General features: G+C 62.3%; 212 protein-coding genes, 1 tRNA gene, 1 other RNA gene, 3 pseudogenes and 1 riboswitch (2 of these 218 only partly in view). Of the genes and pseudogenes, 130 read left to right on the top strand and 87 right to left on the bottom strand.

The features are described 5' to 3' along the window. Positions 1–60 carry the end of a hypothetical protein gene (locus PFLCHA0_RS25420; protein WP_011063383.1) on the top strand. The gene continues 426 nt to the left of window position 1, outside the view, so the window shows 60 of its 486 coding nt (coding positions 427–486); its start codon lies off the left edge, out of view; its stop codon occupies positions 58–60. A 63-nt stretch (positions 61–123) separates the two neighbouring features. Further along, the gene (locus PFLCHA0_RS25415) at positions 124–411 is read left to right on the top strand and encodes a PA4642 family protein (RefSeq protein WP_011063382.1); all 288 of its coding nucleotides are present in this window, start codon (positions 124–126) and stop codon (positions 409–411) included. 67 nt (positions 412–478) lie between these two features. On the opposite strand, the gene mqo is transcribed toward PFLCHA0_RS25415, so the two are convergent. Beyond that, a complete protein-coding gene (mqo, locus tag PFLCHA0_RS25410) occupies positions 479–1990 on the bottom strand; it encodes a malate dehydrogenase (quinone) (RefSeq protein WP_011063381.1) in 1512 nt (503 codons plus the stop codon). 735 nt (positions 1991–2725) lie between these two features. Then, positions 2726–2959, bottom strand: coding sequence for a hypothetical protein (locus tag PFLCHA0_RS25405; RefSeq protein ID WP_015636956.1), 234 nt, complete (start codon positions 2957–2959; stop codon positions 2726–2728). A gap of 206 nt (positions 2960–3165) precedes the next feature. On the opposite strand from PFLCHA0_RS25405, the gene PFLCHA0_RS25400 reads away from it, so the two are divergent. Beyond that, positions 3166–3750, top strand: a complete 585-nt coding sequence (locus PFLCHA0_RS25400) for a YajG family lipoprotein (protein ID WP_011063379.1) — start codon at positions 3166–3168, stop codon at positions 3748–3750. Between the two features lie 88 nt (positions 3751–3838). Here the strand turns inward: PFLCHA0_RS25400 and PFLCHA0_RS25395 are convergent, their stop codons facing one another. Then, entirely contained in the window at positions 3839–4045 is a 207-nt protein-coding gene (locus PFLCHA0_RS25395; RefSeq protein WP_011063378.1) for a hypothetical protein, read from the bottom strand. 189 nt (positions 4046–4234) lie between these two features. Between PFLCHA0_RS25395 and PFLCHA0_RS25390 the strand changes: the two genes are divergently transcribed. Next, positions 4235–4522 (top strand): hypothetical protein, encoded by a 288-nt coding sequence (locus PFLCHA0_RS25390; protein WP_015636955.1) that lies wholly within the window; start codon positions 4235–4237, stop codon positions 4520–4522. Positions 4523–4588: 66 nt separating this feature from the next. On the opposite strand, the gene PFLCHA0_RS25385 is transcribed toward PFLCHA0_RS25390, so the two are convergent. Continuing rightward, the gene (locus tag PFLCHA0_RS25385; RefSeq protein ID WP_015636954.1) at positions 4589–5755 is read right to left on the bottom strand and encodes a 1-acyl-sn-glycerol-3-phosphate acyltransferase; all 1167 of its coding nucleotides are present in this window, start codon (positions 5753–5755) and stop codon (positions 4589–4591) included. Positions 5756–5895: 140 nt separating this feature from the next. On the opposite strand from PFLCHA0_RS25385, the gene PFLCHA0_RS25380 reads away from it, so the two are divergent. The 3 genes from PFLCHA0_RS25380 to PFLCHA0_RS25370 are packed head-to-tail and all read left to right on the top strand — an operon-like array spanning position 5896 to position 7011. Next, positions 5896–6078 (top strand): CPXCG motif-containing cysteine-rich protein, encoded by a 183-nt coding sequence (locus PFLCHA0_RS25380; RefSeq protein ID WP_011063375.1) that lies wholly within the window; start codon positions 5896–5898, stop codon positions 6076–6078. Positions 6079–6094: 16 nt separating this feature from the next. Further along, entirely contained in the window at positions 6095–6355 is a 261-nt protein-coding gene (locus tag PFLCHA0_RS25375; protein WP_011063374.1) for a putative signal transducing protein, read from the top strand. A gap of 35 nt (positions 6356–6390) precedes the next feature. Next, entirely contained in the window at positions 6391–7011 is a 621-nt protein-coding gene (locus PFLCHA0_RS25370; RefSeq protein WP_011063373.1) for an SOS response-associated peptidase, read from the top strand. A gap of 115 nt (positions 7012–7126) precedes the next feature. Here the strand turns inward: PFLCHA0_RS25370 and PFLCHA0_RS32450 are convergent, their stop codons facing one another. Both PFLCHA0_RS32450 and PFLCHA0_RS32445 read right to left on the bottom strand, forming a co-directional pair. Then, positions 7127–7870, bottom strand: a complete 744-nt coding sequence (locus PFLCHA0_RS32450; RefSeq protein WP_370059449.1) for a methyl-accepting chemotaxis protein — start codon at positions 7868–7870, stop codon at positions 7127–7129. 111 nt (positions 7871–7981) lie between these two features. Next, positions 7982–8179 (bottom strand): annotated as a pseudogene (locus tag PFLCHA0_RS32445) (HAMP domain-containing protein); the annotation flags it as partial. 1362 nt (positions 8180–9541) lie between these two features. On the opposite strand from PFLCHA0_RS32445, the gene PFLCHA0_RS25360 reads away from it, so the two are divergent. Continuing rightward, entirely contained in the window at positions 9542–10360 is an 819-nt protein-coding gene (locus PFLCHA0_RS25360) for a M48 family metallopeptidase (protein WP_011063371.1), read from the top strand. An 85-nt stretch (positions 10361–10445) separates the two neighbouring features. Here the strand turns inward: PFLCHA0_RS25360 and PFLCHA0_RS25355 are convergent, their stop codons facing one another. The 3 genes from PFLCHA0_RS25355 to PFLCHA0_RS25345 all read right to left on the bottom strand — a co-directional run bounded on the left by PFLCHA0_RS25355 (position 10446) and on the right by PFLCHA0_RS25345 (position 13292). Next, positions 10446–11030, bottom strand: a complete 585-nt coding sequence (locus tag PFLCHA0_RS25355; RefSeq protein ID WP_011063370.1) for a TMEM165/GDT1 family protein — start codon at positions 11028–11030, stop codon at positions 10446–10448. A gap of 91 nt (positions 11031–11121) precedes the next feature. Continuing rightward, positions 11122–11245: riboswitch (yybP-ykoY riboswitch) on the bottom strand. A gap of 51 nt (positions 11246–11296) precedes the next feature. Further along, complete coding sequence (locus PFLCHA0_RS25350) at positions 11297–12295, bottom strand: class I SAM-dependent methyltransferase (RefSeq protein WP_015636950.1); 999 nt, start codon at positions 12293–12295, stop codon at positions 11297–11299. A gap of 31 nt (positions 12296–12326) precedes the next feature. Next, positions 12327–13292, bottom strand: coding sequence for a 2-hydroxyacid dehydrogenase (locus PFLCHA0_RS25345; protein ID WP_015636949.1), 966 nt, complete (start codon positions 13290–13292; stop codon positions 12327–12329). 84 nt (positions 13293–13376) lie between these two features. On the opposite strand from PFLCHA0_RS25345, the gene PFLCHA0_RS25340 reads away from it, so the two are divergent. After that, complete coding sequence (locus PFLCHA0_RS25340) at positions 13377–14006, top strand: LysE family translocator (protein WP_011063367.1); 630 nt, start codon at positions 13377–13379, stop codon at positions 14004–14006. On the opposite strand, the gene PFLCHA0_RS25335 is transcribed toward PFLCHA0_RS25340, so the two are convergent. Then, a complete protein-coding gene (locus PFLCHA0_RS25335; protein WP_015636948.1) occupies positions 13990–14763 on the bottom strand; it encodes an AraC family transcriptional regulator in 774 nt (257 codons plus the stop codon). The two genes, PFLCHA0_RS25340 and PFLCHA0_RS25335, sit on opposite strands and share 17 nt — an antisense overlap. 87 nt (positions 14764–14850) lie before the next feature. Here PFLCHA0_RS25335 and PFLCHA0_RS25330 point away from each other — a divergent pair, with 87 nt between their 5' ends. The 5 genes from PFLCHA0_RS25330 (at position 14851) to PFLCHA0_RS25310 (ending at position 24517) form a co-directional block, all read left to right on the top strand. Further along, on the top strand, positions 14851–16035 hold the full coding sequence (locus PFLCHA0_RS25330) for an MFS transporter (RefSeq protein ID WP_015636947.1): 1185 nt from the start codon (positions 14851–14853) through the stop codon (positions 16033–16035). Between the two features lie 146 nt (positions 16036–16181). Continuing rightward, on the top strand, positions 16182–17864 hold the full coding sequence (locus tag PFLCHA0_RS25325) for a fatty acid--CoA ligase (RefSeq protein WP_015636946.1): 1683 nt from the start codon (positions 16182–16184) through the stop codon (positions 17862–17864). A 338-nt stretch (positions 17865–18202) separates the two neighbouring features. After that, entirely contained in the window at positions 18203–20092 is a 1890-nt protein-coding gene (locus PFLCHA0_RS25320) for a DUF1302 domain-containing protein (protein WP_015636945.1), read from the top strand. A 30-nt stretch (positions 20093–20122) separates the two neighbouring features. After that, entirely contained in the window at positions 20123–21487 is a 1365-nt protein-coding gene (locus PFLCHA0_RS25315) for a DUF1329 domain-containing protein (RefSeq protein ID WP_011063362.1), read from the top strand. A 294-nt stretch (positions 21488–21781) separates the two neighbouring features. After that, positions 21782–24517 (top strand): LuxR C-terminal-related transcriptional regulator, encoded by a 2736-nt coding sequence (locus PFLCHA0_RS25310; protein ID WP_015636944.1) that lies wholly within the window; start codon positions 21782–21784, stop codon positions 24515–24517. Positions 24518–24541: 24 nt separating this feature from the next. Here PFLCHA0_RS25310 and PFLCHA0_RS25305 read toward each other — a convergent pair whose 3' ends face one another. The 3 genes from PFLCHA0_RS25305 to PFLCHA0_RS25295 all read right to left on the bottom strand — a co-directional run bounded on the left by PFLCHA0_RS25305 (position 24542) and on the right by PFLCHA0_RS25295 (position 27675). Further along, entirely contained in the window at positions 24542–25444 is a 903-nt protein-coding gene (locus PFLCHA0_RS25305; protein WP_011063360.1) for a LysR family transcriptional regulator, read from the bottom strand. A gap of 232 nt (positions 25445–25676) precedes the next feature. Further along, positions 25677–27008: a sensor histidine kinase gene (locus tag PFLCHA0_RS25300; protein WP_015636943.1), complete on the bottom strand. Its 1332-nt coding sequence runs from the start codon at positions 27006–27008 to the stop codon at positions 25677–25679. Beyond that, a complete protein-coding gene (locus tag PFLCHA0_RS25295) occupies positions 27001–27675 on the bottom strand; it encodes a response regulator transcription factor (protein ID WP_011063358.1) in 675 nt (224 codons plus the stop codon). Before PFLCHA0_RS25295 ends, PFLCHA0_RS25300 begins: the two co-directional genes overlap by 8 nt. Positions 27676–27814: 139 nt before the next feature. Between PFLCHA0_RS25295 and PFLCHA0_RS31750 the strand changes: the two genes are divergently transcribed. From PFLCHA0_RS31750 to PFLCHA0_RS25275, 5 genes are all read left to right on the top strand, one after another. Continuing rightward, on the top strand, positions 27815–27997 hold the full coding sequence (locus tag PFLCHA0_RS31750) for a hypothetical protein (protein ID WP_011063357.1): 183 nt from the start codon (positions 27815–27817) through the stop codon (positions 27995–27997). Continuing rightward, on the top strand, positions 27978–28232 hold the full coding sequence (locus PFLCHA0_RS25290) for a hypothetical protein (protein ID WP_015636941.1): 255 nt from the start codon (positions 27978–27980) through the stop codon (positions 28230–28232). Before PFLCHA0_RS31750 ends, PFLCHA0_RS25290 begins: the two co-directional genes overlap by 20 nt. Before the next feature lie 165 nt (positions 28233–28397). Next, on the top strand, positions 28398–28898 hold the full coding sequence (locus PFLCHA0_RS25285) for a methylated-DNA--[protein]-cysteine S-methyltransferase (protein ID WP_015636940.1): 501 nt from the start codon (positions 28398–28400) through the stop codon (positions 28896–28898). A gap of 58 nt (positions 28899–28956) precedes the next feature. Further along, on the top strand, positions 28957–29601 hold the full coding sequence (locus PFLCHA0_RS25280) for an MBL fold metallo-hydrolase (protein ID WP_015636939.1): 645 nt from the start codon (positions 28957–28959) through the stop codon (positions 29599–29601). 111 nt (positions 29602–29712) lie between these two features. Continuing rightward, positions 29713–30471 (top strand): OmpA family lipoprotein, encoded by a 759-nt coding sequence (locus tag PFLCHA0_RS25275; RefSeq protein WP_011063337.1) that lies wholly within the window; start codon positions 29713–29715, stop codon positions 30469–30471. 76 nt (positions 30472–30547) lie between these two features. On the opposite strand, the gene PFLCHA0_RS25270 is transcribed toward PFLCHA0_RS25275, so the two are convergent. Continuing rightward, positions 30548–30982, bottom strand: coding sequence for a Z-ring associated ZapG family protein (locus tag PFLCHA0_RS25270; protein ID WP_011063336.1), 435 nt, complete (start codon positions 30980–30982; stop codon positions 30548–30550). Between the two features lie 144 nt (positions 30983–31126). On the opposite strand from PFLCHA0_RS25270, the gene PFLCHA0_RS25265 reads away from it, so the two are divergent. From PFLCHA0_RS25265 to zapE, 3 genes are all read left to right on the top strand, one after another. Continuing rightward, positions 31127–31756: an alpha/beta hydrolase gene (locus PFLCHA0_RS25265; RefSeq protein WP_015636938.1), complete on the top strand. Its 630-nt coding sequence runs from the start codon at positions 31127–31129 to the stop codon at positions 31754–31756. A gap of 24 nt (positions 31757–31780) precedes the next feature. Beyond that, positions 31781–33136 (top strand): tryptophan--tRNA ligase, encoded by a 1356-nt coding sequence (locus PFLCHA0_RS25260; protein WP_015636937.1) that lies wholly within the window; start codon positions 31781–31783, stop codon positions 33134–33136. A gap of 88 nt (positions 33137–33224) precedes the next feature. Further along, positions 33225–34319 carry a cell division protein ZapE gene (gene zapE, locus PFLCHA0_RS25255; RefSeq protein WP_011063333.1) on the top strand — a complete coding sequence of 365 codons (1095 nt, stop codon included), beginning with the start codon at positions 33225–33227 and terminating at the stop codon, positions 34317–34319. Between the two features lie 42 nt (positions 34320–34361). Here the strand turns inward: zapE and PFLCHA0_RS25250 are convergent, their stop codons facing one another. Beyond that, positions 34362–35261: a GlxA family transcriptional regulator gene (locus tag PFLCHA0_RS25250; RefSeq protein WP_169892244.1), complete on the bottom strand. Its 900-nt coding sequence runs from the start codon at positions 35259–35261 to the stop codon at positions 34362–34364. Positions 35262–35505: 244 nt separating this feature from the next. On the opposite strand from PFLCHA0_RS25250, the gene PFLCHA0_RS25245 reads away from it, so the two are divergent. Continuing rightward, positions 35506–36642, top strand: coding sequence for an acyl-CoA dehydrogenase family protein (locus PFLCHA0_RS25245; RefSeq protein WP_011063331.1), 1137 nt, complete (start codon positions 35506–35508; stop codon positions 36640–36642). A 79-nt stretch (positions 36643–36721) separates the two neighbouring features. Here the strand turns inward: PFLCHA0_RS25245 and PFLCHA0_RS25240 are convergent, their stop codons facing one another. Beyond that, positions 36722–37762 carry an NADP(H)-dependent aldo-keto reductase gene (locus PFLCHA0_RS25240; protein WP_015636936.1) on the bottom strand — a complete coding sequence of 347 codons (1041 nt, stop codon included), beginning with the start codon at positions 37760–37762 and terminating at the stop codon, positions 36722–36724. A 247-nt stretch (positions 37763–38009) separates the two neighbouring features. Here PFLCHA0_RS25240 and rplM point away from each other — a divergent pair, with 247 nt between their 5' ends. The 7 genes from rplM (at position 38010) to PFLCHA0_RS25205 (ending at position 42885) form a co-directional block, all read left to right on the top strand. Then, on the top strand, positions 38010–38438 hold the full coding sequence (rplM, locus tag PFLCHA0_RS25235; protein ID WP_007928449.1) for a 50S ribosomal protein L13: 429 nt from the start codon (positions 38010–38012) through the stop codon (positions 38436–38438). 14 nt (positions 38439–38452) lie between these two features. Further along, a complete protein-coding gene (gene rpsI / locus PFLCHA0_RS25230) occupies positions 38453–38845 on the top strand; it encodes a 30S ribosomal protein S9 (protein ID WP_003228056.1) in 393 nt (130 codons plus the stop codon). 253 nt (positions 38846–39098) lie between these two features. After that, positions 39099–39692 carry a ubiquinol-cytochrome c reductase iron-sulfur subunit gene (gene petA / locus PFLCHA0_RS25225; RefSeq protein WP_011063329.1) on the top strand — a complete coding sequence of 198 codons (594 nt, stop codon included), beginning with the start codon at positions 39099–39101 and terminating at the stop codon, positions 39690–39692. Beyond that, entirely contained in the window at positions 39692–40903 is a 1212-nt protein-coding gene (locus PFLCHA0_RS25220) for a cytochrome b (protein ID WP_011063328.1), read from the top strand. The genes petA and PFLCHA0_RS25220 overlap by 1 nt, the downstream gene beginning before the upstream one ends. Next, positions 40903–41685 (top strand): cytochrome c1, encoded by a 783-nt coding sequence (locus PFLCHA0_RS25215; protein ID WP_015636935.1) that lies wholly within the window; start codon positions 40903–40905, stop codon positions 41683–41685. The genes PFLCHA0_RS25220 and PFLCHA0_RS25215 overlap by 1 nt, the downstream gene beginning before the upstream one ends. A gap of 152 nt (positions 41686–41837) precedes the next feature. After that, positions 41838–42455, top strand: a complete 618-nt coding sequence (locus PFLCHA0_RS25210) for a glutathione S-transferase N-terminal domain-containing protein (RefSeq protein WP_011063326.1) — start codon at positions 41838–41840, stop codon at positions 42453–42455. Positions 42456–42471: 16 nt separating this feature from the next. Then, on the top strand, positions 42472–42885 hold the full coding sequence (locus PFLCHA0_RS25205) for a ClpXP protease specificity-enhancing factor (RefSeq protein WP_011063325.1): 414 nt from the start codon (positions 42472–42474) through the stop codon (positions 42883–42885). 51 nt (positions 42886–42936) lie between these two features. On the opposite strand, the gene PFLCHA0_RS25200 is transcribed toward PFLCHA0_RS25205, so the two are convergent. From PFLCHA0_RS25200 to PFLCHA0_RS25185, 4 genes are all read right to left on the bottom strand, one after another. Further along, complete coding sequence (locus PFLCHA0_RS25200) at positions 42937–43515, bottom strand: BON domain-containing protein (protein ID WP_011063324.1); 579 nt, start codon at positions 43513–43515, stop codon at positions 42937–42939. Further along, positions 43512–44105, bottom strand: a complete 594-nt coding sequence (locus PFLCHA0_RS25195) for a phosphoheptose isomerase (RefSeq protein ID WP_015636934.1) — start codon at positions 44103–44105, stop codon at positions 43512–43514. Before PFLCHA0_RS25195 ends, PFLCHA0_RS25200 begins: the two co-directional genes overlap by 4 nt. Positions 44106–44209: 104 nt before the next feature. Beyond that, on the bottom strand, positions 44210–44581 hold the full coding sequence (locus PFLCHA0_RS31415) for a YraN family protein (RefSeq protein ID WP_015636933.1): 372 nt from the start codon (positions 44579–44581) through the stop codon (positions 44210–44212). Beyond that, complete coding sequence (locus tag PFLCHA0_RS25185) at positions 44581–46392, bottom strand: penicillin-binding protein activator (protein WP_011063321.1); 1812 nt, start codon at positions 46390–46392, stop codon at positions 44581–44583. The genes PFLCHA0_RS31415 and PFLCHA0_RS25185 overlap by 1 nt, the downstream gene beginning before the upstream one ends. A 219-nt stretch (positions 46393–46611) precedes the next feature. Here PFLCHA0_RS25185 and rsmI point away from each other — a divergent pair, with 219 nt between their 5' ends. The 18 genes from rsmI (at position 46612) to lpxC (ending at position 66009) form a co-directional block, all read left to right on the top strand. Then, a complete protein-coding gene (gene rsmI, locus PFLCHA0_RS25180) occupies positions 46612–47484 on the top strand; it encodes a 16S rRNA (cytidine(1402)-2'-O)-methyltransferase (RefSeq protein WP_041752552.1) in 873 nt (290 codons plus the stop codon). Positions 47485–47556: 72 nt separating this feature from the next. Beyond that, positions 47557–47910: RNase P RNA component class A (rnpB, locus tag PFLCHA0_RS30965), an RNA gene on the top strand. A 307-nt stretch (positions 47911–48217) separates the two neighbouring features. Further along, on the top strand, positions 48218–48673 hold the full coding sequence (gene mraZ, locus PFLCHA0_RS25175; RefSeq protein WP_011063319.1) for a division/cell wall cluster transcriptional repressor MraZ: 456 nt from the start codon (positions 48218–48220) through the stop codon (positions 48671–48673). Continuing rightward, a complete protein-coding gene (gene rsmH / locus PFLCHA0_RS25170; protein WP_011063318.1) occupies positions 48670–49617 on the top strand; it encodes a 16S rRNA (cytosine(1402)-N(4))-methyltransferase RsmH in 948 nt (315 codons plus the stop codon). Before mraZ ends, rsmH begins: the two co-directional genes overlap by 4 nt. Further along, positions 49614–49907, top strand: coding sequence for a cell division protein FtsL (gene ftsL / locus PFLCHA0_RS25165; protein ID WP_011063317.1), 294 nt, complete (start codon positions 49614–49616; stop codon positions 49905–49907). Before rsmH ends, ftsL begins: the two co-directional genes overlap by 4 nt. Next, positions 49904–51643 (top strand): peptidoglycan D,D-transpeptidase FtsI family protein, encoded by a 1740-nt coding sequence (locus tag PFLCHA0_RS25160; RefSeq protein ID WP_011063316.1) that lies wholly within the window; start codon positions 49904–49906, stop codon positions 51641–51643. Before ftsL ends, PFLCHA0_RS25160 begins: the two co-directional genes overlap by 4 nt. Next, positions 51643–53106 (top strand): UDP-N-acetylmuramoyl-L-alanyl-D-glutamate--2,6-diaminopimelate ligase, encoded by a 1464-nt coding sequence (locus tag PFLCHA0_RS25155; RefSeq protein ID WP_015636931.1) that lies wholly within the window; start codon positions 51643–51645, stop codon positions 53104–53106. Before PFLCHA0_RS25160 ends, PFLCHA0_RS25155 begins: the two co-directional genes overlap by 1 nt. Next, positions 53099–54466, top strand: a complete 1368-nt coding sequence (locus PFLCHA0_RS25150; protein ID WP_015636930.1) for a UDP-N-acetylmuramoyl-tripeptide--D-alanyl-D-alanine ligase — start codon at positions 53099–53101, stop codon at positions 54464–54466. Before PFLCHA0_RS25155 ends, PFLCHA0_RS25150 begins: the two co-directional genes overlap by 8 nt. Continuing rightward, positions 54466–55548 (top strand): phospho-N-acetylmuramoyl-pentapeptide-transferase, encoded by a 1083-nt coding sequence (gene mraY, locus PFLCHA0_RS25145; RefSeq protein WP_011063313.1) that lies wholly within the window; start codon positions 54466–54468, stop codon positions 55546–55548. Before PFLCHA0_RS25150 ends, mraY begins: the two co-directional genes overlap by 1 nt. Positions 55549–55553: 5 nt before the next feature. Continuing rightward, positions 55554–56900, top strand: a complete 1347-nt coding sequence (murD, locus tag PFLCHA0_RS25140; RefSeq protein WP_015636929.1) for a UDP-N-acetylmuramoyl-L-alanine--D-glutamate ligase — start codon at positions 55554–55556, stop codon at positions 56898–56900. Continuing rightward, complete coding sequence (gene ftsW, locus PFLCHA0_RS25135) at positions 56897–58114, top strand: putative lipid II flippase FtsW (protein WP_011063311.1); 1218 nt, start codon at positions 56897–56899, stop codon at positions 58112–58114. Before murD ends, ftsW begins: the two co-directional genes overlap by 4 nt. After that, positions 58104–59174 carry an undecaprenyldiphospho-muramoylpentapeptide beta-N-acetylglucosaminyltransferase gene (gene murG, locus PFLCHA0_RS25130; protein ID WP_015636928.1) on the top strand — a complete coding sequence of 357 codons (1071 nt, stop codon included), beginning with the start codon at positions 58104–58106 and terminating at the stop codon, positions 59172–59174. The genes ftsW and murG overlap by 11 nt, the downstream gene beginning before the upstream one ends. Next, positions 59167–60621, top strand: a complete 1455-nt coding sequence (murC, locus tag PFLCHA0_RS25125; protein ID WP_011063309.1) for a UDP-N-acetylmuramate--L-alanine ligase — start codon at positions 59167–59169, stop codon at positions 60619–60621. Before murG ends, murC begins: the two co-directional genes overlap by 8 nt. Next, the gene (locus PFLCHA0_RS25120) at positions 60618–61574 is read left to right on the top strand and encodes a D-alanine--D-alanine ligase (protein ID WP_015636927.1); all 957 of its coding nucleotides are present in this window, start codon (positions 60618–60620) and stop codon (positions 61572–61574) included. Before murC ends, PFLCHA0_RS25120 begins: the two co-directional genes overlap by 4 nt. Positions 61575–61578: 4 nt before the next feature. Continuing rightward, positions 61579–62445 (top strand): cell division protein FtsQ/DivIB, encoded by an 867-nt coding sequence (locus PFLCHA0_RS25115; RefSeq protein WP_015636926.1) that lies wholly within the window; start codon positions 61579–61581, stop codon positions 62443–62445. Positions 62446–62459: 14 nt separating this feature from the next. Beyond that, entirely contained in the window at positions 62460–63719 is a 1260-nt protein-coding gene (ftsA, locus tag PFLCHA0_RS25110; protein ID WP_011063306.1) for a cell division protein FtsA, read from the top strand. 72 nt (positions 63720–63791) lie between these two features. After that, complete coding sequence (gene ftsZ / locus PFLCHA0_RS25105; RefSeq protein ID WP_011063305.1) at positions 63792–64985, top strand: cell division protein FtsZ; 1194 nt, start codon at positions 63792–63794, stop codon at positions 64983–64985. A gap of 112 nt (positions 64986–65097) precedes the next feature. Beyond that, positions 65098–66009 (top strand): UDP-3-O-acyl-N-acetylglucosamine deacetylase, encoded by a 912-nt coding sequence (lpxC, locus tag PFLCHA0_RS25100; RefSeq protein ID WP_011063304.1) that lies wholly within the window; start codon positions 65098–65100, stop codon positions 66007–66009. Positions 66010–66077: 68 nt separating this feature from the next. On the opposite strand, the gene PFLCHA0_RS25095 is transcribed toward lpxC, so the two are convergent. The 7 genes from PFLCHA0_RS25095 to PFLCHA0_RS25065 form a co-directional block, all read right to left on the bottom strand. Further along, positions 66078–67601, bottom strand: a complete 1524-nt coding sequence (locus tag PFLCHA0_RS25095) for a sensor domain-containing diguanylate cyclase (protein WP_015636925.1) — start codon at positions 67599–67601, stop codon at positions 66078–66080. Between the two features lie 139 nt (positions 67602–67740). Continuing rightward, the gene (locus PFLCHA0_RS25090) at positions 67741–69066 is read right to left on the bottom strand and encodes an OprD family porin (RefSeq protein WP_015636924.1); all 1326 of its coding nucleotides are present in this window, start codon (positions 69064–69066) and stop codon (positions 67741–67743) included. Positions 69067–69256: 190 nt separating this feature from the next. Next, on the bottom strand, positions 69257–69481 hold the full coding sequence (locus PFLCHA0_RS25085) for a hypothetical protein (protein WP_011063301.1): 225 nt from the start codon (positions 69479–69481) through the stop codon (positions 69257–69259). A gap of 212 nt (positions 69482–69693) precedes the next feature. Further along, entirely contained in the window at positions 69694–71058 is a 1365-nt protein-coding gene (locus tag PFLCHA0_RS25080) for a heavy metal sensor histidine kinase (RefSeq protein WP_041752549.1), read from the bottom strand. Next, positions 71048–71725: a heavy metal response regulator transcription factor gene (locus PFLCHA0_RS25075; RefSeq protein ID WP_011063299.1), complete on the bottom strand. Its 678-nt coding sequence runs from the start codon at positions 71723–71725 to the stop codon at positions 71048–71050. Before PFLCHA0_RS25075 ends, PFLCHA0_RS25080 begins: the two co-directional genes overlap by 11 nt. Positions 71726–71733: 8 nt before the next feature. Then, the gene (locus PFLCHA0_RS25070) at positions 71734–74829 is read right to left on the bottom strand and encodes a multidrug efflux RND transporter permease subunit (protein ID WP_015636922.1); all 3096 of its coding nucleotides are present in this window, start codon (positions 74827–74829) and stop codon (positions 71734–71736) included. Next, positions 74826–75986: an efflux RND transporter periplasmic adaptor subunit gene (locus PFLCHA0_RS25065; RefSeq protein ID WP_015636921.1), complete on the bottom strand. Its 1161-nt coding sequence runs from the start codon at positions 75984–75986 to the stop codon at positions 74826–74828. Before PFLCHA0_RS25065 ends, PFLCHA0_RS25070 begins: the two co-directional genes overlap by 4 nt. 213 nt (positions 75987–76199) lie before the next feature. Here PFLCHA0_RS25065 and PFLCHA0_RS25060 point away from each other — a divergent pair, with 213 nt between their 5' ends. The 3 genes and pseudogenes from PFLCHA0_RS25060 to PFLCHA0_RS32435 form a co-directional block, all read left to right on the top strand. After that, the gene (locus PFLCHA0_RS25060) at positions 76200–76445 is read left to right on the top strand and encodes a hypothetical protein (RefSeq protein WP_011063296.1); all 246 of its coding nucleotides are present in this window, start codon (positions 76200–76202) and stop codon (positions 76443–76445) included. A 158-nt stretch (positions 76446–76603) separates the two neighbouring features. After that, positions 76604–76885, top strand: a pseudogene (locus PFLCHA0_RS32440) (PAS domain-containing protein); the annotation flags it as partial. Between the two features lie 312 nt (positions 76886–77197). Next, positions 77198–78187, top strand: a pseudogene (locus PFLCHA0_RS32435) (methyl-accepting chemotaxis protein); the annotation flags it as partial. 31 nt (positions 78188–78218) lie between these two features. On the opposite strand, the gene PFLCHA0_RS25050 reads toward PFLCHA0_RS32435, so the two are convergent. From PFLCHA0_RS25050 to norR, 5 genes are all read right to left on the bottom strand, one after another. Continuing rightward, a complete protein-coding gene (locus PFLCHA0_RS25050; protein ID WP_011063294.1) occupies positions 78219–78968 on the bottom strand; it encodes a YkgJ family cysteine cluster protein in 750 nt (249 codons plus the stop codon). A 91-nt stretch (positions 78969–79059) separates the two neighbouring features. Then, positions 79060–79386: a hypothetical protein gene (locus PFLCHA0_RS25045; RefSeq protein WP_015636919.1), complete on the bottom strand. Its 327-nt coding sequence runs from the start codon at positions 79384–79386 to the stop codon at positions 79060–79062. Between the two features lie 96 nt (positions 79387–79482). Beyond that, positions 79483–79962 (bottom strand): GNAT family N-acetyltransferase, encoded by a 480-nt coding sequence (locus PFLCHA0_RS25040; RefSeq protein WP_015636918.1) that lies wholly within the window; start codon positions 79960–79962, stop codon positions 79483–79485. Between the two features lie 3 nt (positions 79963–79965). After that, the gene (locus PFLCHA0_RS25035; RefSeq protein WP_011063291.1) at positions 79966–80868 is read right to left on the bottom strand and encodes a chemotaxis protein; all 903 of its coding nucleotides are present in this window, start codon (positions 80866–80868) and stop codon (positions 79966–79968) included. Positions 80869–81045: 177 nt separating this feature from the next. Next, a complete protein-coding gene (gene norR / locus PFLCHA0_RS25030) occupies positions 81046–82602 on the bottom strand; it encodes a nitric oxide reductase transcriptional regulator NorR (RefSeq protein ID WP_015636917.1) in 1557 nt (518 codons plus the stop codon). A 156-nt stretch (positions 82603–82758) separates the two neighbouring features. Here norR and hmpA point away from each other — a divergent pair, with 156 nt between their 5' ends. The 9 genes from hmpA to queC all read left to right on the top strand — a co-directional run bounded on the left by hmpA (position 82759) and on the right by queC (position 91966). Beyond that, on the top strand, positions 82759–83940 hold the full coding sequence (hmpA, locus tag PFLCHA0_RS25025; RefSeq protein ID WP_011063289.1) for an NO-inducible flavohemoprotein: 1182 nt from the start codon (positions 82759–82761) through the stop codon (positions 83938–83940). A gap of 363 nt (positions 83941–84303) precedes the next feature. Continuing rightward, positions 84304–84813, top strand: a complete 510-nt coding sequence (locus tag PFLCHA0_RS25020) for a disulfide bond formation protein B (RefSeq protein ID WP_011063288.1) — start codon at positions 84304–84306, stop codon at positions 84811–84813. A 796-nt stretch (positions 84814–85609) separates the two neighbouring features. Next, complete coding sequence (gene cyoA, locus PFLCHA0_RS25015) at positions 85610–86554, top strand: ubiquinol oxidase subunit II (RefSeq protein WP_011063287.1); 945 nt, start codon at positions 85610–85612, stop codon at positions 86552–86554. Positions 86555–86557: 3 nt separating this feature from the next. After that, positions 86558–88576: a cytochrome o ubiquinol oxidase subunit I gene (gene cyoB, locus PFLCHA0_RS25010; RefSeq protein WP_011063286.1), complete on the top strand. Its 2019-nt coding sequence runs from the start codon at positions 86558–86560 to the stop codon at positions 88574–88576. Positions 88577–88579: 3 nt separating this feature from the next. After that, positions 88580–89206 (top strand): cytochrome o ubiquinol oxidase subunit III, encoded by a 627-nt coding sequence (locus PFLCHA0_RS25005; RefSeq protein WP_011063285.1) that lies wholly within the window; start codon positions 88580–88582, stop codon positions 89204–89206. After that, entirely contained in the window at positions 89207–89536 is a 330-nt protein-coding gene (gene cyoD / locus PFLCHA0_RS25000) for a cytochrome o ubiquinol oxidase subunit IV (RefSeq protein WP_011063284.1), read from the top strand. It begins immediately after the preceding gene. A 10-nt stretch (positions 89537–89546) separates the two neighbouring features. Then, on the top strand, positions 89547–90434 hold the full coding sequence (gene cyoE, locus PFLCHA0_RS24995; RefSeq protein WP_011063283.1) for a heme o synthase: 888 nt from the start codon (positions 89547–89549) through the stop codon (positions 90432–90434). A gap of 158 nt (positions 90435–90592) precedes the next feature. Further along, positions 90593–91147 carry a cytochrome b gene (locus tag PFLCHA0_RS24990; protein ID WP_015636915.1) on the top strand — a complete coding sequence of 185 codons (555 nt, stop codon included), beginning with the start codon at positions 90593–90595 and terminating at the stop codon, positions 91145–91147. Positions 91148–91267: 120 nt separating this feature from the next. Next, positions 91268–91966, top strand: a complete 699-nt coding sequence (queC, locus tag PFLCHA0_RS24985) for a 7-cyano-7-deazaguanine synthase QueC (RefSeq protein ID WP_011063281.1) — start codon at positions 91268–91270, stop codon at positions 91964–91966. Between the two features lie 94 nt (positions 91967–92060). On the opposite strand, the gene PFLCHA0_RS24980 is transcribed toward queC, so the two are convergent. Both PFLCHA0_RS24980 and PFLCHA0_RS24975 read right to left on the bottom strand, forming a co-directional pair. Continuing rightward, positions 92061–92942, bottom strand: coding sequence for a queuosine precursor transporter (locus PFLCHA0_RS24980; RefSeq protein WP_015636913.1), 882 nt, complete (start codon positions 92940–92942; stop codon positions 92061–92063). Beyond that, positions 92929–93531, bottom strand: coding sequence for a helix-turn-helix transcriptional regulator (locus PFLCHA0_RS24975; RefSeq protein WP_015636912.1), 603 nt, complete (start codon positions 93529–93531; stop codon positions 92929–92931). Before PFLCHA0_RS24975 ends, PFLCHA0_RS24980 begins: the two co-directional genes overlap by 14 nt. 527 nt (positions 93532–94058) lie before the next feature. Here PFLCHA0_RS24975 and PFLCHA0_RS24970 point away from each other — a divergent pair. Next, the gene (locus tag PFLCHA0_RS24970; RefSeq protein WP_015636911.1) at positions 94059–95414 is read left to right on the top strand and encodes a serine hydroxymethyltransferase; all 1356 of its coding nucleotides are present in this window, start codon (positions 94059–94061) and stop codon (positions 95412–95414) included. 101 nt (positions 95415–95515) lie between these two features. On the opposite strand, the gene PFLCHA0_RS24965 is transcribed toward PFLCHA0_RS24970, so the two are convergent. From PFLCHA0_RS24965 to PFLCHA0_RS24930, 8 genes are all read right to left on the bottom strand, one after another. Continuing rightward, positions 95516–96217 (bottom strand): hypothetical protein, encoded by a 702-nt coding sequence (locus tag PFLCHA0_RS24965; protein ID WP_011063277.1) that lies wholly within the window; start codon positions 96215–96217, stop codon positions 95516–95518. A 165-nt stretch (positions 96218–96382) separates the two neighbouring features. After that, a complete protein-coding gene (locus PFLCHA0_RS24960) occupies positions 96383–97309 on the bottom strand; it encodes a CobW family GTP-binding protein (protein WP_011063276.1) in 927 nt (308 codons plus the stop codon). Continuing rightward, positions 97309–99054, bottom strand: a complete 1746-nt coding sequence (locus tag PFLCHA0_RS24955; protein ID WP_015636910.1) for an amidohydrolase — start codon at positions 99052–99054, stop codon at positions 97309–97311. Before PFLCHA0_RS24955 ends, PFLCHA0_RS24960 begins: the two co-directional genes overlap by 1 nt. Before the next feature lie 108 nt (positions 99055–99162). Continuing rightward, positions 99163–100344, bottom strand: coding sequence for a pyridoxal phosphate-dependent aminotransferase (locus PFLCHA0_RS24950; protein WP_011063274.1), 1182 nt, complete (start codon positions 100342–100344; stop codon positions 99163–99165). A gap of 43 nt (positions 100345–100387) precedes the next feature. Further along, positions 100388–101077: an ABC transporter permease gene (locus PFLCHA0_RS24945; RefSeq protein WP_011063273.1), complete on the bottom strand. Its 690-nt coding sequence runs from the start codon at positions 101075–101077 to the stop codon at positions 100388–100390. Between the two features lie 9 nt (positions 101078–101086). Further along, the gene (locus tag PFLCHA0_RS24940; protein WP_015636909.1) at positions 101087–101800 is read right to left on the bottom strand and encodes an ABC transporter permease; all 714 of its coding nucleotides are present in this window, start codon (positions 101798–101800) and stop codon (positions 101087–101089) included. A 51-nt stretch (positions 101801–101851) separates the two neighbouring features. Continuing rightward, a complete protein-coding gene (locus tag PFLCHA0_RS24935) occupies positions 101852–102625 on the bottom strand; it encodes a transporter substrate-binding domain-containing protein (protein ID WP_011063271.1) in 774 nt (257 codons plus the stop codon). Positions 102626–102674: 49 nt separating this feature from the next. Next, the gene (locus tag PFLCHA0_RS24930) at positions 102675–103469 is read right to left on the bottom strand and encodes an ABC transporter ATP-binding protein (protein WP_011063270.1); all 795 of its coding nucleotides are present in this window, start codon (positions 103467–103469) and stop codon (positions 102675–102677) included. Between the two features lie 225 nt (positions 103470–103694). Here PFLCHA0_RS24930 and PFLCHA0_RS24925 point away from each other — a divergent pair, with 225 nt between their 5' ends. The 4 genes from PFLCHA0_RS24925 (at position 103695) to PFLCHA0_RS24910 (ending at position 107718) form a co-directional block, all read left to right on the top strand. After that, positions 103695–104615 carry a LysR substrate-binding domain-containing protein gene (locus PFLCHA0_RS24925; protein ID WP_015636908.1) on the top strand — a complete coding sequence of 307 codons (921 nt, stop codon included), beginning with the start codon at positions 103695–103697 and terminating at the stop codon, positions 104613–104615. A 123-nt stretch (positions 104616–104738) separates the two neighbouring features. Beyond that, entirely contained in the window at positions 104739–106346 is a 1608-nt protein-coding gene (locus PFLCHA0_RS24920; RefSeq protein WP_015636907.1) for a 5-guanidino-2-oxopentanoate decarboxylase, read from the top strand. Positions 106347–106442: 96 nt separating this feature from the next. Beyond that, entirely contained in the window at positions 106443–106919 is a 477-nt protein-coding gene (locus PFLCHA0_RS24915; RefSeq protein ID WP_011063267.1) for an HIT family protein, read from the top strand. 1 nt (position 106920) lies between these two features. Then, positions 106921–107718, top strand: a complete 798-nt coding sequence (locus PFLCHA0_RS24910; protein WP_015636906.1) for a GNAT family N-acetyltransferase — start codon at positions 106921–106923, stop codon at positions 107716–107718. An 8-nt stretch (positions 107719–107726) separates the two neighbouring features. Here PFLCHA0_RS24910 and PFLCHA0_RS24905 read toward each other — a convergent pair whose 3' ends face one another. From PFLCHA0_RS24905 to PFLCHA0_RS24895, 3 genes are all read right to left on the bottom strand, one after another. Next, on the bottom strand, positions 107727–108584 hold the full coding sequence (locus tag PFLCHA0_RS24905; RefSeq protein ID WP_015636905.1) for a DUF4087 domain-containing protein: 858 nt from the start codon (positions 108582–108584) through the stop codon (positions 107727–107729). A gap of 78 nt (positions 108585–108662) precedes the next feature. Beyond that, positions 108663–109286, bottom strand: a complete 624-nt coding sequence (locus tag PFLCHA0_RS24900; RefSeq protein ID WP_015636904.1) for an SMI1/KNR4 family protein — start codon at positions 109284–109286, stop codon at positions 108663–108665. A 36-nt stretch (positions 109287–109322) separates the two neighbouring features. Then, entirely contained in the window at positions 109323–109718 is a 396-nt protein-coding gene (locus PFLCHA0_RS24895) for a GNAT family N-acetyltransferase (RefSeq protein WP_041119765.1), read from the bottom strand. A 543-nt stretch (positions 109719–110261) separates the two neighbouring features. Here PFLCHA0_RS24895 and PFLCHA0_RS24890 point away from each other — a divergent pair. Together PFLCHA0_RS24890 and PFLCHA0_RS24885 are read left to right on the top strand one after the other, a co-directional pair. Then, the gene (locus tag PFLCHA0_RS24890; RefSeq protein ID WP_230493579.1) at positions 110262–110702 is read left to right on the top strand and encodes a DUF3592 domain-containing protein; all 441 of its coding nucleotides are present in this window, start codon (positions 110262–110264) and stop codon (positions 110700–110702) included. A 4-nt stretch (positions 110703–110706) separates the two neighbouring features. Then, on the top strand, positions 110707–111291 hold the full coding sequence (locus tag PFLCHA0_RS24885; protein ID WP_015636901.1) for a hypothetical protein: 585 nt from the start codon (positions 110707–110709) through the stop codon (positions 111289–111291). Between the two features lie 24 nt (positions 111292–111315). Here PFLCHA0_RS24885 and PFLCHA0_RS24880 read toward each other — a convergent pair whose 3' ends face one another. From PFLCHA0_RS24880 to PFLCHA0_RS24865, 4 genes are all read right to left on the bottom strand, one after another. After that, positions 111316–112563 (bottom strand): 2-aminoadipate transaminase, encoded by a 1248-nt coding sequence (locus PFLCHA0_RS24880; protein WP_015636900.1) that lies wholly within the window; start codon positions 112561–112563, stop codon positions 111316–111318. A gap of 120 nt (positions 112564–112683) precedes the next feature. Continuing rightward, positions 112684–113265: a DedA family protein gene (locus PFLCHA0_RS24875; protein ID WP_011063258.1), complete on the bottom strand. Its 582-nt coding sequence runs from the start codon at positions 113263–113265 to the stop codon at positions 112684–112686. Between the two features lie 265 nt (positions 113266–113530). Beyond that, positions 113531–114049, bottom strand: a complete 519-nt coding sequence (locus tag PFLCHA0_RS24870; protein WP_011063257.1) for a hypothetical protein — start codon at positions 114047–114049, stop codon at positions 113531–113533. A 40-nt stretch (positions 114050–114089) separates the two neighbouring features. Next, positions 114090–114599: a DUF2938 domain-containing protein gene (locus tag PFLCHA0_RS24865; protein ID WP_015636899.1), complete on the bottom strand. Its 510-nt coding sequence runs from the start codon at positions 114597–114599 to the stop codon at positions 114090–114092. Between the two features lie 106 nt (positions 114600–114705). On the opposite strand from PFLCHA0_RS24865, the gene PFLCHA0_RS24860 reads away from it, so the two are divergent. From PFLCHA0_RS24860 to PFLCHA0_RS24850, 3 genes are all read left to right on the top strand, one after another. After that, positions 114706–115371 (top strand): ArsR/SmtB family transcription factor, encoded by a 666-nt coding sequence (locus tag PFLCHA0_RS24860; RefSeq protein ID WP_015636898.1) that lies wholly within the window; start codon positions 114706–114708, stop codon positions 115369–115371. A gap of 214 nt (positions 115372–115585) precedes the next feature. Beyond that, on the top strand, positions 115586–117634 hold the full coding sequence (locus PFLCHA0_RS24855) for a c-type cytochrome (RefSeq protein WP_015636897.1): 2049 nt from the start codon (positions 115586–115588) through the stop codon (positions 117632–117634). 135 nt (positions 117635–117769) lie between these two features. Beyond that, positions 117770–118339 (top strand): hypothetical protein, encoded by a 570-nt coding sequence (locus PFLCHA0_RS24850; protein WP_015636896.1) that lies wholly within the window; start codon positions 117770–117772, stop codon positions 118337–118339. 9 nt (positions 118340–118348) lie between these two features. On the opposite strand, the gene PFLCHA0_RS24845 is transcribed toward PFLCHA0_RS24850, so the two are convergent. The 4 genes from PFLCHA0_RS24845 to gcvA all read right to left on the bottom strand — a co-directional run bounded on the left by PFLCHA0_RS24845 (position 118349) and on the right by gcvA (position 122263). After that, positions 118349–118711, bottom strand: a complete 363-nt coding sequence (locus PFLCHA0_RS24845) for a DUF7079 family protein (protein ID WP_015636895.1) — start codon at positions 118709–118711, stop codon at positions 118349–118351. Between the two features lie 75 nt (positions 118712–118786). After that, complete coding sequence (locus PFLCHA0_RS24840) at positions 118787–119254, bottom strand: hypothetical protein (RefSeq protein WP_015636894.1); 468 nt, start codon at positions 119252–119254, stop codon at positions 118787–118789. 37 nt (positions 119255–119291) lie between these two features. Next, positions 119292–121220: an alkaline phosphatase D family protein gene (locus PFLCHA0_RS24835; RefSeq protein WP_015636893.1), complete on the bottom strand. Its 1929-nt coding sequence runs from the start codon at positions 121218–121220 to the stop codon at positions 119292–119294. A gap of 107 nt (positions 121221–121327) precedes the next feature. Next, positions 121328–122263 (bottom strand): transcriptional regulator GcvA, encoded by a 936-nt coding sequence (gene gcvA / locus PFLCHA0_RS24830; RefSeq protein ID WP_015636892.1) that lies wholly within the window; start codon positions 122261–122263, stop codon positions 121328–121330. A gap of 101 nt (positions 122264–122364) precedes the next feature. Here gcvA and PFLCHA0_RS24825 point away from each other — a divergent pair, with 101 nt between their 5' ends. Beyond that, positions 122365–123525 (top strand): MFS transporter, encoded by a 1161-nt coding sequence (locus PFLCHA0_RS24825; protein WP_015636891.1) that lies wholly within the window; start codon positions 122365–122367, stop codon positions 123523–123525. Between the two features lie 98 nt (positions 123526–123623). Here PFLCHA0_RS24825 and PFLCHA0_RS24820 read toward each other — a convergent pair whose 3' ends face one another. Beyond that, a complete protein-coding gene (locus PFLCHA0_RS24820) occupies positions 123624–123953 on the bottom strand; it encodes a hypothetical protein (RefSeq protein WP_015636890.1) in 330 nt (109 codons plus the stop codon). 167 nt (positions 123954–124120) lie between these two features. Between PFLCHA0_RS24820 and PFLCHA0_RS24815 the strand changes: the two genes are divergently transcribed. The 4 genes from PFLCHA0_RS24815 (at position 124121) to PFLCHA0_RS24800 (ending at position 128752) form a co-directional block, all read left to right on the top strand. Continuing rightward, positions 124121–124831, top strand: coding sequence for a response regulator (locus PFLCHA0_RS24815; RefSeq protein ID WP_015636889.1), 711 nt, complete (start codon positions 124121–124123; stop codon positions 124829–124831). Beyond that, positions 124828–126168 (top strand): ATP-binding protein, encoded by a 1341-nt coding sequence (locus PFLCHA0_RS24810; protein WP_011063246.1) that lies wholly within the window; start codon positions 124828–124830, stop codon positions 126166–126168. Before PFLCHA0_RS24815 ends, PFLCHA0_RS24810 begins: the two co-directional genes overlap by 4 nt. A gap of 455 nt (positions 126169–126623) precedes the next feature. Continuing rightward, positions 126624–127337 carry an acid phosphatase gene (locus PFLCHA0_RS24805; RefSeq protein ID WP_015636888.1) on the top strand — a complete coding sequence of 238 codons (714 nt, stop codon included), beginning with the start codon at positions 126624–126626 and terminating at the stop codon, positions 127335–127337. 59 nt (positions 127338–127396) lie between these two features. After that, positions 127397–128752, top strand: coding sequence for an OprD family outer membrane porin (locus PFLCHA0_RS24800; RefSeq protein WP_015636887.1), 1356 nt, complete (start codon positions 127397–127399; stop codon positions 128750–128752). Between the two features lie 16 nt (positions 128753–128768). Here the strand turns inward: PFLCHA0_RS24800 and PFLCHA0_RS24795 are convergent, their stop codons facing one another. Both PFLCHA0_RS24795 and PFLCHA0_RS24790 read right to left on the bottom strand, forming a co-directional pair. Then, positions 128769–129506: a hypothetical protein gene (locus PFLCHA0_RS24795; protein ID WP_011063242.1), complete on the bottom strand. Its 738-nt coding sequence runs from the start codon at positions 129504–129506 to the stop codon at positions 128769–128771. Between the two features lie 49 nt (positions 129507–129555). Further along, complete coding sequence (locus PFLCHA0_RS24790) at positions 129556–130401, bottom strand: helix-turn-helix domain-containing protein (RefSeq protein WP_011063241.1); 846 nt, start codon at positions 130399–130401, stop codon at positions 129556–129558. Positions 130402–130485: 84 nt separating this feature from the next. Between PFLCHA0_RS24790 and PFLCHA0_RS24785 the strand changes: the two genes are divergently transcribed. The 4 genes from PFLCHA0_RS24785 to PFLCHA0_RS24770 all read left to right on the top strand — a co-directional run bounded on the left by PFLCHA0_RS24785 (position 130486) and on the right by PFLCHA0_RS24770 (position 134863). Further along, the gene (locus PFLCHA0_RS24785; RefSeq protein ID WP_011063240.1) at positions 130486–131109 is read left to right on the top strand and encodes a glutathione S-transferase family protein; all 624 of its coding nucleotides are present in this window, start codon (positions 130486–130488) and stop codon (positions 131107–131109) included. Between the two features lie 127 nt (positions 131110–131236). Beyond that, positions 131237–132580 (top strand): SidA/IucD/PvdA family monooxygenase, encoded by a 1344-nt coding sequence (locus PFLCHA0_RS24780; protein WP_011063239.1) that lies wholly within the window; start codon positions 131237–131239, stop codon positions 132578–132580. Between the two features lie 65 nt (positions 132581–132645). Further along, positions 132646–133968, top strand: a complete 1323-nt coding sequence (ectB, locus tag PFLCHA0_RS24775) for a diaminobutyrate--2-oxoglutarate transaminase (RefSeq protein ID WP_019094259.1) — start codon at positions 132646–132648, stop codon at positions 133966–133968. After that, a complete protein-coding gene (locus PFLCHA0_RS24770) occupies positions 133958–134863 on the top strand; it encodes a DMT family transporter (protein WP_011063237.1) in 906 nt (301 codons plus the stop codon). The genes ectB and PFLCHA0_RS24770 overlap by 11 nt, the downstream gene beginning before the upstream one ends. Positions 134864–134958: 95 nt before the next feature. Here PFLCHA0_RS24770 and ppk2 read toward each other — a convergent pair whose 3' ends face one another. Continuing rightward, positions 134959–135855 (bottom strand): polyphosphate kinase 2, encoded by an 897-nt coding sequence (gene ppk2, locus PFLCHA0_RS24765; protein ID WP_161466650.1) that lies wholly within the window; start codon positions 135853–135855, stop codon positions 134959–134961. A 426-nt stretch (positions 135856–136281) separates the two neighbouring features. On the opposite strand from ppk2, the gene PFLCHA0_RS24760 reads away from it, so the two are divergent. Then, positions 136282–136950 carry a M35 family metalloendopeptidase gene (locus PFLCHA0_RS24760; protein ID WP_015636885.1) on the top strand — a complete coding sequence of 223 codons (669 nt, stop codon included), beginning with the start codon at positions 136282–136284 and terminating at the stop codon, positions 136948–136950. A 100-nt stretch (positions 136951–137050) separates the two neighbouring features. Here PFLCHA0_RS24760 and PFLCHA0_RS24755 read toward each other — a convergent pair. After that, a tRNA-Leu gene (locus tag PFLCHA0_RS24755) sits at positions 137051–137135 on the bottom strand. A gap of 108 nt (positions 137136–137243) precedes the next feature. Here PFLCHA0_RS24755 and queA point away from each other — a divergent pair. The 6 genes from queA (at position 137244) to PFLCHA0_RS24725 (ending at position 143356) form a co-directional block, all read left to right on the top strand. Then, on the top strand, positions 137244–138308 hold the full coding sequence (queA, locus tag PFLCHA0_RS24750; protein WP_011063226.1) for a tRNA preQ1(34) S-adenosylmethionine ribosyltransferase-isomerase QueA: 1065 nt from the start codon (positions 137244–137246) through the stop codon (positions 138306–138308). 14 nt (positions 138309–138322) lie between these two features. After that, entirely contained in the window at positions 138323–139438 is a 1116-nt protein-coding gene (gene tgt / locus PFLCHA0_RS24745; RefSeq protein WP_162470478.1) for a tRNA guanosine(34) transglycosylase Tgt, read from the top strand. Positions 139439–139485: 47 nt separating this feature from the next. Then, entirely contained in the window at positions 139486–139824 is a 339-nt protein-coding gene (gene yajC, locus PFLCHA0_RS24740) for a preprotein translocase subunit YajC (RefSeq protein ID WP_015636884.1), read from the top strand. A 62-nt stretch (positions 139825–139886) separates the two neighbouring features. After that, entirely contained in the window at positions 139887–141755 is a 1869-nt protein-coding gene (gene secD / locus PFLCHA0_RS24735; RefSeq protein WP_011063223.1) for a protein translocase subunit SecD, read from the top strand. A 9-nt stretch (positions 141756–141764) separates the two neighbouring features. Continuing rightward, a complete protein-coding gene (gene secF, locus PFLCHA0_RS24730; RefSeq protein WP_011063222.1) occupies positions 141765–142679 on the top strand; it encodes a protein translocase subunit SecF in 915 nt (304 codons plus the stop codon). A gap of 122 nt (positions 142680–142801) precedes the next feature. After that, positions 142802–143356, top strand: a complete 555-nt coding sequence (locus PFLCHA0_RS24725) for a glycine zipper 2TM domain-containing protein (protein WP_041752543.1) — start codon at positions 142802–142804, stop codon at positions 143354–143356. A 129-nt stretch (positions 143357–143485) separates the two neighbouring features. On the opposite strand, the gene suhB is transcribed toward PFLCHA0_RS24725, so the two are convergent. Then, positions 143486–144301 (bottom strand): type III secretion system regulator SuhB, encoded by an 816-nt coding sequence (suhB, locus tag PFLCHA0_RS24720; protein WP_011063220.1) that lies wholly within the window; start codon positions 144299–144301, stop codon positions 143486–143488. Between the two features lie 245 nt (positions 144302–144546). Between suhB and trmJ the strand changes: the two genes are divergently transcribed. The 22 genes from trmJ to PFLCHA0_RS24610 all read left to right on the top strand — a co-directional run bounded on the left by trmJ (position 144547) and on the right by PFLCHA0_RS24610 (position 163977). Beyond that, the gene (gene trmJ, locus PFLCHA0_RS24715) at positions 144547–145320 is read left to right on the top strand and encodes a tRNA (cytosine(32)/uridine(32)-2'-O)-methyltransferase TrmJ (protein WP_015636882.1); all 774 of its coding nucleotides are present in this window, start codon (positions 144547–144549) and stop codon (positions 145318–145320) included. Further along, positions 145320–146096: a serine O-acetyltransferase gene (cysE, locus tag PFLCHA0_RS24710; RefSeq protein WP_011063218.1), complete on the top strand. Its 777-nt coding sequence runs from the start codon at positions 145320–145322 to the stop codon at positions 146094–146096. The genes trmJ and cysE overlap by 1 nt, the downstream gene beginning before the upstream one ends. A gap of 240 nt (positions 146097–146336) precedes the next feature. Next, positions 146337–146828, top strand: a complete 492-nt coding sequence (gene iscR / locus PFLCHA0_RS24705; protein WP_011063217.1) for a Fe-S cluster assembly transcriptional regulator IscR — start codon at positions 146337–146339, stop codon at positions 146826–146828. Between the two features lie 50 nt (positions 146829–146878). Next, the gene (locus PFLCHA0_RS24700; protein WP_015636881.1) at positions 146879–148093 is read left to right on the top strand and encodes an IscS subfamily cysteine desulfurase; all 1215 of its coding nucleotides are present in this window, start codon (positions 146879–146881) and stop codon (positions 148091–148093) included. A 94-nt stretch (positions 148094–148187) separates the two neighbouring features. Continuing rightward, positions 148188–148574, top strand: a complete 387-nt coding sequence (gene iscU, locus PFLCHA0_RS24695; protein ID WP_007929523.1) for a Fe-S cluster assembly scaffold IscU — start codon at positions 148188–148190, stop codon at positions 148572–148574. Between the two features lie 42 nt (positions 148575–148616). Continuing rightward, positions 148617–148940, top strand: a complete 324-nt coding sequence (iscA, locus tag PFLCHA0_RS24690) for an iron-sulfur cluster assembly protein IscA (RefSeq protein WP_007929524.1) — start codon at positions 148617–148619, stop codon at positions 148938–148940. An 8-nt stretch (positions 148941–148948) separates the two neighbouring features. Continuing rightward, positions 148949–149470, top strand: a complete 522-nt coding sequence (hscB, locus tag PFLCHA0_RS24685) for a co-chaperone HscB (protein WP_011063215.1) — start codon at positions 148949–148951, stop codon at positions 149468–149470. A 51-nt stretch (positions 149471–149521) separates the two neighbouring features. After that, positions 149522–151384, top strand: coding sequence for a Fe-S protein assembly chaperone HscA (gene hscA, locus PFLCHA0_RS24680; RefSeq protein WP_011063214.1), 1863 nt, complete (start codon positions 149522–149524; stop codon positions 151382–151384). A gap of 3 nt (positions 151385–151387) precedes the next feature. Beyond that, a complete protein-coding gene (gene fdx, locus PFLCHA0_RS24675; protein WP_011063213.1) occupies positions 151388–151729 on the top strand; it encodes an ISC system 2Fe-2S type ferredoxin in 342 nt (113 codons plus the stop codon). 15 nt (positions 151730–151744) lie between these two features. After that, positions 151745–151945 carry a Fe-S cluster assembly protein IscX gene (iscX, locus tag PFLCHA0_RS24670; RefSeq protein ID WP_011063212.1) on the top strand — a complete coding sequence of 67 codons (201 nt, stop codon included), beginning with the start codon at positions 151745–151747 and terminating at the stop codon, positions 151943–151945. 94 nt (positions 151946–152039) lie between these two features. Further along, positions 152040–152465, top strand: coding sequence for a nucleoside-diphosphate kinase (ndk, locus tag PFLCHA0_RS24665; RefSeq protein ID WP_011063211.1), 426 nt, complete (start codon positions 152040–152042; stop codon positions 152463–152465). Positions 152466–152493: 28 nt separating this feature from the next. Beyond that, positions 152494–153642: a dual-specificity RNA methyltransferase RlmN gene (rlmN, locus tag PFLCHA0_RS24660; RefSeq protein WP_011063210.1), complete on the top strand. Its 1149-nt coding sequence runs from the start codon at positions 152494–152496 to the stop codon at positions 153640–153642. Positions 153643–153654: 12 nt separating this feature from the next. Then, complete coding sequence (gene pilW, locus PFLCHA0_RS24655) at positions 153655–154413, top strand: type IV pilus biogenesis/stability protein PilW (protein WP_015636880.1); 759 nt, start codon at positions 153655–153657, stop codon at positions 154411–154413. Continuing rightward, entirely contained in the window at positions 154413–155429 is a 1017-nt protein-coding gene (locus PFLCHA0_RS24650) for a RodZ domain-containing protein (protein WP_015636879.1), read from the top strand. Before pilW ends, PFLCHA0_RS24650 begins: the two co-directional genes overlap by 1 nt. 3 nt (positions 155430–155432) lie before the next feature. Next, positions 155433–156542: a flavodoxin-dependent (E)-4-hydroxy-3-methylbut-2-enyl-diphosphate synthase gene (gene ispG / locus PFLCHA0_RS24645; protein ID WP_011063207.1), complete on the top strand. Its 1110-nt coding sequence runs from the start codon at positions 155433–155435 to the stop codon at positions 156540–156542. Between the two features lie 23 nt (positions 156543–156565). Then, positions 156566–157855 (top strand): histidine--tRNA ligase, encoded by a 1290-nt coding sequence (hisS, locus tag PFLCHA0_RS24640; protein WP_015636878.1) that lies wholly within the window; start codon positions 156566–156568, stop codon positions 157853–157855. A 40-nt stretch (positions 157856–157895) separates the two neighbouring features. Continuing rightward, positions 157896–158537 (top strand): tetratricopeptide repeat protein, encoded by a 642-nt coding sequence (locus PFLCHA0_RS24635; protein ID WP_011063205.1) that lies wholly within the window; start codon positions 157896–157898, stop codon positions 158535–158537. Beyond that, complete coding sequence (bamB, locus tag PFLCHA0_RS24630; RefSeq protein ID WP_011063204.1) at positions 158530–159681, top strand: outer membrane protein assembly factor BamB; 1152 nt, start codon at positions 158530–158532, stop codon at positions 159679–159681. The genes PFLCHA0_RS24635 and bamB overlap by 8 nt, the downstream gene beginning before the upstream one ends. A gap of 207 nt (positions 159682–159888) precedes the next feature. Next, positions 159889–161361 carry a ribosome biogenesis GTPase Der gene (gene der / locus PFLCHA0_RS24625; RefSeq protein ID WP_011063203.1) on the top strand — a complete coding sequence of 491 codons (1473 nt, stop codon included), beginning with the start codon at positions 159889–159891 and terminating at the stop codon, positions 161359–161361. Between the two features lie 186 nt (positions 161362–161547). Beyond that, entirely contained in the window at positions 161548–162696 is a 1149-nt protein-coding gene (locus PFLCHA0_RS24620) for a pyridoxal phosphate-dependent aminotransferase (RefSeq protein ID WP_015636876.1), read from the top strand. Next, positions 162684–163475 (top strand): amidohydrolase, encoded by a 792-nt coding sequence (locus tag PFLCHA0_RS24615; protein ID WP_011063201.1) that lies wholly within the window; start codon positions 162684–162686, stop codon positions 163473–163475. The genes PFLCHA0_RS24620 and PFLCHA0_RS24615 overlap by 13 nt, the downstream gene beginning before the upstream one ends. A 94-nt stretch (positions 163476–163569) precedes the next feature. Beyond that, complete coding sequence (locus PFLCHA0_RS24610) at positions 163570–163977, top strand: hypothetical protein (RefSeq protein WP_011063200.1); 408 nt, start codon at positions 163570–163572, stop codon at positions 163975–163977. A 97-nt stretch (positions 163978–164074) separates the two neighbouring features. Here the strand turns inward: PFLCHA0_RS24610 and leuA are convergent, their stop codons facing one another. From leuA to PFLCHA0_RS24590, 4 genes are all read right to left on the bottom strand, one after another. Next, the gene (gene leuA / locus PFLCHA0_RS24605; protein ID WP_011063199.1) at positions 164075–165754 is read right to left on the bottom strand and encodes a 2-isopropylmalate synthase; all 1680 of its coding nucleotides are present in this window, start codon (positions 165752–165754) and stop codon (positions 164075–164077) included. A gap of 376 nt (positions 165755–166130) precedes the next feature. After that, positions 166131–166952, bottom strand: a complete 822-nt coding sequence (locus tag PFLCHA0_RS24600; RefSeq protein WP_011063198.1) for a M23 family metallopeptidase — start codon at positions 166950–166952, stop codon at positions 166131–166133. Between the two features lie 3 nt (positions 166953–166955). After that, entirely contained in the window at positions 166956–168335 is a 1380-nt protein-coding gene (gene xseA / locus PFLCHA0_RS24595; RefSeq protein ID WP_011063197.1) for an exodeoxyribonuclease VII large subunit, read from the bottom strand. A 47-nt stretch (positions 168336–168382) separates the two neighbouring features. Beyond that, positions 168383–169279 carry a LysR family transcriptional regulator gene (locus PFLCHA0_RS24590; RefSeq protein ID WP_015636875.1) on the bottom strand — a complete coding sequence of 299 codons (897 nt, stop codon included), beginning with the start codon at positions 169277–169279 and terminating at the stop codon, positions 168383–168385. A gap of 101 nt (positions 169280–169380) precedes the next feature. On the opposite strand from PFLCHA0_RS24590, the gene PFLCHA0_RS24585 reads away from it, so the two are divergent. From PFLCHA0_RS24585 to PFLCHA0_RS24545, 9 genes are all read left to right on the top strand, one after another. Then, positions 169381–170151, top strand: a complete 771-nt coding sequence (locus PFLCHA0_RS24585; protein ID WP_011063195.1) for a sulfite exporter TauE/SafE family protein — start codon at positions 169381–169383, stop codon at positions 170149–170151. 132 nt (positions 170152–170283) lie between these two features. Then, complete coding sequence (locus PFLCHA0_RS24580) at positions 170284–170832, top strand: hypothetical protein (RefSeq protein ID WP_011063194.1); 549 nt, start codon at positions 170284–170286, stop codon at positions 170830–170832. Positions 170833–170948: 116 nt separating this feature from the next. Next, entirely contained in the window at positions 170949–172418 is a 1470-nt protein-coding gene (gene guaB, locus PFLCHA0_RS24575; protein ID WP_015636874.1) for an IMP dehydrogenase, read from the top strand. A 104-nt stretch (positions 172419–172522) separates the two neighbouring features. After that, positions 172523–174100 (top strand): glutamine-hydrolyzing GMP synthase, encoded by a 1578-nt coding sequence (gene guaA / locus PFLCHA0_RS24570; protein ID WP_011063192.1) that lies wholly within the window; start codon positions 172523–172525, stop codon positions 174098–174100. Between the two features lie 510 nt (positions 174101–174610). After that, positions 174611–174772, top strand: a complete 162-nt coding sequence (locus tag PFLCHA0_RS32040; protein ID WP_015636873.1) for a hypothetical protein — start codon at positions 174611–174613, stop codon at positions 174770–174772. 383 nt (positions 174773–175155) lie between these two features. After that, complete coding sequence (locus PFLCHA0_RS24560) at positions 175156–175653, top strand: DUF4334 domain-containing protein (protein ID WP_015636872.1); 498 nt, start codon at positions 175156–175158, stop codon at positions 175651–175653. 252 nt (positions 175654–175905) lie between these two features. Then, the gene (locus PFLCHA0_RS30955) at positions 175906–176817 is read left to right on the top strand and encodes a LysR family transcriptional regulator (RefSeq protein ID WP_051167115.1); all 912 of its coding nucleotides are present in this window, start codon (positions 175906–175908) and stop codon (positions 176815–176817) included. 691 nt (positions 176818–177508) lie between these two features. Next, positions 177509–177787, top strand: a complete 279-nt coding sequence (locus PFLCHA0_RS24550; RefSeq protein WP_015636870.1) for a hypothetical protein — start codon at positions 177509–177511, stop codon at positions 177785–177787. A 5-nt stretch (positions 177788–177792) separates the two neighbouring features. After that, entirely contained in the window at positions 177793–178314 is a 522-nt protein-coding gene (locus tag PFLCHA0_RS24545; protein ID WP_015636869.1) for a helix-turn-helix transcriptional regulator, read from the top strand. Between the two features lie 16 nt (positions 178315–178330). Here the strand turns inward: PFLCHA0_RS24545 and treR are convergent, their stop codons facing one another. Further along, the gene (gene treR, locus PFLCHA0_RS24540) at positions 178331–179035 is read right to left on the bottom strand and encodes a trehalose operon repressor (protein WP_015636868.1); all 705 of its coding nucleotides are present in this window, start codon (positions 179033–179035) and stop codon (positions 178331–178333) included. A gap of 229 nt (positions 179036–179264) precedes the next feature. On the opposite strand from treR, the gene treP reads away from it, so the two are divergent. The 7 genes from treP (at position 179265) to tadA (ending at position 188729) form a co-directional block, all read left to right on the top strand. Continuing rightward, positions 179265–180707: a PTS system trehalose-specific EIIBC component gene (treP, locus tag PFLCHA0_RS24535; protein ID WP_015636867.1), complete on the top strand. Its 1443-nt coding sequence runs from the start codon at positions 179265–179267 to the stop codon at positions 180705–180707. A gap of 60 nt (positions 180708–180767) precedes the next feature. Continuing rightward, positions 180768–182417, top strand: a complete 1650-nt coding sequence (gene treC / locus PFLCHA0_RS24530; protein WP_015636866.1) for an alpha,alpha-phosphotrehalase — start codon at positions 180768–180770, stop codon at positions 182415–182417. 134 nt (positions 182418–182551) lie between these two features. After that, complete coding sequence (locus tag PFLCHA0_RS24525) at positions 182552–183775, top strand: maltoporin (protein ID WP_011063185.1); 1224 nt, start codon at positions 182552–182554, stop codon at positions 183773–183775. Between the two features lie 60 nt (positions 183776–183835). After that, on the top strand, positions 183836–186373 hold the full coding sequence (ptsP, locus tag PFLCHA0_RS24520; protein WP_015636865.1) for a phosphoenolpyruvate--protein phosphotransferase: 2538 nt from the start codon (positions 183836–183838) through the stop codon (positions 186371–186373). A gap of 2 nt (positions 186374–186375) precedes the next feature. Next, the gene (locus PFLCHA0_RS24515) at positions 186376–186666 is read left to right on the top strand and encodes a PTS transporter subunit EIIB (protein ID WP_011063183.1); all 291 of its coding nucleotides are present in this window, start codon (positions 186376–186378) and stop codon (positions 186664–186666) included. Between the two features lie 198 nt (positions 186667–186864). Beyond that, positions 186865–188241 carry a multicopper oxidase family protein gene (locus PFLCHA0_RS24510; protein ID WP_015636864.1) on the top strand — a complete coding sequence of 459 codons (1377 nt, stop codon included), beginning with the start codon at positions 186865–186867 and terminating at the stop codon, positions 188239–188241. Next, positions 188241–188729, top strand: coding sequence for a tRNA adenosine(34) deaminase TadA (gene tadA / locus PFLCHA0_RS24505; protein WP_011063181.1), 489 nt, complete (start codon positions 188241–188243; stop codon positions 188727–188729). Before PFLCHA0_RS24510 ends, tadA begins: the two co-directional genes overlap by 1 nt. Positions 188730–188870: 141 nt before the next feature. Here tadA and cmoB read toward each other — a convergent pair whose 3' ends face one another. The 5 genes from cmoB to lon form a co-directional block, all read right to left on the bottom strand. Beyond that, complete coding sequence (cmoB, locus tag PFLCHA0_RS24500) at positions 188871–189827, bottom strand: tRNA 5-methoxyuridine(34)/uridine 5-oxyacetic acid(34) synthase CmoB (protein ID WP_015636863.1); 957 nt, start codon at positions 189825–189827, stop codon at positions 188871–188873. Then, a complete protein-coding gene (gene cmoA / locus PFLCHA0_RS24495; protein WP_011063179.1) occupies positions 189824–190567 on the bottom strand; it encodes a carboxy-S-adenosyl-L-methionine synthase CmoA in 744 nt (247 codons plus the stop codon). Before cmoA ends, cmoB begins: the two co-directional genes overlap by 4 nt. A gap of 168 nt (positions 190568–190735) precedes the next feature. Further along, positions 190736–191371: a lysoplasmalogenase gene (locus tag PFLCHA0_RS24490; protein WP_011063178.1), complete on the bottom strand. Its 636-nt coding sequence runs from the start codon at positions 191369–191371 to the stop codon at positions 190736–190738. Position 191372: 1 nt separating this feature from the next. Beyond that, positions 191373–191765, bottom strand: coding sequence for a protease inhibitor I42 family protein (locus tag PFLCHA0_RS24485; protein WP_011063177.1), 393 nt, complete (start codon positions 191763–191765; stop codon positions 191373–191375). A gap of 159 nt (positions 191766–191924) precedes the next feature. Beyond that, entirely contained in the window at positions 191925–194345 is a 2421-nt protein-coding gene (lon, locus tag PFLCHA0_RS24480) for an endopeptidase La (RefSeq protein ID WP_015636862.1), read from the bottom strand. 458 nt (positions 194346–194803) lie between these two features. On the opposite strand from lon, the gene PFLCHA0_RS24475 reads away from it, so the two are divergent. Continuing rightward, positions 194804–197146, top strand: a complete 2343-nt coding sequence (locus tag PFLCHA0_RS24475; RefSeq protein WP_015636861.1) for a putative bifunctional diguanylate cyclase/phosphodiesterase — start codon at positions 194804–194806, stop codon at positions 197144–197146. Positions 197147–197182: 36 nt separating this feature from the next. On the opposite strand, the gene PFLCHA0_RS24470 is transcribed toward PFLCHA0_RS24475, so the two are convergent. After that, positions 197183–197614, bottom strand: a complete 432-nt coding sequence (locus PFLCHA0_RS24470) for a hypothetical protein (RefSeq protein WP_011063174.1) — start codon at positions 197612–197614, stop codon at positions 197183–197185. 202 nt (positions 197615–197816) lie between these two features. Beyond that, positions 197817–198434, bottom strand: a complete 618-nt coding sequence (locus PFLCHA0_RS24465) for a LuxR C-terminal-related transcriptional regulator (protein WP_015636859.1) — start codon at positions 198432–198434, stop codon at positions 197817–197819. A gap of 145 nt (positions 198435–198579) precedes the next feature. On the opposite strand from PFLCHA0_RS24465, the gene PFLCHA0_RS24460 reads away from it, so the two are divergent. Next, positions 198580–200238: an ATP-binding response regulator gene (locus PFLCHA0_RS24460; protein WP_015636858.1), complete on the top strand. Its 1659-nt coding sequence runs from the start codon at positions 198580–198582 to the stop codon at positions 200236–200238. On the opposite strand, the gene PFLCHA0_RS24455 is transcribed toward PFLCHA0_RS24460, so the two are convergent. The 6 genes from PFLCHA0_RS24455 to PFLCHA0_RS24430 all read right to left on the bottom strand — a co-directional run bounded on the left by PFLCHA0_RS24455 (position 200216) and on the right by PFLCHA0_RS24430 (position 207492). Further along, entirely contained in the window at positions 200216–200863 is a 648-nt protein-coding gene (locus PFLCHA0_RS24455) for a carboxypeptidase-like regulatory domain-containing protein (protein ID WP_015636857.1), read from the bottom strand. The genes PFLCHA0_RS24460 and PFLCHA0_RS24455 overlap by 23 nt on opposite strands. A 105-nt stretch (positions 200864–200968) precedes the next feature. After that, positions 200969–201262, bottom strand: a complete 294-nt coding sequence (locus PFLCHA0_RS24450) for a hypothetical protein (protein WP_015636856.1) — start codon at positions 201260–201262, stop codon at positions 200969–200971. 229 nt (positions 201263–201491) lie between these two features. After that, complete coding sequence (locus PFLCHA0_RS24445) at positions 201492–201752, bottom strand: hypothetical protein (RefSeq protein WP_015636855.1); 261 nt, start codon at positions 201750–201752, stop codon at positions 201492–201494. Between the two features lie 398 nt (positions 201753–202150). Next, positions 202151–204571 carry a glucose/quinate/shikimate family membrane-bound PQQ-dependent dehydrogenase gene (locus PFLCHA0_RS24440; protein ID WP_015636854.1) on the bottom strand — a complete coding sequence of 807 codons (2421 nt, stop codon included), beginning with the start codon at positions 204569–204571 and terminating at the stop codon, positions 202151–202153. 117 nt (positions 204572–204688) lie between these two features. Then, positions 204689–206062, bottom strand: coding sequence for a carbohydrate porin (locus PFLCHA0_RS24435; RefSeq protein ID WP_011063168.1), 1374 nt, complete (start codon positions 206060–206062; stop codon positions 204689–204691). 227 nt (positions 206063–206289) lie between these two features. Beyond that, entirely contained in the window at positions 206290–207492 is a 1203-nt protein-coding gene (locus PFLCHA0_RS24430) for a benzoate/H(+) symporter BenE family transporter (RefSeq protein WP_041752537.1), read from the bottom strand. A gap of 306 nt (positions 207493–207798) precedes the next feature. On the opposite strand from PFLCHA0_RS24430, the gene PFLCHA0_RS24425 reads away from it, so the two are divergent. Then, complete coding sequence (locus PFLCHA0_RS24425; protein ID WP_041752535.1) at positions 207799–209187, top strand: aminotransferase-like domain-containing protein; 1389 nt, start codon at positions 207799–207801, stop codon at positions 209185–209187. 65 nt (positions 209188–209252) lie between these two features. On the opposite strand, the gene PFLCHA0_RS24420 is transcribed toward PFLCHA0_RS24425, so the two are convergent. After that, complete coding sequence (locus tag PFLCHA0_RS24420) at positions 209253–211292, bottom strand: TonB-dependent receptor (RefSeq protein WP_015636850.1); 2040 nt, start codon at positions 211290–211292, stop codon at positions 209253–209255. Positions 211293–211557: 265 nt separating this feature from the next. Here PFLCHA0_RS24420 and PFLCHA0_RS24415 point away from each other — a divergent pair, with 265 nt between their 5' ends. Both PFLCHA0_RS24415 and PFLCHA0_RS24410 read left to right on the top strand, forming a co-directional pair. Further along, entirely contained in the window at positions 211558–211788 is a 231-nt protein-coding gene (locus tag PFLCHA0_RS24415; RefSeq protein WP_019093117.1) for a VF530 family protein, read from the top strand. A gap of 8 nt (positions 211789–211796) precedes the next feature. After that, positions 211797–212465, top strand: a complete 669-nt coding sequence (locus PFLCHA0_RS24410) for a Pr6Pr family membrane protein (protein ID WP_011063163.1) — start codon at positions 211797–211799, stop codon at positions 212463–212465. A gap of 72 nt (positions 212466–212537) precedes the next feature. On the opposite strand, the gene PFLCHA0_RS24405 is transcribed toward PFLCHA0_RS24410, so the two are convergent. The 3 genes from PFLCHA0_RS24405 to PFLCHA0_RS24395 all read right to left on the bottom strand — a co-directional run bounded on the left by PFLCHA0_RS24405 (position 212538) and on the right by PFLCHA0_RS24395 (position 217126). Next, positions 212538–213323, bottom strand: coding sequence for a siderophore-interacting protein (locus tag PFLCHA0_RS24405; protein WP_015636848.1), 786 nt, complete (start codon positions 213321–213323; stop codon positions 212538–212540). Beyond that, complete coding sequence (locus PFLCHA0_RS24400; protein WP_011063161.1) at positions 213320–213898, bottom strand: PadR family transcriptional regulator; 579 nt, start codon at positions 213896–213898, stop codon at positions 213320–213322. The genes PFLCHA0_RS24405 and PFLCHA0_RS24400 overlap by 4 nt, the downstream gene beginning before the upstream one ends. 120 nt (positions 213899–214018) lie before the next feature. Then, positions 214019–217126 (bottom strand): transglycosylase domain-containing protein, encoded by a 3108-nt coding sequence (locus tag PFLCHA0_RS24395; protein WP_041752533.1) that lies wholly within the window; start codon positions 217124–217126, stop codon positions 214019–214021. A 477-nt stretch (positions 217127–217603) separates the two neighbouring features. Here PFLCHA0_RS24395 and PFLCHA0_RS24390 point away from each other — a divergent pair, with 477 nt between their 5' ends. Next, on the top strand, positions 217604–219025 hold the full coding sequence (locus PFLCHA0_RS24390) for an amino acid permease (RefSeq protein ID WP_015636846.1): 1422 nt from the start codon (positions 217604–217606) through the stop codon (positions 219023–219025). Between the two features lie 101 nt (positions 219026–219126). Here PFLCHA0_RS24390 and PFLCHA0_RS24385 read toward each other — a convergent pair whose 3' ends face one another. From PFLCHA0_RS24385 to PFLCHA0_RS24360, 6 genes are all read right to left on the bottom strand, one after another. Further along, positions 219127–219726, bottom strand: a complete 600-nt coding sequence (locus PFLCHA0_RS24385) for a hypothetical protein (protein ID WP_015636845.1) — start codon at positions 219724–219726, stop codon at positions 219127–219129. A gap of 8 nt (positions 219727–219734) precedes the next feature. Next, complete coding sequence (locus tag PFLCHA0_RS24380; RefSeq protein ID WP_015636844.1) at positions 219735–220325, bottom strand: papain-like cysteine protease family protein; 591 nt, start codon at positions 220323–220325, stop codon at positions 219735–219737. 240 nt (positions 220326–220565) lie between these two features. Beyond that, positions 220566–221408: an alpha/beta fold hydrolase gene (locus PFLCHA0_RS24375; protein ID WP_015636843.1), complete on the bottom strand. Its 843-nt coding sequence runs from the start codon at positions 221406–221408 to the stop codon at positions 220566–220568. 79 nt (positions 221409–221487) lie between these two features. Next, positions 221488–221784: a cupin domain-containing protein gene (locus PFLCHA0_RS24370; RefSeq protein ID WP_011063156.1), complete on the bottom strand. Its 297-nt coding sequence runs from the start codon at positions 221782–221784 to the stop codon at positions 221488–221490. A 76-nt stretch (positions 221785–221860) separates the two neighbouring features. Continuing rightward, the gene (locus PFLCHA0_RS24365) at positions 221861–222145 is read right to left on the bottom strand and encodes a putative quinol monooxygenase (RefSeq protein WP_011063155.1); all 285 of its coding nucleotides are present in this window, start codon (positions 222143–222145) and stop codon (positions 221861–221863) included. 63 nt (positions 222146–222208) lie between these two features. Next, positions 222209–223566, bottom strand: partial view of an FMN-binding glutamate synthase family protein gene (locus PFLCHA0_RS24360; protein WP_011063154.1) — the 3' portion only. It continues 262 nt past the right edge of the window; the window shows 1358 of its 1620 coding nt (coding positions 263–1620); its start codon lies beyond the right edge, outside the window — the gene reads right to left on this strand; the stop codon is at positions 222209–222211.

Below are 223566 nucleotides of genomic sequence, written 5' to 3'. Positions count from 1 at the left end.
AGCTATGCCAACGGGCACATCTGGGCTGACCTGCATACCGGCAGCGTGCGTTCGCGTTGAGGCCATATGCGGGCTGGGGGTAAACTGCCCGCCCCGTGAAATGTCTGCGAGCTGGAGTCGGCAATGCGTAAAGATAAGAAACAAGTGATTGGTGACGAGATCAGCGACGAGCAGATCAAGTTGTTCCTCGATTTCGAGCCGGTCGATGCAACTTCGCCGTCCCTGCACAAGCTGATCAAGGCCTATCGTGGCCTGCGCATCGATGATTTCGAACGCTTCCTGACCTTCTTCGTCGAGGCCGGTTTCGACCTGGATGGCAAGGATGAGCACGGCCAGACCTTCGTCGACCTGATCCGTGATCAGCGCAACGCCGCCGACTACATCGAGCTGATGGACAACGCCCGCGGCTGATCTTCTCGCCAGGCATAAAAAAACGCCCCGTCCTGCGAAGGACGGGGCGTTTTTCATTCAGCGCGGATCAGATGCAGCTTTCGGTTTCCTTGCTTGGCTCGACCAGCTCCAGGCTCAGGTTGTTTTCGCTGTTGATCTGGTGGTACAGCGTTGCGTCGGTTTCCAGGACCTTTTCCCGTGCCGGGAAGATTTCCTTGAGCTTGGCAGCCCATTCGCCGCTGGCCTTGGCCGGGAAGCAGCGCTCGATCAGCTCCAGCATGATCGAAACGGTCACCGAGGCACCTGGCGAGGCGCCGAGCAGGGCGGCCAGAGAGCCGTCCTTGGCGGCCACCAGTTCGGTACCGAACTGCAGGATGCCGCCTTTCTTCGGATCCTTCTTGATGATCTGCACCCGCTGGCCGGCCACCTCCAGGCGCCAGTCCTCGGCCTTGGCCTCGGGGTAGAAGCGGCGCAGGGATTCCAGGCGCTGCTCCATGGACTGCATGACTTCGCTGACCAGGTACTTGGTCAGGTCCATGTTGTCCCGGGCCACGGCCAGCATCGGGCCGATGTTGCCGGCGCGTACCGACATCGGCAGGTCGAGGAACGAGCCGTGCTTGAGGAACTTGGTGGTAAAGCCGGCATAAGGCCCGAACAGCAGGGACTTCTTGCCTTCGACCACGCGGGTGTCCAGGTGCGGCACGGACATTGGTGGCGAGCCCACGGCCGCCTGGCTGTAGACCTTGGCCTGGTGCTGCTTGACCACTTCCGGGTTGTCGCAACGCAGCCACTGGCCGCTCACCGGGAAACCGCCGAAGCCCTTGCTTTCCTCGATGCCCGAGGCCTGCAGCAGGGGCAGGGCCGCGCCACCGGCGCCGAGGAACACGAACTTGGCGTCGACTTCGCGGGTACTGCCGCTGTTGACGTCCTTGATGCTCACGGTCCAGCCGTTGGCCTTGTTGCGCTTGAGGCCAGTGACACGCTTGCAGTACTTGACCTGGGCATCGGGAGCGCTGGTCAGGTGCTTGAGCAACTGGTTGGTCAGGGCGCCGAAGTTGACGTCGGTACCGTTGAGCACGCGAGTGGCGGCGATGGTTTCGTCCGCTGGGCGGCCCGGCATCATCAGCGGCATCCACTCGGCCATCTTGGCCTTGTCTTCGGTGTATTCCATGTCCGCGAAGGCATGGTGCTGGCTCAGTACTTCAAAGCGCTTCTTGAGGAAGGAAACGCCTTTTTCGCCCTGTACGAAGCTCAGGTGCGGCACGGGGCTGATGAAGGACTTGGACGAGCCGAAGGTGCCTTTCTTGGTCAGGTAGGACCAGAACTGCTTCGACACCTCGAACTGGGTGTTGATGTGCACGGCTTTCTTGATGTCGATGCTGCCATCGGCGGCCTGTGGCGTGTAGTTCAGCTCACAGAGGCCGGCGTGGCCGGTACCGGCGTTGTTCCACGGGTTGGAACTTTCCGCGGCACCCGAATCCATCAGCTCGACGACTTCCAGCTTGATCGCGGGGTCGAGCTCTTTGAGCAGTACAGCAAGGGTGGCACTCATGATGCCGGCCCCGACCAATACGACGTCTACTGCTTCGTTATGCGCCATTAACGCGTCTCCAAAATCTGCAGCACCAAATTGACGGCATGGCTGCCAGGAGTGACGGGGCGGTTCACGTAATGCCCCAGGTTACCCATGGCCAGGATCGCCATGTCCGAATCTTCGCAATTTTTTGCAACTACCACGGACGCTGCCAACCGGGCCTCAAGGTGCGTATGAACGCATCTCGGGGAGCCTCGGGCAATTCGACTTATGGTCGATACATCCGCTCGTGCAACCAAATCCGTCAGCGGACAGGCTTCAAGCACCAGTTCTTGAGGAGTGCTCGGTCCTGTGTAATCGGGCTGTTGTAGAGGCCAATGGTGCCAGTTCAGACGCAAAACTATTCATTTGCTCGCCACACTCTTGTGAAGTTGTGAAAACCCGTTTTTTCACGCTCTTTTGAAGACGTGAACCTCAAAAAAGGGCTGCCTCAGCCTGGCACCTGGCCCGCGCGGTGATGCCGGCAAAGGATGCGGGCACGACGGGCAAACAGCTTTAAGTGGCCGAGCAACGGCAGCTCTGCAGTTTCGCGAAAAGTGGAGGTTTGCAAGGTGAACAGCAAGCACGCCAGCTTCACTCGAACTGTGTGGGCGGCTCTCTGTGGGCGGTGCGGGGTGCCAAAGCAGTGGCGTTGGCGGTACTGCGAGGCCCGATCAGGAGACGTCCTTATAATCGGGGGGAGATTGTAACGAAGAAATGCGCAGAAATGATCCTGTTTCGCGACTTTTATTAGGCTTTTGGTCAGGTGGCCAGTATCGGTTGCACCCGGGAGCGAGCGCAGCGCGGGCTGACCCGGGCGCTGGCGGGCAGCGCCTGGTGCAACCAGTTCAGGCGAATTTCCTGGATTTCCACCCAGCCATCGCCTACCGGGGCCAGCAGGCAGTGCTTGAAGGCCTGGCAACGTCCCTGGTTGTCCAGCAGGGCGAAGCTGCGAAACTGTTGACGGGGGGCGAACAGGGAACGGAGGAAGTTCATGACCAGGTACCTGAATGTGTCATTGACGATAAGAATGCCCTTGAGCCGTTACATCATGATGTATTGCCAGTGAACGGCAGGTTACAGGAACCCGGTTGTACGGGACCTGTCTGAGTCTTGACTAAGTCATGCCTGGCGCTGGTTTGCCGTCCTTGTGCACCGCTATACTGCGGGCCTGTTTGTGCCTGATTCCTGGAGAGATGAGCATGTTGCAACGCCTGTTGTTCGGTTTGATCACTGTGACCAGCCTGTCGCTGGTGGGTTGCGCCCACAGCCCGCAACAACTGAGCCCGGAGCCCAAGCTCACTGCCCAGCTGGCGCCTGTCGGCCATGGCCAGCCGGTGGTGGTGAAAGTGGTTGATGGACGTCCTTCGCCGACCCTGGGCACCCGTGGCGGCCTGTACCCGGAAACCAGTGCCATCACCGTGCAGAGCGCGCAGATCCTGCCCAAGCTGCAGGCCCAGGCCGAAGCCGCAGTGCGCCTGCTGGGCTTTACCCCGACCGCCGGTGGCGCCAACGCCCCTCAGTTGACCGTGACCCTGGCCGAGCTCAAGTACCAGTCGCCTAAAGAAGGCCTGTACGTGACCGAGGCCACCATCGGTGCCACCTTCCGCTCGGATGTGCAGAACGCCAACCGTCGTTACAGCGGCCGTTACGGTGCTTCCCTGGACCAGCGTTTCGGCATGGCGCCGAACCAGGACACCAATACCAAGCTGGTGGGTGATGTGCTCAGCGATGCCCTGACCCGTCTGTTCAAGGATCCGACCGTGGGCCAGATCCTCGGCGAGTAACCCGCGCCTGGCCGGGGTTTGAGCCCTGGCCAAGCAACGAAAAAGCCCGGCTGCCTGATGGCGCGCCGGGCTTTTTTATGGGCGCGGATCAGGCCGCCTCGACGTAGAAGTCCAGCATACTGACGCCCGTCAGCAGGTCTGTTTCCGGCAGGTCCGCGTGCTGGTGCCCGCCCAGGGCGCAATACACCAGCCAGTGCCGGTCCTGCACGTTGAACGCCAGGGCGCCCACCAGCGCCTGCTGTTCCTCACTGGGGGCGATCAGGTAAAGGCGGTCCTGGTTTTCGGCGTGCAGCATGACAAGCTCCGTGGGTTTCGAGGGGCGACAGACTGGCTTGTTTAGATGACGAAAAGATGACGCTTTAAATTAATGGACCGGCGTCTCGTTACTGGTCGGAAAGCCCCCCGCGTTTTGTCGGGGATTGAGTAGAATCCGCGCCGCGGGTGCACTCGACGGCCCGTATACGGCTTTCCTCCGAGGTTCATGATGTCGCTGCAACTGATCTGGTCGATGTTCAACGCCCATCCCGCCAAACTGATTAATCTGCTTGCCCTGCTGTTCGCCTGCCCAGGCAGCTGGCTGCTGCACGCCACCCGTCGTCGTGAACTGCGGGCCCTGGCCAATCTGGCCGTGCAGAGCGAGGGACGGGCGGTGGATCAGCCGCTGCTGATGCTGGATCCCGCAACCTTGCGCATCAATAGGTTTTTCTACCGCTTCGGCTTCGCCTGCCTTGGCCTGGCGTTGCTGGTGTCCTGGATCAGCACCCGGTTCTGATCAACCCCCAGGTTGCAGAAACGACAACGGCGCCCGCAGGCGCCGTTGTGCTTTCCAGTCCGGCCGTTACAGCGCCAGACCGGCCTTGACCCGATACTGGTTGCGCACCGGATTGGCGTATTGCAGTACCAGGTACGGCCGGTGTTCTGCCGGGCAGGCATCCAGCCGGCGCTGCCACTCCTGTTCGGCCTTGGCCAGCTCCTGGGCCGGGAAGACCTCGGCGGCCGTTGGCACCTGCAGTTGTGGATCGGCATCGCTCCACTGGGCATAGGCCAGGTAGTGCACCGGGAACAGGCGGTAGCCGCCGAGGATCTGCCGGTCCATTTCCATGGCCAGTTGCTTGGTGTCCTCGAAGGATTCGCTGATGGGCGCGGCGAAGTTCACGTGGACCCGGCCTTTATAGCCGGTGATGCCCTTGGCGATGCTCACGTCATCCTCGCCTGGTGCCTTGGTATAGGTGCCGGTGGTGGCGCGGATGTACAGCTCGCGGGCCTTGGCCTGGTCGCAGGGGTCGTATTCGTAGCTGATGGACACCGGTGTCAGGTTCAACGACTGGATGACCTCGCCGAACGGCTCGTCCTTGCGGCTCATGTGGAACATCTTGAGGATCGCCGACTCGGTGCGATCGTCGCCATCCTTGGCCCGGCCCTCGGCCTGGGCGATCCAGATCGACTGGCCGTCGTTGCGGATCGAGTGGTTGATATAGGCCGACAGCAGCTGGTAGGCCGCGAGCTTTTCCCGGCGACCGCTGATGGAACGGTGCACGATGAAACTCTTGTTCAGGCGCATCAAGTCGCTGACAAACGGCTTCTGCAGCAGGTTGTCGCCAATGGCGATGCGTGGCGTCGGCAGGCCGGCGTGGTACACCGCGTAGTTGACGAAGGCCGGGTCCATGACGATGTCGCGGTGGTTGGCCAGGAACACATAGGCGGTGCCCGACTTGAACTGCTCGACGCCGGTGTAGGTCACGCCGTCGGTGGCCCGCTCGATGGTGTGGTCGACGTAGAATTCGACCTTGTCCTGCAGGGTGGCCACCGAAGTGACCCCGGCAAACTCACGGCGCAGGCGGTGAGCGATCAGGGGTTTGAGCAGCCAGCCGAAAGTCTTGGCAAAACGCGGGAAGCGAAAGTGGGTGAGGATATCTAGAAACGCCTTGTCACCGAGCAGCCGGGCCAGCACCGCTGGTACTTCGCTGTCGTGGTAAGGTCGGATGGCATCGAATTCGCCCATCATGCTCTCTTGTTAGAAACGGCTAGGGTAAGAAAAGGTTCGGATCGAAAAAAAGCCGGGCACGGTCTGAAAATTCAGCTCAAACAAAAAAAGCCCTGCAAATAGACCGGCGATTATACGCATAAGTCACTCTGGAGACGGCGATGCTGGAAACCGACCATTATCAGTGCCCTTACTGTGGCGAACAGGCAGAGGCGGTGCTGGACCTGTCTGGCGGCGACCAGACCTATATCGAAGACTGCCCGGTGTGCTGCCGGCCCATTGTATTCACCCTGCAAACCGACGGTCGGGAATGGATGCTCGACGTTCACAGTGAAAACGACTGAATGGGGAGTGGCCCTTATGCAGCGCATCTACGAGCCGGAAAACCTGCTGGAAGGCGAGTTGCTCCAGTGCATGCTGGCCAGCGAGGGGATCGAGGCCCATCTGCAGGGGCGCGATCTGTTGGGCGGGGCAGGGGAGCTGCCGCTGTTCGGGCTGCTGGGGCTGTCGGTGGAAAACCACCAGGCGCAACAGGCGCGAGAGCTGATCGCTGCGTACAATGCGGCCCTGCCGTTGCCCTTTGATGAACCGGACAATTTTGCCGGGGTGCTGGTCTGTTAGGCTGAGCGCCGATTTGCCGAGAGTTGTATTGCCCCATGTGTGGACGTTATGCCCTGTTTCGCTGGAACCCCGCGTTTGCCGCCTTGCCGGGATTTCCCGCCGACCAGAAGGCGCAGTGGAACATCTCGCCCAATGATTCGGTGCTGATCCAGCGCGCGGAAAACGGCCAGCGCACCCTGGCCCGGGCCCGCTGGGGGCTGACACCGCCGTGGCTCACGGACCTTTCCCGGACGCCCGCCCATGCCCGGGCGGAAACCCTGGCGGAGCAGCCGATGTTTCGCCAGGCCTTTCGCGAGCGGCGCTGCCTGCTGCCGGCCAATGGTTTCTACGAATGGCGCGGCGGCACCCGCAAGCGCCCCTACTGGCTGACGCCGGGGGAAGGTTCGTCGATCTTTTTTGCCGCGATATGGGAGGCCTACCCGGTGCAGGAGCAGGTCTGGCTGAGCACTGCAGTGGTAACCCAGGCGGCTTCCAATCTGCGTCGCCCGCTGATCCTCGATGCCGCCGGCCAGCAAGCCTGGCTCGATCCCGAGACCCCCTTGCATGCCCTGCAAGCCTTGCTGGCCAGCCCGCCGGCAGCCCTGCGCGAGCGGGTCCTGGCCAACCTGGTCAATGACCCCAAGCTCAACGGCCCCGAGTGCCTGACCCCCGCCTGAAGCATCAACTGCAGGAGCTGGCTGCAGGAGCTGGCTTGCCAGCGAAGAGGCCCCCTGGTTTGCTGTCCAAGCCAGGATCGCTTTCGCCGGCAAGCCGGCTCCTACAGGTCCGTGATTAGACTTTGAACTGGTTGATCAGGCGTCGTTGCTGTTCGGCGAGCTTGGTCAGCCCGGCGCTGGCCGCACTGGACTCATCGGCGCCGCCCGCCACTTCATTGGCCACCTGGCCGATATTGATCACATTGCGGTTGATGTCCTCGGCCACCGCGCTCTGCTCCTCGGCGGCGCTGGCGATCTGGGTGTTCATGTCGTTGATCACCGACACCGCTTGGGTGATGGTTTCCAGGGCCTGGGCCGCCTTGGCCGCGTGCTCCACACTCTGGTCGGTCTTGTGCTGGCTGTCCTCCATCACCCGCACCACTTCCCGGGTGCCCTGTTGCAGTTGCTGGATCATCGACTGGATTTCTTCGGTGGCCTGCTGGGTTTTCTGCGCCAGGTTGCGCACCTCGTCGGCAACCACCGCAAAGCCCCTGCCTTGCTCGCCGGCCCGGGCCGCCTCGATTGCCGCGTTAAGCGCCAGCAGGTTGGTCTGCTCGGCAATCCCGCGAATGGCGATGAGGATGGCGTTGATGTTCTCGCTGTCCTTGGCGAGGGTCTGCACCACGCCCACCGCACGGCCGATTTCCTCGGCCAGGGCGCCGATGGCGCTGGAGGTGTCGCGCACGATCTGCATGCCCTGGCTTGCGGCCTGGTCGGCGTGGCTGGCGGCTTGCGCGGCCTGGGTGGCATTGCGCGCGACGTCCTGGGCAGTGGCGGTCATTTCGTGCACCGCGGTGGCTACCTGATCGATTTCAACCATTTGCTTGTGCACGCCCTGGTTGGTGCGAATGGCGATGTCTGCGGTGTGTTCCGAAGAATCGCTGACGCTCTGAACCGAGGTCACCACTTGGCTGATCATCGCCTGCAGCTTGGCCAAAAAGGTGTTGAAGCCTTTGGCGATGGAGCCCAGCTCGTCAGCGCGATCGCTGGTCAGGCGTCGGGTCAGGTCGCCTTCGCCCTGAGCGATGTCGTCGAGCATTGCCACCATCTGCCGCAGCGGCCGGGCAATGCCGTGGCCCACCAGCCAGATCACCAGCAAGCCGAGGCCGGCAATCACCAGCCCGACCATGGCCATGCCGAAGGTGTCGGCCTTGCGTTGTTCGGCCAGGTCACCTTGCAGTTTGTCGAGGTCGGCCATCACCGCGCTCAGCGGCAGTTGCAGCATCAGGGTCCAGTGCGCATCGGTCTGGCCGATGCCGAAGGGCAGGTACAGGCTGATGGTGCCGTTGGCCTGGTCGACGTCGTAGGTCACTTCGCCGCGCTTGAGGCTGGACAGCTTGGTCAGTGCATCACTGCTGAGCACGTCGCTGACTTTTTCACCGAACTTGCTCGAGTCCTTGGTATAGGCGACCAGGCGACCGTTACCGCCGATCAGGGCCATGTGCCCGGCGCCGCCGTAGAGCTTCTGGTTGGCGCCCACCAGCATGTCCTGGATGAAGTTCACTGACAGGTCGGCACCCACGATGCCCTGGAACTTGCCGTTGAGCAGGATCGGCTGAATAAAGGAGGCCAGCATCACCACCTTGTCGCCGACCTTGTAGGGAGCGGGGTCGATGGCGCAAGGCTTTAGGCTGTCCTGGGAGCAGAGGTAGTACTCGCTGGCGCGCACGCCGGTGGAAAGCAGGGTCCGATCATTGACGTCGGCCAGTTTGTCCAGGCCCAGGCTGCCGTCTTCATTGCGGAACCACCAGGGCAGGAAGCGGCCGTTTGCTGCATCGATACCCACCACCGAGGTGCCTACGTAGGCAGCGTCGTCATGGTCGATGGCGCCGGGTTCCCAGCCAATGTACGCACCGAGGATCTTCGGGTTCTGGGTGACGTTTTCCTTGATCAGGGCAATCAGTTGTTCACGGCTCAGGCTCAGCCCGGCATGGCCTTGCGAGTCCTGGGTGCCCATCAGCGCATTGACCCGCACCAGGCCGCCGGCGATCAGCAGGGGCGCTTCCAGTTCGCGCTGGATCTGGCTGACCTGGGTCTGCGCCAGGCCGCTCAGGCGTTGTTCGATGACCTGTTCGAACTGGGCCTGGGTACGGTCTTGCACCATCTGCTGGGTCCTGGCCCCGGAGAACAGGGCGTACAGCACCAGGGCTGCAACCACGCTGAGAACGATGGCGCCGGCCAGGGCGGCGACGGAAAACTGGATCGACTTGAACTTCATAGAGGCTCCGGGCGCAGGAATTTAGGTCTGCCGAGCTGTATCGGCCGCTGCAGCGCTGGCCATTAGCCTTACACGGAAAAATGACTGTTTCAGGGAGCTTGATGTCGTTCTTGGCAAGCTGTGGGGGTAACCCGGGCGGGATTTGCGGGAGGAATGAATTTTCTCCTGCAAGGCAGATATGTATCTGAAATGCGACCGATTGCTGTTTTTACATCTGGCGCGGATACATTTCCGCCCTTAGGATACGCGCCACGTTTTCAGGGAGGTTTCATGATGAAGAAGTCATTGGTCGTATGTGCATTGAGTGCCGCAGTACTGCTCAGCGGTTGTGAAACGGTCAATACCACCAGCGGTGGCGTGGTCGGTGTGGATCGCAAGCAATCCATGTTCAGCATGGTTTCCAGCGCTGAAGTGAACCAGTCCTATGCCCAGTCCTATCAGCAGACTCTGGGTGAAGCCAGCAGCCAGGGCGTACTGGACAAGACCAGCGCCAACGCCAAGCGCCTGCAGGTCATTGCCAACCGCCTGATTGCCCAGGCGCCGACTTTCCGCCCCGACTGCGCGCAGTGGAAATGGGAAGTCAACCTGATCAAGAGCGACGAGCTCAACGCCAACTGCGGTCCTGGCGGCAAGATCATTTTCTACTCCGGGCTGATCGAGAAGCTCAAACTCACCGACGATGAAATCGCCGCGGTCATGGGCCATGAAATTGCCCACGCCCTGCGCGAGCACGGTCGCGAAGCCATGTCCAAGCAGTACGCGGTCGGTGCCGGCAAGCAGATCGCCACCTTGTTCGGCGTTCCGCAGGAAACCGTAGCCCTGGGCGACAACGGGGTGAACCTGCTGATGACTCTGCCCAACAGCCGCGAGAATGAAAACGAAGCGGACCTGATCGGCCTGGAACTGGCCGCCCGTGCCGGTTACAACCCGAATGCGGCCATCAGCCTGTGGAACAAGATGGGCCAGGCTGCCGGTGGCTCCGCGCCGCCCGAGTTCATGAGCACTCACCCGGCTTCCACCAGCCGTATCGCTTCCTTGCAGGCGGCGATTCCCAAGGTGATGCCGCTGTATCAGGCCGCCAAGAAGTCCTGATCCCTTCGCGTCATTGTCGATGACGCTGTCGCCGGCACGCCGGCTCCTACGGGTTGCGTAGGGGCCAGCTTGCCGGCGATTTCGTTTATACCCAGCCGCTGATCTGCATGGCCTTGTACACCGCCACCACGGCGAGGATGAAGAAGGCCGACGCCGCCAGGCGACGGATCAGGGTCAGGGGCAGCTTGTCTGCGGCGAAGTTGCCTGCCAGGACCACCGGTACGTTGGCAATCAGCATGCCCAGGGTGGTACCGATGATCACCAGCCACAGATCCGGGTACTGCGCCGCCAGCATGACGGTGGCGACCTGGGTCTTGTCACCGATTTCTGCCAGGAAGAAGGCGATCAGGGTGGTCAGGAATGGGCCGAACTTGCGTGCGGTATTGGCTTCGTCGTCGTCCATCTTGTCCGGAACCAGGGTCCACAGCGCGGTGGCGGTGAAGCTGGCGGCGAGGATCCAGTGCAGGGTCGAGTCCGAGAAGAAGCTGCCGAACCAGGCGCCTACCGCACCGGCCGCCGCGTGGTTGGCCAGGGTCGCGGCAACGATGCCGGCGATGATCGGCCAGGGTTTGCGAAAACGTGCGGCGAGAATCAGGGCAAGCAGTTGCGTCTTGTCGCCGATTTCGGCCAAGGCAACGATTGCGGTGGGAACGAGCAGGGAGTCCAGCATCATCAGGGTTTTCCTAAGGGGCGGGTCGACACGGCTATGACACGTACAGCCTTCCCGCCCCGGGTAAGGTGTGCGTGTCATAGGTCTTGTCAAACCCTGCGGTCCGTCTGTGCGGACTCTTGGGTCGCATGCGCCATGGTCTGTTGACCAAGTATGTTGACGCATGCCGGACGAGCGTGGCGCTCGTGGGAGACTACTCCCCTAGGACGGAGCGGATTCTGCCTAGGCAAAACCCTTTCGGCAAGCCTTGTTTGCGAAAAAGGATTTCAGCCGCGCTTGGCCCGATAAATGCGAAAGCCCTGGCCTTCGGCCTTGATCGCACAGGGCCCCAGGTGCTCTTCGATCAGCGGCTGGTAGCGCAGGAAGCTGTTGGCAACTACTCGCAGTTCTCCACCTTTTTGCAGATGTTTGGCTGCTTTTCGCAGCAGGTTTTCCGTTGCCTGGTAGTCGGTATGGACCCCGGTGTGGAAGGGCGGATTGGTCAGGATGCCGTTCAGCCCCATGGGCGCGGCGTCGATTCCGTCACCGGTCAGCACCTCGGCTTCCAGGCCGTTGGCCGCCAGGGTCAGGCGGCTGCTGGCGGCGGCGAAGGCGTCCACATCCAGCAGGGTCACGCGGCTGTCCGGGTAGCGGCGTTTCACGGTGGCCCCGAGCACTCCGGCACCGCAGCCGAAGTCCAGCAGGTGGCCGGCGGGCAGGTGGTCCAGGTGCTCCAGCAGCAGCGCGGTGCCGCGATCCAGCCGGCCATGGCTGAACACCCCCGGCAGGCTGATGACTTTCAGCGGGCCTTCGGCCAGCGGCAGTTCGTACTCATGGGCCAGGCTCTGCAGGGTGAGCGGTTCGGGAGCATTGGCCACCGTGACCTGCCACAGCTGGCAGTGCCGGGCGCTATCGAGCTTGCGCGGTTTGCCGAAGGGGTTGAGTTGCTTGGCCGCACTCTCCACGCCGCTGCGCTTCTCGCCCACCAGGTACAGTTCGCGCCCGGCCAGGCGCGAGGCCAGGGCGTTGAGCAGGTAGTCGGTGAGGTCCTTGGATTTGGGCAGGAACAGCACGGCGCTGTCGAAGGATTGGGCCGGTGCGTCTACGCCAAAGTGACTGCGGCCGGGAAAGCGCGCCTCCAGGGCTGCCTGGTCGCCGGCGTGCCAGCTCCAGCCCCGGGCATTGGGCAGGCGGCCCAGCAGATCGTCGGCGGCCAGGCCGGCCAGCAGCAGTGAGCCTTGAAACAATTCAGCCTGACGCAACAGTACTTCACTGCGTGTGTCCATGATCCGCCCCCGAAAAAAGTGGCGAAGTTTATCAACTCACGACCCGCAGCGGGGCGCCGCTGAAGAAGGCGTGGGCGTTTTCCGTCAATTGACCGACGATTCGCTGGCGGGCCTCGCGGCTGCCCCAGGCGTTGTGTGGAGTGACGATCAGGCGCGGAATGTCGCCGGCCAGCAGGGGGTTGCCAGCCACCGGGGGTTCGACGCTGAGCACATCGGTGGCTGCACCACCCAGGTGACCATTGCGCAATGCATCGGCCAGGGCCTGTTCATCGATCAGCCCCCCGCGGGCGGTGTTGACCACCAGGGCTCCGGGCTTGAGCAGGGCCAGTTCCCGGGCACCGATAAAGTGGCGGGTGTGCTCGTTGAGGGGGCAGTGCAGGGTCAGGGCGTCCACTTGCGGCAGCAGTTCCTCCAGCGGCAGGCGGTCCGGGCGGGTCGGGCGGCCTGGAATCTGCCCCAGCAGCATACGCATGCCAAAGGCTTCGGCCAGGCGGGCCACCGCGCTGCCCAGTTCGCCATTGCCCAGCAGGCCCAGGGTCTTGCCCGCCAGTTCGATGATCGGGTAGTCCAGCAGGCAGAACTGACTGGCCTGTTGCCAGCGCCCGGCAGCCACGGCCTGCTGGTAATCGGCGACCCGGGTGGCCAGGTTGAGCAGCAGCATCAGGGTGTGCTGGGCCACCGAGGGAGTGCCGTAGCCCTGGCAGTTGCTGACGGTGATCCCCTGCTTGCGGGCTGCGGCCAGGTCGACATTGTTGGTGCCGGTGGCGGCCACCAGGATCAGTTGCAGGTCGGGGCAGGCGGCCAGGGTTTCGGCTGTCAGTGCCACCTTGTTGCTGATGGCCACCCGGGCGCCCTGCAGGCGTTCGGCGACCTGTTCCGGCGCTGTGTGGGCATGTACTTGCAGAGGGCTGAAGCTGTCATGCAGCGCACCCAGGTCCAGGTCACCGAGGTCCAGTGAGCTGTGATCGAGGAAGACGGCGCGGCGATTGTTAGTCATGAACTGTACCTTTTGCACGAGGGTTCTAAGGCGTAATCTGCCGAGCCTAACAGATGAAATAATTAGACATACACAGGAGCCTGCATGTACTTCACCGAGTTCTTGACCGTTGCCCTCATCCATCTTCTGGCAGTGGCCAGCCCCGGCCCGGACTTCGCCGTGGTGGTGCGTGAAAGCGTGACCCACGGCCGTCGAGCCGGCACCTGGACCGCGCTGGGCGTGGGCTGCGCAATCTTCCTGCACGTGGGTTACTCGCTGCTGGGGATCGGCCTGATCGTTTCCCAGTCCATCGTTCTGTTCAACGCACTGAAGTGGCTGGCTGCGGCCTACCTGCTGTACATCGGCTACAAGGCCCTGCGTGCCCAGCCGGCCAAACCGGCGGCCGACGACCTGCACAAGGAAGCCGGGGTCCGCACTGCGCGTGGGGCCTTCACTTCAGGCTTTGTCACCAATGGCCTGAACCCCAAGGCGACGCTGTTCTTTCTCTCGCTGTTCACCGTGGTGATCAACCCGCATACGCCGCTGGCGATCCAGGCCGGGTATGGCGTGTATCTGGCGGTGGCCACCGCTGTGTGGTTCTGCCTGGTGGCCATGCTCTTCAGCCAGCAGCGGGTTCGTGCCGGCTTTGCCCGCATGGGCCACTGGTTCGACCGCACCATGGGCGCAGTGCTGATCGCCATCGGCGTGAAGCTGGCCTTCACCGAGATGCATTGATTGCGCTGAGCTGATTCAAGGCCGCCACGTAATGCCGTGGCGTATCCCCGAGCAAACGGCAGAACATCGCGCTGAAGGCCCGGGCGCTGCCGTATCCCAGCGAGTCGGCCACGCTGTGCACGCTTTCCCCGGCGAGCAGGCGTGGCAGGGCTTCCATCAGGCGCACCTGCTGGCGCCAGGCATTGAAATTCATCTGCACCTGCTGCTGGAACAGCCGCGCCAGGGTTCGTGAACTGGCGCCGACCTGCTGCGCCCAGTCTTCCAGGGTGTGGGGGTGATCCGGGGTCTGTATCAAGGTCCGGCAGATGGCTTGCAAGCGCCGGTCCTGGGGCATGGGAATGTGCAGCGGAAGGTTTTCCAGGGCGGCGATTTCTTCCAGCATCAATTGCTGGATCAAGGGGTTTTCCGCTTGTTCCGGACCTTGCACGGCACGCAGGATCAACTCCCGCAGCAGCGGTGTGACCGCCAGGACGCAGCATTGGCGCAATGCGGGCGCTGACAGCTCCGGGTCGATGAACAGAGAGCGCATGCGCACCTCGCCGACCATGAAGATTTCATGCTCCACCAGTGGCGGGATCCACACCGCCCGGCTCGGTGGGATCACCCAGGCGCCCTGGGCGGTGACCAGGCGCATGGTGCCGCAGGCGGCGTAGAGAAACTGCGCCTCGCGATGGCGGTGCAATGGTTGATGCCCGGCGTCGGGGTAGTCCCGGGGATAGGCGCTGACCGGCCCATGGTGGAAGTGGTCGATTAACATGTCCGGTCCAATGACTTTGTTGTCAGAAATGCGGTGGATTGCCAAATTAGCATAGGCGGCACAACAACCAACCCCCGGTGTGTCGCCATGAATCAAGCCCGAAACGTCATCCGCTACGTCAACGCCGCCCATGTCATCGATCACATGTTCATGCTGATCTTTCCCGCTGCCGTGCTGGGCATGACCCAGGCCTTTGGCCTGGACTATGCCGGGCTGATCGGTCTGTCCCTGGGTGGTTTCATCGCTTTTGGCGCCTGTTCGCTACCGGCCGGTTGGCTGGGGGATCACTGGAGTCGGCGGCAGATGATGCTGCTGTTCTTTTTCGGCATCGGTGGCGCTTCGATCCTCACCGGGCTCAGTAATAGCCCGAGCATGCTGGTGATCGGGCTGACCCTGATGGGAATATTCGCCGCTATCTATCATCCGGTGGGCACCGCGATGCTGGTGGCCTATGCGCAGAATCGCGGGCGCGAGATCGGCATCAACGGTATGTGGGGCAACCTCGGCGTGGCCTTCTCGGCCTTGATTACCGGCTTGCTGGTGGCGCAGTTCGGCTGGCGCTCGGCGTTCATCCTGCCGGGGAGCGTGGCCATCCTTCTGGGTGTCGGCTTTGCCTTGCAGGTGCGTGACGAGCCTGCCCCCGCACGCGCCCATGTGCCGCTCAAGGGCAAGGGCGGGCAGCAGATCTCCATGTTCCTGGTGTTCGGCGTGCTGGCCCTGGCCACAGCCACTGGCGGGGTGGTCTTCAACGCCACCACCATGACTTACCCGAAGCTGTTCCAGGAACGCCTGCATGAATTGTTCACCTCGCCGCAGACCCTGGGGGTGGTGGTCAGCCTGGCCTATGCCTTCGGCGCAGTGGCGCAGTTGTTGATCGGCCGGGTATTGCACCGCTTCAGCCTGAAGTGGCCGTTCATCATTTTGACCCTGCTCCAGGCCCCGTTGCTGCTGGCGATGGCCGACAGCCAGGGTTGGGGTGTGATCGTCCTGGGTGCGGCCTTCATGTTCGTGGTGTTCGGCCAGGTCACGGTGAACGATGCCATGGTCGCCAACTTCGTTGCGCCCCAGTGGCAGTCGCGAATCTTCGCCTTGCGTTACTGCCTGTCGTTCGGTGCCAGTGCCACGGCGATTCCGCTGATTGCTCTGGTGGAACCGCGTCAGGGCCTGAGTGGCCTGTACCTGGTCCTGGCGGGGGTCGCGGCGCTGACGTTTGCCGCGGCGCTGGCCTTTCCCCGCACCCCGGCGGAGGCAGCCGTGGGGCAAAGCGCCTGAGGTCGTGCAGGGCCGTAACAATACTGGCCTGAAGCTAGTATTTGTACGGCCCTGCAAATCATTCCTTTGGCTGATTTAGCGGGCGCGCAGGAGCTCTAGAGTGGTTATCCTCCAGTCACGACCGAGCCGTCAGAAAAGGGATTCTTATGTTGCAGACTCGCGTTATTCCTCCCGCCGAAGGCGCCTACCAATACCCACTTCTGATCAAGCGCTTGCTGATGTCCGGCACCCGCTACGAAAAAACCCGCGAGATCATCTACCGTGACCAGTTGCGCTACACCTATCCGACCCTGATCGAGCGGGTGGCGCGCCTGGCCAATGTGCTGACCGCGGCCGGGGTCAGGGCGGGGGACACCGTGGCGGTCATGGACTGGGACAGCCATCGCTACCTGGAGTGCATGTTTGCCATCCCGATGATCGGTGCGGTGATCCACACCATCAACGTGCGTCTGTCGCCGGAGCAGATTCTCTACACCATGAACCATGCCGAGGACCGCTTCGTGCTGGTCAACAGCGAGTTCGTCGGCCTGTACCAGGCGATTGCCGGGCACCTGACCACGGTGGAGAAAACCCTGCTGCTCACCGATGCCCCGGAGAAAACTGCCGAGCTGCCGAACCTGGTGGGCGAGTACGAGACCTTGCTCGCCGCCGCCGGCCCCCAGTACGCGTTCGAGGATTTCGACGAGAACTCGGTGGCCACCACCTTCTACACCACCGGCACCACCGGCAACCCCAAGGGCGTGTACTTCACCCACCGCCAGCTGGTGCTGCACACCCTGGGGGTGTCCACCATCATGGGGGCCATCGACAGCGTGCGCCTGCTGGGCACCAACGATGTGTACATGCCCATCACCCCGATGTTCCACGTGCACGCCTGGGGCTTGCCGTACGTGGCCACCATGCTCGGGCTCAAGCAGGTCTATCCCGGGCGCTACGACCCGGAGTACCTGGTGGAGCTGTGGCGCCGGGAGAAGGTCACCTTCTCTCACTGCGTGCCGACCATCCTGCAGATGGTGCTCAATGCCAAGGCGGCCCAGGGTACGGATTTCGGCGGCTGGAAGATCGTCATCGGCGGCAGTGCGCTGAACCGCGCGCTGTACGAGGCGGCCAAGGCCAAGGGCATCCAGCTGACGGCTGCCTACGGCATGTCGGAAACCGGACCGCTGGTGTCCTGTGCACACCTGAACGATGAACTGATGGCGGGCAGCGAGGACGAGCGCACCACCTACCGCATCAAGGCCGGAGTACCGGGGCCGCTGGTGGAGGCGGCGATCATCGATGCCGAAGGCAACTTCCTCCCGGCGGACGGCGAGGCCCAGGGCGAGCTGGTGCTGCGGGCGCCCTGGCTGAGCGAAGGTTATTTCAACGAGCCGCAAAAAGGCGCCGAGCTCTGGGAAGGCGGCTGGCTGCATACCGGTGACGTGGCAACCCTGGACAGCATGGGGGTGATCGACATCCGCGACCGGATCAAGGACGTGATCAAGACCGGTGGCGAGTGGATCTCCTCCCTGGACCTGGAGGACCTCATCAGCCGCCACGTGGCGGTACGTGAAGTAGCAGTGGTGGGCATTGCCGATCCGCAGTGGGGCGAACGCCCATTCGCCCTGCTGGTCATCCGCGAGGGCCATGAGATTGGCGCCCGCGAGCTCAAGGAACACCTCAAGCCCTTCGTCGAGCTGGGCCACCTGAGCAAGTGGGCGATTCCCAGTCAGATCGCCCTTGTTACTGAAATTCCCAAGACCAGCGTTGGCAAGCTCGACAAGAAGCGCATCCGCGTCGACATCAGCGAGTGGCAGGCCAGCAACAGCACCTTCCTCTCCACGCTCTGAGCGTCCTCTGCCGTGCCCGCCAGGGCACGGCATGCCCACCCGGCAAGCCTTTGCCTTGTACTCACGGATTTTTCAGTCATTCTTGCCGCGCCGTTTTTCAAAGGTTATGGCAAAGGGCTGTTCCAGTGCGGTGGGTGGCTGCAAATCACACTTTAGAGGGATCAAGCAGTAATCCCTGCTGGATATAGTCCGTTCACGGATTTTTCTGAACGACGGAGCATTGCGGGGTGCTCGCGCCACGCAACTTCGGAGCCGGGACAAGTGTTCATTCAACCGGTATTCGAAGCGTTTTCAGAAGAGCGTACTGCCATAACAATAATGCACATGGAGTAGCGTCGATGACATCAGCAAACCAGTTCTGGCGCCGGGCGAAACTGCCCCTGGCCGTCGGTCTCGCCTCCACGCTCGCCGGGCCGGCATTCGGCGTCAGCTTCAATATCGGTGAAATCGAAGGCAGCTTCGATTCGTCCCTGTCGGTGGGGGCCAGTTGGTCGACCGCCGGGCGCAACAAGGACCTGATCGGGGTCAACAACGGCGGCAAGGGCCTGTCCCAGACCACCGATGACGGCCACTTGAACTTCAACAAGGGCCAGACCTTCTCGAAGATCTTCAAGGGTATCCATGACCTGGAATTGAAGTACGGCGATACCGGTGTGTTTGTCCGTGGCAAGTACTGGTATGACTTCAAGCTCCAGGACGAAGACCTGGACTTCAAGAACGTCAGCAACGACAACCGTAAAGAGGGCGCCAAGTCTTCCGGCGGGCAGATTCTCGATGCCTTCATCTATCACAACTATTCCATTGCCGATGAGCCGGGCTCCGTGCGTTTCGGTAAGCAGGTGGTGAGCTGGGGCGAAAGTACCTTCATTGGTGGCGGTATCAACTCGATCAACCCGATCGACGTGTCGGCGTTCCGCCGTCCCGGTGCCGAGGTCAAGGAAGGTCTGATTCCGGTCAACATGTTCTACATCTCCCAGAACCTGACCGAGAACCTGTCGGCCGAAGCGTTCTACCAGTTGGAATGGGACCAGACCGTTACCGATAACTGCGGCACCTTCTTCTCGCAGCCGGACAACATTTCCGATGGCTGTGACGACAACCTGCGACTGCTGGCCAAGCGTTCGACCATCGCCGCCACGGCACCGGGGCGCGCGGCCCTGGCCGCGATGCAGGCTCGTGGTGTCGACGTCAACGAAGAAGGCACGCTGGTGCGTCGCAGTGGCGACCGCGATGCCCGTGACAGCGGCCAGTTCGGTGCGGCGTTCCACTACAACTTCGAGCCGCTGGACACCGAGTTCGGCGCCTACTTCATGAACTATCACAGCCGAGCGCCGATCTTCAGTGCCACGGCGGCACCACAGTCGGCTTACAACATTGCTCCTGGCTTCGGCACTTTGGCGCCGGTATGGATCGCCGGTAATTCGAAGTACTTCGTTGAGTATCCAGAAGACATTCGCCTGTATGGCTTGAGTTTCTCCACCACCCTGCCTACGGGGACGGCCTGGAGCGGTGAAATCAGCTACCGGCCGAATGCGCCTGTACAACTCAACTCTACCGATATTCTCTATTCCGCCGTTCGACCTCTGAAGGGGGCATTTGCCAACGCCTCGTTGCTTGAAGGTGTAGCGGGGCAGGACCTTCACGGCTATCGCCGCAAAGAAGTCACTCAGTTCCAGACCACCTTCACGCACTTCTTCGATCAAGTCATGGGCGCCAGCCGTCTGACGCTGGTGGGTGAGGTGGGGGTTACCCACGTCGGCGGTCTCGAGAGCAAGTCGGATGTCCGCTATGGACGTGATCCGGTGTTTGGTCCTGGCGCCTTGCCAGCCACCGGCGGGCAAAACACCTGTCGTGCGCTTAACTCCACCACCATTGCCGGTGCAGGTCCTGGCGCAGACGCCAGCAATCTGAGCGCCAACTGCAACAACGATGGCTTCACCACCGCCACCTCCTGGGGCTACCGCGGCCGTGCCATTTGGGAGTACCCGGATGTGTTCGCTGGTGTGAACCTCAAGCCGAACGTGGCTTGGTCCCATGACGTCAAGGGTTACTCGCCAGGTCCTGGCGGCAACTTCGAAGAAGGCCGCAAGGCCATCAGCCTGGGGCTGGATGCCGAGTACCAGAACACCTACACCGCGAGCCTGGCCTACACCAACTTCTTCGGTGGCGACTACAGCACCGTGGATGACCGGGATTTCCTCGCCTTGAGCGTTGGCGTGAACTTCTAAGCACACTGCATTTTCAGGAAGAACAACAATATGAAAATCACCAAGAGTCTGTTGCACGTCGGTGTGCTGGGACTGTCACTGCTGGCCACCGGGGTCATGGCCGCGGTCTCGGCCGATGAAGCCGCCAAGCTGGGTACCAGCCTGACGCCGATGGGCGCGGAAATGGCCGGCAATGCCGCCGGCACCATTCCGGCCTGGAAGCCACTGGCGACCAATGCTGGCACCGTGGACAGCAAGGGTTTCCTGTCCAACCCCTACGGCAGCGAGCAGCCGCTGTTCACCATCACCGCGCAGAACGTCGAGCAGTACAAGGACAAGCTGGCGCCGGGGCAGTACGCGATGTTCAAGCGCTACCCGGAAACCTTCAAGATGCCGGTCTACCCGTCCCATCGCGGGGCCACCGTGCCGGCTGACGTGTTCGCCGCGATCAAGCGCAACGCCACCAGCACCAACCTGGTGTCCGGCGGCAACGGCCTGGAGAACTTCGAAACCGCGATTCCGTTCCCGATCCCGAAAAGCGGCGTGGAAGTCATCTGGAACCACATCACCCGCTATCGCGGTGGCAGTGTGACCCGCCTGGTGACCCAGGCCACGCCACAGGCCAACGGCTCCTACAGCCTGGTGTACTTCCAGGACCAGTTCGTGTTCCGCGACAAGATGAAGGACTACGATCCGAAGAACCCGGGCAACATCCTGTTCTACTTCAAGCAGAAAGTGACCGCGCCGGCGCGCCTGGCCGGTGGCGTGCTGCTGGTGCACGAAACCCTCGACCAAGTGAAGGAGCCGCGCTCGGCCTGGGTCTACAACGCTGGCCAGCGCCGCGTACGCCGCGCCCCGCAAGTGTCCTATGACGGTCCGGGTACCGCTGCCGACGGCCTGCGTACTTCCGACAACCTGGACATGTACAACGGTGCGCCGGATCGCTACGACTGGAAGCTGGAAGGCAAGAAGGAGATGTACATCGCTTCCGACAGCTACAAGCTCGACTCGCCGACCCTGAAGTACGCCGACATCATCAAGGCCGGCCACATCAACCAGGACCTGGCTCGCTATGAGCTGCGCCGGGTCTGGCATGTGGTGGCAACCTTGAAGGAAGGCCAGCGCCATATCTACGCCAAGCGTGACTTCTACATCGACGAAGACACCTGGCAGGCAGCGGTGATCGACCACTACGACGGTCGTGGCCAGCTGTGGCGCGTGGCCGAGGCTCACGCCGAGAACTACTACGACAAGCAAGTGCCGTGGTACGCCCTGGAAACCCTCTACGACCTGCAGTCCGGCCGCTACCTGGCCCTAGGCATGAAGAACGAAGAGAAACAGGCCTACGACTTCGGTTTCACCGCCACCACCAGCGATTTCACCCCAGCCGCCCTGCGTCAGGACGGGGTTCGCTGAGCCGCTGCAAATAGAGGCCGCATCCTCGGAAAAAGCCCCGACCTGGTTCGGGGCTTTTTTTTGCCTGAGGGCCCGGCCTTGGAATCCATCCAGGTACAGGCAGCTTTCTCGAAGCTAATTAGCCACTTAATCAATAAATAAACGAAATATCTTTTAATCATTCAGAGTTATCTGACCAATTTGCTCATAGTCTTTTTCGCCCGAATGGTCGCAAAAATCTTCAACAGGTGGCCTTTTACCGCTAGTCTGCGGACATCTGCTACGCCGACAACCGTACATCAATAAGAGTTGGCCATGACTGACCTGTCCCCCCTGCAACGGCCTGCCAGCGCGGTGATCCCCGCTCTGGAGGGGCGTTTTTATCGACCCCCCCTGCCCGATGGATACGTGCAGCGGCCGCGTCTTTGCGAGCGTCTGAGCGCCGGGTTGAAGGGGCGATTGCTGCTGGTCTGTGCGCCTGCCGGGTTTGGCAAGAGCTCGCTGGCCGTGGAGTTTTGCCAGGGGCTGCCGGATAACTGGCAGAGCCTGTGGCTGGGGTTGAGCCGCCGGGACAGCGATCCCGGGCGTTTCCTCGAGCGTCTGTTGGCCGGTCTGCAGCAGTACTTTCCCCAATTGGGACGGCAGTCCCTGGGCCTGTTGAAAATGCGTCAGCGTCACCAGCCCTTCGCCTTTGAAGAGTGGCTGGACGGCCTGCTGGATGAGCTGGCGGTGCAATTGACCGGTGCCAGTCCGTTATTGCTGGTGCTGGACGACTATCACCTGGCCCAGGGGCCGGTCCTCGATCGTTGCCTGCAGTTTTTTCTCAATCACCTGCCCGATGGCTTGCTGGTGCTGGTCACCAGCCGCCAACGCCCGGACTGGCACCTGGCGCGGCTGCGGTTGTCCCGGCAACTGCTGGAGCTGCACGAGCAGGATTTGCGCCTGACCCACGACGAATCCCTGAGCCTGCTCGACCGGCACAGCAGTTCGCTGCGCGGCGAAGCCCTGGAAAACCTGATTCAGCGCAGCGAAGGCTGGGTGGCCGGGCTGCGTTTCTGGTTGCTGGCGGCATCCGAGGCGGGAGCCGGGGGCGCGCTACCCCAGGGCCTGCATGGCGGGGAAGGGCTGATCCGCGACTACCTGCTGGAAGAGGTCATCGACTGCCTGCCCGCCGAAGTGCAGTCATTCCTGTATGACACGGCGCCCCAGGAGCGGTTTTGCGCCGAGCTGTGCGATGCCCTTCGCGAAGCCCATGACAGCGCCGAGATCCTGGGTTTCCTCCAGGCCCACCAGGTATTCCTGGTGCCCCTGGATGAACACGGCCATTGGTATCGTTATCACCACCTGTTTTCCGACCTGCTGCGCACCCGGCCCACGGCCAATGCCCTGGTGCCAGCGGCCAGCCTGCACCTGCGCGCCTGCCGCTGGTTCAACGCCCAGGGGCTGCTCGACGAGGCGGTGGAGCAAGCGCTGCGCGCCGGGCACCTGGACGTGGCGGCCAACCTGGTGCAGAACCTGTCCGAAGAGCAACTGCTGGCGGAACAGAACGTCGGCATGCTGCTGCGCTGGAAGATGGACCTGCCCGACAGCCTGCTGATCAGCACGCCGCGGCTGATCGTGCTCTACAGCTGGGCCCTGGGCCTGGCCTGCCAGCTGGATGCGGCGGAGGAACTGGCCAATCACCTGAGTCGTTTCCTGCCGGCCCCTTCGGCCACGGCGCAGAAGTCGATGTTGGCGCAATGGCTGGCCCTGAGCGGAATCATCGCCCGTGGCCGCGGCCAGCGGGAAAACACCCTGGCCTATTGCAGCGAGGCCCTGGAAAGCCTACCGCCCAAACGTTATGGGCAGCGCCTGATGTGCCTGTCGACCTTGTCCAACCTGGCCATTACCGATGCCGATCTGTGGCGGGCCCGCAGCCTCAATCGTGAATCCCTGGAGCTGGCGCAACGGGTCGGCAATCCGTTGTTCGAAGCCCTGGCCCACTACGACCGTGCCCGGGTCCTGCAGGCCCGCGGCGAAGTGCTGCGGGCGCAGGAGGAGGTACACCAGGGGCTGCGGCGCTTGCAGGGCCTGTCGGCCCAGCGGTTGTATGCGGTGCGGGCCCGGTTGACCCTGTATGACGGTTATCTGCTGACCCTGCGCGCCCAGCCCGAGGCCGGCCTGTTGCGCTTGCAGGCCGGCCTGGTGGAGGCCCGGGCCTGTCGCGATATCAGCGTGCTGATCGGTCACTGCGTGATCGCCAAGCAGGAAGGCCTGGGTGGCGAGTTCTCCCGAGCCTTCGCCGAGCTGGCGGAAGCCGAGCGCTTGATGCACATCTGGGACGTGCCACCGATCTATTACCTGGCAATGATCACCCTGGTGAAATGCGAGCTGTGGCTGGCCCAGGGGCGTACCGATCTGGCCGAAGCCTGGCTGGCCCGCCTGGGCCAGACCTACACCGGCGAACAGGCGGCGGCGCCACCGGAGTTCCATCCGCAACTGCCGTTGCACATCGAATTGCAGCAAGCCCAGCTTGAAAGCATCAAGGGCGACCTGAGCCGGGCGGAGCAGCGCTTGAATCGGTTGGTCGAGCATGGCCAGCAAAGCGGCCGGCAGTTGCTGAGCGTCATGGCCCTGACCCAGAAAGCCGCACTGTTGCTGGCGGCCGGTCGCGGTCCGCAGGCCCGCCAGGACCTGGCCCAGGCTCTGGAGGCCGGGGTTGGAGGCGCGGTGCAGCCGTTCATGGCATTGCTCCATGGCCATCCCGTCTGGATGCGTGAGCAGTTGCAGCAGGGCGTATCGACAGCCCTGACCCAGGCGTTGCTGGAGCGGTTGCCGGCAGCATCGCGTGAACCTCAGGAGATCGTGGCCCATAACGAGTCCTTGAGCTCCCGGGAGCTTTCAGTGTTGCAGTTGATCGCCCAGGGCTGCTCCAACCAGGAAATCAGCGAGCGCCTGTTCATCTCGTTGCATACGGTGAAGACCCATGCCAGCCATATCAACAGCAAGCTGGGGGTAGAGCGCCGGACCCAGGCCGTGGCCCGGGCCCAGGAGCTGGGGTTGCTGGGGTAGGCGCTGCGCCACTGGCTGCCGGGGCTAGCGGGCCAGGTGCTCCTTGCAGTAGTCGGCGAACAACCGCGCCGGCTTGGTCAATTGGCCACGTTTGAGCCAGGCGGCCACCAGGCCTGAACCTGTGACGTCCTCGACAATGTCGACACACACCACCGGCTTGCCATCGTAGGAAAAAGGCGAGTGGGGGCGGGTGACCAGGATCGAGAAACCGAAGCCCTGGCCGACCATCCCGCGCACCATCTCGATGGACGGTGAGCTGAAGGCAATCTGCGGCGTCAGCCCCAGTTCTTCGAACAGGCTGACGAAATAGGTGCGGCTCGGTTGCACGTCCAGCAGGATCATCGGCTCCAGGCACAGGTCGCGCAGCGATACCTGGGGCTGCTTGGCGTAGCGATGGCCGGCCGGCAGCAAGGCGTAAGGCCGTTGCGGCGGCATCAGTGGCTCGGTTTCGATGGTGCCGTCCAGGTCATGCTCATAGAGGATCGCCAGATCGAACGCGCCACCGGTCAGGCCCTGTACCAGTTCCTGCTGTTCGCCATCACGGATGCGGATTTCCACCCCGGGATAGAGCGCGCTGAAGCCGGCGATCAGTTGTGGCAGGTACAGCGGTGCCACGGTTTCGAAGCAGCCGATGTCGATCTGTCCGGCGACCACGTCGTTGTCTGCCAGGGCGTTCTGCTCGAACTCCTTGGCCATGCGCAGCAGCTCCTGGGCCTTGCGGTAGAAACGTGCCCCGCTGGGGGTCAGGGAGACGCCGAGGGCATGGTGACGAATCAGCAATTGCACGCCGAAGCTGTCCTCCAGGCCCTTGATGGCGGTGGAGATCGACGGCTGGGCAATGTACAGCTTGCGTGATGCCTCGGCGACGCTACCGCACTCGACGGTGGTGATGAAGTACTTCAGTTGACGCAGATTGTAGGCAGCCACAGCGAACCTCGTTCTTTGCCCGGGCACGGGGGAAGGGCGGCCGGGTCAGGGTGACCCGGGACTTGCATGCATCACCGCGCATGCAGTGCGCTTGATGCAAGCAAGTTACGCACCGGCAAGGCTCCCCCGGCGTGTTTTTTTGTCCCGCAACAATACTCACAAGTGCCGGGAGGGAGGGCATGACCAAGGCAGTTTTTTCATCGCTTGCGAGCACATTTTTCCTCGCTTGGCTTCAGGCACTCTCCTCGCCGGGGTCGGCGGGCGGGGCTTCTTCGGTCGGGGTGGCGTCGAAGTCCAGGGTGACGCTGAAGCGTTGCTCCTCCACCAGCACGTCGATGCGCCAGCCCAGGCGGGCACACAACTGGCGCATCAGTTCCAGGCCCAGGCCGTAGCCGTAGTCGCTGGAAGGCTCGATCTGCTTGGCTTCGCGGATGCGGTTGAGAATGCGCAGGCGCGGGTAGTCGAAGTGGATCTCGATGGTGCCGTCATCGGCATATTGCAGGGCGTTGCGCAGGAAATTGCCGACCACGATTCGGCAGGCGGTCAGGGGCAGGCGGCAGGGCGTGGTGCTGATGTCCAGGGTCAGTTCGATATCCCGTGTACCGATCAGGTAGTGCTGCTCCTGGATCAGCTCGTTGACCAGCCCGCTCATGTCGATGGGCTCCTCGGGCAGGGCTTCGGGCAGCTCGCGGCTCATCCACAGCAAGGTCTCGGCGATGCGCTGCATGTTCAGCACCGAGCGTTCGATACGTTGCAGGGGCGGCGGCAGGGCGCCGCCGGATTGCAGGGTCAGCAGCTCGATATTGGCCTTGAGCACTGCCAGCGGGGTACGCAGTTCATGGCTGGTGTAGCGCAGCAGCCGGCCTTCACGCAGGCTGGCTGCCTGGACCTGTTGGATGCTCTGGGCCAGGGCGTCGGCGAGCATATTGAATTCCTTGAAGCTGAAATTGGGCCGTTCGCCGGCAACCGTGTCGGGGTCCTTGAGGGTACTGGACCACTGGGACAGGCGGCCCAGGGGCCGCACCAGCCACCAGACCAGCAGCGCAATGATGATCAGCGCCGGTATGAACACCGCCAGGCTGATGAAAATCACCCCGTGCAGTTCACGGTCCAGGTAGGCGTCGGACAGTGGCGTCTCGACTTCGCCACCTTCTTCCTGGTCATGGTCGACGTCGTACATGTACAGGGTCTTGCCGTCCGCCAGGGGTTGGGCAAGGATCGCCCGGCCTTCATCGTCGTCATCGGAATCCAGGTCGCCAAAGACCTGGACTGCACCGAAGGACAGGCTCGGGGGCGTGTCCAGCAATTGGCGGACCTTCTCGGGCAGCGCCTCCTTGCCGATGACGCTGGTATAGAAATAGTTGTGCGGCGGCGGGGTCGTGGGGTCCTTGTTGTAGTGCCTGGCGAAGTACTGGGCTTCTTCCTCCATCATCGCGCTGGCGGTGTAGAGCAGGCCGCGGACGCTGTATTCCGGCAGCAGCAGACTGTAGATCAGCAGTACCACGGCAATCAGCAGCAGGAAGCTGCCGCTGATCACCCATTTCAAACTCAGGCCGTTACGCATGTGACCTCAGCTGTATGCCAATACCGGGAAGGGTGTGGATCAGGGGCTGGTCGAAGGACTTGTCCACAGTCTTGCGCAGCCGGTGCATATGCACCTTGAGGGTGTTGCTGTCGGGCGGCTCGTCGCCCCAGATCGTCGCCTCCAGGCGTTCCCGGGTGACAGGCTCGGGGCTGGCGCGCATCAGGCATTCCAGCAGGGTCCAGCAGATGGGCGACAGGTGCAGTTCCTGGCCGGCGCGGCTGACCTTGCGGGTGGTCAGCTCCATTACCAGGTCGGCCACCTGCAGGCGGCTGGCCTGGCCGCTGCGGCGCAGGCTCAGGGCACGGATCCTGGCCACCAGCTCGGCCAGTTCGAAGGGCTTGACCAGATAATCGTCGGCACCGGCGGCAAAGCTGGCGAGCTTGTCCGACAGGGCATCCAGCGAGGTGAGCATGAGGATGGGGGTCTGGCTGCCGTTCTGGCGCAGTTGTTCGCACAGCTGCTGGCCGTCCAGCCGCGGAAGCATGATGTCGAGGAGGATCACGTCGTAATGCTGGCTCAGGGCCAGGTTAAGGCCGGTCTGGCCGTTGCTGGCGTGGTCGCAGACGATGCCGCCGATTTCCAGGTACTCGATGACGGTATTGGCCAGGTCGAGGTTGTCCTCGACCAGCAGCAGGTGAATATGCACGGAAACGTCCCCTTGGACCCTTGGCACTCGATGGCCCGAAGGATAGCGGAAGCCGAGGCTTTTCCATTGATGTTTACCCGCTGTTAACCCGGCGCTCTCTAAGCTCAGGCTCTTCTTAACTGCAGAGCGCGGCACAGCCATGAACCTGTCTTCAGTGCTCAAAGGCATCCTGCTGGTGTTGATTCTTCTCGGCCTGATGGCTTGCGTCCTGCCGTCCGGGGCACCCATGGTGCGCCTTGGGGACGGCGGCCCCTTGAGCTTGTTCCTGCTGGGGCATGACCTGCAACGGGCGGAGGCCGAGCATGTCGCGGGTATCGTCTGACGATAGCGGCGCCGGCTACACCGACCAGTTGGTGCTGTGTCTGATGCTGATCCTGTGTGTATCCATTTCCCTGGGTGCCTATATCGTGCGCTTCAACGCCCAGATCGACCGCCAGCGCGAGCTGTCGCCGGTGCACTTGCTGGAGTGTGGTCAGGGGCGGGGGGCCTTTATCGTCGACCCCCATGGCCGGCTTAGCAGCAGCGACAATTGCTACCTGGTGGACGAAGACAACTAGCCTCGCCGCCTGGCAGCGCCCAGAATGATCCGCCTTCGAGTTCCAGCGCAAGAAACGAGGTTCTTGCGCTGAAATCTCGTTCTACAGTGCAGGCGTACTGAGATGAAGGCGGCGAACCCCAGGGTTGCCGGCCTGATTTCCCTGGCGGATTGAAGGAGAACTGCGATGTCCTGCGTATTCAAGAAAATGGCGTCCCCGGTTGGCCAACTGACCCTGGTCGCCCGGGGAGCGAAGCTGGCGGCGATTCTGTGGGAGCACGAGCGGCAGAACCGGGTGCGCCTGGGCCCACTGCAGGAAGCCGCGGAGCATCCGCTGTTGCTGGAGACCGAGCGCCAGTTGTGCGAATACTTTGCCGGTACCCGCGAGCGTTTCGAGCTTGAGCTGGACTTTGTCGGCACCGAGTTCCAGCGCCAGGTCTGGCAAGCCCTGCTGACCATTCCTTTCGGCGAAACCCGCAGTTACAGCCAGATCGCCCGACAGATCGGCAATCCCACTGCCGTGCGTGCGGTAGGGGCGGCCAATGGGCGTAATCCGATCTCGATCGTCGCCCCCTGCCACCGGGTGATCGGCGCCTCGGGCAGCCTCACCGGTTTCGCCGGCGGTCTTGAGGCCAAGCAGTTTCTGTTGGCACTAGAAGGCGAGGAAACGTTGCAACTGGCGTTCTGAGTAAGCAGTGGCGGCGAGCTGTGACAGAATGGCCCATCGATTTTTCTGGAGCCTTCCCATGGACGCCGCCAAGCCCAGCCTCATCCGCGAAACCTTCCCCGTCGGCCCGCTGCAGTGCAACTGCACCATCATTGGCGACCCGCTGACCAAGAAAGCCATAGTCGTCGATCCGGGCGGCAACCCCGACCTGATCATGGCGCGCCTGGACGCACTGGGCCTGAAGGTGGTGAGCATCATCCATACCCATGCCCATCTGGATCACTTCCTGGCCTCCGGGCAGATGAAGGAAAAGACCGGCGCCACCCTGCATTTGCACAAGGACGACCAGTTTCTCTGGGACAACCTTGAGATGCAGTGCAGCATGTTCGGCGTGCCCTACACCCCTGTGCCGTCCCCGGATCGCTGGTTGGGTGATGACGAAGAGCTGGCCTGCGGTTGCGGTGTGGCCTTGCACACTCCAGGGCATACCCCAGGTTCCATGAGCTTTTGGTTTTCCGAGGCTAAGCTTCTGATTGCCGGCGACACGCTGTTCAAGCGCGGGGTCGGGCGCACGGATTTGTGGGGTGGCGACCAGGCCACGCTGGTGCGTTCGATCAAGCAGCGTCTCTATACCCTCGACGAAGACGCCACAGTGGTTGCCGGGCACGGCCCAGACACCCGGCTGGGAGATGAGATGCGTCAGAACCCGTTCGTGCGAGCCTGACTATTTGCCCGTCGGTTCACGGAATTTTTGCCGTTCTGCGTGTTCCAACGCCGGCAAAGGTCTATTGCCAACGTCCGCTGCACCACAGAATGCAAAATGTAGGAGCTTTCCATGTTCACCTCACGTCGTTTGATTGTTGTCGCTACTGCTGTGGCCTTGTTGTCCGGCTGCGCTTCGCCTAACCCCTATGACAACCAGGGGCAGGCCGACGGCGGCTCGTCTGGCATGAGTAAAACCGCCAAGTACGGTGGGCTTGGAGCCTTGGCCGGTGCGTTGGCTGGTGCTGCCATCGACCACAACAACCGTGGCAAGGGGGCCTTGATCGGTGCAGCAGTGGTCGGTGCTTCCGCTGCAGGTTATGGCTACTACGCTGACCAGCAGGAGAAAAAACTGCGCGCCAGCATGGCTAACACCGGGGTCGAGGTGCAGCGCCAGGGCGATCAGATCAAGCTGATCATGCCGGGCAATATCACCTTCGCCACTGACTCGGCGAATATCGCGCCCAGCTTCTACCAGCCCCTGAACAACCTGGCCAACTCCCTGCGTGAGTTCAACCAGAACCAGATCGAGATCGTCGGCTACACCGACAGCACCGGCAGCCGTCAGCACAACATGGATCTGTCCCAGCGTCGCGCCCAGAGCGTAGCGACCTACCTGACGTCCCAGGGGGTCAGCGGTTCCAATCTGTCCGCTCGTGGCGCCGGTCCGGACAACCCGATCGCCAGCAACGCCGATGTCAACGGACGTGCGCAGAACCGTCGGGTCGAGGTCAACCTCAAGGCGATTCCGGGCCAGCAATACCAGCAACCGAACCAGCAGTACCAGCAGCCCTATCAGCAGCAAGGTCAGCAATACCAGCAGTATCCCTGACCGGACTGGCTGAACCCCAGGCATAAAAAAGCCCGCCCGATGCAGATCGGGCGGGCTTTTTTAATGCTTAGGCGTATTACTTCTTCAGGCCATATTGCTCGTCGAGCATGCCTGGGGCATTCGGCGTCTTCGGCGCGTAGTCCCGTGGTGGTTCCTGGTCCCGTGGAGGGGTCAGGCGCTCACGTGGAGCCTGCACCGATTCCGAGTGCAAGGCGGCCAGCAGGCGCTGGCGGGTCAGTTCGTCCAAGGCCAGGCGATTGGCGCCCTCGGCGAGGTGATCCTGCACTTCCTGGTAACTCTGGGTCAGCTTCTTGACCAGGGTTGCGGTGCTGTTGAAGTGAGTGACCACTTCATTCTGATAATTGTCGAAACGTTCCTGAATATCATCCAACTGACGCTGCGTGCGGTTAGGCGCGGCATTGGGCAGCAGGCGAGCGACCAGGAATCCAATGGCGACACCCGCGACCAGGGCAAGAGTCGGCAACAACCAAACTAAGAGCGAGTGTTCCACGAGTCCTTCCTCTATAAACGGCTTTGCTTTACGTTAACGGCTCGAACCTGCGCTGTATACCGCGATTCACTCGCAATAGATTGGCACAGACCATTTGTTAGACGAGTCGACCCCCTTCGAGGTCACGGAGTTCCTTCCTTGCTTATGCGTGAAACCCCTGTAGTGATTGCCGGCCCGGTGGGCCAACTGGAAGCCCTGTATCTGCAGGTGCCCGATGCACGTGGGATGGCGCTGATCTGCCACCCCAATCCGGTGCAGGGCGGCACCATGCTCAATAAGGTGGTATCCACCTTGCAGCGCACTGCGCGGGATGCCGGCCTGACCACCCTGCGCTTCAACTACCGTGGCGTGGGCGCCAGTGAAGGCAGCCACGACATGGGCAGCGGTGAAGTCGACGATGCCCAGGCGGCAGCCCAGTGGTTGCAGGCCCAGCATCCGCAACTGCCCTTGACCCTGTTCGGGTTCTCCTTTGGCGGTTTTGTCGCGGCCAGCCTTGGCGGGCGTCTGGAAGGCCAGGGCACGCAGCTCAAGCACTTGTTCATGGTGGCGCCGGCAGTCACCCGCCTGCGTGATAGCGACCTGCTGCCGCAGAACTGCCCGTTGACCCTGATCCAGCCGGAAACCGATGAGGTCATCGACCCTCAGGCGGTCTACGACTGGTCCGACGCGCTTGTTCGCCCCCATGAGCTGCTGAAAGTGGCAGAATGCGGGCACTTTTTTCATGGCAAGCTCACCGATCTGAAAGATCTGGTGCTGCCGCGACTTTCGAATTGATAGCAGTCTGATAAGCGATTACCCATGACTACTCGTACGCGTATCCTCACCGGCATCACCACCACCGGCACCCCGCACCTGGGCAACTATGCCGGTGCGATCCGCCCGGCGATCGTCGCCAGCCGCGACAGCAATGCCGACTCCTTCTACTTTCTGGCCGACTACCACGCACTGATCAAGTGCGATGACCCGCTGCGTATCCAGCGTTCGCGCCAGGAAATCGCCGCCACCTGGTTGGCCGGTGGCCTGGATGTGGAACGCGTGACTTTCTATCGCCAGTCGGACATCCCGGAGATCCCCGAGCTGACCTGGCTGTTGACCTGCGTGGCGGCCAAGGGGCTGCTCAACCGTGCCCATGCCTATAAGGCTTCGGTGGACAAGAATGTCGAGGCCGGTGAAGACCCGGACGCCGGCATCACCATGGGCTTGTACAGCTACCCGGTACTGATGGCGGCGGACATCCTGATGTTCAACGCGCACAAGGTGCCGGTGGGCCGCGACCAGATCCAGCACGTGGAAATGGCCCGGGACATTGGCCAGCGTTTCAACCACCTGTTCGGCCAGGGCAAGGAGTTCTTCACCATGCCCGAGGCGCTGATCGAGGAAAGCGTTGCCACCTTGCCAGGCCTCGATGGCCGCAAGATGTCCAAGAGTTACGACAACACCATCCCGCTGTTCACCAGCGCCAAGGACATGAAGGACGCGATCTCGCGGATCGTCACCGACTCCAAGGCGCCAGGCGAGGCCAAGGATCCGGACAACTCTCATTTGTTCACCCTGTACCAGGCGTTCTCCACCCCTGCGCAAGCCGCCGAGTTCCGCAGCGAGCTGCTTCAGGGCCTGGGTTGGGGCGAAGCCAAGAACCGCCTGTTCCAATTGCTGGATGCCGAACTGGGCGAAGCCCGCGAGCGTTATCACCAACTGATCGCACGCCCTTCGGACCTGGAAGACATCTTGCGTGCCGGCGCCGTCAAGGCCCGTGCCGTGGCCACGCCGTTCCTCAACGAACTGCGCGAAGCCGTGGGCCTGCGCTCTTTCGCCGCCCAGGTACAGGTGGCAGCCACCACCAAGAAAAAAGCCGCCAAGGCCGCGCGTTTCATCAGCTTTCGCGAGGATGACGGCAGCTTCCGTTTCCGTTTGCTGTCGGCCGATGGCGAGCAACTGCTGCTGTCGCGCAATTTCGCTGATGGCAAGGCTGCAGGTGCTGTCACCAAGCAACTGCAATCGGGCCAGGAGCTGGATCTGCGGACCGAGGGCAATGCATTCGGTATCTGGCTGGACGGCGCCTGTGTGGCGGACAGCCCGGACTTTGCCGATGCCAGCGCCCGTGACGCGGCTGTAGATGCACTGCGCATTGCTCTGACCCCGGCGCAGGACTAATCGGCATCTTCCCGACCAAGGGCTGATTGCCATTCCCCAGGGCCGTCGCTAAAGTGACGGCCCGTTTTTGTTGCCTTGCTAACGAATTATGACGCCCCTAGAACGATACCAAGCAGATCTGAAACGCCCGGATTTCTTTCATGATGCGGCACAGGAAACGGCTGTGCGTCATCTGCAGCGCCTGTATGACGATCTGATCGCGGCCGAGCAAAACAAGCCGGGCCTGCTCGGCAAGCTCTTTGGCAAGAAGGACCAGACGCCGGTCAAGGGTCTGTATTTCTGGGGCGGAGTGGGGCGCGGTAAGACCTATCTGGTGGACACCTTCTTCGAAGCCTTGCCGTTCAAGGAAAAGGTACGCACGCACTTTCACCGTTTCATGAAGCGCGTACACGAAGAAATGAAGACCCTGGGCGGTGAGAAGAACCCGTTGACCATCATCGCCAAGCGTTTCTCGCAAGAGGCGCGGGTGATCTGCTTCGACGAATTCTTCGTGTCTGACATTACTGACGCGATGATTCTTGGCACCCTCATGGAGGAGCTGTTCAGGAATGGCGTGACCCTGGTCGCCACCTCGAACATCGTCCCCGACGGCTTGTACAAGGATGGCTTGCAGCGCGCGCGCTTCCTGCCGGCGATTGCCCTGATCAAGCAGAACACCGAGATCGTCAACGTCGACAGCGGTGTCGACTACCGCTTGCGTCACCTGGAGCAGGCGGAGCTGTTCCACTATCCATTGAACGAAGAAGCACAGGAAAGCTTGCGCAAGAGCTTCCGGGCGTTGACGCCGGAGTGCACCCAGGCGGTGGAAAACGATGTGTTGATCATCGAGAACCGCGAGATCCGCGCATTGCGTACCTGCGATGATGTGGCCTGGTTCGACTTCCGGGAACTGTGCGACGGCCCGCGCAGCCAGAACGACTACATCGAGCTGGGCAAGATCTTCCATGCCGTGTTGCTCAGTGGCGTGGAGCAGATGAGCGTCACCACCGACGACATCGCCCGACGCTTTATCAACATGGTCGACGAGTTCTACGACCGTAACGTCAAGCTGATCATTTCCGCCGAGGTCGAACTCAAGGACCTCTACACCGGTGGCCGCCTGACGTTCGAGTTCCAGCGCACCCTTAGCCGCCTGCTGGAGATGCAGTCCCACGAGTTCCTGTCGCGGGCGCACAAGCCATAAGCATTGCCAGATGAAAAAGGGCCTGCATTGCAGGCCCTTTTTTTATGCCGCCTGTTGCTGGAACTGTTGGCGGTACTGGTTGGGTGAAAGTTCGGTGTGCTGGCGGAACAGTCGGGCGAAGAAACTGGCGTCGTCGTAGCCGACTTCGTAGCTGATGGTCTTGATGCTCTTGCGCGTTCCCGAGAGCAGGCCCTTGGCGGTTTCGATGCGCAGGCGCTGCAGGTAATGCAGGGGCTTGTCGCCGGTGGCGGTCTGGAAACGGCGCATGAAGTTGCGAATGCTCATGCCGTGCTCGCGGGCCACGTCCTCGAAGCGGAACTTGTCGGCGAAGTGCTCTTCGAGCCAGTGCTGGATCTGCAGGATGATCACGTCCTGATGCAGCTTCTGGCCGCCGAAGCCGATGCGCCCTGGGGCGTAGCTGCGCTGTACTTCATAGAGAATGTCCCGGGCCACGGCCTGGGCCACGTTGGCACCGCAGAAGCGTTCGATCAGGTAGATGTACAGGTCGCAGGCCGAGGTGGTACCGCCCGCGCAGTAGAGGTTGTCGGCGTCGGTCAGGTGCTTGTCCTGATTGAGCTGGACCTTGGGGAAGCGCTCATTGAAGGCGCTGAAGAAGCGCCAGTAGGTAGTGGCTTCCTTGCCATCGAGCAAGCCGGCTTCCGCCAGCCAGAACACCCCGGTGGCTTCGCCGCAGAGCACCGCGCCGCGAGCGTGCTGGGCGCGCAGCCAGGGCAAGATCTGCGGGTAACGCTGGCACAGGGTGTCGAAGTCGTCCCAGAACGCCGGGAGGATGATGATATCGGTGTCTTCCAGCGGGCCGTCCACCGGCATGATCACGTCGCTGAAACTGCATACGGGTTGACCGTCGGGGCTGACCAGGCGGGTTTCGAACGCCGGGGTCAGGCCTTGGCCCAGTTGTTTGCCGTAGCGCAGGCTGGCCAGATGGAAGAAATCCTTGGCTTGCATGAGGGTGGAAGCGAAAACCCGGTCGATAGCCAGGATGCTGACGCGCCGCAAGGGCGTGGAGGTTTGGTTAGACATAATTCAATTGTTCTTATAGGGGAAAGTGGTCACCAGACGGCTGGATCGTCTTATTTTTTGTCGGATGTGTCCAGTGTCCCGTGCAGGTGGCTAGCCTTAGGCTCTGGCAGCCAACCCATGATCAATAACCATCACAGGTGCCTGCATGATCCCTAGAACCTTGTTCAGCTCCGAGCACGAACTCTTCCGTGACAGCGTGCGTACATTCCTTGAGAAAGAGGCAGTGCCCTTCCATGGCGAATGGGAAAAACAGGGCTATATCGACCGTCAGTTGTGGAGCAAGGCGGGGGAGGCCGGAATGCTGTGTTCGCACATTCCCGAGGAATACGGCGGCCTGGGGGCGGACTTTCTCTACAGCGCGGTGGTGATCGAGGAGATTGGCCGGCTGGGGCTGACGGGCATTGGTTTTTCCCTGCATTCGGACATTGTCGCGCCCTACATCCTGCATTACGGCAGTGAGTCGCTGAAGCACAAGTACCTGCCCCGGCTGGTCTCGGGGGAAATGGTCACGGCCATTGCCATGACCGAGCCGGGGGCGGGCTCCGACCTGCAAGGGGTGAAGACCACGGCAGTGCTCGACGGCGACGAATACGTGATCAATGGTTCCAAGACCTTTATTACCAACGGCTACCTGGCGGACCTGGTGATAGTCGTGGCCAAGACCGATCCCAAGGCCGGAGCCAAGGGCACCAGCCTGTTTCTGGTTGAGGCCGATACTCCCGGGTTCTCCAAGGGCAAGCGCCTGGAGAAAGTGGGAATGAAGGCTCAGGACACCTCCGAGCTGTTCTTCCAGGATGTGCGAGTACCCAAGGAGAATCTGCTGGGGCAGGCTGGGGCAGGTTTTGCCTATTTGATGCAGGAGTTGCCCCAGGAGCGCCTGACCGTGGCCATTGGTGGCCTGGCCAGTGCCGAGGCGGCGTTGCAGTGGACCCTGGAATACACCCGCGAACGCAAAGCCTTTGGCAAGGCAATTGCCGATTTCCAGAACAGCCGTTTCAAGCTGGCGGAAATGGCCACGGAAATTCAGATCGGCCGGGTATTTGTCGATCGCTGCCTGGAGCTGCACTTGCAGGGCAAGCTCGATGTGCCGACGGCGGCCATGGCCAAGTACTGGGGGACTGACCTGCAGTGCAAGGTGCTTGATGAATGCGTGCAGTTGCACGGCGGCTACGGCTTCATGTGGGAGTACCCGGTGGCCCGGGCCTGGGCCGATGCCCGGGTGCAGCGCATTTATGCCGGGACCAACGAGATCATGAAGGAGATCATTGCCCGCTCACTATAGGAAGCGGGCCGCCGGCGAAGGGTGCGAAGCGGGTTATGCGACGTATCCATTCGCTGGCAAGCCAGCAACTGTGGGCCTATTAAGGCGCGGGGTTGGGGTGATCCTTGTGGATTGCCTCGATCCCGGCGAGGACCTCATCCGACAACTTCAAGGCGGCGCTGGCGATGTTGCTGTCCAGCTGTTCCAGAGTGGTGGCGCCGATGATGTTGCTGGTCACGAACGGCTGTTGAGTGACGAAGGCCAGGGCCATTTGTGCCGGATCCAGGCCGTGCTCGCGGGCCAGCGCCACATAACGGCTGCAGGCTGCTTCCGACTGAGGGTTGAAGTAGCGGCTGAAGCGGCTGTAGAGGCTCAGCCGTGCCTTGGCTGGCCGCGCGCCGCCTTCGTACTTGCCGGACAGGTAGCCAAAGGCCAGAGGAGAGTAGGCCAGCAGGCCGCATTGTTCACGAATGGCAATTTCCGCCAGGCCTACTTCGAAGCTGCGGTTGAGCAGGTTGTAGGGGTTCTGGATCGAAACCGCCCGCGGCCAGCCACGGCTCTCGGCCAGGGCAAGGAACTTCATGGTGCCCCATGGCGTTTCGTTGGACAGACCGATATGGCGGATCTTGCCGGCCTTGACCTGCTCGTCCAGGGCTTCGAGGGTTTCTTCCAGCGGAGTGAAGTCTTCATCGGCCTGGTGCTTGTAGCCCAGTTGGCCGAAGAAGTTGGTGCTGCGCTCGGGCCAGTGCAGTTGGTACAGGTCGATCCAGTCGGTCTGCAGGCGCTTGAGGCTGGCATCCACGGCTTCGACTATATGCTTGCGGTTGTGCTTGAGCTGTTTGTCGCGAATGTAGTCGATGGTGTTGCCCGGACCTGCGATCTTGCTGGCCAGGACCCAGTCGGCGCGGTCGCCACGCTGCTTGAACCAGTTGCCGATATAGCGCTCGGTGGTGGCGTAGGTTTCGGCCTTTGGCGGCACCGGGTACATCTCGGCAGTGTCGATGAAGTTGATTCCGGCGTTCTTGGCCCGCTCGATCTGAGCGAAGGCTTCAGCCTCGGTGTTCTGCTCGCCCCAGGTCATGGTGCCCAGGCAAATTGCACTCACATTCAGATCGGTTCGGCCCAGCTGGCGGTAGTCCATCGGGTGCTCCCTTGGCAAAACAATCATAAAAGCAGGTTGAAATTTTTTTCGCAATCTGCATAATTCGGCAGCTCTTTCTGCAGTGGAAGTGATGCGCCGCCTGCCGAAGAATCTTGCCGTATATCAGACGCGCTGACCCGAGCCCCCGATAGCGTCTGTGTCCGGCTGCCTTTGACCTTGTCAAAGTAAGCACTATTCAGTAAGATCCGCCGTCTATTTTGCTGGGCGGCCCCTGAGGCTATAAAGAATGAAAACTTTTACTGCTAAACCGGAAACAGTAAAGCGCGACTGGTTCGTCGTCGACGCTGCTGGTCAGACCCTGGGTCGTCTGGCCACCGAAATCGCGAGCCGTCTGCGTGGCAAGCACAAGCCTGAGTACACTCCTCACGTTGACACCGGCGACTACATCGTCGTGATCAATGCCGAGCAGGTACGTGTTACTGGCGCTAAAACCACTGACAAAATGTACTACTCCCACTCCGGTTTCCCGGGCGGCATCAAGTCGATCAACTTCGAAAAGCTGATCGCCAAAGCCCCTGAGCGCGTGATCGAGACCGCGGTAAAAGGCATGCTGCCTAAGAACCCGCTGGGTCGCGACATGTACCGTAAGCTGAAAGTCTATGCGGGCGCTGCACACCCTCATACTGCTCAGCAGCCCCAAGAACTGAAGATTTAACGGAATAGTTCATTATGTCGGCGACTCAAAATTACGGCACTGGCCGTCGCAAGACTGCAACCGCACGCGTTTTCCTGCGTCCGGGCACTGGCAACATCTCGATCAACAACCGCTCCCTGGATAACTTCTTCGGTCGCGAAACTGCCCGCATGGTAGTTCGTCAACCGCTGGAGCTGACCGAGACCGTTGAGAAGTTCGATATCTACGTCACCGTTATCGGCGGCGGTGTAAGTGGTCAAGCTGGCGCAATCCGCCACGGTATCACTCGCGCTCTGATGGATTACGACGAAACTCTGCGCAGCGCGCTGCGTAAAGCTGGTTTCGTAACCCGTGACGCACGTGAAGTTGAACGTAAGAAAGTGGGTCTGCGTAAAGCGCGTAAGCGTCCGCAATACTCCAAGCGTTAATTCGCTACTGCGTTCAAAAACGCCCAGTCTCCTCGCGGAGCTGGGCGTTTTTTATTGTCTAGAATTTGCTCTGTGACAACTTGCCACATCCGCGGAGGCCCTATACTGCAAGGCTTCGGGCCGGCTCGGCTTGGTAATTACCTTGTCAGAATAGGGGCTTTTCATTACCATTCGGCAAAATTTTTATAAGTTCAGATTTTTACTTAGTAGATGCCTGATTTAACAGGCCACAAAGCTGATGGGAGAGGACTGAATGAGCAATGACGGCGTGAATGCAGGCCGGCGTCGCTTCCTAGTAGCAGCCACATCCGTGGTGGGTGCTGCTGGAGCGGTGGGGGCTGCGGTCCCGTTCGTGGGGTCATGGTTTCCCAGTGCCAAGGCGAAAGCCGCAGGTGCACCGGTGAAGGTGAATATCAGCAAGATCGATCCAGGTCAGCAGATGATTGCTGAATGGCGTGGTCAGCCGGTATTCATCGTCCGCCGTACCGAGGAAATCCTGGGGAATCTTAAAAAGATCGAGGGCCAGTTGTCTGACCCTGACTCCAAGAACTCAGTACAACCAACCTACGTCGACCCGGAAGTGCGTTCGATCAAGCCAGAGATTCTGCTGCTGATCGGTATCTGCACCCACCTGGGCTGTTCTCCGACCTTCCGTCCTGAAGTGGCGCCCGCGGATCTGGGCAAGGACTGGGTAGGTGGCTATTTCTGCCCTTGCCACGGTTCCCACTACGATCTGGCTGGTCGCGTCTACAAGTCGCAACCTGCGCCTTTGAACCTGCCAGTACCCCCGCATTCCTATGAGTCGGATGACATCATCGTCATTGGCGTCGACACGGAGAAAGCGTGATGAGCAAGTTCATGGATTGGGTTGATGCGCGCTTCCCCGCGACCAAGATGTGGGAAGACCATCTCAGCAAGTATTACGCTCCGAAGAACTTCAACTTCTTCTATTTCTTTGGCTCCCTGGCGCTGCTGGTTCTGGTCAACCAGATCGTAACCGGTGTCTGGCTGACCATGAGCTACACCCCTTCGGCGGAAGAGGCCTTCGCTTCCGTTGAATACATCATGCGCGACGTCGAGTACGGCGCGATCCTGCGTCTGCTCCACTCCACCGGCGCTTCGGCGTTCTTCATCGTGGTCTATCTGCACATGTTCCGTGGCCTGCTCTACGGTTCCTACCAGAAGCCCCGTGAGCTGGTGTGGCTGTTCGGCATGCTGATCTACCTGGCACTGATGGCCGAGGCCTTCATGGGCTACCTGCTGCCGTGGGGCCAGATGTCCTACTGGGGCGCCCAGGTGATCATCTCGCTGTTCGGTGCGATCCCGGTCATCGGCGACGACCTGACTCAGTGGATCCGCGGTGACTACCTGATTTCCGGTATCACCCTGAACCGCTTCTTCGCCTTGCACGTTGTTGCCCTGCCGATCGTGATCCTCGGTCTGGTGGTGCTGCACATCCTGGCACTGCACGAAGTGGGTTCGAACAACCCGGATGGCGTCGACATCAAGAAGAACAAGGATGAGAACGGCATCCCGCTGGATGGTATTCCTTTCCACCCTTACTACACCGTGAAGGATATCGTCGGCGTAGTGGTGTTCCTCTTCATCTTCTGCTCGATCGTGTTCTTCTTCCCGGAAATGGGTGGCTACTTCCTCGAGAAGCCGAACTTCGAACAGGCCAACCCGTTCAAGACGCCTGAGCACATTGCTCCGGTTTGGTACTTCACCCCGTTCTACGCGATCCTGCGTGCGGTGCCGGACAAGCTCATGGGCGTCATTGCCATGGGTGCTGCCATTGCCGTGCTGTTCGTGCTGCCTTGGCTCGACCGTAGCCCGGTCAAGTCCATGCGCTACAAAGGCTGGCTGAGCAAGATCTGGCTGCTGGTGTTCTGCATCTCGTTCGTGATCCTGGGGGTGCTGGGTGTATTGGCACCGACTCCGGGCCGTACGCTGCTGTCGCAGGTATGTACCTTCCTGTACTTCGCCTACTTCATTCTGATGCCGTTCTACACCAGGCTCGAGAAGACCAAACCGGTTCCGGAAAGGGTGACTGGCTGATGAAAAAGCTATTTGCTGTACTGATTCTTGCTGCTATGCCTGTATTGTCTTTCGCGGCCGAGCACGGCGGCCCTGAGTTGGAGAAGGTCGATATCGACCTGGCCGACAAAGCTGCCCTGCAAGACGGCGCGCGTACCTTTGCCAACTACTGCATGGGCTGCCACAGCGCCAAGTTCCAGCGTTATGAGCGGGTTGCCGACGATCTGGGTATCCCTCACGATCTGATGTTGAGCAAGCTGGTCTTCACTGGCGCCAAGATCGGTGACCACATGAACATCGGCATGCAGCCGGCAGATGCCAAGACCTGGTTTGGCGCTGCGCCACCGGATCTGACCCTGGTGGCCCGTGTGCGGGGTACCGACTGGCTCTATGGCTACCTCAAGTCCTTCTATGAGGACCCGGCGCGCCCTTGGGGTGTGAATAACAAGGTTTTCCCGAACGTGGGCATGCCTAACGTTCTGGTTGGCCTGCAGGGTCGCCAGGTGATCGGTTGCAAGCAGGTGCAGATCGTCGAAGGCGGCAAGAAGCAATACGATCCGCTGACCGGCACGCCGCTGACTCATGAAGCCTGTGACCAGCTGACCATCAAGGAGAACACCGGGACTCTCAACGAGGCTCAGTTCGACGAGAAGGTCAAGAACCTGGTGACCTTCCTGGCTTACTCGGCCAACCCGGTCAAGCTGCAGCACCAGCGCATCGGTACCTACGTACTGCTGTACCTGGCCTTCTTCTTCGTGTTCGCCTATCTGCTCAAGCGCGAATACTGGAAGGATGTGCATTGATAGCGTTTTAAGCATCAGTTGTTGAACGTGCGCGCCCAAGGGCGTCTCTGAAACTGTAACAACCCTGTATCATTCGGGGGTTACCAGAGGCGCCCTGAGGGCGCGCTCGTTTTTTCTGCTTCCGATAATTTCAACAAGCGAGGAGGATCGCCATGGGCGTGACCAATCGGTTGGCCTGTTACTCCGACCCCGCCGACCACTATTCCCACCGGGTGCGCATTGTGCTCGCAGAGAAGGGTGTCAGCGCCGAGATCATCAGTGTGGAGGCGGGGCGTCAGCCGCCGAAGCTGATCGAAGTGAACCCTTATGGGAGCTTGCCAACGCTGGTCGATCGCGACCTGGCGTTGTGGGAGTCGACAGTGGTGATGGAGTACCTGGATGAGCGTTATCCGCATCCGCCACTGCTGCCGGTTTATCCTGTGGCGCGAGCCAACAGCCGTCTGCTGATACACCGGATCCAGCGTGACTGGTGCGGGCAAGTGGATCTGATTCTTGATCCGCGTACCAAGGAGGCTGCTCGAGTGCAGGCGCGCAAGGAGTTGCGTGAAAGCCTGACGGGTGTTTCTCCTTTGTTTGCCGACAAGCCATTTTTCCTCAGTGAGGAACAAAGTCTGGTGGACTGCTGCCTACTGCCCATACTCTGGAGATTGCCGGTCCTGGGTATCGAACTGCCGCGGCAGGCCAAGCCGTTGCTTGATTATATGGAACGCCAATTTGCGCGTGAGGCTTTCCAGGCGAGTCTGTCTGGTGTCGAACGCGATATGCGCTGAGGCTTAAGGAGCCGCTATGAACTCCAGTCGACCTTATCTGGTCCGCGCGCTCTATGAGTGGATTGTGGACAACGATTGCACCCCGCACATGCTGGTCAATTCTGACTATCCGGCAGTGCAGGTGCCCCAGGGTTTTGCCAGTGATGGGCAGATCGTCCTGAACATTTCTCCCAGTGCCGTGCGTCATCTGCATATGGATAACGACGTAGTGACCTTCGAAGGGCGCTTCGGTGGTGTGCCGCACAGCCTGCATGTGCCGGTTGCGGCGATCCTGGGGATCTATGCCCGTGAGAATGGCCAGGGCATGGTCTTCGATCTGGAGTCGCCTCTGGATGAAGAGGATGATCTCGAGCCGGATGACGACCTGCCGCCACCGGACAGTGAGCCGCCGCGCCCCAGTGGCCGACCCAGCTTGAAAGTGGTCAAGTAATAAAAAAGGCGATCCATCCGGATCGCCTTTTTTGTATCTCGCGGTTGTGTGTCAGTCGATGTATTCGAACAGTTTGACGATCTTCTGCACACCGGACACGCCTTGAACCAGGTTGGTGGCCTGGGTGGCCTCCTGTTGGGTCAGCAAGCCCAGCAGGTAGACGATGCCGTTCTCGGTTACCACCTTGATTCGCGAGGCGGGCACGCTGGCGTCGGTGAGCATCTGGGTCTTGATCTTGGTGGTCAGCCAGCCATCGTTCTGGCGGGCCAGGAAGCCGGAAGGTGGCAGTACCTGCAGTTCGTTGTGCACCTTCTTGACGCGCTGCACTTCGCTGGCGGCCTGTTCGGCCATGGCCTTGAGGTCCGGGCGGGGTGTTTGTCCGGCCAGCAGGACGATGCCGTTGAAGCTGGTGACAACGATGTGCGAGTTGTTTTCCAGGTCTGGGCTGGCTTTGGCGACGTTGACGGCGACTTTGGTCTCGATCAGCGAGTCGTCGATCTTGCTGCCAAAGGTGCGGGTGCCGCGGTCATCATCGATGGGTTTGTCGCGGGTGGCGGTAATCACCGAGCTGCAACCAGTGATGCTCAGGCACAAGGTCAAGGCCAGGAGGCCAAGGCGATTAGGGGTCATTCTTCACTCCCGAACAATTGGCTGTCGATCAGATCGCAGAGGCAATGGATCGCCAGCAGGTGGACTTCTTGAATGCGTGCAGTGACGGTGGCCGGTACGCGGATCTCGACATCTTCAGGCAGTAGCAGGGAAGCCATGCCGCCGCCGTCACGACCGGTCAATGCTACGACAATCATTTCGCGATCATGTGCGGCCTGGATCGCTTGAATAATGTTTGCGGAGTTGCCACTGGTGGAAATCGCCAGCAATACGTCACCGGGCTGGCCCAGGGCGCGGATCTGCTTGGAGAAGACTTCGTTGTAGCTGTAGTCGTTGGCGATCGAGGTAATGGTAGAGCTGTCGGTAGTCAGGGCAATGGCCGGCAGGCTCGGGCGTTCGCGCTCGAAGCGGTTGAGCAGTTCGGAGGAGAAATGCTGGGCATCGCCGGCGGAGCCGCCGTTGCCGCAAGAGAGCATCTTGCCCTCGTTGAGCAGGGCGTTGACCATGACCTGGCTGGCTTGCTCGATGTGCGGTGCAAGTACGTCCATCGCCTGTTGCTTGGTGTCGATACTGGCCTGAAAAAGCTGGCGAATTCGGGATTGCATGTCCATCTGTGTGACCTTAAGTGGCGCGGCTTGGTGGCACGTAAATGTGCAGCCCGCAAAGCAAAGAGCAAAAAAGTTGAGTGAAAATGAGTGCGGCCTGAGGGCTTCTTTCAGCTGTCGAAGGCATTGCGTAGCCAGTTCAAGCGGGCTTCTGCACCCGAGGCGCCGTCAATGGCGACCACGTCGAAACGGCAAGGATGGCTGGACCAGCGTGATTCGCTTTGCAGGAAAAGCTGCGCGGCAAGGATCAGTTTTTGACGCTTGCGCCCATCGATACTGCCCAGTGCGCCACCCCATTGCGTGTGTTTTCTGTAGCGGACTTCGACGAATACTACTGTATCGCCGTCAAGCATGACCAGATCAAGCTCGCCGCGTTTACACAACCAGTTCTGCGCCAGCAGGCGCAGTCCGTGCTGTTGGAGATGCCAAAGCGCTTGGCTTTCGGCATCTCGTCCGCTGTGCTGGCTTGATCCTTGGAGCATTAGCGCGGCGTGTCGGGCAGGCGGGTCACCTGGCCCCCGACGAACTTGGCCCATGGCAACTGACGCTCGATGCGTTGCCCGGCAGCCATGCCCAGGCTGCCGGATTCACCCTCTATCCGGCTGTCTGGCAGGGCCTTGAGTTGGCCCAGGCGTGGCGCCAATCGGTAGGCGTCGACGCCCATGGCATACAGGCGCCCTAGGCTGCCGCCGGCTTGCGGCCATTGTGCAGTGACTTGGCGGCGCAGCGGGCCGTTGGCATCCAGCAGCCATGGGGTTTCGCAGAACATCACGCCGTTCATGTCGTTGTACTGGTTCTGGTCGCCGCTGGCGCTGAACACATTGGAGGTGGCGTAGACCGGTACATCACCAGCGTATTGGAAATTCAAGGTCGGCTTGATCTGCTGAGCCTGTTGCGGAGTGGAGGCGAGGAAAATGAACTCGATATCCTGGCGACGTGATGGTTGTGCGGCTACCTGGGTGCCTACGGTGCTCTGCAGGCTCTTGGCGCGGCCTTCGCTCTGGCGCAACTGGAACAGGTCGGCAATCTGCTGTGCCAGGGCGACGGGCTGATCGACGCGTTCGATACCGATTACGCTACCGCCGTTGGCTTCCCAATCCTGACGAAATGCCTTGAGCACGCGATCGCCCCATTCGCCTTTCGGAACCAGAGCGGCGGCGCGGTGCAGGCCGTCGGCGCGGGCACGACGGGAAACCTCGCGAGCTTCGTCTTCGGCTGCCAGGCCGAACTGGAACAACTGCGCCGGGCCTTGTTCGCCTTCGCTGTAGTTCAGGGCCAGGGTGGTGATCGGCAGCTGCGGGCGAGCGGCAAGTTGCTTGACCAGGGGCTTTTCCAGTGGGCCGACGACCAGTTGCACGCCAGCGGCCTGAGCCTTGCGGTAGAAGTCATCCAGCGAGCTTAGGCGCGAGCTGTCATAGAACTCGATGCTGGGTGGATTCTGTCCGGCTTGCTGAGCCTGGTAGTGAGCAGCCATGAAACCTTCGCGCAGTGCTTTGGAAACCGATGCGAGGGGGCCGTCTTGTGGCAGCAGCAAGGCAATTTTCGATACCGGCTGGCTGGCCAGTTCCTTGAGCTTGATCAGGGGTTGAGGCAGTTGAATGGCAGCTGGGTGCTTTGGGTTCTGGGCGCGCCAGGTATCGATGGCCGCCTGCTGCTGTTCCAGGGTGCCGGCGCTCTTGACTGCCAGGGCCAGGCTCATCCAGCCGGCCAGGTCGTCATTGCCGGCAGGCTGCAACTGATCGGTCGGCAGGGCGGCAATCAGTGCCCAGATGGCTTCGTGGTTTTTGGCTGCTGCATCATCCTTGAGCAAGGGCGCGATAACGATGCGCTCTTTGGCGGCGGCCAATGTCTGGCCGTCGGCTTCCAGTGCGCGAGCATGAACGCTGCCGGTGCGAATCTGTTGAGCTGCCGGCAGTTCGCTCAGGTGTTGCAGGCTTGGATGGCTCAGTGCGGTGAGGGCAGCCTTTGGCTGGTTGCGCACCAGGGCCAGCTCTGCGGACAGGGTGCTGGCGAAGATTTGCTGGGCAGGCTTGAGTTGATCCAGCGGCACTTGCTGCAGGATTTGTCCGGCGCGTCCGGCATTGCCTTGACGATACGCCAGGTCGGCGGCGCTCAGGCGCAGCAGGGCTGCTTTTTCCGGAGTTTTGCTGGTGGCGGCCTGTTCGAGCAGTTGCTCGATACTGGCATCCGGTGTCCGTGGAAGTTCGCCAAGGCTGGAAGAGGGCGAGCTGGCGCAAGCCACCAGAAGGGTAGCCAGGCAGAGGGCAAGAAACAGCCGCAGGCAAGCGATCATGTAAGTGTTCCTGATACTCGATCAAATGAGCGTGGAATTGTACCCAAGCGCTGGCTGGGGTGCGATGTTACTGGCGATAAACCGTCGATTTAGCTCAAGCAAATGTTGCTTGGCTGCCTGAAAGGTCGCGGCACAGCGCCATACCGGCTGATCGCAAGGCGTATTGAGAATGCTTCAACGCGCTACAATGGCGCTTTTGCCGATCAAGAGGTGTGCGCTTTGACTGCTCCAGGTCCTTTGAATTCCGCTGCTGGCTCGCTTTATGTGGTGGCGACGCCCATCGGCAACCTGGACGATATCAGCGCCCGGGCCTTGAAGCTGTTGCGCGAGGTGTCGTTGATCGCTGCCGAAGATACCCGGCATTCCCAGCGCCTGATGCAGCACTTTGGTATTTCCACGCCCCTGGCTGCCTGCCATGAGCACAACGAGCGTGATGAGGGCAGTCGCTTCATTACTCGTCTGCTGGCTGGGGATAATGTCGCCTTGATCTCCGATGCGGGCACGCCGCTGATTTCCGATCCCGGCTACCACCTGGTGCGCCAGGCGCGGGCGGCGGGTATCAACGTGGTTCCAGTACCGGGGGCCTGTGCTCTGATCGCGGCGTTGTCGGCGGCGGGCTTGCCTTCGGACCGGTTCATCTTCGAAGGCTTTCTGCCGGCCAAGGCGGTCGGGCGCAGGGCGCGCCTGGAAGCGGTCAAGGAAGAGCCGCGTACGCTGATTTTCTATGAGGCGCCGCATCGCATACTTGAATGCCTGCAGGATATGGAGTCGGTATTCGGTGGTGGGCGGCCGGCATTGCTGGCGCGTGAATTGACCAAGACCTTCGAGACCCTGAAGGGGCTGCCACTTTCCGAGCTGCGCCAGTTCGTCGAGTCCGACAGCAATCAGCAGCGTGGGGAGTGCGTGGTGCTGGTCGCGGGGTGGACAGCACCGGAAAGTGATGAGGCGATCAGTAGTGAGTCGATGCGTATCCTCGACCTGTTGCTCAAGGAAATGCCGCTGAAGCGGGCTGCTGCTTTGGCTGCGGAAATCACTGGCGAGCGCAAGAATGTGCTGTATCAGGTGGCCCTGGATAAACAGAAAGAACAATAAATTGCGTAGCAGGGTGGCCAAAGGCTTTTAGCGCTTGTTCTTCGTTCGCTCTGCCGTTAACCTGCGCGGCGGAGAGTCGATTGGACAGTCGCTGCCCTCTATGAAAATTAGAGGGGGGAGGAAAGTCCGGGCTCCATAGGGCGGAGTGCCAGGTAATGCCTGGGGGGCGTGAGCCTACGGAAAGTGCCACAGAAAATAACCGCCTAAGCACTTCGGTGCCGGTAAGGGTGAAAAGGTGCGGTAAGAGCGCACCGCACGTCTGGTAACAGTTCGTGGCTAGGTAAACCCCACTCGGAGCAAGACCAAATAGGGTTCCAAGGCGTGGCCCGCGCTGGAACCGGGTAGGTTGCTAAAGATGTCCAGTGATGGCCATCGTAGAGGAATGACTGTCCTCGACAGAACCCGGCTTACAGATCGACTCTCCACCTTTCCCTCCCTGCTTGAATCAATAGCAGAAGCGTTTTTGTAATACCGAAAAAATCTTACTCTTAATAAATTACTTTAACTTCGCGCTGCAGCTTATTGAGCTGTCGGAAGTTGATGCTCTGAAACACCCTTCGAATTCCCGTTACCTCTCCTTTAAGTCTCCTAAATCTCCGTTCTATAAGGCTTTTCCGTCGCCGCGCGCCTTGACGGTGGTGTGGGCGCATTCCTATAGTGTGCGCAAGTGGCGGAAAGTGGCATGAAGTGGGTTTTTTGAGCGCAAAACGCTAAAATTTGGAGAAACGCTGACGTGTTTCGCGGAGCTAACGCTATCAGTCTCGATGCAAAAGGCCGTCTCGCCATGCCGAGCCGGTATCGTGACGAGCTCGTTTCGCGAAGTTCCGGGCAGTTAATCGTCACCATCGATGCCGTTGATCCCTGTTTGTGTGTTTACCCCCTCGATGAGTGGGAGCTGATTGAAACCAAACTGCGCGCACTGCCTTCTCTTCGTGAAGAGAACCGTCGTTTGCAGCGTTTGCTGATTGGTAACGCCGTCGACCTTGAACTCGATGGCAGTGGTCGTTTTCTGGTGCCTCCGCGCCTGCGTGAATATGCCAAGTTGGATAAGCGCGCAATGCTGGTGGGCCAACTGAACAAGTTCCAATTGTGGGACGAGGATGCCTGGAATGCTGTTTCCGCAGCGGACCTGGCAGCTATTCAACAACCGGGCGCCATGCCTGATGAACTGCGTGATTTGATCCTGTGACTATTGATAGCGGCTTTAACCACATCACCGTACTGCTTGACGAAGCCGTCGAGGCTCTCGCCGTACGTCCTGATGGCTGCTATCTGGATGGCACCTTCGGGCGTGGTGGGCATAGCCGGCTGATTCTCAGCAAGCTCGGGCCCCAGGGGCGCCTCCTCGGATTCGACAAGGATCCCCAGGCGATTGCCACCGGGCAAGCGCTAGCGGCCGAAGACGGCCGCTTTGTCGTTGTACAGCGCAGTTTCGCCGAGCTCGGTTCGGAAGTTGCCGAACGCGGCCTGGCGGGCAAGGTCAGCGGTGTCCTGCTGGATCTGGGGGTGTCTTCGCCGCAGCTGGACGACCCTGAACGCGGCTTCAGTTTTCTCAATGACGGCCCGCTGGATATGCGCATGGACCCGACTCGCGGCATCAGTGCTGCGCAGTTCATCGCCACCGCTCCGGTAGAGGAAATTGCCCGGGTATTCAAGGAGTACGGCGAGGAGCGTTTCTCCGGTCGCATGGCGCGAGCCGTGGTCGAGCGCCGCGAGATCCAGCCGTTCGAGCGTACCGCCGATCTGGCTGAAGTGTTGAAAGTCGCCAACCCGGCTTGGGAGAAGGGCAAGAACCCGGCTACCCGTGCTTTCCAGGGGCTGCGCATTCACGTCAACAATGAACTGGGTGATCTCGAGGCGGGCCTTGAAGCTGCACTGGAGTCCCTGGAAGTGGGTGGTCGCCTGGTGGTGATCAGCTTCCACTCCCTGGAAGACCGCATCGTCAAATTGTTCATGCGTCGTCTGGTCAAGGGCGAATCGGACAACCTGCCGCGCAATCTGCCGGTACGTTTCGAAGCCTTTGTGCCGAAAATCAAGATCCACGGCAAAGCGCAGTTCGCCTCCGAGGCAGAGCTCAAGGCCAACCCGCGTGCCCGCAGTGCCGTCATGCGCGTCGCGGAGAAGCTTCGGTGAGCAAGCTTTTCGCCAAGCCACTTCCGGGCGGAAGCTTTTTCATGTTCCTGCTATTCGTCGGCGTTCTGGTTTCCGCAATTGCGGTGTCCTACAGCGCCCACTGGAACCGTCAGTTGCTCAATACGCTGTACGGCGAGTTGAGCGTGCGTGACAAAGCCCAGGCCGAATGGGGCCGTCTTATTCTTGAGCAAAGCACCTGGACTGCTCACAGCCGCATTGAAGTGCTGGCCACCGAACAGTTGAAAATGCACATTCCCGGCGCGGCCGAAGTCCGCATGGTGGCGCCATGAAGCTCGAAGGCGCGCTCTATCCATGGCGTTTCCGTGTAGTGCTGGGTTTGCTGGCGGTCATGGTGTCGGCGATTGCCTGGCGCATCATCGACCTGCAAGTGGTCGACCGTGACTTCCTCAAGGGGCAGGGCGATGCACGCAGTGTCCGGCACATTCCGATTCCCGCGCACCGCGGTCTGATCACCGATCGCAATGGCGAGCCTCTGGCCGTCAGTACGCCCGTGACCACCCTCTGGGCCAATGCCAAGGAAATGCAGCTGGCCAAGGATCGCTGGCCGGCGCTGGCCATGGCACTTGGCCAAGACCCGAAAGCCCTGGCCGAGCGGCTTGAAGCCCAGGCCAATAAAGAGTTCATCTATCTGGTCCGAGGCCTGACGCCTGAACAGGGCCAGTCCGTATTGGATCTGAAGGTCCCCGGTGTCTATGGCATCGAGGAATTCCGACGCTTCTATCCAGCCGGCGAAGTAACCGCGCACATGGTGGGTTTCACCGATATCGACGACCGCGGTCGCGAAGGGGTGGAACTGGCCTACGACGAATGGCTCGCAGGGGTTCCGGGCAAGCGCCAGGTGATCAAGGACCGGCGCGGCAGGCTGATCAAGGACGTCCAGGTCACCAAGAACGCCAAGGCCGGCAAGCCCTTGGCGTTGTCGATTGACCTGCGCCTGCAATACCTGGCCAACCGCGAGCTGCGCAACGCCATCGTCGAGAACGGTGCCAAGGCTGGCAGCCTGGTGATCATGGATGTGAAGACCGGCGAGATCCTGGCCATGGTCAACCAGCCGACCTACAACCCGAACAACCGGCGCAACCTGCAGCCGGCGATGATGCGCAACCGCGCGATGATCGACGTGTTCGAGCCTGGCTCGACCATGAAAGCGATCTCCATGAGTGCCGCACTGGAAACCGGACGCTGGAAGCCCAGCGATACCGTCGAGGTCTACCCGGGCACCCTGCAGTTGGGCAAATACACCATCCGTGACGTTTCCAAGACCGAAGGTCCGGTACTCGACCTGACCGGCATCCTGATCAACTCCAGTAACGTCGGCATGAGTAAGGTGGCCTTCGATATCGGCGGCGAAACCATTTTCCGCCTGGCACAGAAAATCGGTCTGGGCCAGGACACGGGGCTCGGCTTCCCTGGTGAGCGGGTCGGCAACCTGCCGAACTACCGCGAATGGCGCAAGGCGGAAACCGCGACCCTGTCCTATGGCTACGGCCTGTCGGTGACCGCGATCCAGCTGGTGCACGCCTTTTCCGCATTGGCCAACAACGGCCGTATTGCGCCGCTGACACTGATCAAGTCCGACAAGACTCCGCAGACCACCCAGGTGATTCCGGAAAATGTCGCCAAGACCATGCAGGGCATGCTGCAGCAAGTGATCGAGGCCCCGCGCGGAGTATTCCGTGCCCAGGTTCCGGCCTATCACGTGGCCGGCAAGAGTGGTACTGCGCGCAAGACTTCGGTGGGTACCAAGGGCTACGCCGAGAACTCCTACCGCTCGCTGTTCGCCGGCTTCGGTCCGATGAGTGATCCACGCTACGCGATCGTGGTGGTGATCGACGAACCGAGCAAAGCCGGTTACTTCGGTGGCCTGGTATCGGCGCCGGTGTTCAGCAAAGTGATGTCCGGCACCCTGCGCTTGATGAACATCACCCCGGACAACCTGCCGACCACGCAGCAGGCCAACGCCGCATCCGGCACCCCTGTACGAGCCAATGGAGGGCGCGGCTGATGTCTCTTAGCCTGAACAAGATTTTCGCCCACGCCGGTCGCGACCTGCTGATTCGTGAGTTGACCCTGGACAGCCGTAACGTGCGGGCCGGGGACCTGTTTCTTGCGGTGCCCGGCGCCAAGTTCGATGGGCGTGCGCACATTGCCGATGCCCTGCAGCGCGGCGCTGCCGCGGTGGCTTATGAAGTGGAAGGGGCAACTGTGTTGCCGCTGACCGATGTAGCGCTGATTCCGGTCAAGGGCCTGGCGGCGCAGCTGTCGGACATAGCCGGGCGCTTCTATGGTGACCCGAGCCGCCAGTTGAACCTGGTGGGCGTGACCGGCACCAACGGCAAGACCAGCGTTACCCAACTGGTGGCTCAGGCCCTGGATTTGCTCGGCCAGCGTTGTGGCCTGGTAGGTACCCTGGGGACCGGGTTTCATGGCGCGCTGCAAAGCGGGATGCACACCACGCCGAACCCGATTGCCGTGCAGGCCACCCTGGCGGACTTGAAGAATGCAGGAGCCAAGGCGGTGGCCATGGAGGTCTCGTCCCATGGCCTGGATCAGGGGCGCGTGGCGGCACTGGCTTTCGATGTGGCGGTGCTGACCAACCTGTCCCGTGACCATTTGGATTACCACGGGACCATGGAAGCCTATGGCGCAGCCAAGGCCAAGCTCTTTGCCTGGAACGACCTGCGTTGCCGGGTGATCAACCTCGACGACGATTTTGGCCGGCAACTGGCGGCGGACAAACATGAGTCACGACTGATCACTTACAGCCTCGAAGACGCCGCTGCTTATCTGTACTGCCGCGAAGCGCGTTTTGACGATGATGGCGTGCGCGCGACCCTGGTGACTCCACAGGGTGAGCACCACCTGCGCAGTTGCCTGCTCGGGCGCTTCAACCTGAGCAACGTGCTGGCTGCGGTAGGTGCGTTGCTGGGTCTTGAATACGCGCTGGACGAAATTCTTGCGGTCCTGCCCAAGCTTGAAGGCCCCGCCGGACGCATGCAGCGCCTGGGTGGCGGTACTCAGCCGCTGGTGGTGGTGGATTACGCCCACACCCCGGATGCCCTGGAAAAAGTCTTGCTGGCCCTGCGTCCGCACGCCAAGGGCCGCCTGCTGTGCCTGTTCGGTTGTGGCGGCGACCGGGACCGCGGCAAGCGTCCGTTGATGGCTGAGGTGGTCGAGCGTCTGGCCGACGGCGTGCTGGTGACTGATGACAACCCGCGCAGCGAAGAGCCGGCCCAAATCTTCGACGATATTCGTGCCGGCTTCAGCGCGGCAGAAAAGGTGGAATTCGTAGCCGGTCGCGGGTTGGCCATTGCTCGCCTGATCGCTTCCGCGTCGGCCGATGACGTGGTGGTGCTGGCCGGTAAAGGCCATGAGGATTACCAGGAAATAAACGGCCAGCGACATGACTTTTCTGATCTCGCCGAGGCGGACAAAGCCTTGACCGCGTGGGAGGTGGGCCATGCTTAAAGCCCTGCAACTCAGTGAGGTCTCGGCTCCATTGGACGCCCGCCTGATCGCGGGCGATGCTCGTTTTAGCGGCGTCAGTATCGATAGCCGGGCGATTCAGGCCGGCCAACTGTTTATTGCTCTGACCGGCCCACGTTTTGACGGCCACGATTACTTGAATGAAGTGGCGGCCAAGGGCGCCGTGGCGGCGTTGGTTGAACGTGAGGTTCCCGACAGCACGCTGCCGCAACTGCTGGTCAAGGACACTCGCCTGGCGCTGGGGCAGTTGGGTGCGCTCAATCGCGCCGCGTTCAGCCGCCCGGTCGCTGCGGTAACCGGCTCCAGCGGCAAGACCACGGTCAAGGAAATGCTCGCCAGCATCCTGCGCACCCGTGGTCCGGTACACGCCACTCGGGGCAACCTGAACAATGACCTGGGTGCGCCCCTGACCCTGCTGGAACTGGCCCCGGAACACACAGCCGCAGTGATAGAGCTGGGCGCTTCGCGCATCGGCGAGATTGCCTACACCGTGGCCATGACTCGCCCCCACGTAGCGATCATCAATAACGCCGGTACCGCTCACGTCGGTGAGTTTGGCGGGCCGGAGAAGATTGTCGAGGCCAAGGGGGAAATCCTGGAGGGCCTCGATAGCGCCGGGATCGCCGTGCTCAACCTGGACGACAAGGCTTTCCCTATCTGGAAGGCCCGTGCTGCCGGCCGTCAGGTGCTGAGCTTCGCCCTGACTGACAGTTCTGCCGATTTCTTTGCCTCCGATATCGGTCGCGATGCCCGTGGCTGCCCATCCTTCAAGTTGCACAGCCCCAAGGGTGTGGAGGCGGTGCAATTGAACCTGCTGGGCACCCATAACGTTGCCAATGCCCTGGCTGCGGCAGCCGCGGCCCACGCCATGGGCGTCTCGCTGTTCGGCATCGTCACCGGCCTGAATGCGGTGCAGCCGGTCAAGGGGCGTACCGTCGCCCAACTGGCCAAGAACGGCATGCGGGTCATTGATGACACTTACAACGCAAACCCCACCTCAATGTGCGCCGCCGTTGATATACTCGCCGGCTTTTCCGGCCGCACCGTCCTGGTGCTCGGAGACATCGGCGAGTTGGGCGAGTGGGCGGAGCAGGGGCACCGCGAAGTAGGTGCATATGCCGCTGGCAAGGTTTCGGCCCTCTACGCCGTAGGCCCGATGATGGCTCATGCCGTTGCCGCCTTCGGCGAGCACGCGCGCCACTTCGCCAGCCAGGCTGACCTGATTGCCGCCCTGGGCGTCGAGCAAGACCCAAATACCACCATTTTGATCAAAGGATCGCGCAGCGCGGTGATGGAAAACATCGTCGCGGCTTTGTGCGGCTCCAGTACGGAGAAACATTGATGCTGCTGCTGCTAGCGGAGTACCTGCAACAGTTCTACAAAGGCTTCGCGGTCTTTCAGTACCTGACCCTGCGCGGGATCCTCGGGGTACTGACCGCGCTGTCTTTGGCGCTGTGCCTGGGTCCGTGGATGATCCGCACTCTGCAGAACCGCCAGATCGGCCAGTCCGTGCGTAACGATGGTCCGCAATCTCACCTGTCCAAATCGGGCACACCGACCATGGGCGGTGCGCTGATTCTCTCGGCCATCGGTATCAGCACCCTGCTGTGGGCCGACCTGCGCAACCACTATGTGTGGGTCGTGCTGCTGGTGACCCTGGCCTTTGGCGCCATCGGCTGGGTCGACGACTATCGCAAGGTGATCGAGAAGAATTCCCGTGGCCTGCCCAGCCGCTGGAAGTATTTCTGGCAATCGGTGTTCGGCCTGGGCGCGGCGATCTTCCTTTATATGACTGCCCAGAGTCCGGTGGAAACCACTCTGCTGATCCCGATGCTCAAGGACGTGAGCATTCCCCTTGGCATCGGCTTCGTGGTCCTGACCTATTTCGTCATCGTCGGTTCGAGCAACGCGGTCAACCTGACCGATGGCCTCGATGGCCTGGCGATCATGCCTACGGTGATGGTGGGCGGTGCGCTTGGGATCTTCTGCTACCTGTCGGGTAACGTGAAGTTCGCCGAATACCTGCTGATTCCTTATGTACCGGGGGCGGGAGAGCTGATTGTCTTCTGTGGTGCGCTGATTGGCGCGGGCCTGGGCTTCTTGTGGTTCAACACTTACCCGGCGCAGGTGTTCATGGGTGATGTTGGCGCCCTGGCGCTGGGCGCGGCCCTGGGCACTATCGCGGTCATCGTCCGTCAGGAAATCGTTCTGTTCATCATGGGCGGCGTGTTCGTGATGGAAACCCTGTCCGTGGTGATCCAGGTTGCGTCCTTCAAGTTGACCGGCCGCCGTGTGTTTCGCATGGCGCCGATTCACCACCATTTTGAACTCAAGGGCTGGCCCGAGCCGCGCGTGATCGTCCGTTTCTGGATCATCACCGTGATTCTGGTGCTGATCGGCCTTGCCACCCTGAAGCTGAGGTAGAACGAGTGTCTCTGATCGCTTCTGACCACTTCCGCATCGTTGTCGGCCTCGGCAAGAGCGGCATGTCCCTGGTTCGCTTCCTGGCGAGCCGGGGCGTTGCCTTTGCGGTGGCCGATACGCGGGAAAATCCACCTGAGCTGGTCACGCTGCGGCGTGACTACCCGCAGGTGGAGGTGCGTTGTGGCGAGCTGGACGTGGACTTCCTGTGCCGTGCCGACGAACTCTACGTGAGCCCCGGCCTGGCCCTGGCGACCCCGGCCCTGCAGGCTGCTGCTGCCCGTGGGGTGAAATTGTCCGGTGATATCGAGCTGTTCGCGCGTAACGCAAAGGCACCGATCGTGGCAATCAGTGGTTCCAACGCCAAGAGCACCGTGACCACCCTGGTGGGCGAGATGGCAGCGGCGGCGGGCAAGCGCGTGGCGGTCGGCGGCAACCTCGGGACCCCGGCCCTGGACCTGCTCAGCGATGACGTCGAGCTGTACGTGATGGAGCTGTCCAGCTTCCAGCTGGAGACCACCGACCAGTTGGGCGCCGAAGTGGCCACCGTGCTCAACATCAGCGAAGACCACATGGACCGTTACAGCGGCCTGCCGGCCTACCACCTGGCCAAGCACCGGATCTTCCGTGGTGCCCGGCAGGTGGTGTTCAACCGCCAGGACGCTCTGACCCGGCCATTGATCGGTGAAGGCCTGCCATGCTGGACCTTCGGCCTGAGCAAGCCTGATTTCAAGGCCTTCGGCCTGCGCGAAGAGGACGGTGAGAAGTACCTGGCCTTCGAGTTCCAGAACCTGATGCCCGTGCGCGAGCTGAAGATCCGCGGCGCCCATAACCAGTCCAACGCCCTGGCAGCCTTGGCCCTGGGTCATGCAGTGGGCTTGCCGTTCGACGCCATGCTCGCGGCGCTGCGCACTTTCGCCGGCCTCGAGCATCGCTGCCAGTGGGTTCGCGACCTGGATGGCGTGGCGTACTACAACGACTCCAAGGCCACCAACGTGGGCGCCGCCCTGGCGGCCATCGAAGGCCTTGGCGCCGACATCGAAGGCAAGATCGTGCTGATCGCCGGTGGTGACGGCAAGGGCGCCGACTTCAAGGATCTGCGCGGCCCGGTGGCGGCCAACTGCCGCGCGGTGATCCTGATGGGGCGCGACTCCGATCAGATCGGCGAAGCCATCGGTGACGCCGTGCCGCTGATTCGTGTCGGCTCGCTGCAGGAAGCCGTGGAGCAATGCCGCGCCACTGCCCAGCCCGGTGATGTGGTGCTGCTGTCGCCGGCCTGCGCCAGTTTCGACATGTTCAAGAACTACGAAGACCGTGGCCACCAGTTCGTCCGCGTTGTGGAGGAACTGGCATGAACCTGAGAAACATCATCAAGCCCTATCCATCGCCGATCATCACCGGTCGGGGCATCGACCTCGACTTCCCGATGCTCGCCGGTTGCCTGACCCTGCTCGGCCTGGGCCTGGTCATGATTGCCTCGGCCTCCACTGAAGTGGCGGCGGCGCAGTCGGGCAGCGCCCTGTACTACATGATTCGCCACCTGATCTACATCCTGCTGGGCCTGGGCGCCTGCATCGTCACCATGATGATCCCGATCGCCACCTGGCAGCGCCTGGGCTGGTTGATGCTGATCGGTGCCTTTGGCCTGCTGGTGATGGTGATCATTCCGGGGATCGGCCGGGAAGTGAACGGTTCGATGCGCTGGATCGGCTTCAGCTTTTTCAACGTCCAGCCTTCCGAGATCGCCAAGGTGTTCGTGGTGATCTACCTCGCCGGTTACTTGGTGCGGCGCCAGAAAGAAGTGCGCGAGAGCTGGATGGGCTTCTTCAAGCCGTTCATCGTGCTGCTGCCCATGGCTGGCCTGCTGCTGATGGAGCCGGACTTCGGCGCCACTGTCGTAATGATGGGCGCCGCTGCGGCCATGCTGTTCCTGGGAGGGGTCGGGCTGTTCCGGTTTTCCCTGATGGTGGTGCTGGCGGTTGCCGCGGTGGTGCTGCTGATCCAGATGCAACCCTATCGTATGGCTCGTCTGACCAACTTCGCCGACCCCTGGGCCGACCAGTTCGGTGCTGGCTACCAGCTGTCCCAGGCGCTGATCGCCTTTGGTCGCGGCGAGTGGCTGGGCGTCGGCCTGGGCAACAGCGTGCAGAAACAGTTCTACCTGCCGGAGGCTCACACAGACTTCGTGTTCTCGGTACTGGCTGAAGAGCTGGGCGCCGTCGGTTCGCTGTGCACGGTGGCGCTGTTCGTCTTTGTCTGTATCCGCGGCATGTACATCGGCCTGTGGGCGGAAAAGGCCAAGCAGTTCTTTGCCGCCTATGTCGCCTACGGACTGTCGTTCCTGTGGATTGGTCAATTCCTGATCAACATCGGGGTGAACGTCGGCCTGTTGCCGACCAAGGGCTTGACCTTGCCTTTCCTCAGTTATGGCGGCAGCTCGCTGGTGATCTGCTGCGCCTGTCTGGGGTTGTTGCTGCGTATCGAATGGGAGAGCAGGACCCACCTGGGCAGTGAAGAGATGGAGTTCAGTGAAAGTGACTTTGCCGAGGAGCCGAGCCATGGGCGCTAACGTCCTGATCATGGCCGGCGGCACCGGTGGCCACGTGTTCCCGGCACTGGCCTGCGCCCGCGAGTTCCAGGCCCGTGGCTACACCGTGCACTGGCTGGGTACCCCACGTGGCATCGAAAACGATCTGGTGCCTGCGGCCGGGCTGCCGTTGCACCTGATCAACGTCAGCGGTTTGCGGGGCAAGGGCAAGCTGTCCCTGCTCAAGGCGCCGTTCGTGTTGATCAAGGCCGTGCTCCAGGCGCGGCAGGTCATTCGCCAGTTGAAGCCGGTCTGTGTCCTGGGTTTTGGCGGTTATGTGACCGGCCCTGGTGGAGTCGCCGCGAAGTTGTCTGGGGTGCCGGTCATCGTTCACGAACAGAACGCCGTGGCCGGTACCGCCAATCGGCTGCTGGTGCCGTTGGCTGCCCGAGTCTGCGAAGCTTTCCCGGACACCTTCGGTGCCTCGCAAAGCCGGCGCACCACGGGCAACCCGGTACGCACCGAACTGTTCCTCGAAACACCGCGCGAGGCCCTGGCCGGACGCAAGGCGCGTTTGCTGATCCTGGGCGGAAGCCTGGGCGCAGAGCCGTTGAACAAGCTGTTGCCGGAAGCCTTGGCACAGGTCGCCCCCGAGCTGCGCCCGGAGGTGTTCCACCAGGCCGGCAAAAACCACGATGAAGTCACTGCAGAGCGCTATCGCGCCGCCGGCGTCGAGGCGCAGGTGCAGCCCTTTATCAAAGACATGGCCCAAGCCTATGGCTGGGCCGACCTGGTGGTCTGTCGCGCAGGCGCGTTGACCGTCAGCGAACTGGCTGCCGCCGGTCTGCCCTCGATGCTGGTGCCTTTGCCCCACGCGATCGACGACCACCAGACCCGCAATGCCGAATATTTGGCTCGTGAAGGTGCTGCCTTCCTGATGCCGCAAAGAACGACTGGTGCTGCGGACCTTGCCGCTCGCCTGACAGAGGTTTTGATGCAACCAGAACGACTCGACAACATGGCCCAGGCCGCTCGCCGCCTGGCCAAGCCCGGCGCCACCCACGACGTAGTGAATATCTGCCTGGAGGTGGCCCATGGTTGAGAATCAGAAAGCCATGCCGCAGCCGGAAATGCGCCGCATCCGCCGCATCCACTTCGTCGGTATCGGCGGCGTGGGCATGTGCGGGATTGCTGAAGTGCTGCTGAACCTGGGCTACCAGGTATCCGGTTCCGACCTCAAGGCATCGCCGGTTACCGAGCGCCTGGAGTCCTTTGGCGCACAGATTTTCATCGGCCACCGCGCCGAGAACGCTGCCAATGCCGATGTGCTGGTGGTTTCCAGCGCCGTGAACACCTCCAACCCGGAAGTTGCCACCGCTCTGGAACGGCGTATTCCAGTGGTGCCGCGGGCGGAAATGCTCGCCGAACTGATGCGCTACCGTCACGGCGTGGCCGTGGCCGGCACCCACGGTAAGACCACCACCACCAGCCTGCTGGCCTCGGTATTCGCCGCTGGCGGCCTGGACCCGACGTTCGTCATCGGCGGGCGGCTGAATGCAGCGGGCACCAATGCACAACTGGGCACCAGCCGTTACCTGATTGCCGAAGCCGACGAAAGTGATGCCAGCTTCCTGCATCTGCAACCGCTGGTGGCTGTGGTCACCAACATCGACGCCGACCATATGGCGACCTACGACGGTGACTTCAACAAACTGAAGAAAACCTTTGTCGACTTCCTGCACAACCTGCCGTTCTACGGGCTGGCAGTGATGTGCCTGGACGATCCGGTGGTGCGCGAGATCCTGCCGCAGGTCAAGCGTCCGACCGTGACCTACGGCTTCAGCGAAGAAGCCGACGTGCGCGCCATCAATGTACGCCAGCAAGGCATGCAGACCTTCTTCACCGTACTGCGTCGCGACCGCGAGCCGCTGGACGTGTCGGTGAACATGCCGGGCAACCATAACGTGCTGAACTCCCTGGCGACCATCTGCATCGCCACCGACGAAGGCATCAGCGATGAAGCCATTGTCCAGGGCCTATCGGGCTTCCAGGGTGTGGGCCGACGCTTCCAGGTCTATGGCGAACTGCCAGTGGAAGGGGGCAACGTGATGCTGGTGGACGACTACGGTCACCACCCGACCGAAGTCGCTGCGGTGATCAAGGCCGTGCGCGGTGGCTGGCCGGAACGCCGCCTGGTGATGGTCTACCAGCCGCACCGTTTCAGCCGTACCCGCGACCTGTACGACGACTTCGTGCAGGTACTGGCCGATGCCAACGTATTGCTGCTGATGGAGGTCTACCCGGCCGGCGAAGAGCCGATCCCGGGCGCCGACAGCCGTCAGTTGTGCCACAGCATCCGTCAGCGTGGCCAACTGGACCCGATCTACATCGAGCGTGGGGTCGACCTGGCACCGCTGGTCAAGCCGTTGCTGCGCGCCGGTGACATCCTGCTGTGTCAGGGTGCCGGTGACATCGGTGGCCTGGCGCCAAAACTGCTCGGCAGCCCGCTGTTCGCCGGTGCTGTAGCCGCTGGCAAGGGGGCGAAATGATCGCTGCCTACGCCAACCTGTTCTCTACCGTGAAACCGAGCGATTTCGGTCGCGTCGCCGTTCTTTACGGTGGCAAGAGCGCCGAGCGCGAAGTGTCGCTCAAGTCCGGCAAGGCCGTGCTTGAAGCGCTGCAGAGCGGCGGTGTGAACGCCTTCGGCATCGACGTCGGCGATGATCTGCTGCAGCGGCTCTTGAGCGAGAAGATCGATCGTGCCTTCATCATTCTCCACGGTCGTGGCGGTGAAGACGGCAGCATGCAAGGGCTGCTGGAGTGCCTGGGGATTCCTTACACCGGCAGTGGCATCCTCGCTTCGGCCCTGGCCATGGACAAACTGCGTACCAAGCAGGTCTGGCACAGCCTGGGCATTCCGACGCCGCGTCACGCGGTTCTGAGTTCGGAAGCCGACTGTATTTCCGCGGTGGCGGAACTGGGCCTGCCTTTGATCGTCAAACCGGCTCATGAAGGCTCCAGTATCGGTATGGCCAAGGTGACTTCCGCGCCCGAATTGATCGACGCATGGAAGGCGGCCAGTACCTACGATTCGCAAGTGTTGGTCGAGCAATGGATCCAGGGTCCGGAGTTCACCATCGCGACCCTGCGTGACCAGGTGCTGCCACCCATCGCCCTGGGCACTCCCCACACATTTTACGACTACGACGCCAAGTACCTGGCTTCCGATACCCAGTACCGGATCCCGTGCGGGCTCGACAGCTCCAAGGAACAGGAACTCATGGAACTCACGGCGAAAGCCTGTGAGGCGCTCGGTATCGCCGGTTGGGCACGTGCCGACGTGATGCAGGACGCCCAGGGGCAGTTCTGGTTCCTGGAAGTGAATACCGCTCCGGGCATGACCGATCACAGTCTGGTTCCGATGGCGGCCCGTGCGGCCGGCCTGGATTTCCAGCAACTGGTATTGGCCATCCTGGCAGCCAGTCTTGAGGCGAGAGGTTAAGTCCATGCAAGGCGCGTCGCTTCGTCATCAGCAACCCGCACCCGGCCGCAAGCCGGTGCCGCGGGGTGCCAGCCGAATGGTGGCCAAAGAGCCGATGTCGGCGCGCCTGCCGAAAGCCAACTTCGGCTTTCTGAAAAGCCTGTTCTGGCCGGTGCTGCTGGTGGCTCTGGGGTTTGGCACCTATGAAGGGGCCCAGCGCCTGCTGCCGTACGCCGACCGCCCGATCACCAAAATCGCGGTGCAGGGGGACTTGAGCTACATCAGCCAGCAGGCGGTGCAGCAGCGGATCGCGCCTTATGTCGCGGCGAGCTTCTTCACCATCGACCTGGCGAGCATGCGCACCGAGCTGGAGCAGATGCCCTGGATCGCCCACGCCGAGGTACGTCGGGTGTGGCCGGACCAAGTGGTGATTCGCCTGGAAGAACAACTGCCGGTGGCCCGCTGGGGCGACGAGGCGCTGTTGAACAACCAGGGCCAGGCCTTCACCCCGCGTGAACTGGCGAACTATGAGCACTTGCCGCAGTTGTTCGGGCCGCAGCGGGCCCAGCAGCAAGTGATGCAGCAGTATCAGGTGTTGAGCCAGATGCTGCGGCCGCTGGGCTTTTCGATCGCCCGTCTGGAGCTGCGCGAGCGCGGCAGCTGGTTCCTGACCACCGGCGCCGGCAGTGCCGGCCCGGGTATCGAACTGCTCCTGGGCCGCGATCACCTGGTGGAGAAGATGCGCCGCTTCATTGCCATTTATGAAAAAACGCTGAAAGAACAGATCACGAACATCGCGCGCATCGATCTGCGCTACGCCAACGGCCTGGCCGTCGGCTGGCGCGATCCGGCGGCACCCACGACGGCGCAACCTGCCGTCGCGAAGAATTAAGAAGAGGCAGGACCATGGCAAATGTGCAAAGCGGCAAAATGATCGTCGGCCTGGATATCGGTACCTCCAAGGTTGTGGCGCTGGTGGGCGAAGTCGCGGCCGATGGCTCGCTGGAAATCGTCGGCATCGGCACCCATCCTTCCCGCGGCCTGAAGAAGGGCGTGGTGGTGAATATCGAATCCACCGTGCAGTCGATCCAGCGGGCGGTGGAAGAGGCGCAACTGATGGCGGGCTGCCGTATCCACTCGGCGTTCGTCGGTGTGGCGGGCAATCACATCCGCAGCCTGAACTCCCACGGCATCGTGGCGATTCGTGACCGTGAAGTCAGCTCGGCGGACCTGGAGCGGGTCCTCGACGCTGCCCAGGCCGTGGCGATCCCGGCTGACCAGCGGGTTCTGCACACCCTGCCGCAGGATTACGTGATCGACAACCAGGAAGGCGTGCGTGAACCCCTGGGCATGTCCGGCGTACGCCTGGAAGCCAAGGTGCACGTGGTCACCTGTGCAGTGAATGCCGCGCAGAATATCGAAAAATGCGTGCGCCGCTGCGGCCTGGAAATCGACGACATCATCCTCGAGCAGCTGGCTTCGGCCTACTCGGTGCTCACCGACGACGAGAAAGAGCTGGGCGTGTGCCTGGTGGATATCGGCGGCGGCACCACCGACATGGCGATCTTCACCGAAGGCGCGATCCGCCACACCGCGGTGATTCCGATAGCCGGCGACCAGGTGACCAACGACATCGCCATGGCCCTGCGTACCCCGACCCAGTACGCCGAGGAAATCAAGATCCGTTACGCCTGCGCCCTGGCCAAGCTGGCCGGTGCCGGCGAAACCATCAAGGTGCCAAGCGTTGGCGACCGCCCACCGCGCGAACTGTCGCGCCAGGCCCTGGCCGAGGTGGTCGAACCGCGTTACGACGAACTGTTCACCCTGATCCAGGCCGAACTGCGCCGCAGTGGCTACGAAGACCTGATCCCGGCGGGCATCGTGCTCACTGGCGGCACTTCGAAGATGGAAGGCGCGGTGGAACTGGCCGAGGAAATTTTCCACATGCCGGTTCGCCTGGGCGTACCCCACAGTGTCAAGGGCCTGTCCGACGTGGTGCGCAACCCGATCTATTCCACCGGTGTCGGCTTGCTGCTGTATGGGCTGCAGAAACAGTCCGACGGCATCTCGTTCTCCGGCATCGGCAGCCGCGACAGCTACAGCAGCGACGAGCCCAAGGCGGCACTGCTCGATCGCATCAAGAGCTGGGTGCAGGGCAACTTCTAAAGATTTACCGCAACACCGTTTCAAAGCAGTAGGCAGTAGGCGAAAAACTAGAGAAATGAAAGGAGAGGGAAAATGTTCGAACTCGTAGACAACATCCCGCAAAGTCCGGTAATCAAGGTTATCGGTGTTGGCGGTGGCGGCGGCAACGCGGTCAATCACATGGTCAAGAGCAACATCGAAGGCGTCGAGTTCATCTGCGCCAACACTGATGCTCAAGCGCTGAAAAACATCGGCGCGCGGACCATCCTGCAACTGGGTACCGGCGTGACCAAGGGCCTGGGTGCGGGTGCCAATCCGGAAGTCGGCCGTCAAGCCGCCCTGGAAGACCGCGAGCGTATCGCTGAAGTACTGGCGGGCACCAACATGGTGTTCATCACCACCGGCATGGGCGGCGGTACCGGTACCGGTGCGGCACCGATCATTGCTGAAGTGGCCAAGGAAATGGGCATCCTCACCGTTGCGGTGGTGACCCGTCCGTTCCCGTTCGAAGGCCGCAAGCGCATGCAGATCGCCGATGAGGGCATCCGCGCGCTGAGCGAAAGCGTCGACTCGTTGATCACCATCCCCAACGAGAAACTGCTGACCATCCTCGGCAAGGACGCCAGCCTGCTGTCGGCTTTCGCCAAGGCGGACGACGTGTTGGCCGGTGCCGTTCGCGGTATCTCCGACATCATCAAGCGTCCGGGCATGATCAACGTCGACTTCGCCGACGTACGTACCGTGATGAGCGAAATGGGCATGGCGATGATGGGCACTGGCTGCGCCAGCGGTCCGAACCGTGCACGTGAAGCCACTGAAGCGGCGATCCGCAACCCGCTGCTGGAAGACGTGAACCTGGAAGGCGCACGCGGCATCCTGGTGAACATCACCGCCGGTCCTGACTTGTCCCTGGGCGAGTACTCCGACGTGGGTAGCATCATCGAGGCCTTCGCTTCCGAACACGCCATGGTCAAGGTCGGTACCGTTATCGATCCGGACATGCGTGACGAGCTGCATGTAACCGTAGTGGCCACCGGCCTGGGCGCAAAAATCGAGAAGCCTGTGAAGGTCATCGACAACACCGTCCAGACTTCCATGTCCGCCCAGTCGCAAGCGCCAGCCCCTGCTCGCCAGGAACTGCCGTCGGTGAACTACCGTGACCTGGACCGTCCGACCGTCATGCGCAATCAGGCGCAGTCGAACGCGGCGACCGCGGCGAAGCTGAATCCGCAAGATGATCTGGACTACCTGGACATCCCGGCATTCCTGCGTCGTCAGGCCGATTGATGGAATGCATCAGGGGTATTAGGGTGATTGGTGTTCAGCAAAGGCATGGTCTGCTATTATCGCCAGCCTTTGTTGATACCAGTTCGCAATTTGCGCTGAAGCGGCCCAAGCCATGATTAAACAACGCACCCTGAAGAATATTATCCGTGCCACAGGTGTAGGCCTGCATTCCGGGGAGAAGGTATACCTGACCCTCAAGCCTGCGCCTGTCGACACCGGCATTGTGTTTTGTCGTGCCGACCTGGACCCTGTGGTGCAGATTCCTGCTCGCGCGGAAAATGTTGGCGAAACCACGATGTCGACCACTCTGGTCAACGGTGACGTCAAAGTGGACACGGTGGAGCACTTGCTCTCGGCCATGGCTGGCCTGGGCATCGATAACGCCTACGTCGAGCTCTCCGCGTCTGAAGTCCCGATCATGGATGGCAGTGCCGGACCCTTCGTATTCCTGATTCAATCTGCTGGCCTCGAAGAACAGGACGCAGCTAAAAAGTTCATCCGCATCCTTCGTGAAGTGACCGTGGAAGACGGCGACAAGCGCGCCACTTTCGTGCCTTTCGATGGTTTTAAAGTGAGCTTCGAGATCGATTTCGATCACCCGGTTTTCCGTGACCGCACCCAGAGTGCAAGCGTGGACTTCTCCAGTACTTCGTTTGTAAAAGAAGTCAGCCGCGCCCGTACCTTTGGTTTCATGAGTGATATCGAGTACCTGCGCAAGCACAACCTCGCACTCGGCGGCAGCGTGGAAAACGCAATTGTGGTCGATTCGGATGGCGTACTGAATGAAGACGGTCTTCGCTACGAAGACGAATTCGTCAAGCACAAGATCCTGGATGCAATTGGCGACCTCTACCTGCTGGGCAACAGCCTGATAGGTGAGTTCAAAGGCTTCAAGTCGGGCCATGCACTGAACAACCAGCTACTGCGCAAGTTGATTGAGCAGAAAGATGCCTGGGAAGTCGTGACCTTCGAAGATGCCAGCACTGCACCGATCTCTTACATGCGTCCGGTTGCGGCCGTGTAAGTCACTCTCTCTTTCCTTTTGTTTTTGAAGGCCATCCCCCCGGATGGCCTTTTTTTATGCCTGCGGTTTCAAGCGCCGCGCTTGGAGCCGCCCTGGGACATGTTGGAAACCACCCGGTTGCGCCCGCTGTACTTGGCCTGATACAGCGCCTTGTCGGCGTCGCTCACCCACTGTTCAAGACCGATATCGAGGTTACCCGACCAGGTGTTGATGCCAATGCTCACGGTCAGCGGCGCGGCGTGTTCGCTGATGGCCGGCAAGGCGGCGATGCTGGTGCGGATCTTCTCGGCGAGTACGGCGGCGCCGGCACTGTCGGTTCCTGGCAGGATGACCGCAAACTCCTCGCCGCCATAGCGCGCCGCCAGGTCCGATGGGCGCCCGACGCAGGCGCCAATGCTCTGTGCCACCACACGCAAGGCCTGGTCCCCCAGTGGATGGCCGAAGCGGTCGTTGAAGGATTTGAAGTGATCGACATCGACCATCAATAGCGACAACGGCAGGTTGGCTCGCCGGGCCCGCGACCATTCGTTGCCCAGCACCTGGTCCAGGGTACGGCGATTGGCCAGGCCGGTGAGGGCATCGACGGCTGCCAGGCGCGCCAGTTCCTGCTCGGCGCTCTGCCGGCGCCGCAGTTCGCGGCACAACTGCCAGGTCAGCCAGAACAGGGCGATGCAGAGGGCGCCAGTGGCGCCGCTGATCAGCACCGCGGTGCGTTGCCAGGCTCCGAAGACCTCGTCGATGGACAGCGCGACAATCACGATCAGGGGCAGATCGCCGACCTGGGAAAAGGTGTACAGCCGCTGCTTCTGATCAACGCTGGAGACGCTGCTGAAGCTGCCGTTGCCTTCACGCAGAATGCGGACGAAGTTGGGGCGGCTGCTGAAGTTCTTGCCTATCAGGTCGTCTGCCAGCGGCGGTTGCTGGGCCAGCAGAACGCCGTCGCGGCTCACCAGGTTGATCGTACCGTTGCGACCGATATCCAGATTTCTGAACAGCTCGTTGAAGTAGCTCAGGCGCATGGCCGCTTCGGCCACGCCGATGAACTGGCCATGCTCGTCGCTGAGCCGGCGGCTGAAGCTGATCCGCCAGTCGTGATCGGCGGTGCGCGCGCGGAACGGCGGGCTGATCATCATCCTCGGGTCCGGATTGTCGATGTGCGATCGAAAGTACTCGCGATCGGCGTAGTTGCCCGTGCGCGGCACGACCGAGGCCGAGTCGGCCAGCACGTCGCCGTGCCTGTCCAGCAGCAGGATGTCGCCCTTGTAGGGCGCTGCGGTGGCCCGGTCGAACAGCGCCAGGTGACGTATGGACGCCGATACATCCTTCAGATCGTCACGTTGCGCGGCACTGATCAGTCCCTTGAGAGACAGGTCGTAGAGCTCGACGTTGCGCAATACATCGGCGTCGATCAGTTGCACGATGTTGTTGGCGGCACGTGTGGCAGCCTGTTCGGCAGCGGCGTGTTCGCGGATCAACAGGTAGGTGACGATGCCGAGAATGGCTACAACGATCAGCGAGCTGGAGAGGATCAGCAGGCGCTCGGTATTTGACGCGATCTTCCCTGTGCGGGGTGTCGCACTACTCACGTTCATGATTTTGATTTCTGCTGCGTCGACAGTTTTGAGTCTAGTGTGGACGTGGGCTACAGAAATCGGTCACGCCTGCGCGCTTGTATAAATCTCCGATAAAAAAAAGACCAGCAAAACATGCTGGTCTTTTTGTTTGGGCGGCTTAGAAGACGTTGATCGGGTAGTCGACGATCACCCGGTATTCGTCGGTGTCGTTGTCCAGCGCGCCGTAGCCGTTGCCGCCACGGTTGGTGGCCCACTGCAGGCGTACGGCGAGGTCCTTGGCGCTGCCGCCCTGTACCACGTACTTGAGGTCCAGGTCGCGCTCCCAGTGCTTGGCGTTCTTGCCGTCGGCGCTGTACCAGCTGGCATAGCCGCGGCTGGCCGGATCGACCTTGGTCAGGTCCAGCTCGCCGCGCGAGTAGGACAGCGCCGAAGTCAGGCCCGGCAGGCCGAGACCGGCAAAGTCATAGGCGTACTTGAGCTTCCACGAACGCTCGTTGGGGCCGTTGAAGTCCGAATACTGCTGGGAGTTGTCCAGGTAGATGCTGTCGCCCTGGGCGATGTAGTCGAACGGTGTGTTGCCGTTGACCCGCTGATAGGCCGCGGTGACGCTGTGGTTACCCACGCCGACGGTGAAGTGCAGGCTGTAGGTGTTGTTGTCGATGTTGCCCAGCAGCGCCTGGCCGGTGTCCTGAGTGTGATAGAAGTGCAGGCCCGGGTTGAGGCTGACCAGTTCGTTGACCGCGTAGGTGTAGTCCAGGTCGTAGTAGTACTGGTTCCAGATGTCCTTGAGTTCGGACGCGTAGAGGCTGCTGGTCAGCCCTGGCACGCCGCTCCAGGCCACGCCGGCCCAGTTCAGGTGCAGGCTCTCGTCGCCCTCGCGCAAGCTGCCGTAGGAAGTACCGATGCGTTTGTGTCCACTCTGGTTGTACGGCTTGGTGAAGCTGGCCTGGCCGCCCTCGATCAACCAGCCGTCGAAGCTGTGGTTGGTTAGGCTCACGCCGCGGAAGGTCTGGGGCAGCATGCGGCTCATGCCGCCGGCGATCACCGGGTTGTTGAGGAACAGGTCGCCAGCCTTGAGCTCGGTATCGAAGGCCCGCATTTTCAAGGTGGCGCCGGCGGTGGAGAACGAGCCGGGTGCCTTGTGCCGGCCATCGTCGCTGATAGGCAGGATGCTTGACTTGGTGGTGCCGCCACCACCGTCCAGCTTGAGGCCGAGCATGGCGTTGGCATCAAGGCCGAAACCCACGGTGCCCTGGGTGTAGCCCGACTCGAAGACGCCGAGAAAACCCTGGCCCCATTCGATGTTGTCTTTGTTCTGCTGCAGGCGGTTGCGGTTCATGTAGTAGTTGCGGGCGTTGAGCTTGAGGCTCGAACCCTCGACAAAACCCTCGGTCTTGGTTTCTTCGGCGGCTTGCCCGAGTGTCGGGATCGTTGCGGCGATTGCAATGAACAGGGGGCTGATCTTCAGTGAGGTCTTGAACAACGTTTAGCTCCTTTGGTGAACGACAATGGCTTCTTATTGTGAATTCGGGTGTTTCTTGTTCTGGGTATGACGAGTGTGCCGAGGGTTTCTATACGGCAAAAAAAAGCCGCTGAACTCAGCGGCTTTAAGACAACTTACTCCCGGGTTGAAAGCAGAGAAGTTGTCGAGGGAAACAAGTCGGAAGCGTGGATCAACTGTCTTTCTGAGTGTCGCTCTTGCTTTGCTCGGCAGTGATCTTCTGGGCTTGCTGAGTGTTTTGCTGCTGGGCTGCCTGGGCGATCTGGGCTTGTTCGAAAGCGGCGGCGCGTGCGGCATTTCTTGCCACGAATCCCTGGGATTCTTCGGCCATGGCCATTGGTGCCACGAACAGGGAAGACAAAACGAACGCGCTGGCGATACCCATACTGTTGGACATTTCTGAAGACCTTCTTGCAGAGCAAGTTCAATTCGGTGCGACAAAAATATAACCACGTGGCTGCTGGAAAAAGAGCCGAACAGGATAAGGACTGTTACAAAAAAAACAATAGTAGGAGCTGGCTTGCCAGCGAACGCGCCCTATCGCCTTGCGCCGGATGTGTTGACGCCTTCGCCGGCAAGCCGGCTCCTACAGAATCCGAGAATCCCGAGTCAGAGAGGCAGGTACAGGCCGAAGGTATTGATGCCCCGGTCGCTGCGCACGAACACATCGCCGCCATGCATCAGGGCGATGGCCTTGACGATGGCCAGCCCCAGGCCGTGATTGGCACCGCTGTTGCTGCGCGAGGGATCCACCCGGTAGAAACGCTCGAACAGCCGTGGCAGGTGTTCACTGGCAATGTCCTGCCCCGGGTTGCTGACGGCGATCGCCACCTGGTGTTCCTGGACCTCGATCCGCACCTGGATCACTTCCCCGGCTGCGGTGTGCTGCACCGCGTTGCTCAGCAGGTTGATCAGGGCCCGGCGCAGGTGGGCAACCTCGATCCGCACCTGGGCATCGCCCTGAACCTCGACCCTGACCTGGGCGTCTTCGAGGATGAAGTCCAGGTAGTCCAGGGTCGTTGCCACTTCCGCCGCCAGGGAACTGGTGGTGAGCTTGGTGGCCTTGCTGCCCTGGTCGGCACTGGCCAGGAACAGCATGTCGTTGATGATCGAACGCAGCCGCTCCAGCTCTTCGAGGTTCGATTGCAGTACCTCGAAGTAATGCTCCGCCGAGCGCCCCCGGGTCAGGGCGACCTGGGTCTGGCCGATCAGGTTGGTCAGGGGCGAGCGCAGTTCGTGGGCCACATCGGCGTTGAACGACTCCAGGCGCGAGTAGGCGTGTTCGACCCGTTCCAACGTGGAGTTGAAGGAATTGACGAACTGCTTCAGTTCCGGCGGCAGTGGCGACAATTGCAGGCGCCCGGACAGCCGTGGCGGTGCCAGGCGCTGGGCTTCCTGGGAGAGCTTGATCAGCGGCTTGAGGCCGATCCGCGCCACCCAATAGCCCAGGGCCGAGGCCAGCAGCACGCCGACAATGGCCAGGCCGATCAGGGCCATCAGCAACTGATGCTGGGTCTGGTGGAAGGTGTCGGTGTCGATGGCGATCAGAAAGCGCAGGGCCGGGCGCTGTTCCTTGGCCGGCAACTGGCTGACCAGGACTTTCAGCGGATAGGGGTGATCGCTCAGGTTCAGGTCACGCATGCCCAGGGGGCCTTGGGCGAATTCGCGGATCTGCGCGTCGGGGTTGCCGTATTCATAGCCGGGGTCGCCGCTGATGGCCCAGAAGCGGATGCGCTTGTCTTCCTCGCTCAGCAGCTTGAGCTTGGCGTTGATCTTGGCCCAGTGCTCGGGGTTGCCGTAGCGGGTCAGGGCCGACTCCAGCACGCTGTAGCGCGCATCCAGTTCGGCTTCCGGGAGCAGCCCCAGGCCCTTGTCCACCTGCTGGTAGAGGGCCCCGCCAATCAGCAGGAAGATCAGCAGCGCCACCAGAGTGAACAGCCCGCTCAGGCGCAGGGCAATGGAGTTACTCGGCACCGCGGCTCTCCAGCACATAGCCCATGCCACGGATGGTGTGCAGCAGTTTCTGTTCGAAGGGGCCGTCGAGCTTGGCCCGCAGGCGCTTGATCGCCACTTCGACGACATTCGCGTCGCTGTCGAAATTGATGTCCCAGACCATTTCCGCGATGGCGGTCTTGGACAGGATCTCGCCCTGGCGCCGGGCCAGCACGCTGAGCAGGGAAAACTCCTTGGCGGTCAGGTCCAGGCGGCTGCCAGCACGGCTGGCCTTGCGGCTGATCAGGTCGATCCACAGGTCGGCGATGCTGATCTGCACCGGCTCATGCCCACCGCTGCGACGGGTCAGGGCTTGCAGGCGGGCCACCAGTTCAAGGAAGGAGAAGGGCTTGCCCAGGTAGTCGTCGGCGCCATCGCGCAGGCCCTTGATGCGGTCTTCCACGCGTTCGCGGGCGGTGAGCATGATCACCGGGGTCTGCTTGCGCGCACGCAGTGCTCGCAATACGCCAAAGCCATCCAGGCCGGGCAGCATCACATCCAGCACTATCACGGCATAGTCGCCCTCCAGAGCCATGTGCAGGCCTTCGACGCCGTCCCGGGCCAGGTCGACGGTGTAGCCTTGCTCGGTCAACCCGCGGTGCAGGTAATCGGCCGTTTTTTCTTCGTCTTCGATAATCAGAACGCGCATGACCCGCCTCAGGTAGTGGTGGCCGGCAACAGGGCCGGCTGGGGCCGGTGGAACAGCCGCTCAAGCCACAAGTATATGACCGGCGTGGTGAACAGCGTCAGGGCCTGGCTGACCAGCAGGCCGCCCACCACGGCAATCCCCAGGGGCTGGCGCAGTTCGGCGCCGGCGCCGTAGCCGAGCATCAGCGGCAGGGCACCGAGCAGGGCGGCCAGGGTGGTCATGATGATCGGCCGGAAGCGGGTGATGCAGGCCTGGTAGATCGCCTCCTCGGGAGGCAGGCCGCCGTGGCGCTGGGCTTCCAGGGCAAAGTCGATCATCAGGATGCCGTTCTTCTTGACGATGCCGATCAGCAGCACCAGGCCGATCAGCGCCATGATGGAAAAGTCCTGGCCGCACAGCCAGAGCATCAGCAAGGCGCCCAGCCCGGCCGAGGGCAGGGTGGAAATGATGGTCAAGGGATGCACGAAGCTTTCGTACAGCACCCCGAGAATGATGTACACCGCCACCAGCGCCGCCAGGATCAGGTACGGCTGGCTGGCCAGCGAGCTCTGGAAGGCCTGGGCCGCGCCCTGGAAATTGCCGCTGATGGCCGTTGGCATGCCGATCTCGCTCTTGGCCTGGTTGAGCAGGATGACCGCATCGCCCAGGGCCACGCCGGGGGCCAGGTTGAAGGACAGGTTGGCCGCCGGGAACATGCCGTCGTGGGCAATCGACAGCGGGCCGATGGTGGGCGCATCGAAGCGCGCCAGGGCAGAGAGCGGGACCATTTCTCCGGTCAGCGGCGAGCGCAGGTAGAAGTAGTTGAGGCTCTCGGCCTTGCCCCGTTGCTGGGTGTCGAGTTCAAGGATCACGTTGTACTGGTTGATCTCGGTCTGGAACTCGTTGATCTGGCGCTGGCCGAAGGCGTCGTACAGTGCCTCGTCGACATCGCTGGCGGTAAGGCCGAAACGCGCGGCAGCCGTGCGATCGATCTGGATGTGGGTGATGCTGCCGCCCAGTTGCAGGTCGTTGGAGATGTCACGGAAGGCCGGGTTGCTGCGCAGCTTTTCCGTCAGGCGCTGGGTCCAGGTGCTCAGGGTCGGGCCGTCGTTGCTTTTCAGTACGTACTGGTACTGGGCGCGGCTGGGACCAGAGCTGAGGTTGATGTCCTGGCCGGCCCGCAGGTACAGGACAATGCCGGGCACCTTCATCAGTTGCGGGCGGATGCGGTCGATGAAGGCACTGGCAGACACGTCCCGGTCGCCACGGTTCTTGAGGGAAATCCAGAAGCGGCCGTTGGCGATGGTCTGGTTGCTGCCCGAGACCCCCACGGAGTGGGAGAAGGCCTGCACTGCCGGGTCGGCGGCGACGATCTCGGCCAGCGCCTGGTGCTTTTTCACCATGTCCGGGTAGGAAATGTCCGCCGCAGCTTCGGTAGTACCGAGCACGAAGCCGGTGTCCTGCACGGGGAAGAAGCCCTTGGGGATCAGGATATAGCCGGCAATGGCCATGCTCAGGGTCAGGCCGAAGATCCCCAGCATCAGTTTCTGGTGGGCCAGGGCCTTGCGCAGGCCGCGCTCGTAGACCGCCAGCAGGCGCTCGCCGAAGCCCGGCTTGGCATGGGCCGGGTGCACCGGCGCGCGCATGAACAGGGCCGCCAGGGTGGGGGCCAGGGTCAGCGAGACCACCACCGAAATCATGATGGTGGAAGTGGCGGTCAGGGCGAACTCCTTGAACAGCCGGCCCACCACGCCGCCCATGAACAGCAGGGGAATGAACGCCGCCACCAGGGAGAAGCTGATGGAGACCACGGTGAAGCCGATCTCGCCGGCGCCCTTGATTGCCGCCGCGCGCATGCCGTCGCCGGCTTCCAGGTGGCGGTGGATGTTCTCCACCACGACGATGGCGTCATCCACCACAAAGCCCACGGCCACGACAATGGCCACCAGGGTCAGGTTGTTCAGGCTGAAGCCCAGCACGTACATCAAGGCGAAACTGGCGGTCAGGGACACGCCCAGCACCGCGGAGACGATCAGGGTCGCGGACCACTGGCGCAGGAACAGCGCCATCACCGCCACCACCAGCAGCACGGCGATCAGCAGGGTGATCTCCACTTCGTGCAATGAGGCGCGGATGGTCTGGGTCCGGTCCACCAGCACCTTGACCTGCACCGAGGCCGGGAGCATGGCCTCCAGGCCTGGCAGGGCAGCCTGGATGCGGTCCACGGTCTCGACGATATTGGCCCCGGGCTGGCGCGAGATCACCAGGTTGACCCCCGGTTGGTCGCCGGACCAGGCCTGGACGTAGGCATCTTCCGAACCGTTGACTACCCGCGCCACATCCTGCAGGTGCACGGGGGCACCGTCCTTGTAGGAAACGATCAACTGGCCGTATTCCTCGGGATGGAACAACTGGTCGTTGGTGGACAGGGTGGAGATGCTCGACTCGCCATACAGTGCACCCTTGGCCAGGTTGAGGCTGGTCTGCTGGATCGCCAGGCGGATGTCGGCCAGGGTCAGGCCGATGGCCGCCAGTTTGTCCGCCGAAGCCTGGACCCGGATCGCCGGGCGCTGCTGGCCGGTGATGTTGATCTGGCCGACCCCGTCGATCTGGCTGATCTGTCGGGCCAGCAGGGTTTCCGCGTAGTCACTGAGCTCGGTGCCGGGCATCTGCGTCGAACTGATGCTGAGGATCAGCACCGGGCTGTCCGCCGGGTTGACCTTCTTCCAGGTGGGCAGGGTGGGCATGTCCTTGGGCAACTTGCCAGCGGCGGTGTTGATCGCCGCCTGCACTTCCTGGGCGGCGGTGTCGATGCTCTTGTTCAAGGTGAATTGCAGGGTCAGCAAGGACGAGCCCAGGGCGCTGCTGGAGGTCATCTGGGTCATGCCGGGAATGGCGCTGAATTGCACCTCCAGGGGCGTGGCCACGGAAGAGGCCATGGTGTCCGGGCTGGCACCGGGCAGGGCGGCGGACACCTGGATGGTCGGGAACTCGGCCTCTGGCAGCGGCGCCACCGGCAGGCGCGGGAAGGCAATGGCGCCCAACAGTACCAGGGCGAAGGTCAGCAGGACGGTGGCAACCGGATGGTCGACGCACCAGGCGGACACCGAGCCATGGCCCTTCATGGCTGGGGCTCCGTCGCCTGTACCACCTGGGGTGGATCGCTCAGTACCTGGACCTGGGAGCCGGGCTTGAGCCGCGACTGGCCGTCACTGACCAGCACATCGCCAGCCTGGACCCCGGAGATGATGTTCAACCCGCTGTCCTGATACACCACCTGCACCGGCACGACTTCCACCTGCTGGCCCTTGACCCGGTACACGAAGTGCTGGTCCAGGCCGCGCTGGACCACGGTCGGCGGTACGGTGAGGGCGTTCTGGTCCAGGGCGGTCTGGATTTTCACCGTCACCAGTTGCCCGGGCCACAGCTGCTGCTGGGCGTTGCTGAACTCCGCCTTGGCGCGGATGGTGCCGGTCCCGGCGTTGATCTGGTTGTCGATCAGGGTCAGGTGGCCGTTGCCCAGCAGGGCCCCGGCGCTATTGCTGTCAGCGCCGAGGAAGGCCTTGACCGCCGCCGGGTCCTGGGCGCGGATCAGTTGCTGCAGGGTTGGCAGCATTTGCTGGGGCAGGGAAAACTCCACGGCAATCGGGTCGATCTGGGTCACCGAGAACAGGCCCTGGGTATCGCTCATGCGCAGGAAGTTGCCTTCATCAACGGTACGAATCCCCACCCGGCCGCTGACGGGAGAGCGGATCTGAGTGTAGGAAAGCTGTACCTGAGCGGCATCAATGGCAGCCTGGTTACCCTGGGCCGTGGCGTTGAGCTGATTGACCAGGGCCACTTGCTGGTCATAGGTCTGCTTCGAGATGCCGTCATCCACCGACAGCAGCTTGTAGCGCTTGAGGTTGATCTGGGCCACCTGCAACTGGGCCTGGTTCTGCGCCAGCTGGGCCCGGGCCTGATCGAGGTTGGCGCGTATCGAACGATCATCGATGGTCGCCAGCAGGTCGCCGGTCTTGACCAGTTGCCCCTCCTTGACCAGCAGCCGGGTCAGGATGCCATCCACCTGTGGGCGAATCACCACGCTGTGCAGCGACAGTACCGTGCCGATGCCGCTGGCGTAACGCGGCACATCCTGCTGGTGCACGCTGACCACCCGTACCGGAATGGCCGTGGGCGCGGCCAGCCTGGCGGTGGCGGGCTTGTTCAGGAACCACGCGAGGCCGGCGATGAGCATCACGAGTACCGCTGCGGTCACGACTGTTTTCTTGGCAATGGGCATGGGGAGAGAGCGCCGGGCAATGATGTCGGAAGGATGGCCATGATCTGGGCACAGTTATAGCCCGACAACCCGGTCAGCACCGTGACGGCCAGCTGTCAGCGCTGTCAGAAAACTCCCGGTGGGCCCCGATCAAAGATGGCTGGCGCACAGGTATACTGGCGCCCACTGCGGCCTGCACCCCGGCGCGGATTTCCTTTCTCTCCTGGAGTTTCCATGACTTCCCCTGCACAACCCGCTGCGGATGACGCCCTGAACGTCGACCCGGCCGCTGACGCAACCGCTACCGACACCCCGAGCACAGCGGCGATCCCGGCGTTCAAGTTTCCCTTCAAGCCTTCCGAGTTTGCTCCTGCCAAGAATGCCCAGCAGCCCTGGTACAAAAATGGTGCCAGCAACGGACACACCAAGACCCCCGGCGCAGCGCCTCCCGGCACTCGTCGCTCCATGGGCAAACGCTGATATCGCCGACATTCGCAGAAAAAATCCCGATTTGCGCTTTTTTAATCGCAATGATGGCTAATTGCTTTAAACCTGAGCTGGATCAGTATTTGTGGCATCAGTGCGCTTAGAGTCAGCAGCCCTGCCGACTCCACCCAACACATACGAGCGCGCTATCCATGAAGATCAACCTTCCGGTTACTGGGCGAAACGTGGACTTTGCCCCTGATGCGAATATCCTTTCGACCACTGATCTGACTAGCGCGATCACCTACGCCAACCCTGATTTCATCAAGATCAGTGGCTACAGCCGTGAAGAGTTGCTGGGCTCGCCGCATAACCTGTTGCGCCACCCGGACATGCCCTCCGCGGCCTTCGCCCACATGTGGCGCACCCTCAAGCGCGGCCGTTCGTGGATGGGCATGGTGAAGAACCGTTGCAAGAACGGCGATCACTATTGGGTCAGTGCCTATGTCACGCCCGTGACCCGCGATGGCCAGGCGGTGGAATACCAGTCGGTGCGCACCAAACCCAGCGTCCGTCAGATCGAGGCGGCGGAGCGGGCCTATGCCCAGCTCAACGGTGCCGGCCCCTCGTGGTGGAGCCTGTTGCCGGTGATCAGCCTGCGGTTGCGTCTCTGGGCCTCCATCAGCGCCGGCTTCATCGGCAGCTACGGCGTTTCAGTGTGGCTGCTGCCCGAATCCTGGATGGTCCAGGGGGCCGTGATGGCCATGGGGTGGTGCCTGAGCCTGACGGCGGTCGGCGTGCAAGCGCGTCCACTGGATCGATTGGCCGAGCGCGCCCGGCAGATCGGTGACAACCCCTTGAGCCAGGGCATCTATACCGGCCGTACCGACGAGTTCGGGCGCATCGAGTTCGCCCTGCAGATGCTCGAAGCCCAGGTGGGCGCGGTAGTGGGGCGCATCGGCGATGCGTCCCAGCGCCTGGAGGGGCATGCCGCGGAACTGGTGGAGCATCTGCACAGCAGCCACAACAGCACCCTGGAACAGCAGGCGGAAACCGATCAGGTGGCGGCGGCCATTCACCAGATGGCGGCCAGCGTCGCCGAGGTCGCCACCCATGCCCAGCAGGCCTCGGTGGCGGCGGACCAGGCGGAAAGCGAAACCCGTGAGGGCCACCTGCTGGTGGGCGAAAGCCGCAGTGCGGTGCTGCGCCTGGCCAGCGAGCTGGAGCGGGCCACCGAGGTCATCCATCAACTGGAAAGCCATAGCACCGACATTTCCGGGGTGCTGGAGGTGATCCGCAGCATCGCCGAGCAGACCAACCTGCTGGCCCTGAATGCGGCAATCGAGGCGGCGCGGGCCGGGGAGCAGGGCCGGGGTTTTGCCGTGGTCGCCGATGAAGTGCGCGGGCTGGCCCAGCGTACCCAGGATTCCACCAACGAGATCCAGCGCATGATCAGCACCCTGCAAATGGGCGCGCGCAATGCGGTGGAGGCCATGCAGCACAGCAGCCAGCACCTGGAGAGCAGTGTCGACCAGGCCAAGCGCGCGGCGGTGGCCCTGGACGGCATCAGCCAGCGGGTCAACCAGATTACCGAGATGAGCTTGCAGATCGCCGCAGCGGTGGAAGAGCAGAGCGCAGTCAGCGAGGACATCAACCGCAACATCATCGGCATTCGCAATGCCTGTGAGGCGACCGTCAGTGCCGGCCAGCTCAGCCACGTCAACTCAGGCGACGTGGCCGGGCTGGCGGGGGACTTGCGGCAACTGGCCCTGGAGTTCTGGCACAAGCGCGGCTAGGGCTGTTCGCCGCCCCGCCATTGTCCGCGGCTCAGGCGGCGCGCAGGGAAATGAAGGCGTAGTCCAGAGGCGTTTCACTGACCACCTGGGCACCGGCGGCCTGGACCTGACCGGCGATATCGTCTCCGGACAGGTGAAAGCGCCAGGGCTGGCCCGGTGCTCCGGGTGGTGCAGCCTGGACCTGGTCGATGGCGTTAGCCAGGGCGCCCATGTCCGGCAGGTAAGCGGTGAAACCGTCGCCCTTGAGCGCTGTGGTGCGAATGCCCAGCAAGGCGCAAATGGCTTCCTTGGTGTGGATGTCGTCACGGTCGGCCTGGCGCGAGCGGCGGATCAGCTCGGCCAGCTCCTGATCCACCAGTTCATTCCCCAGAATCAGTTGCGGGCCCTGTTCCCAGGATTCCGGCGGGCATTCCTTGGCCTGCGGGTTGAGGGGAATGTGCGGATTGATTTCCATGGGGTAGATGCGGCACACCAGTGGCCGGCGCTGGTAGATGCGGCACAGCTGGTCTTCGTCAAGATTCCGGCAGGGGCCGACGTTGTAGGCGGCGAAGGTGATCGCCACATAGGCTTCGGTGGCGCCACTGCGGACCCGGCAGGAACGGCGTTCGGCGTGCTCGCGCTGCTGCATCGGCAGCCCCAGGCCATTGCCGAGGAAGGCTTCCACCAGAATGATCACCTGGCCGCCGTCGGCCGCCCAGTCGCGGGCTTCCAGCAGGGTCAGGGGCACGTGGTGATCGTTGCAGCATTTGCCGCAGCCGACGCAGGAAAACTGAGTGTTCATTGCACGAAGCGCCTTGTGGATCAGCAGGAGTCAGGTGGGAAAACCGTCATGGACGCTACCCGGGGCTATGCCGAAGCAAGTTATGCGCCATTCACCGGGCCTTGAGGGCCGGCCGGATCGAGTCCCACTCGCTGACCGCAGCCTGGCCGGTCTGCCTGTTGTACAGGCACAGTTCGATGCCCGATTGGCCGCGCATGTGTTTCTGCGGGTAGCGGCCTTGCAGCAACAGGGCGCTGACGCCGACCTGGTCGGGAAATTGCGCGATGGTTCCCACGGGTTTGGGGTTTTGCAGGCCGCTGGCCTGGGTACAGCTGATTCGGATGGCCTGCTCCAGGGCGGCCCAGGCATCGTCGCTGGAGGCGCTGGCCTGGCCGGTGAGGGTGGCCAGGCAGAGCAGGCACAGAGTCTTGGCGTTCATGGGGCGGCTCCTTGGGGCGCAGGGGCTTTGGGATCGCCGGGGCTGATCCGGCCGTTCGCAGCCTTAGGCGGCGGCTACAGGATAGTGACCGGCGGATCAGTCGAGGGTTTCGTGACGCACGATGTACATGCCTACGCTTTCGTAGAGGCGCCGGGCCCCCAGGTTGCCTTCCAGTACCCGCAGATCGACGCAGCCTTCCCGGCGTTCGGCGAACAGGATGAAGGCTTGCTGCAGCAAGGCGCGCCCCAGGCCCTGGCCGCGCGCTCGGGGGTGTACCACCAGGTCCTTGATGTAGGCGCTGGTCCAGCACTGGGCGACGCCGATCACACCTTCGGCATCCCGGGCCACCAGGCACAGTTCGGGGTCGTATTCGGCATCGCTCTCGAAGGCCTGGCGCCAGCTGTCCAGCACCGGGACGTCGCCGCCACCGTCCTGGTAGCCCAGATGCATCAACTGATGCACAGCCTGCGCATGCTCGGGGCTGTAGTTGTGCACAGTGATGCCGGCAGGCCACTGCGGCGCTGCCAAAGGGGCAGTGAGATCGCGGCGCATCAACAAACAGTGGATCTGGCTCATGCTTCAGGCGCCCTGGGTGGCAATGGTCTTGGCTGCGTCGATCAGGCAGCGGGTCAGTTCTGGCGAGGAAAACTTGGTGAGCACGGCGTTGGCACCGGCCACACGGGCTTTCTCGCTGTTCATGGCGCTGTCCAGGGAGGTGTGCAGCAGCACGTAGAGATGGGCGAAGTCCGGGGTTTCCCGCAGGGTGCGGGTCAGGGCGTAGCCGTCCATCTCCGACATCTCGATGTCCGAGACAATCAGGTTGATCTCGTTGGCCGTGCCTTGCAGTTCCAGCAGGCAGTCGATGGCTTCCTTGGCGCTGCGGGCGGTGTGGCATTGCAGGCCGAGGTTGCGCAAGGTGTGTACCGATTGCTGCAGTGCCACCTGGCTGTCGTCCACCACCAGGATCCGCGCGTTGCCCAGGGCTTCGGCGTCTTCCATGCTCAGCTCGGTGGGCGCCATCTCGATCTGGGCCGGGGCGATGCCATGGATCACTTTCTCGATATCCAGTACCTGCACCAGGGTGCCGTCCACTTGGGTCACCCCAGTGATGTAGGACCGCAAGCCGCCGGAACCGAAGGGCGGTGGACGGATATCGGTGGTCAGGCAATGCACGATCTTGCTCACGGCCTGCACGTGCAGGCCCTGTTTGGAGCGGCTGACGTCAGTGACGATCAGGCAGCCGCTGTCGGGGTCGGCCAGGGGCCGCTCGCCGATGGCCCGGCTGAGGTCGATCACCGACAGCGAGTTGCCCCGCAGGGTGGCGATGCCTTTCACGTGGGGGTGGGATTCGGGCAGCTTGGTCAGCGGCGGGCAGGGAATGATTTCACTGACTTTAAGCAGGTTGATTGCCATCAGCTTGCCGCTGCGCAAGGTAAACAGCAGAAGCGATAGCGAATCTGCGCGGGCTTTGTTGGAGGACATAAAAACCTTCTCTGGAGAAAATTGGCTCGTGGCACGGGCCACGGACAACCATTGATAACGGGTTATCGACGTGTTCAGGGCTGGCTTTAGCGGTGTTCCCGCTTTCCGTCGGCGGCGCGACCCTGGCCGGCAAGCCGGCTCCTGCAGAGGGGCGGGGCGCTTTGTCGGCGCTGGCGTTTACCGCAGGCCCAGGCGCTTGGCCAGGCGGCTCAGGTTGGCCCTGTCCAAGCCTAGCTCACGGGCGGCGCTGGCCCAGTTGTGCTGGTGCCGCTCCAGGCAACTGCTGATCAGTTGGCGCTGGTAGTGGTCGGTGGCCTGGCGCAGGTCGCCGGCTACGGCAGGCATGGCCTGGGTTGCAACAGCAGGCTCGACGGGGGCGCTGGTTCTTTCGCTGGCCCGGGGCAGGTCCAGATCGCCGGCGTCCAGGCTGAGGATCTTCGGTCGCTCGGGGTGGTTGCCCAGCGCTTTCAGAGCGCTGCGCCCGATCAAGTGCTCCAGCTCGCGAACGTTGCCCGGCCAGTGGTAGGCCAGCAGCGCCTGTTGCGCCTCAACGCTCAGGCGCAGGCTGCCCAGGCCCATGCGCGAGCGGTTCTGTTCCAGGAAGTAGCCACTGAGCAGCAGCACATCGCGGCCGCGCTCGCGCAGTGCCGGCACCCGCAGGGGGTAGACGCTGAGACGGTGGTAGAAGTCGGCACGATAGCGGCCGTTGCGCACTTCTTCCGCCAGATCGCGGTTGGTGGCGGCAATCAGGCGCACGTCGACCCGATGCTCCTGGTCCGACCCCAGGCGTTGCAGTTGGCCGCTTTGCAGCACCCGCAGCAGTTTGGCCTGCACGGTCAGCGACAACTCGCCCACTTCATCGAGAAACAGCGTGCCGCCATTGGCCAGTTCGAATTTTCCCCGGCGATCCTGGGTGGCCCCGGTGAAGGCGCCGCGCACGTGGCCGAACAGCTCGCTCTCCACCAGGGTGTCGGGCAGGGCCGCGCAGTTGAGGCTGATGATCGGCTGCTCGGCCCGGGGCGAAGCCGCGTGGATAGCCTGGGCGACCAGTTCCTTGCCGACGCCGGTTTCTCCGGTGATCAGCACCGTCAGGTCGCTGCCGCCCACCAGCTTGATTTCCTCCAGCAAGCGTTTGTGGGCCTTGCTCTGGCCGATCATCTCGCGGTTCTGCCCACTGGCCTGGCGATAGACCTCGGCCCGCTGGTGCTCGTTTTCGGCGCGCTGGGCCAGGCGTTCGATGCGCTGGGCGGCGCTGACCGTTGCGGCGGCGAGGCTGGCGAAGGCTTGCAGGGCATCCAGCTCAATGGGTTCGAAGCGCTGCGGGTCCAGGGCATCGAGGGTCAGCAGGCCCCAGGGGCGCTCGTCGACGAACAGCGGGCAGCCCATGCAGTCATGCACTTCCAGGTGATCATCGAGCCCTTCCACCAGGCCGTCGTAGGGGTCGGGCAAGTCGCTGTCGCTGGCAAAGCGGGTCGGGCCCGGGCTGCTGAGCAGGGCGGCGAAGCGCGGATGCTCGCTGACCTTGAAACGGCGGCCCAGGGTGTCGGTGCTCAAGCCGTTGACCGCCAGGGGCACCAGCCACTCGCCATCCAGGCGTAGCAGTGCGGTGGCATCGCAGGGCAGCAGGGCGCGCAGAGCTTCCAGCAGGCGGCGATAGCGCTCGCCTTCGGGCAGTTCGCGGGACAGGTCGGTGACCAGGGGAAGCAGGGCGGTGAGCAGGGATTTTGCAGTCATAATGACTCCGTGGTGTCTTAATGACTATAAAAGACAGAGTGTCTTTATGACTATATTTATATTAACTTGTTGATATTTAACGTATTTATTTTTGGCACGAAAACTGATTAGGCATAGGAAACCTGCAAGCAGTCATAAAGTCCAGGAGTTGTCCTTATGCTAAGCGTTCAAGATCGTGCCATTATCAAAGCCACTGTGCCCCTGCTCGAAAGCGGCGGCGAAGCCCTGATTACCCACTTCTACCGGATGATGCTCTCCGAGTACCCGCAAGTGCGGCCACTGTTCAACCAGGCGCATCAGGCCAGCGGCGATCAGCCCCGGGCCTTGGCCAATGGTGTTCTGATGTATGCCCGGCACATCGACCAACTGGACCAGTTGGGGGACCTGGTGGCCAAGATCATCAACAAGCACGTCGCCTTGCAGATCCTTCCGGAACATTACCCCATCGTTGGCGGTTGCCTGCTGCGGGCCATTTCCGAAGTGCTGGGCAGCGAGATCGCCACCCAGGAAGTGATCGATGCCTGGGCCGCCGCCTATAACCAGCTGGCGGATATCCTGATCGGCGCCGAGGCGGCGATCTACGACGAGAAAGCCCAGGCGCCCGGCGGCTGGCGCGGTGCCCGTGAGTTCCGGCTGGTGCAGAAGGTGGAAGAAAGCGCGGAAATCACCTCCTTTTATTTCGAACCGCTGGACCAGGGGCCGATCCTCGCCGCTGAACCGGGGCAGTACATCGGTTTGCAGCTCTTTATAGGGGGCGAGGAAATCCGTCGTAACTACTCCCTTTCGGCACTTTCCAACCAGGGCCAGTACCGCATCAGCGTCAAGCGCGAAACCGGCGGCGTGGCCTCCAACTACCTGCATGACCAATGCCCGGTGGGCACCAGCGTCATGCTGTTCCCTCCTGCGGGGGAGTTCACCCTGGCGGCCAGCGACAAACCGCTGGTGCTGATCAGCGGCGGGGTGGGCATCACTCCAACCCTGCCGATGCTGGAGGCGGCGCTGGCCACCGAGCGTCCGGTGCATTTCATCCACTGCGCCCGCAACGGCCAGGTGCATGCCTTTCGCAACTGGGTCGATGAACTGGCCCAGCGGTATCCACAGCTCAAGCGCTTCTATTGCTACGCCGAGGATGACGGTGTCAGCCCGGCGGCGGACAAGCTGGGCATGCTGACCCGCGAGCAACTGGCCGAGTGGCTGCCGGAGCAACGCGACCTGGACGCCTACTTCCTCGGGCCCAAGGGTTTCATGGCCGCGATCAAGCGCCACCTGCAGGCCCTGGGCATTCCCGAGCAGCAGAGCCGCTATGAGTTCTTCGGTCCGGCAGCGGCCCTGGAATAACCACCCCGGCCGGCTTCCCACGGGCGCCGGCCTTTTCTCTCTCCCCTTCGTTTCATGTCGCTCCGGCATTCGCTGATTTTCCCGAAACCGCCTTTATTCTCGGCGTATTTGGTATGGCGGTTAATCCACTCTTAACCTGCTTGTCGCTATTGTCCGCAACTGGCAAAGCGCCCGAAGCCGCGTTGCAGTGGCGCTGTACGTCCCTGCATTCAAAGGTCATGTTCAACGTGTAGACTTCCCGGCAGCCGGGTGTGCCTCTGCGAGTATTGGCCTGCACGCGATCGACGGGTTCATCGAAGACAATCTCGGTCTGCCGCCTCGGGTCTCGGGGGCAGGCTGAACACAACAGAAAAAGGAATAGGGATGAGTGACGACAGACTGGGTTTGGGACGCGAGCGGCGTTTCCTGGTGCTGCTGGGGATTATCTGCCTGGCACTGATCGGCGGAGCCCTGTACATGCAGGTGGTGCTGGGCGAGGCGCCGTGCCCGCTGTGCATCCTGCAGCGTTATGCCTTGCTGCTGATTGCACTGTTTGCCTTCATCGGCGCGGCCATGAGTTCGCGACGTGGGGTCACGGTCATGGAAACCCTGGTGGTCATCTGCGCCCTCGCCGGCGCGGGCGTGGCGGGGCACCATGTGTACACCCAGTTCTACCCCTCGGTGAGCTGTGGCATCGATGTACTGCAGCCGATTGTCGACAGCCTGCCGTTGGCCAAGATCTTCCCCCTGGGCTTTCAGGTGGACGGTTTCTGCTCCACGCCGTACCCGCCGATCCTGGGTCTGTCCCTGGCCCAGTGGGCGCTGGTGGCGTTCGTGCTGACGGTGATCCTGGTGCCTCTGGGTGTGGTACGCAATCGCAAGAAAACCTACTGATTCACTCGTAAAAGCCCCGGCCTTCCGATGGGGGGCCGGGGCTTTTTTGTGCCGTTCATTCGGCACCTGAAAAGTCCGTGATTTGCGGCAAGCGCAGGTGCGGCAAAAGTGCGACATGTTGTCACAGTGCCGCGGTCGCAGAGGGGCGGTTGAGTCGCTGCAACAGACTGCATTCTGGCGCGCTGGTTCAATGAGAGCCTGTCAGTTTGTGTACGCGAGCCTGTCGGCCGAGAACCATAGCCTGCTATCGATACAAATCTTCACAGCGCCCGTTTTACAAGGGGTGAAGCCTGATGGAAGGCGGCCCTCAGGGGGGATCGAGAGTCCTGGAAGGGGGGTGTTTCAGGTCCTTTTTGGGGCTTTTTGTTGCAAATGAAAATCGCTATGATTGCGATCCTTCGCAACAATCATGAGGGATTGTTGCGCCATGGGATAAAAATTATTTCGGGATAAGACATGGTTTATAAAACGCGACATATCTACAATCGCCCGCACTGAATTTCCGACGCTGCTCAACCCTGAGCACACGAGGACGGTCGAGGGGCGGATAGAGCGCTCCATGCGACTGCGGGTGTCGGCGCCTTCCAAACTTCCGCACCAAATGGAATTGGTCTGTAACAAGGCCTTTGACCACGAGATCGAATAAGAACCACTGCTAGCCCGGGATGTGTCGTTGAGCGCTTAACGCAACGGGCAGGCCCTTATTCAATTGAAGAAAAATGCCAACCCTTGGCAGGGTGAAGTGTTGGCGATCAAAACCCAACTGCATTGCGCAAGCTGCTTTAGAGGTCGTGAGATGAGTAAAAACAGGTACCCCAGATTACTAGGCTTATTGCCGCTGCTCGGCATGTTAATGCTGGGAGGCTGCAAGTGGACCTTGCTCGATCCCAAGGGTCAGGTCGGTCTGGATGAACGAAACCTGATCATCACGGCAACCATCCTGATGCTGCTGGTGGTTGTGCCGGTCATCATCATGACCTTCGCCTTCGCCTGGAAATACCGCGCCTCCAACAAGGACGCGACCTACGCGCCGAAGTGGTCCCACTCCACCAAGATCGAGATCGCGGTGTGGCTGGTTCCGGTGCTCATCATCATTGCCCTGGGTTATGTCACCTACAAGTCGACCCACGCCCTGGACCCTTACCGTCCGCTGGATTCCGACGTCAAGCCAGTGACCATCGAAGTGGTCGCCATGGACTGGAAGTGGCTGTTCATCTATCCCGACCAAGGGATCGCCACCGTCAACAAGATCGTTTTCCCGGCCCATACCCCGGTGAACTTCCGCGTGACCTCCGACACCGTGATGAACTCGTTCTTCATCCCGGGCCTGGGCGGCCAGATCTACGCGATGGCGGGCATGACCACCAAGCTGCACCTGATTGCCAACCAGAACACCGAACTTGAAGGTATCTCCGCCAACTACAGCGGCGCGGGTTTCACCGGCATGAAGTTCAAAGCGATCGCTACCAGTCAGGAAGATTTCGACGCCTGGGTAAACGAAGTCAAGAAGGCACCTAAACAGCTGGACACCGCTGAATACGAAGCCCTTTCCAAGCCAAGCCAGAACAATCCTGTAGAGCTCTACTCCGCCTACGCGCCAAACCTGTTCCAGACCGTCATCGACAAGTATGAAGGCATGAAACCGGGCAAGCCGCTCAAGCACGAGAAGAAAGAAAAGGAAGTGGCCGCAACGGAAGGGATGGACGTGAGTTCGCATTCAGCTGCCGGGGCAGAGGAGTAAACGATGTTTGGTAAATTAAGTCTGGAAGCGATTCCGTTCCACGAGCCGATTGTCATGGTCACCGTTGCCATGATTCTGCTCGGTGGCGTGGCGCTGTTCGCGGCAATCACCTACTTCAAGAAGTGGACCTACCTGTGGACCGAGTGGCTGACGTCCGTCGACCACAAGAAAATCGGTGTGATGTACATCATCGTCGCCATGGTCATGCTGCTGCGTGGTTTTGCCGACGCCATCATGATGCGTACCCAGCTGGCCATGGCCACCGAGGGTTCGCCTGGCTACCTGCCACCTGAACACTATGACCAGATCTTCACCGCTCACGGTGTGATCATGATCATCTTCATGGCGATGCCATTCTTCACCGGCCTGATGAACCTTGTCGTGCCGCTGCAGATCGGCGCGCGTGACGTGGCCTATCCGTTCCTCAACTCCCTGAGCTTCTGGCTGCTGGTTTCGGGCGTGGTGCTGATCAACCTGTCCCTGGGCGTTGGCGAATTCGCCAAGACCGGCTGGGTTGCCTATCCGCCGCTGTCGGGCTTGCAATACAGTCCGGGCGTGGGTGTGGACTACTACATCTGGGCGCTACAGCTATCAGGGCTGGGGACAACGCTGACGGGGGTCAACTTCCTGGCCACCGTGCTGAAAATGCGTACCCCGGGCATGAAGATGATGGACATGCCGATCTTCACTTGGACCTGCACCTGGGCCAACGTGCTGATCGTGGCTTCGTTCCCGATCCTCACCGCTACCCTGGCACTGCTGACGCTTGACCGTTACATGGATTTCCACATTTTCACCAATGAACTTGGTGGCAATCCAATGATGTACGTGAACCTGTTCTGGGCCTGGGGTCACCCCGAGGTGTACATCCTGATCCTGCCGGCGTTCGGTATCTTCTCCGAAGTGATCTCGACCTTCTCCGGCAAGCGCCTGTTCGGCCACCATTCGATGATCTACGCTTCCGGCGCGATCTCGGTACTGGGCTTCATGGTCTGGCTGCACCACTTCTTCACCATGGGTTCGGGGGCCAGCGTCAACGCCTTCTTCGGCCTGGCGACGATGCTGATCTCGATTCCGACGGGGGTGAAGCTGTTCAACTGGCTGTTCACCATCTACCACGGCCGTCTGCGCATCACCAGCCAGGTTCTGTGGACCCTGGGCTTCATGGTGACCTTCGCCATCGGCGGCATGACTGGCGTACTGCTGGCCATTCCGGGTGCCGACTTCGTTCTGCACAACAGCCTGTTCGTGATCGCTCACTTCCACAACGTGATCATCGGCGGCGCGGTATTCGGCTACATCGCCGGCTTCAGCTTCTACTTCCCGAAAGCCTTCGGCTTCAAGCTGCATGAAGGTTGGGGCAAGGCTGCGTTCTGGTTCTGGATCTCCGGCTTCTTCGTCGCGTTCATGCCGCTCTATGCACTGGGCTTCATGGGCATGACCCGTCGTCTGAACGCCACCACCAACCCTGAGTGGGTGCCGTACCTGTACGTCGCCATGGTAGGTGCGGTGATGATCGCCGTGGGTATCGCCTGCCAGCTGATCCAGCTGTACGTCAGCGTGCGTGACCGCAAGCAGAACATGTGTGTATCCGGCGACCCTTGGAACGCCCACACCCTGGAATGGTCGACCTCGTCGCCACCTCCGTTCTACAACTTCGCGGTACTGCCGAAAGCCGAAGGCATCGATCCGTTCACCGAAGCCAAGGAAAACGGCACTGCCTACGCGCAGCCTGGCCGCTACCAGCCGATCCACATGCCCAACAACACCGCTACCGGTCTGGTCATGGGTGCTCTGCTGACCGTGTTCGGTTTCGCCATGATCTGGCACATCTGGTGGCTGGCCATCGCAAGCCTGGCCGGCACCGTGATCTATTTCGCGATCCACGCTGCCCGTGATGATCAAGGCTACATGGTGCCGGTCGAAACGATCGAGCGCATCGAAGCCGAACAGCACAAGCGTCTGGTATCGGAGAACAAGATCCCGGCTACCCGTGTTGAAACCTCGTTGGAACAGGCTTAATCCATGTCGAACTTAGTGACCAATGCTGGACACGCCCATGTCGATGACCATGGGCACGATGACCATCACCACGACTCGGGCGAGATGACCGTATTCGGTTTCTGGCTCTACCTGATGACCGACTGCATTCTGTTTGCGTCGATCTTCGCGGTATACGCGGTACTGGTTAACAACGTAGCGGGTGGCCCGTCGGGCCACGACATCTTCGAACTGCCATACGTACTGGGTGAAACCGCCCTGCTGCTGTTCAGTTCGATCACCTACGGCTTCGCCATGCTGGCGTTCTTCCGGGGCAACAAGAAGCAGGTACTGGGCTGGCTGGCCATGACCTTCCTGTTTGGCCTGGGCTTCATCGGCATGGAGATCAACGAGTTCCACCTGCTGATCTCCGAAGGCTATGGCCCTAGCCGTTCCGGCTTCCTGTCCGGGTTCTTCACCCTGGTCGGTACCCACGGTCTGCACGTGACCAGCGGTCTGATCTGGATGGCGATCATGATGTACCAGGTGCAGAAAAACGGCCTGACGGCGACCAACAAGACCCGTCTGAGCTGCCTGAGCCTGTTCTGGCACTTCCTGGACGTGGTGTGGATCTGCGTATTCACCGTTGTTTACCTGATGGGGACTATGTAAATGGCCAACACACACTCCCACGACGAAGCCGGTCACGGCAGCGTCAAGTCCTACGCCATCGGCTTCATCCTGTCGGTCATCCTGACACTGATCCCGTTCGGCCTGGTGATGTACCCATCGCTGCCCAAAGACGTGACCCTGTGGATCGTCCTGGCGTTCGCAGTCATCCAGGTGCTGGTGCACCTGGTGTACTTCCTGCACCTGGACCGTTCCGAAGCACAGCGCAACAACGTGGTGGCGTTCATCTTCGCCGCGTTGGTCATTGTTCTGCTGGTTGGTCTGTCGTTGTGGATCATGTTCAGCATCCACACCGTCATGATGGCGAAGTGAGGTAAACCCGATGTCGCTCAAGCACTTTATCCAAATCACCAAACCGGGGATCATTTTCGGTAACGTGCTTTCTGTGGCAGGCGGGTTCTTCCTGGCCTCGAAAGGGCATGTCGATCTGGCCATTTTCCTGGCCGCCATGATCGGCACCTCGCTGGTGGTAGCGTCCGGTTGCGTGTTCAACAACTGCATCGACCGTGACATCGACCTGAAGATGGAGCGCACCAAGAACCGCGTGCTGGTCCAGGGCCTGATTTCCCTGGAAGTGGCACTGGTCTACGCCTCTATCCTCGGTGTCGCCGGCGTCGCCCTGCTGTACTACGTGGCCAACCCGTTGGCCGCGTTGTTCGCGGTAATCGGCTTTGTCATCTACGTCGGCTTCTACAGCCTGTACCTCAAGCGCAAGTCGGTTCACGGCACGCTGGTGGGCAGTCTGTCCGGGGCCATGCCGCCAGTGATCGGCTATGTCGCGGTCAGCAACAGCTTCGACATGGCTGCGCTGACCCTGCTGGTGATGTTCAGCCTGTGGCAGATGCCGCATTCCTACGCTATCGCGATCTTCCGCTTCAACGATTACCTGGCCGCATCGATTCCGGTGCTGCCAGTGAAGCGTGGCATCCGCGTGGCCAAGAAGCACATCCTGCTCTACATCCTGGCATTCCTGGTGGCGACCCTGATGCTGACCTTCAGCGGTTACGCCGGCATGAGCTACCTGGCGGTAGCGGCGGCCATGGGCATGTACTGGTTGTACATGGCCTGGACCGGCTACAAGGCAGTGGATGACACCGTGTGGGCGCGCAAGCTCTTCGTGTTCTCGATCTTCACCATCACCGCGCTGAGCGTGATGATGTCGGTGGATTTCAAGGCCCCGACCGAGCTCCTGCTGACCTACGCACACTAAGCTGTCCAGGCCACAGGAAAAGCCCCGCCTTCGCAAGAAGCGCGGGGCTTTTTTCATTGCGCTGGGTTGATGGTCACATCATTTAAAGTTTTTCGGCCCGAAGGCCTGGCCTGGCCGGGTAAAATGCGCCGTTCGTGGATAGAACCTGAGTGGATGCAATGGAAAACCGTATTGAACTGTACGACTCGAAGGTGCGCTATGGCGTCATCAGTCGCGGACTGCACTGGGCCATGGCCCTGGCCTTTGCCTGGATCTACAGCACCACCAGTGCGCATTACCTGATGGCCGATTCGGCCCTGGACAAGTTCCTCTGGCCGACCCACAAGCAAGTCGGCCTGCTGTTGATGGCCCTGCTGCTGGTGCGTGTGGTCTGGAGCCTGTTGAACCGTCATCGCCGGCCGCCGAGCCTCAACCTTGCAGCAACCCTGGGGCATGGGCTGCTGTATGCCGGGATGTTTGCCATTCCGTTTCTCGGCCTGTTGCGTCAGTACGGCTCGGGTCGCGCCTTTTCCGCCTTCGGTCTGCCGGTAATGAACGGCTTCGACGGGCCGAAGATCCAGTGGATGACCGAGCTGGGCAACAATTTCCACAGCCTCCTGGGCTGGACCCTGCTGGTGCTGATCGTCGGCCATGTGGCGGCGCTGATCCTGCACTGCATCAAGGGCCAGGGGCATATTCTGCGGCGCATGGCCGGCAGTGCACGCTCGGCGTGAGCCGCGCACCCGAACACGGAAAAGCCCCGCCTTCGAGAGACGCGCGGGGTATTTTATTGAGAGCCCTTGCGTGGGCTGCCCAACTATTCAAATGACCCAACTCATGCAGGAAGCAGAATGATGAAGAAAACAGCGGTTATCGTGTTCAGCGGCGGACAGGACTCGACAACCTGTCTGATCCACGCCTTGCCGCTCTATGACGAAGTGCACTGCATTACGTTCGACTATGGCCAGCGGCACCACGCGGAAATCGAGACCGCGCAGCGGCTATCCAAGCAGTTGGGGGCGACCGTGCACAAAGTGCTGGACGCTTCGTTACTCAACGAACTGGCGATCAGCAGCCTCACTCGGGACAACATTCCGGTGCCCACGGTGAACAGTTCAGGCGAGAGCTTGCCCAGCACCTTTGTACCCGGAAGAAACATCCTGTTCCTTACCCTGGCCTCTATCTATGCCTATCAGGTAAAAGCCGAGACCGTGATTACCGGAGTGTGCGAGACCGATTTCTCGGGTTACCCCGATTGCCGCGATGAATTTGTAAAGGCATTGAACAAGGCCCTCGAACTGGGCATGGAGTACAAGTTGCGCCTCGAGACTCCACTGATGTGGCTGAACAAGGCAGAAACCTGGGCTCTGGCGGACTACCACAATCAACTGGAGCTGGTTCGCGAGCAAACCCTGACTTGCTACAACGGCATCATGGGCAGTGGCTGCGCCAACTGCGACGCCTGCAATCTGCGGGCAAAAGGCTTGAACGCTTATCTGGAGAACAAGACGCAAGTCATGGATAGCCTGAAGAGCAAGATGGGTCTGAAGTGAGGATTTGAGCAGCTTGCTGCCCTTGGAGCCCAACACTGAACCTGCCTGGCAGATAGGTGTTGAGCTCCGGCGTCGCTCTACAAACAGCGATCGATCATTTTGCCTGGCTATCCGTTATGTATCTCTTGAACAGTGATCGTGCGCCATAGGCGGGCAATATATTGAAGAATGCAAAACAGACCTTGATTGCGATCTGAACATAAATCATGTTCAGGATGTCGTTGTTTTGCATGGATCCATAGAATGCGATGTAGCAAAACACGAAGCTGTCGATGATGACCGCAAACAAGGTGCTGAGGAATATCCGCAGAAATAGGAATCTGGAATTTGTGAGTTCCTTTATCTTGCACAGCAAATATGAGTTTATGTTTTCAGAAACAAGGAAGGAAACGGAAGACGCTACGAGTACAGACGACACCTGGATAATAACGTCGTTATAAGGTGTATCGAGTTTCCAGCCTGGCAGTCCGGGGAGAAAAGTGGACGCGTAGAGCAGGATGATGATCATGGCGTTGCTTGCAAATGCAAACAGAATGGCTCTTCTGGCGAGCCTGAGTCCGAAGTTCTCGTTCAGCAGGTCAACGATCAGGAATGTCAGAGGGTACAGAAAGGTGCCGGGGGTAATAATGATGTCGAGGGATTCAAGGTAGATCGGCTTTGTTGCAGCGATGCTGGTGAAAATATAAAAGGTAAAGAGCAGCAGGTTGAGGATGATGTAGATCATCCATGAGTTTTCATTGCGGTCGTTCAAGTCGTATGCAGTAAGTGTTCCTCCTTGGGAGTAGAACTTTTTATACAGGTTTTTAACTTCCATTTTGTTTAAGTTATCCATTATTTCGCTGTTCACTACTTCGCTCAGCTTTATTTTTATGACCTTGCCGGTGTCGATGATCATGATCACGGCCAGGTTTTTATTGTTCTCAAACCCCAGAAGCTTGTACTTGCTGTTCTCGATATCACCTTCATAGGCAGTCATTGAAGCGTTCCTCAATGATATCGCCGACAACGGATATACGATCTGGGTCGAAGACGACCTCGTTCATGATCAGCAGTTTCCTGGTCTGTTTGTCGTAAGCCAGTTTTTCCTTTTCATCGGTGATCGTCCCCTTTTGCACGATCAGCAGGCCGCCGACCTCATACATGCCCTTGATATCGTTTTCCAGGCGCACGGCTATCAAGTTAGAGGATGTACCGAAGTAGTAGGTCAATGGGAAACAAGTGGCGAGTTCGCCAATACGTTTATCCATGTTGGCCATCAACTGGCTTTCCTTGAGGATCGGAACAGCAGCCGGGTTCATGTTCCCTTGCGGGGAAATGCTGCTTTCGATGATCTCCTTCTCTTCAAAGTCGACGGTTTCTATTTCCTCATAGGAAATGCCGAAGAAGTCGGAGATTTTTCGAATGGTGGACTGCTGGACGTTGCTGACCTTGCCTTCCAGGATGTTGTATATGGTTGTTCTGGTCAGGCCACTGGCGTTGCATAAAGACAGTTGTGTCTCTCCGCGACTTTTAATCAGGTATTTGATATTGCTTTTTAAATACTCTGTTCTTTCTCTTCTGTGCATCAAATGCCTCACCATTTCCTTATAGTCGTAATGCATCGAATTTTTTAGCGTTCACATCGCGCATGACATCGATTGCCTGGTGCCAATAGCGGGATCACTGTGGCAGAAGCCTGTCAGTTGCTTGTGTGTTGTCTGGTAATTCGCTAGTGCTCCTTTAGCCAGCCTGTATCCGTCCTGGGATACTTCGCTACGGGGACTGTGGGCGATCAAGTCGCTGAGAGGGGCCGGTTTGCACAGGGCCGCAACGGACAAGTGTTGCATGCGTCAGCCATGACAATAAAGCCCCAGGGGTTGGGCATTATCACTCTCGCCCTGAGGCTTGCACCGGCAAGGCTGCGCCGATGTCCTTCCACTTCAAAAAAGAAGCATTTAACTTTAGGGATGTTTAATTTTTTGATTAATTCTGTTACGCCTTATACAGTCTTGACCCAGGGCCCGGATCAGCCCGATTCACACCAACGAACGTAAAACCCAGGAAGCACGTCCTCGTTCGTGGCGCGCAGCACTCAAGGAAGGGGCACAGATTTATGGCAGCCGATACCGAACCACTGAGGAACCAGGCCGACTTGCTGCGATGTGGCTTGGCGGACCTGCGAACAGAAGACGCCGAGCTGGCCAGGATCCTGGACGCTGAAGTAAGCCGGCAACAACGCACGCTTTCCCTGGTTTCATCCTCCTGTGCAGCCACCCCCAGAAGCCTTGCCGCCTCGGCCTCGGCGCTGGTCAACGTGACGGCGCAGGGGGTTGCGGGCAAACGCCATCACGCCGGGTGCGAAAACGTCGATCTGGTGGAATCCCTGGCGATCCGCAGGGCACGGGAGCTGTTTGCCGCGCAATACGCCGCGGTGCAATCGCACTCGGCCTCGAACGCCAACTACCAGGTGTTGTCCGCGCTGCTTGAGCCGGGGGACACCCTGCTCGGGATGGCCCTGGATCATGGCGGCGACCTGACCCACGGCAGCTCCCTCGCTTTTACCGGTGCCCACTACAAGGCGATCCGCTACGGCACCACGGCCCAGGGCACCATCGACTACCAGGAGGTACGTCAGCTGGCGATGGCCCATCGCCCGCGCATCATCATCTGTGGGGCAACGGCTTATTCGCGGGTCGTGGACTTCCAGCGTTTTCGCGACATTGCCGATGAAGCCGGGGCCATCGTCCTTGCCGACATCTCCCATATCGCCGGCCTGGTTGCCACGGGGCGTCATCCGAGCCCGATCGATGTGGCGCACGTCACCACCACTTGCACCCACAAACAGCTCGCCGGGCCACGCGGCGGCCTGATTCTTTCCGGGCGGGACGCGGACACCAAGGTGCCCGGCCTGAGGTCGAGCTTTCGTCGGGTGCTCGACCAGGCAGTTTTCCCCGGGATGCAGGGGGCGCCTGCAGTCAACATGATCGCCGCCAAGGCGGCCGCGCTGGGCTATGCCATGTCTGCACAGTTCGATGCCTACATGGGGCGGATTCGCGCCACGGCGGATGAAATGGCCTGCGCGTTCATGGCGCGGGACTACGAGGTAATGGGCGGCGGGACGGAAAACCACACGATCCTGTTGCGTTTGCCTAAGGGCATCAGCGGCTCCCTCGCCGAATCGGCATTGGAAAAGTGCGGAATCATCGTCAGCAAAAAACGCGCACCGGGGGAGACTCGATCGTCATTTGCCGCCAATGGCTTGTGTATCGGCACGGGCTCCATCGCACAGCGCTATGTGGACCCCCAGGGCTGCCGGCAGATCGTCGACCTGGTGTGCCGGATACTGGATCAGCTGCAGCCGCGGGGCGAGCAGCCATACGTTCTGGAGCCCGCGCAGCAGGAGCGCTTCCGGCTGGAGACCGAGGCGTTGTGTGCGATGTACCCCATCCTTGAGTACGGGGATCGCTGAAGATAGAAAAGCCCCGTCTTCACGCTGGAATACGGGGCTTTTCAGGTCTGCAGAAGGCTGTGCTGGCGCTTCGCGAGCAAGCTCGCTCCTGCAGCGGCGGGTTACAGCTGTTGTTGCGCGCTGTAGCCTTCGAACGCGGTCTGCTGCTGGATCGCGGTAACGATGTTCTTGCGGGTGGCCTGCTGTTCGTTGCCATCCTTGTCGAGGAACATCTCGCTTTCCAGTTCCGCCTCGTCGCCTTCACCGACAAAGCTGAAACCGAGGAATTCGAAGGCTTCACGGTCGACGTTGGCCTTGGAGCGCGGGCGCATCGGCAGGGTGACGCTGACGCCGTCCTTGCTGATGGCGAACACTTCCATTTCCTTCTTCGGACGCGCCTTGCTCTTGCCGCCGCTGGGGTTGCTGATGGCCTGGTGGGTCTGGTTCAGCACCTTCAGGGCCAGGCCGTAGACCAGCTCCTGGAAGTCCGGATCGTCCTTGTAGCTGGAGAGAATCCGGCTGATGGGGAATTTCTTGCTCAGGTCTTCCAGGGCGGCCAGGTCGGCGGCCTCGGCGTCTTTGAGCTGCTTGAGCTGGCCCATGAGTTCATAGGCGGTGTCGTCGTCAAAGCGGTCGTGGGCCTGGCGAATCGCTGCGCGCAGTTCGCGAATCTGGTCACTTTCTTTCGAGGTGTGGAAGGCGTCGAGCACCATCTCGCTGATAGTCTTGGCCTGGGACACGTGTTGTGAAAGATGAATGGCGTTTTCGTATTCGGCCTTGTTGGACAGGGCGACTACGGATTCTTCGGTGTTGGAATCAGGCATTGAACATCCACTACTTGGTTTAACAGGTTTGAGGCGCGAAAGGCCCAGGGGGATTTTCGGGGGCGCCTAATCTATTGGACCCGGGCCCTATTGTCACGGACCAAGCGACGGCCCGGCAGCCGCGCCTCTTTCAGACCGGCCTTCGCGCCACAGATTCCCTGTCGTTCAAAGCACTTGTGTATCGCTGACCCCAGCCTCCAGTTCCTGGCGCAGATCGCTGCCTCGGCGGGCGATGAATACCAATTGCGCGGCATGCTCGGTGGGCTGATCGGCGGCCAGGGTGAACTGGCTGCGGTTGCCCACATGCTGCAACCAATAAGGTTGTTCATTGCCTTCAAGGCGCACCAGGCCCTTGAGGCGCAGCAGGTCGGCTGGCAGGCGCGCCAGCCAGTCCCGCAAAGCCTTGGGCTGCAGCGGTCGCGAGCTTTTCCACACCCAGCTTTCGAACAACTGGTCGTGGGCCTGGGGCAGGGCCTTGAACAGCACTTCGGTGGAGCGCACCGGCGGCGCCAGCAGCAGCTCGGGGGGCAGCTCGGCCTGCACCGTGTCGAATACCGGGGCGCGATTGCCGAGGCTGGCGCGGATGCTCTGCAATTGCTCGGCGCTCACCAGGTCGGCCTTGTTCAGCAGCACCCAGTCGGCGCAGGCCACCTGGGCTCGGGACAGGCGGGCCATTTCCCCTTCCAGGTCCTGGTAGCCGCTGGCATCCACCAGGGTGATCACCGCGTCCAGGTGCAGGCGGTTGCGCAGTTGCGGGTAGCCGATGGTCTGCACGATGCGCTGCGGGTCGGAGACGCCGCTGCACTCGATGACAATTCGCTCCAGGGCCGGGCGCAGCTTGGACAGGCTCACCAGTTGCGCCAGCAGGTCCTCCTGCACGGTGCAGCAGATGCAGCCGTTCTGCAGGCTGTACACCGCGTCGGTGACCTCGGCGATGATCGCCGCATCGATGTTCAGCTCGCCGAAATCGTTGACGATCACCGCCAGCCGGCCGCTGTCGGCGCGTTGCACCATGCGGTTGAGCAGGGTGGTCTTGCCGGCGCCGAGAAAGCCTGCAACCACGGTTACCGGGATGCTCGGGGTGCTGTTCATTATTCCTTGCCCTCGATCACCGGTGGCAGGCCTTCCCACACCGCTTGCAGCGGGGTGTCGCTGAAGGTGCCCTGGCGGTCGTAGACCAGTTGCCCCTCGACGAAGGTCAGTTGCACCTGGGTGTGGTGGATGTAGTTGCGTGCGTCCTGGGCGAACAGGTCGCGGTCGAGGACGATCAGGTCCGCCGACTTGCCGGCCTCCAGGCTGCCGGTCAGGTGCTCCAGGCCCATAGCGTGGGCGCCGTTGAGGGTCGCTACTTGCAGGGCCTGTTCCAGGCTGATGGGGTCACCGAAGGTGTCAGGTTCCTGGTTCCACGGGTTCTGCCGGGTGACCATGGTTTCCAGGGCCAGCCATGGATCGATGGACGCCACCGGCCAGTCGGTGCCGAACACCGCGATGCCACCAGCTGCCAGCACGCCCTTGAAGTCATAGATGCGCTTGAGGCGTTCCTGGCCGTAGCCGGAGCGTGCGCCGCTGGCGAACGGAGTCGGGTACCAGGCTGCCGGAGAGAACTCGGCGATCACGTCCAGGGCCTGGAAACGCTTGAGGTTGCCCGGGTGCAGCAGGGTGCTGTGGGCGCACTGGTGACGGATGCCGCTGTTGCCGTTGCGCCGCCGGGCCTCGGCCACGGCATCGAGGAACACGTCGGAGGCGCCGTCGCCGGTGCAGTGGGCGATCACCCGCAGGCCGCGCTTGTCCATGTCCACCACCATGTCGGTGATGTGTTCCGGGGTCAGGTTGAGCTTGCCGCGCCAGCTCGACTCTTCCGGCCAGGGGGTCAGCAGGTAGGAAGACTTGGGCTCCACGGTGCCATCGAAGTGGAACTTCACCGCGTTGGCACTCAGGCGCGCGCTGCGATAGAAATGCCGCTCGCCACTGAGCAGTTCCCAGCGCCGGCGCACCGGGAAGATGTCGTCCTGCCAACTGATGGCGGCTTCCACCCGCAGGGTCAGCTCGCCGGCATCGTCCAGTTCCTTGAGGGCCTGCAGGCGGTTTTCGCAGACGTGCACGTACTTGGTGGCGGTGACCCCGCGAGAGGTCTGGAAGTGCACGCCATCGCGATAGGCGCGGCGCAGCACCGACACCGGAGTCGGCGGCATGGCGGCATGGATCAGGGCGTAGGCACCGTCGATCAACAAGCCGTTGGGTTCGCCGGTCAGCTCGTCGCGCTCCAGGTAGCCGTTGCGCGGGTCGCTGGTGTGGCGGTCGATGCCGGCCAGTTCCAGGGCCTTGGAGTTGACCATCATGGTCCCCCACATGCGGTCCAGCAGGGCTACCGGGCGGTGCGGCATGACGCTGTCGAGCCATTCGCGGCCCGGGGTCAGCCCGGCTTCGCGGAAGGTGTAGCGCACCCAGTACTGGCCGTAGATCCAGCCGTCGCCGGGATGGCTGTCGGCATAGGCGTGGATCGCGGCTGCCAGTTGCTCCGGGGTCGGGTCTTCGATGCCCACGTCCAGGTCGTCGGCGTAGCGCGGGGCCAGGGCCAGGTCCGGGTGGGTGTGCATGTCATGCAGGCCGGGCATGCAGAAGGCCCCGTCCAGATCGTGCTGGCGGGTATTGGGCCCGATCAGCGAGGCCAGGGAAGCGAGGCTGCCCACCGCGATCAGCTTGCCCTGGCGGATGGCCACGGCGTCGGCCCAGGGCTGGGCCGGATCGAGGGTGTACATCCGGCCGTTGTGCAGCACCAGTTCAGCGTATTGATCGACGGCGCTATGGGTGGAGTTGAATTGGTCGGAAGCGGTCACGGGGTCAACCTCTCAAGCAGGGGGCCCTTCAAAGGTGGGCAAAAAAGTAAGGCGCAGCAGTGTTCTTGTCGGAGGTACCAGGGCCGCTGGGCGGCCCGGGTCATGCATTCAGCGTTGTGCGCCCAGGGTTTCGACAAAGCCGGCAATGCGCTGGCAGGCGTCCTTGAGCACCTCGTCGGCGACGGTGAAGGAGATCCGCACGAAGCCCTCGGCACTGGCGCCGAAAGCCTGGGCGTCGAGCACCGAGACCCCGGTGGCGCGGAACAGCTGCCAGGCGAAATCCATGCTCGACAGGCCGGTGCGGCGTACGTCCACCAGCATGAACATCCCGGCTTCCGGCTCGCGGCAGTCCAGCAGTTGCACCTGCTTGAGGCCCGCCACCACCAGGTCGCGGCGCCGGCGATAGACCTCGCGGGCGCTGCCGATCACTTCTTCATCGAGCTCCAGGGCCTTGAGCGCGGCTTCCTGGATAAACCCCGGCAGGCCGTAGAGCATGCACAGCAAGAGGTTGTCCAGATGCCCGACCAGGGCCGGCGGGGCGATCACCCAGCCCACGCGCCAACCGGTCATGGCATGGGTTTTCGACAGGCTGTTGAGGATTACCGTGCGCTCGGCCATGCCCGGCAGCGAAGCGATGCTCAGGTGTTCGCGGTCGTAGGTCAGTTGCCCGTAGACCTCGTCGGAGATCACCCAGAGGTCATGCTTGCGCGCCACCTCGGCCACGGCTTCCAGCTCCTCACGGCTGTAGACGTTGCCGGTGGGGTTGCACGGGGTGGCCAGGGCAATGCCGCGAGTCTTGTCGGTGAGCGCCGCTTCCAGGGCCGCGGCGGTCAGGCGAAAGCCATTGGCCGCCGGCTGCTGGACGCAGGCGATCTGCGCCCCCGAGGCGTGGATGCAGGCCTCGTAGGTCAGGTACATGGGTTCTGGCACCAGCACTTCGTCGCCGCTGCTGAACAGGCACAGCGATGTGGCGAACAAGCCGTTCTGCGCACCCGCCACCAGCGCCACGTTGTCGGCGCTGACCTCGATGCCCAGCAGGCGGCGCTGCTTGGCGGCGATGGCCTCACGCAGGGCCGGGCGGCCGAGGACGTGGGTGTAGTGGGTGTCGCCTTGCTCCAGGGCGGCACTGGCGGCGGCGCTGATGCGCTCGTCGGTGGCGAAGTCCGGGTCACCGACGCTGAGCACGATCACGTCTTCGCCGCGCCCACGGGCCTCGATGGCCGCGTAGTGGATGTCCCAGGCGCTGACGGATTCGCCGCTGATGCGCTGTACGAAAGGTGAGTAACGCATGTTGTTCTCCTCACGGGCCTCGCTGCCCGCGCAATGAATGGGTTCAGGCCTGACGCTGGGGGACCTTGCCTAGGCGTGCGCACAGATGTTCGATGACAAAGGCCAGGACGATGTAGATCAGTGCCACGGCCAGCAGCGGCTCGTAGACTTTCAGGGTCTGGGCCCGTACCAGGTTGGCCGCGCCCAGCAGGTCGGTGACCGCCACGGTGGACGCCAGTGCAGTGGCCTTGAGCAGCAGCACGCATTCCCCCACCAGGGTCGGGCGCACCAGTTCCAGGGCCCGGGGCAGCCACACCCGGCGCAGGGTCAGCCAGTGGCCCATGCCATAGGCGCGAGCGGCTTCCAGCTCGCCTCGGGGCACGGCCCGCAGGCCGCCACGCAGCACTTCGCCGACGTAGGCGCCGACACTCAGGGTCAGGGCCAAGGCCACATACCAGAAACCTTCGCGCAGGTAGGGCCAGAGAAAGCTGCCGCGAATCGGCGGGTAGGCGGCGAACAGGCTGCCGACCCCGTAATAGAGGATGTAGATCTGCACCAGCAGCGGGGTGCCGCGAAACACACTGATGTAGAACTGCATCGGCGCACGAATCAGAGGGTTGCGCGACACCCGGCCCAGGCCCACCACTACTGCCAGGGCAAAGCCGCAGATTCCGCTCAGCAGCAGGAGCTTGAGGGTGATGCCCAGGCCGCGCAGCAGCTCGCTGGAAAAACCGTTGATCCAGGAAAAGTCCATCCGAGTCTCCTAGTGCTGGGGCAGCCAGCGGTTGGTGCGTCGTTCGAGCACGCGGAACACGCTGCCGGACACCAGGGTGATGACGAAGTAGAAGGCTGCGACCGCCAGGTAGAACACCAGGTAGTGCTTGGTGGAACCGGCTGCCTGCTTGCCCACCGAGAGCAGCTCGCTGTAGCCGACGATGCTGATCAGCGCGCTGTCCTTGACCAGTACCAGCCACAGGTTCGATAGCCCGGCCATGGCATAGGGCAGCATGCTCGGCAGCAGGATGCGCCGTACCAGCAGCCAGCGTTCGATGCCGTAGGCCCGGGCCGCTTCGATCTGACCGTAGGGAATGGCCTGGATCGCGCCCCGGATGATCTCCGCCGAATAGGCGCCCTGGACGATGCCCAGCACCAGCACCGCGGCGATGAAACCGTTGACCGTGACGCTCGGCCGGTCCATGGCGGCCATGGCCATGTTCAGCAGGTCGGTGCCGGCGTAGTAGAGCAGCAGAATCAGCAGCAGCTCGGGCATGGCCCGGTACAGGGTGGTGTAGGCGTTGGCCAGCTTTACCAGCCAGCGCGGGCCCTTGAGCTTGATCATCGCCACCAGCAGGCCGATGCCCAGGCCGAGCACAAAGGCCCCGGCGGAAATCTGCAGGGACACCAGCGCGCCCTGGGCCAGGGCGCCGAGCCAGCCGTCGGCGACGAACAGTTGGGAAAGGTCGGACAGAGAAATCATGACGTATCCAGTCAACGCCGGCGGCCCGCGCAAACGGGCCGGCCGGACGGCTTAGTTGGCAGAAATGTCGACGCTGAAGTAGCGGCTGCGGATCTTGTCGTAGGTGCCATCGGCCTTGAGCGAGGCCAGGGCGGTGTTGATCCGCTGCTGCAGGGCGCTGTCACCCTTGCGCAGGCCGACCCCGATGCCGGAACCGAACAGCGGGTCCTTGGGCGCCAGGCCCTTGTCCGCCAGGCCGGCACCGGCCGCGGTCTTGAGGATCGGCTCGATGGTCAGGGCGTCGGCCAGCATCACGTCGATCCGCCCGCTCTGCAGGTCGGCGATCATGTCGTCCTGGGTGGTGTAGTAGCGCAGGGTCGAGGTCTTGCCGTAGTAGGTCTTGGCGAAGGTCGCGTTGGAGGTCGAACCCTGCACGCCGATCAGCTTGCCCTTGAGGCCTTCGGGGGTGGTGACCAGTTCCAGGCTCTGGTCGGCGACCCACATGGCCGGGGTCTGGTAGTAGGGCGCAGAGAAGTCGATGACCTTTTCCCGTTCGTCGGTGATGCTCAGGGAGTTGAGGATGGCGTCGATCTGGCTCGATTGCAGGGCCGGGATCAGGCCGTCCCAGGCCACTTCCTTGAGTGGGCACTGGGCCTGCATGCGGTCGCACAGAGCCTTGATCAGCTCCGGTTCGAAGCCGCTCCAGTCGCCGTTGCCGCTTTTCATCGAGAACGGCGGGTAGGGTTCCAGGGCGATGCCGAAGACGATCTTGTCGGCGGCCACGGCGTGGCTGGCCAGTGCACTGAACAGGCAACCGGTGGCGAGCACCTTGAGCAGGTTTTTCATGGCTTTACCCTTTATCGAAGTTGTTGTTTTCAAGGATTGAAGCGAAACGTCAGACGCGGTTTTCCTGAGCCATGACGAATTGCCGGCAGCGCTCGCTGACCGGGTTGAGGAACACTTGCTGGGGGGGCCCTTCTTCTTCCACCAGCCCCTGGTGAAGGAACATCACCTTGCTCGACACATCCCGGGCAAAGGCCATTTCGTGGGTCACCAGGATCATGGTACGGCCTTCCTCGGCGATGCCCTGGATGACCTTGAGCACCTCGCCCACCAGTTCCGGGTCCAGGGCCGAGGTCGGTTCGTCCATCAACAGCACCTGGGGGCGCATGGCCAGGGCCCGGGCGATGGCCACCCGCTGTTGCTGGCCGCCGGAGAGAAAGGAAGGGAAAGCGTCGCGCTTGTTGGCCAGGCCGACCTTTTCCAGCAGGTGCTCGGCATGGGCGATGGCGTCCTTGCGGTCTTCACCGAGGACATACACCGGCGCTTCGATGACGTTTTCCAGGACGGTGCGGTGGGGCCACAGGTTGAAGCTCTGGAACACCATGCTCAACTGGGTGCGCAGGCGCGCCACCTGGGCCGGGTCGGCGACCTGCGGGTTGCCGGCACGGTCGGTCCTGATGCGCACTTCTTCGCCATTGATGCGCAGGCTGCCGCTGCAGGGAATCTCCAGCAGGTTGATGCAGCGCAGCAGGGTGCTTTTGCCCGAGCCGCTGGAGCCGATCAACGACACCACTTCGCCTTCATTGGCGCGCAGGGCGATGCCCTTGAGCACGTGGTGATCGGCGTAGCTCTTGTGCAGATCATCGATCGCCACCACGGGATTGACGGAGTTGGGCTGCGATTGCAAGGGGCGACCCTCTTGTTATTGTGCGATGGCCGGGCAGTACCCGGCACAGGGTAGGGCTTGAGAATTAGCCATCGACGGCGGCGGGTCAATCGAGCATTTTTAGTGGGACACGGTAATTTTTTTCAGTAATTGGCTTTTTTTTCGGCGACGAGCAAGGCTATTGCCGGACGCCGATTGCAGCTATGGTGCTGCCACTCGTTTTTTTGTAGTCGAGGCATGATCGGTATGCGTTATCCCTCCATGACCGCGTTGCGCGCTCTGGACGCGGTGGCCCGCCTGGGCAGTGTCGCCGAGGCCGCCAATGAGCTGAACCTGACGCCCAGCGCCATCAGCCACCAGATCAAGAGCCTGGAGCAGACCCTGGGGTTTGCCCTGACCGAGCGCCAGGGCCGCAGCATTCGCATCACCTACCAGGGGGAGCGCTATGCCCGGGACATCCACCTGCTGCTGGCCAATATCCTCGAGGCCGGCCAGCGCTCCGATGGCCAGCAGGTCAGTGGCCGGCTGTGCATCAGCAGCCCGCCGGGGTTCGCCACCTATTGGCTGTGCACCCATATCGCCGAATTCCAGGCGCTGTATCCCCAGGTTGAACTGCAGTTGGTGTCGCCCCGCACTCCGGGGGACACCAGCGACAGCAGCGTCGATCTGTTCGTGGCCTATGGCATGGGCGACTGGCCCAACCAGCACGTGCAGAAGATCGTCTCCCTGCGCTATTTCCCGGTGTGCAGCCCGAGCCTGGTGAATGCCATGGGTGGCCTGAAAACCCTTGATGGCCTGGATCACGCCTTGCTCCTGCACATGATCGACTACTCCGACTGGCGGGTCTGGCTGGCGGCCGCCGGGGCGCCGAATGTCGACGTGCGCCGGGGCATCGTGTTTGCCGACGCGCACTTCGTGCAGTCGGCCTGCATCGCCGGCCAGGGCATTGCCATGGGCGACAACCTGATCAGCGGCGAAGCCCTGGCCCGGGGCCAACTGGTGCAGCCCTTCGGCACCGAGATCGAGTCCAATCGCGGCTACTACCTGGTGGCCGACCTGCTCAAGTCCGAGCGGCCGGTGGTGCTGGCGTTCAGCGAGTGGGTCAAGTCCCAGCTGCAGGGCATCACCCGCTTGCACCCGGAACCCCGTCGCAACGGCAAAGCGTGAATTTTATTGAGCAATCGCCGCGATTTTTTTCGATTGTTGCCCCTTGGGTGCAGCGACTAATGTCCCTCGACATCAGCCGGGCGCAGGGTGTCGCCCGCACATAAGAACAAGAGGAAGTAGTCGATGACCACCTGTGCGCAGTCCCTGGTTCGTTTGCTGGAAGGTTATGGCGTGGACACGGTATTCGGGATTCCCGGCGTGCACACCGTCGAGCTCTATCGCGGCCTGCACGGCAGCCGCTTGCGCCACGTCAGCCCACGGCATGAACAGGGGGCCGGATTCATGGCCGACGGCTACGCCCGGGCCAGCGGCAAGCCTGGGGTGTGCTTCATCATCACTGGCCCTGGCATGACCAATATCCTCACGGCCATGGGCCAGGCCTATGCCGATTCGGTGCCGATGCTGGTGATCTCTACCGTCAACCGTCGCGAGCACCTGCGCCTGGGCCACGGCCACCTGCACGAACTGCCGGACCAGCGAGCAATGGTGGCCGGAGTCTGCGCCTTCAGCCACACCCTGCAAGCGCCTTCGGAGTTGCCGGAACTGCTGGCGCGGGCCTTTGCCGTATTCAAGTGCGCACGGCCGCGGCCGGTGCACATCGAGATTCCCCTGGACGTGCTGGAGATGCCCGCCGATAACCTCAACCTGATGCCCCGCAGCCTGCCTGGCGCGCCGGCGCCGGCCGGGGCTTCGATCGAGGCGGCGCTGGCCTTGCTCAACAGTGCCCACCGCCCGTTGATCCTGGCCGGTGGTGGTGCCCGGGGTTGCGCCGAGGTCCTGCGGCAATTGGCCGAGCGCCTGCAGGCGCCGGTGGCCCTGACCACCAACGCCCGCGGCCTGCTGCCTTGCGGCCACCCGCTGTTGCTCGATGGCGTGCAGTCCTCGGCCCATGGCCGGGCGCTGATCGACGAAGCGGATGTGGTGCTCGCCGTGGGCACCGAGCTTGGGGAAACCGACTACGACTTCTTTGGCCTCGGGCCGCTGCGCTTCAAGGGTTCGCTGATTCGCCTGGACATCGACCCGATGCAGGTCATGGGCGTGCAGCGGGCCCATGTCGGCCTGGTGGGGGATGCCCTGGAAGGTTTGCAGGCACTGCTGGGCAAGGTGGCGCCTGCCAATTCCCGCGGGCGCTGGGCACTGGACAGCGTGCAACGGGTGAACCAGGCCGAGCGCGCCGGCTGGACGCCCAAGCAGCAAGGCTTGCAGGGCCTGCTGGACCTGCTGCGGGACAATCTGGATGCACCGATCCTGGTGGGCGACTCGACCCAGCCGGTGTACCAGGGCGCCTGTGGCTACCAGGCCCCGGCTCCGGCCAGCTGGTTCAACGCCGGCAGTGGTTACGGCACCCTGGGCTACGGCTTGCCGGCGGCCATGGGCGCCAAGCTGGCGCGGCCCGAGCGGCCTGTGTTGGCGCTTGTGGGGGACGGTGGCCTGCAGTTCGCCAGCGGCGAGCTGATCGCGGCCAAGGAAGCACAGATCGGCGTGATCCTGCTGGTGTGGAACAACCAGTGCTACGGCGAGATCCGCGACTACATGCAGGCGCGGGATATCGTGCCGCTGGGGGTGGACATCCTCACCCCGGACTTCCAGGCCATGGCCCGAAGCTTCCATGTGGCGCACCACCGCGCCGACTCCCCCGCGCAGCTGCAAGACCTGTTGCACACCCTCAAGGACACCCGGCAGCCGGTGATGATCGAGGTCGATGCCGGCGCCTACCTGGCGCTGGGCTGAACCCAAGCCGGGCACAAGGAGCGCGCTTTACAGGATGCAGGTGGGTTACATTGGCGGCGCCCGCCCGGGCGCGCCTTGCCACTTGAGGATTCAGGGATGAATTGCATTTTCTGCCAGATTGCCGCCGGCACCTTGCCCGCCGCACTGGTGTACCGCGATGAGCACTGCATGGCCTTCATGGACGTGCATCCGCTGGGTGAAGGGCACCTCCTGCTGATCCCCCAGCAGCACGTAGAGAAGCTCGAGCAATTGCCCGGTTTCATCCGCCAGCATCTGTACCAGGTCTTCGATGGCCTGCTGGCGGCGCAACGGCGTGCCGGCTACGGCGTCGAAGGCACCCACCTGCTGGTCAATGACGGCCGCGCCACCAACCAGCACATTCCCCATGCGCACCTGCACTTGATTCCGCGCAAACGCGGCGATGGCCTGGGGTTTGCCGGGCGCTTGCTGCTGCATTTCACTGGCTTGTTCGGCCGCCGGACCCAACTGGAGGTGTTGCAGCAGCAGGCCACGAGCATTGCCGAGCAGGTGCGGGTGCCCTGGGTCAGTGAAACCCCGGTGGGTAACCGCTGATATGCACCTGAGCCGCGCGCTGGCGCTTGAATATGCCGAAACCCAATACCTGCGGGCCCGGGTCCAGGGTCTGGCGAGCCTGCCGGGCAACCCTTATCGGGCCTGCCTGTATGGTGAGCCGGGTTGTGGTGCCTTCGTCGTCGGCGGCAACCCCAGCCCGATGATGAACCGGGTACATGGCGACAGGGCACAGGATGCCCGGCGCCTGGTCGATCTGCTGCAGAGCTGCGTGGCTTACGCCCCGGCGATCGCCTTGATCGCCGAGTCAGCCAAGGTTGTGCCCACCCTGGAACTGCAAGGGCTGCCGTTGCAGCGCCTGAAGGGCTGGACTCATGGGCAGCTGTTCGCTCCTGTGGGCGAGATTGTGGCGCCGCCTTCAGTGCTGGATATCGAGCCGGTGACCGCCTCGACGCTGGAAGTGTTCTGCACGTTGCACCGCGAAGGCTTCAATACCCCTGCGGCCGCTCGGCCGGCCACCCAGGCGGCCTTTGGTGGCTTGCTCAACGATGGGCGCGGGCATTTGTACTTGTTGCGGGAGCAGGGCGTTGCGGTGGCCGGCGCGGCGCTGTTCATCGCCGACAACGGCGTGGCGTACCTGGGCACCGCCTTTACCACCCGGGCCGCGCGGGGCCTGGGTTATCACCGGGCCCTGATCGCCCATCGCTTGCAGCAGGCTGCTGCTTTGGGGGCCCGGAGCGTGGCAGCCACCGCTCTGGTGAACTCGCAAAGCCGGCGCAACCTGGAGCACTGCGGCTTGCGCTTGTCCCACCTGCAAACCCTGTATCGGGGCGTGCCTTAGTGCGGGTTCTATTGCGCCGCTGGCACCGGGTCGAAGCGGATCGAGTGCAGGATCGCGTCCAGGATCGCGAAGTCCTGGAAGAACCCCACGCTGTCAGCCACCACCCGGCGCCGGCCACTGTCGAGCAACGCCATCAGGCAGGTGCCACCATAGGCGTGAAAGCCGGTTTCCTCATCGCTGATGCCGCAGGTCTGATAGGCCCGCAAGCCTTTCCAGCCGGGGCCTGAGATGTCCTGCACCGGGCTGGGTGCATCCCTTCCGGCGCTGCGCATCCAGACGCCGTTTTCCTGATAGAAAAACAGCTCTTCGGCGGCCTGTTCCAGGCTGCCCTGCCGCAGGCACAGGTGCAGGGTGTATTCCTCCTGGGGGCGTTTTTTCGGGTGGTCCAGGGTGAGGCAGTTCTGCGTCTGGCTGAGCTTCCAGCCTTTGGGGTACTGCAGGCTGAATCCCGGGCCCTTGAAGCGTGGCGAATCCTTGGGCAATACCGGAACCCCGTCTTCCTCCCGCAAGGGTTCGTACAGGCTGGGATCGTTGCGACAGGCTGACAGCGGTCGGGCCTTGGCCTTGTGCAATTGGTCGAGGCGATGAGTCCGGGGATCCGCACTGGCGCTGACACAAGCGCAGCCGTAGCCGTAGTGATTGTTGGTGCGCACCCATTGCTGGTCGTTGAAAGTGGGCCACTCGCCCTCGGCCTGATAGCCGCCCTGGCTGGCGATCTCCCAGACGCCATCGCGGTCGGTCAGGGTGGCGTTGGCTGGCGTGGGGTTCTCGAACCAGCCGCACCGGCGTTCGACTTTGGCTGGCGCGGCACTGGCGGTTAAGGCGAGCAGTACCAGGAGTGTGCAGATCAGGGCACGCTGAAACATGAAGCATCCTTGTTCGAGGGTAGGAACCGCAGGTCGTGTGCTGGCATTAGCTTCGGCAGAGGCTGGAATCCTGGTTCATCAATAGCGCCACTTGCGTACCAGATCCTCGCCGTAGCGCTGGCTGATCAATGCTTCGGCAGCATCATCGTCGTCATACACCTCCGCCAGGCAGAGCAGCATCAGCGTATCCAGGTACTCCTCGGGGGAGTCGAAGAAGCGTGTCAGCGCCGCACCTGTGTCGTGATCGAAGTAGTAGACCGCGCCGGATTCGCGGTGAAAGCAGAACAGGTTGCCATTGCCCAGGTAGTCGCCGAAGGCCACCAGCTTGCCTGCCAGTAACAGGTCGACATCGCTGATCTCGACGATACCGGGATAAGCCTCCAGCAACGGCTGGATCGGCGTGTGCCCGGGCCCGACGCTGCACAGGACCTCCGCCAGGGACAGCACCCCCAATTGCCGATGGTAGTCGCGCAGCGATCGAGGCAACGGGCAGCCCAGGCGTTGCTCCAGCGCCTGCAGGGCGTCCTCGCTGACAGGCGTCAATTCCGGTTCGTTGACGTGCCCTTCCCATAGCGCGCCGTGGGCGCCAATCGTGGCCAGGTACCAGTTCAGCCGTGCAGCCTGGTCAGGCAGGTCTGGCCAGGCCAGGGGCGGGCAGCCGGCGGGGGGCCAGTCAGCGTTGGAGTCGTGCTGTTCGGACATGGGTCTTCCTTGGAGGAGCTGGAGGCGGGGGAGTGATTATGCGCGATGGCGCGTGCGTTCCAGAGTGATGATCGAGGGTTCGAAGCCCAGCGAGCTGAAAAATTCCGCTGCCCCGGGGCGCCCGGCCCGCAGGACCCAGGTGATCTCGGGGTTGTCGCCCGTCACCCAATGCACCAGGGCGCGGCCGATACCGCGCCGCTGGTGCTGCTCGGCAACGACCACCATGGACAGGTAACCGTTGGACAGACCGTCGCTGATGCCTCGGGCGAAGCCGACGATCTGCCCCTGCAGAAGGGCGACCGCCGTGCGCTGGGAGTTTGCCAGCAACTGGGCGAAGTATTCGCTGTTGCCCACCCGATGGCCCCAGCCGTTATCGCCGAGAAACTGCCGCAGTGCTTCGCTTTCAGCGGCGTGTGCGTCGCGGATCAGCATGGTGAACTCTCCAATGGGCAAGTACGGGCAGATCGCGCCCCGGCTGTGCTCGGGGCCGACCCATGTAGTTGAGTGCTTCGGCCCAGTGGGCATCGTTGTCGCAGCGGCGTGCCGGCTCGACCGTGGGCGACCTGGAGGATACAAGCCTGCCTCGGAAACTGGCAGCCCTCGGTGCCTGAACGCAACCGGCCAAGGGAGCTCTTCGAAACTCGTACGGCTGTTCGCGGCGTTCAGGCATTGGCCACGGATTTGTGGCCAGGGCAACGTGCTGCTCGCCGGCCAATTCCTCCTGGTGTGTTGAAAAAAACGCCGGGAGCAGGTCCGGGGCCTGGAACTTCCGCCGGTATTTGCGGACAAATTCCTCCAGGGCAATGCCCGTCGGAAATTCGGTTTGCAAGCGCTGGCGACAGGCGCTCAGGCCGCTTTCCAGGGCGCCTGAACGCCGTTGCCGGAATGCGCTTGCGCCGCGGCAGTGGTTTTTCTGGAGGCAGGTTTCTTGTTATCGTGGCCTCCCTCTTTCACGGACGAATATCGAGACAGCCCATGGCTAACTCCACCCCGTCACGCTTTGGCAAGATCCTCCAGGGTCTGCTGTTCACCCTGATCGGCATCGGCCTGTTGGTCATCGCCGTCAATCTCACCCTTGATCGCCGCGAGTTCCTCGCCAGCGCCCAGACCGCCGACGGTATCGTCAGCGATTTGAATGCCGGGGGTTCGCACCCCGAGATCGCCTTCACCAGCAGTACCGGTGAGAAGATTTCCTACCCCCAGGGTGGCTTTATCTTCGGCTACCAGAAGGACCAGCCGGTGCGGGTGTATTACCAGCCCGAGCGGCCGGCCAACAGCGCAATCATCGACGACCCGGCAGCACTCTGGGCCACCCCGGGTGTGCTCGGCCTGATCGGTCTGGTATTTACCCTGGCCGGCCTGGTGGGTGTCATCAGCCAGCGCGGACGAGCCACACAACGAGCAAAAGGACTTTGACCCCATGAACCTCAGCATTCCGATTCCGGTCAACGAAAGTAAATGGCTGTACCAGACCGCCAGCGGCGGCGGCCTGACCGTAGCCCTCGTGGCCGGCGGTGGTGGTTCGATCACCCTGCGTTCGCCTCAGGGCAAGGACGTCAGCTATCGCTACGGCGGCCTGGGGGTGGGCGCCGGCTTTGGTGGGCGCCTGCCGCGTTTCGGCAAGGTCAATATCCAGGTCAAGGGCAAGAGCGTCAGTGGTGCCGGTGCGGCGGAGGCTTTTCCCAGCACCGGCAAGGTCTTTGTCAGCGATGCCCTTCGCAGCCGGGACCTGACCGAGGACGACATCACCGGGCCTTGCTTCTATACCGAGGTCGGTGGCGGACTGGTGGTGGGCGGTTCGGCCACGGCCCTGCTGTTCGGCCTGGACCCCAAGCTACTGGCCCTGGCCGTCGTTTTGGGAAGCAACCCGGCGACCATGATGGCTTCGATCAAGGTCAACGAGCAGCTGCTGCGTTCGGCCAAGGGCGCAGTGGTCATGGCTGGCATGAACGTCGGACCACAGGCCGGTGGCGGCATTGCCACCTACATGGGCTACCTGTTCTAGCCTCGCCCTGAGGCGCGCCGGGAATCACAGGCGCGCCAGGCATTCCTGGAGAATATCCAGGCCCTCCTCGAAGATTTCAGGCTCGGTGGTCAAGGGCGCCAGCAGGCGAATGATGTGCCGCGACTTGCCGCTGGGCATCAGCAGCAGGCCCGCATCCCGGGCGCTGCCTAGCAGCGTGCTCAGTTGCTCTGGCGCCGGTTCGCCCCGGGCATTGACCAACTCGATGCCGCGCATGGCTCCCACCCCCGTCAGACGGCCCAGGAAGGGGCAGAGCCCACTGCTTTTCCAATGCTCATAGCGCTGCACGATCGCCCGCTCCTGGCGCCCGCCCCAGGCCTGCAGGTGCTCGTCGGTCATTTCATCCAGGGTCGCGAGCGCCGCCGCGCAGGCAATCGGGTTGCCCGAGTAGGTGCCCCCCAGGCCGCCCTTGGGCAGCACGTCCAGCAATGCTTTGCGACCCACCACGGCGCCCAGTGGAACCCCGCCGCCAATGCTCTTGCCCAGCAGGATCAGGTCCGGCTCGATGTTCAGGCGGGAGAAGGCAAAACGCTGCCCGGTGCGGCCGAAGCCGGACTGGATCTCGTCGGCGATCAGCAAAATGCCATGTTCATCGCAGAAGCTGCGCAAGGCCCGGGCGAACGTGGCGTCCAGGGCCAGGAAGCCGCCTTCGCCCTGCACCGGCTCAAGGATGAAGCAGGCCACTTCCTGTACATCGATCTCCACGCTGAACAGCCGACGCAATGCTTTCAGCGCTTCTTCGCAACTGACGTCGTTGTCGGCGCTGGGGTAGGGCAGGTGGTACACAGGCCCGGGTAGTACACCGACCTTCTGCTTGTAGGGCGCCACCTTGCCGTTGAGGTTGAGGGTGGCCAGGGTGCGCCCATGGAAGCCTCCGTCAAAGGCGATCACCGCGCTGCGCCCGGTAGCTCCGCGCACGATCTTCAGGGCGTTTTCCGCGGCCTCGGCGCCGCTGTTGGTGAGCATGCCGCTGACCGGGTAACTCACCGGGATGAAGTTCGCCAGGCGCTGCATGAACTCGATGTAGGGCCCGTGAGGCGCGGCATTGAAGGCGTAGTGGGTGAGCCGGGTGGCCTGCTGCTGGATGGCTGAGACTATGCGTGGGTGGCAGTGCCCGAGGTTGAGCACACCGATACCGCCGACAAAGTCGATGTAGCGCTTGCCATCGACGTCCCAGACCTCGGCGTTGCGTCCGTGGCTGAGGCGGATCGGGTGGACGGTGGAGATCGAACGGCTGATGTTCTCGTGGCTCATGGATGCGGGCTCTGGGTGCCGGAAACAAGCCGTTATCTAAGCCGGGGCCGGGGGGCCTGGACAAACGAAATAAAGTCGCCGGGTCAGTATGAAAATTCCCGATGTGCCAAAGCCCTTGTCTCAGTGCTGCTGGGCCTTGTGCCTATTACGCAAATGCCGCACCAGTGCCGCAAGGACCACCAGCGCTATCACCCCGAGGAAGATCGGCAGGCGATAGGGTTTCAGGTCGCCAAGAAAATGCTGCAAGGCTTCGCCGGCCCAGTAACCGGCGCTGACGAACAAGATGGCCCATACCGCAGCCCCCAGCACATTGAGCAGGGCGAAACGCCAGGGTGCCAGGCCACTGGCGCCGATCACCATGGGGCCGACCAGGCGCATGCCGTAGAGAAAGCGCACGGCGAACACCGAAGTCGAGGGGTAACGCTGGATCAGGCCCTGGACCCGTTCGATGGCCGCCTGATGGCGCTTGAGCTTGGGCAGCAGGCGCGCCCCGCCATAGCGCCCGGTCCAGAACAGCAACTGATCGCCGAGGATGCCCCCCAGGGTGGCCCAGCCAATCACTTGCGGCCATTGCAGGCTACCCTGATGCGCCGCCATGCCGCCGAGAATCAACACGGTTTCGCCTTCCAGCAGGCAGCCGATGAAGATCACCCAGTAGCCGTAGGCGGCGATCAGCGCGTTGAGGTCGAGGTGTTCGAGCATGGGCAAGGGCTTCCGCAGGGGGCATGAAAACAAGCCGGGCGATGATCAGGTTACAAATGGCTCTGATTCCTTTCACCGGCACAAGTGCCCGGGATCTTCCAGCGCAGGTACCGCCAGGGCGCCTGCCAGTCCATCAGAACCCAGCGTAGACGCCAGCCTCGGCGGCGGACACGGCTAGACCTACGGATATTGCTTGTGTGGAGCAAACTGGGTTCAGCGGGTATGTGAAAGCCCCTGTGCGTGCAGACTGGGTGCGCGAGCAGGATCAGTCGTTATTTGCGTCGGCTTGCTCGGCCCAGGCGGACTTGGACGAGGGATAGCGTACTTCAACCTGGGCGCCGGCTTGAATCAGGGCCTCCTGCCAGACACTGAACTGTTGCGGCCAGGCCTGGATCACCTTGAAGGGGACGCCGGTCAGCAAGTTTCTGGCCACGTTGGGGCTGACGCCCATGGCTTGCCTGATCAGCGCGAAGATCTTCGCGGGGTTGGGGCCCACCTCGGTGATCCAGAGTGCTGGATCACTGGAGGCGAGGGGTGGGTAGTCCGCAAGCGGAGCATACTGCCGGGTCAGCACTGCCCTGGCATCGCTATAGCTCAGCGAAGCCAGGGCCCGGGCACTGGCCAGATGTTCATCGCAGAACCACTCGTAGCCATGAGGGTGCCCCGCGCACCCTTGGCCCAGCGGGCGATAATCGGCGAACTGCACCATGCCGCCGCCAGTTCCGGCATGGCACATCTCCGAGGAAAAATCGTTGTGGCACAGGTCGCATACAGGTGGCTTCATCGATCGATCTCTCTGGGCATGCTCGGCCTCTGGGCTGAGGTCACGCAGTCTGCCCCAACACCCACGCCCAGAACATCCCGGCCATGTACAAGCCCAGCCCGAACACCGAATGCGCGATCAGGCTGCGTAGCCGGGCCACATTCGGTTTGGGCATCTTGCTCGCCGCGATCCCGGCGCCCATGCCCGGTTGCATCAGCAGGAACGGAGCAGCCACCGTCAATACGCCGATGAGCAAGGCCGGTGCCAGGGTTGGCTGTTGTGCCCATTGCAGGCCGCAGGCCAGCAGCAACAGGGCGGCAAACAGGACGCCGATCAGGTAGTGGGCCAGCCAGCCCAGGGCCCGTTCCCCCGGAACCGTGCCGGCTTGGGCAATGCTCTGGTGCAGGAACTGGCCACGAGGAAAATGCCCGATCCAGCGTCCGACCATGGCCCAGTTGGGGCCAGGAATGTTCAACACTCGTGCCAGAAACAGCGTCCACAGATCAAGGACCAAGGTAGCGCCGACACCGATCAGCAGTGCCGGTAAAATCAACGCCATGAACTCATGCATAAAGACTCCTGGGTGTGGATGGCTGCACTTCAGCCTCGGCTATGGGTGTGATAATGTTTCATTCAATTAAGTGATTGAATGATCAATAAAGCAGCAGGAGCTGTCAATGACCGATTCGATTTCCCCTCAACAGCCTCTGGCGGACATGGCCGAGCTGGCACGTATTCTCGGCCACCACCACCGCCTGATCCTGCTGGAGCACATTGCTCGTGGCGAGCAGCCGGTGGAGCGCCTGGTGGAAGCCTCGGGACTCTCGGTGGCCAACACCTCGCAACATTTGCAACAGCTGCGCCGGGGCGGTTTCGTGCAGACCCGGCGCGACGGCAAGCGGGTGCTCTACAGCCTCAGCCAGGGGCCGTTGGCCGCACTTCTGGGGGGCTTGCGCCAATACGTCGATTACAACCACGGGCAGATCCGTGAGCTGCTGGCCGACAGCGAGCAGCAGCCGGGGCGCCTGGAGGGCATCTCCCGGGAAGAGCTGCGCCAACGCCTGCAGGAGGGCGGCATGACCCTGCTGGACGTGCGCTCGCCGCAGGAGTTCGCCCTTGGGCATTTGCCGGGGGCAATCAATATCCCGGTGGAAGAGTTGGAGCAGCGTCTGGCCGAGTTGCCCGCGGGCCAGGAGTTGGTGGCTTACTGCCGCGGGCCCTACTGCGTGCTGTCACACAATGCCGCGGCCTTGCTTCGCGCCAAGGGTTTCAGGGTGCGGCGCCTGGACGACGGTTTCGTCGATTGGCAGGCCGCCGGCCTAGGGGTGGAAACCACCCGGTAAAAGTGTCGCAGAGTCGGCCATACAGGACATTGCCTATAGGGCCATGATCCATATCAACAGGGTTTTCAGAAAAATCCGCTACAAGGGCATCAGGCTCGGACCCACAAGGTATCGAGCCCCGGGCCTGTACCGTGAAGGCCGGGATAACCAATAAAAACCTTTGTGGATATCGGCCGAGGGGACCACCCCAGGCGGATTTTAAAGGAATAACCTGATGGCTTTTTCTCTGTCACGCCTGTGCCTTCTGGGCGCTGCGTTGCTCTGCGTACCCCTACTGCATGCCAGCGAGCCGACCCCGGCAGCGGCGGCCTCCACCCCAGATTCCGAACTGATCCAGCGTGGCCAGTACGTGGCCCAGCTCGGCGACTGCATTGCCTGCCACACCGCCAAGGGCGGGGCCACCATGGCCGGTGGCCTGGAGCTGAAGACGCCCATGGGCACCATCTACTCCAGCAACATCACCCCGGATAAAGACACCGGTATCGGCAGTTACAGCTTCGAAGCATTCGACCGCGCCATGCGCGAAGGCGTAACCCCTGACGGCAGTCATTTGTACCCGGCCATGCCCTATCCGTCCTACGCCAAGATGACCGAAGAGGACATGCGCGCCCTCTACGCCTACCTGATGCACGGGGTGGAACCCGTAGCCCAGGGCAACCTGGAAGCTGACATGGGGTTCCCCTTCAACCAGCGCTGGGGCCTGTGGTTCTGGAACCTGGTGTTCGTCGACAAGCAGCCCTTCAAGCCTGACCCGGCCAAGGACGAACAGCTCAATCGCGGCGCCTACCTGGTCCAGGGCCTGGGCCACTGCGGTTCCTGCCATACCCCGCGGGGCATCGCCTTCCAGGAGAAGGCCATGAGCGACAGCGAATCCGGCGGCCAGCACTACCTGGCCGGCGAGACGGTGGAAGAGTGGCGAGCCCTGAGCCTGCGCAACCTGTGGACCGTGGAGGACACGGTGCAGTTGCTCAAGACCGGGCAGAACCGCTTTGCCACGGTATCCGGCAACATGGCCGACGTGATCCACCACAGCACCCAGCACTTCACCGACGCCGACCTGACGGCGATCGCCGCGTATCTCAAGTCCCTGCCGGCCGGCAAGGACGACTTGCCCATGCCATCGGTGGCCCTGACCCCGGCGGCCCCGCCGAACGACCTGTTCACCTCCCGTGGCGGCCTGGGCTACGCGCAATTCTGTTCCGACTGCCACCGTCAGGACGGCGCTGGTGTGCCGCAGATGTTCCCGTCCCTTGCCGGCAACCCCAGCGTCGCTTCGGCCAACCCGACCTCCTTGCTGCACATCACCCTGACCGGCTGGAAGACCGCCCAGACCGCGGCCCATCCACGGGTCTACACCATGCCCGGCTTTGCCCAGCTGGCCGATGGCGAGATCGCCGAGATCCTCAGTTTTGTCCGCAGCAGCTGGGGCAACAACGGCTCCGCCATCAGCGCCGAGCAAGTGAAGAAGATGCGGGCGCAACTGAGCCCGCAAGTGGAAAGCACCCTGTTCGAAACCCCGCGCCTGGCCAACCTGCTGGCGGCGCCGAATGCCGAGCAAGTGGTGCGTGGCATGCGCCTGCATCTGGAAACCAAGGCCCTGCTGCCGGACAACGTCGGCAACTCGCTGAACTGCACCAGTTGCCACCTCAACGCCGGCACCGTGGCCGACGGTTCACCCTTTGTCGGCGTCTCGGCGTTCTTCCCCGGCTACGCGCCGCGGGCGGGCAAGACCATCACCCTGGAAGAGCGCATCAACGGCTGCTTCCGCCGCTCCATGCACGGCAAGCCGCTGCCGGTGAACGGCGCCGACATGCAAGCCATGGTGGCTTACTTCGAGTGGATGAAAATGAACACCCGCCCAGAAGACAAGGTGGCCGGCCGCGGTGTGGGCAAGATCGACCCGGCCCTCAAGCCCAATGCCGACAATGGCAAGCAGGTGTACGCCAAGCAATGCGCGGTGTGCCACGGCGCCGACGGCGAAGGCCTGAAGCGTGCCGACGGCAGCCTGATCTTCCCGCCGCTGTGGGGCGATCAATCCTTCAACATCGGCGCTGGCATGGCCCGCACCTACACCGCTGCGGCGTTCGTCAAACGCAACATGCCGATTGGCTTCCACGAGAAATTCCCCTTGGGCCAGGGCGGTCTTTCGGATCAGGAGGCGTTGGACGTGGCCGAGTATTTCTCTCACCAACCGCGCCCGGACTTCCCGGACAAGGTCAAGGACTGGCCCAACGGTGGCCGCCCAGCGGACGCCCGTTACTGAGGGCTTGACCCTGTAGTCGCCGCCTTTGGCTGCGGCTACAGGCCCCGCAGAAAAATCTGCCGACGCGCCCTGGCGCCGAGGTAAGATTGCCATCCTTTGCGTCAGCCTTCGCTGTCGGTCCTTCAAGGATGAATCATGCGGCTTCGCTCGATCCTGTTGCTGAGCCTGTCTCTGGGGCTCAGCGGTTGTGCCTTTGTTTCCGCGCTCAAAGCGACCACCGTCAGCTACCGGGTGCCGGCCGATGCCGGTGACACCGCACTGATCCGCATCGTCGCCCAAGGGCTGGTGCGGGGTGTGCCCTACAGCGATTGCATCGACTGGAGCAAGCCTGCGTCGGGGCTGATGGTTCGGCCCCATCGCGGCATCGCCCATCCCAACTTCCGCAACCTGGGCATTCCCATGACCGCCGCCACCGACCGCATGCGGCGCCAGGAGGGCTTTGGCGCCAACGAGCTGAAGATCCCGGCCAATCGTCCGTTCGCCTTCATGTTCTACAACACGGAACCGGGGATGGATAAGGACTACCGTGCCGTCTGCGAGCAAAGCGTGACCTTCGTTCCCGAAGCCGGCGCGACCTATCAGATGGAATTTCTCCAGGACCAGATGTGCACCGCGAGGCTGCGCAAGATCGATGAGCGTGGCGAGGCATTGCCGGACCTGGTGGTTCTGCGGCCCACCGATTTCTGCCGCGCCGACGCGCGATAGCGTACGAACCTATGGGGCGTAGTGCCTGCAGATTTCCTCCCAGATATAGGCCCCGCGAAAGCGGATCCAACGGATGAACAAGCGCACGCGAAACGCCTGCCAGCGGCTGTTGCGCCTTAGCGCCAGGCTTGCCTCGATCTCCTCCAGCAAAGGCTCGCGGGCGAAGCCCATCCAGATTTCCGGGATCACCGCCATCAGGTTGACGTAGCACACCGGCGCCACCTCTTCGTAGAGAATGCGCTCCACCTCGGCCCGGTCATAGGCTTGGGTCTCGCGGGCGATGTAGGCGTAGTCCACCTCGTTATCGACAAAGGCGTCCGACAGTACGTAGCGAATGTCGTCCAGCTGTTCCGGGGTGATTGCTGATGACACGGAGCGCTCCTTCCTGGGGCTTTGGCAATCGATCTGAGGCAATCTGTGCGCCGGATGCGACGCGCTGCGACGGGCTCACCAGCGACGATAGGGTTGGCCGAAGGGAACCCCGTTCAAGGTGTGAGTGCAGCAAGGGCAATTGGGGCTCATGGTGGCTGCGCTCAGCTGGGGATTGACCTTCTGCAGCAGGCCCTGGGTATCGACGTACAGACCGCTGAAATAGGCGCAGCCGCTGAGCCCCACATAATCCTGTTGTTCGTGCTCATGCAGGGCCACCAACCAGAAAATCGGTTCCTCCCGATCCAGCCGGCCTTTCGCTTCGCTGAACACCCCATCCCACGGCTGGCCGACCCGGCTGAGCAGAAAACGGAACAATGGGGTGTAATCCAGCCCCAGGCGCTTGTCGGAGTGCATGCTGCCGCGTTGCTGTTCCCTGGCCAGGAGGGCCTTGCTGTGGCGCTGTTTGGCGTAGGACGGTGAGTTCTTGTGCCCCACGCCCCGGGTCCGGGTGTTGACCTTGCGATACAACGGTTGTTTTTCCATCGGGCGGGTCCTTCCTGGTGGCCGGCGACAGCGGATTCTATCTCGGCGCAATCATCCGTGTCGGCGCCGCGCCATTGGCATTGTGCTGATAGATCGCCACGGGCTGCCCCTGCTCATTGAAAAACACCTGGCCGATCCCCGACGAGTTCCACAGCCGCTCCCCGGCCTCGGCATGCTCGGGCACATGGGGCATCACCTTCATCCGCCGGCGCTTGGTGAACCAGTTCAACGGCGAGCGCGGCGAGTAGAGCCAGCGGTTGAGGCGGTCGAACCATTCCAGCAGGGCGGCGGGGAATTCGTTCTTGATGCCGCTGCTGGTGATCTGCCAGATCCGCGGGCCGCCCTGGCGGTGGCGAATCAGCACTTCGTAGACGAAGGAGTAATGCACATCCCCCGAGAGAATCACGTAGCTGCCCGGGGTTCGCGAGTGGCGGAAGATGTTCAGGATCACCTGGGCGGAACCGCGATGGGCCATCCAGTTCTCCGCGTCCACCAGCAGCGGGTAGCCGCACCAACTGAAGACCTTCTGCACCGTTTCGATCAGCTTGACGCCGAAGATCGGCGCCGGTGAAACGATGATCGCCGAGGGGTGATCCAGCAGTTCATGTTGCAGTTCGCTCAGGGCTTCCCAGTCCAGCAGGCCGGAAGGCTGGCCCAGGTTGGACTCGCTGCGCCAGCGCCGGGTGCGGGTGTCCAGCACCACCAGGGCCGGGGTGCTGGGCAATACGTATTGCCACTGCTGGAAACCCAGCAACTGGTCGATCAGGTCGTTTTGGGCCTGGCATTCCAGCATGCGTTCCGGAGTTTGTGCCGTGGCGCTCAAGGCCCGGGTGTGTTCCAGCAGTTGGGCGAAGGCATCCGGGTTGTTGCCCCAGCCCTGGCACAGCATGTAAGCCAGCAGCGCGTTGCCGATGATGCGCTTGGAGAAGGGATGGCCGTAGGCGGTTTCTTCCCATTGGGCACTGAGGTTCCAGTCGTCGGTGATGTCGTGGTCGTCGAAGATCATCAGGCACGACAGGTGGGCAAAGACCCGCGCGGCACCCTTCAGGCCCTGGACAAAATCGTCGATGCGTTGCTGTTCCCGGGTGTAGCGCGTTTGCTGTTCCGGCGTCAGTTGCGGCGGCTGCGGCGTGATCAGGGTCCAGGGCAGCGGTGACCAAACCAGCAGGTACATGGCCAGCACCTCGGCGAACGTCACCAGGTGGTTGTCAGCGTTGCTGCTGGTGAAGATCGGCTTTTTCACTCCGCCGAAAAACCGCTCGCGCAGGGTTTCATTGCTCTTCAACGCCGGGAGCAATTCGGCCCGCTGGTAGTAGCTGGCGCCATGGCGGTACAACGCCTGACTGTCGGCCACTACGGCGCCTTCCAGTTGTTCATCGAACAGCCCGAGGCGCTCGATCAGGGCGTGAATGGCCCGCAGCATGGGGCCGGCCACATCGTCGGCGTACACCTGATCGCCGCTCATCATCAGCAAGGCCGGGCGTTGTCCGGGCTCGGGCTGTTGCGCCAGCAGGCGGTCGACGCAGAGCAAGCCGTCAGCGGACGGGTGATGAGGCTTGCGGCAGGAGCCGTGGAGCAGGTTGTCGATGCGGCTGTGGAGCACGAACTCAGGGGACCCGGCATCGCCATACAACAGGTGCGGCGCCCAATCGGCAATGGCCCGGGCGCTGTCCTCGGCATCGTTGATCAGCAGGTCATAGGCGATCGTCACGTCCAGGGGCAGGGCGTCGTCCAGTGCCACATCGATCAGATGGATGAAGGCATGGCGACCGACGGGAATGACCTGGCATTGCTGCGGGTCGAGGGCCAGATCCAGGGTCGCGCTGCCAGCGGGCTGCAGGCGCAGGGTCAGCGCCAATGCCCTGGAGCCCACCAGCCACAGCACCAGCCGCGTCGGCTCCAGGCGGCGCAGCAACGGGCCGGCGAGAACAGGAGGCAGGGCAGTGGGGGGCGTGGTCGGGAGCATCTGCTGCGGGATCTCTAGCGGTTGCAAAGGGGGCGAAATGGTAGCGCAGCCGATGTCGAAGAAACGTCGGTTGCGCGGGCTGGAGCAAGGCTTTTGTATCCGATTATTTATGGGCGTGGGCCCGCATTGCCCGCAAGCTGTTGTACCTGATTATCCATGGCGTCCTGGTGAATCTGCGCCAGCATCCAGTCGATAAACACCTGGGCTTCGGGGGCCGCATCACTGGCCAGCGCGTAGTAATAGCGGGTCAGGGGCTGACGCAGGTCCGGCAAGGGGCAGATCAGGCGGCCGCTGGCCAGGTCCTTGGCCAGCAACGATGCCGGGCACAGCGCCAGGCCCAGCCCGTCGACGCAGGCCTGGAGCACGAAGTGCATATGGTCGAAATGCAAGGTCGGCGAGGTGCGCAGCGGTTTCAGGCCGCAGTGCTCCAGCCACTTCTGCCAGTCGCTGGCGCGGGTGCGGCTGACCAGCAAGGTATGTCGCGACAGATCATCGGGGCTGTTCAGTGCTGTGCTGTGCAACAGCGACGGCGCTGCCACCACCAGGATTTCGTCTTCCAGCAGGCGTTGGGGTTGCAGCGTGGTTGCCCAGCCCGAGCGCCCGCGGCGAATCACCAGGTCGAAGGTTTCCTTGGCGGGATCGGGGAGCAGGGTGCTGGTCACCACCTCCGGCTGGATCTGCGGGTACAGCGCCATGAACTGCGGCAAGCGGGGAATCAGCCAGCGCACCGCGAAGGACGGCCGCACATTGATGGTGACCTTGCGCAGGGCCGCGCCGCGGCGCAGGGAGGCGGCGGCATTGGCGATCTGGGCCAGGGCCACGCTGACCTGCTCATGGAAGGCTTGCCCGGCAGGGGTGAGCACCGACTGGCGGATGCGCCGCTCGAACAGCAGCACCCCCAGGTGCTCTTCCAGCAACTTGATATGGCGGCTCACCGCGCTGTGGCTCACATGCAGTTCTTCGGCGGCGCGGCTGAAACTCTCGTGGCGAGCAGCGGCGGCAAAGGCGCGGACGGCGTTCAGGGGCGGCAGGTCAGTGATCATGTGTCTAATTTAGTCACATGTATGGCGCAATTAAAGCGTTTGTCAGTGCCGCAACAGAAGGTCACGCTGAACGCCGTTCATGACCTGCCGGTTTGCCTGCCATGCCCGATACCCACGCCCGCACCACCGACAAGGCTTCCGCCCGCGCCGCCTCGATCCTCGGCCTGTGCCTGCCCGGCGACACCTTGCTCTACCTGTTGCTGCCCATGCAGCACGAGGCCTTCGGCGTGACTCTGGCCGAAGCCGGCCTGTTGCTGGCAGCCAACCGCCTGGTGCGGATCTTCGGCTATAGCCATGTGATGCGCTTCTACGCCCGCCGCGGTGATCGCCCGGTCTGCGTGCTGGCCGCCGCCACCGCCGCCCTCTGCGCCCTGGGTTACGCCACCTTGTCCGGTTTCTGGTGGCTGCTGCTGTTGCGCCTGGGCTGGGGCCTGACCTACGCGGCCCTCAACCTTTCAACCCAGGTTATGGCCACCGCCGAGCCCACGGGCGCCGCCCGCCGCACCGGCCGCTCCCGGGCGCTGATCGCCACCGGGCCGATGCTGGCCTTGCCCCTGGGCGCGCTGGTCAGCGTCGAATATGGCCCGCGAGTGATCTTCCTTCTTATGGCCCTGACGTCGCTGGTCGCCCTGCTCCTGGCCTTCGGCCTGCCGAGCAAACCCCATCCACTGGCCAGTTCCAGCCGCCGTTTTCAGCGCCCCGACAGCGTGGCGCTATGGTCCTTTATCGAAGGGCTGGTGCTGGATGGTCTGTTCATCATTGGCCTGTCGCTGCAGGCCGAGCAACTGATGGCGGGCAATGCGGTACTGGTGGCGGGCGGGCTTCTGGCCCTGCGCTACGTTTCGGAAATGCTCCTGAGCCCCCTGGGCGGCCTCGCTGCACAACGCTGGGGCGCAACACGGATGTTGATCGTCTTCTCCCTGCTGACCTCTGTGGCCCTGGTGGGCTTTGGTTGCCATTGGCTGATTGTCGGCGGCGCCCTGGTGCTGGTGTTGCGGGCCCTGCAATTGCCGTTGGTGGTCACGGTGGTTGCACAGCGGCATCCGGGGGCGGGCAGGGTGCGAGCCCTGGCGGCCAATGCGGTGTGGCGGGATATCGGCGCCGGGGTCGGGCCCTTGATCGCCGGCTTGCTGCTGCCGATGGCGTCCACGGTGTGGGTGTATTCGCTGGCGGCGGGGTGTCTGGCGGTGAGTGCGTTGGCGTGTCGAGAGGTTGGTGTTCGTGGGGAGGCGGGCAGACAGGCGTCTGCCGAAGAGACTTAGGGGCGCCTCTGTGGCCACGGCCAGTCAGATCAGTTAGCGGAGTTCTGTAGGGGCGAGCTTGCGCGCGATCGTCACGAGCAAGCTCGCCCCTACAGGCCTCAGGCCGAGGCCTTGTGTTCTTCTCCGCGTTCAATGCTCTGCGGCTGGCCCTGCTCGATCACCCAGCGCAGCAGGTCGGTCACCGACACCCGATGCTTGCGCTCCACCCACTCCATGCCCTCGGGGCTGTAGTGCTCGCTGTAGCGGGTCAGCACCAGGTGATTCTGGTCTTCAGACATGCGCAGGCTGACTTCGCGGCAATGCAGGCTGGCGTTGTCGAGCTTGGTCACGCGTTGCAGCAGCATCAGGGCGTGTTGTTCGCAGGTGGGCACGGGCAGCTCCTTTGCGGCAAGAGGGGCTGGGGCCGAGGCGGGTTTGAGCAGGCGCATGGTCAGGGTTCTCCAGCAAGGGGAAGCCGATGCTGGCAGGTGAACCTTGCGCAAAGATGTCTGCTTTATTGCGTGGCTGAAGGTTTGTTACCACGTTGAAATATATGACGGGCCGCGCCGAATGGTTTTAGATAACGGCTCTTTCCGACCTTGAGTGATGCCTGCTGGTGAGCCGTCTTTTGATCGTGGACGACGACATTGAAGTCCTCGCTCTGCTGAAGAAATTTTTTGTCCAACAGGGCTACCATGTGGTGGTGGCCACCGATGGTGCGTCGCTGTGGGCGGCTCTGGAGCGGGAGGTGCCGGACCTGATCATCCTCGACCTGATGCTCCCCGGCGACAACGGCCTGACCCTGTGCCAGCGCTTGCGCCAGCAGCACGCCACGCCGGTGATCATGCTCACCGCCATGGGCGAGTTGAGCGACCGGGTGGTGGGCCTGGAGATGGGCGCCGACGATTACCTGAGCAAGCCCTTCGATGCCCGCGAACTGCTGGCCCGTGTGCGGGCGGTGCTGCGCCGGGCCGGGGAGAACCGGCCGATGAGCGCGGACGTGCCGCGGCCGCTGATCAAGTTCGCCGACTGGCAGCTGGACCTGACTCGCCGTGAGCTGCGCTCGCCGGACCAGGTGATGATTCCGCTGTCGGCGGGGGAGTTCGACCTGCTGCTGGTGTTTGTCGAGCACCCGCAACGCATCCTCACCCGCGAGCAGTTGCTGGACCTGGCCCGGGGCCAGGCCCATGACGCCTTCGATCGCAGCATCGATGTCCAGGTCAGCCGCCTGCGGCGCAAGCTGGAGTTCGACACCAAGCGCCCGGCGATGATTCGCACGGTACGCAACGGCGGCTATCTGTTCACCCCCAGCGTGACCCGCCAGTGAAGCTGATCAAGCCTTTGTGGCGTTATCGCCTGCGCGACACCGTGGCGCGCTGGATCGCCCTGACCATCATCATGGCCATGCTCACGGCCCTGGCGTTCAATGCGCTGTTCGTGCAGTTGGCCGGGGTCTGGGCTTATCCGCCACTGGCGGAAACCGGGTTGCTGGAGAAGTCCGCGGCCATCGTGCGCATGGTCGAGGCCTCGGAGCCGGGCCAGCGCTCGCGGTTGGCGGCTTCGGTCAGCACCGATCACCTGAGCATTGTCTGGCAGGCGACACGGCAGGGCCTGGATCTGCCGCTGCTGGAAGACTCCGAATACCGCGACGGCTCCGAGGCGTTTCGCGCCTTGCTCGGCCCACCGCAGCGGCATATCGAGGCCTATCAGCCCAGCGACTGGCGAAGCGACCAAGGTCGCTACGCGCTGCTGGTGCAGTTGAGCGACCAAAGCTGGCTGATGTTTTCTTCGGCGTCACGCAGTTGGGGGCTGGAGGAGGGCACGCGCAACCTGATCGTAATTGCCCTGGTGCTGATTTCCACCGGCCTGGTGGCCTTGATTGCCACTCGCCGGCTGGCCAAGCCGCTGCAGCAGTTCGCCCAGGGCGCCCGGCGCTTTGCCGTGGACTTTCGCGCGCCGCCCATCGATCCGGTGGGGCCCCACGAGATCCGTCAGGCGATTCTTGCCTTTAACGCCATGCAGGCGCAGTTGCAGCACTTCATCAAGGACCGCACCCAGATGCTCGCGGCCATCTCCCATGACCTGCGCACACCGCTGACCCGCATGCGCCTGCGCGGTGAGTTCATCGAGGATGCCGACCAGCAGCAGCGCCTGTTCCGCGATGTGGATGAGATGCAGGCGATGATCAATTCGGCCCTGGAGTTCTTCCGCGACGATGCGCGGCTGGAGCAGGCCACCCATTTCGACCTGGCCGAACTGTTGCAGACCCTGGTGGACGACTACCGCGACCAGTCCATGGAAATCCTCTTCACCGGGCCGCCGCGTCTGGTGTATTGCGGCCGGCCCCTGGGGCTCAAGCGGGTGATGACCAACCTGCTGGACAACGCGCTCAAGTACGGTGCGCAGCCAGCCATCGCGCTGGAACAGGGGGCGGATCAGGTGCGGGTACGCGTGCTCGATCGTGGCCCGGGGATTCCACCCGAGGCTCTGGAACAGGTGTTTGCACCATTCTTCCGGCTGGAGAGCTCGCGCAACAAGAGCACCGGCGGCGTGGGCCTGGGGCTATCGGCAGCACGGGCCATTGTCCGCGAACACGGCGGCGAGTTGCGGCTGTTCAATCGTGAAGGCGGTGGGCTGGAGGCGCGGGTGGAGTTGCCGCTGTAGCCGCTGCCGCAGTTGAGGGTTTGCGTCAGAGCTCCATTGCCTCCTGCCCTGGCCCGCTGGGCTTTTTTTCAAGCTGCCCGTAGCGTGACTTGCGCCATCCTGCATTTGCAGGATGGTTTCTGCCCTGATGCGCCGGGATACTCGATCAGGCACTACCGCGCCCCTGGGCGCACCCTCGCCGAAACCGATAACAACAAGAACGGTGGGCACCATGAACGCAACCCTGGTCGTCCGGAACGCGCCTGCCGCCTGGACATTGATCGATCCGCCTGTGCAGTACCTGGCCCCGGGCCAAGGTTCTGAACATCACGTCTTCCGCTGTTCGTCCACTGGCATGCGCCAGACATCACGGCCTCAAGCGCCGCCCTGAGTTTGTCCTTCCTGCAATCGCACTTCTCTGTCTGTGGCCTCTGTCGCGGGCCGCTATTGCTCGTCCCAAAGAAAGGATCTGCTTCATGACTGGTAAACCTTTAGCCATGCTGGGCGCTATTTTGCTGATCGTCAGTCTTGGCACTCATGCGGCGCAGCCGCCGGTGCAGCCCTACCTGGCGCCTCAGGCGCTGGATCTGGCGGCCTTCCTGCCTCCACCACCACTTGCCGGCAGCTCCGAGGACCGCCAGGACCTGGAGACCGTACTGCTGGTCCAGGGCCAACGCACGCCGCAGCAGGTGGCGCAGGCCAAACGCGACGATCATCTGAGCGACGCGGTATTTCCCTTTGCCGGGGAGATTTTCGGGCCGCAGTTCACTCTCGACCGGCACCCGCTGACTGCGCAGTTCTTCCGCCGCACCCTCAAGGACCTGGTGCAAACCCTGATGCCTACCAAGGCCCATTTCGCCCGCCCCCGGCCTTATGAGCTGAGCGCCGAGGTAAAGCCGGTGCTGGCGCCGCCGATGGGCGAGTCCTACCCCAGCGGGCACACCATGGATGCCTACCTGAGCGCCATTCTCCTGGCGCGAATGGTCCCGGAAAAGCGTGACGAGCTGTTTGCACGGGCCGCTGCCGCGGGGCAAAGCCGAGTGGTGGCCGGGGTGCATTACCCCACGGACCTTGAAGGGGGGCGGATCTCGGCGGTGGCCCTGGCCGTCGAGCTGCTGCACAACCCTGAGGCCCTTGACGACTTCAACCGGGCCCGGCGCGAACTGCGCGCCACCCTGGCCCTGGATTGACCTCCTATCCCTGAGCGCCGGCTACGGGCGGCGCTCCTTCACTGACAAGGAACAGTGCCATGTCCGTGTATCGCACAAGCATTGTGCTGCTGGGGTTGTGGCTGGGCCCGGGTGGTATCAGCCAGGCTGGAGATGAGGACTGGGAGGAGCTGTTCACCGAGGGCGAGGCCCGGATGTTTTTCGATAACCAGTACTTCGCCCGGGATTACCGCAACGGGCCCAACAACAGTGGCCGTAACCGCTACAAACCGCGTAGTGAGCGCAATGGTTATCGCCAGGAGTGGGGCCAGTCGGTGCAGCTGTATTACCGCTCCGGTTTTACCCCCGGGCTTCTGGGCCTGGGGTTCGATGCCTTTGCCATGCAGGCCTTCAAGCTCGACAGTGGCGGTGGGCGCACCGGCACCGGCACCCTGGCGCTGGACGGCAAGGGGCATCCGCGGGACAGCCATGGCAAGGTTGGCGGTGCCCTCAAGCTCAAGGTGGCCGAGGCACAGCTGCGTTATGGCAATTTCACCACCCAGGCGCCGGTACTGGCGGCCAACAACAGCCGGATCATTCCCGGGATGGCCTACGGCTGGCAGTTACAGCGCGACTGGGACGGGCTGAGCCTGGAAGCGGCGCGGCTGAGTGCCTTGTCCGGCCCCACCGAAAGCAAGGCCCGAGGCGGGATTTCCACGGTATACGGACGTTTGTCCGGGGCGCGGATCAATATCGACAGCGCCCAGTACCTGGGGCTGAACTACAGGGGCGAGCAATGGCGCGGGGCTTATTACCTGGGGCAACTGGAGGACGTCTGGACCCAGCATTACCTCAACCTGGGCCACACCCTGGAACTGGCTGACGAGCGCAGCCTGAGCAACACCTTCAACCTGTATCGCACCCGGGATAGCGGCGCCTCGTTGTTTGGCCCCATCGACAACCTGATCGCCTCCCACGCCCTGGCGTACCGTTTCGATGCCCATCGCTTGACCCTGGCCTACCAGCGCTCGTTTTCGGATACCCCGTTCGACTACATAGGTTTCGGAGACGGCCAGACCGGGCAATCCATCGTCCTGGCCAACTCCGCGCCCTATTCGGATTTCAACGGGCCACGGGAACGCTCCTGGCAATTGCGTTACGACCAGCGCCTGGCCTGGCTTGGGCTGCCGGACCTGAACCTGGGGCTGCGTTATCAGCGGGGCTGGGGAGTGGATGGCAGTCATGCCCCGGCCAACAGCATCTACCGTGGCCTGTATGGCGAAGATGGGCGTCATCACGAAACCGACCTGGATTTGAGCTACACCTTCAGCAGCGGTTCGCTGAAGGGCCTGCACCTGCGGGCCACGCAGATCTGGCACCGAGGCAACAGCGCCCAGGCCGATGGTTCCATCGACCAGTTGCGGATTCGCGTGCAGTATCCGCTGGCGCTGTTCTGAAGGGGCGGGGTGGGACTCAGGACCAGTCGAAGCAGAACAGCACCAGCCCTTCCACCGGTTCGTAGAACATCACGATCAGGTCGGCGCCGCTGATTCCGTAGTGGCTGGCCGGTACGCTGAGCGCGTGCTCGAAGCGCCGGCCAGCGGGGCTCAAGGGCCAGACGTCGATGTCGCCGCTGTCATCCGTGGCTTCGACGATATCCATGGGAAATTCCACGGTTTCCACCCAGTTGCCATAGCCCTCGGCGATGCCGGCCATCTGGTCGATGAAGGTCATGTGGTAGTCGCTGTCCTCCGGCCAGGTCAGGCGGCCGAGTTCCTGGTAGCGCTGGCGCGAAGCCTGGTAGGTGGCGTGCTCTTGGGCGTAATGGCGTTGCAGGCTGGCCCGCACGTTGCGCCGGGGCTCGGGCAGATCGGCATTGCCCGGGTGCAGGAAGAAGTAGCGCGGGTCGCCGCACAGGCGGTAGCGGCCGTTCTCGATCTTGAAGCCGATCCAGTTGGTCTTCAGCAGTTCGCTGCCAAAGCCGCAGTCTGCCGTCAATTCGCCTACCAGCCCCTCATCGGGTTCGATGGGGCTCAGCAGGTGCAGGCGCCCGGACCAGCCGGGGTTGATCAGGTTGGCGTCGATGGACAGCAGCGGCAGCAGGTGCTCGGCCAGTTCCTGCTGGTCGGCGACGAACACCTCCTGGGCATCGGGGTAGGCGACGGCGCCGGCCGGCAGTTGGGTGCATTCCGGGGTCTGGATCGTGGGCATACAGCGGGTCCTTGCTCAAACGGGAACAACAGGGAAAGAAGGCCGCGCCTCAGGCGCGGCTGTTACGGAAACTGCCGGGGGTAATGCCCACCACCTTCTTGAAGGCGCGGGTCATGTGGCTCTGATCGAAGAAGCCGCAGCTGAACGAGGCTTCCGCCAGGCTGGCGCCGGTGCGCAGCAGGTTCTGCACCTGGGCCACGCGCTTCTGGATCTGGTAGCTGTGGGGCGAGACGCCGACGGTCTTCTTGAACACGCGGATCAGGTAAAGCGGGTCCATGTCCACCAGTTGCGCCAGTTCTTCCAGGGGAATGTGCCGGGCGTATTCGTCTTCGAGCTTCTTCTTGATGAACTTGACGGCGCTGCGCTCGGCGCTGGCGATGGCGGCAATGGGGGCGCCGCTGCGTTCGAAGAGTTGGGTCACCAGGTCCAGGAGGATGGATTCGCGCTCCAGGCTGGGTGGGGAATTTTCGATGATCTGGTGTTGCTGGAGGAAGGTCAGGGCAAAGCTGGGGTCCAGGTTCAGGGCATTCTGGAACAGATGGATGTGCTCGGCGCCGAAGCGGCCCTGGAAAATCACCCGGTTGACCCAGCCCGGGTCGAGGTAAAGCATGCGGTACATCCAGCCCTGGTCATGCCCGGGGAGGCCGTCATGAATTTCCCCCGGGGTGATGGTGACCACACTGCCGGCGCTGCCCAGGTAGTAGCTGCCTCTATAGAAGAGTTTTTCCACCCCGCTGCTTATAACGCCTACTGCATACCGATCATGTGAATGCCTGCCAAAAGACTGAGTACTGTAACGCGCCGATAACAACTCACAGTCGCCTTCTGGTATTCGCCAAAACTGCACGAAATCCTTGTCTGGCCTAAAGACTTTGCCGGGTTGGTGCTCATCCATGAGTTTGTCCAGTTTTGTGCAATACGTTGGAAAAGAGGGCCGCTAAATTTAGCACCCATTTCACAACGCGAGCTAGGGGAAGTGATGCCTACAAAACTAGTTATTGGGGATTACAAAAAGTCTTCATGGTCATTTCGTGCATGGCTGGTTCTTGTAACGGCAGACGTCTCCTTCGAGACCCTTCAGGTCAAGCTGGAACAGGATGACACCCGCCAGCAGATCCTGCGCTATTCGCCCTCGGGCAAGGTGCCGGCACTGCTGCTGGACAAGGTGGTGATCAACGACAGCCTGGCCATCTGCGAGTACGTTGCCGGTGCCTATCCGGCGGCCAACCTGTGGCCCCAGGACCCGCTGGTCAAGGCCCAGGCCCGCGCTGCCGCGGCGGAAATGCACTCCGGGTTTGTCAACCTGCGTACCCAGATGTCCTTCGGCCTGAACACCGGCGATACCCCCGAGCCGCTGACCGCCGACACCCAGGAAGAGATCCAGCGGATCTTCGACATCTGGACCAACCTGCGCCACGCCAGCGGCTCCAAGCAGTTCCTGTGCGGCGACTTCGGCATCGTCGATGCCATGTTCGTACCGGTGGTGTTCCGCTTCCGTCGTTATGGCGTGGCGGTGCCGGCACAACTTCAGGCTTATGTCGAACAAGTTCTGGCCTACCCGCCAGTACAAAAGTGGCTGAAGTTGGCTGCGGAAGAAGTTTGAAAAAGCCGAACTAGTTATAACGAATAACGCTAACTAAAAATTAATGGCTATTTGACGGAAGGCAGAAAAGACCCTGGTGTTTTTTCTGCTTTTTCGAGTCTGACTTTTGTTGCAGGAAGGGGAATTTATGAGTGTTCATAAAGTGACTGCCAAGGATGTTGGCCGTGAAGGGCAAGTTTACGACGTGATCGGCATCGGTTTTGGCCCGGCGAACATCGCCCTGGCCATCGCCATGGAAGAGATGGAATTTGCCGGCACCCGGCTGTTTCTCGAGCGTCACGCGAGCACTCAATGGCAGCCGGAGATGATGCTCTCCGGCAGCGATATCCAGAACCACCCGAGCCGTGATCTGGTAACGCCGCGCAACCCGCGCAGCCGCTACACCTTCACCAACTTCCTGTTCGAGAACGACCGCCTGTTCGAACACCTGAACCTGGGCCTGGAGTTCCCCCTGCGCAGCGAGTTCGCCGAGTACGTACGCTGGGTTGCCGGCTTTTTCGCCCGGGACGTGGCCTACAACCAGAGCGTGAGCCAGATCCAGGTCGACCCGGCCAGCAACCTCTACACCATCACCACCCAGGCCGGCGTGCAGTATCAGGCGCGCTCCGTGGTCCTGGCCCCGGGCCGCACCCCGGTGATTCCGCAGGTGTTCGCCAACGCCGCGGCGGACCGGGTGTTCCACCTGACCCAGTACCTGGGGCGCCTGGCCAGCCTGGCGCAGAAGGGTGAGCTCAAGCGCGTGGCGGTGGTCGGCGGCAGCCAGAGCGCCATCGAAATCATCCTGCACCTGCGCCACACCTACCCGAACCTGGAAATCGTCAGCGTGCAGCGCGGCTACGGCTTCCGCCTCAAGGACACCAGCCAGTTCAGCGAGCACGTGTACTTCCCGTCCTTCGTCGACCAGTACTACAACAGCTCCGCCGAGGCGAAGAAGAACATCAACCGCCACCTGCACTACACCAACTATTCCGCTGCCGATGCTGACGTAATCAAGGAACTCTACGTGGGCATGTATGAGGACAAGCTGCAGGGCCGCGAGCGCGTGATCATCAAGGGGCTCAGCGAGATCCAGGGCTGCACGCCGGACGGCGAGGGCTACAGCCTGTCGCTGCGCAACAGCAGCACCCACGCCATCGAGGAGCTGGGCGGGCTGGACGCGATCGTCCTGGCCACGGGTTTTCGCAACCTCGGCACCGGCCCCCAGGAAGAACGCTACCCGGCGATCCTCAAGGACCTGGCCGAACACCTGGAGAGCGACGCTCAGGGCGTGATCCGCATCGGGCGCGACTACAGCCTGGCCGCAGCCAAGGGCAGCCATCTGCCCGCGTTGTACCTCAATGGTCTGTGCGAATCCTCCCACGGCTATGGCGATGCCGGCTCCTTCAGCCTGCTGTCGCTGCGCTCGCGGGACATTTTCAACTCGCTGAACCAGCAACTGGGCCTGGCCCAGGCTGCAGAAAAGATCGCTTGAGCCGCTGCATCGAATCCTGAACCTCGACCCCTTTATGTGAGCAGGCAGCAATGGATATTTCAGAAATGGATGAGTTGGGCGTATTTGCGGATGTGGAGTCTTCGGCGCGCAGTTACTGCCGCAGCTTTCCGGTGGTCTTCGACCAGGCCCAGGGCAGTCATCTGTATGACCTGAAAGGCCAGGCCTATATCGACTTCCTGAGCTGTGCCGGGTCCGTGAACTATGGCCACAACCCCAAGGCGGTGAAGGCCGCGGTGATCGACTACCTGCAACGGGACGGCATCCAGGCCGCCCTGGACATGCACAGCCGGGCCAAGCAGGAGTTCATCTACAACTTCCGCAAGATCATCCTGGCGCCCCGGGCCCTGCCCTACAAAATGCAGTTCACCTCGCCCACCGGCACCAGTGTGGTGGAGTCGGCGGTCAAACTGGCGCGCAAGGTCACCGGGCGCCGGCACATCGTGGCCTTCACCAACGGCTTCCACGGCATGTCCAACACCTCCCTGGGGCTGACCGGCAACCGTGACAACCGCCAGCCAGGGGTGGATCCCTATGTGTTCCGCATGCCGTTCGACGGTTACCTGGAAGGCCTGGATTCCATCGCCTACTTCGAGCGCCTGGTCAAGGACAACAGTTCCGGCATGGACCTGCCGGCAGCGGTGATCCTGGAAACCATCCAGGGCGAAGGCGGGATCAACGTGGCTTCGGCAGAGTTTCTCCAGCGCCTGCGCCAGCTGACCGCCGAGCACGGCATCCTGCTGATCGTCGACGACATCCAGGCCGGCTGCGGCCGCACCGGGACCTTCTTCAGCTTCGAGCCCTCGGGCATCACCCCGGACATGGTGTGCCTGTCCAAGTCCCTCAGCGGCTACGGCTTGCCGTTCGCCCTGCTGCTGCATCGCCCGGAACTGGACCAATGGTCCCCTGGCGAGGACAACGGCACTTTCCGCGGCAACACCCTGGCCTTTGTCGCCGCCACCAAGACCGTGCAGGAGTTCTGGAGCGACGACCGCCTGGTCAAGCACATCCAGGCCAACGAAGCACAGCTCAAGGAGTGGCTGGCTGAGGTGACCGAACGCTTCGCCGGGCATATCAAGGATGTGCGCGGACGCGGGCTGTTCTACGGCATCGAGTTCCACGACCCGGCCCTGGCCGCCGCGGTGATGCGTGCCTGCTTCGCCCGCCGCCTGATCATCGAGCGCTGCGGTCCGGTGGACCAGGTACTCAAGCTGATGCCGGCGCTGACCATCAGCAGCGAAACGCTGCAGGCCGGCCTGGCGAGCATTTTCGACGCCATGCAACAGGTGCTGGAGCAGGGCAAGTTAAGTGACCCGGACCAGGACGTCGATCCTCTGGTCTTCATTAATGGAGTCGCGCATGTCGACTAATACCAACCGCGCCATCATCGAGCTGACCATTGGTGGCTTGATGCTCAGCCTGTCGGCGCTGGCCGTGGCCTTTGCCCACATCGGCGCCGGTGGGGCCGGGTTCTACCGCATGCTGTTCGCCTCGATCCTGTTCTTCCTGCTGCTCAAGGTGCGGCGCATCCCGGTGCTGCTCAAGAGCGCCAAGGCGCAGCTGTACACGGCCCTGGCCGGGGTGTTCCTGGCCATCGACCTGGTGCTCTGGCACCAGAGCATCTACATCGTCGGCCCGGGCATCGGCTCGATCCTGACCAACTGCCAGGTGTTCTTCATGACCCTGCTGGGGCTGTACCTGCTCAAGGAGAAGCCGTCGATCTACTTCCTGATCTCCATCACCCTGGCGTTTATCGGCCTGTACCTGTTGCTGCTGCCGGAAATGACCAGTGCAGTGGGCATCAAGGGTGTGGTCTATGGCGTGCTCTCGGGCCTGGCCTACGCCATTTGCGTGTATTTCCTCAAGGTCAACACGCAGTTGCCTGACGGTGGGGGCGACAAGATCGCACAGATGCTCAACCTGAGCCTGTGGGCCGCGCTGGTGCTGCTGGTGTATGCCCTGGCCATGGGGGAAAGCCTGGCCATCGTCGATGGGCAGACCCTGGTGATGCTGATCATCTATGGGGTGATGGTGCAATTCGTGGGCTGGTTGCTGGTCAACCGCTCCATCGGTGCCATCAGCCTGGGCCTGGCGGGGCTGATCCTGCTGCTGGAGCCGGTGATCACCTACTTCGTCGATGTGGCGTTTCTCGGCAAGGCCAGCTCGGCGCTGCAGATCGCGGGTGCGCTGCTGACCATCTTTGCGGTGTACATCGGCTCTATCAAACCACCGGAGAAGGTGACGCCGGTGACCGAGGCTGCCTGAGGCCTCGAGCTGATCCAGTGCTCTGATTCATAGATCCGCTCGACTTTTGCTGCGCACAGACCCGCCTGTCTGCGCGCAGTTTTTTTGCCCGGAATTCAGGCCGACAAGGCCAGGCGCGTGGCTCGCGGATCTGTCGCAGCCTGGGCCTGGGTGCCTTCATCCTCTTCCAGTACCCGCGAGGCGCGGCCCACCAGCAATGGGTCCGGGGCGTGGGCGACTTTCAGGTCCTTGCCCGGGTAGTCCAGCTCGTGCAGGAAGTGGCGGATACAGTTGATTCGCGCGCGCTTCTTGTCATCGGACTTGATCACCGTCCAAGGGGCATCGGCGGTGTCGGTGTGGAAGAACATCGCCTGTTTGGCGGCGGTGTACTCGTCCCACTTGTCCAGGGACTTGATGTCGATGGGCGAGAGCTTCCAGTGCTTGAGCGGGTCGTCCCGACGGGAGATGAAGCGGCGCAGCTGTTCTTCGCGGTTCACCGAGAACCAGAACTTGAACATCAGGATGCCGCTGTTGCACAGCATGCGCTCCAGCTCCGGGGTCTGGCGCATGAACTCCAGGTATTGCAGGGGCGAGCAGAACTCCATCACCCGTTCCACCCCGGCGCGGTTGTACCAGGAGCGGTCGAAGAAGACCATTTCCCCGGCGGTGGGCAGGTGCTGGATATAGCGCTGGAAGTACCACTGGCCCTTTTCCTGTTCCGAGGGCTTTTCCAGGGCCACGATCCGCGCGCCGCGGGGGTTGAGGTGTTCCATGAAGCGCTTGATGGTGCCGCCCTTGCCAGCAGCGTCACGGCCTTCGAACAGCACCACGATGCGCTGCCCGGTTTCCTTGACCCAGCTTTGCACCTTGAGCAGTTCGATCTGCAGTTCGTTCTTGGCCTTTTCGTACTCGGCGCGGCGCATGCGGTTGCGGTACGGATAATTGCCCGGCAGCGCAGCGGACACGCTGTCTTCGTTGGAGCCGCGCGGCGCGCTGGCCACCTGCAGGGCCATGGGCTTCTGGCTGATGGCGCTGATTTCGGCCTCGGCGGCTTTCACCGGTGCAGCCTTGCTCGCTGTGCGTGGGCGACGCGGGCGCGGCGTTGCGGGTTTGCGCGGGGTGCTCTTGGCAGGGCTGGCGGAGCTGGCTTCCGGCAAGGCTTTGGGCTGGGTGCGGAGGGTGGATTCTTCACTCATATAAGGAGGGCCTGTGCGTCTCGTTCAAATGTTCACTTACAAGTGTATGGCCCTCAAACGTCGGCTCTTTGACCTCCATCAAGGATGTGCCCGAGAGATGCTTGTATCAGGCGCGCGGGGCCCTGGCGCCGGCTACGGAAGCAATTCCTGCTGATGCACCGCGAGCCTCGGGAATCCAATGCGAGTGTCGCCCCTGGCAGGGGGAGCGACATTCCTCGGAACCTGCATGGAAGGATGCTGAATATGGATACTGATACCGTTGTTCATTCAAGCCGCCGTCGTCTGGCGCGTCGCTGGCAAAATCTGTTGCTGCTACTGGGCCTGGGTGCGCTGGCGCAATCGGCGCTCGCCATCAACGTGGCGTTTGACGGCTCCTGTGCCACCCAGGCTGACCGTACCGCGGTGAGCAATGCCGTGGCCGTCGCTACTACCTGGTCGACCAATGCCTACAACCAGGTCAACAACAATGAAGCGACCTTTCGCCGCAATCAGGACCTGGCCTACCGGACCTGGTTCGGTACCTTCAGCCAGGATCGCTACCAGCGGGTGCGTGCAGTGCTCGACGGGGTGCGTTTCAAGCTCAACAGTGGCAACACCCTGACGGCCTATTGCCGGGTCAACCCGAATGACCCTTGCGACGCGCCCGGGGATATCGCCGCCACCTACGTCAACGCCCGCGGGGACGTGCAGGCCTGGTTCTGCACGGCATTCTTTGCCCTGCCGCCGCGCGTGGGTTTCGATACCCAGGCCGGTACCGTGGTGCATGAACTGACCCACTCCATTGGCCACACCACCGATATCCCCGGCGCCTACGGCGTGGCGGGATCGCAGAACCTGGGAGCCAACCGCCCGAGCGACGCGGTGGAGAATGCCGACAACTACGAGTACTACGTGGAGGACTTGTACGACTGAGCAGGGCGGGAAAGAGGCCCGCAACGGGAGGTGTGCGTCGTGCTGGCACTTTTCTGCAGGCGAAAAAAAAGACCTTGGATTTCAAGGTCTTTTTCATGTTTGGTGCCCCGAGGGAGACTCGAACTCCCACTTCTTGCGAAAACGGATTTTGAATCCGCCGCGTCTACCAATTCCGCCATCAGGGCTCAATGGCGGCGAAGTATAGAGAGGCGCTTACCGTTGGTCAATCGGCTTTCATGGTCAATTTTTGCTTAATCCGCTAAACTTTCCGGCCCTGCTAGACGAACCCCATCATGCGCGTTGCTGACTTTACCTTCGAGCTTCCTGATTCGCTGATCGCCCGCCATCCACTGGCCGAGCGTCGCGGCAGCCGTCTGTTGACCCTGGATGGGCCAACCGGCGCCTTGGCCCACCGTCAATTCACTGATTTGCTTGAGCATTTGCGCCCGGGCGATCTGATGGTGTTCAACAATACCCGGGTGATTCCGGCCCGTCTGTTCGGTCAGAAGGCTTCCGGCGGCAAGCTGGAAATCCTCGTCGAGCGGGTGCTGGACAGCCACCGTGTGCTGGCCCATGTGCGCTCCAGCAAGTCGCCCAAGCCTGGGTCGAAGATCCTCATCGACGGCGGTGGCGAAGCCGAGATGCTGGCGCGCCATGACACGCTCTTCGAGCTGGGCTTTGCCGAAGAAGTGCTGCCGCTGCTGGACCGGGTCGGGCACATGCCGTTGCCTCCTTATATAGACCGTCCGGATGAAGGCGCCGATCGCGAGCGTTACCAGACCGTGTACGCCCAGCGCCTGGGCGCGGTGGCGGCACCGACCGCCGGGCTGCATTTCGACCAGCCGCTGCTGGAGGCCATTGCCGCCAAGGGCGTGGAGACCGCGTTCGTCACCCTGCACGTGGGGGCTGGTACCTTCCAGCCGGTGCGGGTCGAGCGCATCGAAGATCACCATATGCACCATGAGTGGCTGGAAGTCGGCCAGGACGTGGTGGATGCAGTTGCTGCGTGCCGGGCTCGCGGTGGCCGGGTGGTGGCAGTGGGCACCACCAGCGTGCGCTCCCTGGAAAGCGCCGCGCGCGATGGCGTGCTCAAGCCGTTCAGTGGCGACACCGACATCTTTATCTACCCGGGCCGGCCGTTCCATGTGGTCGATGCCCTGGTGACCAACTTCCATCTGCCGGAATCCACGCTGTTGATGCTGGTTTCGGCGTTCGCCGGCTATCCCGAAACCATGGCCGCCTATCGCGCCGCGGTGGAAAATGGATACCGCTTTTTCAGCTACGGTGATGCGATGTTCATCACCCGTAATCCCGCGCCGACCGCTCCCAAGGATCTGGCCCCCGAGGAAACTGTATGAGTCGCACTTGTCGTATGTCCTTCGAGCTCCTGGCCACTGATGGTAAGGCTCGTCGCGGTCGCCTGACCTTCCCCCGCGGCACGGTGGAAACCCCGGCCTTCATGCCGGTGGGCACCTATGGCACGGTCAAGGGCATGCTGCCGCGGGATATCGTCGCTACCGGCGCCGAAATCATCCTCGGCAACACCTTCCACCTGTGGCTGCGCCCGGGCACGGAAGTGATCAAGGCCCACGGTGACCTGCATGATTTCATGCAGTGGAAAGGCCCGATTCTGACCGACTCCGGTGGCTTCCAGGTGTTCAGCCTGGGTGCCATGCGCAAGATCAAGGAAGAGGGCGTGACCTTCGCCTCGCCGGTGGACGGCGCCAAGGTGTTCATGGGCCCGGAAGAGTCGATGCAAGTGCAGCGCGACCTGGGTTCGGACATCGTGATGATCTTCGACGAATGCACGCCGTACCCGGCTGATGAAGACGTGGCGCGGATCTCCATGGAGCTGTCCCTGCGCTGGGCCCAGCGCTCGAAGAATGCCCACGGCGACAACACCGCGGCGCTGTTCGGTATCGTCCAGGGCGGCATGCACCAGGACCTGCGCATGCGCTCCCTGGAAGGCCTGGACAAGATCGGCTTCGACGGCCTGGCCATTGGCGGCCTGTCGGTGGGCGAGCCCAAGCATGAAATGATCAAGGTCCTGGACTACCTGCCAGGCCAGATGCCAGCCGACAAACCTCGTTACCTTATGGGAGTTGGCAAGCCGGAAGATCTGGTTGAGGGTGTGCGCCGCGGTGTGGACATGTTCGATTGCGTGATGCCAACCCGCAATGCCCGCAATGGGCATCTGTTCATCGATACAGGCGTGCTGAAGATCCGTAACGCGTTCCATCGCCATGATGATTCGCCGCTGGACCCAACTTGTGATTGCTACACCTGCCAGAACTTCTCCCGTGCTTATCTGCACCACTTGGACAAGTGTGGGGAAATGCTCGGGAGTATGCTCAATACCATCCATAATTTGCGCCATTACCAGCGTCTTATGGCTGGTTTGCGCGAGGCTATTCAACAAGGTACATTGGCCGCCTTTGTCGATTCCTTCTATGCCAAACGCGGGTTACCCGTGCCGCCTTTAGAGTAAGTTCTAAAGACGTTAAGACACTAATTCTGAAATTATCGGAGTGTTAAATGAGCTTTTTGATCCCTGCCGCGTATGCGGACGCCGCTGCACCTGCCGCTGCCGGTCCTGCCGGCACTGGTTTCGAGTGGATTTTCCTGATCGGCTTCCTGGCCATCTTCTATCTGATGATCTGGCGCCCACAGGCCAAGCGCGCCAAAGAGCAGAAGAACCTGCTGGGTAGCCTGCAGAAAGGCGACGAAGTTGTGACCACCGGCGGTATTGCCGGCAAGATCAACAAAGTGACCGACGACTTCGTGGTTCTGGAAGTGTCGGACTCCGTTGAACTGAAGTTCCAGAAGGGCGCGATCGCTGCCACGCTGCCAAAAGGCACGCTGAAAGCGATCTAAGTTTCATCTTTTACCAATCGACGGGGCGCGCAAGGCGCCCCGCGTCATAAACGGGCGGCGTGATGCTGAACAAATATCCTCTGTGGAAGTACCTACTGATCCTGGCGGTGCTGGCGATCGGTTTTATTTATTCCGCTCCCAATCTATACCCTGATGATCCGGCCATTCAGGTCAGCGGCGCGAGTACCGCGTTGCAGGTTACTCAGGCGGATCTGGATCGTGCGAGCAAAGCGCTCACCGACGCCGGCATCAACGTCAAGGCTTCTTCCATTGCCGCCAACGGCAAGGGTGGCCTGCTGCGCTTGACCAACAAGGAAGACCAGCTTCCGGCCAAGGATGTAGTGCGCAAGGCGCTGGGCGATGACTATGTGGTGGCGTTGAACCTGGCGCAAACCACTCCGCAATGGCTGCGCAACCTCGGTGCGCACCCGATGAAACTGGGTCTGGACTTGTCCGGTGGTGTGCACTTCCTGCTGGAAGTGGACATGGACAAAGCCCTCGACGCCCGCCTGAAAGTCTATGAAGGCGACGTCAAGAGCCTGCTGCGCAAAGAGCGCCTGCGCTATCGCAGCCTGCCGCAGCTCAATGGCGCCATCCAGCTGGGCTTCAGCGATGAAGACAGTCGTGAGCAGGCCCGTTCGCTGATCCGCAAGAACTTCAATGATTTCGATATCGTACCGGCCGACCTCAATGGCCAACCGGTGCTGCGTCTGGCGATGACCCCAGCCAAGCTGGCGGAAATCCGCGAATACTCCATCAAGCAGAACTTGACCACCGTGCGTAACCGGGTCAACGAGCTGGGTGTGGCCGAGCCTCTGGTTCAGCGCCAGGGTGCCAACCGTATCGTGGTTGAGCTGCCGGGCGTGCAGGACACCGCTGAAGCCAAGCGGATCCTGGGCAAGACCGCCAACCTGGAGTTCCGTCTGGCCGCCGAGCCGGGTGCTTCCAAGGCGACTTCCGAGTCCTTCGAATTCCGTGAGGGCAATCGTCCTCCAGCGCAGATCGAGCGTGGCCTGATCATCACCGGTGACCAGGTGACCGATGCCCAGGCCGGTTACGACGAGCATGGCCGCCCACAGGTGAACATCAAGCTTGATGGCCACGGTGGCGAGCTGATGAACCGTTCGACCCGCAGCAACGTCGGCCGCAGCATGGCGGTGATCTTCATCGAGCAGAAGCCGATCACCACCTATACCAAGCAGGTGGTCGACGGCGTCGAGAAGGACGTGCCGGTCCAGGCGTTCAAGGAAGAGAAGAAGATCATCAGCCTGGCGACCATTCAGTCGCCGCTGGGCAGTCAGTTCCGTATCACTGGCCTCAATGGCCAGGGCGAGTCCTCCGAACTGGCGCTGCTGTTGCGTGCCGGTGGTCTGGCGGCGCCGATGTACTTCGCTGAAGAGCGCACAATCGGTCCGAGCCTGGGTGCTGACAACATCACCAAGGGTATCGATGCGTCGCTGTGGGGCATGCTGTTCGTGTCGCTGTTCATCATCGCCATCTACCGCTTCTTCGGGGTGATCGCCACTGTGGCGCTGGCCTTGAACATGGTGTTGCTGCTGGCCCTGATGTCCCTGCTGGGGGCTACGCTGACCCTGCCGGGTATCGCCGGTATCGTGCTGACCATGGGCATGGCGGTGGACGCCAACGTGCTGATCTTCTCGCGGATACGTGAAGAGATCGCCGCCGGCATGACCGTGCAGCGAGCAATCAACGAAGGCTTCGGCCGGGCATTCACCGCGATTCTGGACTCCAACCTGACCACATTGCTGGTGGGTGGCATCCTCTTTGCCATGGGCACCGGCCCGGTCAAGGGCTTTGCGGTGACCATGTCCCTCGGGATCTTTACCTCGATGTTCACGGCCATCTGGCTGACCCGCGCGATGGTCAACCTGATCTTCGGCGGTCGTGACTTCAAGAAGTTGTGGATTTAAGGGGCTGCCATGTTACGTACTATTAACTTCATGGGCGTGCGCAACGTTGCGTTCGGCGTCACTGTGCTGCTCACCATCCTGGCGTTGTTCAGCTGGTTCCACAAAGGCTTGAACTACGGTCTGGACTTCACCGGCGGCACGCTCATCGAGCTGACCTACGAGCGTCCGGCGGATGTGATGAAGGTGCGTTCGCAGCTGAACGACGCCGGTTATCACGAAGCCATCGTGCAGAGCTTCGGTGCGACCACCGACCTGCTGGTGCGGATGCCGGGCGAAGACCCGCAACTGGGCCACCAGGTGGCTGAAGCGCTACAGAAGGTTGGCGGTGACAACCCGGCGCAGGTCAAGCGCGTCGAGTTCGTCGGCCCGCAGGTGGGTGAAGAGCTGCGCGACCAGGGTGGCCTCGGCATGCTCATGGCGCTGGGCGGCATCCTCATCTATCTGGCGTTCCGCTTCCAGTGGAAGTTCGCGGTCGGTGCCATCGTCTCGCTGATCCACGACGTGATCGTGACCGTGGGCATCCTCTCGTTTTTCCAGATCACCTTCGACCTGACGGTGCTGGCGGCGGTGCTGGCGATCATCGGTTACTCGCTCAACGACACCATCGTGGTGTTCGACCGGGTGCGTGAGAACTTCCGTGTGCTGCGCAAGGCCAGCCTGATCGAGAACATCAACATCTCGACCACCCAGACCCTGCTGCGCACCATGGCCACTTCGATCTCCACCCTGCTGGCGATCGTGGCCCTGCTGTTCTTCGGTGGCGACAACCTGTGGGGCTTCTCCATCGCCCTGTTCGTCGGTGTATTGGCGGGTACCTACTCGTCGATCTACATCGCCAACGTGGTGCTGATCTGGCTGAACCTGAACAGTGAAGACCTGATTCCTCCGGCCAATACCGAGAAGGAAGTGGACGACCGTCCTTGATGGCCTGACCTGTTCCGGCTGTCAGTTAAAAAGGCGCGAGTGTTGAACTCGCGCCTTTTTTTTTGCTCCAAGGCTGGGAGAAGCGCGGGCTTTTGACCCGCATGTATGGTCAGGAGGTTCACGTGAACAAGTCGTTGCTGGTTGGTGCGGTATTGGGTGCTGTCGGTGTCACCGCCGGGGGTGCTGTTGCCACCTACAGCCTGGTTAAAAGCGGCCCTGAGTATGCGCAAGTGCTGGCCGTTCAGCCGGTCAAGCAACAGATCAAGACCCCGCGGGAGGTCTGCAAGGACGTCGCCGTGACCCGGCAGCGTCCGGTCAAGGATGAGCATCAGATCCTGGGCACCGTGGCTGGCGCAGTGGGCGGTGGCCTGTTGGGTAGCATGATCGGTAATGGCAATGGCAAGAAACTCGCCACGGTTGCCGGTGCTGTTGGTGGGGGCTATGCGGGGAACAAGGTGCAGGAAGGCATGCAGGAGCGTGATACCTACACCACTACGCAGACTCGCTGTAACACGGTCAATGACATCAGTGACAAGATCGTTGGTTATGACGTGAAGTACGACCTGGGTGGCAAGCAGGGCCAGGTGCGTATGGATCGGGATCCGGGCAACCAGATTCCGGTGGATAAAGAAGGGCACCTGATTCTCGGTCAGAACCAGAATCAGCCCGGCCAGTAACCCTCAATTGCAGGAGCCTGTTTGCCGGCGAAGGCGATTTCAAGGTCCCATTCGCCGGCAAGCTGGCTTCTACGGCAATTGCGGGCATAAAAAAAGCACCCCTCGGGGTGCTTTTTTTGTCGCTGGTGCTTAGCGCTTCAGCGAAGCCGGCAGGTGCGGCTGGATGGCGGTCAGAACTGCCTTGAAGCATTTGGTGTTGCCGGCCACGACGTGGCCTTTTTCCAGGAAGTCGTGACCGCCGGTGAAGTCGCTCACCAGGCCGCCGGCCTCCTGGATCAACAGGGCGCCTGCTGCCATGTCCCATTCGGACAGGCCCGATTCCCAGAAGGCGTCAAAGCGACCGGCGGCGACGTAGGCCAGGTCCAGGCTTGCTGCGCCAGCGCGACGGATGCCTGCAGTCTGGCCAACCAGGGCGCGGAACATGCCCAGGTAGTTGTCCAGGTTGTCCATCTGGTCGTCACGGAAGGGGAAGCCGGTGCCCAGCAGGGCGCCGTCCAGGCTGGTGCGGCCGCTGACCCGCAGGCGACGACCGTTCAGCTGGGCACCGCGGCCACGGCTGGCGGTGAATTCTTCCTGGCGAACCGGGTCCAGAACCACGGCGTGTTCCAGGCGGCCACGGTATTTGCAGGCGATGCTCACGGCAAAGTGCGGGATGCCGCGCAGGAAGTTGGTGGTGCCGTCCAGTGGGTCGATGATCCACAGGTAGTCTTCGCCTTCGCCGCTGCCGGCGTGCAGGCCGGTTTCTTCGCCGAGGATGGCGTGGGTCGGGTAGGCTTTGCGCAGCGCGTCGATGATCTTCTGCTCGGCAGCGCGATCAACTTCGGATACGTAGTCTTTGGCGTCTTTTTCGTCGACCTTGATGGTATCCAGGCGCTCGATGGAGCGGAAAATCAATTCACTGGCGCTGCGGGCGGCGCGCAGCGCGATATTCAGCATTGGCTGCATGGATAGGTCACCTAAGGTTGTTAAAGAAAGCCGAGCATTCTAGCAGAAAACTTTTGCAGATGAAGGTCGGCGTTCGCTTTGATTGCATTGATCCGCTGTGTGGCGCATTTCGTCAGCGGGTATTGGCCGCTCCTGTCGCGGGCTCTCAATAAGGCAGCGGAATTGGCAGATGGTTATTTTTGAGGCGGTGGTGCAGCCTGTTCTGTAATATTTGCTCCCCCTTCCCGTGTCCGAGAGCGCCTCCCTTGCTGCAGAACATTCGTGTCGTCCTGGTCAATACCAGTCATCCGGGCAATATCGGCGGGGCTGCGCGTGCCATGAAGAACATGGGCTTGTCGCGGCTGGTGCTGGTGGAGCCGCGGGTATTTCCGTCTCATGAGGCGGATGCGCGGGCTTCTGGTGCCACCGATATTCTCGAAAATGCCCAGGTGGTGGCGACGCTGGAGGATGCTCTGGCGGGTTGCACCCTGGTGTTCGGCACCAGTGCTCGTGATCGGCGCATTCCCTGGCCGCTGCTGGATCCCCGCGAGTCGGGCCTCAAGGTCGTGGAGGAGGCCGGGCAGGGGGCGCAGATCGCTCTGGTGTTCGGTCGTGAAGATTCCGGCCTGACCAATGACGAACTGCAGCGATGTCATTTCCATGTGCATATCCCGTCGGATCCGGAGTTTAGCTCGTTGAACCTGGCCACGGCGGTGCAAGTGCTGACCTATGAAGTGCGCATGTCCTGGTTGGCAGCCCAGGGGCGGCCGAGCAAGGTGGAGAAGGATGAGGTGGCGTCGCCGCGCAGTGATGAGCTGGCAACCATGGATGAGCTGGAGCGGTTCTACGAGCACCTGCAGCAAACCCTGGTGGCCATCGACTTCCTCGATCCGGAGAAACCTCGACACTTGATGGCGCGCTTGCGTCGGTTGTACGGTCGCAGCTCGGTCAGTCGGGCGGAAGTGAATATATTGCGAGGTATCCTCACGGAAACCCAGAAAGCGGCTCGTGGGGAGCTACAGAAGCGGAAGGATCAGTGATGTTCGAACGTCTGCGTGAAGATATCCAAAGTGTTTTCCATCGTGACCCGGCTGCGCGCAACGCCTTTGAGGTGCTGACCTGCTACCCGGGGATGCATGCGATCTGGATCCATCGCCTGTCCGGCGCCTTGTGGGGGATGGGCTGGAAGTGGCTGGCGCGGCTGGTCTCGAACTTCGGGCGCTGGCTGACCGGGATCGAGATTCATCCGGGGGCCAAGGTCGGTCGTCGCTTCTTTATTGACCATGGAATGGGCATCGTCATTGGCGAAACCGCCGAGATCGGTGATGACGTCACGCTTTACCAGGGGGTGACCCTGGGTGGCACCAGTTGGAATAAAGGCAAGCGCCACCCGACCCTGGAAGATGGTGTGGTGGTGGGGGCTGGCGCCAAGGTGCTGGGGCCGTTCACGGTCGGGGCCGGGGCCAAGGTCGGTTCCAATGCCGTGGTGACCAAGGCGGTGCCGGCCGGTGCGACCGTAGTGGGGATTCCGGGGCGGATCATCATGAAATCCAATGATGAGCAGGAAGCCAAGCGCAAGGCCATGGCGGAAAAGCTCGGCTTCGATGCCTATGGCGTCAGTGAAGACATGCCTGACCCCGTGGCGCGGGCCATTGGTCAGTTGCTTGATCACCTGCAAGCGGTCGATGGTCGTCTGGAGGGGATGTGTGGCGCGCTGAAGGATCTGGGCAGTGACTACTGCGCCAAGGACTTGCCTGCCCTGCGTGAAGAAGACTTTGCTGAAGTCAAGGGCAAGGGCGACAGCCAGGTCGGCTGATGCCCCGCAAACCGGCTTCTCCTGCAGGAGCCGGTTTGCCGGCGAAAAAGCCCCTGAGATGCCATAAGCGACCCGCGGGTCAGTTGTTGCCATCGCGCTGTGCCATTACGTCGCAGACTTTGCTATGATTCGCGCGCTCTTTTGCGGGTAAATCCGACTAAAGTAGTTGGTCTTATAGTTGACCTGATTACTCGGGTATTGCATACTCGCCTCCATTCCGAAACTCCGTGGTACTTGTCCATGCGACTGACTACTAAAGGCCGATACGCCGTGACCGCCATGCTCGATCTGGCGTTGCACGCGCAACATGGCCCGGTCTCCCTGGCCGATATCTCCGAGCGCCAAGGCATTTCCCTGTCCTATCTCGAACAGCTTTTCGCCAAATTGCGCCGTAGCAATCTGGTGTCCAGCGTCCGGGGTCCTGGTGGCGGCTATCAGCTGTCCCGCGACATGCAGGGGATCCAGGTGGCCCAGGTGATCGATGCGGTGAACGAATCGGTCGATGCAACCAAATGCCAGGGGCTGGGTGATTGCCATGCCGGCGACACCTGCCTGACGCACCACCTGTGGTGCGATCTGAGCCTGCAGATCCACGAATTTCTAAGCGGTATCAGCTTGGCTGACCTTGTCACTCGCCGTGAGGTGCAAGAAGTAGCCCAGCGTCAGGACCAGCGCCGTTGTAATGGCAAGGCGCCGCGCCTGGACAAGATTGAAGCGTCCGCCGTCGAATGACAGCCAAAGAGCTAGCGGCACGCCAGCCAGCCTGATTTAGGAGAGAGTCCATGAAATTGCCGATTTACCTTGATTACTCAGCGACCACCCCGGTTGATCCGCGCGTCGCGCAGAAAATGAGTGAATGCCTGCTGGTCGACGGGAACTTCGGTAACCCGGCGTCCCGCTCCCACGTGTTTGGCTGGAAAGCCGAAGAATCGGTGGAAAACGCCCGTCGCCAAGTGGCCGACCTGGTTAACGCCGACCCGCGTGAAATCGTCTGGACTTCCGGTGCTACCGAATCCGACAACCTGGCAATCAAGGGTGTCGCGCATTTCTACCACACCAAGGGCAAGCACCTGATCACCTCGAAGATCGAGCACAAGGCTGTCCTGGACACCATGCGCCAACTCGAGCGTGAAGGCTTCGAAGTGACCTACATCGAGCCGGGCGAAGACGGCCTCATCACTCCGGCCATGGTCGAAGCAGCCCTGCGTGACGACACCATCCTGGTTTCGATCATGCATGTGAACAACGAGATCGGCACCATCAACGACATCGCTGCCATCGGCGAGCTGACCCGCTCCAAGGGCGTGTTGTTCCACGTCGACGGCGCTCAGTCCACCGGCAAGGTCGACATCGACCTGCAGGCCCTGAAGGTCGACCTGATGTCCTTCTCCGCCCACAAGACCTACGGCCCGAAAGGGATCGGCGCGCTGTACGTCAGCCGCAAGCCGCGGGTGCGCCTGGAAGCAACCATGCACGGCGGTGGTCACGAACGCGGCATGCGTTCCGGCACCCTGGCTACTCACCAGATCGTCGGCATGGGCGAAGCCTTCCGCGTGGCCAAGGAAGACATGGCCGCCGAGAACCTGCGCATCAAGGCCCTGAGCGACCGCTTCTACAAGCAGGTCGAGCACCTGGAAGAGCTGTACATCAACGGCAGCATGACTGCCCGCGTACCGCACAACCTGAACCTGAGCTTCAACTACGTTGAAGGCGAGTCGCTGATCATGGCCCTCAAGGACCTGGCAGTGTCTTCCGGTTCGGCCTGTACTTCGGCCTCCCTGGAGCCTTCCTACGTGCTGCGTGCCCTGGGTCGCAACGACGAGCTGGCTCACAGCTCGATCCGCTTCACCTTCGGCCGCTTCACCACTGAAGAAGAAATCGATTACGCGGCGCAGAAAGTCTGCGAAGCCGTTACCAAGCTGCGCGCTCTGTCGCCGCTGTGGGACATGTACAAAGATGGCGTCGATATCTCGAAGATCGAGTGGGCGGCGCACTGAATATAAGTCGCCGCACAGGGTTCTGTAGAGCGTACCGATAACGGCGATTTGCAGAACCCAAGAGCGACTCTCTGATGAGTGAGGATTAAGAATCATGGCTTACAGCGAAAAGGTCATCGACCACTACGAGAACCCGCGCAACGTCGGCAAGATGAACGCGGAAGATCCGGATGTCGGCACCGGCATGGTCGGCGCTCCTGCCTGCGGCGACGTGATGCGCCTGCAGATCAAGGTCAATGAGCAGGGCATCATCGAAGACGCCAAGTTCAAGACCTATGGCTGCGGTTCCGCCATTGCTTCCAGCTCCCTGGCCACTGAGTGGATGAAGGGCAAGACCCTGGATGAAGCCGAAACCATCAAGAACACCCAGCTGGCTGAAGAGCTGGCCCTGCCTCCCGTGAAGATTCACTGCTCGGTACTCGCCGAAGACGCCATCAAGGCCGCCGTACGCGACTACAAGCAGAAGAAAGGCCTGATCTGACCGATCGGCTTTCACAGATTTGGCGACAAGTAAGGAGTCACGATGGCTATCAGCATGACAGAAGCGGCTGCTCAACACGTGCGACGCTCCCTCAACGGGCGCGGCAAGGGTGATGGGATTCGTCTGGGTGTTCGCACCACGGGCTGTTCCGGCCTTGCCTACGTGCTGGAGTTCGTCGACGAGATTGGCGAGGACGATCAGGTATTCGAGAGTCACGGCGAGAAAGTGATCATCGATCCGAAAAGCCTGACCTATCTGGACGGCACCGAACTTGATTTCGTCAAGGAAGGGTTGAACGAAGGCTTCAAGTTCAACAACCCCAACGTGCGCGGTGAGTGTGGCTGCGGCGAAAGCTTCAACATCTGAGGCTTGTCGTGGGTACTCCTTGTCATTTCGCTTTATTTGAGCTGCAACCGAGCTTCCGCCTGGATCTCGAGCAGTTGGCCGCGCGCTACCGCGAGTTGGCGCGTGGGGTTCATCCAGACCGTTTTGCCGATGCTTCCGAGCGCGAGCAGCGCCTGGCCCTGGAGCAGTCGGCAAGCCTCAACGAGGCTTACCAGACCCTCAAGAGCCCGCCCAAGCGCGCCCGTTACCTGCTGGCTTTGAATGGCGGCGAGTTGCCGTTGGAAGTCACGGTGCATGATCCGGAGTTTCTTCTGCAGCAGATGCAATGGCGCGAAGAACTCGAGGATTTGCAGGACAGCGCCGACCTGGCCGGAGTGGCGGCATTCAAGCGTCGGCTCAAGACAGCCCAGGATGAGCTGAATGAAAGCTTCGCAGCCTGTTGGGATGATGCGGCGCAACGCGAGCAGGCCGAGCGCCTGATGCGGCGCATGCAGTTCCTCGACAAGCTCACCTACGAAGTGCGCCAGTTAGAAGAGCGCCTCGACGATTAACCCAGTGCCGCTCCGGTCGCACGCCTGATATACAGATAAGTCCAGATAAGCATGGCCCTACTGCAGATCGCCGAACCCGGCCAAAGTCCTCAACCGCACCAGCGTCGCCTGGCTGTGGGGATCGACTTGGGCACTACCAATTCGCTGGTCGCTGCCTTGCGCAGTGGTCTTTCCGAGCCGCTGGCCGACGCGCAGGGGCAGGTGATTCTGCCGTCCGCGGTGCGTTATCACGCCGACCGCGTCGAGGTGGGCGAGTCTGCCCGCCTGGCAGCACCTACCGACCCTTTGAATACCGTGCTTTCGGTCAAGCGCCTGATGGGGCGTGGCCTGTCCGACGTCAAGCAGCTGGGTGAGCAACTGCCCTATCGCTTCGTCGAGGGCGAGTCGCACATGCCGTTCATCGAGACCATCCAGGGGCCGAAAAGCCCGGTGGAGGTATCGGCTGAAGTGCTCAAGGTGTTGCGTCAGCGTGCTGAGGCGGCCCTGGGTGGCGAGCTGGTAGGTGCGGTCATCACCGTTCCTGCCTATTTCGACGACGCCCAGCGTCAAGCCACCAAGGATGCGGCCAAGCTGGCCGGCCTGAATGTGCTGCGCCTGCTCAACGAGCCGACCGCGGCGGCTGTGGCTTATGGTCTGGATCAGCACGCCGAAGGCGTGGTGGCGATCTATGACTTGGGTGGCGGCACCTTCGATATTTCCATTCTGCGCCTGACCGGCGGCGTCTTCGAAGTCTTGGCTACCGGTGGCGATACTGCCTTGGGCGGCGATGACTTCGATCACGCCATTGCCGGCTGGATCATCGAGGGCGCGGGCCTGTCCGCCGACCTCGACCCGGGTACCCAGCGCAGTCTGTTGCAAGCCGCTTGTGCAGCCAAGGAAGCCTTGACCGGCGCCGCGTCCGTGGAAGTGGTGTATGGCGATTGGCGTGCCACCCTGACTCGCGACGCCTTCGACGCCCTGATCGAACCGATGGTTGCCCGCAGCCTCAAGGCCTGTCGTCGTGCTGTACGCGATTCCAATGTCGAATTGGATGAAGTGCAGGCGGTGGTCATGGTGGGCGGTTCGACTCGTGTGCCGCGTGTGCGTGAGGCGGTGGCTGAAATGTTCGGTCGCCAGCCGTTGACCGAGATCGATCCGGATCAAGTGGTGGCCATTGGGGCCGCGATCCAGGCCGATACCTTGGCCGGCAACAAGCGCGAAGGCGGCGAATTGCTGCTGCTGGACGTGATTCCGCTGTCCCTGGGGTTGGAAACCATGGGCGGGCTGATGGAGAAGGTGATTCCGCGCAACACCACCATTCCGGTTGCCCGTGCCCAGGACTTCACCACCTACAAGGATGGCCAGACGGCCATGATGGTTCATGTGCTGCAGGGCGAGCGCGAGCTGATCAGCGACTGCCGCTCCCTGGCGCGTTTCGAATTGCGCGGCATCCCACCGATGGTGGCCGGTGCGGCGAAGATCCGCGTGACCTTCCAGGTCGACGCCGATGGCCTGCTCAGCGTTTCTGCGCGAGAGCTGGGTTCGGGCGTCGAAGCCAGCATCCAGGTCAAGCCATCCTACGGTCTGACCGACGGTGAGATCGCCAAGATGCTCAAGGATTCCTTCCAGTACGCCGGCGACGACAAGGTGGCCCGTGTACTGCGCGAGCAGCAGGTTGATGCTCAGCGCCTGATCGAGGCGGTGCAAGGTGCCCTGGACGCCGATGGCGAGCGTCTGCTGGACGCCGAAGAACGCATGGTCATCGAGCTGCAGATGCAGGAATTGAGTGAATTGATGCGTGGCACCGATGGTTATGCCATCGAGCAGCAGACCAAGCGTCTGTCGCAAGTGACCGATGCCTTTGCTGCCCGACGCCTGGATTCGACGGTGAAAGCCGCGCTGGCGGGGCGCAACCTGAATGAAATCGAGGAATAACTGATGCCGCAGATCATTTTTCTGCCACACGCCGTGTTCTGTCCGGACGGCCTGGTTGTAGAGGTCGAGCCTGGCGTCTCGGTGCTCGAGGTGGCACATGACAACCACATCGAGATCGAAAGTGCCTGTGGCGGCGTCTGTGCCTGCACCACCTGCCATTGCATCATTCGTGAAGGCTTCGACTCGCTGAACGAGGCTGACGAGCTGGAAGAAGACCTGCTGGACAAGGCCTGGGGCCTGGAAGCGCAGTCGCGTCTGTCCTGCCAGGCCATCGTCGGCGATGAAGACCTGACCGTCGAAATTCCAAAATACTCGCTCAACCATGCAGCCGAAGCGCCGCACTGATTTCAAGGAACTGGCATGAGCCTCAAGTGGGTTGATGTACTGGAAATCGCGATCCAACTGGCTGAGTCCAAGCCGGATGTGGATCCGCGTTATGTGAACTTTGTCGATCTGCACCAATGGGTTCTGGCACTGCCGGAGTTCAGCGACGATCCGGCTCGCGGAGGCGAGAAGGTTCTTGAAGCAATTCAGGCCGCCTGGATCGACGAAGCTGACTGAATCCGCGGGCTACGCAGTTAGGCAATCCCTATAAACCCGCGTATAATTCGCGGGTTTAATTTTTCGCTTTAATCACCGTTTCTGGAGTTACACCATGGCTGTTCAACGTACTTTCTCCATCATCAAGCCTGACGCTGTTGCAAAAAACGTTATCGGCAAGATCGTTTCCCGTTTTGAAGAAGCCGGCCTGCGCGTTGTAGCTTCGAAAATGAAGCAACTGTCCAAGGCTGAAGCTGAAGGCTTCTACGCTGAGCACAGCGAGCGTGGCTTCTTCGGCGAACTGGTTGCCTTCATGACTTCCGGCCCGGTTGTTGTTCAGGTTCTGGAAGGCGAAAACGCCATCGTTCGCAACCGTGAGCTGATGGGCGCTACCAACCCTAAAGAAGCTGCTGCCGGCACCATCCGTGCTGACTTCGCCGAGTCCATCGACGCCAACGCCGTTCACGGTTCGGACTCCGAAGCTGCCGCTGCTCGCGAAATCGCTTACTTCTTCGCAGCTACTGAAGTAACCGCTCGCTGAGTAAGGCTTGCGCGTGAGAGGTGAAACCATGACTGCATCGATCGGCAAAACTAACCTGTTGGGGCTTACTCAACCGGAAATGGAGAAATTCTTCGACTCAATCGGGGAGAAGCGTTTCCGTGCCGGTCAGGTAATGAAATGGATTCACCACTTTGGCGTCGATGATTTCGACGCCATGACGAATGTCGGCAAGGCCTTGCGCGAAAAGCTCAAGGCTGTTGCCGAGATTCGCGGTCCGGAAGTGGTCAGCGAGGACATCTCCAGCGACGGCACCCGTAAATGGGTGGTGCGCGTGGCGTCCGGCAGCTGCGTCGAGACCGTCTACATTCCCCAGGGCAAGCGCGGCACTCTGTGCGTTTCGTCCCAGGCGGGCTGTGCCCTGGATTGCAGTTTCTGCTCCACCGGCAAGCAAGGCTTCAATAGCAACCTCACCGCCGCCGAAGTCATCGGCCAGGTGTGGATTGCCAACAAATCCTTTGGCAGCGTCCCGGCGACCGTCGACCGTGCCATCACCAACGTGGTGATGATGGGCATGGGTGAGCCGCTGCTGAACTTCGACAACGTCATTGCTGCCATGCACCTGATGATGGACGACCTGGGCTACGGCATCTCCAAGCGCCGGGTGACCCTGTCGACCTCCGGCGTGGTGCCGATGATCGATGAGCTGGCCAAGCACATCGACGTCTCGCTGGCGTTGTCTCTGCACGCACCCAATGATGCGCTGCGCAACCAGCTGGTACCGATCAACAAGAAGTACCCGCTGAAGATGCTGCTCGAGTCCTGCCAGCGCTACATGTCGGCCCTGGGTGAGAAGCGTGTGCTGACCATCGAGTACACCCTCCTCAAAGACGTCAACGACAAGCTTGAGCACGCGGTGGAGATGATCGAGCTGCTCAAGGATGTACCGTGCAAGATCAACCTGATCCCGTTCAACCCGTTCCCGCATTCCGGGTACGAGCGTCCGAGCAACAATGCCATTCGTCGCTTCCAGGACCAGCTGCATCACGCCGGTTTCAACGTCACCGTGCGCACCACGCGTGGTGAAGACATCGATGCCGCCTGCGGTCAGTTGGTCGGGCAGGTGCTGGACCGCACCCGTCGTAGCGAACGCTATATCGCCGTGCGTGAGTTGAGCGCCGACGCCGATATGCCGCAAAGCGCCGCAACCCGTACCTGAGAGAGGATCTCCATGGCCCTGCGCTTTGCGCTGCTCCTGCTTGTTGCCAGCCTGTGTGCTGGCTGTGTTCTGTCGGGTGATTCCAACCCGATGAACACCAGCAAGGGGCGCGACGAGGCGCGCGAGGCCTATGTGCAGTTGGGCCTGGGCTACTTGCAGCAGGGCATGAGCGAGCGGGCCAAGGTGCCACTGAAGAAAGCCCTGGAACTGGCCCCCGCCGATGCCGACGCCAATGCTGCCCTTGCACTGGTGTTCCAGGCCGAGATGGAACCGGCCCTGGCCGACGAGCATTTTCGCCAGGCCCTGGCGGCGCGTCCGGAGAGTGCCCGGATCCTCAATAACTACGGCAGCTTTCTGTTCCAGGAAAAACGTTACAAAGAGGCTTATCAGCGCTTTGAGCAAGCCGCTGCTGATACTCTGTACCCCGAACGTTCCCGAGTGTTTGAAAACCTCGGCATGACCGCTTCAAGGCTCGGCCAGCGTGATCTGGCCCAGCTGCAGCTGGAAAAGGCCTTGCGTCTCAATCATCAACAGCCCCGTGCATTGCTGGAAATGGCTGAGTTGTCTTACGAAGACAGGCATTATGTGCCCGCGCGCGACTATTACGATCGTTTTAGCCTGCTCGGCGAGCAAAATGCACGTAGTCTATTGCTCGGCGTTCGGCTGGCAACGGTGTTCGAAGATCGCGACAAGGCCTCCAGTTACGGTCTGCAACTAAAACGACTTTATCCCGGTACGCCGGAATATCAGCAATACCTGTCGGAGCAATGATGAAAGCGGCCCATCCCGAAGTTCAAGCAGTGACTCGCGTAAACCCCGGTGAGACCCTGCGTCAGGCCCGCGAAAGCAATGGTTGGTCGCTGGCCGAAGTGGCCCACAAGCTCAACCTCACCGTGAGCTCCCTGAGCAACCTGGAAGCTGGCGCCTTCGACAAGCTGCCGGGGCACACTTTCGCCCGTGGCTATATTCGTGCCTACGCCAAATTGCTGGGCATGGATCAGGCGGTACTGGTCCAGGAGTTCGATCAATACACCGGTACCGACTCCCAGGGCAGCAGCGTCCATGCCCTGGGGCGCATCGAAGAGCCGGTGCGGGTTTCCCACACTATCTTGCGCATTGTCAGTTTGCTGCTGCTGGTGGCGGTGGTTGGTGGCGGTTTCATCTGGTGGCAGGATCAGTCCTCCCAGCGCGGCAAGGAGCCGGTCTCCCTGAGCCCCGAGCATGTCGAGGTCGAAGGCGCCGACGGCACTACCCAGATTCATCCTATCGACGAGCCCGAAGACCAAGCGGTTGCCGAGGGGCAGAGCGAGGCGCTGGACAACGCCGCTCAAAGCGAAGGCCAGGCAGCGAGCGAGACTCCTGCCGCCCCAGCCGTTTCGACCGCTCCGGCACCGGCTGCCACTGCGTCCGTCCCCGCAGCTCCCGTGCACAACGCGCCGGCTCCGGCGCCTGTCGCACCGGCTGCCGTGGCGCAAGCGCCTGTCACGCCGACCGCGCCTGCTGCTGCGGTTGCACCGGGCAGCGCTGCGGCAACTGCAGTTGCAGGCGCGGGCCAGGTACAGATCCAGTTCAGCGCCGACTGCTGGGCCCAGGTCATCGATGCCAACGGCAAGGTTCTGCTCAGCGCCCTCAAGCGCAAGGGTGAAAATGTCGATGTCAGCGGCAAGCCGCCTTTTGCCGTACGTCTGGGCTATGCCCGTGGCGCACAAATCACTTACAACGGTCAGGCGGTGGATATCGCCCCGTTCACCAGTGGCGAGACTGCTCGCCTGAAGTTAGGTCAATAAGTCATGCACGGCGAATCTCCAATCAAGCGTCGCGAATCCCGCAAGATCTGGGTCGGCTCGGTACCGGTCGGAGGCGATGCCCCGATTGCGGTGCAGAGCATGACCAACAGCGACACCAACGACGTGGCCGCAACCGTCGCCCAGATCAACCGCCTGGAAGCCGCCGGTGTCGATATCGTGCGGGTTTCGGTGCCGGACATGGACGCCGCCGAGGCGTTCGGCCGGATCAAGCAGCAGGTCAAGGTACCGCTGGTGGCCGACATCCACTTCGACTACAAGATCGCGCTGCGTGTGGCCGAACTGGGCGTCGATTGCCTGCGGATCAACCCGGGCAATATCGGTCGTGAAGACCGGGTACGCGCGGTGGTGGATGCTGCCCGTGATCGCGGGATCCCGATCCGTATCGGGGTCAACGCCGGTTCCCTGGAAAAAGACCTGCAGAAAAAATACGGCGAACCGACCCCGGCTGCATTGGTGGAGTCGGCGCTGCGTCACGTAGAGCACCTGGAACGCCTGAATTTCAAGGACTTCAAGGTCAGCGTGAAAGCCTCTGACGTGTTCATGGCCGTCGAGGCCTACCGCCTGCTGGCCAAGGAAATCATCCAGCCCCTGCACCTGGGGATCACCGAAGCCGGTGGTTTGCGTTCAGGCACAGTGAAATCCGCCGTCGGCCTCGGTATGCTGCTGGCCGAAGGAATTGGCGATACCATTCGCATTTCGCTGGCGGCCGACCCGGTCGAGGAAGTGAAGGTCGGCTACGACATTCTCAAGTCCCTGCACCTGCGTTCCCGTGGCATCAACTTCATCGCCTGCCCGAGCTGCTCGCGGCAGAACTTCGATGTGGTGAAAACCATGAACGAACTGGAAGGACGGCTTGAAGACCTGTTGGTGCCGTTGGATGTTGCAGTGATCGGTTGCGTGGTCAACGGTCCGGGTGAAGCCAAAGAGGCGCACATCGGCCTGACCGGTGGTACACCGAACCTGATCTACATCGATGGCAAGCCGGCACAGAAACTGACCAATGACAATCTGGTGGACGAGCTTGAAAAGCTGATCCGGCAGAAGGCGGCCGAAAAGGTCGAGGCCGACGCAGCGCTGATCGCTCGCGGCTAACCGAACGTATTTAAGGATTTTTTGTGAGCAAGTCTCTGCAAGCCATTCGTGGCATGAATGACATCCTGCCCGAGCAGACGCCCCTGTGGCGTTATTTCGAGGGTACTGTGGCGCGCCTGCTGGATAACTACGGTTACAAGCAGATCCGCATGCCGATCGTCGAGTTCACCGAGCTGTTCAAGCGCTCCATCGGTGAAGTGACCGACATCGTCGAAAAAGAGATGTACACCTTCGAGGATCGCAACGGCGACTCCCTCACCCTGCGTCCGGAAGGCACCGCTGCCTGTGTCCGTGCAGTGCTGGAGCACGGCATTACCGGCGGTGGCCAGGTGCAGAAGCTGTGGTACATCGGCCCGATGTTCCGTCACGAGCGCCCGCAGAAAGGCCGTTATCGCCAGTTCCACCAGATCGGTTGCGAGGTATTCAACCTCGACGGGCCGGACATCGATGCTGAACTGATCGTGCTGACCTGGCGCCTGTGGGGCGAGCTGGGCATCCGTGATGCGGTCAAGCTCGAACTCAACAGCCTGGGTACCGCCGAAGCGCGCGCGCGCTATCGCGACGCGCTGGTGGAGTTCCTGTCGGCGCGCATGGACAAGCTGGACGAAGACAGCCAGCGCCGCCTGAAGACCAACCCGCTGCGGGTGCTGGATACCAAGAACCCGGACACTCAAGCCGTGCTGGTGGAGGCGCCCAAGCTGGCCGACTACCTGGACGAAGAGTCCCGCGTGCACTTCGAAGGCCTCAAGGCCCGCCTGGATGCTGCGGGTATCCCCTATGTGATCAACCCCAAGCTGGTGCGTGGGCTGGATTACTACAGCAAGACCGTTTTCGAATGGGTCACCGACAAGCTCGGTGCCCAGGGCACTGTCTGTGCCGGTGGCCGTTACGATGGCCTGGTGGAGCAGATGGGCGGCAAGCCTACCTCGGGCGTTGGCTTTGCCATGGGGATCGAGCGTCTGGTGCTGCTGCTGGAAACCCTGGAGCAGGTCCCGGAAGAAATCTCGCGCCAGGTCGACGTTTACCTCTGCGCCTTCGGTGAGGCCGCCGAACTGGCTGCGCTGGCGCTGAGCGAGCGTGTTCGCGATCAATTGCCGAACCTGCGTCTGCAGATCAATGCCGGTGCCGGCAGCTTCAAGAGCCAATTCAAGAAGGCCGACAAGAGCGGCGCGCTGTATGCGCTGATCCTCGGTGACGACGAACTGGCCCAGCAAGTGGTAGGTTTCAAACCCCTGCGTGGCCAGGGCGAACAACAAAGCATTGCCTGGGATGCACTCGCTGCGCACCTGGCCACCTGCGTCGTGCAGGGTTGAAGCTGTCAAACAGCCGATTTAGCGAATAAGGAGTATTGGGGTGTCGAGTACCGAAGATGAACAGCTGGCGGAATTGAAAGACTGGTGGCAGCGTAACGGCAAACCCCTGGTGACTGGCGGCCTGCTGGCCCTGGTTATCGTGTTCGGCTGGCAAGCCTGGCACAAGTATCAGAACAATCAGTCGCAAGGCGCTTCGGTGCTCTATCAGCAACTGCTGGAAACTACCCTGACGCCGGATGGCAAGCCGGATGCGGCTCGTGTTACGGACCTGGCGGGCAAGCTCAACAGCGAGTTCGGCGGTACTGCCTACGCGCAGTACGGCAACCTGTTCGTGGCCAAGGTGGCAGTAGACACCGGCAAGCTGGACGATGCAGCGGCACAGCTCAAGGCCGTGGCCGACAAGCCCGCCAACCCGACCCTGGGTGAAGTGGCGCGTCAGCGCCTGGCACAGGTACTGGCGGCGCAGAACAAGGCCGACGAGGCTCTGAAGCTGCTCGACGGCGATGCCGACAAGGCATTCCTGGCGACTCGTGAAGAACTCAAGGGCGATCTGCTGGTCCAGCTGGGCCGTGTGGACGAAGCCCATGCGGCATACCAAAAAGCCAAGGCGGCGCTCTCGGATGAAGCGGCAGTCGGTGGCCTACAAATCAAGCTGGACGACCTGGCCAAAGGGGATGCATGACGTGATCCGTTGGAAACATGCAGCATTGCTGGCTCTGGCCTTGTTGGCCGCGGGTTGCAGCAGCAACAGCAAGAAAGAACTGCCACCGGCGGAACTGGTCGACTTCAAAGAAGAAGTGGTCCTGCAGAAGCAGTGGAGCCGTTCGATCGGTGACGGTCAGGGCGAAACCTACAACATGCTGGTGCCAGCCATCGATGGTGACACCATCTATGCCGCTGACGTGACCGGCGTGGTGGTTTCCATGGATCGCATGAACGGCGACGTCAAATGGAAGAAAGATCTCGAACTGCCTGTTTCCGGCGCCGTGGGCGTGGGTTATGGGTTGGTCATGATCGGCACTCTGAAAGGCGAAGTGGTTGCCCTGGATGCCTCCAGCGGTGAAGAGAAATGGCGTGCCCGTGTGACCAGTGAAGTGCTGGCTCCGCCAGCTACCAACGGTGACGTGGTGGTGGTGCAGACTCAGGACGACCGCGTGATTGGCCTTGAAGCCAGCACCGGTCATCAGATCTGGCTCTACGACAGCACTCCAGCGGTGTTGACCCTGCGGGGCACCAGTGCGCCGTTGGCGACCAACCGTCTGGCCCTGGCCGGTCTTTCCACCGGCAAGGTGGTCGCGCTGGATATTCGCAACGGCGTGCCGGTGTGGGAACAGCGTGTAGCCATTCCACAAGGCCGTTCCGAACTGGATCGGGTCGTGGACATCGACGGTGGCCTGCTGCTGTCCGGTGGCACCCTGTACGTTGCCAGCTACCAGGGGCGTGTGGTTGCCCTGGACCTGGAGAGCGGCCGTCCGCTGTGGCAGCGTGATGCTTCCAGCTACGCCGGTGTGGCCCAAGGGTTCGGCAGCGTTTATGTCAGCCTGTCCTCGGGTACCGTGGAAGGCGTGGACGAGCGTTCGACTACCGCGCTGTGGAGCAACGACTCCCTGGCTCGCCGCCAACTGTCGGCACCGGAAGTCTTCTCCAGCTACGTAGCCGTGGGCGACCTGGAAGGTTACCTGCACCTGCTGAGCCAGGTTGACGGTCGCTTCGTCGGTCGTACGCGCATCGATAGCGACGGCCTGCGTGCTCGTCCGCTGGTGGTGGGCGACATGATTTATGTGTATGGCAACAGCGGCAAACTGGAAGCCCTGACCATCAAGTAATGGTTTGACTATGCTTGGGGTGATCCCCAAGCGAACTGCAGGAGCGAGCGTGCTCGCGATGGATGCCAGGTGACGCCAGCTTGCTGGACGAGCGCGGCGCCATGGAGTTAATCGCGAGCACGCTCGCTCCTACAGTGCTGCCCCGAGCACCAGCCGCTGCCTCGCAGCGGCTTTTGTATTTTCTGAATTAACGCAGTGGAGAGCCGCATGGTTCCCGTAATCGCCCTGGTGGGCCGACCTAACGTCGGCAAGTCCACCTTGTTCAACCGCCTGACTCGGACTCGCGACGCCATTGTCGGCGACCTGTCCGGTCTGACCCGTGATCGCCAATACGGTGAGGCCAAGTGGCAAGGGCGTACCTATATTCTGATCGACACCGGCGGTATCTCCGGTGACGAGCATGGCATGGATGAAAAGATGGCCGAGCAGTCGCTGCTGGCCATCGAAGAAGCTGATGTGGTGTTGTTCCTGGTGGACGCCAAGGCCGGGTTTACCGCGGCCGACCAGATGATCGGCGAGCACCTGCGCAAACGTAACAAGACTTCCTACGTGATCGCCAACAAGGTCGACAACATCGACCCGGACATGGCCCGCGCCGAGTTCGCGCCGCTGGGCATGGGCGATGCCATCCCGATCGCCGGTGCTCATGGCCGCGGTATCACCCAGATGCTGGAAATCGCCCTGAGCGAATTCCCCAAGGATGACGCTGACGAGCCGGAAGAAGGCGAGGAAGAGATCGTTGCCGAGGGTGAGGAAGCCAAGCGCATTCCGGGCCCGAGCGAGAAGGACGGGATCAAGATCGCCATCATCGGTCGTCCCAACGTCGGCAAGTCGACCCTGGTCAACCGCATGCTCGGTGAAGACCGGGTGATCGTCTATGACCAGCCCGGCACCACCCGCGACAGTATCTACATCCCGTTCGAGCGCAACGACGAGAAGTACACCCTGATCGACACCGCCGGTGTGCGCAAGCGCGGCAAGATCCACGAGGAAGTCGAAAAGTTCTCGGTGGTCAAGACGCTGCAGGCGATCAAGGACGCCAACGTGGTGATCTTCGTCATGGACGCCCGCGAAGGTGTGGTGGACCACGACCTGAACCTGCTGGGCTTTGCCCTGGAAGCCGGTCGGGCCCTGGTGATCGCCCTGAACAAGTGGGACGGCATGCAGCCGAGCGAGCGCGACTATGTGAAGACCGAGCTGCAACGCCGGCTGTTCTTCGTCGACTTCGCCGATATCCACTTCATCTCGGCGCTGCACGGTACCGGTGTGGGCAACCTCTACCAGTCGGTGCAGAACTCCTTCAAGTCGGCGGTAACCCGCTGGCCCACCAGCCGCCTGACGCAGATCCTCGAAGATGCCGTTGGCGAGCACGCGCCGCCCATGGTCAACAATCGCCGGATCAAACTGCGCTACGCCCACTTGGGTGGTGCCAACCCGCCGCTGATCGTGATCCACGGCAACCAGGTGGAGAAGGTGCCCAAGTCTTATGTGCGCTATCTGGAAAACACCTACCGCCGAGTCTTGAAGCTGGTAGGTACGCCGATCCGCATCGAGTTCAAGGGCGGCGAGAACCCGTACGAAGGCAACAAGAACACGCTGACCGACCGCCAGGTCAACAAGAAGCGTCGCTTGATGTCGCACCACAAGAAGGCCGACAAGAAGCGCCGCGACAAGCGCTGACCGGCTTAGGGGCCGGCTTGCCGGTGAAGCTCCGGACCTGCTTCAGAGCTTCGCTGGCAAGCCAGTTCCTACGGGATCTGTGTGGATAAGAGGGCGCCCCGGGCGCCCTTTTTCATGCCTGGCGTTTGGGCTATTCTCGGGGACCTCCGCGCCGCCGTAGTGCGGACTGCTCAGCAGGGAATCCTCATGATCATCAGTAAGTTGCCGAATGTCGGCACCACCATCTTCACGCAAATGTCCCAGCTCGCGGTGGAAACCGGAGCGCTCAACCTGTCCCAGGGCTTTCCTGATTTCGATGGCCCGCAAGCCCTGCGTGATGCGCTTGGCTGGCATGCCGCCAATGGCCATAACCAGTACGCACCCATGACCGGCCTACCGGCACTGCGCCAGCAGGTCGCCGTGAAAATCGCCCGCAGCTATGGCGTCCAGGTCGATGCGGACGCTGAGGTGACCATCACCCCCGGTGCGACCCAGGCAATCTTCTGTGCCATCCAGGCGGTGATCCAGCGCGGTGACGAAGTCATTGTGTTCGACCCCAGTTACGACAGCTATGAGCCGTCGGTGGAGCTGGCCGGTGGGCGTTGTGTGCATGTGCCGTTGGCCGGGCAGGGCTTTGCCCTCGATTGGCAGAAACTCGGTGAAGCCCTGAGTCCGCGCACGCGGATGATCATCCTCAATTCGCCGCACAACCCCAGTGGTGCCTTGATCAGCCGCGCCGAGCTGGACCAGTTGGCCGCCCTGATCCGTGATCGCGATATTTATCTGGTCAGTGACGAGGTCTACGAACACCTGGTGTTCGATGGCGTACCCCATGTCAGTGTGCTGGCCCATGAGGAGCTGTATCAGCGGGCCTTCGTGGTCAGCTCGTTCGGCAAGACCTACCACGTGACCGGCTGGAAGACCGGTTATGTGGTTGCACCACCGGCCCTGAGCGCCGAGCTGCGCAAGGTGCATCAATATGTCAGCTTCTGCGGGGTCACGCCTTTGCAGTACGCTCTGGCGGACTTCATGGCCGACCACCCGGAACATGTCGAAGAGTTGCCGGCCTTTTACCAGGCCAAGCGTGATCTGTTCTGCGATCTGCTGAGCGCCTCGCGTTTCAGCTTCAACCGGGTGTCGGGTACCTATTTTCAATTGGTGGACTATTCGCAGATTCGTCCAGACTTGAATGATGTCGACATGGCGATATGGATGACCCGCGAACACGGCGTGGCGGCCATTCCGGTGTCGGTGTTCTATCAGCAGCCGCCCCAGGGGCAGCGCCTGGTGCGTCTGTGTTTTGCCAAGCGCGAGGACACGTTGCGCCAAGCAGCGGAGAAACTATGCGTGATCTGAGTGCATTACCCGATCTGAATCTGGCCCTGATCCAGACCACCCTGGCCTGGCACGACCGCCAGGCCAACTTCGAGCATTTCGAGCAGTTGCTGGAGCAGGCCCGTGGTGCAGATCTGATCATCCTGCCGGAAATGTTTACCACCGGATTCTCCATGGAATCCGCGACTCTCGCGGAAGCGGAGAATGGCCCTACCAGCAAATGGCTACGTGGCCAGGCGAAAAAGCTGAATGCGGTGATCACCGGCAGCGTGATAATCCAGGCAGCGGATGGCAGCCATCGCAATCGCTTGCTGTGGGCGCGCCCTGACGGTGAGGTCTGGCACTACGACAAGCGCCACCTGTTTCGCATGGCCGGCGAGCACAATCACTACACGCCGGGGGAACGGCAGGTACAGTTCGAGCTCAAGGGTTGGCGTATTCGCCCGCTGATCTGCTACGACCTGCGCTTCCCGGTGTGGAGCCGGGACGCCCAGGACACCGACCTGCTGCTCTACACCGCCAATTGGCCGGGTGCCCGCCGCCTGCACTGGAATCGCCTGCTGCCAGCCCGGGCCATTGAAAACCTCTGCTACGTTGCGGCGGTGAACCGGGTGGGCACCGACGGCAAGGGCTTCGCCTATACCGGAGACAGCCAGGTTCTGGACTATCAGGGCGAAACCCTGCTCAGCGCCGGAGAGGCCGATGGCGTCTTCCAGGTGTGCCTGAACGCGGGTGAACTGGCGGCTTACCGTGCGCGTTTTCCGGCGAACCTCGACGCCGATACCTTCATGTTCACTTAGGATCGCTTCGGCACTGCACACTTTTTTACAGGTTGCGAATATCAAGCTTCGAGGGTGAAGGCCGATAGCAGGATCAGTTCAGGAGGAATCAACCATGACTACCATCACTGCCACCATCGTCAATCCTTACCCCCTGTCGGCACCCAAAACTGCTTCGACTGAAGCCGAAGGCAACAGCGCCAGCCCGCTGGCGCCGGTGGATGACAGCAAGGACGGTCAGGATAAGGAACTGCGGGTCAACTCTGGCGATGCCAATATCGATGCGGTAAAGGCCGGTGGTGATCCGGTCAAGGCGCTGCAGAAACAGATCGAGCAGACCCAGAAAACCCTGACCGAACAGCAGGCCCAATTGGCCAATGTGCAGAAGGGCCAGGCCAGCGACGAACAGAAAGCCCAGCAGGTGATGGAAGTCCAGGCGCAGATCGCCGTGACCAACAGTACCTTGCAGGTGCTGCAGGCGGCTTTGCTGCAAGCCATGTTCAGTGTTGATGTGCATGCCTGAAACAGTCGTTGCTGACATTTAGCTGGTGTTATCTGTTCCGGCATAAAAAAGGCCCCGGGGAGTCGAGCTCCTCGGGGCCTTTCGCTTTAGGCAGCCTTTAGGCTGCCTTGGCCTGCTGCTCGCTCAAGGAGCGGTTCAGCGCACTGAACAGCGCCTTGAAGCTGGCGGTGGTGATGTTTTCGTCGATACCGACGCCGTGCACGGCGCGCTCACCGTTGACCCGCAGTTCGATGTAGGCCGCCGCCTTGGCGTTGGTGCCGGCGCCGATGGCGTGCTCGTTGTAGTCCATGATCTCCACCGGAACCGGCAGCCCGGCTACCAGCGCTTCCAGGGCACCGTTGCCCTTGCCGCGCCAGCTGAGGTTGGTCTCGCCCTGGCCCTTGCTCGAGACTTCCACTTCCACGGCGCTGTGGCCGTTCTCTTCCTGCAAGCGATGGCTGACCAGCGCGTAGGGAGTGTTGGCCTGCAAGTACTCGCTGTGCAACAGCGCGTGGATCTGCTGGGCGGTCATTTCCAGGCCCAGGCGGTCGGTTTCCCGCTGCACCACCTGGCTGAACTCGATCTGCATGCGGCGTGGCAAGCTGATGCCGTATTCCTGCTCGAGCAGGTAGGCGATACCACCCTTGCCCGACTGGCTGTTGACGCGGATCACCGCCTCGTAGCTGCGACCGATATCGGCCGGGTCGATCGGCAAGTACGGCACCTCCCACAAGCCATCGGCTTTCTGCTGGGCGAAGCCCTTGCGGATCGCGTCCTGGTGCGAGCCGGAGAACGCAGTGTGGACCAGGTCGCCGACATAAGGGTGACGCGGGTGCACGGCAATCTGGTTGCACTCTTCCACGACTTTGCGCACGCCGTCGATGTCGGAGAAATCCAGTTCAGGGTTTACACCCTGGGTGTAGAGGTTCAAGGCCACGGTGACCAGGTCGACGTTACCGGTACGCTCGCCGTTGCCGAACAGGCAGCCTTCGACACGGTCGGCGCCGGCCATCAGGCCCAGCTCGGTGGCGGCCACGCCCGTACCGCGGTCGTTGTGGGTGTGCAGGCTGATGAGCACGCTGTCACGACGGTTGATGTTGCGGCAGAACCACTCGATCTGGTCGGCGTAGATGTTCGGTGTGGCGACTTCAACGGTGGCCGGCAGGTTGAGGATCACCTTGTTGCTTGGCGTGGCGTTCCAGACTTCCACCACGGCGTCGCAGACTTCCTTGGCGAACTCCAGCTCGGTGGCGCTGAAGGTCTCTGGCGAGTACTCGAACTGCCACTGGGTTTCCGGTTGCTGGGCGGCGTATTTGACGAACAGCTTGGCCGCATTCACCGCGATCTCTTTCACACCGGCCTTGTCCTGGTTGAAGACAATGCGGCGGAACGAAGGGCTGGTGGCGTTGTACAGGTGGACGATGGCCTTTTTCGCTCCACGCAAGGACTCGAAGGTGCGGGCGATCAAGTCTTCGCGGGCCTGGGTCAATACCTGGATGGTGGTGTCGTCCGGAATGTGGCCGCCTTCGATCAGGGTGCGCACGAAGTCGAAGTCGGTTTGCGAAGCGGCCGGGAAAGAAGCTTCGATTTCCTTCACACCCACAGCTACCAGGGTCTTCCAGAAGCGCAGCTTCTTGACGGCATCCATCGGTTCGATCAACGACTGGTTGCCATCACGCAGGTCCGAACTGCACCAGATCGGCGCGCTGGTGATGGTTTTCGACGGCCAGGTACGGTCCGGCAAGTTGATGGTCGGGAACGCGCGGTACTTGGAGGATGGGTCTTTGAGCATGGTCATGGAGAAATCCTTATTGTCCGGGCCGAAAAGAGGCGGCCTGCCGGTGAGTCAAGAGTGAGGTTGACGCAAGGGGGTGAGGCACCGCGATTCAGCCTGGCAGTCGTGCGCTGACGAGGCAGAGGCTCCGGTGTTGACGACGCTGAATGAGGGTGTGAGAGGTTTTCATGTGCTCAACCCTAACCACTGGGGTGAGAGATGGCAAGCAGTCGAAAAAAATTGAGAGGAATACTCGAAAACAAAGCTATATCGAGATTTTATGCTGGGTATTCTTTGAAAGAATACTAACGATTGCGCAGTCGAGTAGGGCTGCGCAATCCCTGTGGGCGTCGGCTCGCCGCTGAATCAATGCCTGATGCAGGCAAGCGGCGCTGCGCGATCAGGGCTGGAAGGCCCCGATAAAGATGGCCGGATCGACCCGCGCATCATTCAGGCTGACGTTCCAGTGCATATGCGGCCCGGTGGCGCGGCCGGTCGCCCCCACCTTGCCCACCACGGCGCCACGGGCCAGGGACTGGCCGATCTTCACGTCGATTTTCGACATGTGGCAGAACATGCTGATGAAGCCCTGGCCGTGGTCGACGAACACGGTGTTGCCGTTGAAGAAGTAGTTGCCGATCAGGATCACTTTGCCCGCCGCCGGGGTCTTGATCGGTGTGCCTGCTGGCACCGCGAAGTCCAGGCCCGCGTGAGGGTTGCGCTCTTCACCGTTGAAGAAACGGCGTACGCCGAACTTGCTCGACAGGGGGCCATTCACCGGCTTGTCCAACAGCAGGTTGCTTGGGGTGTTGGGGCTGAAGCTGCGGTAGGCGCGGATCTGTTCCGCCAACTCGCCGTCGATGCGCTTGAGGTCCGCCGGGTTCGGATTGACCTGGCGCTGGTTCTTCAGGGTGATGTGCTGCTCCGGGTATTTCTTGTTGCCGACCACGAAGTTCAGGCTGCGCCCGCCGGTGCTTACTTGTTGAGTGCCGGGCTTGACCGTCAGCGGGATGCCGACAATCGCCAGCCAGTTGTTCTGCTCCTTCACCACCAGCACCGGCTTGCCCTGGTAGCTGGCCTTGGGCGCCTGGGCGGCGCTGCCCAGGTCGACCACCGCTACGCCACCGGGCACGGGTTTGTTCAGCAGGCGGGTGATGTAGCTGTCGGCGTGAGCATTGAAGGCCAGGCACAGCAACAGCAGGGAGCAGAGAAAACGCGGCATGGATCAATCCAGTAGAGAAAGAGTGACGGGCGTCAGGTGGTTGTCTTCGACGCGTACTTGCAGCTCGCCTTCGCCCAGGCGGGCACTGAGGCGCTGGCCTGGGCGGGTCTGGCCGGCACTGCGAATGGCCTGCCCGCGATCGTCCAGCAGGATGCTGTAACCGCGCCCCAGGGTGGCCAGGGGGCTGACCACATGCAGGGTCTGCATCTGGCTGTGCAATTGCAGGCGGCGGCCCTTGAGGCCTTCGCGCATGGCCCGGGGCAGGCGTTCGGCCAAGCTGTCCAGGCGCTGGCGCAGCAGTGCCAGTTGCCGCCCTGGATGCTGGGCTCCGAGGCGGGTTTCCAGGCGGATCAAGCGTTCGCGACGGGTATTGAGGCTGCGCTCGAAGGCGCGGCGCAGGCGCATGTCCAGGTCGTCCAGGCGCTGTGCCTGCTGGCGCAGGCGTTCGCCGGGATGGCGCAGGCGTCGGGCCAGGCCGTCCAGGCGCAGCCGGTCGCGCACCAGCCGGTCGCGCATGCGCATCACCAGGCGTCGATGCAGGTTGTCGACCCGGCGTTGCAGGTCACTGGAATCGGGGGCCAGCAGTTCGGCTGCTGCGGAAGGCGTGGGCGCGCGAACGTCGGCCACGAAATCACTGATGGAGACGTCGGTTTCATGGCCGACGGCGCTGACGATCGGTGTCACGCAGGCATCCACCGCACGGGCCACGGCTTCTTCGTTGAAGCACCAGAGGTCCTCCAGGGAGCCGCCGCCACGGGCCAGGATCAGCGCGTCGAAGCCCCGGGCGTCGGCCAGCTGCAGGGCCCGGACGATCTGCGCCGTAGCCTCGCGGCCCTGCACGGCGGTAGGGATCAGGGTCAGCACGACCTGCGGTGCGCGGCGCCGGAACACACTGATGATGTCGCGGATCACCGCGCCGGTGGGCGAACTGATGATGCCGATGCGTTGCGGATGGGCCGGTAGTGGCACTTTGCGTTCGGCGCTGAACAGCCCTTCGGCGCTCAGCTTGTCTTTCAGGGCATCGAAAGCCAGGCGCAGGGCGCCATCACCGGCCGGTTCCACGGTGTCGAGAATCAGCTGGTAGTCACCGCGCCCTTCGAACAGCGAGACCTTGCCCCGCACCTTGACCGCCAGGCCGTCCTTCAGCGCCTGGCGGACCCGCGCGGCGTTCTGCCGGAACAGTGCGCAGCGCACCTGGGCGCCGCTGTCCTTGAGGGTGAAGTACACATGGCCGGAAGCCGGGCGGGCGAGGTTGGAGATCTCGCCCTCCACCCAGATATTGCTGAACACGTCCTCGAGCAGCACCCGGGCGCGGCCGTTGAGCTGGGTGACGGTGAGGACCTCGCGGTCCAGGCCGAGTCGTGCGAAGGGATCTTTAATCATGGGGCGCAGTTTAAAGGCCTGTCTCTGAATGGAACAACGCAAATCAACTACAAGTGATTGCGAAAATGTTCGACGAATTGCGCCACCAGGGGCGTCGGCTCCTGTCGATAGGCGAGGGCCACGGTGCTCTGGCAATCGGCATCCGCCAGCGGTAGGAAGCGGATGCTGGCCGGGGCGATGTCCTGCATCGACTCGGGCAGCAGGGCGATGCCGAAGCCGGCCTGGATCAGTTGCAATTGGGTGGTCTTGCGCGACATCACCCGCGCCGCCCTGGGAAAAAAGCCCTGGCGCATGCACAGCTCGGCCGAGAGGTAACTCAAGCCGCCCCGCTGGGGGTGGGGGATGGAGATGAAGGCTTCCTCGCGAAGCTGGGCCAGGTCGACGCCCCCGGCCGGAGGGTCCAGCGCCAGTGGGTGCTGAGGTGGCACCGCCAGCAGCAAGGGTTCGGCGAACAGGGGCGTGATCTGTACACCTGCCCGTTGACGTAACACCGGCAGGCGCAACAGGCCGATATCCAGGTGCCCCTGCGCCAACTCTTCCAGTTGCGCCTCGGAAGACAGCTTGGCGATGTCCATCGAGGCTCCAGGGCAATGCTGCAAGTAGCTGCCGATGCCCTGGAGTAGCCGGCCGCTCATGGGCACGGTGCTGGAGTGGCTCAGGCGCAAGGTGCCCAATTGCCCCATGCCTACCTGAGTGGCCAGTTCGCTGGCCTTGTGCAATTCACTCAGCAGGTTGCGTGCCTTGGGGAAGAACGCTTCACCGGCCGCCGTCAGCCGCGGCAGGCGCGCGGTGCGCTCGAACAGTGGGGTCTGCAATTGGTTTTCCAGCTCCTTGATCTGCCGGCTGAGGGCTGACTGGGCGACGAACAGGCGCTCGGCGGCGGCGCTGAAGCTGCCGCATTCGGCGATTTCCACGAAATAGCGCAGTTGGCGGGTCGAAATCACGAGGCATGCCTTTTTGCGATGAGTTGGCGACTTCGACGATATTAGTCGCAAGGCTCACTGCTGGCTAAAGTCACTGCGTATTCAACTGGGAAGTCGCAGCGATGAGCGTGGTAATCGAGGGTTTGAACCAGTGGTCTTTCGGCCCGGGCAGTTGGTTGGTGATCGGCCTGGGCATCGCGCTGGCGTACATAGTGTTCGGCATTGCCGGGTTCGGTACGGCGCTGGTGGCAGGGCCGGTGCTGATCCTGTTCATGCCGCTGTCGAAGATCGTGCCGCTGCTGGTGCTCCTGGATTTTGTCGCGGCCTTTGGCAACCTTCTGCCCTCGCGCAAGGATGTGGCCAGGCCGGAGTTGCTGCGCCTGTTGCCCTGCATGGCAGTAGGTTGCACCTTGGGGGTGATCTTCCTGCTCAACCTCAAATCCGATCTGTTGCTGCTATTGATGGGGCTGTTCATCAGTGCCTACGCCATCTACAGCCTGTGGGTGAAGGCGCGTCCGACCCAACTGGCGGCCGGCTGGGCGGTGCCGATGGGGATTGTCGGTGGGCTGTTTGGCGCCCTCTTCGGCAGTGGCGGCTTTCTATATGCCATCTACCTGAACAGCCGCCTGCCCAAGGATCCGGCGCGGGCGACCCAGAGCGCGCTGATCAGTTGCAGCACCGTGGTGCGCCTGAGCCTGTTCGCCCTGGCCGGGGTCTATGCCGAGTTGCCGCTGCTGCTATTGGCGCTATGCCTGTTGCCGGCGATGGCCTTGGGGTTGTGGATTGGCCGCCGGCTGACGATGAAACTGTCCCGGGAGGCTTTTGTACGCCTGGTGACCTGGCTGGTGCTGGCCAGTGGCGTTGCCTTGATCGGCCGTTACCTGAGCACTTGACCTGCTGGGGCCAGGGATTAAGCTGCGGGCCTTTGAATTCGTTCGCCGGCAGGCCGGCTCCTACAATTGATGACAGGAGCCGGCTTGCCGGCGAAAGCGTGAGTACCGTCCCCGCATGTTCCAGGCTTATCCATGAACTCCCAAAGCATCCTCGTCCCGAAAATTTCCACCCTGCCGGTGCACGAGCCCCGGGCCCGGGCGATCGTGCGCTGGCTGGTGCGCAAGAACATCGTCGAGGAAAGCCTCAGCACCTGCGGGCGCACGGGCAATCGCATGGGGCACGCCATTGCCGCCGGGGCACGGGAGGTGGTGCTGCGGCCAGAGGCGCTGCCCTTCGGCGAGCCGATCAATGGCCTGGAGATCATCACCAAGCGCTGCATCTATACCCCGGCCAAGGGCTTTCTCGAGGAAGCGGGCTGTGCCGAGTGCCGGCAGGAAATCGGTGAGGCGCTGTTCGAAAGCCTGGAAGACTGGATGCCAGGGCGTACCGACAACTTCACCTGCCCCGAATGCGGCCATGAAGATGACATCAACGGCTTTCTGTTTCTTCAGGAATGCGGTTTTTCCAACTTGGGCTTTATCTTCAACAACTGGGCCGAAGCGGGTTTTAAACAGAGCTTTATCGACGAGTTCGCCGACTGGCTGGATCAGCCGATAAGTTGGGTCAAGGTCGAGTTGTAGCGCGCGGATATCTCCATCTATCACTCCAGCGATATTAGCCAGAGTTTTACATTGAGCCCGGGTAGCTGTCTGAGTATAATGGCGCGCTTCCATTTTCCCGCCCGGGAGCCCCCGCGATGCTGCGTATCAGCCAAGAAGCCCTCACCTTCGACGACATTCTCCTAGTGCCCGGTTATTCCGAAGTACTGCCTAATGAAGTCAGTCTTAAGACCCGTTTGACCCGTGGCATCGAGCTGAATATTCCACTGGTTTCCGCCGCCATGGACACCGTCACTGAAGCCCGTCTGGCAATCGCCATGGCTCAGGAAGGCGGCATCGGCATCATCCACAAGAACATGACCATCGAGCAGCAGGCTGCCGAAGTGCGCAAGGTCAAGCGTTTCGAAGCCGGTGTGGTCAAGGACCCGATCACCATCGAGGCCGACGCCACCGTGCGTGACCTGCTCGAACTGACCAGCATGCATAACATCTCCGGTGTGCCGGTACTGCACAACGGCGACCTGGTGGGCATCGTGACTTCCCGCGACGTGCGTTTCGAAAGCCGTCTGGAAGTCAGCGTCCGTGAAGTGATGACGCCTAAAGAACGCCTGGTCACGGTCAAGGAAGGCGCCGACAAGACCGCCGTCCGCGAGCTGCTGCACAAGCACCGCATCGAGCGTGTACTGATCGTCGACGACGCCTTCGCTCTCAAGGGCATGATGACCGTCAACGATATCGAGAAAGCCAAGGCTTACCCGCTGGCCAGCAAGGACGACCAGGGTCGCCTGCGCGTCGGCGCTGCGGTCGGTACTGGCAAGGACACTGGCGATCGCGTTGCTGCGCTGGTCAATGCCGGTGTCGACGTGGTGGTGGTGGACACCGCCCACGGTCACTCCAAAGGCGTGATCGACCGCGTTCGCTGGGTCAAGGAGAACTTCCCGCAAGTGCAGGTGATCGGCGGCAACATCGCCACTGGCGCTGCCGCCAAGGCCCTGGCCGAAGCTGGCGCCGACGCAGTCAAGGTCGGTATCGGCCCAGGCTCGATCTGCACCACCCGTATCGTTGCCGGTGTTGGCGTGCCGCAAATCAGCGCCATCGCCAATGTTGCAGCGGCGCTGGTAGGCACTGGCGTGCCGCTGATCGCCGACGGCGGTATCCGGTTCTCCGGTGACTTGTCCAAGGCCATCGTCGCCGGTGCTTCCTGCGTGATGATGGGTTCGATGTTCGCCGGTACCGAAGAGGCTCCAGGCGAGATCGAGCTGTTCCAGGGCCGCTCCTACAAGGCTTACCGTGGCATGGGTTCCCTGGGCGCCATGTCCCAGGCCCAGGGCTCTTCCGACCGCTACTTCCAGGACTCCTCCGCGGGTGCCGAGAAGCTGGTGCCGGAAGGTATCGAAGGTCGCGTGCCGTACAAGGGCACCCTGACCGCGATCATCCATCAGCTGATGGGCGGCCTGCGTTCTTCCATGGGCTACACCGGTAGCGCCAACATCGAAGAAATGCGCACCAAGCCGGAGTTTGTCCGCATCACCGGTGCCGGCATGGCTGAATCCCACGTCCACGACGTGCAGATCACCAAGGAAGCGCCAAACTATCGCGTAGGTTGATAGTGATCGCCTCCAGGCCAAGGCCCGGAGGCGATTGACGAATTTAGTAACCGGGGCTGTGTTTTTCAGCCCCGTGTCGTTTCTGAAATTAGACGAGACTGACCATGGCCCTCGACATTCACGCTCACCGTATCCTGATCCTCGACTTCGGTTCCCAGTACACCCAACTGATCGCCCGCCGTGTGCGCGAGATCGGGGTCTACTGCGAACTGCATCCGTTCGACATGGACGACGAAGCGATCCGCGAATTCGCTCCCAAAGGCGTCATCCTCGCCGGCGGCCCCGAATCCGTGCACGAAGCCAACAGCCCTCGCTGCCCGCAGGCGGTGTTTGACCTGGGCGTCCCGGTCTTCGGCATCTGCTACGGCATGCAGACCATGGCCGAGCAGTTGGGCGGCAAGGTCGAAGGTTCCGAGCTGCGTGAGTTCGGCTATGCCCGGGTTGATGTAGTCGGCAAGAGCCGCCTGCTGGACGGCATCGAAGACCACGTCGACGCCGACGGCCTGTTCGGCCTAGACGTTTGGATGAGCCACGGTGACAAGGTCACCAAGATGCCGGAAGACTTCCACATCCTGGCCAGCACCCCGAGCTGCCCGATTGCCGGCATGTTCAACGACGACCTGCGCTACTACGGCGTGCAGTTCCACCCGGAAGTGACCCACACCAAGCAGGGCGGTCGCATCCTGTCGCGCTTCATCCTCGATATCTGCGGCTGTGAAGCGCTGTGGACCCCGTCGAAGATCGCCGAGGACGCCATTGCCCAGATCCGTGCCCAGGTTGGCACCGACAACGTCCTGCTGGGCCTGTCCGGCGGCGTCGACTCCTCGGTGGTCGCGGCCCTGCTGCACAAGGCCATCGGCGACCAGCTGACCTGCGTCTTCGTCGACAACGGCCTGCTGCGCCTGCACGAAGGCGAGCAAGTAATGGCCATGTTCGCCGAGAACATGGGCGTCAAGGTGATCCGCGCCAACGCCGAGGAGCAGTTCCTCAATAACCTGGCCGGCGAAGCCGACCCGGAGAAGAAGCGCAAGATCATCGGCCGTACCTTCATCGACGTGTTCGATGCCGAATCCTGCAAGCTGGAAAACATCAAGTACCTGGCCCAGGGCACCATCTACCCGGACGTGATCGAGTCGGCTGGCGCGAAAAGCGGCAAGGCCCACGTGATCAAGTCGCACCACAACGTGGGCGGCCTGCCGGAGGAAATGAACCTCAAGCTGGTCGAGCCACTGCGCGAGCTGTTCAAGGACGAAGTCCGTCGTCTGGGCCTGGAACTGGGCCTGCCGTACGACATGGTCTACCGTCACCCGTTCCCGGGCCCGGGCCTGGGTGTGCGCATCCTCGGTGAGGTGAAGAAGGAATACGCCGACCTGCTGCGTCGCGCCGACCACATCTTCATCGAAGAACTGCGCAAGGCCGACTGGTACCACAAGGTCAGCCAGGCGTTCGTGGTGTTCCAGCCGGTGAAATCCGTGGGCGTGGTGGGCGATGGCCGTCGTTACGCCTGGGTCGTGGCCCTGCGTGCCGTGGAAACCATCGACTTCATGACCGCCCGTTGGGCGCACCTGCCCTACGAGCTGCTGGAAACCGTCAGCGGCCGGATCATCAACGAGATCGAAGGTATCTCCCGCGTTACCTACGACGTGTCGAGCAAGCCGCCGGCGACCATCGAGTGGGAATGATTGGACGTTCTTCGAAGGCTACCGCTGGCTAGCGTCGGCTAACAAAACAAGTTGACTGTGGCGCTGGCGGTAAGAGTCGAGGTTGGATAAAGAAACGCTCGTTCACTGCTCAGACTTTTACCGTCTTTGACGGTAAAAAATTTCTCGGGGAAGCTCGTTTACGCGGCTTTCAAGGCATCAGCAGGCCTCCTGATCCTTGACAGTAAAAACTGTCGAAAAACTGGAGGAATACCTTGAGGCCGACCGACGCTGCACTGCGAAGTCTGAAGCCTAAGTCCAAGGTTTATAGGGCTTCTGACCGAGATAGGAGGACGTGACGGTATCGCCCAGCGGTACCGTCACCTTCCGCTATGACTACCGGCTTCACGGCCGCTGTGAGGCGCTGCCCCGGGAACGCTATGGCTCGGGTGGTATCTGGCTAGCGATGGTGCGCGAACTGCTCCTGGAGGCGCGCAAACCTGTTCAGGCAGGCACATCCTTTGCGTTTGAAAACAACGCCAGAGCTAGTGGGTGGTCGCCATCAAGACTTTCGGCGCGGCGATGGACGCATGGCTGGCCAATGCACGTTTGGCCGACAGCACCCGTGCCATGCGCAAGCGCATCATCGACCGAGATCTCCTAACGGTCTTTCACAATTGCCTGCTGACCGAGAATCGGGCCGAAGACCAGTAAGCGTCGTGCAAAAAGGTCAAGGGGCTTAGAGCGCGGGCCATGGCTACTCTATTTTCGTGAACAGTTTTCCGCCGGTGCTCTGGTCGATGATTTATATGGTTTTCGTCTAGATGCTCTGAGGTTTCGTCTTGGACATCTGCTTTCGATGAAACGACACTTCTAGATAGCAAGAGCTCATTCAAGCAGGCTTGTATTGGAAGGTAGCTCTTTGCTCCGGTTATATAACAACCGGTCTGGGGTGATTGTAGGGCGCTTAATACTATCTTTGAGCAAACGGAGTGCGGAAAAAATCTCGATCACAGGCTATTTTTTTCCTAGCTTAGTCCGCCCCAGGATAGCTAGCTTTGTGGGCAGGTCCGCTGGTTGTATCTTGGAGAATGCTAATGAATACGAAAGAAAAGTTTGAACAGCTTAAGAGCACGCAAGGTCTTAATGATGAAGTACTGTTGGACTTCTTTGACTCGCTTTCTCCAGTCACAATCGATGGCGCGTTGGGCCGTTGGCAAGGTGGTGACTTCAAGACAGGACACTGGGGCAATGACGCACTTACCGGAATGAAGTGGTACGGAAAGTGGTACCGGAGCAAGTTGGATGCCGTTCCCCTAGTCTGCTACGACGAACAGGGCCGACTATTTTCCAACAAGATCATGAAAGGTGAGGCCTCTCTCTGGGAGGTGGCGTTTCGTGGCAAGGTTTCGACTACGATGATCTACGATGGCGTTCCGATTTATGATCACTTGCGCAAGGTCGATGACAACACCCTTTTCGGGATCATGGATGGTAAGTCCTTTGAGGGGCAGCTCCCCGACATCATCGACAATGGCAAGTACTACTTCTTCTACCTCGAAAGGGTCGATGGCTTCCCTGTCGAGTTCGTCTAGCGTGCAGCAGCGCGACAGCTGGACTTTCGACAGGTAATCCCCCCATTTTCAGTACTCGCCAGTAGTAGAGGTCAGGCCGCAAGGAACAACTTTTGTTTGGTCCGATGCCTCCCGGGGCCATCTATCGCCGCTGGGATGGCTTTTCCCTGAACGCTTAGGTCTAACGGCTCAATGTTAGCGTGCAATTCCCGATTGCGCGCTAACATTGCTCAAGGCTGACCTGACGCCTGCTTAATGAATTGGAGCGAAGGTATGAAGCTTGACCCTCGCATGGTGGTGCAGTTTGCGGTGATCGCAGAAGAGGCCTCGTTCACACGGGCGGCTGAGCGTTTATGTGTAGCACAACCTTGGTTGTCGAGACGTTTGAGTAAATTCGAGGAACAGTTGGGCTTCCCGCTGTTTGTCCGCAACACACGTAGTATTGCGTTGACCGATAAGGGATGGGAACTGCTTCAGGTAGCTCGTAGTGTCCAAGTTTCAATGTCAGCGATGGAAGCATTGGCATCTCAGTTGCAACGCGGGAGCGCGGGTCGACTGAGGCTAGGTGTGCCCCCATACAGCTACCAAGTTGCCCCCAGAGGCGAACTAATTGATCGCTTTTGCTTACTTTATTCTGATGTTAGCGTGGAACTCGATGTTGGCTGGACGCCTGGGCTGATTGATCGGGTGTTGTCAGGGTCGTTAGATTTGGCTTTTGTATTAGGCGACATTCGTAGTACTGAGCTTGAAGTAACGACGCTCTGCGAACTTCGTGTAGAGCTGATAATGGCTGCCGATCACCCGCTTGCTACCGTGAAGGAGCTGGTTTCTTCTGACCTCAAGAACCAGACGATTGCGGTATTCAATAAGGCGCTCCATCCTGAGTTGTTTGATTCCATTTACTCAAAGTGGCAGGAGGCTGGCGCCAAGCTGATTCCGTTTGTGGAGCTCAACCAGGCTCTTTTGGATCGCACGCTTAGTCTGGAAAAAATCATCATTGCCAGCTTCGACTTGAGGGACGATCTCCTCAATGAAAAAGCAATTATTAGAAGGGCGCTTGGGGACAGTATTTGGGTTCCTTTTTCCCTTGTGCGCAGGATTGGCTGGAACTCGCGGGAAAGTCAGCGTTTCTTGAACCTTGCCAGAGACTTTGCTCTAAAGCCGCCAGATATGGCCCGTCAATAGCGCTGGTGGAGTCAACATCCCAGCTGCTCGAGGCCATCCACCGCGATCACAAAGCAAAAGCCGTGGGCGCATCGGTGGGGAACAGGAATGATTACCTTTGGGTTCTACTCCATCGCCGGGGGGCGGGCCGAAGGGGCCGGCCACCTGTTGCAGGCAGTTGCCAACCTTCTGAATACACTTATGAAGAGGACTTTCCTGGGCAGCTTTCGAGTCCTGCTCGATCCCGGCTGGCCTGATCCAGTTTGTTCAGATGGCCAGCGACTGATCCATCAACCGGATGGGGGTCGATGAAGGTTAGGCGAGTCAGTAAGGGGAATTACTCCCGAGTGCTACAGCACAATCTGCTTCTTGATGTTCACCAGCTCGTTGATAATAGAGTGGTTGATCGGTAATTGATTCATTCGCGGTAAACAATGGCGATCGGGACCTTAGGGGGAGATCGCCATTGTCGTTTCTGGACATTTGAATCCGCGCTTCAGGCATTTGTGTTGCAGCGTTTTTGCAAACGACACTTTTCAGCCGTTCGGCAATATCACGCAAGACATGTTCTTCGCCGTGCCCCGGCCTTCTCTCTACCCTTGTGTCTCCCCCCGCTGTTTGCGTCGCGGCTTGTCCGCCGAGCGGGTTTGTTCGGAATTCTCATGGTTGTCAGTTGACAGCTAAATTGTGCTGGCGATACTGGAGGCTATGGATGGCTCGTGCAACTCATCCCAAGAAGGACATTGAAATGGCCCTGCGCTACGCCGAATGGCAGGGCTGGCGCATCGAGGTCGGCGGTGGTCATGCCTGGGGCTGGATCTACTGCCCGTACAACAACGAAGTGTGTCGCTGTGGCGAGTTCTGCATCACCAGTGTCTGGCGCACGCCGAAGAACCCGACCCAGCACGCCCGGGCGCTATGTCGGGTGATCGACAACTGCACCCTGAACCAGCTGCGTGGGGCCAAGGCGCCGGCAGCCCGCAAGGAGTAAGCACCATGGAATACCTGTTCACCCTCAACTACCTGCTGCCGCAGGAGGGCTGTGATCCGCTGCAACTGGTGGAGCGCCTCGGTGCGGCGGGGTGCACCGACGCCCTGGTGGGCACTGGCCTGGCCGGGCGCCTCGCCCTGGAGTTCAGCCGCGAAGCCGAGAGCGCCGAGGCGGCGCTGCTCAGTGCCCTGGCGGATATCAAGCGGATCATCCCCGAAGCGCGGCTGGTGGAGGCCAGCCCGGATGTCGTCGGCCTCAGCGAGATTGCCGAAATAGTCGGCGTGTCGCGGCAGAACATGCGCAAGCTGATGCTCGCCCACGCCGAGAGCTTTCCCCTGGCGATCCATGAGGGCAGTACCTCGCTGTGGCATCTGGCGGAGGTCCTGAGCTGGCTGGACAGCAAGGGCGGCTACGCCCTCAAGCACCCGGTGATCGAGGTGGCGCGGGTGGCGCAGCAGGTGAACACCGCCAAGGAGTCGAAGCGCATCGGCCCCTTGAGCGGCGAACTGGTGGCCCTGTTGGGCTGACGGGGAGGGACGGGGCTTAGCGCCGGGCCACGTCCGAGAAGTAGAACTTGTCCAGGGTGTGCCGTGATTCGGTGTATTCGAACTGCCGGCCATCCTGGAGAAAGGTCTGGTTGCTCACCACGATCACATGGCTCTGGCCGTCCAGGTCGAGCAGTTGCTGGTCGTCCTTGCTCCGCGGGCTGGCCTCGATGGTGCGCTGGGCATAGCTGATGTTCAGTTGCAGGGTCTGTTCGATGTAGGCGTAGATCGAGTGCTCGGCGATCTGCCGGTCCAGCCCCGGGATCAGTTCGGCAACGAAGTGGTTGATGTCGAGAATCACCCGCTTGCCATCGATGCGCCGCACCCGCTTGATCCGGGTGACCAGGCTGCCTTCCTCTGCCTGCAGGTGATTTCTCAGTGCGCCTTGCAGGGGGAACTGGCTGAACTCCACCACTTCGGTGCTGACGTCATCCCCCAGCCGTGGGTAGGTTTCCTGGAAGCTGACGATGCCGCCCAGCTGGAACTCGATGGGGTTGGGCGAGAGGACGAAGGTGCCCTTGCCGTGGATCTTCTGCGCAAAGCCGCGCTCCTGGAGCAGTTCGATGGCCTTGCGCACAGTGCCGCGGCTGGCCTGGTAACTGTCCATCAGCTCGCTTTCCGAAGGCAGGCGGGCACCGCGCTCCAGGCGTTCGGTGGTGATGCTGGCAAGCAGATCGCTGTAGATCTGGTTGTATTTGCTCATGGAATGGCTCTGTGCCGGACTGTGCTCAAGGCAGGCACCTTAAGGGCTGGACGGTGCATTTGTCCATGCGGCAGGCGTGTGGTTCGCGAGTTGAAAAGGGCGGGGCAGGGCGTTGGCGGAAGAAAAATCCTAACTCGTCTGTACGAGTTGTTGATTTAACTCGTACAGACGAGTAGTTTCCTCCCTCGGCGTGCTGCCAATAACAAAAAACTCAGGTGGAAGAACGAGCATGAGCCACGACTATTCAACGATCGCCAGCGAGTTGCTGCACAGCCTCGGTGGCGCCGACAACCTCGAACAGGCCGCCCACTGCGTGACCCGCCTGCGCCTGGCCCTCAAGGACCCGAGCCGGGTCGACAGCGCCACCCTGAACCAGATCGACCTGGTCAAGGGCTCGTTCTTCACTGGTGGGCTGTATCAGGTAGTGATCGGCCCCGGCGAGGTGGAAAAGGTCTATGCGGCGTTGCGCCAGCAGACCGGCCTCGCGGCCTCGACCATTGCCGACGTGAAGCACAAGGGCGCACAGAAGGCTCATGCGATGCAGCGTCTGGTGCGGGTGTTCTCCGATGTGTTCATGCCCATCCTGCCAGCCCTGATCATTGCCGGCCTGCTGATGGGGGTGAACAACCTGCTGGGCGCCAAGGGCATGTTCATCCAGGGCCAGACCCTGCTCGAGGCCTACCCGGATCTGGACGGGCTCTGGAGCCTGATCAACCTGATGGCCAACACCTCCTTCGTGTTCCTGCCGGCCCTGGTGGGCTGGTCGGCGGCCAAGCGTTTTGGTGGCAGTGAAATCCTCGGTATCGTCCTCGGCCTGATGCTGGTGCACCCGGACCTGCTCAATGCCTGGAACTACGGCAAGGCCGTGGCCGGGCTGGATGGCCAGAGCCTGCCGTACTTCGACATCCTCGGCCTGTTCCAGATCGAGAAGGTCGGCTACCAGGGGCAGATCCTGCCGATCCTGCTGGCAGCCTATGTGATGAGCGTGATCGAAAAATGGCTGCGGGCCCGGGTGCCCAACGCCATTACCCTGCTGGTGGTGCCCATCACCACCATCGTGGTCACCGGGGTGCTGGCCCTGGCGATCATCGGCCCGGTGACCCGCCATCTGGGGATCCTGATCACCGAAGGCGTGGTCACCCTGTTCGACCTGGCGCCGGTGGTGGGTGGGGCGATCTTTGGCCTCCTCTATGCGCCGCTGGTGATCACCGGCATGCACCACATGTTCCTGGCGGTCGATCTGCAACTGATCTCCACCCAGGGCGGCACCTTTATCTGGCCCATGATCGTCATGTCCAACCTGGCCCAGGGCAGCGCGGCCCTGGCGGTGTTCACCATGAGCCGCAATGCCCGGGACCGCAGCATGGCTTCGACCTCGGCGATCTCGGCCTATTTCGGCATCACCGAGCCGGCGATGTTCGGCGTCAACCTGCGCTACAAGTTTCCGTTCTATGCCGCGCTGATCGGTTCGGCCCTGGGCAGCATCTTCCTCTCGCTGAACAAGGTCCAGGCCTCGGCTATCGGCGTCGGTGGGCTGCCGGGGTTCATCTCGATCATTCCGCAATACATCCCGATGTTCGTGATCGGCATGGTCGTCGCCCTGGTGGTGCCTTTCGTCCTGACCTGCGGCCTGAGCCTGAAGATCATCCGTCCCGGCTACCGAGTGGCCTGACCGGCCCTGCAGGAGCCGGCTCGCCGGCGAATGCCCTCGCACTTTCCAAAGGATTCCCCCATGCAAGACTGGCAGCGTTCGGTGATCTACCAGATCTACCCGAAAAGTTTTCACAGCCACCAAGGGCAGGCCACCGGCGACCTGCTGGGAGTGGTAGACAAGCTCGACTACCTGCACTGGCTGGGGGTCGATTGCCTGTGGCTGACCCCGTTCCTGCGTTCGCCGCAACGCGACAACGGTTATGACATCAGCGACTACTACGCCATCGATCCCAGCTACGGCAGCATGGCCGACTGCGAGTTGCTGATCGCCGAGGCCGGCAAGCGCGGGATCAAGCTGATGCTGGACATCGTGGTCAACCACACCTCCATCGAGCACGCCTGGTTCCAGCAGGCCCGCAGCAGCCTGGACAACCCCTACCGGGATTTCTACATCTGGCGCGATGAGCCCAACAACTGGGAGTCCAAGTTTGGCGGCTCGGCCTGGGAATACGAGGCACAGACCGGGCAGTACTACCTGCACCTGTTCGACCACACCCAGGCCGACCTCAACTGGGACAACCCACGGGTGCGCGCCGAAGTCTTCAAGATGATGCGCTTCTGGCGGGACAAGGGCGTCGGCGGCTTTCGCCTCGACGTGATCAACCTCATCTCCAAGCCTGCGGACTTCCCCGAGGACCAGAGCGATGGCCGGCGCTTCTATACCGATGGCCCGAACGTTCATGAGTACTTGCAGGAAATGCATCGGGAAGTGTTCGCCGGCCATGACCTGGTGAATGTCGGCGAGATGTCGTCCACCCGCCTGGAACACTGCATCCGCTACTCGAACCCGGAGTCGAAGGAGCTGTCCATGACCTTCAACTTCCATCACCTGAAGGTGGATTACCCCAATCAGCAGAAGTGGTTGCGGGCCGATTTCGACTTCCTTGAACTCAAGCGCATCCTGTCCGACTGGCAGTGCGGCATGCAGGCCGGTGGCGGCTGGAATGCGCTGTTCTGGTGTAACCACGACCAGCCCCGGGTGGTCTCGCGCTTTGGCGACGACGGCGAACACCGTGTGGTGTCGGCGAAGATGCTGGCCACCGCATTGCACCTGCTGCAGGGCACGCCCTTTGTCTATCAGGGCGAAGAGCTGGGCATGACCAATCCGCATTTCCAGCGCATCGAGCAGTATCGCGACGTCGAGACCCTGAACATCTACCGCCTCAAGCGCGAGGCCGGTGAAGAGCCGCAGGCCATCATGGCGGCGATCCAGCAGAAGTCCCGGGACAACGGGCGTACGCCAATGCAGTGGGATGCCGGGGCCAATGCCGGTTTCAGCAGCGGCACCCCCTGGATCGAGGTTGCGGCCAACGCTGGCCAGATCAACGTCCAGGCACAGCTCGACGACCCGCAATCAGTGCTGCACCACTATCGCCAATTGATCGCGTTGCGCCGTGAGCAGGGTTTGATCCAGCACGGCGTCTATCGCCAATTGCTGCCCGAGCATCCGCAGGTCTGGGCCTACGTGCGGGAAGGGCAGGGCGAGCGACTGCTGGTGGTGAACAACTTCTACGGTTCGCCGTGCGAGGTTGAATTGCCGCAGGAGGTCGTCGAGCCGGGCATGCAGCAGCGTCTGCTGATCAGCAACTACCCGGGGGATGGCGCCCGCAGCCGGCATTTGCGGCTGCGGCCCTATGAGTCCTTCGTCCTGCACCTGACCGACTGCTGACAATCCTCGCAGAAGCTGCCGGGCGGTTTGCGTCTGCCGTGAATGCGCTGTTGCAGATACAGCGCAGGGCTTCGTTCGTCGGCAAGCCGGCTTCTGCGGATCGAAATATCACAATAAAAATAATGGGGTGGCTTATGAAAACAACAATAAATCGCGGCCTGGCGGCGTCCTGCCTGTGCCTGGCATTGCCCTTTCCGGCCCAGGCCCTGGAGTTCGCCGGCTACCTGCGCAGCGGCCTTGGCACTTCGGTCAACAGCGGCCCGCAATCCTGCTTTCAGCTACCCGGCGCGCCCTCCAAGTACCGCCTGGGCAACGAGTGCGAGCAGTACGCCGAGCTTGAGCTGCGCCAGGACCTGTACACCCTGGAAGACGGCTCGGTGCTCAGCGTCGACGGCATGGCTTCGCTCTACAACCGCTACGACCGCAACCTGACCTTCCAGGGCGAAAACGGCTCGGCGCGCATGCCGCAGATGTACGCCCAGTGGTCGAACCTGCCCAGCCTCAATGGCGGCTCGCTGTGGGCCGGGCGCCGTTACTACAAGCGTAACGACATCCATATTTCCGACTTCTACTACTGGAACCAGAGCGCCACCGGCGGCGGGGTCGAGGACGTGCGCATCGGCGATCTGAAATACAGCTACGCCTTTTCCCGCAAGGACAACCTCTACCAGAAGCAGGCCGTGAGCCGTCATGACTTCAACGTTGCCGGTTTCCAGACCAACCCCGGCGGCGAGCTGGAGCTGGGCCTGAGTTACCTGGAAAAGCCCGATCGCCGTGGTGCCCACAATGGCTGGGCGATCACCACCCAGCATGTGCAGAAAGACTTTTTCGGCGGCAAGAACAAACTGGCCCTGCAATACGGTGAGGGCCCCGGTACCGGCCTGGGCTACACCGGCAATCCCTACCTGGATGACGGCAACAAGAGCTATCGCCTGGTGGAGTTCTTCGATTGGCAGGTCACCCCGCGCTTCGGCGGCCAGGTAGAGGCGGTCTATCAGAAGGACATTCGCCCCGACGGCCAGGACCAGAACTGGATCTCCCTGGGTGTGCGCCCGGCCTATGCCATCACCGAACAGTTCAAGCTGGTGACCGAGTTTGGTCATGATCAGGTGGAGGCGCCCGGTGGCACCCGCAAACTCAGCAAGTTCACCTTCGCGCCCACCTGGTCGCCCAAGGGGCCGGAGTTCTGGGCGCGGCCCGAGGTGCGCCTGTATTACACCTATGCCAGTTGGAACGAGGCCGCCAAACGCGCGGCCAACGAACTGGCGGCCGGCTCCGCGCTGTCCGACAGTGGTGTCTTCGGCACCGCCCGGCACGGGGCGAACGTCGGTTTGCAGGTCGAGTACTGGTGGAAATAAGCGATGCTGTCGGGGCTCGCGCTCCATCGGCACTTCAAGGAATCATTAGCAGGTGACGTCATGGCCATAACCCAACCCTTGCAATTGCTCGCGCCCCTGTCCGGGGTGCTGCTGCCCCTGGACCAGGTTCCGGACCCGGTGTTTTCCAGCCGGGTGATCGGTGACGGGCTGTGCATCGACCCGACTTCCCAGACCCTCTGTGCGCCTCTGTCCGGGGTGATCAGCAACCTGCAACACAGCGGCCATGCGGTGAGCATCACCGGTGAACAGGGCCAGCAGGTGCTGATGCACATCGGGCTGGACACGGTGAACCTCGCGGGCAAGGGCTTCACCTGTCTGGTCGAGGAGGGGCAGCAGATCTCGGCAGGCCAGCCGCTGATCGAGTTCGATGCTGATTATCTGGCCCGGCACGCGCGCAGCCTGTTGACCCTGATGCTGGTGGTCAGTGGCGAGGCGGTGACGGGGCTGGTGTCCGGCAGCCTGCTGGTGGAGCTGGGACAGCCGGTGTTGCAGATCGAGCCCGCCTGCGCAGAGGAGGGGGCCAAGGTCGAGGGCGCTGAAACTGAGGCGCTGTTTTCCAAACCGCTGATCCTGGGCAACCCCCAGGGGCTGCACGCACGTCCGGCGGCGTTGCTGGCCCAGGCCGCCAAGGGCTTTGCCGCGAATATCTGCCTGCACCGGCGCCAGGACTCGGCCAATGCCAAGTCCCTGGTGTCGATCATGGCGTTGCAGACGGTGCAGGGCGATGTCTTGCAGGTCAGTGCTGCGGGTGCGGATGCCGAGCAGGCGATCCAGGTTCTGGTGGAGCTGCTGGCCTCGGGTTGTGGCGAGAAAGTCAGTGCTGCGGCGCCGAGTCCTGAGCCAGTAGCGGCGCGGGATGAGTCGTTGGAGACGGTTCTGCGGGGTGTCTGTGCGTCACCGGGTTCGGCGGTCGGCCAGGTGGTCCATGTGGCTGAGCAGCGCCTGCAGATAAGCGAGTGGGCGGCAAACCCGCAGCAGGAGCGCGAAGTCCTTGAGCGGGCCTTGCGAGAGGCGGTGCGGGGCCTGCAACAGCTGCGGGACAATGCCCCGGGTGAAGCACAGCAGGAAATCTTCCGCGCCCACCAGGAACTCCTCGACGACCCGAGCCTGTTGCAGCAAACCGAAGCCCTGATCGTCACCGGCAAGAGCGCCGCCTTTGCCTGGAACAGTGCCATTGAGGTTACCGCCGAGCTGTTCAAGGGCCTGGGCAGCACGCTGCTGGCTGAACGCGCGGTGGATCTGGCGGACGTCGGCCAACGGGTGCTCAAGCTGATTCTCGGGGTGCAAGAGCATGCCGTGAGCTTGCCGGACCAGGCCATTCTGATTGCCGAGCAACTGACCCCCTCGCAGACCGCCAGCCTGGACACGGCCAAGGTGCTGGGGTTTGCCACTGTCGGCGGCGGCGCCACCAGCCACGTGGCGATTCTCGCCCGAGCCCTGGGCCTGCCGGCGATCTGTGGGCTGTCGCCCCGGGTCCTGTCCCTGGCCAACGGCACCCGGGTGCTGCTGGATGCCGATCGCGGCGAACTGCATACGGACCCTGACCCGCAACGCTTGCAGCAACTGGAGTCCCTGCGTCAGCAGCAACGCCTGCGCCAGCGTCAGGACCTGGCCCAGGCGGCGCAACCGGCGGTGACCCGCGATGGTCATCATCTGGAGGTCACGGCCAACATTGCCTCTCTGGCGGAGGCCGAGCAGGCCATGAGCCTGGGAGGCGAAGGCGTCGGCCTGTTGCGTTCGGAGTTCCTCTACCAGGACCGCAGCCACGCCCCCAGCCTGGAGGAGCAGGCCGAAACCTATCGGGCCATCGCCCAGGCCCTGGGCCCTGAGCGCAATCTGGTGGTGCGCACCCTGGACGTGGGCGGCGACAAGCCCCTGGCCTATGTGCCCATGGACAGTGAAGCCAACCCCTTTCTCGGCCTGCGGGGCATCCGCCTGTGCCTGGAGCGTCCCGAACTGCTGCGGGAGCAGTTCCGGGCGATTCTCGCCAGCGCCGGGCAGGCACGCCTGCACATCATGTTGCCCATGGTCAGCCAGCTGGCGGAGCTGCGTCAGGCGCGGCAGCTACTGGATGACGAGGTTCGGGCCCTGGGCCTGGCGGAAAGGCCCAAGTTGGGCATCATGATCGAGGTGCCTTCGGCGGCCCTGATGGCAGACCGCTTTGCTCCGGAGGTGGATTTCTTCTCCATCGGCACCAACGACCTGACCCAGTACACCCTGGCCATGGACCGTGATCATCCGCGCCTGGCCAGTCAGGCCGACAGCTTCCACCCGTCGGTGCTGCGCCTGATCGCGCGAACGGTGCAGGCCGCCCATGCCCACGGCAAGTGGGTCGGAGTCTGTGGTGCACTGGCGTCCGAAACCCTGGCAGTGCCGCTGTTGCTGGGCCTGGGGGTGGACGAACTGTCGGTGAGCGTGCCGTTGATTCCGGCCATCAAGGCCCGGGTACGCGAGCTGGATCTGAGCGAATGCCAGGCGCTGGCAGCTCGGATCATCGATCTGGAGGACGCGGTTCAGGTACGTGAATACCTGCACAAGCAGCAAGTCGCAGCCGATTCACTGGTTCTGGAGAACTGAAAATGTTCGAGAAATTGCAACGCGCGTTCTGGAAAGCCCTGACTCCAGACCTGATCCCTGATCAACCGAAGGCCCCCAGGGCCAACGGCAATGTTCTGAATGACGCAATGCTGGCGGCGCTGGGTGGCAGCGCCAACATCAAGAGCCAGCAACCCCTGGCCCTGACCCGCCTGCGCCTTGAGCTGCATGATCCGCAACTGCTGGACAGCAGCGCCCTGCGCGTGGCGGGGGTACCGGCGGTGATGCCCCTGGCCGGTGGCGTGGTGCACCTGCTGTTGGGGTTGCAGGGCTGAGGGGCCTGTTCGCCGGCCAACCGGTTCCTGCAAGAGCAACGGGCTTGCCAGCGAGCAGACTCTCGAAAACACCCATCGTTTCCCCGTCTCGCCTGCGTCCCGTCGCCGCGCCGGCCTTACTGTTTCTCAACTGCGGGTGTATCGTATTCGCCTTTTGCGGGCCTGGGCCCGCGGCTGATACGTGAGGTAGTTGAGTCCATGTCCTTTACCCGTCGACAAATACTCGGTGGTCTGGCCGGTCTGGTAGTGGTGGGCGTGGGGGCGGGCGGCGCATCGCGTTATTGGCTGGGAAAGATGGCTGACGCCGAGGCGGGGCACGATTACGAGCTGATCGCCGCGCCACTGGACGTGGAGCTGGTGCCGGGGCACAAGACCGAGGCCTGGGCCTTCGGCCCTTCGGCGCCGGGTACCGAACTGCGGGTACGCCAGGGCGAGTGGCTGCGGGTACGCTTTATCAACCACCTACCGGTGGCCACCACCATCCACTGGCACGGCATCCGCCTGCCCCTGGAAATGGACGGCGTGCCTTACGTCTCGCAACTGCCGGTGCTGCCCGGCGAATACTTCGACTACAAATTCCGCGTACCGGATGCCGGCAGCTACTGGTATCACCCCCATGTGAACAGCAGCGAAGAACTGGGTCGCGGCCTGGTGGGCCCGCTGATCATCGAAGAGCGCGAACCCACCGGCTTCAAGTACGAGCGCACCCTGAGCCTGAAAAGCTGGCACGTGGATGAAGAGGGCGCGTTCATGCCCTTCAGCATCCCTCGGGAGGCGGCGCGCGGTGGTACGGCCGGGCGCCTGTCCACCATCAACGGTGTGTCCCAGGCGGTGATCGACCTGCCGGCCGGGCAGATCACCCGGGTGCGCCTGCTGAACCTGGACAACACCCTGACCTACCGCATCAACATCCCGGATGTCGAAGCGCAGATCTACGCCCTGGACGGCAACCCCATCGAGCCGCGCCCCTTGGGCAAGGAATACTGGCTGGGCCCGGGCATGCGCATCTGCCTGGCGATCAAGGCGCCGGCGGCCGGTGTGGAGTTGTCCCTGCGCAACGGACCGGTGCGCCTGGGCACTTTGCGCTCGGTGGCCAACAACGACGCGCCCACCCAGTGGCCCGCCGCCTTGCCGGCCAACCCCGTGGCCGAGCCGGATCTCGACAACGCCGAGAAGCTCAACTTCAATTTCGAATGGGTTGGCTCGGTCTCGGTGAACGTGGACAATGGCAAGCCGCCTAGCCTGTGGCAGATCAACGGCCAGGCCTGGGACATCACCGACAAGACCTGCGCCGACCGCCCGATTGCCACCCTGAAAAAGGGCAAGAGCTACATTTTCGAATTGAAGAACATGACCCAGTACCAGCACCCGATCCACTTGCACGGCATGAGCTTCAAGGTCATCGCCTCGAACCGCAAGAAGATCACCCCCTACTTCACCGACACCTACCTGCTGGGCAAGAACGAGCGTGCCCGGGTCGCCCTGGTGGCGGATAACCCGGGGGTCTGGATGTTCCACTGCCACGTGATCGACCACATGGAAACCGGCCTGATGGCCGCCATCGAGGTGGTGTGATGCGCCAGATACGCCCGGCGCCGATCATCGACCGCAGCCGCGACCAGGACTTCATGCGTGAAGCCCTGGCCCTGGCCGCGCAGGGCGCTGCCCTGGGCGAGGTGCCGGTTGGCGCGGTGCTGGTGCTGGATGGGCAGGTCATCGGCCGTGGCTACAACTGCCCCATCAGCGGCAGCGATCCCAGCGCCCACGCCGAGATGGTGGCGATCCGCGAAGCGGCCCAGGCGGTGAGCAACTATCGCCTGCCCGGCAGCACCCTGTACGTGACCCTTGAACCTTGCAGCATGTGCGCCGGGCTGATCGTCCATTCGCGCATTGCCCGGGTGGTGTACGGCGCACTGGAACCCAAGGCCGGCATTGTGCAGAGCCAGGGGCAGTTCTTCACCCAAGGGTTTCTCAACCATCGAGTGCTGTACGAGGGCGGAGTTCTGGCCGAGGAGTGCGGCACGGTGCTGAGCGAATTCTTCAAGGCGCGTCGAGCGCGCTGATCTCAAACCGGTTCGCGGCCTACACAAAACCGTAGGAGCCGGCTTGCCGGCGAAGAGGCCCTTGAGCCTTGCGCCGCTCTGGCGGGCGCCTTCGCTGGCAAGCGGAACGCCGCCCGGCCAGCTCCTGCGGGGGAAGGCGGGTTATTTCTTGGCGACTATCACCGCACGCATCGGCGCCGGCAGGCCTTCGATGGTCTTGCTGTGGTCGTTGGGGTCCAGGAAGTCGCTCAGGGACTGGTACTTCATCCACTCGGTGCCGCGCTGCTCCTCGACGCTGGTCACGCTCACATCAACACAACGCACATCGCTGAAACCGGCGCGTCGCAGCCACAGTTCCAGGGCCGGTACGGACGGCAGGAACCATACGTTGCGCATCTGCGCGTAGCGGTCTTCCGGTACCAGCACCTGGTGCTGGTCGCCTTCCACCACCAGGGTTTCCAACACCAGTTCACCGCCCTTGACCAGGCAGTCCTTGAGCGCCAGCAGGTGCTCGATGGGCGAACGGCGGTGGTAGAACACCCCCATGGAAAACACCGTGTCGAAGCCTTCCAGGTTGGCCGGCAGGTCTTCGAAGGGGAAGGGCAGGTGCCACACCGAAGGCTCCGACAAGTAACGCTGCACCGCCTGGAACTGGCAGAAGAACAGCCAGTTGGGGTCGACGCCGATCACGCTGTGGGCGCCGGCGCCAAGCATGCGCCACATGTAGTAGCCATTGCCGCAGCCGACATCGAGGATGCGCTTGCCCTCAAGGTCCAGGTGCGGGGCGACCCGCGACCACTTCCAGTCCGAACGCCATTCGGTGTCCACGTGCACGCCGAACAGGTCGAACGGGCCCTTGCGCCACGGCGACAGGCCCATCAGTGCGGTGCGCATCTGCGCCCGAGTGGCGTTGTCGCAGTCGGTGTCCAGGCGCAGGCCATTGATCAGGTCGATTTCGCTGGGCTGGATCTTCGGCAATGCATCCAGGGCGCTTTGCCAGCGCTCCAGGTCGCCATGGCCTTTTTCCATCTTGGCGTCGAGCTGGGCTTGCAGCCCGTTGGCCCAGGTGGCCAGGGGCGTACCCGCCAGACGGCGAGCGAGGGGGGACAGATCAATCATGGCAGGGCAATCAACGAGGCAAAGTTAAGGCATTGGAACCACGGCACCACTTTCGAGAACCCGGCAGCCAGCAGGCGTTCGCGGTGTTCTTCGAGGCTGTCGGGCTTCATGACGTTTTCGATGGCACTGCGCTTCTGGGCGATTTCCAGTTCGCTGTAGCCGTTGGCGCGCTTGAAGGCGATGTGCAGGTCGGTGAGCAGGGCGTGTTCCTGGTCATCGTTGAAGCGCAGCTTCTCCGAGAGGATCAGCGCGCCACCGGGCAGCAGTGACTGGCGGATGCGCCCCAGCAGGGCCAGACGCTGCTCGGGGGCGATGAACTGCAGGGTGAAGTTCAGGGCCACCACCGAGGCCGGCTGGAATTCCAGGGCCAGGATATCGCCCTCGATCACCTGCACCGGCAGCAGCTCCTGGAACATCGAGTCCTGGCCGTTGAGGTATTCCCGGCACCGTTCGACCATGGCTGCGGAGTTGTCCACCGCGATGACCCGGCAGCCATCCGTGCGCACATGGCGGCGCAGGGCCTGGGTCACTGCCCCCAGGGAAGAGCCCAGGTCGTAGAGCACGCTGTTGGGCTGGGCGAACTGCGCCGCCAGCACCCCGAGGTTCTCGACAATGGTCGGGTAACCCGGCACCGAGCGCTTGATCATGTCCGGGAACACCCGCACCACATCCTCGTTGAAGGCGAAGTCGGGCACCTGGGCCAGTGGCTGGGCGAAAAGGCGGTCGGGTTCTTTGCTCACGGCGGTTCCGGCGATGGAGATAAAAAGAGGGCGGCATTGTAGCCGCTGCCGCAGGCTGCGATAAGGCCCGCAGGGCCTTCAGGGGCGCAGGGCGACGCAAGGTGTGGTCCTTTCGCCGGCAAGCCGGCTCCTACGGAGAGTAGGGACCGGCCTGCCGGCGCAGGCGGCTCAGCGCGGCTTCTGGCTGAACGCCGAAGCGGCAATGCCCCACTGGCCCAGCCAGTAGAAAATGATGATCAGGTAGGGCGCGGCGTCGAAGGCCAGCACGAAGCGGCTGATGCCGATCAGGCTGTCGGAGAAGGCAAAGCTCAGGGCGCCCAGCGCTGCCAGTACCGCGGACCGCGTGGGCACCGCTGAGCCGAGGCGTGCCAGGGCGCGCCAGAGCATGGCGCTGATGGTCAGGGCGTAGACGATCACCGGCACCAGCAACGGCCCCAGGCCGTGGGAGATCAGGATGCTCAACAGCACCGCGCCAATGGCCAGTGCCACCAGCAAGGGCAGCAGCGCCGGGCGCCGGCAGTCGCTGAGATAAGCCTTGAGGTAGGCCAGGTGCGCCACCAGGAAGGCTCCGAGACCGAACACGAACAGGTCCGTGGGCCAGGCCAGCAGGACATCCCCCAGCACCGAGAACAGCAGGCCGATGATGATCCAGCGCCGGTAGTCCCCGGGCGGTGCATCGTGCAGCCAGCCCAGCAGGGCCAGCACCGGCAGTGGCTTGACCAGCAGGCAGAGCAGGGTGGCATGCACGCTGACGCCGTAGAGGAAGGTCGCGGCGCCCATCAGCGCCAGTATCAGCCAGCCCATGTCAGTTCACCGTGATCGAGCAGTCGAAGGCCTTCACCGGGGCCTCTTCCGGTGCCCAGGGTTGCTGGTAGGTCAGCAGCAGCCGGCCCTGGCCGCTGGCGAAGGCCTGGAAGCGCCAGGTCGACTGCCCGCCACTGCCCACCAGGCCGGTGTCTTCGGGGTTGCTGTAGACCTCGGGGCTGACCTTGCGCAGGATGCCGCCGGCCGAATCCTGGATCGCCCAGCGATAACCGGTGGTGGGGTTGCTTGGCAGGGTGAGGATCAGGTTCTGCCCATTGTGCAGTTGCAGCGGGCATTCACTCTGGTTTTCAACGGTGACGTTCTGCTTGGGCTGGCTGGCGCAAGCGGTCAGCAGGGCGAGGCTGAGCAGGGCAAGAAGGCGGGGTGTGGGCATGGGTCAGGAAGCTCCGATCATTCATGACGAACGGCGAGCATAACTGAAGATGATGGGCGGTGTGGGGAGGGGAATAAAGGTTGGCGGTTATGGCCTGTTCGCCGGCAAGCCGGCTACTGCGAGGGGGGCCCTGCAGAAGCCGGCTTGCGGCGAAAGGGGTTAGAACAGCACTTTGGCCACGTCGGCAAAACGCTTGGCAAAATGCACGGTGATGCCTTCCTTGAGGTAGTCCGGCAGTTCTTCGAAATGCCCGCGGTTGGGCTCCGGCAGGATCAGCTCGTGGATCTTCTGGCGCCGCGCGGCGATGACTTTCTCGCGCACCCCGCCAATGGGCAGCACGTGGCCGGTGAGGGTCAGCTCGCCGGTCATGGCCACGCCTTTCTTCGGCGGCTGGTTGCGCGCCAGGGACAGCAGGGCGCTGGCCATGGTCACCCCGGCACTGGGGCCGTCCTTGGGGGTGGCGCCTTCGGGAACGTGCAGGTGGACGAAGGCTTCGTCGAAGAACTTGCTGTCGCCGCCGAATTGCTTGAGGTGCGAGCTGACGTAGCTGTAGGCGATCTCCGCCGATTCCTTCATCACATCCCCCAGTTGCCCGGTGAGCTTGAAGCCGCGGTTGTGGGTGTGAATGCGCGTGGCCTCGATAGGCAGGGTGGCGCCGCCCATGCTGGTCCAGGCCAGGCCGGTGATGACCCCGGTGCCGCTCAGGACCTGCTCGTTACGGAACACCGGCATGCCCAGGGAAGCCTCCAGGTCCTTGGGCGCGATCTTGATCGTGGCGTCCGGCTCGTCCAGCAGCTTGACCACGGCCTTGCGTACCAGCTTGCCCAGTTGTTTCTCCAGCTGGCGCACCCCGGCTTCCCGGGCGTAGCCATCGATCACCGTGCGCAGGGCGCTGTCGCTGATGCTCAGGCTGGTCTTGGCGACACCGGCCTTTTCCAGCTGCTTGGGCCACAGGTGGCGTTTGGCGATGGCCAGTTTTTCTTCGGTGATGTAGCCGGACAGGCGAATCACTTCCATACGGTCCAGCAGCGGGCCGGGAATCGAATCCAGGGTGTTGGCAGTGCACACGAACAGGACCTTGGACAGGTCCATGCGCAGGTCCAGGTAATGATCGAGGAAGTCGACGTTCTGCTCCGGGTCCAGGGTCTCCAGGAGGGCCGAGGCCGGGTCGCCCTGGTAGCTCTGGCCCATCTTGTCGATCTCGTCGAGCATGATCACCGGGTTCATCACCTCCACTTCCTTGAGGGCCTGCACCAGCTTGCCCGGCTGGGCGCCGATGTAGGTGCGGCGGTGGCCCTTGATCTCGGCTTCATCACGCATGCCGCCGACGCTGAAGCGGTAGAACGGCCGCCCCAGGGATTCGGCGATGGATTTGCCGACGCTGGTCTTGCCGACACCGGGTGGGCCTACCAGCAGCACGATGGAGCCGCTGATCTCGCCCTTGTAGGAGCCCACCGCGAGGAATTCGAGGATACGGTTCTTGATGTCGTCGAGCCCGGCGTGGTGCTTGTCCAGCACCTTGCGCGCGTGCTTGAGGTCGAGCTTGTCGTCGCCGAAGACACCCCAGGGCACGGCCGTGGCCCATTCCAGGTAGTTGCGGGTAACCGCATATTCCGGCGAGCCGGTCTCCAGGATCGACAGCTTGTTCATTTCCTCGTCGATGCGTTTCTGCGCCTGGGGCGGCAGCACTTTGCCAGTCAGGCGCTGTTCGAACTGCTCCAGGTCGGCGCTGCGGTCATCCTTGGTCAACCCCAGCTCCTGCTGGATCACCTTGAGCTGCTCCTTGAGGAAGAACTCGCGCTGGTGCTCGCCGATCTTGCGGTTGACCTCGGCGGAAATCTCTTTCTGCAGGCGCGCCACTTCGACTTCCTTGCGCAGCATCGGCAGGACTTTTTCCATGCGCTTGAGCATGGGCACGCAGTCCAGCACTTCCTGCAGTTCGTTGCCGGTGGCGGAGGTCAGGGCGGCGGCGAAGTCGGTCAGGGGCGACGGATCGTTGGGGCTGAAGCGGTTGAGGTAGTTCTTCAGCTCTTCGCTGTACAGCGGGTTGAGCGGCAGCAGCTCCTTGATCGCATTGATCAGCGCCATGCCGTAGGCCTTGACCTCGTCGGTGGGCTCGCTGGGCTGATGGGGGTACTCGACCTCCACCAGGTAAGGCGGACGATGGTGCTTGAGCCAGGTGCGGATGCGCACCCGGGTCAGGCCCTGGGCAACGAACTGCAGCTTGCCGTTTTCACGGCTGGCGTGATGGACCTTGACCAGGGTGCCGTACTCCGGCAGCGCGGAGGTATCGAAGTGCCGCGGGTCCTCCTGCGGGGTGTCCATGAAAAACAGGGCAAGGGAGTGATGCTCGGATTTGCTCACCAGTTCCAGGGTTTCGGCCCAGGGCTCTTCATTGACGATGACCGGCAATACTTGCGCAGGAAAGAAGGGACGATTGTGAATCGGGATGATGTAGACCTTGTCCGGCAGATTCTGTCCGGGCAGGGCCAGGCCGGTGCCATGGGCAGCCTGGTGTTCGGTGTTTTCCGGATCGACGTAGTCACGTGGATCTTCGGGAAATTCTTGCTGGTCGCTCATGGAGGCTCCTGCGCGATGGACTATGCAGCTTAGATGGGGCAGGTCGCCGCGGGTTTCAATGGGGGACTGGTTTCAGCGTTTTTCCGAAGCGGTGGGAAATACCGCTGCATCGCCTCTTGCCCTGGCAGAGAAGCGTTGCATAGCCGCGGTCTAGGCTGTTCTTGCTGCATGCCTGGGGGTTTTTGCGAAGGGATTCAAGCTCACTTGAAGGGGCTATTTGACATGGGTTGTCAATAAAATGACTGCGATGTCACCTGTTTTATTGCGTGATCTTGTGTAATTTGAGGATTAATCTGATTGCCCGGAATGCCGGAATGAAGCTGGCATTTATTTGACGCGCGCATTCAGCTTCTCAGAGGGATGGGTATGAAGAAGGGATTTTTCAGCTTCCGGCAGGGGTTATCCGCGTCGGCCTTTTCAAGGCCCGCCGGGGACTTGGAGCGACTGAGAGCAGCCTTATGAAGTGGCGCCGAACCTTTCAGGCAAGGATTGTCGGGGTGCTGGCGCTATTGCTGTTGGTATTGATTGCCGCGGTGTATTTCGCGGTCAAGACCGCCACCACCCAAGCGGTGGAGCGCCAGGCGCAATTGCAACTGAAGATCGGCACCCGGGTATTCGAACGGCTGCTGGACTTGCGCGGTCGCAACCTGCAGTACGGTGTCGACTGGCTGGTGGTGGATTCCGAGTTTCGCCGGGCGGTGCTCAGCGGCAAGCCGGTGGATATCCTTGCCGCCCTGGCCCAGCATAGCGGCGGCATCCGTTCCAGCGAGATGTTCGTGCTCAGCCCCGAGGGCCGGGTCATCGCCAGCACCCTGCCGGTGATCGCCCGGGACCAGCACTTTCCCTACGACCAGGCCCTGCGCCGGGCCATGCGGCACAACACCCACATGCTCTTCGTCGCAATCAAGGGCCGGCCCTATCTGCTGGTCCAGGGGGAAGTGCTGGAGTCGCTACCCATCGCCCGGGTAGTGATGGGCTTTCCCATGGATGAGCTGTTTGCCCAGGAACTGCGCTCCATGAGCAACCTGGAAGTGTCGTTTCTGACGGTCGATGGTCAGCATCCCGGCGAGCTGTTCAGCACCCAGCCGGAGTTCTTCTGGTCGCCCATCATCAATGTCCTGGCCGACTCCCTGTGGCAATCCCTGCCGCAGTTGAGCGAGACCCATGGCCAGCGTTTCCTCAACCAGGCCTTGCAACTGGCCAATACCGGGGATGCCGGCGATCCGCGGGTCATGGCCTTGCTGCAAAGCCCCCTGGAGCAGGCGTTGCAGGCCTTTGCCCCGCTGGACCGGGAGTTCATGTGGATCGCCATGGTGGCGCTGGTGGTCTCCCTGGTCTGCGCCCTGCTGATGGCGCGGCGGGTATCGCGGCCCCTGGAAGACCTGGCCCAGGCGGCAAGACGCATCGGTGCCGGTAACTATCAGGCCCCGGTAACCATCAAGCGCAGCGACGAGTTCGGGGTGCTGGCAGATGCCTTCAACGCCATGCAGAGCGCCATTGCCACCCGCGAACGGCAACTGGCCCACAACGCTCTGCATGATCCGCTGACCGGGCTGCCGAACCGGGCCCTGGCCATCGAACGCCTGACCAAGGCCATTGCCGCCCGGCGCAATGTGGTGCTGCTCTACCTGGGCATCGACAACTATCGGGCGATCAACGAAGGCTTTGGCACAGAAGGCCTGGACCAGATGATGGGCGAGCTCAGCCGGCGCCTGCGGGAAGTATTGTCCCAGGGCGATACGGCGGCCCGGATCACCGCCAGTGAATTCCTCCTGCTGCTGGAGAACACCGAACTGGACGGGGCCATGGCCATGGCTGACCGGCTGCATGACCTGCTCAGCCGGCCGCAACTGATCCAGGGCGATGAGGTGCGCCGGCAGATCTGCATGGGGATGGCGGTGTACCCCGCCGACGGCAAGTCCGCCGAGGAACTGATCAGCCGCGCCGCCATCGCCCGCCATGATGCTTCGCTCAAGCCCGGTTACTTGCAGGTCTACCAGCAGGACCGAGACCTGGCTCACCAGCGGCAGATCAGCTTGATCCGCGACCTGCGCCGGGCGGCCGCCGAAGGTGAGCTGTTCCTGTTGTACCAGCCCAAGCTCGATCTGCGCCGGGACTACCTGCACCAGGCCGAAGCCCTGCTGCGCTGGCAGCACCCGGTGTTCGGCGTGGTCTCGCCGGCGGAATTCATTCCCCTGGCCGAGCGCACCGGCAGCATGCACAGCCTCACCGCCTGGGTCATCGAAGCCTGTATCCGCCAGCTGGCGGAGTGGAACCGCCGGGCCCTGCCCGTACGCCTGTCACTGAACATCTCGGCCAGCGACCTGGAGGACGACGGCCTGGAGGTACGGGTCAGCGATTACCTTGAGGGCTATCAGGTGGCAGCCGAACAGTTGGTGTTCGAGATCACCGAGAGCGCCATCATGCGCGACCCGGAGCAGGCCCTGGCCGTGCTGCAACGCTTGCGCGGCTGCGGCATCAGCCTGTCGGTGGACGATTTCGGTACCGGCTATTCATCCCTGGCGCAGTTGCAGCGCCTGCCGGTGCAGGAACTGAAGATCGACCAGTCGTTCATCCGCAATCTGGATGAAACCAGCGGCGATGCGGTGATCGTGCGTTCCACCATTGAAATGAGCCACAAGCTGGGGCTCAAGGTGGTGGCCGAAGGCGTGGAATATGAGCATTGCCTGAAATTGCTGGAAAGCTGGGGCTGCGACACGGTGCAGGGCTATCTGATCAGCCGACCTTTGCCGACCGAGGCCTTTGAGCGCTGGCTGGTGAACTCCCGGGTGTCGAGCTGAAAGCTGGATGGCCGAGGGGCCATCCAGGGGGCGCGCTCAGGGGGCGGCGGACTCAGCCTTGGTCAACAGGCTTTGCAGCTCCGGTTCTATGCCTTCCTCACTGAGGTTGTCCATGATTTCCAGAATGCAGGGCGCATAGCGGGGCTCGATGGCCGCTTCCGACCAGTCCAGTTCATAGATCGCCATGACCCTCACGTCCAGGTAGGGCGAATCCACCAGCAGGCGTTTCAGCAGCTCGATGGCCGGCGGGCTGCGCAACTCTCCCAGGGACACCGCGCAGCGGTGCTGCCAGTACTCGGGGCGCGACAGCAGGGTTTCGCCGAGGCGTTGCCATTGCGCCGGGGTAAAGGCGTGGAGGACTCCCTTGGCCACCTGCTCGGTGGTGTATTCGTTCCAGTTGGCGGCTTCCGAGTCACCGAACCAGTGGTGTAACCGTTCAAACAACTCATCACGCTTATCCGTACTCATGATGTCTTTCTCCTGCGAGGGCGGTCGCGCCAGCACGCTGTTCCTGGCGTGCCGCCCAATGCCATGGCGTTTATACCGGCGTGCCAGAACCGATGCTGCCTCATTTGCGCAGGGCTTCCCAGCATTAACGGCGCGCGCTGACCAACCGTGTCTTGGCATTCTGGTGCAGGCCGCCCGATAGCGCGGCCCCGATTGTCCCGGTTTACCAGGTGCCGGCGAACTTCACCGCCGCCGCGGCGCGTGACGGCACCTTGAGGGTATGCAGCAGGGAAGACACGTGGATGCGCACGGTGAACGGCGAGATATCCAGCTCTCGGGCGATTTCCTTGTTGGTCTTGCCCTGGGCGATCAGGCGCAGGACTTCCTGTTGCCGGGTGGTCAGCTGGCTCACTTCGGCGCAGGCGTCCAGGGGCAGCAGCAGGCCGGAAGGCGCGTACTTGACCACCACGTCGCCTTCGCGGATGGCCTGTATCGCCTGGCCGATCTCGTCCGGGCTGATGCTCTTGCCGATGAAACCGTCGGCCCCGGCGGCCATGACTTCGGCGATCAGGTCCTGGTTGTCGACCATCGACACCACGATGATCGAGGTGCGCGGCAATTGCTGGCGCAGGCCGGCAATCATGCTGACCGAGGTCAGGCCGGGAAAGCGCAGGTCGAGAATCAGCGAGTCCGGCTCCTCGCCGCTCTCGGCCAGGGCCATTACCGCAGCCAGGTCGCCGGCCTCTTCGAGCACGGCATCGGGCAGCAAGCGCTGGATGGTGCGCAGCATGCCTTCGCGAAACAACGGGTGGTCGTCGGCGACGATAATCCGGCATGTCATGTTTGAAACTCCTTGAAACATCCAGTCCTGTGGGCATGCTAACTTGGCGCACGGCGTTGTAACTGCCCGCTGGTCGTGTCCGATGGGCCAGTTTGCCGAACGGCAAAAGACCACGGCAGCGCATATTGCACAAGGAGGTGATTGCATGAAAGTTGAGAAAGACAGTGAACTCGATCAGGCCACCCTGCGGATTATCGTGGCCGGATGCGCCCTGGTCTGGTTTGGCGTGATCGGCTTCCTGCCGGGGCAGGATGTGGATCCCTACGTGCCGGTGATGATCTACATTTCCCTGTTCATGCTGGGTTCGATCGTGCTGCGCATGGCCATTGCCCGTTGGCCCGGGCACTACCCGGCGCGGCGCATCCTGGGCATGGTCTATGACTACACCGGCACCTGTTACGGCCTGGTGGTAGGCGGCGAGGGGGCGCTGCCGATCTATGCGGTGATGGTCTGGGTCAACCTGGGCAATGGCATGCGCTTCGGCTCGCGCTACCTGGCCATCGCCACCGTGCTGGCGCTGTTCGCGCTGTTCATGGTCTACCTGCTGACCCCCTATTGGCAGGCCCAGCCCTACATGGTGCTGATGCTGATGATCACCAGCACGGTGATCCCGGTGTACGCCCACATCCTGCTCAAGCGCACCCGCCTTGCTTCGGAAGAGGCGATTGCCGCCAACCTGGAAAAGTCCCGTTTCCTGGCCCAGGCCAGCCATGACCTGCGCCAGCCGATCCACTCCATCGGCCTGTTCACCGCCTGCCTGCGCGAAGCCAGCCTGGGGGTGGATGAGCGGCGCCTGGTGGACAACATCGATCGTTCGCTGCTCAACGTCTCGCAGTTGTTCCGCTCGATCCTCGACCTCTACACCCTGGACAACGGGCGAGTGCAGCCTAAGTACGAAACCGTCCACCTGGGCGAACTGCTGCGCGACCTGGTACGCCAGAATTCCGAGGCGGCGCGCTGGGCCGGTGTCGAACTGCGGCTGCGGCCCTGCGCCCATTGGGTGCGGGTCGACCCGGGGCTGTTGGCGACCATGGTGCAGAACGTGCTGTCCAATTGCTTCAAGTACGCCGCGGAACGGCCGGTGCTGATTGGCGTGCGCCGGCGTGGCCAAGGCCTGGCCATTGTCATCTATGACCAGGGCCGGGGGATTGCCGAGGAGCATCTGCCGAAGATCTTCGATGAGTTCTACCGGGTTCGCCAGGTACGGGACAAGGACGTCGAAGGCGTCGGCCTGGGCCTGTCCATCGTCAAGCGCCTGGGGCAGATGACTGACCTGCAGGTGACGATTCGTTCGCGGGTCGACCACGGCACCACGGTCAGCCTGCACGGCCTGTCACTGGCCGCGCCACAGCGTTTGCACGGTCGTGACGAGGCGTTGCAGAGCGGCTTGCTGACCGGGCTGCGGGTCTGTCTGGTGGAGGATGACCGTAACGTGCTGCTGGCCACTTCGGCGCTGCTGGAGCGCTGGGGCTGCGTGGTCCAGGCCGAATCGAGCGGGGAGAACCTGCTGACCGATTGCGACATTATCGTCGCCGACTATGACCTGGGCACCCGGGCCTCGGGTATCGAATGCATCGACAGCATCCGTCAGCAGCGGGGCTGGGAAGTGCCGGCGCTGATCATCACCGGGCACGACATCGAGAAAATCCACGCCGCCCTGCACGACCGCAACATCGCCATCCTGTCCAAGCCGGTGCGGCCGGTGGAACTGCGCAGCACCTTGCGAGCCCTGCGCGAGGCGCCGCTGGTGCCTGCCCACAGGGCTGCGGCGCCAGAGGCAGTTACCAGGTCCGGCACGGGATAAGCAGGGGGTAGTTGGTCATGGTCAGCTTCTTGTTCTCGCCGCTGGCCAGTTCGACGAAGTCATCCAGCATGCCCGAGTACGAAGAGATCGAACTGCGCTCGGTGTAGTAGTGGGTGGTCACCGGCCCGTAGTTGGTGTTGCTCTGGCCGGTGCCCACGTACTCGTTCCAGCGGCTGGTGCCGTACACCATATCGCGGCCCTGGACGAAGTAGCGGCCCGGTTGCAGCCCCGTGAACTGGAAGATGCCGTTGCCGTCGGTGCGGGTCACCCGGTGCACGGCCAGGGCCTCGGGGACCATGCTCACCGGTGCGCCTTCGGGTTGGGACGCGCGCAACTTGTGCCAGGCCTGCAAGTGCGGGGTGGCCGGGTAGAGATAGATCTCGACGTTGCGGCTGTCTTCGATACCGTCATTGCCGACGATACAGAACTTGCCGGTGAGCGTTGCGGTGCCGGGTTGCAGCGCGGCGCGCGCGGCCTGGGTGTCGAAGGGCTCGTCGGGGTACTGCACGGTGGGAATCTTGACTGGCGGGTATTCGTCCAGGGTTCGCCCTTGGCGCGGCGCGCAGGCAATCAGGGTACAGGCGAGCAGGGCCAGGCCTGTCACCATGAAGAGACGGGGTTTCATCAACTCAGGACCTTTTCAGGAGGGAGTGGTGCTCGCCCGACGCTGTCCCGCTGCTACACCGGTGCAGCCCGTCGCGGCGAACCTGGTTGGCCAGGGGCTAGCGGTTTATTGCTTGCTGCACTCGGCCGGCAGCGCTACCGCTCCACCCATGGTGGCGAAGGCGACCATGCCGCCGCTGGGCAGTACGCAATTGTATTCGCCGGCACTGGTGCTGGCGGTGAAGTAGGTCTGGGACGCGTCGCTGCGCACGTTGGAAACCGTGGAAACCGGCTTGCCAAGGGTGATCTGGGCGCGGTTCTTGAGGTCGTCGTTGCTCGGTTTGGCGATGGCGCAACCGCCCAGGGCGAGTGCCAGGAGGCTGAGCAGGGCAACGGGGCGGAGGCTGGACTGGAGTTTCATGATGAATCTTCCTTGGTGTTGTTGTGTTTTCAACGGCGCAGCCGCTCCCGACACCGCAGGCTGGCAACGGTGGGGAGATCAGATGGTTGCTCGGCACTATAGCCCCGGGTTGGGGGAGGGTCGATTAGCACAAATGGGCTAATGTCGCTTTGCAATTACGGGACTGCTGGGCAGGCGAACAGGGCCGCTTGAGAGGGCCGGCGAGGCGCCGCCGGTCCTGGAGCCGGGGTCAGGTCAGCAGTTGTTCCTGCAGGCGTCGGCCCAGTACGTCCAGCAGGTCGCAGCCATCGCGCAGGGGGATGACGCACAGCTGGGCGAAGTCCTGGAGCAGAGCCGGGTTGCTCTGCAGGTTGTCGTGGCTGGCGATGTTCTCCAGCAACTGGGTGGCCGCGCGGATGCGGTGTGCGGCGGCTTCGTGGAGAGCGTCCAGCGGGGCCTGGGTGTCCACCAGCAGGGCGGGGATGTTGTAGTCGTTGCTGGTGAGGGGCATGTATTGCTCCACGGCTTTGTCCAAAGTGCAGGCTACAAACAGGTCAGGCAGTTGCTGGTGCTTTGCGCGCCTGACGATATGGGGGGCTTCCACACCCCTGTCACTGAGTTTTCAATGACCCCCAGACCTTAAGGGCAGAGCCCTTGAGGGGCAAGGTGATGCGATGGGACGTGAGTTGTAGGAATTTTCGGTGACCGTCCTTTGAAGGGCTGCCGGTCGAGCAAGATGGAATGACAAGCCCCTTGTAGGAGCCGGCTTGCCGGCGAAGAGGCCCGCAAGCCATGCAGCGCCCGGGCCCGCGCCTTCGCTGGCAAGCCAGCTCCTACGCAGAGGGCGAACGGCACAAAAAAAGGCGGCTACCAGAAGGTAGCCGCCTTTTTCACGCCTGCCGGTAAAGCTTATTCCGACAGTTTGTAGGCAATGATGTAGTCGCCCATCTTGGTGCCCAGGGAGCCGTGGCCGCCCACGACCACCAGCACGTACTGCTTGCCATCCTTGCCGGTGTAGCTCATCGGCGTGGCCTGGCCACCCGCTGGCAGGCGGGACTTCCACAGCTCCTTGCCGTTCTTCACGTCATAGGCGCGGATGTACTGGTCCAGGGTGCCGCTGAGGAAGCCCACGCCACCACCGGTAACCATGGAGCCGCCCATGCTCGGCACGCCCATCGGCAGGCCGATCGGGATTGGCGAGCTGTCACGGCTGGTGCCGTTCTTGTGCTTCCACACCACCTTGTTGGTGGTCAGGTCGATACCGGCCACGTAGCCCCAGGCCGGAGCCTGGCAAGGTACGCCGAGCGGCGACATGAACGGATGCATGATCACCGCGTAAGGCGCGCCGGTGTTGGGTTGCACGCCCGAGGTCTCGCTTTCGCGCTTGCTCCCGGCGGCCACTTCGGCACGCGGCACCAGCTTGGAAACGAAGGCCATGTAGTTCGGGCTGGTGAACAGCAATTGACGGACCGGGTCCAGCGAGACGCTGCCCCAGTTGAACACGCCGACGTTGCCCGGGTAGATCAGGCTGCCCTGCACCGATGGCGGGGTGTACTGACCTTCATAGCGCAGTTCCTTGAACTGGATGCGGCACAGCATCTGGTCGAACGGCGTGGCACCCCACATGGCTTTCTCGTCCAGTGGCGGCGGCAGCAGGTTCAGGTCCGAACGGGCCTGGGTCGGTGCGGTGTGGTCGCCTTCGACTGCGCCGGTCGGGGCCGGTACTTCACGGATCGGCACGATCGGGGTGCCGTCGCGACGGTCCAGTACGTACAGGCTGCCTTGCTTGGTCGGCTGGATCAGCGCCGGCTTGACGCCGTCCGCGGTCTTCATGTCGAGCAGGGTCGGCTGGCTGCCCACGTCCATGTCCCACAGGTCGTGGTGGGTGAACTGGTAGTTCCAGCGCAGCTTGCCGGTGTCGATGTCCAGGGCCACGGTGCCGGCGCTGAATTTCTCGGCGCCTGCGGTGCGGTTGCCGCCCCACTGGTCAGGCATCTGGTTGCCCAGTGGCAGGTAGACCATGCCCAGTTTCTCGTCGACGCTGGCCAGGGACCACATGTTCGGCGAGTTGCGGGTATAGGTCTTGCCTTCCGGCAGCGGAGTGGTCTCGTCCGGGTTGCCCGAATCCCAGTTCCACACCAGGTGGCCGTCGTGCACGTCGAAGGCGCGGATCACGCCGGACGGCTCGTTGGTCGACTCGTTGTCGGTCACGTGGCCGCCAATGATCACCAGGTTACGGGTGATGGCCGCCGGGGAGGTGGAGTAGTAGCCGCCCGGGGTGAATGGGCCGATACCGGCCTTCAGGTCCACGGCGCCCTTGGTGCCGAAGTCTTCACAGACCTTGCCGGTGTCGGCGTTGATGGCGATCAGGCGCGCATCGGCGGTAGGCAGGAACAGGCGACGCGGGCAGCTGGTAGCGATGGCCTGGCCCGCCGGGGACAGGGTGGCCGGCTGGCTGATGGCGTCGGCGTTCTTGAAGTTGGCTTCGTCGTAGTACGACACGCCACGGCAGGTCATGTGTGCCCAGCCACGGAAGTCGTCGCCGTTGGGGCCCTGGATCTGCGGGTCGAAGCGCCAGATTTCCTTGCCGGTATCCGGGTCCAGGGCCAGCACCTTGCTGTGGGCGGTGCAGGCATAGAGCTTGCCGTTGACCTTCAGCGGGGTGTTCTGGTTGGTGATTTCCACCGGGTCCTTGTCGGTCGGCATGTCGCCGGTGCGGATGCGCCAGGCTTCCTGCAGCTTGCCGATGTTGGCCGGGGTGATCTGCTTCAGCGGCGAGTAGCGATCGCCGAACTCGGTGCGGCCGTAGGCCTGCCATTCACCGTCGGGGATGGCCGGCGCGGTGCTGGTCATGTCCGCGGTGTCGCGGCCCAGGTCACCGGAGATTTCCCCGGGGTTGGTGAACTGGCTGCCAATGGCGGCGCCACCGGCCAGGACCACGGCCACGCTCAGGGCAGCGGTGCCCAGCGGGGCCGGGCCATCGCGCAGCAGCGGGCGACGGAACCAGGGCAGCAGCAGGACCACGCCGAGGGCGAACCACAGCGACAGGCGTGGCACCAGTTGCCACCAGTCCAGGCCGATTTCCCATAGCGACCAGACGGTACTGGCGAACAGTACCAGGGCGTACAGGCCCAGCGCCGCGCGTTTACCGGCCAGCAGCAAGAGGCCGGTCAACGTCAGGCCGATACCGGCCAAAACGTAGTACAGCGAGCCGCCGAGCATGCTCAGCTTGATCCCCCCGGCCAGCAAGGCCAGGCCCATTAGCAGCAGCAAGATCCCGAGCAGGCTTGGCAGCAAGCGGCTCGGACTTGAAGCACCCTCAGTGCTCATAGTGTGGTTCTCCGTGACGTTTAGAGTGTTCCCGCGCATGTTCACTGTAGATGACGATCAGGCGCGGGCTTGGTTCAGCTGAAAACTGTGAATGGCGTCGTTGTGTGCCTGTCGGCCTTAGAACGAACTCTGGATCTTGATCCCGCCGATCAGGGCGTCGTCCACCCGGCTCACGCCGCCGGGGTGGCGGATGTATTGCAGGTTGGGGCGCACGGTCAGCCAGTTGGCCAGGTGCACGCCGTAGTACAGCTCGGCGCTGTATTCGGTGTCCTGGGGCGGCAGGTAGCTCGGGTTGTCGTAGTCGTAGAGCGCCCGGGCCTGGTTGCTGGCCTGGGCGTTCTTGCGGTACGCCGGGTTGACATGGACCCGGGCCAGGGCAAAGCCGATGTCATCCTTGGCCCGGGCATCGAACAGCCCCTTGTAGACCAGGCCCGCCTGGACATAGTTGTCGATGGCGTTGGTCTTCTTGTCGTGGGCGGTGACGTTGGCGAACAGGCTCAGGCCGCGGGAGTGGTCGCTGGCCTGGCTGGTGACCTGCTGTTGCGCGCCCAGCCACAGGCCGTGCTTGCTGGAGCTGCTGCGGTAGGCCTCGCCGGTCAGGGCTGCAGGCTGGCCATTGCCATCCTTGTAGACGTCGCTGGCCTTGGCGCTGCTGTAGTAATAGCCGGCGCGGTACTCACCGGCCAGGCCGTTGAGTTTGGGTGTCCACACCAGTTCCACTGGCAACAGTGTGCCCTGGGTGCCGCTGCCGCTGAGCTTGAAGCCGTTGTCGCGATCGAGGTTCGAGGGGTTCTGCTCATAGGCACCGATCTGCGCGTAGAGCTCGGCGTTCAGGTGGTATTTGACCCGCAGGGCCCACTGGCTGACCGGCCAGTTGTACCAGACGCTGCCGGCCCAGTTACCCACCTGGGAGCCGCAGAACGCCAGGTTCTGGAAGTCGCAGGGGAAGCTGTTGAAGTCTTCGCCCTGGCCGAAGCGGCCGGCCTTGATGTCGAGCTTCTGGTCGAAGAATTTCTGCTGGTACCACATTTGCGTCAGGCGCCAGGTCTGGCCGCGGCCCCAGACTTCCTGGGCCGAGGTGAAGCCGCCGACCCGCGGGTCGTTGATCCGGTCGTTGCTGATGTTGTCGCCGTCGCGCTTGGTCACCGTCAGTTGGAATTCGGCGTCGTCCCAGCCGAGGATCTTCTGCAGGTCCAGGTGGCTGCCGAAGGCAAACTGGTCGCTGTAGCGCGCGGTGCGGTCGTGGTCGTAGCCACCGTGCAGGTTGGCGCCCATCTCGCCGACGTAGTCGATCTTGAAGTCGTAGCCTTTGTTGGCCAGTTCCGTGCGGGTGCCATTCCAGTCGCCGAGCATCCACGGTGAGTCACTGTCGAAGGCCGGTGCGGCCTGGGCGCAGGCGGCAAATCCAAGGGCGCCGAGTAGGCTCAGGCTCTTGGGCAGGGCGACGGAAGTCAGGACAGCGCTGTCTTTTAAGCGCTGAAAAGTGGGCATAGGCATTCGGATAAGGTCTTTTTCTAGGAATAGGCAGAAGCAAGGGCATGGCGCGTAGCATCGATGCAGGTTGATCGAGAACGGCAGGCCACTGATTTCAAAGGGAAAGATGAAACGGTTCAGCTTTATTAGGGGGCTAAGGATAAAGCGCCGTCTCCGGGAGAGAAAGCGCTTTTATTGACATGAACAGTTTCGCAATCGGTAACAGTTCCCGGCCCGGGCTCTGCTCAGCGTGGGGCGCTGGCCTGGGCGAGGCTGGGTTTGTGCCGGGTGTGGTTCAGGGCAAAGTGCGCCACCAGGCCGAAGATCAACCCCCAGAACGCGGCGGCCAGGCCCAGGAAGCTCATGCCCGATGCCGTGACCAGGAAGGTGATCAGCGCCGCTTCACGCTGTTTTTCGTCGGCCATGGCGCCGCTCAACCCGGCGCTGATGGCGCCGAACAGGGCCAGGCCGGCCAGTGCTGCAATCAGCTCCTTGGGCAGGGCGGCGAACACCGAGGCCAGGGTTGCGCCGAAAATCCCCATGAGGATGTAGAACAGGCCGCAGGCGATCCCGGCGATGTAGCGCTTGTCCTTGTCTTCATGGGCTTCGCGGCCGGTGCAGATGGCAGCGGTGATGGCCGCCAGGTTGATCCCGTGGGAGCCGAACGGCGCCAGCAGTGCCGAGGTGATGGCTGTCCAGGAAATGATCGAGCGGGCCGGGGTGTTGTAGCCGGCGCTGCGCATCACCGCCATGCCCGGCACGTATTGCCCGGTCAGGGTGACCAGGGCCAGGGGCAGGCCGATGTTGATGATGGCGTGCCAGCTCCACTCGGGAGCGATGAAGATCGGCTGGGCCACCGCCAGGGTGATGGCACCGCCATTGAGTTCGCCCAGGCCTGCGGCCATCGCGCAGCCCACCAGCAGCACCGCGAGGATCGCGTAGCGGGGTGACAGGCGCTTGCCCAGCAGGTAGGCGGCGATCATCGCCAGCACCAGGGCCGGTTGCAGGCTGACCGAAGTGAACAGGCCGGCGCCGAAGCGGAACAGGATGCCCGCCAGCATGGCGGCGGCAATCGCCTTGGGCAGGCGGCTCATGAGCTTGTCGAAGGCCCCGGAAAGCCCGACCAGCGCGATGAGCAATGAGGCCACGATGTAGGCGCCGATGGCCTGGGGCAGCGACACCGTGGGCAGCATCGACACCAGCAGCGCCGCGCCGGGGGTGGACCAGGCGGTGATCACCGGCACTTTCAGGCGCCAGCTCAGCAGCAGGCCGGTGAGGCCGCTGCCGATGGAGATGGCCCAGATCCACGATGACACCTGGTCGCTGGGCAGATGGGCTTCGCGGGCGGCCTGGAACACGATGATCAAGGGGCCGGCGTAGGAAATGATCACGGCGATCAGGCCGGCGATCACGGCGGAGAGGGACAGGTCCTTGCTGAGACTGTGCATGGCATCTCGACTGGGCATGGGTGGGAGGGATTGAGTCGATTGGGTTGGTGTTGGTTGAGTGTATTTCAATGAATTGAATCGATTCAATTGTTTCTCGGGATGGCTGTACCGAAGCTGGCTATGTTTTGTTGGTAAGTTAATGATTTATAAGAATTTATAGATAATATAAAAACTTTTTAGCGGTTTTGAGTCGCCAGTTTGGCTTGAAGATCGAATCAATTTTCCAAATGAGTCGATGTTAAGAGGCGATCCATGGCTGTGATATGCTCCGGTCCACCTCAACGCAGCCGATGGTCATCAGCCTCCATGTGGGTTCCCCAGTTAAGCGAGTTCAATCAACCGGTCTACCTGTCCATCGCCGACGCCCTGGCGCGGGATATCGGCAGCGGTTTGTTGAATGATGGTGACCGCTTGCCGACCCTGCGCGAGCTGGCGGTAACCCTGAATGTCACCCCTGGCACCATCAGCCGCGCCTACAGCGAAGCTCAGCGGCGTGGGTTGGTGCAGGGCGAAGTCGGCCGCGGCACTTACGTGCTGGCGCAGCCGCCGCTGGTGTTGCCCGAAGGTTCCAGCGCTCCGTCCCTGTCCCTGGGGCAGGCCGAAGCCCTGGACCTGTCGATCATCAAGCCCTACAGCGAAACCCTGGAGTACTGGTTGCGTGGCGCCCTGGTGGGCATGGCCCGCAGCAGTGACTTCGGCCGGGCGCTGGACTACGCCCCCGATGGAGGCCACCCGGCTCATCGCGAGGCCGGGGCGCAGTGGTTGCGGCATTCCTTGCCCGAGGCCAACTGGCAGCAGGTGGTCATTACCTCCGGTGCCCAGCACGGGCTGATGGTGGCCATCAGCGCCCTGAGCAACGCCGGCGACGTGGTGCTTTGCGAGTCGCTCTGCTATCCGGGCATCATCTCCGTGGCCCACGGCCTGGAGCGGCGCCTGCGGGGCGTGGCCATGGATGAAGAGGGAATACTCCCCGAGGCCCTGCGCGAGCAGTGCCTGCGGGAAAAACCGGCGCTGCTGGTGTGCGTCGCCAGTTGCCAGAACCCCACCACGGCGATCATGTCGCCAAGGCGTCGGGCGCAAATTGCGGCAATCGCCGAAGAGTTCGACTTCCTGATCATCGACGACGATATCTACGGCTTTCTCGCCACCGATCCGTCGATCAAGCCGCTGTCGAGCTATGCGCCGCAGCGTTCGGTGTACCTCACCAGCCTGTCCAAGGCGATCATGCCGGCGTTGCGCGTGGGTTACCTCTACAGCCCGCCAAAGCTGCTGTCGCGGCTGAGTTCCATGGTCCGTAGCAGCGTGTGGATGCCGTCGCCGCTGACCGCGCAATTGGCCAGCAATGTGATTGTCGAAGGCTTGGACCGCAAGCTGGTGCAGACCCAGCGCAATGAAGCGGCAGCGCGCCAGGCGATTGCCCGGGACGTGTTTGCCGGCCTGGAGATCCGGACCCAGCCCCACAGCTATCACCTGTGGCTGACCTTGCCGGAGCCCTGGACGGGCGATGAGTTCGCCACCCTGGCCCGAGCCAATGGCGTGCTGGTGATGAGCGGCAGCCAGTTCCAGGTGGAACGCGGTGCCAGCTCCCGTTGTGTGCGGGTGGTATTGATGTCGCCCACCACCCAGGACGAGTTGCGCTTTGCCCTGACCCAGCTGGCCAGCCTGATCGAGGCTGACCCGCGGCGTTACCGCTAAACCCTTGGCCGGCAAGCCGGCTCCTGCGGGGCCGTGTAGGAGCCGGCTTGCCGGCGAACAGGGCCTTAAAAGGTAGTACGCAACCCCACTTCCACACTGCGCCCCGCGGCCGGCGCGATATCCCGCAGGATCGAGCTGGCATAGCGCACGGTCTGGTTGGTCAGGTTCTCGCCCTTGACGAAGGCCAGCCACTGGCTATGTCCGATATCGAAGCGATAACCGGCACTGGCGCCAAAGGTGGTGTAGCCATCGGTGCCGCTTTCGTTGTCCGGCACCCGGCCCTGGCTGGCGGCATGTTGTACATCCAGGCGTGCCTGCCAGCGGTCCAGTTCCCACAGCAGGCCACTGTTCAGGCGCAATGGAGCGATGCGGGGCAGGTCCTGGCCGTTATCCAGGTTCTTGGCCCGGGTGTAGTCGCCGGACAGTTCCAGGGCGAACTTGCCGTAGGCGTTTTCCCCCAGGGTCCAGCGATCCTGGGCCTCGATCCCACTGAAGCGTGCCCGCACTCCGCTGTAGGCGTATTCCGGGATGCCTGTCGCATCTTCTTCGCCTTCATCGTTGAGGGTGCGCCCTGTGCCCAGCAGGCCGATGTAGTTGGAGAAGTGGCTGTAGAACACGCCGACGCTGCCTTTGTGGATGCCGTTGTCGAAGCGCAGGGCCAGGTCGCTGGACACGGCTTTTTCCTTCGATAGCTTGGCGCTGCCCACTTCATAGGTGCCGGTGGCGACGTGGGCGCCGTTGGCATACAGCTCGTAGAAGGTCGGGGCGCGCTCGGTGTAGCCCAGGGTCGCGGCCAGGGACCAGACCGGGGTCAGGGTGTAGACCGCCCCCGAGGACAGGCTGCCGGCGGTGAAGCTGCTGGACTTGTCGGCCTGGGCGAAGCGTTCGTTGCCCTTGCTTTCCGGGTCCACGGTGGTGTGTTCCAGGCGCCCGCCGAGGCTGAGCCGCAGGCGTTCGGTGGCTTGCAGTTCTTCGAGGATGAACAGCGCGCCGCTGTTGGTATCGGTCTGTGGCACGAAGGCTTCTTCGCCCAGGGCGGAGAATTCGTTGCGGTTGACCTGTGCACCGATCACCCCTTCGAGCGGGCCCAGCGGCTGGTGCCGGGCCTCGACACGGGCCTCGTAGCCCTTGTTCTTGAAGGTGGTGCCGGTTTCGCCGCCCTCGATCTCGCGGTGTTCGTAGTCGGTGTAGCCGGCGTTGAACTTGAGCGAGCTGAACGGGCCCTGCAGGTTGCGCAGTTCCGAAGCGAAGGCGTAGTGGTCCTGCTTCATGCGGATGCGCACGTCTTCTTCGGCGGGGGAGCCGTAGTTGGAGTCGTAGTTGCTGTAGGACAGGCCGGCATAGCCGTCGTCCCAGGTGTAGGAACCGCCGATGGCACCGCCGTCCTGGCGACCGTCGCTGTTGCCCAGGCGACCTTTCTTGCCATCCCCGTCTTCACTGGCCGCAGCGTGACGGCTGCGGGCGTAGCCGGGAATCTTCAGGTCATTGAACTGCCGCGAGTTGGCATCCAGGTGCAGGGCAAAGGTGCCATCGCCGGCTTCCAGCTTGCCGGCGCTGCTGCGGGTGGTGTCGGCGCCGCCGTAGCGCAACTCGCCCGCCCCGTGGATGCCCTCGATGGCCTCGGTGGGAATCCGATTGTCGAAGCTGTTGACCACCCCGCCAATGGCGTTGCCGCCGTACAGCAGGGCCGCCGGGCCGCGGACGATCTCGATGCGCTCGACGTTAACCGGGTCCAGGGGCACCGCATGGTCGTAGGACAGCGACGAGGCGTCGAGGGCCCCGACGCCGTTCTGCAGAATGCGAATCCGGTCGCCATCCAGGCCGCGAATGATCGGCCGGCTGGCCCCCGGCCCGAAGTAGGATGAAGACACGCCCGGCTGTTTGTTCAGGGTTTCACCGAGGCTGCCTTTTTGTTCCAGGGTCAGTTGGTCGCCTTCCAGCACAGTGCTTGGGGCGGCCAGTTCGGTGCTGCCCAGGGGGTTGGCGGTGATGACCTGCTGGGGCAATTCCACGGCATGGGCCTGGGAGGCGATCAGCAGCGCGGCGGACAGTGGCGACAGGCGCCAGAGCAGGGAGCGAGAAGGGCGGGGAGTTGAGCGGGACATCGGTCATTCCTTGGCGAACAGAGCGCTAGGCGCTTTGAGTCAGTGAGCAGGCGGGACACGGGGGTGCCCAAAATGCGGGTGAGTTGTTATTGATTGATACAATATAACATCTCTTTTATTTCGAAAAGCCAGGAACTTTTCGCCGTTCATGCCCGATCGCCTCGGTGACGGGCTGCGACTACAGTTACTCAAGCGTGCTGGCGCGGGGCCAAGCCCTCGGCTAAGGTGCGCGGCTTTCCTCATTTTCTTCCCGCAAAGGCCTGGCATGACCGACACCCACACCGACCCGCTGCATGGCGTGACCCTGGAACAGATCCTCAAGGCGCTGGTGGAACACTACGAGTGGTCGGGGCTGGCCGAACGCATTGATATCCGCTGCTTCAAGAGCGACCCGAGCATCAAGTCGAGCCTGACCTTCCTGCGCAAGACGCCCTGGGCGAGGGAGAAGGTCGAGAAACTCTATGTGAAGTTGCAACGCACCAAGCGCCCGCTTTAAGGAGCCCTATGGCTGGCTTCTCGCTGCCGGGGCTGTGCACTCGGCGTGGCCTGATTGCCGTGGCGGCGATCCTTGGCTGGTTCGGGCTGACCGTCCAGCTGTACCTGATCCTGCTGTTGCGCTGGGACAGTGGCGCCAGCCTGCTGGGCGGGCTGGTGAACTTCTTCAGTTTCTTCACCGTGCTCAGCAATACCCTGGTGGCCAGCGTGCTGACTTGCGCCCTCAACCTGCGGGTTTCCAAGGGGCAGGCGTTCATGCTCCAGCCCTGGGTCAGCGGCGCCGTGGCGGCGAGCATTCTGCTGGTGGGGCTGGCCTACAGCCTGCTGTTGCGCCACCTGTGGCATCCCCAGGGTTGGCAATGGCTGGCGGACGAGTTGCTGCATGACGTGATGCCGCTGCTGTTCCTGGTCTATTGGTGGTGTTGCGTGCCCAAGGGCGGGCTGCGGATGAGGCACATCGGGTGGTGGACGCTCTACCCGATTGTGTATTTCGCCTACCTGTTGCTGCGCGGGCACTTGCTTGGGCTGTACCCCTATCCCTTCATCTCCGTGGACAGGCTGGGCTACCCCCGGGTGCTGCTCAATGCCCTCGGGATATTGGCGGGGTTCGTCCTGGTATCCCTGCTGTTGCTGGGGCTGGACCGCTGGCTGGGTAAACTCCGGTCCCGGGCCCCGTAGGAGCCGGCTTGCCGGCGAGGGGGCCCTTGGGACCGCCTTCGCTGGCAAGCCAGTTCCTACCCTGATGCGCGATTATTCTTCTTCGCTGCTGTCCAGGCGCCAGTAACCGGCGGCCTTGACGAATTCGTCGTTGAGCTGGTGCTCATCCAGCAGCACTCGACGCACCTGGCGCGACACCTTGCTCTCGGTGGCTACCCAGGCATACAGCTTGCCTTGCGGCACCTGCACCTGGCGCACCGTGCTGATCAGGTCCTGCCCGCCTGCGTCCCGTTCAACCCAGATCACCTGCACCTGGGCGGCGCTGTCCAGAGCCTGGCGTTCGGCGGCGTTCTGCACCTCGATCACCGCCAGCACCTGGCGCCCGGCCGGCAGTTCTTCCAGGCGCCGGGCAATGGCCGGCAGCGCGGTTTCATCGCCGATCAGCAGGTAGCTGTCGAAGATATCCGGCACCACCATCGAGCCCCGTGGCCCGCCGATGTGCAGGAACTGGCCCGGTGCGGCCTGTTCGGCCCAGGTGGAGGCGGGGCCGTCGCCGTGGAGCACGAAGTCGATGTCCAGTTCGCCCAGCTCCAGGTCATAGCGGCGCGGGGTGTAGTCGCGCATGGCGGGCATCGGGCCGCTGTCCTTGCCCGGGCCCAGTACCAGGGTTTCCAGGGCGGCTTGCTGTTCGGCGTTCTGCGGGAACAGCAGCTTCACATGGTCGTCGCTGCCCAGGCTGATGAACCCGGCCAGCTCAGGGCCGCCCAGGGTGATGCGGCGCATGCGCGGGGTCAGGTCGACTACGCGCAGCACCTCCAGGCGGCGGCGCTTGATCTCGTGCATGACCCGATGGATGGACAGTTCTGGGCTGGCAGTCATTGGCTTTTCTCCGGGGCGGGGTGGCTCACAGGACCATCGACAATGGCCTTGGCGGTGTTGTTCAGCAGGTCGCGCACCCGAAGGATTTCTTCCGGGCTCCAGCGGCCATGGTGCATTTGCAGGGCGTGGCGCAGGTTGTGCACCGCCTCGTGGATTTCAGCGGGGCGATCATGTCCGCGCAGGGAGCGCTTGCTGACCTCGATGCGCATGCGCACGCCGTCCAGGGCGATGGCTTGCTCCTGCAGGGACAGACGTCCGGCGTCGGTCACGCTGTAGCGCTTTTTGCCGCCTTCGGCATCGCCCTGGATCATTTCGCTTTCTTCGAGAAAGGTCAGGGTCGGGTAGATCACGCCGGGGCTGGGGCTGTAGGCGCCGTCGAACATGCTTTCAATCTGGCGGATCAGGTCGTAGCCGTGGCAGGGTTGCTCGGCGATCAGCGCCAACAGCAGCAGTTTCAGGTCGCCGGGGGCGAATACCCGGGGCCCGCGGCCGCCGCGTTCGCGGCCCGGGCGGCGTTCGAAGATCTCATGGCTGTCCCCGTGCTCGCGATGGGGAGGGTGGTGGTGCTCTCTCATTTTCTCTTTCTCCGTTTCGATTTAGACATAACTTAAGATATATCTTAAGAGTGACGCAAGCACTTCTGCCTGCGGCAATGCTGCCGTTTGTCGGAGAGAGAGGGGGCTGCCTGTCGTGATTCAGCGTTGCGCCACGCTGCCCAGGCATTGGGTGCCACTGCCCGGTTGCAGGTAGGGCATGAGGATCGGCGCCATGCCCTTGAGCACCTGCACCGGCAAGGCCGAGGTGAATCTGAAGGCCTGGGCCGAGGCCCCCGGCACGTAGGCGGTAAGGGTGCCGAAATGGTGGTCGCCGATGTAGAACACGAAGGTTGCGGTGCGGTTGATGGATTTGGAGCTCAACACCCGCCCGCCGGCGCCAATGGCTTCGATGCGGTTGTCGCCGGTACCGGTCTTGCCGCCCATGGCCAATGGCGTGCCATCAGCCAGCTTGAAGCTGCCGGACACCCGTTTCGCGGTGCCGGCATCCACCACCTGCGACAAGGCTCCGCGCAGCGCCGTGGCCACCTCCGAGGGGATCACCCGCTTGCCCTTGTCCGGGTCGTTGAGCAGGCGGGTTTCATAGGGCGTGCCGGCGGCGAAGTGCAGGCTGTCGATGCGCAAGGTTGGCAGGCGCACGCCGTCGTTGAGGATGGTGCCCACCAGTTCCGCCAACGCCGCGGGGCGGTCGCCGGAGCTGCCGATAGCAGTGGCCAGGGACGGTACCAGGTGGTCGAACGGATAGCCGACGCTCTGCCAGCGCTGGTGGATATCGAGGAAGGCCTCGATCTCCAGCATGGTGCGGATACGGCTGTCGCGGGCACTGCGATGGCGGCTCTTGAACAGCCAGCTGTAGACCTCCTGGCGCTCGAACTCGCTGGCCTTGACGATCTGGGTGAAGTTCGCCTCCGGGTTGTTCATCAGGTAGCCCAGCAGCCAGAGGTCCAGGGGGTGGACCTTGGCGATGTAGCCTTGGTCCGGTAGGTCATAGGCGCCGGGGCCGTAGCTGGCGTAGAGCTTGTCCAGGCGCTCGTCGGTGAGCTTCTCGCTGACCTTGGCGCTCTTCATGTGGGCCCGGACGAAGCGGTTGAAGCTCTCCTGGCTGGCGTCCGGCAGCAGGTAGCGGTGCACGGCGGCGAGGCGGATTGCCGTGGGGTGCATGCTGTCGAGGAAGGTTTCCAGGCGCGACTGGGTGTCCTTGTTGCGGTACTTCTTCCAGAAACGCAGCAGGAACGAGGTGCCCTCACGGTCGGCAAAGCGTGCCAGGTACTCCTGGCGCCGCGGGTTCTGGTCGTCCTTGAGCAATTCGGCGCTGCTGCTGTCGCCGCCATAAGTGCTGTAGCGCACCAGGTCACGCATCAGGCGGATGAACGGCAGGTTGATGGATTCGCGCAGGGCATCGCGCAGGGTCGGGCTGCGGCCGTTGTCTTCGTTGCGAAAGTTGTGGAAGTGATGCACCCCGCCACCGGTGAAGAAGGCCTCACCGGGGCTGGCGGAGTAGGTGCGGTCCAGGGCGGCGTCGAGCATCTTCGGCAGGCTGCGGTCGCTGTTCTGCATCAGGTAGTCGAGGGCCCAGCGGCTCAGGCGGTCCTGCTCGTTCACCGGGATCTTTTTCAACTGCGCGGGTGTTTGCGTGGCGTACTTGTCGTGCAGCTCGGAAATGATCTGCAGGTAGGTGGTCAGCACCCGCAGCTTGGCGGTGGAGCCCAGTTCCAGCTTGCTGCCTTCGTTGATGTCGAAAGGCTGGTCGGTGCTGTCGGTCTGCACCCGCACCCGCGAGCCGTCGGGGGTCAGTTCGAGCAGGGTGAAGCTGTAGCGCACCTGGGTGGTGCTGGTGGGGGTCAGCAGGCGTTCGCCTAGCACACCAATCTGCGCGGCGAAGGCCGGGTCCGCAAGGTGCTTGAGGTATTCGGTGGCCTGGCGCTGCAGGTCGCTCTGCAAGGTGCTGGTGGCCGAGAGGTCGAGGCGGTCCAGGTCATACAGCGGCCGGTTGAGCAGGGCGGCGAGGCGGCTGCGGGCGACGCTGATGCCCTTGTTGGTCTCGATCGGCTGAATGGTCGGCTGCTGCTGCCAGTCCCGGTAGGTCACCTGGCTGGCCAGGGCGGCGCTGCTCAGCGCCGGGTCGATGACGTTGTTCTGCGCCAGTAGGCGGATATGGCTGTCCGTCAGATCCGCCAGTTCTGCGCGACCCTTGGCCAGGTAATGGGAGGGACGGCGCTGGGCAATCATCAGTGACAGCACCTGGCGCAGGGCCAGCCCTCGTGCGGCAAGGCTTTTCGAGTCCATGGCGGTGCTGCCGAGCACCTGGTTGACCTTGTCGAAGTCAGCGCCATACCAGACCCGCAGCCCCTCGGCCATGCCGTGCACTTCGCCGTGGCCGGGCACCGCGGACAGCGGCACGCTGTTGAGGTAGTCGCGCACGATGCGTTTGCGGGCCTCCAGGGTCTGTGGGCCGTCCTGATAGGCCCGCACGCTGGCGGAAACCATCTGCCGGATCTTCTCGCCCCCGGATACCGTCAGGCCATCCGGCGAATGGCGGTATTTTTCCAACTGGGTGGCCAGGGTGCTACCCCCGGCGCTCTGCCCCGGCAGGTGCAAGAGCCGGGCGATCTGCGACCAGGCGGCCTTGGCAAAGCGCGGCCAGTCCACCGCCGGGTTGGCCTCGGCCGGCTTGGGGGCCAGCAGATCGCGGTTCTCGATGAACAGCAGGCTGTGCACCACCAGCGGCGGAATGCTGGCAAAGCTCTCATACAGCTGTTGCGGGTAATTGAACTGGTACAGGGGCGCGGCGCGGCAGTCGGTAATGGACAGGCCAGCCTGGATCTTTTCGGTGTAAGGCACGAAAAATCCGCTTTTGCTGTAGTCCATCAGTGCCGGGGAGAAACGCGTCTGGGCGTCGATCAGGTAACCGCGCTTGAGCAAGCGTGGCAGGAACTCCCCCAGGGCGCTGTAGCCCAGGCGCCGGTCGAACGGCCCGGCACCGGGGTAGAGCACGGCATCACTGGGGCCGGGCTCCAGGGAGTAGCTCAGGTCAGCGGCCAGCCGGCTGAATTCCCGGGCCTGGAGTTTCGAGGTGCGCATCTCCCGGGCAGCGGCAAAGCCCAGGGCAATCAGGGCGATCAGCAGCAACAGCCAGAACAGGCGCCAGGCATAACGGCGGGGTTTGCGGCGTTTCGGTAAAGGCGTTTCGTCCTCGCTGTGGCTTGGCACTGCGTTCTTATGCGAATCGGTCTGCCACAGAGCGCCCATAGTCGATTGATCCATTCACGCAGATTGATCGGACTTGCCTGAAGCTTAGTCGGTGGTGGGCGTCGGTGAAGAAAATGTGAAAACGACCCGGCCCCGCTTCTGTGGCAAGGGAGCAAGCTCCCTCGCCACTGGGTAGAGCCTTTTCCCAGGTAAATACGCCCTAGGTAGGGGCATGACGATGCACCAGGCCTGTGCAATACTCCCGGCCCTTTCCGAGTGAGGTTTCAGGGCAAAAAGCAGGTAATGCTTCTCCGTGAAAGCGGTATTTGCCGAGATTTCTCTCTGAATATTGCAACTTATAGAGTGAAAAGCCCTGTCGGGAGCTTTTTATACTGCGCACCCCGCTGATCTGGCAGGTCTTGTCCTACCAGACGCTCCGTCCCACAAGGCCGGTGCGGTCGAGCAAGCTTCGGCTATCCGCTGGTGCTTCGAAGGCTCGGTGGTTCATATCCAATAACAAAATGAGGTTGTATCTCTATGCCAGTTGGCAACCAACTGCCCCACGGCGAGACCGCTCAGGGCGGCCCGCTGAAACGCGAACTCGGCGAACGGCATATTCGCTTGATGGCCCTCGGCGCCTGTATCGGTGTCGGCCTGTTCCTCGGCTCGGCCAAGGCCATCGAAATGGCCGGCCCGGCCATCATGCTGTCCTACATCATTGGCGGCCTGGCGATCCTGGTGATCATGCGCGCCCTCGGCGAGATGGCGGTGCATAACCCGGTCGCCGGTTCCTTCAGCCGTTACGCACAAGACTACCTGGGCCCGCTGGCGGGCTTTCTCACCGGCTGGAACTACTGGTTCCTGTGGCTGGTGACCTGTGTTGCGGAAATCACCGCAGTGGCGGTGTACATGGGGATCTGGTTCCCCGATGTGCCGCGCTGGATCTGGGCCCTGGCGGCCCTGGTGAGCATGGGCTCGATCAACCTGATCGCGGTCAAGGCCTTCGGTGAGTTCGAGTTCTGGTTCGCCCTGATCAAGATCGTCACCATCATCGCCATGGTGGTCGGCGGCATCGGTATCATCGCCTTCGGTTTCGGCAATGACGGCGTGGCCCTGGGCATCTCCAACCTGTGGACCCACGGCGGCTTCATGCCCAATGGCGTGACCGGCGTGCTGATGTCCCTGCAGATGGTGATGTTCGCCTACCTGGGCGTAGAGATGATCGGCCTCACCGCCGGTGAAGCGCGCAACCCGCAAAAGACCATTCCCAACGCCATCGGCTCGGTGTTCTGGCGCATCCTGCTGTTCTACGTGGGCGCGCTGTTCGTGATCCTGTCGATCTACCCGTGGAACGAGATTGGCACCCAGGGCAGCCCCTTCGTGATGACCTTCGAGCGCCTGGGTATCAAGACCGCCGCCGGCATCATCAACTTCGTGGTGATCACTGCCGCGCTGTCGTCCTGCAACGGCGGCATCTTCAGCACCGGGCGCATGCTCTACAGCCTGGCGCAGAACGGCCAGGCCCCGGCCGGCTTCGCCAAGACCTCGAACAACGGCGTGCCGCGTCGCGCCTTGCTGCTGTCGATCTTCGCCCTGCTGCTGGGCGTGCTGCTGAACTATCTGGTGCCGGAAAAAGTGTTCGTCTGGGTGACTTCGATTGCCACCTTCGGTGCGATCTGGACCTGGGTGATGATCCTTCTGGCCCAGCTCAAGTTCCGCAAGGGCCTGAGCCCGGCAGAACGTGCCGGCCTGAAGTACCGCATGTGGCTGTACCCGATCAGTTCCTACCTGGCCCTGGCCTTCCTGGTACTGGTGGTGGGGCTGATGGCCTACTTCCCGGATACCCGTGTGGCGCTGTATGTCGGCCCGGCGTTCCTGGTGCTGCTGACGGTGCTGTTCTATCTGTTCAAGCTGCAACCGACCAATGTCCAGCAAGGTTCGGCGCGGTCGGCGTCCTGACCTGCGCTTGGGTGATGCGGCTGGCTTGAGCATCCCGGACTGAAACGCTGAGACCAGAAATCCGGCGACCTGCAAAGGCCGCCGGATTTTTTTTGCCCGGATCAACCGCCCAGGGTGCCGCGGGTATCGGCGTCGAAGATGGCCTTGGCCTGCAGCGCCGCCGGCGCCAGCAGGGCGAGCAACGCCGTTTCGCTGTGGAGCTGATGGGCGGCCAGGGTCTTGGGTGTCGGCTCGATGGGAATCAGCACCTCTTCGCCGGGCCCATGCAGCCAGATCGCCGTGACCTGCAGCGCCGAGATGAACAGCAGGCGCAGTTCATAGCTTTTTCCCTGCAGTTGCGGCGCCTGTTCCGCCAGGTCCAGGGCGTTGACGGCGGACGCCGCCAGGCTGCCATGGTTCAGCGCAGAGAAGCCGACCTTGCCGGCCACCTCGGTCAACTGCGCATCGGCAATCGACACTCCGGCATCGAACACCAGGTAATGCCAGTCACCGGCCTTGGCCTCGGCCAGCCCCTTGCCCTGGGCCAGGTCCTCCAGGCTCAGGGCGTAGCCGCGAAAGGCCTGGGACAGATTCAGGTTACGGGCACGGGCCTTGGCAAACCCGCGGTTGATACCGAAACCCTGGGTCTGCAGGGCCGCCTGAAGGGCCGAGCGCAGGTGCTGGACGCCATCGACAGGCGCCTTGGGGTAAGTCAGTTGCATGTCGCCTCCTAGTTTTTTCGGGTGAAGTAGGTGTGGGTCCAGTTGCCGCCGCCGTTGTAGGAACCGGGGAAACTGTTCAGGGCGCGGGTCGAGTAACCGTAGATCGAATCCGCCACCAGGATGTAGCCGCCATCGCTGCCGTAGATCGTCAGGAAATGTGCACCGCCGCCGTACCACGCACAGCGCAGGCCCACGGGGCGGCCCATGCCGAGCTGGTTGTCGATGGCCGGCATCTGCATCCGGTCCTCACGCATGCCGCCGTAGCAGCGGGTGGTGCGCAGGGCCGAATCCAGGTAGCCGTAGACGTTGCACGGCCCGGGCTGGCTGCAGCAGAAGTTGCGGCCCAGTTCGGCGTTGGCCACTCCGCACTGGGTCCAGGAACCGGTGCCGTAGTAGTTGCCCACCGATGCGGACAATGCTGCCCAGCACCAGTTGCTCTGGGTTTGCTGCTGCACGCTGAAGTTGAGCCGGGCAGCGGCCTGGGGCGCAGCTTCGGTGTGTGGATCGACTTCGCTCAGTTGCGGGTCGAGCAGGCTGCCGGCCAGGCACTGGGGCAGGGCCTGGGGAGCGTCGCCTGGGGTCAGGTTGCTACTTAACATGTTCATCCTCCATGAATGAAATCCAGCCTCCGGCTGGTGTCGTCGTTGCGTGTCGGGCTACTGCGCGTAGCCGGACCCGGGACATGACGCTGCGCTGGGCCAGCCTCGATGGCCTGCGTTGACCGGGTCTGCAAACAACCTTAGAGGATTGATGCGTCAATGCAATTAAAATATGCGTTTATGCATATCGCCTGCCGTGGACGTCCCTGGAAAGAGGGGCATCCATGGCGATGGCCAGGGCTATTTTTCGTCGAGGAAATGTTCCAGGGCTGCATTGAACAGGCCCGGGTCCTGGAGGAAGGCGAAGTGGCTGACGTTGGGCAGGATCAGCAGCCCGGCGCCGGGAATCGCCTGGGCCATGTATTCGGTGTGCTCGCGCTTGATGGCTTCATCGTGGTCGCCATCGACGATCAGTACCGGCGTCTTGATCTTCGCCAGGTCGGCGTCGCTCCAGTTCGGCTGGCTGGCCCACATGTGGCCGATCTGCTCGACAAAGGCCGGGTACTCCTTGGGCGTGGGTGACAGGCGGGTGTACTCCTGGCCGGCGCGCTCGATGTAGGCGGCGAAGGTCGGGTTGTTCTCCACGCCTTCCTTGACCCCTGAGGTCTGGGTGTTGGCGGCGTAGGCGAAGACCTTGCCGACCCGCTGCGGGTAACGCATGGCCAGGTCCAGGCCGAGGATCGCGCCGTCGCTCCAGCCGACGAAATCGGCGCGGGGGATCTTCAGCTGGTCCAGCAGGGCGATCACGTCGTCGGCCATCAGGTCGTAGCCGTAGGGCCGGGCGTCCCGGGTGCTGCGCCCGTGGCCGCGGCTGTCGACGCTGATCACCGTGTGCCGGGCGGCCAGGGCCTTGGCCTGGAGCCCCCAATAGTCGGCATTACCCAGGCCGCCATGCAGCAGCACCACCGGTGAGCCGTGGCCGAGCTTGCTGTAATACAGGCGGATGCCGTTGACTTCGGCATAACCGGCTTGCGCCCCGGCCACCGGGGCCGGTGTGGGCGGCAGGCTCTGCCAGCGTTCGCCGGCAAAGGCGCTGTTGAAGGACATCAGTAAAGCGATCACTGCAAACAGACGACGAGGCATGGGCTTCTCCGTGCATGGGCCCTCTGGTCGGACCGACCTTGGGCAGGTGGTTACCGCGATTGAGTCGATGCGAGACAGGCTAGACGTCGATGATCACCAGGGTGCCGTGGCTGCCGGGCAGCACGCTATGGGCCTGGCCGGCCTCCACCAGGTACATCTGGCCCGTCGCCACTTCCACCACGGCCTGGCCAATGCCCAGGTGCAGGCAGCCCTGGGTCACCAGCAGGCCTTCGTTGAAGTCGTGGGTTTCTTCCGGGTAGGGCTGGCCGTCCATGCGCAGCACCTTGATGCGGGCCGGGCCGACCTGGCCCACCAGCGTGGATTGCCAGGGCGCTGGCAGTTGGCGGGACAGTTGTTCGAATGACAGCAAGGGCATGGCGGGTCTCCGAAAGGTCAGTGGGGTTGGGGTCTGCTTTCGGTGGTCCGGTCAAGCAAGGTCTGGGTCGGGTTTTCTAGAACTCGTTCATCAAGAGCACACGGCATTCGCGGCGCTGAAAAGCATTGATCTGCGGCACCAGGCGGGTGAAGTGCTCGGTCTGGCAGTGGGTGTCGAGGGCCGCCTGGTCCGGCCACTGTTCGACGAAGATGAAGTGCCCGGGGTCTTTCTGATCGACGAACAGATCGTAGGCGATGCACAGCGGTTCCTGGCGGGTTTTTTCCACCAGTTCGGCGTACCACGGGCGCACGGTGTCCAGGTGTTCGGCCTGGATGAAATCTTCAGCGATGACCTTGAGCATTGCAATCTTCCTTGGGTGATGCCCCGCGCTCCCCTGCAACCGGGGAGCACTGGGCAATGGGGCTTAAGCGGCGGCTTCGGTGTTGGGTTCGAAGCTGTCGGCCCGGGCCAGTTGCCACATGCGCGAGTAGAACTCGCCGTTGACCTCGCCGGTGAGCAGCTCGCCGGGCTTGAGGAACACGTGCAACTGGGAGAACAGCTTGATCTCGGTGGCCGACATGCGTCGCACCAGGTGCTTGGCTTCCAGTTGCGAAGGGTGTTGCAGGCCGGCGGCAGCGAGCATTTCCGCCAGGGCCTTGAGGGTGTTGCGGTGGAAGCTGAATACCCGCTGGGCCTTGTCCGGCACCACCAGGGCGCGCTGGCGCAGGTTGTCCTGGGTGGCGACACCGGTGGGGCACTTGTTGGTATGGCAGCTCTGGGACTGGATGCAGCCGATGGCGAACATGAAGCCCCGGGCCGAGTTGGCCCAGTCGGCACCGATGGCCAGCACGCTGGCGATGTCGAAGGCGCTGACGATCTTGCCACTGGCGCCGAGCTTGATCTTGTCCCGCAGGTTCAGGCCCACCAGGGTGTTGTGGACGAACAGCAGGCCCTCGCGCATCGGTGCGCCGATGTGGTCGGTGAACTCCACGGGGGCCGCGCCGGTGCCGCCTTCCTTGCCGTCCACCACGATGAAGTCCGGCAGGATGCCGGTTTCCAGCATGGCCTTGGCGATGCCCATGAACTCCCAGGGGTGGCCCAGGCAGAACTTGAAGCCCACCGGCTTGCCGCCGGACAGCTCACGCAGTTGCTGGATGAAATGCATCATCTCGATCGGGGTGGAAAAGGCGCTGTGGCTCGACGGTGAAATGCAGTCCTCGCCCATGCGGATGCCCCGGGTGTCGGCGATTTCCTGGGTCACCTTGTGCTTGGGCAGGATGCCGCCGTGGCCAGGCTTGGCGCCCTGGCTCATCTTGATCTCGATCATCCGAACCTGGGGGTTCTGCGCCTGCACGGCGAAGCGCTCCGGGTCGAAACGGCCGTCGCTGGTGCGGCAGCCGAAGTAGCCGCTGCCCAGTTCCCAGGTCAGGTCGCCGCCGTGTTCGCGGTGGTAGGGGCTGATGCTGCCTTCACCGGTGTCGTGGGCGAAGTTGCCGAGCTTGGCACCCTGGTTCAGGGCGCGGATGGCGTTGGCGCTGAGGGAGCCGAAGCTCATGGCCGAGATGTTGAACACCGAGGCCGAGTAGGGCTGGGTGCATTGCGGGCCGCCGACGGTCACGCGAAAGCTGTTGGGATCACTCAGGGGCGCCGGGCGCATGGAGTGGCCGATGAATTCGAAGCCCGACTGGTAGACATCGATCAGGGTGCCGAAGGGTTTGTCGGCGCTTTCGTTCTTGGCCCGGGAGTACACCAGGGAGCGTTGGGCGCGGGAAAAGGGCAGGG

The organism is Pseudomonas protegens CHA0 (assembly GCF_000397205.1).
GTDB lineage: Bacteria > Pseudomonadota > Gammaproteobacteria > Pseudomonadales > Pseudomonadaceae > Aquipseudomonas > Aquipseudomonas protegens.
The sequence above is the reverse complement of the archived record's forward strand: the minus strand, read 5'-3'. Positions and strand labels throughout refer to the sequence as shown.

Excerpts from the sequence above, each read along its gene's own strand:
- PFLCHA0_RS25150 (WP_015636930.1), top strand. The coding sequence starts at position 53,099 with ATGCTTAAAGCCCTGCAACTCAGTGAGGTCTCGGCTCCATTGGACGCC.
- PFLCHA0_RS24785 (WP_011063240.1), top strand. The coding sequence starts at position 130,486 with ATGCCTACAAAACTAGTTATTGGGGATTACAAAAAGTCTTCATGGTCA.
- PFLCHA0_RS25045 (WP_015636919.1), bottom strand. The coding sequence starts at position 79,386 with ATGAACGCCAAGACTCTGTGCCTGCTCTGCCTGGCCACCCTCACCGGC.
- mraY (WP_011063313.1), top strand. The coding sequence starts at position 54,466 with ATGCTGCTGCTGCTAGCGGAGTACCTGCAACAGTTCTACAAAGGCTTC.
- PFLCHA0_RS25405 (WP_015636956.1), bottom strand. The coding sequence starts at position 2,959 with ATGAACTTCCTCCGTTCCCTGTTCGCCCCCCGTCAACAGTTTCGCAGC.
- PFLCHA0_RS24700 (WP_015636881.1), top strand. The coding sequence starts at position 146,879 with ATGAAATTGCCGATTTACCTTGATTACTCAGCGACCACCCCGGTTGAT.
- PFLCHA0_RS32450 (WP_370059449.1), bottom strand. The coding sequence starts at position 7,870 with ATGGTTGAAATCGATCAGGTAGCCACCGCGGTGCACGAAATGACCGCC.
- PFLCHA0_RS25160 (WP_011063316.1), top strand. The coding sequence starts at position 49,904 with ATGAAGCTCGAAGGCGCGCTCTATCCATGGCGTTTCCGTGTAGTGCTG.
- norR (WP_015636917.1), bottom strand. The coding sequence starts at position 82,602 with ATGACTGCAAAATCCCTGCTCACCGCCCTGCTTCCCCTGGTCACCGAC.
- lon (WP_015636862.1), bottom strand. The coding sequence starts at position 194,345 with ATGAGCGACCAGCAAGAATTTCCCGAAGATCCACGTGACTACGTCGAT.
- PFLCHA0_RS24960 (WP_011063276.1), bottom strand. The coding sequence starts at position 97,309 with ATGAACAGCACCCCGAGCATCCCGGTAACCGTGGTTGCAGGCTTTCTC.
- PFLCHA0_RS24800 (WP_015636887.1), top strand. The coding sequence starts at position 127,397 with ATGTCCGTGTATCGCACAAGCATTGTGCTGCTGGGGTTGTGGCTGGGC.
- PFLCHA0_RS25120 (WP_015636927.1), top strand. The coding sequence starts at position 60,618 with ATGATCGCTGCCTACGCCAACCTGTTCTCTACCGTGAAACCGAGCGAT.
- PFLCHA0_RS25380 (WP_011063375.1), top strand. The coding sequence starts at position 5,896 with ATGCTGGAAACCGACCATTATCAGTGCCCTTACTGTGGCGAACAGGCA.
- PFLCHA0_RS25065 (WP_015636921.1), bottom strand. The coding sequence starts at position 75,986 with ATGCCCATTGCCAAGAAAACAGTCGTGACCGCAGCGGTACTCGTGATG.
- PFLCHA0_RS25355 (WP_011063370.1), bottom strand. The coding sequence starts at position 11,030 with ATGCTGGACTCCCTGCTCGTTCCCACCGCAATCGTTGCCTTGGCCGAA.
- PFLCHA0_RS24425 (WP_041752535.1), top strand. The coding sequence starts at position 207,799 with ATGTGGGTTCCCCAGTTAAGCGAGTTCAATCAACCGGTCTACCTGTCC.
- murC (WP_011063309.1), top strand. The coding sequence starts at position 59,167 with ATGGTTGAGAATCAGAAAGCCATGCCGCAGCCGGAAATGCGCCGCATC.
- ectB (WP_019094259.1), top strand. The coding sequence starts at position 132,646 with ATGGATGAGTTGGGCGTATTTGCGGATGTGGAGTCTTCGGCGCGCAGT.
- PFLCHA0_RS24460 (WP_015636858.1), top strand. The coding sequence starts at position 198,580 with ATGAAAGTTGAGAAAGACAGTGAACTCGATCAGGCCACCCTGCGGATT.
- cmoB (WP_015636863.1), bottom strand. The coding sequence starts at position 189,827 with ATGATTGATCTGTCCCCCCTCGCTCGCCGTCTGGCGGGTACGCCCCTG.
- PFLCHA0_RS24615 (WP_011063201.1), top strand. The coding sequence starts at position 162,684 with ATGCGTGATCTGAGTGCATTACCCGATCTGAATCTGGCCCTGATCCAG.
- cyoE (WP_011063283.1), top strand. The coding sequence starts at position 89,547 with ATGTCGCTCAAGCACTTTATCCAAATCACCAAACCGGGGATCATTTTC.
- PFLCHA0_RS25400 (WP_011063379.1), top strand. The coding sequence starts at position 3,166 with ATGTTGCAACGCCTGTTGTTCGGTTTGATCACTGTGACCAGCCTGTCG.
- PFLCHA0_RS25275 (WP_011063337.1), top strand. The coding sequence starts at position 29,713 with ATGTTCACCTCACGTCGTTTGATTGTTGTCGCTACTGCTGTGGCCTTG.
- leuA (WP_011063199.1), bottom strand. The coding sequence starts at position 165,754 with ATGACCATGCTCAAAGACCCATCCTCCAAGTACCGCGCGTTCCCGACC.
- ftsA (WP_011063306.1), top strand. The coding sequence starts at position 62,460 with ATGGCAAATGTGCAAAGCGGCAAAATGATCGTCGGCCTGGATATCGGT.
- PFLCHA0_RS24835 (WP_015636893.1), bottom strand. The coding sequence starts at position 121,220 with ATGCTCCCGACCACGCCCCCCACTGCCCTGCCTCCTGTTCTCGCCGGC.
- PFLCHA0_RS24825 (WP_015636891.1), top strand. The coding sequence starts at position 122,365 with ATGCCCGATACCCACGCCCGCACCACCGACAAGGCTTCCGCCCGCGCC.
- PFLCHA0_RS24510 (WP_015636864.1), top strand. The coding sequence starts at position 186,865 with ATGTCCTTTACCCGTCGACAAATACTCGGTGGTCTGGCCGGTCTGGTA.
- PFLCHA0_RS24380 (WP_015636844.1), bottom strand. The coding sequence starts at position 220,325 with ATGTTAAGTAGCAACCTGACCCCAGGCGACGCTCCCCAGGCCCTGCCC.
- suhB (WP_011063220.1), bottom strand. The coding sequence starts at position 144,301 with ATGCAGCCAATGCTGAATATCGCGCTGCGCGCCGCCCGCAGCGCCAGT.
- PFLCHA0_RS25240 (WP_015636936.1), bottom strand. The coding sequence starts at position 37,762 with ATGGACTACCGCCAGCTGGGCCGAACCGATCTGAATGTGAGTGCAATT.
- PFLCHA0_RS24545 (WP_015636869.1), top strand. The coding sequence starts at position 177,793 with ATGGAATACCTGTTCACCCTCAACTACCTGCTGCCGCAGGAGGGCTGT.
- PFLCHA0_RS25350 (WP_015636950.1), bottom strand. The coding sequence starts at position 12,295 with ATGGACACACGCAGTGAAGTACTGTTGCGTCAGGCTGAATTGTTTCAA.
- PFLCHA0_RS25395 (WP_011063378.1), bottom strand. The coding sequence starts at position 4,045 with ATGCTGCACGCCGAAAACCAGGACCGCCTTTACCTGATCGCCCCCAGT.
- PFLCHA0_RS24945 (WP_011063273.1), bottom strand. The coding sequence starts at position 101,077 with ATGGACTTTTCCTGGATCAACGGTTTTTCCAGCGAGCTGCTGCGCGGC.
- PFLCHA0_RS25385 (WP_015636954.1), bottom strand. The coding sequence starts at position 5,755 with ATGATGGGCGAATTCGATGCCATCCGACCTTACCACGACAGCGAAGTA.
- PFLCHA0_RS25220 (WP_011063328.1), top strand. The coding sequence starts at position 39,692 with ATGAGCAAGTTCATGGATTGGGTTGATGCGCGCTTCCCCGCGACCAAG.
- PFLCHA0_RS24525 (WP_011063185.1), top strand. The coding sequence starts at position 182,552 with ATGAAAACAACAATAAATCGCGGCCTGGCGGCGTCCTGCCTGTGCCTG.
- PFLCHA0_RS24925 (WP_015636908.1), top strand. The coding sequence starts at position 103,695 with ATGCGTTATCCCTCCATGACCGCGTTGCGCGCTCTGGACGCGGTGGCC.
- ispG (WP_011063207.1), top strand. The coding sequence starts at position 155,433 with ATGCACGGCGAATCTCCAATCAAGCGTCGCGAATCCCGCAAGATCTGG.
- PFLCHA0_RS24550 (WP_015636870.1), top strand. The coding sequence starts at position 177,509 with ATGGCTCGTGCAACTCATCCCAAGAAGGACATTGAAATGGCCCTGCGC.
- PFLCHA0_RS24465 (WP_015636859.1), bottom strand. The coding sequence starts at position 198,434 with ATGACATGCCGGATTATCGTCGCCGACGACCACCCGTTGTTTCGCGAA.
- PFLCHA0_RS25320 (WP_015636945.1), top strand. The coding sequence starts at position 18,203 with ATGACATCAGCAAACCAGTTCTGGCGCCGGGCGAAACTGCCCCTGGCC.
- PFLCHA0_RS24880 (WP_015636900.1), bottom strand. The coding sequence starts at position 112,563 with ATGAGCCACGAGAACATCAGCCGTTCGATCTCCACCGTCCACCCGATC.
- PFLCHA0_RS24475 (WP_015636861.1), top strand. The coding sequence starts at position 194,804 with ATGAAGTGGCGCCGAACCTTTCAGGCAAGGATTGTCGGGGTGCTGGCG.
- ppk2 (WP_161466650.1), bottom strand. The coding sequence starts at position 135,855 with ATGGCCCTGCAGGTGGCCAGCGCGCCGCGCGGCTCCAACGAAGACAGC.
- PFLCHA0_RS24980 (WP_015636913.1), bottom strand. The coding sequence starts at position 92,942 with ATGACTGCCTATGAAGGTGATATCGAGAACAGCAAGTACAAGCTTCTG.
- PFLCHA0_RS24650 (WP_015636879.1), top strand. The coding sequence starts at position 154,413 with ATGAAAGCGGCCCATCCCGAAGTTCAAGCAGTGACTCGCGTAAACCCC.
- PFLCHA0_RS25310 (WP_015636944.1), top strand. The coding sequence starts at position 21,782 with ATGACTGACCTGTCCCCCCTGCAACGGCCTGCCAGCGCGGTGATCCCC.
- rplM (WP_007928449.1), top strand. The coding sequence starts at position 38,010 with ATGAAAACTTTTACTGCTAAACCGGAAACAGTAAAGCGCGACTGGTTC.
- PFLCHA0_RS25210 (WP_011063326.1), top strand. The coding sequence starts at position 41,838 with ATGGGCGTGACCAATCGGTTGGCCTGTTACTCCGACCCCGCCGACCAC.
- yajC (WP_015636884.1), top strand. The coding sequence starts at position 139,486 with ATGAGCTTTTTGATCCCTGCCGCGTATGCGGACGCCGCTGCACCTGCC.
- PFLCHA0_RS24415 (WP_019093117.1), top strand. The coding sequence starts at position 211,558 with ATGACCGACACCCACACCGACCCGCTGCATGGCGTGACCCTGGAACAG.
- PFLCHA0_RS24450 (WP_015636856.1), bottom strand. The coding sequence starts at position 201,262 with ATGAAACTCCAGTCCAGCCTCCGCCCCGTTGCCCTGCTCAGCCTCCTG.
- PFLCHA0_RS24905 (WP_015636905.1), bottom strand. The coding sequence starts at position 108,584 with ATGTTTCAGCGTGCCCTGATCTGCACACTCCTGGTACTGCTCGCCTTA.
- PFLCHA0_RS24840 (WP_015636894.1), bottom strand. The coding sequence starts at position 119,254 with ATGGAAAAACAACCGTTGTATCGCAAGGTCAACACCCGGACCCGGGGC.
- pilW (WP_015636880.1), top strand. The coding sequence starts at position 153,655 with ATGGCCCTGCGCTTTGCGCTGCTCCTGCTTGTTGCCAGCCTGTGTGCT.
- PFLCHA0_RS25200 (WP_011063324.1), bottom strand. The coding sequence starts at position 43,515 with ATGACCCCTAATCGCCTTGGCCTCCTGGCCTTGACCTTGTGCCTGAGC.
- PFLCHA0_RS25195 (WP_015636934.1), bottom strand. The coding sequence starts at position 44,105 with ATGGACATGCAATCCCGAATTCGCCAGCTTTTTCAGGCCAGTATCGAC.
- PFLCHA0_RS25095 (WP_015636925.1), bottom strand. The coding sequence starts at position 67,601 with ATGAACGTGAGTAGTGCGACACCCCGCACAGGGAAGATCGCGTCAAAT.
- treC (WP_015636866.1), top strand. The coding sequence starts at position 180,768 with ATGCAAGACTGGCAGCGTTCGGTGATCTACCAGATCTACCCGAAAAGT.
- mqo (WP_011063381.1), bottom strand. The coding sequence starts at position 1,990 with ATGGCGCATAACGAAGCAGTAGACGTCGTATTGGTCGGGGCCGGCATC.
- PFLCHA0_RS25185 (WP_011063321.1), bottom strand. The coding sequence starts at position 46,392 with ATGATCGCTTGCCTGCGGCTGTTTCTTGCCCTCTGCCTGGCTACCCTT.
- xseA (WP_011063197.1), bottom strand. The coding sequence starts at position 168,335 with ATGATTAAAGATCCCTTCGCACGACTCGGCCTGGACCGCGAGGTCCTC.
- PFLCHA0_RS25260 (WP_015636937.1), top strand. The coding sequence starts at position 31,781 with ATGACTACTCGTACGCGTATCCTCACCGGCATCACCACCACCGGCACC.
- PFLCHA0_RS25375 (WP_011063374.1), top strand. The coding sequence starts at position 6,095 with ATGCAGCGCATCTACGAGCCGGAAAACCTGCTGGAAGGCGAGTTGCTC.
- PFLCHA0_RS25070 (WP_015636922.1), bottom strand. The coding sequence starts at position 74,829 with ATGAAGGGCCATGGCTCGGTGTCCGCCTGGTGCGTCGACCATCCGGTT.
- PFLCHA0_RS24970 (WP_015636911.1), top strand. The coding sequence starts at position 94,059 with ATGGCAGCCGATACCGAACCACTGAGGAACCAGGCCGACTTGCTGCGA.
- PFLCHA0_RS24470 (WP_011063174.1), bottom strand. The coding sequence starts at position 197,614 with ATGAGTACGGATAAGCGTGATGAGTTGTTTGAACGGTTACACCACTGG.
- PFLCHA0_RS24890 (WP_230493579.1), top strand. The coding sequence starts at position 110,262 with ATGGCTAACTCCACCCCGTCACGCTTTGGCAAGATCCTCCAGGGTCTG.
- queA (WP_011063226.1), top strand. The coding sequence starts at position 137,244 with ATGCGCGTTGCTGACTTTACCTTCGAGCTTCCTGATTCGCTGATCGCC.
- PFLCHA0_RS25340 (WP_011063367.1), top strand. The coding sequence starts at position 13,377 with ATGTACTTCACCGAGTTCTTGACCGTTGCCCTCATCCATCTTCTGGCA.
- PFLCHA0_RS24515 (WP_011063183.1), top strand. The coding sequence starts at position 186,376 with ATGTTCGAGAAATTGCAACGCGCGTTCTGGAAAGCCCTGACTCCAGAC.
- iscX (WP_011063212.1), top strand. The coding sequence starts at position 151,745 with ATGAGCCTCAAGTGGGTTGATGTACTGGAAATCGCGATCCAACTGGCT.
- PFLCHA0_RS25050 (WP_011063294.1), bottom strand. The coding sequence starts at position 78,968 with ATGAACACTCAGTTTTCCTGCGTCGGCTGCGGCAAATGCTGCAACGAT.
- PFLCHA0_RS24445 (WP_015636855.1), bottom strand. The coding sequence starts at position 201,752 with ATGCCCCTCACCAGCAACGACTACAACATCCCCGCCCTGCTGGTGGAC.
- PFLCHA0_RS24585 (WP_011063195.1), top strand. The coding sequence starts at position 169,381 with ATGAGCGTGGTAATCGAGGGTTTGAACCAGTGGTCTTTCGGCCCGGGC.
- PFLCHA0_RS24940 (WP_015636909.1), bottom strand. The coding sequence starts at position 101,800 with ATGATTTCTCTGTCCGACCTTTCCCAACTGTTCGTCGCCGACGGCTGG.
- secF (WP_011063222.1), top strand. The coding sequence starts at position 141,765 with ATGTTACGTACTATTAACTTCATGGGCGTGCGCAACGTTGCGTTCGGC.
- PFLCHA0_RS25215 (WP_015636935.1), top strand. The coding sequence starts at position 40,903 with ATGAAAAAGCTATTTGCTGTACTGATTCTTGCTGCTATGCCTGTATTG.
- cyoB (WP_011063286.1), top strand. The coding sequence starts at position 86,558 with ATGTTTGGTAAATTAAGTCTGGAAGCGATTCCGTTCCACGAGCCGATT.
- PFLCHA0_RS24790 (WP_011063241.1), bottom strand. The coding sequence starts at position 130,401 with ATGGATGAGCACCAACCCGGCAAAGTCTTTAGGCCAGACAAGGATTTC.
- PFLCHA0_RS24875 (WP_011063258.1), bottom strand. The coding sequence starts at position 113,265 with ATGCTCGAACACCTCGACCTCAACGCGCTGATCGCCGCCTACGGCTAC.
- guaA (WP_011063192.1), top strand. The coding sequence starts at position 172,523 with ATGGCCCTCGACATTCACGCTCACCGTATCCTGATCCTCGACTTCGGT.
- der (WP_011063203.1), top strand. The coding sequence starts at position 159,889 with ATGGTTCCCGTAATCGCCCTGGTGGGCCGACCTAACGTCGGCAAGTCC.
- PFLCHA0_RS25075 (WP_011063299.1), bottom strand. The coding sequence starts at position 71,725 with ATGCGCGTTCTGATTATCGAAGACGAAGAAAAAACGGCCGATTACCTG.
- PFLCHA0_RS24870 (WP_011063257.1), bottom strand. The coding sequence starts at position 114,049 with ATGAAGCCACCTGTATGCGACCTGTGCCACAACGATTTTTCCTCGGAG.
- PFLCHA0_RS24365 (WP_011063155.1), bottom strand. The coding sequence starts at position 222,145 with ATGCTCAAGGTCATCGCTGAAGATTTCATCCAGGCCGAACACCTGGAC.
- PFLCHA0_RS24375 (WP_015636843.1), bottom strand. The coding sequence starts at position 221,408 with ATGCCTCGTCGTCTGTTTGCAGTGATCGCTTTACTGATGTCCTTCAAC.
- PFLCHA0_RS25360 (WP_011063371.1), top strand. The coding sequence starts at position 9,542 with ATGAAGAAGTCATTGGTCGTATGTGCATTGAGTGCCGCAGTACTGCTC.
- PFLCHA0_RS24915 (WP_011063267.1), top strand. The coding sequence starts at position 106,443 with ATGAATTGCATTTTCTGCCAGATTGCCGCCGGCACCTTGCCCGCCGCA.
- PFLCHA0_RS25155 (WP_015636931.1), top strand. The coding sequence starts at position 51,643 with ATGTCTCTTAGCCTGAACAAGATTTTCGCCCACGCCGGTCGCGACCTG.
- petA (WP_011063329.1), top strand. The coding sequence starts at position 39,099 with ATGAGCAATGACGGCGTGAATGCAGGCCGGCGTCGCTTCCTAGTAGCA.
- PFLCHA0_RS24805 (WP_015636888.1), top strand. The coding sequence starts at position 126,624 with ATGACTGGTAAACCTTTAGCCATGCTGGGCGCTATTTTGCTGATCGTC.
- PFLCHA0_RS24435 (WP_011063168.1), bottom strand. The coding sequence starts at position 206,062 with ATGCCCACTTTTCAGCGCTTAAAAGACAGCGCTGTCCTGACTTCCGTC.
- PFLCHA0_RS24490 (WP_011063178.1), bottom strand. The coding sequence starts at position 191,371 with ATGGGCTGGCTGATACTGGCGCTGATGGGCGCCGCGACCTTCCTCTAC.
- ndk (WP_011063211.1), top strand. The coding sequence starts at position 152,040 with ATGGCTGTTCAACGTACTTTCTCCATCATCAAGCCTGACGCTGTTGCA.
- PFLCHA0_RS31415 (WP_015636933.1), bottom strand. The coding sequence starts at position 44,581 with ATGCTCCAAGGATCAAGCCAGCACAGCGGACGAGATGCCGAAAGCCAA.
- PFLCHA0_RS24935 (WP_011063271.1), bottom strand. The coding sequence starts at position 102,625 with ATGAAAAACCTGCTCAAGGTGCTCGCCACCGGTTGCCTGTTCAGTGCA.
- lpxC (WP_011063304.1), top strand. The coding sequence starts at position 65,098 with ATGATTAAACAACGCACCCTGAAGAATATTATCCGTGCCACAGGTGTA.
- PFLCHA0_RS24850 (WP_015636896.1), top strand. The coding sequence starts at position 117,770 with ATGCGGCTTCGCTCGATCCTGTTGCTGAGCCTGTCTCTGGGGCTCAGC.
- PFLCHA0_RS24780 (WP_011063239.1), top strand. The coding sequence starts at position 131,237 with ATGAGTGTTCATAAAGTGACTGCCAAGGATGTTGGCCGTGAAGGGCAA.
- PFLCHA0_RS24900 (WP_015636904.1), bottom strand. The coding sequence starts at position 109,286 with ATGTCCGAACAGCACGACTCCAACGCTGACTGGCCCCCCGCCGGCTGC.
- zapE (WP_011063333.1), top strand. The coding sequence starts at position 33,225 with ATGACGCCCCTAGAACGATACCAAGCAGATCTGAAACGCCCGGATTTC.
- iscA (WP_007929524.1), top strand. The coding sequence starts at position 148,617 with ATGGCTATCAGCATGACAGAAGCGGCTGCTCAACACGTGCGACGCTCC.
- bamB (WP_011063204.1), top strand. The coding sequence starts at position 158,530 with ATGCATGACGTGATCCGTTGGAAACATGCAGCATTGCTGGCTCTGGCC.
- cyoA (WP_011063287.1), top strand. The coding sequence starts at position 85,610 with ATGAGTAAAAACAGGTACCCCAGATTACTAGGCTTATTGCCGCTGCTC.
- PFLCHA0_RS24885 (WP_015636901.1), top strand. The coding sequence starts at position 110,707 with ATGAACCTCAGCATTCCGATTCCGGTCAACGAAAGTAAATGGCTGTAC.
- PFLCHA0_RS24910 (WP_015636906.1), top strand. The coding sequence starts at position 106,921 with ATGCACCTGAGCCGCGCGCTGGCGCTTGAATATGCCGAAACCCAATAC.
- secD (WP_011063223.1), top strand. The coding sequence starts at position 139,887 with ATGCTGAACAAATATCCTCTGTGGAAGTACCTACTGATCCTGGCGGTG.
- PFLCHA0_RS24440 (WP_015636854.1), bottom strand. The coding sequence starts at position 204,571 with ATGAGCACTGAGGGTGCTTCAAGTCCGAGCCGCTTGCTGCCAAGCCTG.
- PFLCHA0_RS25205 (WP_011063325.1), top strand. The coding sequence starts at position 42,472 with ATGAACTCCAGTCGACCTTATCTGGTCCGCGCGCTCTATGAGTGGATT.
- PFLCHA0_RS24485 (WP_011063177.1), bottom strand. The coding sequence starts at position 191,765 with ATGCCCACACCCCGCCTTCTTGCCCTGCTCAGCCTCGCCCTGCTGACC.
- PFLCHA0_RS24795 (WP_011063242.1), bottom strand. The coding sequence starts at position 129,506 with ATGCCCACGATCCAGACCCCGGAATGCACCCAACTGCCGGCCGGCGCC.
- iscR (WP_011063217.1), top strand. The coding sequence starts at position 146,337 with ATGCGACTGACTACTAAAGGCCGATACGCCGTGACCGCCATGCTCGAT.
- PFLCHA0_RS24965 (WP_011063277.1), bottom strand. The coding sequence starts at position 96,217 with ATGCCTGATTCCAACACCGAAGAATCCGTAGTCGCCCTGTCCAACAAG.
- PFLCHA0_RS24420 (WP_015636850.1), bottom strand. The coding sequence starts at position 211,292 with ATGTCCCGCTCAACTCCCCGCCCTTCTCGCTCCCTGCTCTGGCGCCTG.
- PFLCHA0_RS25300 (WP_015636943.1), bottom strand. The coding sequence starts at position 27,008 with ATGCGTAACGGCCTGAGTTTGAAATGGGTGATCAGCGGCAGCTTCCTG.
- PFLCHA0_RS24430 (WP_041752537.1), bottom strand. The coding sequence starts at position 207,492 with ATGCACAGTCTCAGCAAGGACCTGTCCCTCTCCGCCGTGATCGCCGGC.
- PFLCHA0_RS24950 (WP_011063274.1), bottom strand. The coding sequence starts at position 100,344 with ATGCGTTACTCACCTTTCGTACAGCGCATCAGCGGCGAATCCGTCAGC.
- PFLCHA0_RS25085 (WP_011063301.1), bottom strand. The coding sequence starts at position 69,481 with ATGTCCAACAGTATGGGTATCGCCAGCGCGTTCGTTTTGTCTTCCCTG.
- PFLCHA0_RS24975 (WP_015636912.1), bottom strand. The coding sequence starts at position 93,531 with ATGCACAGAAGAGAAAGAACAGAGTATTTAAAAAGCAATATCAAATAC.
- PFLCHA0_RS24895 (WP_041119765.1), bottom strand. The coding sequence starts at position 109,718 with ATGCTGATCCGCGACGCACACGCCGCTGAAAGCGAAGCACTGCGGCAG.
- PFLCHA0_RS24860 (WP_015636898.1), top strand. The coding sequence starts at position 114,706 with ATGACCGATTCGATTTCCCCTCAACAGCCTCTGGCGGACATGGCCGAG.
- PFLCHA0_RS31750 (WP_011063357.1), top strand. The coding sequence starts at position 27,815 with ATGAACCTGTCTTCAGTGCTCAAAGGCATCCTGCTGGTGTTGATTCTT.
- PFLCHA0_RS25020 (WP_011063288.1), top strand. The coding sequence starts at position 84,304 with ATGAGTGACGACAGACTGGGTTTGGGACGCGAGCGGCGTTTCCTGGTG.
- PFLCHA0_RS24855 (WP_015636897.1), top strand. The coding sequence starts at position 115,586 with ATGGCTTTTTCTCTGTCACGCCTGTGCCTTCTGGGCGCTGCGTTGCTC.
- PFLCHA0_RS25115 (WP_015636926.1), top strand. The coding sequence starts at position 61,579 with ATGCAAGGCGCGTCGCTTCGTCATCAGCAACCCGCACCCGGCCGCAAG.
- PFLCHA0_RS25335 (WP_015636948.1), bottom strand. The coding sequence starts at position 14,763 with ATGTTAATCGACCACTTCCACCATGGGCCGGTCAGCGCCTATCCCCGG.
- murG (WP_015636928.1), top strand. The coding sequence starts at position 58,104 with ATGGGCGCTAACGTCCTGATCATGGCCGGCGGCACCGGTGGCCACGTG.
- PFLCHA0_RS24370 (WP_011063156.1), bottom strand. The coding sequence starts at position 221,784 with ATGCCCTTGCTGTCATTCGAACAACTGTCCCGCCAACTGCCAGCGCCC.
- PFLCHA0_RS25285 (WP_015636940.1), top strand. The coding sequence starts at position 28,398 with ATGTCCTGCGTATTCAAGAAAATGGCGTCCCCGGTTGGCCAACTGACC.
- PFLCHA0_RS24455 (WP_015636857.1), bottom strand. The coding sequence starts at position 200,863 with ATGAAACCCCGTCTCTTCATGGTGACAGGCCTGGCCCTGCTCGCCTGT.
- PFLCHA0_RS24610 (WP_011063200.1), top strand. The coding sequence starts at position 163,570 with ATGACTACCATCACTGCCACCATCGTCAATCCTTACCCCCTGTCGGCA.
- tgt (WP_162470478.1), top strand. The coding sequence starts at position 138,323 with ATGTCCTTCGAGCTCCTGGCCACTGATGGTAAGGCTCGTCGCGGTCGC.
- hmpA (WP_011063289.1), top strand. The coding sequence starts at position 82,759 with ATGCTAAGCGTTCAAGATCGTGCCATTATCAAAGCCACTGTGCCCCTG.
- PFLCHA0_RS25390 (WP_015636955.1), top strand. The coding sequence starts at position 4,235 with ATGTCGCTGCAACTGATCTGGTCGATGTTCAACGCCCATCCCGCCAAA.
- PFLCHA0_RS25005 (WP_011063285.1), top strand. The coding sequence starts at position 88,580 with ATGTCGAACTTAGTGACCAATGCTGGACACGCCCATGTCGATGACCAT.
- queC (WP_011063281.1), top strand. The coding sequence starts at position 91,268 with ATGAAGAAAACAGCGGTTATCGTGTTCAGCGGCGGACAGGACTCGACA.
- PFLCHA0_RS24990 (WP_015636915.1), top strand. The coding sequence starts at position 90,593 with ATGGAAAACCGTATTGAACTGTACGACTCGAAGGTGCGCTATGGCGTC.
- PFLCHA0_RS25325 (WP_015636946.1), top strand. The coding sequence starts at position 16,182 with ATGTTGCAGACTCGCGTTATTCCTCCCGCCGAAGGCGCCTACCAATAC.
- ptsP (WP_015636865.1), top strand. The coding sequence starts at position 183,836 with ATGGCCATAACCCAACCCTTGCAATTGCTCGCGCCCCTGTCCGGGGTG.
- ftsZ (WP_011063305.1), top strand. The coding sequence starts at position 63,792 with ATGTTCGAACTCGTAGACAACATCCCGCAAAGTCCGGTAATCAAGGTT.
- hscA (WP_011063214.1), top strand. The coding sequence starts at position 149,522 with ATGGCCCTACTGCAGATCGCCGAACCCGGCCAAAGTCCTCAACCGCAC.
- iscU (WP_007929523.1), top strand. The coding sequence starts at position 148,188 with ATGGCTTACAGCGAAAAGGTCATCGACCACTACGAGAACCCGCGCAAC.
- PFLCHA0_RS25280 (WP_015636939.1), top strand. The coding sequence starts at position 28,957 with ATGGACGCCGCCAAGCCCAGCCTCATCCGCGAAACCTTCCCCGTCGGC.
- PFLCHA0_RS24600 (WP_011063198.1), bottom strand. The coding sequence starts at position 166,952 with ATGCCGCGTTTTCTCTGCTCCCTGCTGTTGCTGTGCCTGGCCTTCAAT.
- PFLCHA0_RS25415 (WP_011063382.1), top strand. The coding sequence starts at position 124 with ATGCGTAAAGATAAGAAACAAGTGATTGGTGACGAGATCAGCGACGAG.
- PFLCHA0_RS24400 (WP_011063161.1), bottom strand. The coding sequence starts at position 213,898 with ATGAGAGAGCACCACCACCCTCCCCATCGCGAGCACGGGGACAGCCAT.
- PFLCHA0_RS25330 (WP_015636947.1), top strand. The coding sequence starts at position 14,851 with ATGAATCAAGCCCGAAACGTCATCCGCTACGTCAACGCCGCCCATGTC.
- PFLCHA0_RS24760 (WP_015636885.1), top strand. The coding sequence starts at position 136,282 with ATGGATACTGATACCGTTGTTCATTCAAGCCGCCGTCGTCTGGCGCGT.
- cyoD (WP_011063284.1), top strand. The coding sequence starts at position 89,207 with ATGGCCAACACACACTCCCACGACGAAGCCGGTCACGGCAGCGTCAAG.
- cysE (WP_011063218.1), top strand. The coding sequence starts at position 145,320 with ATGTTCGAACGTCTGCGTGAAGATATCCAAAGTGTTTTCCATCGTGAC.
- PFLCHA0_RS24920 (WP_015636907.1), top strand. The coding sequence starts at position 104,739 with ATGACCACCTGTGCGCAGTCCCTGGTTCGTTTGCTGGAAGGTTATGGC.
- PFLCHA0_RS25265 (WP_015636938.1), top strand. The coding sequence starts at position 31,127 with ATGCGTGAAACCCCTGTAGTGATTGCCGGCCCGGTGGGCCAACTGGAA.
- PFLCHA0_RS25035 (WP_011063291.1), bottom strand. The coding sequence starts at position 80,868 with ATGTCCTCCAACAAAGCCCGCGCAGATTCGCTATCGCTTCTGCTGTTT.
- PFLCHA0_RS24865 (WP_015636899.1), bottom strand. The coding sequence starts at position 114,599 with ATGCATGAGTTCATGGCGTTGATTTTACCGGCACTGCTGATCGGTGTC.
- PFLCHA0_RS24580 (WP_011063194.1), top strand. The coding sequence starts at position 170,284 with ATGAACTCCCAAAGCATCCTCGTCCCGAAAATTTCCACCCTGCCGGTG.
- ftsW (WP_011063311.1), top strand. The coding sequence starts at position 56,897 with ATGAACCTGAGAAACATCATCAAGCCCTATCCATCGCCGATCATCACC.
- guaB (WP_015636874.1), top strand. The coding sequence starts at position 170,949 with ATGCTGCGTATCAGCCAAGAAGCCCTCACCTTCGACGACATTCTCCTA.
- PFLCHA0_RS24560 (WP_015636872.1), top strand. The coding sequence starts at position 175,156 with ATGAATACGAAAGAAAAGTTTGAACAGCTTAAGAGCACGCAAGGTCTT.
- rpsI (WP_003228056.1), top strand. The coding sequence starts at position 38,453 with ATGTCGGCGACTCAAAATTACGGCACTGGCCGTCGCAAGACTGCAACC.
- PFLCHA0_RS24395 (WP_041752533.1), bottom strand. The coding sequence starts at position 217,126 with ATGGGCGCTCTGTGGCAGACCGATTCGCATAAGAACGCAGTGCCAAGC.
- PFLCHA0_RS30955 (WP_051167115.1), top strand. The coding sequence starts at position 175,906 with ATGAAGCTTGACCCTCGCATGGTGGTGCAGTTTGCGGTGATCGCAGAA.
- PFLCHA0_RS24405 (WP_015636848.1), bottom strand. The coding sequence starts at position 213,323 with ATGACTGCCAGCCCAGAACTGTCCATCCATCGGGTCATGCACGAGATC.
- PFLCHA0_RS25060 (WP_011063296.1), top strand. The coding sequence starts at position 76,200 with ATGACTTCCCCTGCACAACCCGCTGCGGATGACGCCCTGAACGTCGAC.
- treR (WP_015636868.1), bottom strand. The coding sequence starts at position 179,035 with ATGAGCAAATACAACCAGATCTACAGCGATCTGCTTGCCAGCATCACC.
- PFLCHA0_RS24620 (WP_015636876.1), top strand. The coding sequence starts at position 161,548 with ATGATCATCAGTAAGTTGCCGAATGTCGGCACCACCATCTTCACGCAA.
- tadA (WP_011063181.1), top strand. The coding sequence starts at position 188,241 with ATGCGCCAGATACGCCCGGCGCCGATCATCGACCGCAGCCGCGACCAG.
- PFLCHA0_RS24385 (WP_015636845.1), bottom strand. The coding sequence starts at position 219,726 with ATGCAACTGACTTACCCCAAGGCGCCTGTCGATGGCGTCCAGCACCTG.
- PFLCHA0_RS25370 (WP_011063373.1), top strand. The coding sequence starts at position 6,391 with ATGTGTGGACGTTATGCCCTGTTTCGCTGGAACCCCGCGTTTGCCGCC.
- PFLCHA0_RS24820 (WP_015636890.1), bottom strand. The coding sequence starts at position 123,953 with ATGCGCCTGCTCAAACCCGCCTCGGCCCCAGCCCCTCTTGCCGCAAAG.
- PFLCHA0_RS25245 (WP_011063331.1), top strand. The coding sequence starts at position 35,506 with ATGATCCCTAGAACCTTGTTCAGCTCCGAGCACGAACTCTTCCGTGAC.
- gcvA (WP_015636892.1), bottom strand. The coding sequence starts at position 122,263 with ATGATCACTGACCTGCCGCCCCTGAACGCCGTCCGCGCCTTTGCCGCC.
- fdx (WP_011063213.1), top strand. The coding sequence starts at position 151,388 with ATGCCGCAGATCATTTTTCTGCCACACGCCGTGTTCTGTCCGGACGGC.
- PFLCHA0_RS25290 (WP_015636941.1), top strand. The coding sequence starts at position 27,978 with ATGTCGCGGGTATCGTCTGACGATAGCGGCGCCGGCTACACCGACCAG.
- treP (WP_015636867.1), top strand. The coding sequence starts at position 179,265 with ATGAGCCACGACTATTCAACGATCGCCAGCGAGTTGCTGCACAGCCTC.
- PFLCHA0_RS24390 (WP_015636846.1), top strand. The coding sequence starts at position 217,604 with ATGCCAGTTGGCAACCAACTGCCCCACGGCGAGACCGCTCAGGGCGGC.
- PFLCHA0_RS25315 (WP_011063362.1), top strand. The coding sequence starts at position 20,123 with ATGAAAATCACCAAGAGTCTGTTGCACGTCGGTGTGCTGGGACTGTCA.
- PFLCHA0_RS25345 (WP_015636949.1), bottom strand. The coding sequence starts at position 13,292 with ATGACTAACAATCGCCGCGCCGTCTTCCTCGATCACAGCTCACTGGAC.
- PFLCHA0_RS24770 (WP_011063237.1), top strand. The coding sequence starts at position 133,958 with ATGTCGACTAATACCAACCGCGCCATCATCGAGCTGACCATTGGTGGC.
- PFLCHA0_RS24410 (WP_011063163.1), top strand. The coding sequence starts at position 211,797 with ATGGCTGGCTTCTCGCTGCCGGGGCTGTGCACTCGGCGTGGCCTGATT.
- rlmN (WP_011063210.1), top strand. The coding sequence starts at position 152,494 with ATGACTGCATCGATCGGCAAAACTAACCTGTTGGGGCTTACTCAACCG.
- PFLCHA0_RS25040 (WP_015636918.1), bottom strand. The coding sequence starts at position 79,962 with ATGAGCCAGATCCACTGTTTGTTGATGCGCCGCGATCTCACTGCCCCT.